The following is a 230686-nucleotide window of genomic DNA, read 5'->3' on the forward strand; positions in this document are numbered from 1 at the left end:
ATGGGAATGCTTGCAGGCGGCGACCAGACATCGCTTGCCCAGAGCGGATCACAGATCATTTCATCGCTGTTTGGTGCCAAGGACGGCAGTGCGCTTGCAAACGCCATCGGCGGCGCTTCCGGCATTGATCAAAGAGCGAGCGGCTCGCTGCTTGCAACACTTGCCCCCCTCGTCATGGGTGGTCTCGCCCGGCAAAGCGGCGGCGACCTGAGCGCCAACGGCATTGCCGGGTTGCTCGCCAGCCAGAAGGACAACATCGCCGCCGCATTGCCGGCGGGCGTCCGGGAGATGCTTGGAGGCACGGGCCTACTCGGTTCACTCGGCTCGCTTGGCGCTTCGGCGCAGTCCGCTGCCGCCTCCGCCACCCAAGCGGCCAACCAGGCTGCCCGCAGCGCCACCGCCTCGGCCGCCGCGGCAAGCGCCACCAGCCAACGCGCGGCAGCGGCCGCGGCTCCGGCCTCGTCGCGCAACTGGCTCTATTGGGTGATTGCCGCGCTCGTGCTCGCGGGCCTGCTTTTCTACCTCTTCGGCAGGCCCGGCGAAAAGGTCGTGCCTCAGGCGGCGACACCCGAGCAGGTCACGCCGCAGGCCGCTACGCCTGAGCCGAACCTGACCGTGGGCGGCATCGATGTCGGCCAGCAGGTGCGGGACGGCTTGGCCAACCTGCAGACGACGCTGACAGGCGTTACCGACGCCGCCTCGGCGACCGCCTCCCTTCCGAAGCTCGAGGACGTCTCGACCGGGCTCGACAAGGTCACCGGCGTGGCCGGGCAGCTCTCGGCCGAGCAGAAGGCGGCACTTGGCGCCCTGATCACCCCGATGATGTCGACGCTCAATGGTCTGTTCGACAAGGTGCTCGCCATTCCCGGCGTTTCGGACATCCTGAAGCCGACGATCGACGGGCTGAAGACGAAGCTCGCGGCCCTTTCGGCCTGATGGTTGCACGCAATCGCCCATAGCCGGCGCCCCGTTTCGGGGGGGCACCGGCAATCCCTGTCCTTCTCAAGACATCGAACGATGGAGGCTCAGCCATGGCTGACAAATCGACATTCACCCCGGACGAATGGACGCTGCTTCTGGAGAGCGTGATGATGGCGGGCATAGCCGTGACCGCAGCGGAACCGAGCGGCCTCTGGGGCATGCTGAAGGAAGGCCTCGCCAACAGCAGCGCACTGCTGCAGGCAAAGACCGACGCCGCGGCAAATCCGCTGGTCAAGGCACTGGTCGCCGATTTCGAGACCTCGCAAGGTCGAACCACGGCCCGCGACGGCCTGCAGACAAAACTGAAAGGCGCCAAGCCCGAGGAGATGAAGGCCCGGTGCATCGAAACGTTGCAACTGGCCCGCACGACCGTCGAGGCCAAAGCCCCCGGCGATGCCGCCGCTTTCACCGCATGGCTCTACCAGATCAGCCAACGGGTCGCCGAAGCGGCGAAGGAAGGCGGTTTCCTCGGCTTCGGAGGCGTGGCGGTGAGCGACGCGGAGAAGGCGACCCTGTCGGAAATATCAACGGCACTGAAAGTCGCCTGACGTCCGTTCAGGAAGCGCGAAGCGGGTTTCCGTCCGCACAGGCCGAAACAAGGAAATCGAACGTTCGCGCTTCCGTTCGGAACCGCGCTTGAACATCAATGCGGCCAACAGCCAGCCGTCGCCTGAGTTAGCTCTGGCGAGCCGGAAAAAATTTGGGCTAAGGCAGGATCGAAGTCCCGATGGCGGAGAGGGTGGGATTTGAACCCACGATACCCTTGCAGGTATGCCGCATTTCGAGTGCGGTGCATTCGACCACTCTGCCACCTCTCCGCATAGTCGGTCGGCGCTTGTTCGGCGCGGTCGGGTTCATAGCGGCAGATTCGGGTGCTGGCAAGGGCCTCGATGAAGATTATCCAATGTGGCGCGTGGCTTCTTCTTGACAGAAGGGAGCGTTTCCCTTAATTCGCGCAATGGAAGTGGTGTGGCTTGCCCTCACCGCAGCGGGTGTGATTTGCGCCCATTCACCGGCAGGGCCTCGGGAATGATCCCGAAAATCCTGCTCAAAATGTCGACTGACAAAAAGACGGCCTTGCCCCCTGGGGGTAAAGAGCCGGCCTGAACATGAAAGGATAAAGAATGTTCGCAGTCATCAAGACCGGCGGTAAGCAGTACCGCGTGGCAGCCAACGACGTCGTAACCATCGAAAAGCTGGAAGGCGTAGCAGGCGACAAGATTGAATTCACCGAGATCCTGATGGTCGGCGTCGGCGCCGATGCAACCATCGGCGCTCCGTTTGTCGAAGGTGCTGTCGTCAGCGCCGAAGTCGTTGAACAGGGCCGCGCCAAGAAGGTCATCGCCTTCAAGAAGCGTCGCCGCCAGAACTCCAAGCGCTCGCGCGGTCACCGCCAGCACCAGACGACCGTCCGCATCCTGGACATCGCTGCTGCCGGTGGCAAGGCAAAGAAGGCTTCCAAGAAGTCTGAAGCCGCCGCTGAAGCTGCAAACTGAGTTTTGGGATCGAAGGTTTAAAGGAGAACACCAATGGCACACAAAAAAGCTGGCGGTTCGTCGCGCAACGGTCGCGATTCTGAGTCCAAGCGCCTTGGCGTGAAGAAGTTCGGCGGCGAGAAGGTCATCGCCGGCAACATCATTCTGCGTCAGCGCGGCACCAAGTGGCATCCGGGCGCCAATGTTGGCCTCGGCAAGGACCACACGATTTTTGCGCTTACGGCGGGTAACGTGGACTTCCGTACGAAGGCCAATGGCCGCGTGTACGTGTCTGTAATGCCGAAAGCGGAAGCAGCGGAATAAGCCGGTAGCGCTCTAAAACAGCCGGCGTCTCATCGACCCGGCTGGCGCACCTGATGGTTCCAAGCCAGACCTGAAAAGGGGAGATGGGGCAATACCCAACTCCCCTTTTTCTCGTTCTGGAGGACGAACCATGCAAACCGAACTGTTGAGGGAAGACCAATCACGGTCTCCCGAACAAAGGCTGAGGCCCCAGAGGTCAAGGACCGATTGCCCGATATTGTTGTCACCCCGGCTCGTTCTGCGCGCGCCCCATGAAGACGATATCGACGCCCTTGCCCATCTTGCCAACAACGCCAATGTCGCGACCATGGTCTCGCGCATGCCGCACCCGTATACGACGGCCGATGCCGCCGATTTCGTGCGACGCGCCAAAGCCGGCACGATTGGCAAGTGCGTCTACGCGATTACCAAAGCGGATAATGGCGCATTTCTGGGTTGTTGCGGTATCGAGCCGCATCCCGATGGCAAGACGGCAGAACTCGGCTACTGGCTGGGCGAGCCCTATTGGAACCAGGGTTATGCCACCGAGGCTGCCCAGGCGCTGACCGACATGGCCTTCCGCACCCGCGACATCGACCAGATCGATGCACGCTGCCGGGTCATGAACCTGGCGTCGCGCCGGGTCATCCAGAAGTGCGGCTTCCAGTTCCAGGGCAGCGGCATGGTCGGCAGCCTGGCACTCGGCGGATCGATCTCGGTCGAATGGTACCGGCTCGACCGCAAGACCTGGGTTTCCTTGAGAAGCTGGGGAGGCATGCGATGAACGCGCTGACTTCCGATCGGCCTCACACCGTCGCTCGCCCCGGTCCCGGCCCGTGCCCTGTCATCGAAACCGGGCGCCTGGTGCTGAGACCACACCGGCTGGATGATGCCGAGGCGATCGCCCAGTCGCTGGCCGACTTCCAGGTAGCGCGCATGCTCGCGCGCGTGCCGGCACCCTACGATCAGCAGGATGCGTTCGATTGGCTGACACGCCAGACCTCCGGGCTCACCCCCGACTGGACACTGGCGATCACCACCGGCGACGACGTACACATCGGCTGCATCGGCATCGAGCTGATGCACGGCCAGTGGCATGTCGGCTACTGGCTGAACCGGTTCTACTGGGGCAAGGGCCTGGCGAGCGAGGCGGCCTATGCGGCGATCGAGCGCTTTTTCCGGCGCATGCCGGAGACGACCCTGCATTCCGGCGTCTTTGCCGACAATCCGGGGTCGCTCAAGGTCCAGGAGAAGCTCGGCTTCCAGATCACTGGCTGCGCCCAAGTCTATGCGCTCGCCCGCAATGCGATGGTGGCGCATATCGAAACGCGGATGACCGCGGCCGATCTGCGCCGGCCACATTGAAAGGAAATGCCCCCCGCGAGGCATGCCTTGGCGGGGGGCTTTGCTCATTCGAGTTCGAAGCCGATCGGCAGATGATCGGAGCCCTTGGCGTCATAGCCGGTCCAGGCATCCTTCAGCCGCGGCACCAGGCCCGCGCTGACGAAGGCATAATCGAGATGCATGCGCTTTTGAGGGTCCTCGGGATGAACCCAGCTATAGCTTTCCGGCGTCAGCCGACCGAGATGGGCGAGTGTATCGACCGGATTTTCGAGCCGGAGCGAGCGTCCGTAATAAGCGTCGCGCGACCCGACCATCGCACAGTATTCCGGTGTCTCCGGTTGCATGTTGAAATCGCCCATGACGACGAAATCTTCCGGATGCGGCGGCTCGGCCAAACCGAAATCGGAAGCTCCGGTAATGCCGCCGCCCTCGAGCGGATAGCCGAGCAGCCGTTCCTTGAGGAAGCGGATCTGGGCGATGCGTTCGGCGGGAAGAACGTGGTCGAGATGCACGGAATAGACGCGCAGCGGCCCATCCGGCGTGGCAATCAGCGCCTCGGTGGCGCCACGCTGCAGGTTCATCGGGCTGATGGTCCGAGTGCGGGGCAGCGAGATCAGCCGGGTCGACAGGATCGGCCAGCGCGACAGGATCATGTTGCCAAACTGGAAACGTCGGCTGACAGCGCGCCCGTCCTCGACCGAAGAACCGATATCGATGTCGCATGGGGCATGAAAGGTGGCGAAGTGACCGGGGAAGAGCGCTTCGAAACGGGCAACCAGATCGACGTGACCGTTGCGGTGAAAACCGCGCGTCACTTCCTGCAGCGCGATGATGTCGGCGCCATCGAGCGACGCAGCGATGCGCTCGGGGTCAAACCGGCCGTCGAGACCGATGCCGTATTGGATGTTGTAGCTGGCAAAACGCACGATATTCTTTGACCTCCGGATGAACCGCCTATATCGATGGCGGCAAAATACGACCGCGCAAATACACAAAACAGATGGCAGACCCATGAAATTTCTCGACGAAACGAAAGTCTACATACGCTCCGGCGACGGCGGCGCAGGCGCCGTGTCGTTCCGTCGCGAAAAATTCATCGAATTCGGCGGACCTGACGGTGGCGACGGCGGCCGCGGCGGCGACGTCTGGGTGGAGGCGGTCAACGGCCTCAACACCCTGATCGACTTCCGTTACCAGCAGCATTTCAAGGCCAAGACCGGCACCCACGGCATGGGCCGCAACCGCACCGGCGCCGGTGGCGGCGACGTGACGCTGAAGGTTCCGGTCGGCACGCAGATCTTCGAGGAAGACAGCGAGACGCTGATCGTCGACATGGTCGCAGAAGGCCAGCGCTACCGGCTTGCCGCCGGCGGCAACGGCGGCTTCGGCAACGCGCATTTCAAGTCGGCCACCAATCAGGCGCCGACCTGGGCCAATCCCGGTCTCGAAGGCGAAGAGAAGACCGTCTGGCTCAGGCTGAAGCTGATCGCCGACGCCGGTCTCGTCGGCCTGCCCAATGCCGGCAAGTCGACCTTCCTTGCCGCCTGCACCCGGGCACGGCCGAAGATCGCCAATTACCCCTTCACCACCCTGCATCCGAACCTCGGCGTCGCCACCATCGACGGCAATGAGTTCATCATCGCCGACATTCCCGGCCTGATCGAAGGTGCGCATGAAGGTGTGGGGATCGGCGACCGCTTCCTCGGCCATGTCGAGCGCACCCGCGTGCTGCTCCATCTCGTTTCCGCCCAGGAAGAAGACGTCGCCAAGGCCTACAAGACCGTGAAGCACGAACTCGAAGCCTATGGCGGCGGGCTCATAGACAAGCCAGAGATCGTCGCCCTGTCGCAGATCGACGTGCTCGACGAAGACGAGTTGAAGGTGAAGGCCAAAGCACTGGCAAAGGCCTGCGGCGAGCAGCCCCTTCTGCTGTCGGCCGCCACCAGCAAGGGCATGACCGAGGCACTGCGGGCGCTGCGCACCATCATTGTCGCAGCAAAGTCCGGAGAAGAAAGCGCCTGACATGACGAAGACCCGCAAGCCGCTTCAAAAGTATCGCCGGGTCGTCATCAAGATCGGGTCGGCGCTGTTGGTCGATCGCGCGACCGGGCTGAAAAAGGCCTGGCTCGACGCCATGTGCGCCGATATTGCCGCCCTCAGGTCCAAAGGTATCGACGTTCTCGTCGTCTCCTCCGGCGCGATCGCGCTTGGCCGCACGGTGCTGAAACTTCCCCCCGGCGCACTAAAGCTCGAGGAAAGCCAGGCAGCAGCAGCCGTCGGCCAGATCGCGCTTGCCCGCGCCTGGTCGGAGAGCCTTTCGACAGACGCCATCGTTGCCGGCCAGGTGCTGCTCACGCTCGGCGACACCGAAGAGCGCCGCCGTTATCTCAACGCCCGCGCCACGATCAACCAGCTCCTGAAGCTCGGCGCCGTGCCGATCATCAACGAGAACGATACGGTCGCCACCACCGAGATCCGCTACGGCGACAACGACCGGCTGGCCGCCCGCGTCGCCACCATGGTCGGCGCCGATCTACTCGTGCTGCTGTCCGATATCGACGGTCTCTATACGGCACCGCCGCATCTCGACCCCGACGCCCGCTTCCTCGATACGATCGCCGAGATCACGCCCGAGATCGAGGCGATGGCGGGCGGTGCGGCGTCCGAACTGTCGCGTGGCGGCATGCGCACCAAGATCGATGCCGGCAAGATCGCCACCACCGCCGGCTGCGCCATGATCATCGCCTCGGGCAAGCCCGATCACCCGCTGGCGGCGATCGAGAATGGCGCCCGCTCGTCCTGGTTCGCCCCATCGGGCTCGCCGGTGACCGCGCGAAAAACCTGGATCGCCGGGCAGTTGCTGCCGGCCGGTACGCTTTCCATCGACGCCGGCGCCGAAGACGCGCTGCGCTCCGGCAAGAGCCTGCTACCCGCCGGCGTGCGCGAGGTGAAGGGTACGTTCAGCCGCGGCGACACCATTGCTATTCTCGGCGCCGCAGGGCGCGAGATCGCCCGCGGGCTTGCCGGTTACGATGCCGACGAGGCCCGCCAGATTGCCGGCAAGAAATCCGCCGAGATCGCCGCGATCCTCGGGTACGCCGGCCGCGCCGCCATGGTGCACCGCGACGATCTGGTGATGACCGGCAAGCGCGCCGACGAGAAGGACGGCCGGAGGGATGAAGTCCATGCTTGATGAAATCAGAAAAACCGATGACGTCGAAAACGTCATGCTGGAGATCGGCCGCCGCGCGAAGGCAGCGAGCCGTCCGCTTGCCGTTGCCACCGCCGAACGCAAGCATGCGGCGCTGATCGCCATGGCCGAGACGGTCGTCAATCGCCGCGACGAAATTCTCGCCGCCAACGCCATCGACCTTGAAAACGCTCGTCAGTCCGGCGTCGCAGCGTCCTTCATCGACCGCCTGACGCTGACGGAGGGCCGCATCCGCGACATGGCCGACGGCATTCGCGCGATTGCCGAATTCAAGGATCCGGTCGGCGACGTCATCGCCGAATGGGACCGCCCCAATGGCCTGCACATCGAGCGCGTTCGCACGCCGCTCGGCGTCATCGGCGTGATCTATGAGAGCCGGCCCAACGTGACGGCAGACGCCGGTGCGCTCTGCCTGAAGGCCGGCAACGCCGTTATCCTACGGGGTGGATCCGACAGCTTCCACTCCTCGCGCGCCATCCATGCCTGCCTTGTCGAGGGATTGAAGGCTGCCGGCCTGCCGGAACATGCGATCCAGATGGTGCCGGTCGCCGACCGCGCCGCCGTCGGCGCCATGCTTTCGGGCCTCGGCGGCACCATTGACGTCATTGTTCCGCGCGGCGGAAAGAGCCTCGTCGGCCGGGTCCAGAACGAGGCGCGCGTGCCGGTGTTTGCCCATCTCGAAGGCCTCTGCCACATCTATGTCGACGCATCGGCCGATCTCGTCATGGCCGAAAAGATCGTCGTCAATGCCAAGATGCGCCGCACCGGCATCTGCGGTGCTGCCGAGACGCTGCTGATCGACAGCAATGCTGCGGACAGACTGGCAAAGCCGCTGCTTCAGGCACTGCTTTCGGCCGGCTGCGAAGTGCGGGTGTCGAAGGAGCTGGCTGGCAGCATCGACGGATTGAAGCCGGCGACCGACGCAGACTGGTCGACGGAATACCTCGACGCGATCATCTCGGTTCGGCTGGTGGATGGCATCTCCGGCGCGATCGAGCACATCAATACCTGGTCCTCGGCACACACCGAGGCAGTGATTGCCGAAGACCCAGTCGTGGTCGAACGTTTCTTTGCCGAGATCGACTCCGCCATCCTGTTGCACAATGCCTCCACCCAGTTTGCCGACGGCGGCGAATTCGGCATGGGCGGCGAAATCGGCATTGCCACCGGCAAGATGCACGCCCGCGGCCCTGTGGGCGTCGAGCAACTGACGTCGTTCAAATATCGCGTGCGCGGCGCCGGTCAGGTCAGGCCCTGACGTGACATCTTCGGACGTGAACGGCCGTTACCTGCGCATGCCCCATGTCGAAAGCGGCATGGTGGTCGGCCTGTTCGGCGGCTCGTTCAATCCGCCGCACGAGGGGCATGTGCTGGTTGCCGAAACGGCGATCCAGCGCCTCGGCCTCAACCAGCTCTGGTGGATGGTCACGCCAGGAAACCCGCTGAAGAACCACAATAATCTGGCGCCGCTTGCCGACCGCATAGCACTCAGCGAAAAGATCGCGCGCGATCCACGTATCAAGGTGACCGCCTTCGAAAAGGCGCTGGGACAGAGCTATACCGCCCGCACGCTTGCGATGGTCCAGGCGCGCAACCGCGATATTCGCTTCGTCTGGATCATGGGTGCCGACAACCTCAAGAGCTTTCACCGCTGGCAGAACTGGCATAAAATCGCCCGCACGTTTCCGATCGCCGTCATCGATCGGCCGGGCTCAACGCTTGCCTATCTGTCCTCGCGCATGGCAAAGACCTTCGACTACGCCCGCATTGACGAGGACGACGCTCGGCGCCTTGCTTTTCACCGGGCACCCGCCTGGACCTTCATCCACGGGCCGCGCTCTTCCATGAGTTCGACGGCCCTTCGGTCCGCCAGGACGGCGTGAAATCGAATGATTCATTTCTCGCGTCTTGAAACCGTTCTGGTTTGATGACTACATTTACTGACGGTTCGAGCGAAACAGTCGAATCGGAAGTGCCTGTTCTGTTCACTTGGAAAGGAAAGACCCTGACAACAGCACACGCCAAGGGATATGCGGCCTCCGCGTTCCCACGCAGCACGGGATCTAGCGACGAAGCCGCTGTCCGTGCGCTTAACCTGGTCCTCGAAAGCCTAGAGGACTCGAAGGCAGAAGATATCGTCACCATCAACATTGCCGGCAAGTCGGCGCTGGGAGACTTCATGGTCGTTGTCTCCGGGCGGTCGAGCAGGCATGTCGCGGCGATTGCCGACCATCTGACCACGGATCTGAAGGACGAGGGCTTCGGCAACGCCCGCGTCGAAGGTCTGGAAACAGGTGACTGGGTGCTGATCGATACCGGCGATGTGATCATTCACATCTTCAGGCCGGAAATCCGGGAGTTCTACAACATCGAGAAGATGTGGGCGACACCGGAAATCGAGGACGGCACGCTGCATTGAGACCGTCGGGTTCGTCGGACGTCTGAGCCGTCGCGCGAGCCGGGTTGCGGTCATGCATGTTGGGAATGTGGCTGTCATCGCCGAAACGGCGCATCACAGCCGAGATGATTGTTGCGACTGATCGTAGCTGCAGCGCCGCCCGTCTGGTATGACGCGCAAAGGTCGCTGTCAGGCTCTAGAGCGCTGCATGATCTTCTCCTTGAATCGATCCCGGTTTCAGGAGGTGTGCAACGCGCGGTCCAGCGCAGACGGAGACGATTGGGTCATGCGTATCGGACTTTTCGCAGTCGGCCGCCTCAAGGCGGGGCCGGAAAAGGACCTTGCGGCCCGCTACCTCGATCGTTTCGCCAAGGCCGGTCCGGCAATTGGGCTTGAGCTTTCCCGCGTGGTCGAAGTCAACGAAAGCCGCGCATCCAACGCCGACACGCGCAAGCGCGACGAAGCCGCGCAGCTGGAAAAAGCGTTGGCCGACGGCAGCCTCTTGGTGCTGCTCGACGAACGTGGCAAGGCGCTTGATTCCGAAGGCTTCGCATCGCTGCTCGGCACCTTTCGCGACAGTGGCAAACGCGACCTGATGATCGCCATCGGCGGCGCCGACGGGCTCGACCCGAGCCTTCATGCGCGCGCCGATGCCGTGCTTAATCTCGGCAAGATGACCTGGCCGCATCAACTGGTGCGCATTCTGATCGCCGAGCAGCTCTATCGCGCCGTGACCATCCTTTCCGGGCATCCCTACCACCGTGTCTGAGACATGGGCCCGCGCAGCGCGCGATAACGAGAATATGTGTTGGTCGCACCCCGCAAATCAGATTAGGCTTTTTGGCAAGAGCGTTTCACGCCCGGCAACACTGCCGGGAAAACGCTCAGAGGCATTGAAACTGCGCATGACGCTTTCCGTTACGAGGTTCCGGCTCGCGGATACGTGCGCAGGTATTTCCGGCTGGACGCCTAGGGACCAATGACGCGCCGAAGCATGATGAGCGCTTTCGAAAAAATCGGTGGCGATGCACGGCGGCCCGCCCGCGCTGCGGCGCTGCTGGCGCTTGGGCTTGCTGTCGCTCTTCCCGCTTTCGCTCAGGATGCCCCGGCGACACCTGGCACCTCTGGCGTGGATCAGCAGCAGGGGCCACCTGATCCGGCAGCAAACCTTACTCTTCGTCGCGACAGCACCCGCAGCGAACTCGATGCACTGTCGAAAACGATCACGCTGTCTCAGGAGCGTGCCGACGAGCTGGCGACAACCATTGCCGAGATCGACAAGAGCAATGAGGCGCTGCGCAGCGCCATCGTCGATTCCGCCAAGAAACGGCAGGATCTGGAACAGCAGATCGTCGACGGCGAAAAGAAGCTGAGTGACCTACGCACCAAGGAAGACACTGTGCGCCGCTCGTTGCGCGCCCGGCGCGGTGTTCTGGCTGAAGTGCTCGCAGCCCTGCAGCGCATGGGTCGCAACCCGCCGCCGGCGATCCTGGTGACACCCGAGGACGCGCTCGGCTCCGTTCGCAGCGCCATTCTGCTCGGCGCCGTCGTGCCCGGCATTCGCGAGGAAACGGATAACCTTGTCGCCGACCTGAAGGCGCTTGCCGAGATCCGCGCCGGCATCGGCAAGCAGCGTGAAGAGCTGACGGCAGCGATGACGGCCAATGTCGAGGAAGAGCGTCGCATGTCGATGCTCGTCACGGAAAAGGAAAAGCTGCGCCAGAAGAGTGCCACCGAACTTGCCGCCGAGCAGCGAAAAGCCCAGGAACTGGCATCCCAGGCGACCAATCTCGAAGGCCTCATCGGATCGCTCGAAAACGAAATCGCCTCGGTGCGCGATGCGGCAGCCGCCGCCCGCGCCCAGGAGGAAGAACGCCTGCGCATGAGCGAGGCCGAGCGCGAAGCGGCGCGCGAGCTGGCGCGAAGCGCCGTGCCCGACAAAAACCGCATTGCGCCAGCATACGTCTTCTCGGAGCTGAGGAATAAGCTTGCCTATCCGGCCGCGGGATCGCTTTTGCGAAAGTTCGGTGATGCCGATGGTACAGGGCACTCCCTGCAAGGGATCATGTTGGAAACCAACCCCGGCGCGCTGGTGACTGCGCCGTCAGATGGCTGGATCGTCTATGCAGGCAATTTCCGCAGCTATGGGCAGATGATCATTCTCAATCCGGGCGACGGTTACCATGTGGTGCTGTCGGGCATGGAGACAGTGAGCGTGCAGACCGGGCAATTTGTCGTGGCGGGAGAACCGCTTGCGACGATGGGTGCAAAAAGAGTCGCAAGTGCTGCGGCCTTGGCGCTGGAAACGGACCGGCCGACGCTTTACATTGAATTCCGAAAAGACGGAAAACCGGTTGATTCCCGACCGTGGTGGACCGCAGCTGAGGTTGGAAAGGCGCGAAATGATACGTAGGGCTTCACTTGTTCTGGTCGGGGCGCTGATGGGTGCAACCGCTATGGGCGTCGTTTACTCGGCTGTCGTTCCAGCCGTTGCGGCCAATACCTCGACTTATCGCGAGCTGGCGATTTTTGGCGACGTGTTCGAGCGCGTACGCGCGCAATACGTCACCCCTCCGCAGGATGACAAGCTCATCGAGAACGCCATCAACGGCATGCTCTCGTCGCTTGATCCTCATTCGAGCTACATGAACTCGACAGACGCCGAGGACATGCGCACCCAGACCCGTGGCGAATTCGGCGGTCTCGGCATCGAAGTGACGATGGAAGACGACCTCGTCAAGGTGACGAGCCCGATCGACGACACGCCGGCCGCCCGCGCCGGTGTTCTCGCCGGCGACTTCATTTCCAAGATCGATGGCCAGGACGTTCGTGGCCTGAAGCTCGAGGATGCGGTCGAAAAGATGCGCGGCGCCGTCGGCACCCCGATCAAGTTGACGATCCTGCGCAAGGGCGCCGACAAGCCGATCGAACTGTCGATCGTGCGTGACGTTATCGCCGTTCGCGCCGTCAAGTTCCGCACCGAAGGCGACGTCGGCTATCTCCGCGTGATCTCGTTCACCGAGAAGACCTACGACGACCTGAAGAAGGGCATCGAGAAGATCAAGTCCGAAGTGCCGGCCGACAAGCTCAAGGGCTATGTCCTCGACCTGCGCCTCAACCCGGGCGGCCTGCTCGATCAGGCGATCAACGTTTCGGATGCCTTCCTGGAGCGTGGCGAGGTCGTTTCGACCCGTGGCCGCAATCCGGATGAGACCCGCCGCTTCAACGCCACGCCTGGCGATCTGACCGACGGCAAGCCGGTGGTCGTTCTCGTCAACGGCGGTTCGGCTTCCGCATCGGAAATCGTTGCCGGCGCCTTGCAGGATCTGAAGCGCGCGACCGTTCTCGGCACGCGTTCGTTCGGCAAGGGCTCCGTACAGACGATCATTCCGCTTGGTGAAGCAGGCGCTCTGCGCCTGACGACGGCGCTCTACTACACGCCGTCGGGCAAATCGATCCAGGGTACGGGCATCACGCCCGACATCAAGGTCGAACAGCCGCTGCCGCCGGAACTGCTCGGCAAGGTCGAAGCCCAGGGCGAATCCGATCTGCGTGGCCATATCCAGGGTCAGAGCGAAACCGACGAAGGGTCTGGCTCGGTCGCCTATGTGCCGCCGGAGACCAAGGACGACCTGCAGCTCAACTACGCGCTTGACCTGTTGCGCGGCAAGAAGTCCGATCCGGCCTTCCCCGCAAGCCCTGAGCAGGCAGAACTCAAGAAGTAAGCCATTGAAGGCGCCGGGCTGGTCAACCCGGCGCCTTTATACTATGTGGGCAGCAGGTGCTGCCGGAAACCGCTGATTCTCCAAAGACGGCGCATCCTCACCCGGCAACTCTCCTTCAGGTCGACCGAGGCTCCGTTTGGGAACAGATCTCAATGCCCCCCTTGGCCAGAACCGCCGGGGAAAGCCCGCGACAAAACGCGACCGTCGTCGCCTTCTCAGCTATTCCGTTGTCGGCATCATCGCTGTTTGCGTAATCGGCCTTTCCGCCTGGAACGCCATCTCTCCCGACGGATTGCGCAGGCAAGCCTCAACGCAAGGCGAGGCTGCGCCGGAAACGGCACAAACAACAGGCAAAGCACCCAATCCAACAAGCGGGCAAGCATCAAACACCAGTGGTGGCACGCTAAAGCCGGGCACCGCCTTTTCCGGCGCCCATGTCGAGGAAACCCTGACGAACGACGGCACCACCGTCACCAAGTTCACGCCGCGCCAGCGTGACGGCAGCGGACCTGCGCTGATCAATGTCGGGCCGATCCGCGGCCAGGACCCGCGCATGGCTGCCCTTCCGAATGACGACCTGCTGGAAGACAGTGCCGAGGGCCGCCTGCCGATCACCGGCGCCGACGGACTTCGGCCGATGGACCAATATGCCCGCCCCTGGTCGGGCGCGCGCGGCACCCGCATCGCCCTTGTGGTCGGCGGCCTTGGGCTCAGCCAGACCGGCACGCAGAAGGCCATCCGCGACCTGCCACCGGACGTGACACTCGCCTTTGCCGCCGCCGGCAACAGCCTGCAACGCTGGATGCAGGAGGCGAGGCGCAGCGGTCACGAGGTCCTGCTGCAGATCCCGATGGAGCCGTTCGACTACCCCGACAACGACCCGGGGCCGAACGCGCTGCGGCTCTCGCTCAGCGCGCCGAAGAACCTGGCCGCCTTGCACAAGAACATGGCGCAGATCACCAACTATACCGGAATCATGAACTATCTCGGCGGACGCTTTCTCTCCGATGCCGATGCGCTGGAGCCGGTGATGCGCGACCTCGGCAAGCGCGGCGTGCTTTTCCTCGACGATGGGACATCGTCCCAATCGCTGTCCGGCAAGCTCGCCGACGCCTTCGATGTTCCGCACGGCTTTGCTGACATGACAGTCGACAGCGAGCTCAGCCGCAATGCCATCCTGAAGAAGCTTGATGAACTGGAACGCATCGCGCGGCGCAATGGCACGGCTATCGGCGTTGCCTCGGCCTTCGATGAAAGCGTCGCTGCGATCGCGCAATGGGCGGGCGAAGCACAGGGACGCGGCATCGAGATCGTCGGCGTCTCGGCGTTGGTGAAGGATCCGCAGCAGAGATAGGCGACGCATCGCGCTCACGCGGCAACCATGCCGGCTGATGAAGCCGAGCGATGGATGTCCTGTTTCCCGGATCGGACAACGCAGGAGAACGTCGGTCGGGCGCCGTAGAGCGTCTTCACCCCGTCTCGTGGCCGGCTTCGGTGGCGAAAAGCAGGAAACCGTTGCAGACCCGGAACCGGGGTGCGATGAGACATCGAAACGGTTCGAACATTTCGAGGACAGCGCCATTGCGATCAAGCGATGCGTTGGCTTTGAGCCAGGAGAGGACAGCGGATGAGCAAACACAACGACAAGCCCCTCAGGCCGGAAGACCTGCCCTATCGCCCCTGTGTCGGCGTCATGGTGCTGAACCGCGCCGGCCTCGTGTGGGCCGGCCACCGGATTGCCGTCGGCAATTCCGAATATGACGGCTCGCCGCAACAATGGCAGATGCCGCAGGGCGGCATCGACAAGGGCGAGGATCCGCTGAAGGCCGCCTATCGCGAGCTCTACGAAGAAACCGGCATGCGCACGGTCTCACTGCTTGCCGAAGCCCCGGGCTGGATCAACTATGATCTGCCCTCGCACCTGATCGGCATCGGCCTCAAGGGCAAGTTTCGTGGCCAGACGCAGCGCTGGTATGCCTTCCGCTTCGAAGGCGACGAAGATGAGATCGCCATCAACCCGCCGCCCGGCGGCCACGAGCCGGAATTCGACGCCTGGGACTGGAAGCCGATGCGCGACCTGCCCGAGATGATCGTTGCGTTCAAGCGCAAGGTCTACGAGGAGGTCGTCGCCGCCTTCGCCCACCTGGCGCCGTAACTCCGCCTTGTTGAACAGGCGCTGACCGGCGCGAGGTGATACCAACCTGCGCCGGTGACCTCTTGCGTCGGACCGTCTGCCGGCGAGGAGCGATATCTTTCCATCAGCCGAGGATTGCCGCCGCCGGTCGCCTGCGGACGAACCACTGGAAGAGACGACGTCCTGCCACCTTGTGACCTCTGCATTCCCCCAGAACCGCTTGACCCCGGTTGCGGCTTTGTCGTTACCGGAAAGACAAGCCGTAGATGGCGCAAGACGTCATTGGCAGCGCAGAGGTTGGCACGGGCGCCGGGGTTGTTCGAGCCGGACCGGTTGTGCGCAGGGCCACAGTACCATTTGAAGGTGGAAGGATGGATGCACCCGATCAGGTCTCGCAAACTCCGATCAGGTTTATCGGGATGTGCCACTTCCGCGGCAACCAGCAGCCTGCACATCCATCACTTGAACACCATCGGCGGCGGGCGCATCAAAGATCTCCCTCGCCTGAGCCTAAAAAGAAAAGGCCGCCGGGGTGATCGGCGGCCTTTTGCTTGAAGGGTGCGCGGTGCTCAGTCGATTTCGGCTTCGTTGGCCGGTGCGGCATTGAGCTGGCCGTACTTCTCTTCGCCGATCTTCTCGAGCAGTTCGAGCTGGGTTTCGAGGAAATCGATGTGACCTTCCTCATCCGCCAGCAACTCTTCGAACAGCTTCATGGAGACATAGTCTCCGGCCTCGTGACAGATGTCGCGGGATTTCTTGTACGCCTTGCGGGCATCGTATTCGCCGGCAAGATCCGCCGTCAGCACTTCCTTGACGTTCTGGCCAATGCGCAGCGGACCGACCGTCTGCAGGTTCGGATGACCTTCGAGGAAGATGATGCGCGCCACGAGCTTATCGGCGTGATGCATTTCTTCGATCGACTCGGCACGCTCCTTCTTGGCAAGGAGCGTGTAGCCCCAATCTTCGAGAAGGCGGAAATGCAGCCAGTACTGGTTGACGGCACCGAGTTCGAGATAGAGCGCTTCGTTAAGCTGCTCGATGACCTTTTTGTCGCCTTTCAAGATCCGCCCTCCGGTTATCCTCATGGAATTGTTTGAGGCGGGCCATGAAATCAAATATCTCGACATCCGTCGAGTCGCGACGGCCGTGATATTGCTCGGTGGTACGAATGATGATGTCGACGACGTTGGGGAAGCAACCGCAGCAGCGACCGCGTTTCTCCATCGCGTGATAGACCTTCGCCGGCACGATCAGCTGCCAACAGTCCTCATCGAGGAGGGCTACGATCGTATCCTCGATGTCTTTTTCCGTGATGAAATTGCAGCTGCAAACCAGCATGTCGTCTTGCCTGTGATACGCAACGTCCTGAATTCGCTCATAAAGCAAAAGAGGATATTTATTGTCAACAAAAAACTCCGCGAGTGGAAGTTGTATGCCGATTAGAACGAATCTAAACATGACAAAAAACATCGTATTTTCAGAATATTAGCTCTGTCGCATCGACTCCTCCGGCTGTGGATTTCTATGCGACTCTGTCAGGCGGCTGCGACATTTTCACGCAGCCTTTAGGTGATGTTTTCGACCTGACGATCGCCAGCTGGGTTGAGCGCTGAAAATGCGTCTTGAACACAGCTGTCATACCCTGGACTACCACTCCCTTTGTCCTGCGCGCAGTCTCGCGCAAGAGCCGCTGCCGGTTGCGAGCAGCATGGCTCGAACCGAACCCATGCGCCTGTGTCAGTGGAAATTACGCCCCTTCGGCATGACGTCGGCAACCTCGGTCGCAACGGCCTGCTGATCGGCACCGGCGGCACGGCGGGCGGCCGCCAGGCGCAGGTCCTTCAGCACCTTTTTCTCCCTTGCGTCGGCCGTTGGCCGCAGCACCTCGTCGGCACGGTCGTTGGACCCGAAGTGCCGCGCTTCCTTGCGCAACAGTCCGAGCATCGGGGTCATGTCTTCGATATATTCCGCCACCACATGGATGACCTCGCTTTCGCGCTGAAGCCGGCCACGGATCTTGACGAGACGCGCACCCATGATCACCGGCCGATACTGATCGAAGACCTTCGGCCAGACGATGGCGTTGGCAACGCCGGTCTCGTCCTCGATCGTCATGAAGATGACACCCTTGGCCGAGCCCGGACGCTGGCGAACGAGCACCAGCCCGGCAACCGTCACTCTTCGGCCGACGGGTGCCGTGGCAAGAGCGCGGCTTTCGACCAGTCCCTGCGCCGCAAGCTCCGTCCGCAGGAAGGAAACGGGATGCGCCTTCAGCGAGAAGGAGAGATAGCGGTAGTCGTTAATGACCTGCTCGCCCTCCAGCATCACCGGCAGCGACACCGCCGGCTCCAGCTGGAACTCGTCCTGTGTCGCCTGCTCGAACAGCGGCAGCCGCTCGGCAGCACTTTTCTCGTCCAGCGCCTTGACCGCCCAAAGCGCGTTGCGGCGGTCGAGCCCGATCGAGCGGAAAGCATCCGCATCGGCAAGCTTTTCCAGCACGGAGCGCGGCAGTCCCGAACGCAGCCAGAGATCGCGAACCGAGATATAGCCGGCACCGCGATGGGCGACGAGCTTGTCGACGATCTCCTTCTCCCGAAGCCCCTTGACCTGATTGAACCCGAGGCGGATGGCCTTTTTCGTCAGGATCACATTCGCCATTTCTCGGTGCCGCGGCTCGATTGCCTTGTGGTCGAAAAGGCCCTGCTCCTCAAGGTCCGCGTCCCAATCCGAATGATTGATGTCGACCGGCAGCACCCGCACGCCATGTTCGCGCGCGTCCCGCACCAATTGGGCGGGAGCGTAAAAGCCCATTGGCTGCGAGTTCAAAAGCGCCGCGCAGAAGACATCGGGATAATAGGTCTTCAACCAGCAAGAGACATAGACAAGCAGCGCGAAGGATGCGGCATGGCTTTCCGGGAAGCCATATTCGCCAAAGCCCTCGATCTGTTTGAAGCAACGTTCGGCGAAGTCCCGGTCATAGCCATTGTCGACCATGCCTTCGACCATCCTTTGCTGGAAGGTGTGGATGGTGCCGGTCCGCTTGAAGGTCGCCATCGCCCGCCTGAGCTGATCGGCCTGTCCAGGCGTGAACTTCGCCGCGGTGATGGCGATCTGCATCGCCTGCTCCTGGAACAGGGGCACGCCCAGGGTCCGCTCCAGAACCGCTTCCAGTTCCTTGCTCGGATACTCGATCGGGATGTTGCGATCACGCTGCTCCCGACGCTTCAGATAGGGATGCACCATGTTGCCCTGGATCGGTCCCGGCCGCACGATCGCCACCTCGATGACGAGGTCATAGAAGATGCGGGGCCGAAGCCGCGGCAGCATGCTCATCTGCGCCCGGCTCTCGATCTGGAAGACGCCGATCGTATCGGCCCGGCAGATCATGTCGTAGACGGCCTTCTGATGATCCTTGTAGAGCGTATGCAGGTCCGTTTTCACGCCGTAATGCTGGTCGAGAAGCTTGAAGGCCCGGGCGATGCAGGTGAGCATGCCGAGCGCCAGAACGTCGATCTTCAGAATCTTCAGCGTATCGAGGTCGTCCTTGTCCCATTCGATCATGTAGCGGTCGGGCATCGCCGTGTTCATGATCGGCACCACTTCGTCGAGCCGGTCGCGGGTGATGACGAAGCCGCCAACATGCTGGGAGAGATGGCGGGGGAAGCTCATCAGCTCGGTGGCATAGTCGAGCACCCGCACCGTCGTCGGATCCTTGACGTCGAGGCCGGCGGCCTTGGCCTCCCGCTCCGACAGGTCGGCGGCGGACCAGCCCCAGACCGAACCGGCAAGCGCCGACTGCACGTCCTCCGAAAAGCCGAAGGCCTTTGCCGTTTCGCGCCCGGCTGAGCGCGCCCGGTAGCTGATGACGGCGGCGGTCAGCCCCGCATGCTCCTTGCCGTAAGTTCGATAGATATGCTGGATGACCTCTTCCCGCTTCTCGTGCTCGAAATCGACGTCGATATCCGGGGGCTCGTCACGTTCGGTCGACAGGAAGCGGTCGAAGAGCAGGGTCGTCGACAGCGGATCGACTTCGGTGATGGAAAGGCAATAGCAGACGGTGGAATTCGCCGCCGACCCGCGCCCCTGGCAGAGAATGTCGACGCTTCGCGCATATTCCATGATGTTGCGCACGGTCAGGAAATAGGGCTCGTAGCGCTTGCTGGCGATCAGATCGAGCTCGTATTCGATCTGGTTCGAGACCTTCTCGGGAATACCGCGGGGATAGCGTCGATGGGCGCCTTCCATCGTCAGTCGCCTGAGGGTCTCAGTCGTCGTTTCGCCGGCAAAGCTCTCGTCGGGATACTGATATTCGAGTTGCGCCAAGGTGAAATCCAACCGGCGGAAAAAATGCCCGGTATTGGCGATCGCTTCCGGGTAGTCGCGAAAGATGCGCGCCATTTCCCCCGACGGTTTCAGATGCCGTTCGGCATTGGCCTGAAGCCGGAACCCTGCCTGCGCCACCGTCACATGCTCGCGAATGGCGGTGACGATATCGGCGAGCGGCCGGCGTGCCGGCCCGTGGAACAGCGGGCTGTTGGTGGCAATCAGCCGCGTGCCCGCATTGCGCGCGATGGTGGCCAACCCGGCAAAGACCAGCTGGTCGAAACCATCATAGCGTGGCACCAACGCCAGATAGAGCCGATCGGCGAACTGCGGCTTCAGCCGCTTCAGGAACGCCGAAAGCTTGTTGGCCTCCGGCGCACCGATCACCGGATCGGGCACGACGGCAATAAGGAGATCCTCGCCCCATTCGACGAGATCAGCTTCATGAAGCGTGCAGGTGCCCTTTGTCGAGCGCAGGTTTCCCGCACTCAGCATGCGGCAGAGATTGCCCCAGCCGCGGCGGTTGCGCGGATAGGCGAGCACATCCGGGATATCCTCGGCAAAAGAAAGCCGGGCGCCGGGCTGAAAGGAATACCCCTCCACCTTCGCCTGCGCATGGGCGCGCACCACGCCCGCCACCGTGTTGCGATCGGCGATCCCGAGGCCGGAGATCCCAAGGCGGCTGGCGGCAACGATCATTTCACCCGGATGCGACGCTCCTTCAAGAAAGGAGAAATTCGACCAGGCGCCGATCTCGAAATAGGGCGTCGTCATGCGAAGACCCCATGCATGAACCAGCGCGGCTGCGTCGGCCCGCCATAATGGCCTTCTCGAAACAGCCAGAAGCGCCGACCTCTCTCATCCTCCACCCGGAAATAATCTCGCTCGGCCGCCGTCTCGCCATCGACCCACCATTCCGGTGCGATCCGTTCCGGGCCTTCGGCGCGCGCGATGCGGTGCAGGCTGCGCCGCCAGCGAAAGCTTCTCGGCGGCCCCTCCGGCACCTCGGCCACCGCTTCCACCGGTTCCGGACTTTGAAACAGCCGCTGCGGCCGGACGGAGGCCGCCAGAAGCGCCGCTGGAACAGCGCAGACGGCGGCCTCCAGGGTCTTCAGCATTCCCACATCCGCAAGCGGCTGAAACACCGCTGCACGCTCCGGCATATGGCTCTCGGACAACACGGGTAGAAACAGGCTTTCCGCGCCCAGCCGCGCCATGACCCTGTCGGCAAAGGCAGCAAGCGGCCGCTCTCGATCCGGCGTGCCGGAAAAATCCTCCTGCATCACCTCGTATTTTTCGCTTCTGGGAACCGACAGCCGCAGGATCTCGAAGCCGAAACCGGCATCGAGATCGTCATGGACCGCCTGAAGCCGCTCGCGGAACAGGCCGGCGATGCGACCCGGTTCGATCAATGGCGAAGACGTTCCCGCAGCGATGCGAAAGACCCGGCCGTCGACACGAAAGAGCAGCAGCTCGAACAGCCGCCCGCCTTCACCACGCTTTTCCAACTCCGGCTTCAGCCTTGCCGCCAAGTCCTGCGTCAGCCCGAGAATATCGTCCTCGCCCTGGACCGGCTCCGAAAGCCGACGCTCGGCCGAGAGGCTGGCGACGGGAAGCCGCGGCGAAAGCGGCTCGTCTTCCAGCCCCATGGCCTGATCGAGGCGCAGGAGCAGCATGGATCCGAAGCGGCGGGCAAGCGGCGCCCGCGGCGCCTCGATGATGTCGCCGACCTGCTTGAGCCCGACCCGTCCGAGCGTTTCGATCATGTCGGCCGGAAGCCTGAGGGCCGCCATCGGCAGCGGCGAAAGCACGCGCGCGGCTTCCTCCGGAGCAATCACGCTTTGCGCGCCGAAGCGCGCCACGGCCCAGGAGAGCCCGGCTGAAGACGAGATCGCCGCACGGGCCTCGATGCCCAGATGAAAGAGCCGGGCCAGAAGATCGTCGAGAAGCGATTTCTCTCCGCCGAGAAGATGGGCGCAGCCGGTAATGTCGAGATAAAGGCCGGTTTCGCCGTCGAGCGCCACCAGCGGCGTATAACGGCTGCACCAGTCCGCAAGCCCTTCGAGAAGGGCGCGATCCGCCGCCCGGTCGGACGGTAGCACATCGACCTCGGGACACATCGCCCGCGCCTCGGCAACGCCCTGGCCCAGCTGGAACCCTGATTTTTCGGCAAGACCGTCGAGCGCCACGAGGCGCATGGCATTCCTGACCCTATCGGCAAAGACGATGGGCGGATGCTCAGGACGCCCGCGGGAAAGCCAGGAGGTGCCCCATCGTGTCCGCGCCACCCGGTCGGCTGGAAGATGCGGAAAGTCGAGCGACAGAATGCGCTGGTTCTGGATCTGCCGCAGCAGCGGCTGGTAGGGGTTCGACGGGGTAAAAGCGGCGGTCATGGGGGTTCCACTCCAGGAAGAGGCCGACGGGAGCAGGAGACCTGCTTTTTTCGGCAATGACGTGAAAGACAGGATGGCCGATGCTGCCGCAAAGCATCGAGCCGTCAGGGAGGGGGCGCTCGCGGGCGGGCGCCGGTTCGATATGAAGCCGGAAGAAGGCGCTGCTCGCCTCCTCGTGGCCGGACTGGCGCAGAAGCAGAAGCGGAATACGGCCGGCGCGGGCACGAACATGCAGGCGCCGGCTTTCACTCAAGGCGAGCGATGCCGGATTGCCGCGAATTTCCAGAATGACGGCACAGAAGGCCGAAACGGAAAGCGCCGTCTCGGCAATCCAGAGCGCGTCCTTCACCGTGCGCGGCAGGCTGAGGATCAGGCTTCGAATGTCGAGCCCATACGCCTTGAGACCAAGACCATAGGGCAGGCCCGCCTCGGTGGAGGCCAGCGACTGGCTGATCCACAGCACCGGTGCCGCCGCATCGCCCTTTTGCTGGCGCGCCTGCTGACAGAGAGCACCAAGCGCGGTTGCAAACCCGGCAGCAGCGCCGGCATCGCGCGTCTGCGAACTGCGGATTTCCGTCATGCCTTCGAGCGGCAGCCCACCCTCAAGGATAGCGTCGAGTTCGGGAATGCCGAGCGGCAGGACCTTGCGGCCGGATGCCTGGTTGCCCTCTTGCCTGCGCCGGAAGCCTGCTGGATCCGCCGCCTTGACCGTCTTCACGACCCCCGCAAGCCTGCGGTTCTCGATCCGGGCTATGGTTTCGCGAAGCGAAAGAACGGTCTCCCGCTGCACGGCGTTCTCGGCCATGACGGTCAACTCCCATATAAGATGTTCCTGTTATGTTCTTATAGATTCCAGAGCTGCCAGGAGGAGTCAACAGTCAAATTTAAGAATTTATTCCTTGACCCTTGCATCCGGAATTCAACACTCGAAAAACAAAGGCAAAATCGCTATATGGAGGACAACAAGGAGTGCCTATGGCCCGCATTGACCAGACCGATGATTGGCGGGAACGCCATGCACCTACGCTCACGACATTCGAACAGCTTGCAGTGGAAGCCTATGGCCACCTGCCGCAGGAATTCCGCAAGCTGACGACCGACCTCATCATCGAGGTTGCCGATTTCCCCAGCGACGACGTCTTCGAGGACATGGCGCTGGAAACGCCGTTCGACCTGCTCGGCCTGTTCGAGGGGCGCGGCATCACCGAACGTTTCACCATGGAAACGGGCGAGTTTCCGAACCGGATCACCCTTTATCGCCGGCCGATCATCGATTACTGGGCGGAAAACGAGGAAACGCTGGGTGACATCATCACCCATGTGCTGATCCACGAGATCGGCCACCATTTTGGTCTTTCCGACGACGATATGGAGCGGATCGAGGCGAGCGTCGAGCACGTGGGCGGATAACGAACTCGCCTTCCTTCAAGCTTGCCCCTCATCCGGCCTGCCGGCCACCTTCTCCCCGCCAGCGGGGAGAAGAAACTTGCGGCACCCGCTCGCTTCTCTGAAATCCTCTCCGCAGAGGGACGACACCAAGTGACGACGGAGCTTTCGCCCGCGTCCCCTCTCCCGCTTGGCGAGGAGAGGGCTAGGGTGAGGGCCAAACGTGCCTGACGGCCCGCTTTACTGCTCCGACAGCTTGATGTCGGGATTATAATCCTTGCCTTCGACTTCCTTGAATACGGCCTGTCCGCATTGCATATGCTGCGTATCCGCATTGAAAGCATAGGTGGGCGAGCCGTGCAGGGACCAGCCCTGGTTCAGCGCCGCCGTCACCTTATGGCAGAAGGACGCATCGTCGGGGCCGGTGAGGAAGCGGTAAAGTTTCAAAATCTTGCCTTTCGTTTTTCAATCGTGTCCGCCTTGGCGGCGAGCCTCAGGGCCTGGTCGAGATGCAGCCGCTCGATCATCCGGCCATGAAGACTGATGACGCCCTTGTCGGCGTTCTCCGGCAGCGCAAAGACGGCGATGATGGCACGCGCCTCATCAACGGCGGCCTGCTCGACGCCGAAGCGCTCGTTGGCCGGACCGATCTGCAACGGATGGATCAGCATCTTGCCGTCATAGCCCATGTCGCGTCCCTGCCGGCACTCCTCGTCGAAACTGTCGGTGTCACGGAAATCGTTGAACACCGCATCGATGACGTCGAGGCCGCTGCCGCGGGCGGCAAGCAGGATCTGCATCAGCCAGGGGATCAGGTAAGGCCGGCCCGGCCGGTCGGGAACCCCGGTTTCCTTGCGCAGGTCGTTGAGGCCGACGACGAAACAATCGAGCCTGCCGCCGAAGGTGCGGCCGGTCTCGGCGATCGCGGGTGCATTGACGACGCCGCGCGGCGTCTCGATCATCGCCCAGAGGCGCAAGCTCTCCGGCGCGTCGTTGTCCGCTAGCCAGTCGGCGGCGATCTGGATATCAGCAGGGCTTTCGACCTTGGGCAAGAGGATCGCATCGGGCTTTGCCTGGAGAGCCGCCGCCAGATCCTGCTGGCCGAAGTCCGATCCCAGCGCATTGATGCGGATGACGATCTCACAGTCCGGCCGGCTTTCGGTGAGATGGCGGACGAGCTCGTCGCGCGCCTCGGCCTTGCGCTCGTGCGCCACCGCATCCTCGAGATCGAAGATAGCGGCATCGGCGGCCAGTTGTGAAACCTTGGCGAGTGCGCGGACATTGTCTGCCGGTACGCAGAGCACCGAACGGCGCAGGCGAACGGGGTGATGTTCGATCGGTTTTGTCATGTGGCAGTTGTGCCCGCCTTTCATTTTTTCCGCAAGGCGAGGCGAACGGCCGCACCCCTCTTGCAAGCGGCGACAGCAACACCCACATCGGGACCAGAAAGGTGACGATCATGCAAAGCATACGTTCTGTTCTTTTTACGGCTGTAGCCATCACCATCACGCTGGCAGCCTTCGTGTTCACCGCGTCGCTTGCGCTCGCGCTCGCCGGCATCGCCGCCGTTGTCGCGATCGGCAGCGCCATTGCCGCCCGGCTGAACTTCAAGGCAGCCCGTGCAACGGCACGCCCGACCTCCGGCCCCGCCCCGCGCGAAATGCGCATCTGGAACGACGGCCGCGGCACGATCATCGATCTCTAGGGATCGCGGTCCCCCAATCGCTGCCCCCAAAGAGCGTTTCCGGCTTGGTTCAGGCCGAGGCACGGAAGCGCTCCAACTTGTTGCTTCTGCACATTCCTGACGGAAAATCGCTTCGCGATTGCTCGACGCGCCGAAGCGTTGTCCAGCGCGGCAGCTCACCCCCGTGCGACTTTTTTTGCGATACCCCTGTCGGCAAGTCCCCTCTGCGTTCGTCCTTGGATCAGGCCAGCAAAGACCATGGCCAGGTTATCATTCCTCAATAGGAGCATGACATGGACAGCACGACGCAGAAAACAGACGCAAACCAGTTGCCGCAGGCCCTGAACGGGCTGGTACCCTATCTGCAGGTCGAAGGCGCCGCCAAGGCTGCGGAATTCTACAAGCGCGCCTTCGGCGCCAAGGAAGCCTATCGGCAACCGGTCGACGATCAGGGACGGACGATGCACATCCATCTCCACATCAACGGCAGTTCCCTGATGTTGAGCGACGCCTATCCGGAATACGGCCATCCCCTGGAAAAGCCGCAGGCCTTCAGCCTGATGCTGCCGGTCGACGACATCGACGCGTGGTGGAGCAAGGCGGTTGCCGCCGGCGCCGAAGTGGTGATGCCGATCGAGGTGATGTTCTGGGGCGATCGCTATGGGCAGTTGCGCGACCCCTTCGGCGTGCTCTGGGCGCTGAACGCACCGACGAAGGCAGGCTAAGCCAAGGCAGGCTAGGCTCAAAGCAGGTTGAAACCGGCACCAGAATCCGGCCGACGTCCGCCAAGCCGAGCGGCCAGGGCGCTCCAACGCAGACAACAACCGCTATGACCGCGGCCGGGTAGGTGATTTCACCCGCCCGGCAGCTGCCTTCAGGATAGATTTTCCTTCATTTCGGCACAAAACTGATCTAAACGCTTACGCAACATTTCGCTGAAATCGAAGGCCTGAAGTTATGGAAAAGTTCGTCAAGCTCACCGGCGTCGCCGCTCCCCTCCCCGTCGTCAACGTCGACACGGATATGATCATTCCGAAGGATTACCTGAAGACGATCAAGCGCACCGGCCTTGGCACCGGGCTTTTCGCCGAAGCGCGCTACAACGAAGACGGCTCGGTCAACCCGGATTTCGTGCTCAACAAGCCCGCTTACCAGAACGCCAAGATCCTGGTCGCCGGCGACAACTTCGGCTGCGGCTCCTCGCGCGAGCATGCGCCGTGGGCGCTTCTCGACTTCGGCATCCGCTGCGTGATCTCGACCTCGTTTGCCGACATCTTCTACAACAACTGTTTCAAGAACGGCATCCTGCCGATCGTCGTCAGCCAGGAGAACCTCGACAAGCTGATGGACGACGCCTCGCGCGGCTCCAACGCCATCCTGTCGATCGACCTGGAATCCCAGGAAATCACCGGCCCGGACGGCGGCACAGTCAAGTTCGAGATCGATGCCTTCAAGCGCCACTGCCTGCTGAACGGCCTCGACGACATCGGCCTGACGCTGGAGAAGGCAACGGCCATCGACACCTTCGAAAAGTCGACTGCCGCCTCGCGCCCCTGGGCGTGAGCTGAAGGGATGACGCGCAAGCTCATCTCCTCCGGTTCACCCTTCGAGAAGACGGCAGGCTATTCGCGTGCCGTCGCCAAGGGTGACTGGTGCTTCGTTTCCGGCACCACCGGCTACGACTACGCCACCATGACCATGCCGGAAACGGTGGAAGAGCAGGCACGCAATTGCCTGAAGACGATCGAGGGCGCGCTGAAGGAAGCGGGCTTCTCGCTCGCAGATGTCGTGCGCAACCACTACTACGTCACCGATGCCAGCTTCGCCGACCGGGTGTTTCCGATCTTCGGCGAGATGTTCGGCGACATCCGGCCAGCCGCCACCATGATCGTCTGCGATCTCATCCGACCGGAAATGCTGATCGAGATCGAGGTCACCGCCTTCCGCGGTTGACCTCTGGCGGGCTGCCGCCGGCACGGCATTGGCAGCCGCCCCGCTTATGCGCTACTGCAGAGGTAGGACGACGGGCTCTTGCCAGAGCCGTCGCCCGCATCCCCATGACCGGAAGAAGCCCCATGCAATTCGAAGGCACCGCCGACTATATCGCCGACAAGGACCTGATGATCGCGGTCAACGCCGCGATCCGGCTGGAACGGCCGCTGCTCGTCAAGGGCGAGCCCGGCACCGGCAAGACCGAACTTGCCCGCCAGATCGCCGCAGCCCTCGAGCTCGAGCTGATCGAGTGGAGCGTCAAGTCGACGACCAAGGCGCAGCAGGGGCTCTATGAATATGACGCCGTCTCGCGCCTGCGCGACAGCCAGCTCGGCGACGCGCGCGTCAACGACGTCAGGAACTACATTCGCAAGGGCAAGCTCTGGCAGGCTTTCGAGGCCGGAAAACGCGTCGTGCTTTTGATCGACGAGATCGACAAGGCCGACATCGAGTTTCCGAACGACCTGCTGCAGGAACTCGACCGCATGGAGTTCCACGTCTACGAGACCAACGAGATGATCCAGGCCCGCCAGCGGCCGATCGTCATCATTACCTCCAACAACGAGAAGGAGCTGCCGGACGCTTTCCTGCGCCGCTGCTTCTTCCACTATATCCGCTTTCCCGACGCCGACACGCTCGCCCGCATCGTCGAGGTGCACTATCCCGGCATTCGCAAAACCCTGCTTTCGGCAGCCCTTGCCGCCTTCTACGACATCCGCCAGGTGCCGGGACTGAAGAAGAAGCCTTCGACTTCCGAAGCGCTCGACTGGATCCGCCTGCTCGTTGCCGACGAGATCGACCCGGCCGACCTGCGCGCCGATCCGAAAACCATGCTGCCGAAGCTGCATGGCGCGCTGCTCAAGAACGAGCAGGACGTCCATCTGTTCGAACGCCTGGCCTTCATGGCGCGCCGCGACCAATGAAGCCAGACGCCCACAAGGTGCTGATCTACGCCACCTGGCGGGAGCAGCTGCTGGTTTTCGACGAGCCGGACTTTCCTGAAATCGACCTGCAGGTCCCGGGCGGCACGATGGAGCCCGGCGAAAGCCCTGAGGTCGCGGCAGTCCGAGAGTTTGTCGAGGAGACAGGGTTGGCGCCGCCGGCATCACTGCTGCCGCTTGCAACGCAGGACTATCGCTTCACCAAGGATGGCCACCCGATCTGGCACCGCCGGCACTATTTCCATGCGCAGCTTTCCGGCGAACAAAAGGAAACCTGGCTGCACTTCGAAATGACGCCGGACGGCGGCGGCCCGCCGATCCGCTTTCGCTTCTTCTGGCTCGGGTTTGACGAGGCTGCGCCCCGGCTCGGCTATGGTATGCAGGACGCTCTGGACTTTTTGCTAGCCCAAAGCCTCAGCCCCTCTCCTCGGGTTTAACCCGAGGACTAACCCTCTGCCCGCCTGCGGGGGAGAAAGTGGCGGCAGCCGGATGAGGGGCCGTTTAGCCGGCGAATCGTTTTTCATTGACCCCCGCGCCTTTGCCGCGCTATCAAATAATCCGTGGTGATTTGGCCGGCCGGCTTGCAGCCACGTTAAACAAATCGCTAAAGGGCCGAGGAAACGTGGATTTTCCGAGGACCGGTCGCGATCAATCGCCGCCGGTTTTTTTGTATTGATCGAGTGGAAGCCCCATGCCCATCAAGATACCCGATACGCTGCCCGCCTTCGAAACCCTCGCGACCGAGGGTGTGCGGGTGATGACCGAGACCGTGGCGATCCGTCAGGACATCCGCCCGCTCCAGATCGGGCTCCTCAACCTCATGCCCAACAAGGTCAAGACCGAGATCCAGATGGCGCGCCTCATTGGCGCCTCGCCGCTGCAGGTCGAGCTGTCGCTGATCCGCATCGGCGCGCACCGGGCAAAGAACACGTCGGAAGAACACCTGCTCGCCTTCTACGAGACCTGGGAAGAGGTGAAGGCCCGCAAGTTCGACGGCTTCATCATCACCGGCGCCCCCGTCGAAACGCTGGACTATGAGGACGTCACCTACTGGGACGAGCTGAAGCGTATCCTCGACTGGACGACGACCAACGTGCATTCGACGCTGAATGTCTGCTGGGGCGCGATGGCGGCGATCTATCATTTCCATGGCGTGCCGAAATATCCGCTGAAGGAGAAGGCCTTCGGCGTCTACCGCCACCAGAACCTGCAGCCCTCCTCCGTCTATCTCAACGGCTTCTCCGACGATTTCGCCGTGCCGGTGTCGCGCTGGACCGAAGTGCGCCGCGCCGACATCAATGGCGTGGCCGACCTAGAGATCCTGATGGAATCGAAGGAGATGGGCGTCTGCCTTGTACACGAGCAGAGGGGCAAGCGCCTCTACATGTTCAACCACGTGGAGTATGATTCCACGTCGCTGTCGGACGAATATTTCCGGGACGTGGACGCCGGCGTGCCGATCAAGATGCCGCACGACTACTTTCCGCACAATGATCCGACCCTGCCGCCACAGAACCGCTGGCGCAGCCACGCGCATCTGTTCTTCGGCAACTGGATCAACGAGATGTACCAGACGACGCCCTACGACATGGACCTGATCGGCCGGGGCGAAAGCTAGGGATCAGAGGCTGCGATGTTCATCCCCTTCTTCCTCGAATTGAAGGCTGCGAAGATCCCGGTGACACTCCGGGAATTCCTGTCCCTGATCGAGGGCATGGAGGCGGGTATCGCCACCTTCGATATCGAGGCGTTCTATTTCCTTGCGCGCACGGCGCTGGTGAAGGACGAGCGCCATATCGACCGCTTCGACGGCGTCTTTCGGCATTGTTTTTCGGGCCTCGAGGCCATCAATCCCCTTGATGAATTCGAACAGGCGGCCATCCCCGAGGAATGGCTGCGCAAGCTGGCCGAGAAGTATCTGACGGAAGAAGAGAAGCGCCTGGTCGAATCCCTCGGCGGTTTCGAGACCCTGATGGAGACCTTGCGACAGCGGCTCAGCGAACAGGAAGGGCGCCACCAGGGCGGCTCCAAATGGATCGGCACCGCCGGCACCTCGCCGTTCGGCGCCTACGGCTACAATCCCGAAGGTGTCCGGATCGGCCAGGACGGCTCGCGCCACCGTCGCGCGGTCAAGGTCTGGGACCGGCGCGAGTTCAGGGATTACGACGACACGGTCGAGCTCGGCACGCGCAACATCAAGGTGGCGCTCAAACGGCTCAGGCGCTGGGTGCGCCAGGGGGCGGCCGACGAACTCGACCTTTCCGGCACCATCCGCGCCACCGCCGAACACGGCTATCTCGATGTCGTGACGCGGCCGGAACGGCGCAACGCCGTCAAGCTCCTGATGTTCTTCGACGTCGGCGGCTCGATGGACGACCATATCCGCATCGTCGAGGAGCTGTTTTCCGCCGCACGCGGCGAATTCCGCCATATGGAGCACTTCTACTTCCACAACTGCGTCTACGAAGGCCTGTGGAAGGACAATCGCCGCCGACGGGCCGACATCACCCGCACGACGGAGTTGCTGCGCACCTATGGCGGCGACTACCGTGCGATCTTCGTCGGCGACGCATCGATGAGCCCCTATGAGATCAGCCACCCTGGGGGCTCGGTCGAGCATTGGAACGACGAGGCCGGCGGGCTCTGGCTGTCGCGCATCGCCGCCCACTTTCCCCGCTCCATCTGGCTCAATCCGGTCCCCGAAATGCACTGGGGCCATACCCAGTCGATCGCCATGATCAGAGGCCTCTTCGCGGGCCGCATGTTTCCGTTGACGCTCAGCGGACTGCAGGACGCGACGAAACAACTATCGCGCTGAATCTACCGCAGAAAATCTCGATTTCCGGTTGCCGATCCCCAGGAAATGACGCAGGTTGCTTGCCGCAAGGACGGGGAGAACCAGACGATGGACAAGCATGCGGACACGCAAATCTTCGGACACCTGCCATCGGGTGAGCCGGTTCATCGTGTCGTGCTTTCCGGTGGAGGCCTGACTGCCCATATTCTTACCTGGGGAAGCGTGATCCAGGACCTGCGGCTGGATGGCCATGAGCCGCCGTTGGTGCTCGGCTTTACCGATCTCGAGAGCTATGTCGCCCATTCTCCTTATTTCGGCGCAACGCCCGGCCGCTGTGCCAACCGCATCGGCGGCGGTCGCTTCACCCTCGATGGCGAGACCCACCAGCTCGAATGCAACGAAAAGGGCGTGACGCACCTGCATGGCGGCAGCGACAACATCGGCAAGCGCAACTGGACGATTGTCGAGCGGACGCGCGACAGCGTCACGCTGGAGATCACCGATCCGGATGGCCGCGCCGGATATCCGGGCAACTGCCAGATCCGCTGCACCTACCAGCTGAAGCCCGGCGGCCTGCTCAGTGTCGTCTACGAGACTAAGAGCGACAGGCCGACGCTCGCCAACGTCTGTCAGCACAGCTATTTCAATCTGGATGGCGGCGCGGATGCACTCGGCCACGACATCATGATTGCCGCCGACCATTATCTGCCGACCGACGAGCGCCAGGTGCCGACGGGGGAAATCCGCCCGGTCGAAGGCACCGCCTTCGATCTCAGGGAGATGACCTCGCTCAGGCGCCAGGCCGAGGGCGAACGCATCGCCTACGACCATAATTTCTGCCTCTCGCGGGAACGCATGGCGAAACACTCGGTCGCCCTTGCCCGCAGTCTCAATTCCGGCGTGACGATGGAAGTGCTGACGACCGAGCCCGGCGTCCAGCTCTATACCGGCTTCAAGCTCGACGTGCCGGTGCCCGGTCTCGAAGGACGTCGCTATGGCGCTTTTGCCGGCTTCTGTCTGGAAACCCAGGTGTGGCCGGATGCCGTCAATCACGAGGGCTTTCCGAACGCGGTTCTGCGCCCGGGCGAGACCCGTCGCCAGGAAACGGATTATGTCTTTATGAAGAGCTGAGAATTTTTGCCGAGACCATCGGTGACGCATGCATTGCCGCGAACGTAAGCCATCACGGCTGCGGCTTGACCTACTTATCCAGGCTCTTCGCCCGAGGCGAAGAATAATTATATTACAATCGGTTGGGAAAATTGGAGCGGGTGAGGCGATTCGAACGCCCGACCCCAACCTTGGCAAGGTTGTGCTCTACCCCTGAGCTACACCCGCTCATTACCTCGGTCCGGGGGTAGTCGGTGGACCGTGGGTGCCGCTGACTTGCGGCGACGGGCGCTATATGGCCTAAGCGATTTTGGAATGCAACAGGGAAATGTCGAGAAATCGAATATTTTTTGGGAGCCTCCTCAGGAAGCCCGCAAATGCCGCGTTTTCGCGCCCCACCGGCGTCTGTGAGATTGCACGCCGCGGCCGTTTTCCCCTAAAGCAGACTGGAAAAAAATCGATCGCCAGGAGAATCACCCCGATGAACGACGCGCAACCGAAGACCGCGGACGACCTTTTCCGCTTTCTCGACGATCTCGGCATCGAGCACAGCACAAAAAAACACGAGCCCGTGTTCACCGTGGCCGAATCGGTGGCGCTGCGTGACGAAATTCCCGGCGGCCACACCAAGAACCTGTTCGTGAAGGACAAGAAGGACAACTACTTCCTTTTGACCGTCGAGGAGCACGCGACCGTCGATCTGAAGACGGTGCACCAGGTCATCGGCGCAGCCAGCAAGGTTTCCTTCGGCAAGCCGGAGAAGCTGATGGAGTATCTCGGCGTCATCCCGGGAGCGGTCACGGCACTCGGCGCGATCAACGATACCGGCGGCAACGTCAAGGTGATCATCGACGAGGAGCTGATGGCATTCGATGTGATCAACTGCCACCCGCTGTCCAACGACGCGACGACCTCGATCGGCTCGAAGGACCTGTTGCGCTTCATGGAAGCCACGGGACATGAACCGCTTGTCTTGAAAGTGACAGCCTGACATACGATCTTTGGCGCGAATGCAGGAAGCCGGATCGAGAGCCGGCGAGGAGAGAAGTAATGACGGGCAACGACAATCCCTATGCAGGGTCCTTCGGCAACCAGATGACCGCTTCGGCTTCCTTCGGAGGCCAGCCGGCCGCAGCCGCGCCCCCAAGCGGCGATCTGATCAAGGAAACGACGACCGCCAACTTCGCCAAGGATGTGCTCGACGCGTCGCGCCAGCAGCCTGTTCTCGTCGATTTCTGGGCTCCCTGGTGCGGTCCGTGCAAGCAGCTGACCCCGGTGATCGAAAAGGTCGTGACGGAAGCTGCCGGCCGCGTGAAGCTCGTCAAGATGAACATCGACGACCATCCATCGATTGCCGGACAGCTCGGCATCCAGTCGATCCCGGCCGTCATCGCCTTCGTCGGCGGGCGACCGGTCGACGGCTTCATGGGGGCGGTGCCTGAGAGCCAGATCAAGCAATTCATCGAAAAGGTCGCCGGCCCTGCCGTCGACGACAGCAAGGCCGAGATCGAGGCCGTGCTCGCCGACGCCAAGGCTCTGCTGGAGACGGGCGATGCCGAAAACGCCGCCGGCCTCTTCGGCGCGGTGCTGCAGGCAGATCCGGAGAATGTGGTGGCGATTGCCGGCATGGTCGATTGCATGATCACCCTCGGCCAGATCGCCGAAGCGCGCGAAGCGCTTTCGAGCCTGCCGGACGATCTTGCCAAGGATGCCGGCATCAGCGCGGTTGCCAAGAAGCTCGACCAGATCGAGGAAGCCCGCAAGCTCGGCGATCCCAATGCTCTGGAACAGCGCCTGGCAGCCAACCCCGACGACCATGAAGCCCGCCTGATGCTGGCCAAGATCCGCAACGTCGAAGGCGACCGCAATGGCGCGGCGGATCACCTGTTGACGATCATGAAACGCGACCGGGCTTTCGACGATGACGGCGCACGGCGTGAGCTCGTCTCTTTCTTCGAAGTCTGGGGTCCGAAAGACCCGGCGACGATCGCCGCCCGCCGCAAGCTCTCGTCGATCCTGTTTTCCTGAACCACGCAGCAAGATCGGTGCGTTTTTCCCTTGAGATTTTCAAAGGGCGCACCATTTCTTGATCTGGTTGGCCACGCAGCGATGCGTGGCGGGGGCGAGACCGGACATCTGCAAGGTCGATCGGAATGCATGTCGGAAATGCACGTTATCTAGGTCCGCAGGACTTGCCGGAGATCATTCCGGTGTTTCCGCTGACCGGCGCGCTGCTTTTGCCTGGCGCGCAGTTGCCGCTCAACATCTTCGAGCCGCGTTATCTGGCGATGCTCGACGATGCCCTTTCCGGCAATCGGCTGATCGGGATCGTGCAGCCTTCCTTCTGCGAAGGCCGCAACGATATCGGCGTCGGGCCGGTTCCAGCACTCTGTCAGGTCGGCTGTATCGGCCGCATCACCTCCTTTGCCGAAACCGGCGACGGCCGCTACATCACCTCGCTGACGGGCGTGTGCCGCTACCGGTTGTTCAACGAAGTCGCCGGCACGCGCGGCTACCGCCGCTTCCGCATCGGCCCGTTCACCGCCGACCTTGAAAATCGCGACGACGAGGGCCTGGTCGACCGTTCGGCGCTGCTGGCAGCCTTCCGGGCCTATCTGGAGGCCAACAAGCTCAAGGCCGACTGGGAGAGTGTGGAGCGCGCCAGCAACCGCACGCTGGTCAACTCGATGGCAATGATGTCTCCCTACGGGCCGGCCGAGAAACAGGCGCTGCTGGAAGCACCCGACCTCAAGACCCGCGCCGAAACGCTGATCGCCATTACCGAGATCGTGCTAGCGCGCAATTTCGGCGATGTCGACAATATCCTGCAGTAAGCGAGGGCTCGTGGACGTCAACGCCAGCAAGGTCGATCCGAAACTGCTCGAACTGCTCGTCTGCCCGCTGACCAAGGGCCGGCTCAGCTATCACGCCGAAGCGGGCGAGTTGATTTCGGAAAAGGCGCGGCTCGCTTACCCCATCCGCGATGGCGTGCCGATCATGCTGATCTCCGAGGCGCGCAAGATCGAGGACTGACGCTAGGCTGCCGGCCAAGCGCCGAATACGCCCAACTGCCCCTCATCCGGCCTGCCGGCCACCTTCTCCCCGCAAGCGGGCAGAAGGAAATCCGCCGCACGCTCGGTGCCAAGTCTCTTCTCTTGGATGTGGCGCCATCGCCGCGCACGCAACCAAATCCCCTCGCCCCGCCTGCGGGGAGAGGGCTAGGGTGAGGGGCAAACCCAGGAATGCCGCGCTTTGCAGATCAGATCGGCTGGCCGGAAAGCAGCCGCGGGTCCGCATCGCCGGCAATGCCGGCCGCCTGGCGGATGAAGAAGCTTTTCAGCGACGGTAGTCGGTCGACGAGCCCAAGGCCGAAATCGCGGGCGATCCGGACCGGCGTGATGTCGTTCGAAAACAGCCGGTTGAGCACATCGGTCGTCACCCCCATGCGGAACGTGTCGAACCGGCGCCAGCTCTGGTAACGCTCGAGAATGGCCAGCGAACCGATGTCGAGCCCAAGCCGGTCGGCCTCGACGATCGTCTCGGCCAGCGCCGCCACGTCCTTGAAGCCGAGATTGAGGCCCTGGCCGGAGATCGGATGGATTCCGTGGGCGGCATCACCCGCAAGCGCAAACCGCGGCTTGACGAAATCACGCGCCAGCGTCAGGCCGAGCGGAAAGGCGCGCCGGCCGCCGACGACCTTGAGATGGCCGAGCCGGTGGCCGAAGCGGCGCTCCAGCTCTTCCTCGAACAGGAAATCGTCGCCCTTGACCAGCCGCTCGGCATCCGCCGTTCGTTCGGTCCACACCAGCGACGAGCGGTTGTTCTTGAGCGGCAGCGTCGCGAAGGGGCCGGCGGGCAGGAAATGCTCCTCGGCCGTACCCTCATGCGGGCGCTCATGCTCGACGGTGGTGACGATACCAGACTGGCCGTAATCGAACTCGACCGTCTTGATACCGGCGGCATCGCGCAGCTTCGAGCGCACGCCGTCGCAGGCAACCAGCAGCCGGGCTTCCAGCTGTTCGCCGCCGGCAAGCGTGACCGCAACCGCATGATCTCCGCTCTCGAAGGTTTCGACCATCGTCGATTGACGCACCGTCACGCCAAATTCCTCGCAGGCGGCGCGCAGCGCGCCGACCATGGCGGTGTTCGGCACCATATGGGCAAAGGGCCTGCCCTCTTCGCCTTCGCCGTCGAAGGTGAGAAACACGGGGCGCACCGGATCCGACGTCTTCGAATCGGTGATGACCATACGTCGGATCGGTTCGGCCTCCGGTGCGATCGCCTGCCAGACGCCGAGAACGTCGAGCATGCGTTCGGCGGCGGAAGCGACGGCCGAGGCACGCTCGTCGCGCTTCCAGGCCCCTTCCGGCGCGCCGTCGATGACGGAGACCGCAAGATGCGGCGCCGCCTTCTTCAGCGATACCGCGAGCGAAAGGCCGACATAGCCGCCACCGGCAATCAACACATCGATCATCCGCTTTCTCCCGTCGCACTTGAGCATCGTTTCATGCCTATATAGATCAATGCCATCGCCGTTCCTACCTTTGGAGACAGCCGAAATGTCGCGCCCCACTGAGACCGCAACGCCCATGGATGCGCTGCTTGCCACACTCGACCTCGAAAAGCTCGAGGAGAACCTGTTTCGTGGCCGCAGTCCCCAGGTCGGCTGGCAGCGCGTTTTCGGCGGCCAGGTGATCGGCCAGGCGCTGGTGGCAGCCCAGCGCACCGTCGACGAGGGTCGCTACGTGCATTCGCTGCACGCCTATTTCATGCGCCCCGGCGATCCCTCGGTGCCGATCATCTACGAGGTCGACCGGATCCGCGACGGCTCCAGCTTCGCCACGCGCCGTGTCGTCGCCATCCAGCACGGCAAGGCGATCTTCTCGATGTCGGCATCCTTCCAGTACGACGAGGACGGCTTCGAACATCAGATCGACATCCCCAACGTGGCGATGCCGGAAACCCTGCCGGGCGAGCAGGAACTGAAGGACAAGTTCCTGGCGCATGCGCCCGAAGCGATCCGCCGTTATTGGGAGCGGCCGCGGCCGATCGAGATCCGCCCGGTCTCGCTCAGCCATTATTTTGCGCGCAACGACGGCAAGCCGACACAGGACGTCTGGGTCAAGGCCGTCGGTCACGTGCCCGACGAACGTCACCTGCAGGCGGCCGTACTTGCCTACCTCTCCGACATGACGCTGCTCGACACCTCGCTCTATGCCCATGGCACATCGGTGTTCGATCGCAACCTGCAGGTTGCAAGCCTCGATCACGCCATGTGGTTCCATCGCCCCTGCCGGATGGACGACTGGCTGCTCTACACCCAGGACAGCCCCAGCGCCCATGGTGCCCGCGGCATGACCCGTGGCAGCCTTTTTGATCGTTCCGGCGTTCTGATCGCCTCGGTGGCGCAGGAAGGCCTGATCCGGAAAAAGGCACCTGAACAAAAATAAGGCGCTTAATCTTTTCTGCCTATTTTTTAATCTTCTAAAATGACGATTTTTTAGCGCGTCGCGGCACACATGCCGCGCGTGATAATTTTTCCATGCCTTTTCATAGTCTTAGCTCATCACAACGAATCTGGCACGCCCCTTGAATGTAGCTGTCCGGTTGCAAGGCGCTTTTAGCGTTCGCAGCAAGGAGAGATGGCCTCCGGCCGGAGGCGAACAAGGATGGGAAACCGATGAAAATTGTGATGGCCATTATCAAGCCGTTCAAGCTCGATGAGGTTCGTGAAGCCCTCACTGCTGTTGGCATCCAGGGCCTGACCGTAACCGAGGTCAAAGGCTACGGCCGCCAGAAGGGACATACCGAAATCTATCGCGGCACCGAATACGCCGTGAGCTTCCTGCCAAAGCTGAAGATCGAGATCGCAGTCCCCTCGGAAGTCGTCGACAGGGCCGTGGAAGCGATCGCCGCCGCCGCCAAGACCGGCCAGATCGGTGACGGCAAGATCTTTGTCTATTCGATTGACCATGCCGTGCGCATCCGCACCGGCGAAACCGATTCAGAAGCGTTGTAAGCCACGCCGTTCAGGGAGCACTATTTCGATGTCGTCAAGCAAACTTTCTACCTCTCTGGTCAGGATCGGCGCAGCCTCTGCCGCCCTTCTTTCGCCGGTCGTCGCCTTTGCCCAGGAAGCCGCACCGGCAGCAGCCGCTGCCACCGCCGCAGCCCCCGTTCCCGATAAGGCCGACACGGCCTTCATGTTCATCTCCACCCTGCTCGTCTTCTTCATGCTGATCCCAGGCCTCGCGCTGTTTTATGGCGGCCTCGTGCGCGCCAAGAACATGCTGTCGGTGCTGATGCAGTGCACGGTCATCGGCGCAACGATGATGATCGTCTGGGTCGTCTACGGCTATTCCTTCGCCTTCGGCGGCTCGACCAGCCCCTACTTCGGCGGCTTTGCCAAGATGTTCCTGGCAGGCGTCTCGACTGACAGCACGTCGGCCACCTTCTCAGAAGGCGTGGTCATTCCGGAATACATCTTCATGCTGTTCCAGATGACGTTCGCGGCGCTGACGCCGGCCCTCATCATCGGTGCCTTTGCCGAGCGCATCAAGTTCTCGGCAGCCGTGCTCTTCTCCGTTCTCTGGGCAACCTTCGTCTACTTCCCGATCGCCCACATGGTCTGGGACGGCAACGGCCTGCTCTTCGGCATGGGCGCTCTCGATTTTGCCGGCGGCACCGTCGTTCACATCAATGCCGGCGTCGCTGGCCTCATCGGCGCAATCATGGTCGGCAAGCGCACCGGCTTCGGCAAGGACATGATGGCACCGCATTCGATGACGCTGACGCTCGTCGGTGCGGCGATGCTGTGGTTCGGTTGGTTCGGCTTCAACGCCGGCTCCAACCTCGAGGCATCCGGCGGCGCGATGCTCGCAACCGTCAACACCTTCCTTGCAACCGCAGCGGCCATCCTCTCCTGGTCGGTCGTCGAAACCTTCACCCGCGGCAAGGCCTCGATGCTGGGTGCCGCTTCGGGCATGATCGCCGGCCTTGTTGCCATCACGCCCGCTGCCGGCATTGCCGGCCCGATGGGTGCAATCGTCATGGGCCTGATCGTTTCGCCGCTGTGCTACTTCTTCGTCTCGGTGGTGAAGAACAAGTTCGGTTACGACGACACCGCTGACGTCTTCGGCGTTCACGGCGTCGGCGGCTTCTTCGGTGCGCTGGCAACCGGCATTTTCGCCTCGTCGTCGCTCGGCGGCATCGGTTATGCCGACGGCGTCACCATGGGCGGCCAGTTCATGACCCAGCTCACCGCCGTTGCCATCACCATCGTCTGGTGCGGCGTCGTCTCGGCCATCCTTTACAAGGTGGTCGATGCGATCGTCGGTCTTAGGGTTTCGGTCGAAGCCGAACGCGAAGGTCTCGACCTCTCGTCCCACGGCGAAGCCGCCTACCACAGCTAAGCCAATCGCGGCGCCATCGACAGGCGCCGCTCACCGTCCCGTCGCGGTCCGTCTGATGCGGATCGCCTTTGGCCCGGATCGAGAGATCCGGGCTTTTTTTGCTGAATTTCAGCGCTTGCGGGCCGCCGCCCACCGGTATTTTAGCGGCACACGCGCATGGTTAATGTCGCATTAACCGTGCTTCGCTTAGGTTGATTCCATGGCGCGCAATGTGCCTAGAAGATCGAGACGGGCAGCAGGCAACATGAGCAGAAGCAATCCGGCAGCGCTTGACAGCCGTTCCAACCGGTTCGTGCTAACAACATTCGTTTGGCGACAGATCGCGTCGCTGGCGGGCTTCGCGCTGTTTGGCGCGCTGGCGCTGGCCATCGCTGCGCTGTCGACATGGAACGTTGCCGATCCGAGCTTCTCCTACGCCACCTCGGACGAGCCGACCAACGTGCTTGGTTATGCAGGCGCAGCGTTCGCCGATATCTTCATGCAGTTCTTCGGGCTTGCCAGCGTCGTCGCCCTGCTCCCGGCCGTTGCCTGGGCACTGGTGCTGATCGGTGGCAAGCGCTTCGACAAGATCGTCAAGCGCCTCGCCCTCTGGTTCGTCGGATCGGTGCTTGCCGGCGCTGCTTTGAGCTGTGTTCCGGCGCCGATCACCTGGCCGCTGCCCAATGGCCTCGGCGGCGTCTTCGGCGACATGATCCTGCGTTTTCCCGCGCTTTTCATCGGCTCCTTCCCGACCGGCACCTTTGCCACCGTCCTTGCTTGCATCTTTGCCGCCCCTGCCGCCTGGTGCCTGATCTACAGTGCCGGCCTGATCGGTGTCGGCGAGGAAGAGGACGAAGACGAGATCGAGGAACCGACGCCGAGCAAGGCGCGCACCGTGCGCGACGAACTGGACGAGGACGACAGCGAAGGTCCCTTCACGCTGCTGATGGGCTCGTTCGCGCATATGCGCTACACCGTGCAGGCGCGCGTTCGCCGTATCTTCGGCATGAGCGGCACCCGCACCCCGACCAAGCGCCAGTACGACGAACCCTACGATTTCAACAATGACGAATTCGGCACGCTGAACGAGCCGGCCCGGCCGAAGCCGATGGCTGCCGGCGACCGCATCGAACCGTCGCTCGACCGCTCCGAACGCCGCATCGTCACACCGCCACCGATCATGGCCGACGATGATGACGATATGCCCTTCATGGATGAGCGTCGCCCTGCCGGCATTCTGCCCGATGACGAGGATGACGACGTCGCATCCGATTGGGCACCAAAAGCCGCACCGCCGAAGCAGGGCCTGGCGAAGGCCGGTTCGCGTGTTGCCACGCCACCGCCTCGCCCGAAGACCAGCCAGCGGCTCGAACGCGAAGCGCAGCGCTCTTTCGTCGAGGACGACGACGGCGATTTCGCGCTGCCGCCGATGCATTTTCTCGCCGAGCCGAAGAACGTCACCCGCGACGCCTCGCTCTCCGCCGATGCGCTGGAGCAGAACGCCCGCATGCTGGAAGGCGTGCTGGAGGACTTCGGCGTCAAGGGTGAGATCATCCACGTCCGCCCCGGTCCGGTCGTCACCCTCTACGAACTGGAACCGGCGCCGGGCATCAAGTCCTCCCGCGTCATCGGCCTTGCCGACGACATCGCCCGCTCGATGAGCGCGATCGCTGCCCGCGTCGCCGTCGTCCCCGGCCGCAACGCCATCGGCATCGAACTGCCGAATCAGCGCCGCGAAACCGTCTACCTTCGCGAGCTGATCGGCTCGCGCGACTTCGAGACCTCGAAGGCGCGCCTGGCCATGGCGCTCGGCAAGACCATCGGTGGCGAACCCGTGGTCGCCGACCTCGCCAAGATGCCGCATCTGCTGGTTGCCGGCACGACCGGCTCGGGCAAGTCGGTGGCGATCAACACGATGATCCTGTCGCTGCTCTACCGCCTGCGTCCCGACCAGTGCCGCCTGATCATGATCGACCCGAAGATGCTCGAACTCTCCGTCTATGACGGCATTCCGCACCTGCTTTCGCCTGTCGTGACCGACCCGAAGAAGGCGGTCGTCGCGCTCAAGTGGACGGTGCGCGAGATGGAAGAGCGCTACAAGAAGATGTCGAAGATCGGTGTGCGCAACATCGACGGCTTTAACACCCGCGTCGAGCAGGCGCTGGCCAAGGGTGACGCGATCACCCGCACGGTGCAGACCGGCTTCGACCGCCAGACCGGCGAAGCGATCTACGAGACCGAAGAATTCGATCTGTCGCCGATGCCCTATATCGTCGTCATCATCGACGAAATGGCCGACCTGATGATGGTCGCCGGCAAGGACATCGAAGGTGCTGTGCAGCGGCTGGCGCAGATGGCGCGCGCCGCCGGCATCCATGTGATCATGGCAACGCAGCGCCCCTCGGTCGACGTCATCACCGGCACGATCAAGGCCAACTTCCCGACCCGCATCTCCTTCCAGGTGACCTCGAAGATCGACAGCCGCACCATCCTTGGCGAACAGGGCGCCGAGCAGCTGCTCGGCATGGGCGACATGCTCTACATGGCCGGCGGCGGGCGTATCCAGCGCGTGCACGGGCCGTTCGTGTCCGACACCGAAGTCGAGGAAGTCGTCGCCTATCTCAAGACCCAGGGCACGCCGCAGTATCTCGACGCGATCACCGAAGATGACGACGAGGACAGTGATGGCGGCGGCCCGGCCGGCACGTCCAATCTTGCCGATTCCGACGACCCTTATGACCAGGCCGTGGCGATCGTCCTGCGTGACGGAAAGGCCTCCACATCCTACGTGCAACGTCGCCTCGGGATCGGCTATAATAGGGCCGCGTCGCTGATCGAGCGCATGGAGCAGGAAGGCATCATCGGCCCGGCGAACCACGCCGGCAAACGAGAAATCCTCGTGCCCACGGAAGCGGATATCACCGGCCGGTAAACCCGGCTCCTGTCACGGGCGATGTTCAAAGCCCGGTAACGGTCATGTGAGAGCGCGGCCCGCCGAAGGCCATGAAAAACGCCTTGAAGGTGCCGCACTTGCGCTCCAGATGATCAAGGAAATGAAGGAGACTGCGATGACAGAGACGAAAACCACCCAAGGCAACAATCCGGCGATGTCGCGCCGTGTATTCGTTGGTGGCCTTGCGGCGCTTGCGGGCATGGGTGGTGCCGGTCTCGACATCACGAAGGCCTTTGCGCAGGCCACGGGCTCCGCCCAGAAGATCGCCGACCATTTCTCGTCCGTCAAAACCATGGCCGGGGAATTTGTGCAATTCGGGCCGCGCGGCGAGCAGACCGGTGGCAAGTTCTACATCCGCCGCCCCGGCCGCATCCGCTTCAACTACGAGGCGCCTTCGCCCATGCGGGTGATCGCCGACGGCAAGTCGGTGGTCATCGGCAACATGAAGCTGAAGACCTGGGACATCTACCCTCTGTCGAAGACGCCGCTGAACCTGTTGCTCAGCGAACGGATCGACCTGACCGGCAAGATGGTGCGCGGCGTCAAGGAAGAATCCGACCTCATCACCATCGTGCTCGGCGATCGCTCGATTTTCGGCGATTCGACCATCACCATGATGTTCGACCCGAAGACCTACGACCTGCGCCAGTGGACGATCACCGATGCGCAGAAAAAGGACACCTCGGTGATGATCTTCAACGTCCAGACGGGCATGGCGCTGGACGACAAGGTATTCAAGATCCCCTACGACGAAGTGCGCAACAAGGGCCGCTGACGGCCTTTTCGTCAGCCGTGCTTGTGGACATCGGCCGCCTTCTGGCGGCCTTTTTCATGCCTTCCTTGTCGCCGGCCGCCGGACCTGCTTAAACCGCTCGGACATCGAGAATACACCCGTCCTGAGCCGGCTTCCCATTGGTCGAACGCCCGGACCCACCCGATCATGGGGAATGCGCAATGGCCCTTTCCGTCGCCACGTGGAACATCAACTCCGTTCGCCTGCGCATGCCGCTGGTCGAACACCTCCTGAAGACTTGGCAGCCCGATATTCTCTGCCTGCAGGAAACCAAGTGCCCCAACGACCAGTTTCCGTCGAAGCCGCTGAAGGCGCTTGGATACAACCATATCGAAATGCACGGCCAGAAGGGTTATCACGGCGTCGCGACGATCTCGCGGCTGCCGCTGCACGAACTCAGCGATCGCCGCGACTATTGTGGCGTCGGCGATGCGCGCCACCTCTCGGTGGTATTTGAAGCGGGCGGCAAGAAGATCCGTCTGCACAATTTCTACGTTCCGGCCGGCGGCGACGAACCGGACCGCTCGATCAATCCGAAGTTCGGCCACAAGCTCGATTTCGTCGATGAAATGAAGCTGCTGCACGCCGAAGCCGAGGCCGGCATCTCGTCGATCCTCGTCGGCGATCTCAACATCGCTCCGCTTGAAGACGACGTCTGGTCGCACAAGCAACTCCTGAAGATCGTCAGCCACACGCCGATCGAAACCGAAGGCCTGACCTCGGTGATGACCGGCGGCGCCTGGGTCGATCTGATGCGCCAGCATGCGCCATCACCGACCAAGCTCTACACCTGGTGGAGCTACCGCGCGAAGGATTGGGAGGCCGCCGACCGCGGCCGGCGCCTGGACCATATCTGGTCTTCGGCCGACCTCGCGCCGAAGCTCACACAGGTGGATATCCTGCGCGAGGCACGCGGCTGGGAGCGACCATCGGACCATGTGCCGGTGATCGCGCATTTCGATATCTGACTGTGAAGCCTCAAGCGCCTGACGTTCGACCGTTTATCGGGAATATGTCAGGCGAAGCGGCCGGCGAGCACCCCAGCGCGCCTGATCATCGCCTGCAGGTTCTCGCGGATGCGCGCCTCGACGAGGGCGGCAACTTCCGGGTACTCCTCCAGCATGCGCCGGAAGAGCGGGCGATTGATGCGGATTACTTCGCTGTCTTCGTCGGCGGTGGCGGTGAACTTGCGCTCCACCATTGAGATCAGCGCCAGCTCGGACAGAAGCGCGCCGCGACCGACGGTGGTGATCTCTTCCATCGCGCCATCGGCATTGGCCTTCGAAAGCGAGAGACTGCCGCTGGCAATGGCAAACGCGCAATCGGCCGGCGCACCTTCGCGAAACAGCTCCTGCCCCTTGAACACCCGGCGACGCTCCGCACCAAAGGCGATCAGCCTCAGCTTGTCCTCGCTGATATCGGCAAAAAGCGGCACGTTGGACAGAAGAACGATGTCGTCGTTGAGCGCCAAGCGGCTAACCTCCCTGAATTACGACGCTTTCGGGCTCGGTACCCAAGAGCATCGCAATCGATGCAAATAGTCTGGAGCGACTGACATACGGAAAATCATCCGACGTCGCCGCCTCACGGAACGATCTTGTAGCCGCCGTTCTCTGTCACCAAAATCTCGGCATTGGAAGGGTCGCGCTCGATTTTCTGGCGAAGCCGGTAGACATGCGTTTCGAGCGTGTGCGTCGTCACGCCGGAATTGTAGCCCCAGACTTCCTCGAGCAGCACGTCGCGCGTCACCACTTTCTGGTCGGCACGATAGAGGTAGCGGATGATCGCCGCTTCCTTTTCGGTCAGCCGGATCTTCTGGCCGTTTTCGAGCGTCAGCAGCTTCTGGCTGGGCTTGAACGTATAGGGACCGACGCTGAACGTCGCATCTTCGCTCTGCTCGTGCTGGCGTAGCTGCGCGCGGATGCGCGCGAGCAGGACGGCGAAGCGGAATGGCTTGGTGACATAATCGTTGGCACCGGCTTCGAGACCCAGGATCGTATCGGAATCGGTATCGTGGCCGGTAAGCATGATGATCGGCGCCTTGAAGCCACCCTTGCGCAGGAGTTTGACCGCCTCACGCCCATCCATGTCGGGCAGCCCGACATCCATGATCAACAGGTCGACCTGCTGGGCGCGCGCCGCCTGTATACCCTTGCCGGCAGAGGCTTCCTGGAGAAGATCGAACTCTTCGTAGAGCGAAAGCTGCTCGACCAACGTTTCGCGCAGGTCATTGTCGTCATCGACAAGAAGAATGGTACGGGTCGCCATGGGACAATTCCTGTTTGCTTCCGGTTTCAAACTAGCTCAAATGCCCGTGTTGGCAAGCGAACCGGTTTTGGAACCGCGTTATATATGCAACCGTGCTTATGGTGCCCGCCAAATCACGGACAATTCAAAAATCTGTGAGAGAGATGCGCAAGAAAACGTCGGGAAGAAGGCCAGTCAAATCCGTCATCACCGTCCGACCTGCCCCGCTTGATCGCAGGCGTGCACTGGTTACCTTCGATGGCCGCACGGAGCAAGCCGCCATCGGCCACAGCGGCATCACCAGCCGCAAGCGCGAGGGCGACGGCGCGACGCCACGCGCAGCGATGAAGCTCGTCGGCGGCTATGTCAGGCGCGACAGGATCGCGCTGCCGCCGACGTCACTGCCGACAATAGCAACGCGCCAGGGAATGCTCTGGTGCGATGCTCCCGATCATGCCCGCTACAATCGCCCGGCCAAGGCGCCGTTCGCGCCGAGCCACGAGGAGATGATGCGTGACAATGGGCTCTATGACGTCTGCCTGGCGATGGATTGGAACATGACCAGCCGCCGCCGTCATGCCGGGTCGGCGATCTTCTTTCACCTCATCCGTCCCGGCTACGAGCCGACCCAGGGCTGTGTCGCCATCAGCCTGGCTTCCATGCGCCGGTTGATCCCGCACCTGCGTCGCGGCACCATCGTCAAGGTTCTGTAACCCTTCCGCATCTGCGCCAATATGCCCCCATATCGGCGTTCGACATGAGAATTCGGAAAGCATAACCCGAACGAGAAATCTCGCCGCGCACAACCATAAACACTTCCGCAAGCTCTGACATCTATGTAGCCACAAGCAAGATTTGCAGGGCGAGTGCAGCCGATGCTGACGACGATGGCCAAAGCGATACCGGTGACCGATGGACGCTTCTTCGGGATAGGGGAGGTTCGCGATCTCGCGGACGGCCCCTTGCAAGGGTCCGATATTGCGCGGCTGCTCGACTGGGTCGAATCCTATCTGATGAACAGTCATCCCGATCTCGGACGAGCCGGCGCCGTCTGCCCCTTTACCCGCCAGGCCGCCAAGATCGATACGGTTCGCCTCGCGATTTCCCGCGCGCGCCCCGGTGACGAAGACGACGCTTTCGCCCTTATCCGTGGTGCGTTCGGCGCGCTTGAAGCCATCCCCTGCAAGCCCGCGATGAAGCATTTCCGCACCGTCATCGTCGGCTTTCCGGATTGCGCCGATCAGGACGGGATCGCGATGTTGAAGCGGATCCAGCGGCGGCACCGGTTCTACTCGCTCGCGCGCGCCCGGATGATCGGCATGATGCATGCAGGTTCCGAGGATCGCGGCCTGTGGAATCCGGACTTCCGGCCGCTGCGCTCGCCGATGCCGGTTCTGGCGATCCGGCATCTGGTCGAAAACGACGCCCCGTTTGCCGCGCTCCATCCCGCTCTCATGGTTGCCTATCTCGCCCGTTTCCCGATCAAGGGAACGCGGCGGCTCGTCAATCACTTCCGAAGCCGCTGAGCCATGCCCGGCCGAGCGACGTCGCCGATCGCCGAGACAATCGAACGGAGTCCGATCCTCGGCCGTTTGGGAGACGACCTTGAAATCAGCGTCGTCACAAGCCTCGAAGGCTTCATGGCCTTGCAGGGGGACTGGGACGATCTGTTCGAGCGAGCGGCAGCACCTCAGCAGGTCTTCCAGCGCCATATCTTCCTGCGCTACTGGACACGGCACTATCTCGACGCAAAGACGCAGCTCTCTATTCTCACCGGCCGTATCGACGGACGCCTTGTCACCGTCTGGCCGCTGGTGCGTCGTCGCGAGCTCGGCATCGACACGCTCGGCTTCATGGGCGCGCCGGTGGCGCAGTTCGGCGACGTGCTCGTCGAAGCCGGCGATACCGGACACGCCTTGCTCGAAGCCGGCTGGAATGCCGTGGAAGCGCTCGGTGCCGACATGTTCTGGGCCCGCCGGGTGCGGTCAGACGCCGCCCTCTGCGGATCAGCCATCGCGGTCGGCGCGTGCCTGCCCGGCGACGTGCAGGCGCCGTTCGCATGCCTGTCGCGTCGGGTGACGGCCGATGGTCCGGGCATCGCCTATTCCGCGCGCGAGCGATCGAACTACCGGCGCCGATTGCGAAGGCTCCGCGAACGCGGCGACATCGGCTTCTCCGAGCCCGGTTCGGGCCCGGCAGCCGAGGCAGCGGTCACGACCGCAATCGCCATCAAGAAAAACTGGCTGCTCGAAAACGCGATCCTGTCGCCGACCGTCATGGACACCCGCTTCCAGGCGTTCTTCGAAGATCTTGCCGGCGATCTCGCGACGGGCCTGCACGTCTCGGCAATCACCCGCGACGGGAGAGCGATCGGCGTCGACCTGTCCTTCGACTGCAAGGGCCACACCTTCGGCCACGTGCTGGCAACCGACCCTGGCTACGAGCGCGAGGGCCTCGGACGGTTGCTCATCCACCGAACATTCGCGGCGGCCGCCCACCGTGGCAACACGATCTTTGATCTGCTGGCGCCGGCGGACTGCTACAAGATGCAGCATGCCGACGGGCTTGTGGCCATCAAGGACTATGCCTTCGCATATTCCTGGCGCGGCCGGTTGCTGCGCGCGCTCGTCCTGGCGCGACTGCAACCGATGGCCAAGGCCTTGGCAAGGCGCCTGCCGGCCGCCCTGGTGCAAAAGCTTGTGATGCGAAAGATCCGAGCCGGGCAGTCTTCTCAGCCCAGCTGACGCGGCGTGACAAAATCGACGAGACGACACCCGCCTGCAGCCAGGTCCTCCCAGCTGGAGCCGTCGAACTCGAACACGGCAAGCGCCGCCGTCGGAAATTTCTGCTGCATGCGCGCAAGCGCTTCTTGCCTACCCGAACCGGCAAGCTGAAGGGCGAGATCCTCCATGCCCGGATTATGCCCGACGACAAGCAGGTTGCGGATGGCCGGGTCGACCGCACGAATGGTGGCCACAATGGCCGTTGCTGCAACTTCGTAGATGTCGCGTGTCTCACGGGCAGGGATTGGCGGCGGCAGGATACCCTTGACCAGCGTCCAGGTTTCCCGAGCCCGCCGCGCCGTGGAAACGATCGCCAGTCCGGGGATCAACCCTTTTCGCTCCATGTAGGCGCCGACCAGCGGCGCCGCCTTGCGGCCGCGCTCGCCAAGCGGTCGATCATGGTCAGGAACACCTTCGGGCCAGGCAGACTTGGCGTGGCGCAACAGCATCAGGCGGTATGTCTGCGTCCTGTGATCCCTGGCCATTACGTCCTCCCTCGCAACGACGTGCGATCCTCACTGACAGGTATCGGGTTATTCTGGCATCGCACCGCCATTTTGTCCCGGCAAGAGTGGACCATAAAAAAGGCCGCCCCGAAGGGCGGCCATCAACGCCGGAAAAGCTCAAGAACCGGCTTATGTCCACGCGCGCGGGATTATTTCCGCGCGCCTGATCATTTCCACTCGCGAATGTCGACGAAATGTCCGGCGACCGCAGCGGCTGCCGCCATTGCCGGCGACACCAGGTGCGTGCGTCCCTTGAAGCCCTGACGTCCTTCGAAGTTGCGGTTGGAGGTCGAGGCGCAACGCTCGCCCGGCTTCAGCCGGTCGTCGTTCATCGCCAGGCACATGGAGCAGCCCGGCTCGCGCCAGTCGAAGCCGGCTTCGCGGAAGATCTTGTCGAGGCCTTCGGCTTCCGCCTGCTCCTTGACGAGGCCGGAGCCCGGGACGATCATCGCCGAAACCGTCGACGCGACCTTGCGGCCCTCGACGACGGCGGCAACGGCGCGCAGGTCCTCGATGCGACCGTTGGTGCACGAGCCGATGAAGACGCGGTCGATCGCTATGTCGGTGATCTTGGTGCCGGGCTTCAGGCCCATATAGTCGAGCGCGCGCCACTTGGAGGTGCGCTTGTTTTCTTCCGGGATTTCATCCGGGTTCGGGACGATGCCCTGAACCGAAATGACGTCCTCGGGCGACGAACCCCAGGAGACGATCGGCGGCAGATTGGCCGCGTCGAGCACGACGACGCGATCGAAGTGTGCGCCCTCGTCCGTGTGCAGCGTCTTCCAATAGTCGATCGCCATCTCCAGCGCCTTGCCCTTCGGCGCGCGCGGCTTGTCCTTGATGTATTCGAAGGTCGTTTCATCAGGCGCGATCAGGCCGGCGCGGGCGCCGCCTTCGATCGTCATGTTGCAGATGGTCATGCGACCTTCCATCGACAGCGCGCGGATGGCTTCGCCGGCAAACTCGATGACGTGGCCGGTGCCGCCGGCAGTGCCGATTTCGCCGATGATGGCAAGGATGATGTCCTTGGCGGTGACGCCAGGCGGCAGCTGGCCGTCGACACGCACCAGCATGTTCTTGGCCTTCTGCTGGATCAGCGTCTGGGTCGCCAGCACGTGCTCCACTTCGGACGTGCCGATGCCGTGTGCCAGCGCACCGAAGGCGCCGTGCGTCGAGGTGTGGCTATCGCCGCAGACGATGGTCATGCCGGGCAGCGTAAAGCCCTGCTCGGGGCCGACGATATGCACGATGCCCTGACGCTTGTCGTTTTCGGAGTAGTATTCAACCCCGAACTCGGCCGCATTGGTGGCGAGCGCCTCGACCTGAATGCGGCTTTCCTCATTCTTGATGCCGAGGTGGCGGTCCGGCGAAGTCGGCACGTTGTGGTCGACGACGGCAAGCGTCTTTTCCGGAGCACGGACCTTGCGGCCGGCCATGCGCAGACCTTCGAAAGCCTGCGGGCTCGTCACCTCGTGAACGAGATGACGATCGATGTAGAGAAGACAGGTTCCATCGTCCTGGCTATTGACCAGGTGGTCGTCCCAGATCTTGTCATAGAGAGTACGCGGTGCGCTCATGGCGATATATCCATCGAATTTTCGTAAAGAAGGGAAAGGCCGGCAGCAGGGCGGCCGGAAACGCTGATCAAGGGATCAGGATAGGAGGCTTGTCAGCGCCCCGGATACGCGCGCGAAAAAGCGTGCCGGCAGACGCTTGTGGTCCTGCAGCACGACGATTTTCTGCTCTCGACATCCGAACTTGGATTCCATGAGGCCGTACATATCAATTTTTTGACACTTCGGCAATCGGTGGAAGCGGCCTCAACGCTGCTCGGCGCGTCGCAAACGCCGCTCGACCCCCCTCAGGCCCAACGACAGGCCGATGGTGAGGACCAGGTAGACATAGGCAACGATCGAATAGGTCTCGAAGAAGCGGAAGGAACCGGAAGCGTAGACCTTGCCCATCTGGGTGATGTCGGCAACGCCGAGCACCGAGACCAGCGATGAGTCCTTGACCATGGCGACGAAATCGTTGCCGAGCGGCGGCAGGATCACGCGGATTGCCTGCGGAAAGATCACCAGGCGAAACCGCTGGTAGCGCGTCAGGCCCAACGCCTTGGCCGCCTCGACCTGTCCCTTGTCGACGGAGAGGATGCCGGCCCGAAACACTTCCGCGATGAAGGCGGAATAGCCGATCATCAGCGCCATGATCGCCCGCCACATCAGCGAAATGTCGCGCACCACCACCGGCTCCATCCAGCCGGCCGAAATCAGCGGCGCGGTGATGAAATTCGCGACCACGACGAGCGCCGGCGCGCCGACGAAGGCGATGTAGAACAGGAGGACAAGGATCGGCACGCCGCGAATGACTTCGGTGTAGAAGCGTGCGATCTGGCGAAGGGCCGCATGCTCCGACAGCGCCATCAGTGCGATGCCGAGGCCGAGCGTCGTCGCCAGCACGAAGCCCATCAGGGTCACGAAAACGGTGACGCCGATGCCCTTGAGGACGACATTGAAGACCTCGGTATAGATATCATTGGTGACGATAACGGCGGCGAGCGCCACGGCAATCACCAGAAGGGCGACCAGCCACCAGGGATAGTCGCCCTTTGCGGACATGTCAGAAGAATTTGGGGAGGCCATTGCCTGCGATCAGCCGCCCATCTTGTAGTCGAGGAACCACTTCTTGTCCAAGGCGTCGAAGGTTCCGTCCGCCTTCAGCGCCTTGATCGCGGCGTTGATCGGAGCGACCAGATCGGAACCCTTCGGGTAGATGAAGCCGAAATCCTCAGTGCCGAGCGGGCCGCCGACGACCTTCAGCTTGCCTTCCGACGAATCGACATAGCCCTTGGCGGCAACGCTGTCGGTGAGAACGACGTCGACGTCCCCGGCCTTCAATGCCTGCACGGTCGCACCGAAGGTTTCGAACAGCTTGACGCGCGGGTTCTGCTCGTTGCCATCGAGCATTTCGTAGACGGCGGTGTAGAACGGCGAGGTGCCCGGCTGCGCACCAACCAGGCCGTCGGCAAAGGCGCCGAAGCTCTTGCCGTCGTTAAAGCGGGCCTCGTCGCCGCGTACCAGCATGAACTGCTGCGAGCGCATATAAGGGTCGGAGAAGTCGACCTTCTCCTTGCGGTCGTCCTTGATGGTGATGCCGGTCATGCCGATCTGGTACTGGCCGTCATGAACCGCCTGGATCATCGCATCCCAGCTGGTGTTCTGATATTCGACCTTGAAATTGAGACGCTTGGCGATCTCGTTCATCGCGTCATATTCCCAGCCGATCGCCTCGCCGGTCTTCGGATCGACGAACTGCAGCGGCGGATAGGCGTTTTCCGTGACGACGACAACCGTCTTGCCGCCGAGATCCGGCAGGTCGCTGGCGAAAGCCGACGCAGAAAAAGCAAATGGAACGGCAAGTGCGGCTGCGATGCCCGCAAGCACATGGCGACGGATTGTCATTGGAAGAACTCCCGAAAAGTGTGGCAGCGAAAAATGTCACGGATTGTGGAGAAAAGACAAGCGCATAGTACCAAAAAAGAAAGGCGGCCCAAGGCCGCCTTTCCAACAATCCGAAAGGATTGAAATCTTATTCCGCTGCAGCTTCTGCTGCCTTGGCGGCTTCTGCTGCTGCCTTGGCTTCTGCGGCTTCGGCTGCTGCCTTTTCGGCGGCCAGAGCCTGAGCTGCTGCGATCTTTTCAGCTTCGATACGTGCCTTTTCCTCGGCAACGGCCTGGCGCTCGGCGTCGTTCAGCTTGCGAGCGCGCGTACCGGTGTTTTCAACGATACGAGCCGACTTGCCGCGACGATCGCGCAGGTAGTAAAGCTTGGCGCGACGGACCTTACCGCGGCGAACCACTTCAACGCTCTCGACGAGCGGCGAGTAAACCGGGAATACGCGCTCGACGCCTTCGCCGTAGGAGATCTTGCGAACGGTGAAGCTTTCGTTGATGCCGCCGCCCGAACGAGCGATGCAAACGCCTTCATAAGCCTGAACGCGGGTACGCGAGCCTTCGACAACGCGGACGTTGACGCGCAGCGTGTCGCCTGCGGAGAAATCGGGGAGCGTGCGCTTGGCGGCAATCTTGGCGGCCTGTTCGGCTTCCAGCTGCTGGATGATGTTCATCGGGTTAACCTTTCAAGTTCTTCTGAAACAGCCAGAGCGCTCTCGATCGACCTGTCGGACATGCCTTCAGATGTTGCCGGACCCGGCAGGAGCGAATTCACCATTCTTTGTTGGTGGTCGACGGGCAAAAACCCGAACCGGGGCGGCACTTACACGAAGAAACTCCGCTTGTCATCCCCGAAAGCCATATTTTCCGGGCCATGGAGGCGTTCGGCGCGAATTCTATCAGAGATTTCGAAAGAACGCGCATGGAAACGCAGGCGAACGCGGGCTTGCGGCCGCAAAGCCTGCGGGCTATGCCGGGCTGGGTAGTGGGGGGAGACCATGCAGTTCTTCGAAATACTTCTGCTTTTCGTCGCCGGTTTCCTGTCGGGCATGGTCAATGCGATTGCCGGCGGGGGCACCTTCCTTACCTTCGGCGCCATGACCCTTGGCGGCTTGCCGCCGATTGTCGCCAATGCGACCTCGTCGATCATCCAGCTTCCCGGCTACATCACCTCGGCGCTTGCCTATGCCAAGGAGATCCGCGCCGATCGCCGCCAGGCGATCCAGCTCGGCATCATCTCGGCGGTCGGTGGGCTCGCCGGCGCCGTGCTGCTGATCTCCTTGTCGAACGCCTCGTTTCGCGCGCTCGTCCCGTGGCTGCTGATCGCCGCAACGGCGATCTTCGCCGCCGGACCACTCCTGAAGCCCAAGGCGCGCATAGACGAGCATGCGATCAGTCCGGCCGGCATCGTCAGCCAGTTCGTAACCTCGATCTACGGGGGCTTCTTCGGCGCCGGCATGGGCATCATGATGCTGGCGGTGCTCGGACTTGCCACCGGCGGCGGCTATCACCGCCTGAACGCCCTCAAGAACTTCATCTCGATCGTCATTGCCACCATCGCTATCGTCGTCTTCGCTGCAGGCGGCGTCGTGTCGTGGCTGCACGCAGCGGTCATGGTTCCTGGGGCGGCCCTGGGCGGTTACATCGGCGTCTGGGCGGCACGGCGCGTGCCGCAGGCGGTGATCCGGGCCCTGGTCGTGGCGATCGGGTTGCTGCTCGCCGCCTACTATTTCTTCACGGGTTGAACAAGGAGATCAGGCCGACGCTCTTCGGTCAGCCGGCGCGCCTCAATCTCGCGCCATTTGGCGATGGCGCCGTGGTTGCCAGAGGTCAGAACCGGCGGGATCTCCCGGCCCTCGAAAACCTGCGGCCGGGTATAGTGCGGATGCTCCAGCAGCCCGCCCTCGAAGCTTTCGTGAACGCCGGACAGCTCGTTGCCCATCACCCCTGGCAGGATGCGAACGACGGCATCGAGCAGTGTCAGCGCCGCCGGCTCGCCGCCCGAAAGAATGTAATCGCCGATCGACACTTCCTCGAGTTCGCGCCCGTCGATGACGCGTTGGTCGACGCCTTCGAACCGGCCGCAGACGATCACCACGCCGGGGCCATCGGCAAGTTCGCGCACGCGCTTCTGCGTCAACGGCCTTCCGCGCGGGCTCATCAACAGTCGTGGGCGATGATCGTCCCTGGACACCGCGTCGATCGCGCGGGCGAGAACGTCGGGCTTCAACACCATGCCGGCGCCGCCGCCGGCCGGCGTATCGTCGACTGTGCGATGCTTGTCTTCAGCAAAGTCCCGGATCTGGACGGCATCGATCGACCACTGGCCGCGCTCCAGCGCCCGGCCGGAAAGCGAGGCGCCGAGATGGCCGGGAAACATTTCAGGATAAAGCGTGAGCACCGTTGCGCGGAAGGACATTGCCTTGCCGCTCACTTGCGCTTGGCCGAAAACGGGCTGCCGGGCTCGTCCTTGTCGTCGATGAGACCAGCGGCCAGCGGATCCACCAGCAGCTTGCCGCCTTCAAGGTCGATTTCCAGAACGGACCATTCGGTAAAGGGGATGAGCACGGGACGCTTGCCCGGCCCCTTGAGCTCGAGCAGGTCGCCGGCACCGAAATCGAACACGCCGGTCACGGTGCCATAGCTCTTGCCGCTGCCGTCGACGGCCTCCAGGCCCTCGAGGTCGGCGTAAAAGAATTCGTCTTCGTCGAGATCGTCGTCGGGCAGATTGTCCCGGTCGATGAACAGTTCGAGACCGTTGAGCGCCTCCGCGGCGTTGCGATCGTTGACGCCGCGAAAGCGGACGACGACCACGTTCTTGGCTTCGCGGACTTCCAGCACCTCGAACACGCGCCCGTCGGCGCTATGAAGGTGGCCATAGTCGCCGAGTGCCGTCGGGTCGTCGGTGAACGACTTCACCCTGACCTCGCCGCGCAGGCCTTGGGCCGCACCGATTGTCGCCATCAGAACCGGGTTTTCGATTTTGCTCATCATCCGCATCCGTTTCGGGATTTCAGCGTGCACATAACGGAAAACGGGCGGCATGGAAATGCCGCCCGTTTCCTTCATCCGTTTACCGGAACTTATTCTGCGGCAGCAGCAGCAGCGGCGTCTTCGGCCTTCTGCTTGGCTTCAGCAGCGCGCTCCTGAGCTTTCTTGCCCGGCAGGCCCTTGTTCGGGTTTGCGCGAGCCGGACGCTGGGCGATACCAGCCTGGTCGAGGAAGCGCAGAACGCGGTCGGTCGGCTGGGCGCCCTGGGCGATCCAGTGGCTGATGCGCTCGGCGTTCAGCTCGACGCGCTTTTCGTCGTCCTTGCCGAGCATCGGGTTCCAGGAACCGATCTTCTCGAGGAAGCGGCCGTCGCGCGGGCTGCGGGCGTCGGCAACGACGATCTGGTAGTAAGGACGCTTCTTGGAACCGCCACGGGCGAGACGAATTTTCAGTGCCATTTGAGTAACTCCTTGCAGGCTTTATTGACCGCTTCGTTCAAGCGGAATGGGTGGTGCCGACGGTGCCCGCGGACTGCGTGCGATCGGCGGCGATGGCTTCATGATGCCGGATGACTTCCTTGATGATGAAGTTCAGGAACTTCTCGGCGAAATCCGGATCCAGATTGGCATCCTTCGCCAGATGGCGAAGACGTTCGATCTGGTATTCTTCGCGCGCCGGATCGGCCGGCGGCAGATTGTGCTTGGCCTTGAGAACGCCGACCGCCTGGGTGCAGCGGAACCGTTCGGCCAGCATGTGGACGAGCGCGGCATCGATATTGTCGATCGACTGCCGGTAACCCGCCAATTCTCGTTTGATCTCGGGATCAATCATCTCTCACCGATCCTCACTTCTTCTTCGGCAGGCCGGGAAGGCCGGGGAAACCGCCAAGGCCCGGAAGCTTGGCGCCGCCGAGACCGGGAAGGCCACCGCCGCCAAGGCCCGGCATGCCACCGGGCTTGAGGCCGGCCGCTTCCGCCTGCTTCTGAAGTGCTTCAAGCTGCTTGGGGTCGAGGCTCGACAGATCGGGCATGCCGCCGCCGCCAAGGCCGCCGAGGCCCATCTTGCTGGCAAGGCCGCCCATCATCTGCTTCATCATGCCGCCTTTGCCCTTGCCGCCCATCATCTTCATCATGTCCGCCATCTGGCGGTGCATCTTCAGAAGCTTGTTGATGTCGGCGGCATCGGTGCCCGAACCGGCTGCGATGCGCTTCTTGCGGGAATGCTTGAGCATGTCGGGGTTGGCGCGCTCGGCCTTGGTCATCGAGGAGATGATGGCGATCTGGCGTCCGAACAGCTTGTCGTCGAGACCGGCCGACGCCATCTTGTCCTTCATGCCGGCCATGCCGGGCATCAGGCCCATGATACCACCCATGCCGCCCATCTTCTGCATCTGGCGCAGCTGGTCGGCGAGGTCGTTCAGGTCGAACTTGCCCTTGGCCATCTTGGCGGCCATGGCCGCCGCCTTTTCGGCGTCGATGTTCTCGGCAGCCTTCTCGACCAGCGAGATGATGTCGCCCATACCGAGGATGCGGTCGGCGACGCGGCGCGGATGGAACTCTTCGAGTTCGCCCATCTTTTCGCCGACGCCGATGAGCTTGATCGGCTTACCGGTGACGGCACGCATCGAAAGCGCTGCACCGCCGCGGCCGTCGCCGTCCATACGGGTGAGCACGAGGCCGGTGATGCCGACGCGTTCGTCGAAGTTACGGGCAAGATTGACGGCGTCCTGACCGGTCAGCGCATCGGCGACCAGCAGGATTTCATGCGGATTGGATTTCCGCTTGATTTCCGCCATCTCGATCATCAGCGGTTCGTCGATATGCGTGCGGCCAGCGGTGTCGAGGATGACGATGTCGTGGCCGCCGAGCTTGGCGGCCTGCACGGCGCGCGCGGCGATATCGGTCGGCGACTGGCCGGCAATGATCGGCAACGTATCGACGCCGGTCTGGACGCCGAGCTGGCGAAGCTGCTCCTGAGCGGCCGGACGACGCGTGTCGAGCGAAGCCATCAGGACCTTCTTCTTGTCCCGCGTCTTCATCCGGTTGGCGATCTTGCCGGTGGTCGTCGTCTTGCCCGAGCCCTGCAGACCGACCATCATGATGACAACCGGGGCAGGCGCATTGAGGTCGATGGTGACGCCCTCGGAGCCCAGCATGTCGACCAGCTCGTCATGGACGATCTTGACGACCATCTGCCCAGGCTTGATCGATTTCAGGATCTCGGCGCCAACCGCCTTCTCGCGAACCTTTTCAGTGAAGGAGCGCACGACGTCGAGCGCGACGTCGGCTTCGAGCAACGCACGGCGAACCTCGCGAAGCGCCGCGGAAACATCTGCTTCCGACAATGCGCCGCGGCCGGTCAGTCCATTCAATATGGAACCAAGGCGGTCCTGGAGGCTCTCGAACATTCTCACTTCCTTCTGGTTTCCGGTAGCATGCAAACTAGCCGGAAACGTGGGTTCCTTCGCCTGAAAAACAAGGCGCAAAGCCAAAAACCACCCGAGGGCGCAACGCGCTGTCGGATGTTGACCTCCTGGCTCTCTTTATACCTTTACGGGGCCGGGTCGGTGGCTTCGAAGTCATCACTTGCGAAGGAATTTGCCGCGATAAACAGGAAAGCGGCCGAAAAGTCAAGGACGGCGGGCAAATCCCAGAGCAGGGACTTCGCACAGTGGCGTCAGCGGTGCCGGTTACGACCGCAACAAGCCAGCAGAGCCGCGATCATGGGCCTTCGTCGGTGTCCGGTGCCGCGAGTTCGCGCGCCAGGTCTTCAAAGGCAGTCGCGACGCGCGTCATGACCCTGAGCGCCACCACCACTTCGGTCTGGTTGATATCGCCCAGAACCGCGTGCAGCAACTCGAGTTCCCGCCGGTGGATCGCCTCGAACAGATCGCGACCGGCAGCGCTCGGCGCACAGAAATAGGCACGCCGATGTTCCGGATTGGGTTGCTTTTCCAGAAGCCCTTTTTCCAGCAGGCCGCCGACGACGCGCAGCACGAACTGCCGTTTCATCGACAATCGCCGGGCCGCTTCCGGCACCGTCAACGGCTCCCCGCAGAGAAGCTCGAGCACCGCTCTTTCGGCAACCGATATGCCCGAACCTTCCAGCATGCGTTCGATCGAACGGTGCACATTGAGATGGATCGGCCGAACCAGTTTGATGGCCTTGTAGAGACGTTCCTGTTTGTCGAAGCGAACCAGCATAGGGAACAATAGCAATCGAGTTGCTCTATTCAAGAAATTCTTAAGCTCTTCGCCTGCACCCTGTGACGACGGCTTCAAAGCGCCTATCTTTTTCCATCGAAAGCTACCGAACAATCGCCGAGAGAACGACGATGCCGAAGGTCAATGCCTATTATCGGGGACCCACCTCCGACCACTTCGACGGAACGCGATTCTTCAACCCCAACGGCCGGCAGCCGCGGGGCATGGCCGACCTCCTGCGCTGGCAGCTCGGACGCGGCAAGGTGAAGTGGCCGGCACATTATCCAAGCCCATTTCAGCAGGCAAAGCCGGAGTTGAGCGTCGAGGCCGCCCGCCTGCGGGTGACGATGGTGGGGCATGCGACGCTGCTCATCCAGGTGCACGGCTTCAACATCCTGACCGACCCCGTCTGGGCGCACAGGGCGAGCCCCTTTGCCCTTGTCGGCCCATCGCGGCGCAATCCGCCCGGCATCGAGATGGACGATCTTCCGCCGATCGATCTCGTGCTCGTCACCCATAACCACTACGACCACCTCGACCTCGACACGCTGGCAGCGCTCAACGAGGAGCACAGTCCGCTGATCGTCACGCCGCTCGGAAACGATACGATCATCCGCCGCGCAGCACCGGACGCCAACATATCGGTTCTCGACTGGGGTGGCCGGCTGGGCCTCGAAGACGAGCTCGTGATCCATGCCGAGCCCTGCCATCACTGGTCGGCGCGCGGCTCCGGCGACCGCCGCATGGCGCTGTGGGCGGCCTTCGTCATCGAAACGCCGGTCGGCAAGATCTACCATGTCGGCGACACCGGCTTTCACGGCGGCATCAACTATCGCGCAGCGCGCGAAAAACATGGCGGCTTCCGTCTCGCCAACCTGCCCTTCGGCGCCTACGAGCCGCGCTGGTTCATGCAAGATCATCACCAAAATCCGGAGGAGGCGGTCCAGGGTATGCTCGACTGCGCTGCCGAACATGTGGCCGGGCACCACTGGGGAACGTTCCGCCTGACAGACGAGGGCGTCGATGCTCCGGTGCGCGCCCTCGAGCAGGCGCTTGATGAAGCAGAAATTGCGCGCACCCGCTTCAGGGCCCTGCGCCCCGGCGAAATCTTCGATGTACCGCCCTCTCCACTCACGGGCCAATGAAGCCGACACAGGGAAGCCGGCACTGGTAATTTCCGGGCTTTTCCGCCATATACAGCCCGAATGAAGGGTGCCTCCGCTTGGCGAGGCCGGTTTGGACAATCGCGACATGGCCGACAACGTGCAATTTGCCAGAATGAACGGGCTTGGAAACAAGATCCTGGTCGTCGACATGCGCGGCCGCCGAGACCGCGTGACGCCACACGCAGCCATCGCGCTCAACGCCGACCCTGCAACCGCCTTCGACCAGATCATGGCGATCCACGATCCCAAGGCTGCCGGCACCGACGCCTGGATCGATATCGTCAATTGCGACGGCTCGATGGCGCAGGCCTGCGGCAACGGCACCCGCTGCGTCGTCCAGGCGCTCGCCGCCGAGACTGGCAAGAAGGCATTCACCTTCCAGACCATCGCCGGCATCCTGAACGCCCGGGAACACGAGGACGGCACGATATCCGTTGATATGGGCAAGCCGGTCTTTGCCTGGGACAGGATCCCGCTTGCCGAGGAGTTTGCCGATACCAGCCGTATCGAACTGCAGATCGGGCCGATCGATAGTCCCGTCCTGCATTCGCCGTCGGCCATGTCGATGGGCAATCCGCACGCGGTTTTCTGGGTCGACAAGGACCCGATGTCCTTCGACCTCGATCGGTTCGGCCCGCTGCTCGAGAACCATCCGATGTTCCCCGAGCGCGCCAACATCACGCTGGCACAGCTGCTTTCGCCCTCGTCGCTGCGCACTCGCACTTGGGAACGCGGCGCCGGACTGACGCTTGCCTGCGGCTCGGCCGCCTGTGCGGCTGCCGTCAGTGCCGCGCGCACCGGTCGCACCGGTCGCAAGGTGACGATTGACGTCGCCTCCGCCCCCGCGCCGGCCCGGCTGACAATCGAGTGGCGCGACGACGACCATGTCGTCATGACCGGACCTGCCGAATGGGAATGGTCTGGAACCGTCGATCCGGCAACCGGCGCGTGGCAACGCGACGAGACCCAACCGGGAACCGCCGAGGCCCGGGCGCTTTGAGCGGCGTCGAGGTCATAACCTTCGGCTGCCGTCTCAATACCTACGAATCCGAAGTGATGCGGGCGGAAGCCGAGAAGGCGGGGCTGAACAACGCCATTCTCGTCAACACCTGTGCGGTGACCGGCGAGGCCGTGCGCCAGGCGCGCCAGGCGATCCGCCGTGCCCGCCGCGACAACCCGTATGCCCGCATCATCGTCACCGGCTGCGCCGCGCAGACGGAGAAGGAAACCTTCGCCGGCATGGCCGAGGTCGATGCCGTGCTCGGCAACGAGGAGAAGCTGAAAAGCGCCTCCTATCGCGCCCTGCCTGATTTCGGCGTCTCGGCAGAAGAAAAGCTGCGCGTCAACGACATCATGAGTGTGCGCGCCACCGCGCCGCAGATGGTCAAGCATATCGACGGCCATGTGCGTGCCTTCATCCAGGTCCAGAACGGCTGCGATCACCGCTGCACCTTCTGCATCATCCCCTACGGCCGCGGCAATTCACGCTCGGTGCCGATGGGGGCCGTGGTCGACCAGGCGCACAAGCTCGTCGATGGCGGATACAGCGAGATCGTTTTGACCGGCGTCGATGCCACCAGCTACGGCGCCGACCTGCCGGGAACGCCGACACTGGGGTTGCTGGCAAAGACACTGCTGAAGCAGGTTCCGGATATCCGTCGTCTGCGCCTTTCCTCCATCGACGGCATCGAGGCGGACGGCCACCTGTTCGATCTGATCGCCGGCGAAACACGCTTCATGCCACACCTGCACCTGTCGCTGCAGCATGGCGACGACATGATCCTGAAGCGCATGAAGCGTCGCCATTCGAGCGCCGACGCCCGCGCCTTTGCTGATCAGGTCCGGCGCCTTCGCCCGGAGATCAGCCTTGGCGCCGACATGATCGCGGGTTTCCCGACGGAAACCGAAGAGATGTTCGAGAATGCGATGCGGCTGGCCGAGGATTGCGGCATCGCCCATCTGCACGTCTTTCCCTACAGCCCCCGCCCCGGCACGCCGGCCGCGCGCATGCCGCAGCTCGACCGGGCGCTGGTCAAGGATCGCGCTGCGCGGCTTCGCGCTACGGGCGCGGCGCTGCATGCCCGCCACCTCGACGGCATGGTCGGCAGCGAACAGACATTGCTGGTCGAAAACAACGGCCTCGCCCACACCGAAAATTTCACGCTCGTCGATGCCGCCGGTCTAAAACCCCGTGCGCTTGTGCCGGTCACGATCACCGGCCACAATGGCAAGCACCTGACGATGCAGGTAAAACAGATGGCTGCGGCCTGACTCATGCGGAATCCCTGAATGGCAATCGGTTTCATCAAGAAGATCTTCAACTTCGGCAAGGGCACTGTCGAGGAAGCCAAGCCGCAGGATGCCGCGCCGGAAGCGGAGATCGCAGCTGCGGTCGCCGCCGAAGTCGAGCCGACGCCGGAGCCAGCCCTCGCCGAGGAGATCGCCCCGGTCGACGTCGCCGTCGATGAGCCCGTTGCCGAGCAGCCGGGCGCCGAAGAAGCCTCCGAAGAGCTGCTTGAGCCGTTGTCTGACATCGAAGCGCTGCCGCTTGCGACCGAGGACCCGATCCTGCCGGCCGAGATCGAGACCGCAGGCGGACCAGCACCGGACGACGCCCACCGCCACACGCCCGTGACCGACGAAGACGCAGCAGCGCCTGTCGAAGCAGCCGTGAAACCGGAAGTGCTCTCTGAGGCCGCGCAAGAAGCGCTCGACACCTACGCAGCGCTTCAGGAAACTGTCCCCGAAGAACCGAATATCACGCCGGAAGCGCTGGCCGAGCAGGCAGAAATCGCAGCCGTGGAAGCCGAACCGGTTGCCGACGAAACGAGCGCTACACCGGCCGCCGACGCCGAGCCGATCGAGGACGTCGCCGCGGCAAGCGACGATGCTTCCGAAGCGCCAATCGTCGAAACACCGGTTCTCGAAGAGCCTGTGGCTGAGGAGCCGATCCTCGAAACACCTGTCGTCGAAGCGCCCGCCGCCGCCAGCCTGCCAAAGGGGTTTGCCAGCGCTGCCGAGCGCGCCGGGCAAGAGCCGGTTGCCGCGCCACAGGCCAAGCTCACCTGGTACCAGCGCCTGCGTCGCGGCCTTGCCCGCACGTCGTCGCAACTGACCGGCCAGATCGCCAGCCTCTTCACCAAGCGCAAGCTCGATGAGGCGACGCTGCAGGATCTGGAGGATCTGCTGATCCAGGCCGACCTCGGCGTCGAGACCGCCATGCGCATCACCGATACGCTCGCCTCCGAGCGCTACGGCAAGGATGTTTCCGGCGAGGACGTCTCGCGCATCATGGCCGGCGAAATCACCAAGGTGCTGTCGCCCGTCGCCAAGCCGCTGGAACTCGATCTCAGCCACAAGCCGCACGTCATTCTCGTGGTTGGCGTCAACGGCACCGGCAAGACCACGACGATCGGCAAGCTCGCGGCGAAGCTGTCGGGTGCCGGCCTCAAGGTGATGCTCGCCGCCGGCGATACCTTCCGCGCCGCGGCAATCGAACAACTGAAGATCTGGGCCGAGCGAACCAAGTCAGACATCGTTTCCTCCAAGCTCGGTGCCGATGCCGCCGGCCTTGCCTATGAGGCGTTTCAGCAGGCGCGCGAAAAGAAGGCCGACGTTCTGATCATCGATACCGCCGGCCGGCTGCAGAACAAGACCGAGCTGATGGCGGAACTCGAAAAGATCGTGCGCGTGCTCGGCAAGCTCGACCCGGATGCGCCGCACACGGTGTTGCAGACGCTCGACGCCACCACCGGCCAGAACGCGCTGCAGCAGGTGGAGATCTTCCGCAACGTCGCCGGCGTCAGTGGGCTGATCATGACCAAGCTCGACGGCACGGCGCGGGGTGGCATTCTTGTCGCCATCTCCGCCAAGCACAAGCTGCCGGTCTATTTCATCGGTGTCGGCGAAGGCATCGACGATCTCGAACCTTTCGAGGCCAAGGATTTCGCCGAGGCGATCGCGGGCGTTGCCGCCTGACGCCAGATCTTCGCGCGCGCCACACGACGCGCACCGCCACACGGCGACCTATGATCTGTCCGTAAATCGTCTCCGATTTACGGAATCGTCCGGAAGCGTTTGCGCAAGCTGGCTGCCTTGATATGGTTTTGCCGCAAAGCTGGTGTTATGAGCGGCAGGCAGATGCAAAAACAGGATCCCCAGATGTCGACGATCGAGGCTACAAAGCCGCAGAAGGAAGTCAGCCCGCTGTTGAAGCTGGTGCTGGAACTGGGACCGCTGATGGTCTTCTTCTTCGCCAACTCCCGCGGCGAGTGGCTGGCCGGGCATTTTCCGACGCTCTCCGAACTCGGCGGCCCGATCTTCATCGCGACCGGCCTGTTCATGGCGGCCACCGCCATCGCGCTCATCGTTTCCTGGATGCTGACCCGCACGCTGCCGATGATGCCGCTGATTTCGGGTATCGTCGTCCTCGTCTTCGGCGCGCTGACGCTCTGGCTGCAGAACGACACCTTCATCAAGATGAAGCCGACGATCGTCAACACGCTGTTCGGCACGATCCTGCTCGGCGGCCTGCTCTTCGGCAAGTCGCTGCTCGGCTACGTCTTCCACTCCGCCTTCAAGCTCGACGAAGACGGTTGGCGCAAGCTGACACTGCGCTGGGGTTTCTTCTTCCTGGTGCTCGCCGTGCTCAACGAGGTTATCTGGCGCTCGTTCTCCACCGATTTCTGGGTCGCATTCAAGGTCTGGGGCACGATGCCGATCACCATCCTGTTTACACTGGCGCAGATGCCGTTGATCATGAAGCATTCGCTCGATCAGGATAACGCCAAGTGAGCACAGCCATCGACGGCAACGACAGTCAGAACCGGCATGCGCTCCTCTGGTTCATAGCCTGCATCGGCGTTCTCGCGATCCAGGTCATCACCCAGCATCTGATGGGCCGAATCTGGATCTGCGACTGCGGCTACGTCAAACTGTTCGAACCCGTCGTCAAATCCAGCGGCAACTCCCAACATATCGCCGACTGGTACACGCCGTCCCACATCATCCACGGCTTCCTGTTCTATGGCCTCAGCCACCTGCTTCTGCGCGGCAAGCCGCTGACCGCCAAGCTGTTCCTCGCGATGGTCATCGAATCCGCCTGGGAGATTGCCGAAAACACGCCGATGATCATCAATCGCTATCGCTCGGCGACAATCTCGCTCGACTATTTCGGTGACAGCATCCTCAATTCGACGATGGATACGCTGGCCATGGTCGCCGGCTTTATGTTTGCCGCCCGCATGCCCGTCTGGCTGACGGTGCTGATTGCCATCGGCTTCGAACTGTTCACCGGCTGGCTGATCCGCGACAATCTCACGCTCAATGTGCTGATGCTCGTCTGGCCCCTCGATGCGGTCCGCGAGTGGCAGGCGGCGATTTAACGGAATTTCAGAGTTCGCCGCTGCCCCTCATCCCGCTGCCGCGACCTTCTCCCCGCGAGCGGGGGGAAGGAACTTGGGTCACCCGCTACCCTCCTCCTCACACTTGAGCAGAAAGAACTTGGCGCATCGTCTTGGTGCATAGCGGACGAGATTTGGGCAGGCAGATCCCGCGAGTAGCCTTCGCCCCGCATGCGGGGAGAAGGTGGCCGGCAGGCCGGATGAGGGGCATTTTCCGACGACAGCGCTAAGGCTCTTACGACCCGGCAGTAGCCTTTTCGATCGCCGGCATCAGCCCTTCCTTCACGCTCCTCTCGTCGAACGGCCCGACGCGCTTGTAGAGGATCGTACCGTCGGCACCGACGAGGTAGGATTCGGGGATACCATAGACGCCCCAGTCGATCGCCGCCTTGCCGCGCGGATCGACGCCGACTGCGGCAAAGGGATTGCCGAGTTCGCCCAGGAACCTCAGCGCGTTTTCGTTCTGGTCCTTGTAGTTGATGCCGACCACCGTCAGCCGCTCGTCTTTCGACAGTTCGAGAATGAACGGATGCTCCTGCCGGCACGGCACGCACCAGGAGGCCCAGACATTGACCAGTGTCAGCTTGCCCTTGATTGCCGCATCCGTCAGCGCCGGCATCGGCTGGCCGTTTCGGGTCGCGCCTTCAAGTGGCGGCATGTCGAGTGTTGGCGCCTTTGTGCCGATCAGCGCCGAGGGGATTTCGCTCACGTCCTTGCCCGAGTTGAGTTGGCTCCAGAAGATGGCGGCAAGGGCTGCGAAGATCGCGAGCGGTAGAAGGGCAAACCCGACGCGCAAGAGCCCCGGCTTGCGCTCCTCGCTGCCGGGCGCGGGGGTGCTGCTCATCGTGTCTCTCCGTTTGATGCTTCCGCCGAGCGCCGGCGCACACCCGACGCTTCGAGTTCGCGCAGTTCGCGCTGGCGCGCTCGCCCATCGGCGATCACCCAGAGACAGAGGCCGACGACCGTCAGCGTCGCAATGCCGTAGCTGGCAAGAACATAGGCCGCATGGCTCATCATCAGATTACACCTCCCGGCCGGCGCTGCGGGCTGCGAGACGGCGAAGCGACGTCACGCGCCGGCGCCAGATCTCGTTGCGCATGGCGGCGATATGCAGCGTGAAGAACAGTAGCGTGAAGGCGATTGCCATCACGACGAGCGGCCGGAGAAACTCCGGGTCGATCGTCGGGCCGTCGAGCCTCAAAACACTGGCTGGCTGGTGCAGCGTGTTCCACCATTCGACCGAAAACTTGATGATCGGAATATTGACGAAGCCGACCAGCACCAGCACCGCCGAGACCCGCGACGAGCGCGCCGGGTCGTCCATGGCGCGGTTCAGCGCCATCAGCCCGAGATACATCAGGAACAGCACGAAGACGGACGTCAGTCGCGCGTCCCAGACCCACCAGGCGCCCCACATCGGCTTGCCCCAGAGCGAGCCGGTGACAAGCGCTAGAAAGGTGAAGCAGGCACCGATCGGGGCGGCTGCCCGCGACGACACGTCGGCAAGCGGGTGCCGCCAGACGAGCGTGCCGAGGGCGGCGAGAGCCATCACCGAGTAGCACATCATCGACAGCCAGGCGGCAGGCACATGCACATACATGATGCGCACCGTCTCGCCCTGCTGATAATCGCCTTCCGTCGTGAACGACAGCCACAGGCCGACGACGAAGAAAAGTGCCGTCACCACGGCAAGCCACGGCAGCACGCGATCGGCCAGCGCCAGGAACCGCGTCGGGTTGGCGAGATCGCTGAATTTGCGGATGGCAAGGCTGTTTTCGCTCATGATCGCTCTTTAACGCTTAAGGCCTGTTGCTGCAATTGATCCCCGTCAAACACGCGATCACGATGAGTTTTGCGCGCCGCCAGCCTAGCCGACATAAACACGTTGGATTCTAGAAGGTTAGCGCGAGATGCGCCCGGAATCAGCAAACAGTTTATCCTTATCCCGCTGGATCCGCGTCAGTCGGACGCATGACGAAGCGCAGCGGCAGCAGCCACCGGCCCGATAACGGCGAAAAACAGGGTGATTGCCGCAAGGATCATCAAGGGTGGCAGGAACGGAGCGGGATCCTCGATCGCCGCATAAACGGCGCTGACCCCGAAGATCAGCACGGGAATGGCAAGCGGCAGCACCAGGATCGATACCAGCAGGCCGCCACGCGGCAGCGACACGGCAACGGCCGCACCGACCGCGCCGATGAAGGTGATCGCCGGCGTTCCCACAAGCAACGTCAACATGGTCGCGCCGATCGCAAGCTCGTCCATATTCATGAACAGGCCGAGAAGGGGTGCGGCGATCACCAGCGGCAGGCCGGTGGCCGCCCAATGGGCAGCGCATTTGACGAACACGGTAACGAGCAGGGGCGTTTCCTGCATCAGCATCAGGTCGAGCGACCCGTCTTCGCGCTCGGCCTGGAACAGCCGGTCGAGGCCGAGCAGCGACGCAAGCAACGCGCCGATCCACAGGATGGCAGGGCCGATGCGCGCGAGCAGGTTGAGGTCGGGGCCGACACCGAAGGGAATGACGGCGACGACGGTCATGAAAAACAGCACGCCGATCATCGCGCCACCGCCGGCGCGGATGGACAGTTTGAGGTCGCGGAGAAAGAGCGCGATCATTTGCCTGCGCCCTTCATCTCTTTGTCGCCAGCAGCTGGATCACGCGTCATGCCAGAGGCCTCCGTCGACGCCGGAAAAGCCGGTCATGCGCAATTCCTGGATACGCTCAAGCCCAAGCGGCTGATGTGTCGCGGCGATGACGATGCCGCCCTTGTCGAGATGTGCATTGACCAATCCGGCAAAAAGCTTGTCGGCGCCAGCGTCGAGCGCCGCCGTCGGTTCGTCGAGGATCCAGATGGGGCGGTGGGCGACAAGCAACTTGGCCATAGCCATGCGGCGCTGCTGGCCGGCCGAAAGATAACCGAAGGGCAGATGCGCAATGCCGGGAAGGCCGACGGCCTCCACAGCTTCGGCGAGATCCCTGCCCGAGCCGCCGGGCGAATCACCCATGAAGTTTTTCCAGAAGGAAAGATTTTCCGCGACGGTGAGTTCGCGCTTCATCGCATTTCGGTGGCCGAGATAGTGGCTGAGCTCCGACGGATGACGCATTTCAGGAGGGCCATTCTCAAGTTTGAGACTGCCTTTTTCAGCCATCAAAAGACCGGCCAGAACACGCAGCAAAGTCGACTTTCCAGACCCGTTCGGCCCCGTCACCACAAGGGCTTCGCCGGCACCCAGAGCAAAGGAAATATCGTTAAAAATCAGATCCTCACCGCGCCTCGCACTCAGACCTTCAGCCACCAGGCGCATGAATTTTCAGCTTCCCTTTACGCTCTTTGCCGCGAGGCAAAAAAAAGTCCCGATTGGACCTTGGTTGGTCTGGCACGATTTGGAGAAATTATCTATAAGGCGGCCAACACGCCAGCGGTCGGCGTGAATTTCATCCTAGCGCCGAACATGGAATGAATTTCCACGTACGGACAGCGGAAATGGCCGCACCCGCATCCCAATTCGCGCTTCATTGCGCTCGGGCGTTCGTACGTCAGTTTTTGGCGATCAGACGGAAACGGGGTATTATCCAGTGTCCAAATCCCTAGACAGTTTTAATTGTCGCTCCACGCTCACCGTCAACGGTGTCGACTACGTCTATTACAGCCTTCCCAAGGCTGAGGCGAACGGTCTCGCCGGCGTTTCGAAGCTGCCCTACTCGATGAAGGTGCTGCTCGAAAACCTGCTGCGCAACGAAGACGGTCGCTCCGTCACCAAGAAGGACATCGAGAACGTCGCCGCCTGGCTGAACGACAAGGGCACCGCCGAAAACGAAATCGCCTACCGCCCGGCCCGCGTTCTGATGCAGGACTTCACCGGCGTTCCCGCCGTCGTCGACCTCGCAGCGATGCGCGACGCCATGGTCTCGCTCGGCGGCGATCCGGAAAAGATCAACCCGCTTGTGCCTGTCGACCTCGTCATCGACCACTCCGTCATCGTCGACGAATTCGGCACGCCGACCGCCTTTGCCCGCAACGTCGAGCTCGAATACGAGCGCAACGGCGAGCGCTACCGCTTCCTGAAGTGGGGCCAGCAGGCGTTCAAGAACTTCCGCGTCGTACCGCCCGGCACCGGCATCTGTCACCAGGTCAATCTGGAATATCTGGGCCAGACCGTCTGGACCCGTGAAGAAGACGGCGAAATCACCGCCTACCCGGACACCTGCGTCGGCACCGACAGCCACACCACGATGATCAACGGCCTGGGCGTTCTCGGCTGGGGCGTCGGCGGCATCGAGGCTGAAGCGGCCATGCTCGGCCAGCCGGTCTCCATGCTCCTGCCTGAGGTCATCGGCTTCAAGCTGACCGGCAAGCTCAAGGAAGGCGTCACCGCGACCGACCTCGTGCTGATGGTCGTGCAGATGCTGCGCAAGAAGGGCGTTGTCTCGAAGTTCGTCGAATTCTTCGGCCCGGGCCTCGACAACATGACGCTCGCCGACCGCGCCACCATCGGCAACATGGGTCCGGAATACGGCGCCACCTGCGGCTTCTTCCCGGTCGACAGCGAAACCATCAACTACCTCACCATGTCCGGCCGCGAAGAGCAACGCATCGCACTCGTCGAAGCCTACTCCAAGGCACAAGGCATGTGGCGCGACGGTGACGGCTCGGAGCTCGTCTTCACCGACACGCTCGAACTCGACCTCGGCGACGTCGTGCCCGCCATGGCTGGCCCGAAGCGTCCGGAAGGCCGCATCCCGCTCGAGAGCATCGCATCGGGCTTCGCGACCGCGCTCGAAGGCGACTACAAGAAGCCGGGCCAGCTTTCGAACCGCTACGCCGTCGAAGGCACCGATTTCGATCTCGGCCATGGCGACGTTGCCATTGCTGCGATCACCTCGTGCACCAACACCTCCAACCCGTCGGTTCTGATCGCTGCCGGCCTTCTCGCCCGCAACGCTGTTGCCAAGGGCCTGAAGTCCAAGCCGTGGGTCAAGACCTCGCTTGCACCGGGATCGCAGGTCGTCGGCGAATACCTGGCAAAGTCCGGTCTGCAGAAGGACCTCGACGCGCTCGGCTTCAACCTGGTCGGTTTCGGCTGCACCACCTGCATCGGCAACTCCGGTCCGCTGCCGGCGCCGATCTCCAAGACGATCAACGACAAGGGCCTGATTGCCGCCGGTGTTCTCTCCGGCAACCGCAACTTCGAAGGCCGTATCTCGCCTGATGTCCAGGCGAACTACCTCGCCTCGCCGCCTCTCGTCGTCGCCTACGCACTCGCCGGTACGGTCCAGAAGGACCTGACCAACGAGCCGCTCGGCGAAGACAAGGACGGAAACCCGGTCTTCCTCAAGGACATCTGGCCGACCTCCAAGGAGATCCAGGAGTTCATCTTCAAGTACGTCACGCGCGAACTCTACGCGAGCAAGTATGCCGACGTCTTCAAGGGCGACGAAAACTGGCAGGCCGTTCAGGTTCCCCCGGGCCAGACCTACGCCTGGGACGACGGTTCGACCTACGTGCAGAACCCGCCCTACTTCGTTGGCATGGGCAAGTCCGGCTCGGGCATCTCCGACATCAAGGGCGCACGCGTCCTCGGCCTGTTCGGCGACAAGATCACCACCGACCACATCTCGCCGGCCGGTTCGATCAAGGCTGCCTCGCCGGCCGGTGCATACCTTATCGGTCATGGCGTTGGCGTTGCCGACTTCAACCAGTACGGTACGCGTCGCGGCAACCATGAGGTGATGATGCGCGGCACCTTTGCCAACATCCGCATCCGCAACCACATGCTCGGCCCGAACGGCAAGGAAGGTGGCTACACCATCCACTACCCGTCGAAGGAAGAGATGTCGATTTACGACGCTGCCATGCAGTACAAGGAAGAGGGCGTTCCGCTCGTCATCTTCGCCGGCGTCGAATACGGCAACGGTTCGTCGCGCGACTGGGCCGCAAAGGGCACCAACCTGCTCGGCGTCAAGGCCGTGATCGCCCAGTCCTTCGAGCGTATTCACCGCTCGAACCTGGTCGGCATGGGCGTCATCCCCTTCGTCTTCGAAGAAGGAACGACGTGGGAATCGCTTGGCCTGAAGGGTGACGAGATCGTCACGATCGACAACCTCGCCAAGGTCCAGCCGCGCGAAAAGCGCGTCGCCAAGATCACCTATGGCGACGGCACCGTGAAGGACGTTCCGCTGGTCTGCCGCATCGATACGCTCGACGAAGTGACCTACGTCAACAACGGCGGCATCCTGCAGACGGTTCTGCGCGACCTCGCCGCCTGATCGTTCAGCTTGCCTGAGGCATAGAGGGGCCGGGATACCGCAAGGTGTCCCGGCCCTTTCACGTTTCCTGCAGGTTGCCTGTCCATATCCTCACTCCAACGTGACTTCCCGTTGAAGCAACGGCGTCGTATGTAATGGACTTCCCCGTGAAGTAGGCCTGTCGGCCGCCAATGAAGTGACGCCATGACATTCGCAGACAGATATTTCCTTCGCCCTGTTGCACTGGCTTTCGGGCTCTTTGCGGCAGCGTCGGTTCCGGCGATGGCGGAAGACGGCAAGGTTATCAAAGGCGTCGTCGAACTCTTCACCAGTCAGGGCTGCTCTTCGTGCCCACCAGCTGATGCCGCCTTGAAGAAGCTGGTGGATGACGGCGACGTGGTGGCGCTGTCCTATCACGTCGACTACTGGAACTATCTCGGCTGGAAGGACACGCTCGCCTCGAGCGACAACACCGACCGGCAATATGCCTATGCCCGCATGCTGGGTCGCAACGGCGTTTACACGCCACAGGCGATCCTCAACGGCCGCGACCATGTCAACGGCGCCAACCTGCAGGCGATCAAATCCCGCCTCGACGCCATGAAGGCAGATGGCAAGGGGCTTGCCGTTCCCGTCGATGCCAAGATCAACGGCGATGAGATCTCGATCAAGGTCGGCGCCGGTGACGGCAAGGCCAATGTCGTCGTCGTCTATTTCGACCGCGCGAGGGTCGTCGATGTCGAGAAGGGCGAAAACAGCGGCAAGAAGATTTCCTACTGGCACGCGGTGCGCGACATCCAGACCATCGGCATGTGGGATGGCAAGCCCGCGACCTTCACCCTGCCTGCAACGGTGCTGACGGAGCAGCGTGGCAAAAGCGGCTGCGCGGTGCTGTTGCAGTCGATGAAAGATGCCGAAACCCCGGGTCCGATCATCGGAGCCACGGCCGTGCTCGCAGGCCCTCAAGGCAAGCTCTAGCGAACGGCGGAGCGTCTGGGGCCGCGAGCGGTTCAAGGAATACGCAGCAGAAAGACGAAGGTGCCGTACCGGCTTCACGGCGCCGAAGGTGGCGCCTGAAGCCATAAGGGGTGGTTCGGCCCGGCAGCATCGAGGGGCTGGGGCTGAGGGTTCGAAGTTACCGGACCGAACCGGCCATGACTGCGTTCTTTGAAGGTCACGCAGCATGACGATCTGAACGGACATACGGTGGCAACGACTCTGTCCGTCAGCGCCCGCGAGTTTTGCGGTGAATTGGGGCGCCGATTTGACTGAAATGGGGCGGAGGCAAGAAATGCCGTCTGCGCCCAGAGGCTCTGGCTGCTTCCGGCTTGCTTTTCGGCTCGCGTCAGGCAAACTGTTATCGTTCTGTCACAACAGAAGGCCGGATTGCCGATGACCGATGAGCCGGATTTGCCGCGAGGCGAGGCGCGACATCAGCGCCAGACCGCGTCCGAAGTGGTCGTTGATCTCTCGGAATACAAGAACGCCCGGAACGCTCCTCCCATCACCTTCCATCGCCGCGAACTCGACCAGATCCTGTGGGTCTATGGCCGCATGGTCGGCGAAGGCGAATGGCGCGACTACGCCATCGATCACCTGAAGGATCGGGCCGTCTTCTCCGTGTTCAAGCGATCGGGCGAGATGCCGCTCTACCGCATCGAGAAAAACCCGAAACTCGCTGCCAAGCAAGGTGCCTTCAGCGTTCTCAACGTGCACGGGACGATCCTGAAGCGTGGACACGAACTCGGGCAGGTGCTGAAGGTTTTTGACAAGGTTCTGAAGCTGATCGAAACCTGAGAGACCGGTTCCAAGCCGATCGGAGATGCGAGCGGGGCAACCAGCCGAGGTTGGATGCACTGGCATCCCTTCCTTCGACAATGTCCCGAAAGTGCGGCGGCCGCATGTTTTCAAGCCATTTCCCGAAGGAATTGCCTCGCGCGCTTGCTGACGCCCGTTCTCAGCCCTGGTAAAGCGTATCCGGGTAGACGCCCGCAGAGGGGTCGCTCGTCGAGCCATCGCCAAGCGCCAGCTGCATGATCGCTGTATCGAGCCAGCGCCCATGCTTGAAGCCTGTCGCCTTCATCAACCCCTGATCTTCGAAGCCAACAGAACGGTGGACCGCGATCGATGCGGGATGAGCGCCGCCGATGACCGCCACCATCTGGCGAAACCCGAGTTCTGTGCAGCGACGGACAAGCTCGACCAACAGCATCTTGCCGGCTCCCTTCCCCCGCGCCGCCGGCGCCAGATAGATCGAATCTTCGACCAGGAAGCGGTAGGCAGCGCGCGTGCGAAAGGCGGAGGCGTAGGCGTAGCCGACGATCGTGCCCGCCGCGTCAGTCGCAACGATGTAGGGATAACCGTGGCTGGCGATGCTCGCGAAGCGCGTCGTCATCTCCGCCTCCGAGGGAGGCACGATCTCGTAGGTCGCCACACCGTTCAGAACGGATTCGCGATAGATTTCGGTGATGGCGGGCAGATCGGAAACGGTGGCGTCGCGCAAGGTCAATGGCATGGGAAGATCTTGAAGGTTCGGTTTTCCATTCAGTCACACGGATCGCAGCCGTGGATCAAGCCCTTTCCCGGGCAACAAAAAAGGCGGCCGAAGCCGCCTTTTCAGTCAATCCAGTCAAAGCTTAGTTGTTCCGGTTGCCCATGAACTGCAGCATGAACATGAACAGGTTGATGAAGTCGAGGTAGAGCGTCAGGGCGCCCATGATCGCCTTGCGGCCGGCAACGGTGCTGTCATCGGCATCGTAGTACATTTCCTTGATCTTCTGCGTGTCGTAGGCGGTAAGGCCTGCGAAGATCAGCACGCCGATCACGGAGATCGCGAAGCCGAGCGCCGAAGAGGCGAGGAAGATGTTGACGATCGACGCGATGATGACGCCGAACAGACCCATGATCAGGAACGAGCCCATGCCGGACAGGTCCTTTTTCGTGGTGTAGCCGTAGAGCGACAGCGCACCGAAGGAAGCCGCGGTCACGAAGAACGTCTGCACGATGCTCTGGCCGGTGAAGACCATGAAGATCGACGACAGCGAAACGCCCATCAGCGCCGCATAGACCCAGAACGTCATCTGCGCGGCAGAAACGCTCATGCTATTGATGCGGAAGCTCATGAAGAACACGAGACCCAAAGGAGCGAGCATGACGACCCATTTCAGGGGCGACGCATAAAGAAGTTGGGCGAATGCCGGATTGGAGACGGCAAGCGCGAATGTTCCGTAAGCTGCCAGGCCGGTGATCGCCAGGCCCAGGGCCATCAGGTTGTAGACCTTCAGCATGTAGGTGCGAAGGCCTTCGTCGATCATGGCACCCGCCTGCGCGCCGGCAGGCGACATTCGGGTTTGGTAGTTTCTCAGATCAGCCATTGTTTCCTCATTTAAGCCCCGGTTGAACTTACGGTGTCGGGCGGATGACCTCAGACCCAACGAGAGGTCGCCATCCCATGCCCAGGCGCCGCTGCGGGGCTCCAGCATGCCTGTGGATAAATATGATGCCGAAAGCCTTTGGGTACAAGACCTTTGGCCCCCTGATTCGGTACAGCCTTAGCGTTTATGGCCTTGTAGGACAGGGATTTACGGTTAACTTCGCCGCTCAAAGCTCCCGCAGAACCGGCGCCGCCTTTTGGCCCAGCACACGCCAGGTACCGGCAAGCCCGATGCCGACCGTCATCACCAGCGCGATGACAACGGTCGCAACCGCGACATCCGGCAGGAAACTTGACGGCAGCTTCATGATCCGGCTGACGACGAACCAGGCGGAAACACCGCCGGCAAACAGCGCAAAAACCGCGGTTGCAAGGCCCAGGATGATGTATTCGTAGCTGAAGGCACGGATCAGCGTGGTGCGCGTGGCGCCGAGCGTCTTCAGCACCACGGCATCGTGGATGCGTGCCCTGTTGCCGGCGGCAAGCGCGCCGGCCAGCACCAGTACGGACGCCACCAGGGCCACGGCCGCCGCGGCACGGATCGCCGTTGCCAGCTGCCCGAGAAGCGCGTTCACAATGTCGAGAGCATCCTTCACCCGAACGCTGGTGATCGTCGGATAGGCGTTCGTGATCGCCTTCAGCACTGTCGCCTCCTCCTCGGGCGTCGCACCCGGATCGATCACCGTTGCCAGCCACGCATGCGGCGCACCGGCAAAGGTGTTGGGAGAGAACACCATGACGAAGTTGATCGACAGCGATTCCCACTCGACATTGCGGAAATTGGCGATCCTGGCGGTGATGTTGCGGCCGAGCACGTTGACGGTGACCTTGTCGCCGATCTTCAGCCCGAGTTCACCCGCCTCTTCGGCCGAGAACGACACCAGCGGCTCGCCGCTGTAGTCGGGCGCCCACCAAGTACCCTCGGCCAGCGTCGAATTCTCGGGCTTGTTCTTGGCATAGGTAATGCCGCGGTCGCCGCGCAGCACCCACTGGCCGCTCGGCGGCACGTTCCGGGCGTTCACGTCCTCACCGTTAAAGGCGATGATCCGGCCACGCAGCATCGGCACTTCGATGACCTTGCCGTCCGGCATCGCGCCCTCAAGCAGCGTACGGAACCCTTCGATTTCGCTTCCCTGGATATCGACGAAAAAGAAATTGGGCGCACGCTCTGCCATGCTGCCGGTCAGTTCGCGCCGAAGATTGCCGTCGATCAGCGCAAGCGTGACGAGGAGCGCAAGCCCGAGGCCGAGCGACAGCACCACCGAGGGCGTGAGCGCCCCTGGCCGATGGATGTTGCCGATCGCCAGCCGCAACGCCGGCGAACTCACCCGCGGACTGCGGCGCGCAAGCCAGGAGATCAGCAGCGAAACGAGCCGCAGCACGATGAAGGCAAAGGCGATCGCGCCCAGAAAGACCAGCGAGATGTAGCGGTCATAGGCGGTAAAGATGGCAAGCCCCGCAAGCGCTCCAAGGCAGGCGAGCGCACCGGTGAGATAGGGCCAGGCGGGAAAGCCCGAGGGATCAAAGCCCTGCTGGCGAAAGAGCGCCGTTGCCGGAATGCCGCGTGCCCGGCCGAGCGGCAGGATGGCAAAGGCAAGCGCCGTCAGCACACCGAAAAGAGCGGCGATGCCAAGCGCGCCCGGATAGAGGCGGAACTCGGTCGAAATCGGTAGCAGATCGGCCAGGAACTGCGCGGCGACGAAGGGGATGAGCGCGCCGAGAACAAGCCCGATCGCAATGCCGATCAGCGCGATCAGCAGGATCTGCGCGAGATAGATCATGGCCACCAGCGAGGCGGGCGCGCCGAGGCACTTGAAGGTGGCGATGATGCTGCGTTTCTGATCGAGATACGCGCGCACGGCATTGGCAACACCCACGCCGCCGACGATCAGGGCCGTCAGGCCCACAAGCGTCAGGAATTGCGAGAAGCGGGTAATATTGGCCGTCAGCGACGGCGCGGCATTGGAGCTGGTACGGATCGACCAGCCGGCGGCGGGAAAACGTTTCTCGGCATCGGTGCGCACAGCGGCCACCTGTGTGGGATCACTGATCTTCACCTTGTAGCCGTGCTCGACCAGACTTCCCGTCTGCACAAGACCCGAGGCGTCGAGCGCTTCGGCAGACACCATCAACCGCGGCGCAAAGCCGAAACCATCGGAGAGTGCATCCGGCTCGCGCAGGATCGTGCCTGAAATCCTGATGCGGGCATTGCCGAGCAGAATGTCGTCGCCGACGGAAATGCCAAGACGGTCGAGCAGCAAGGGTGCGGCAACCGCGCCGAACCCGTCGCCCTGGCGCGCCAGCAGACTGCCAAGCGGCTGATCCGGCTGGCTTTCGAGCTTGCCATAGAGCGGATAGGCCGCATCGACAGCCTTCAATTCGACGAGCGCCTGGTTGGAACCGTCAGGCAAACGGGCCATCGAGCGCAGCCCGGCGGAAACCGAGACCGGCCCGAGCCCGTCGAGGAACGCCCGCTCCTCTACCGTCGCCACACGATTGTTGAGTTCGAAGCGAATGTCGCCGGCAAGCAATTCGCGACCTTGAAACGCAATCGTCGCGGTGATCGATTGCGACAGCGAGTTGACCCCGGCGATCGCCGCCGTGCCGAGCGCGATACAGGCGAGGAAGATGTAAAACCCCTTGAGGCCACCGCGCATTTCGCGCAGCGCCAGCCGGAGGGCAAGCAGAGGACGCAAACGGATCGGAGCAGCCTCACTCATGCGGATGCCGCTTCCTGTCGCTGTGCTTCAACGACGGATTCGAGCGCGCCACTGGAAATGATCTCGCCGGAGCGCACCCGCACCTGCCGCGAGCAACGGGCCGCCAGGGCCGCGTCATGGGTCACCAGCACGAGTGTCATGCCACGGTCACGCTGTTCGGCGAAAAGCAGGTCGGCGATCTGCCGGCCCGTCTCGGCATCGAGATTGCCGGTCGGTTCGTCGGCGATCAGCAACTTCGGCGACGGCGCAAGCGCGCGCGCAATCGCCACGCGTTGCTGCTCGCCGCCTGAGAGCTGGCCGGGATAGTGGCTGAGCCGCTCGCCGAGGCCGACGGCGACGAGTTCCTTGCGCGCGATGTCGAAGGCGCCGGGAACGTTGGCAAGCTCGAGCGGCACGGCGACGTTTTCGAGCGCCGTCATATTGGGGATGAGATGGAAGGACTGGAAGACGATGCCGATGTTGCGGCCGCGAAAATCGGCGACCCGGTCCTCGTTCAGCCGGTGCAACGGCGTGCCGTCGATGACGATTTCGCCACGGTCCAAACGTTCGAGACCGGCCAACACCATCAGCAGCGTCGACTTGCCCGAACCGGAGGGCCCGACGATGCCGACGGACTCTCCCGCATCGATGGTCAGGCTCATGCCTTTCAGCACATGCACCGAGGCTGCGGCCTCGCCCAGGGTGAGGTCGGCATTTTTGAGCTCGATGATGGTACTGGCCAAGCGAAATAACCCTATATGAAACGGAAAGAGAAAAAGAAAACGGCTCCCGCGATTTAGGAACAGACCCATGGCATTAAAAGGTTTTCAACGGTTTTTCTTGGGGCTCGCAATGACAATTGCGTTATCGGCGACCGCACGGGCGGAAACGATCAGCCTCGTCGGCTTCGGCGACAGCCTGATGGCGGGCTACCAGCTGCCACCCGAGGATGCCTTCCCGGCGCGGCTTGAAAAGGCGCTGAAGGAAAAGGGTCTCGACGTCACCGTGGCCAACGCCGGCGTTTCCGGCGACACCAGTTCCGGCGGGCTCGCGCGCATCGACTGGTCGATCCCCGACGGCACCAAGGGCGTGATCCTTGAGCTTGGCGCCAACGACGCGTTGCGCGGCATCCCGCCGGAGGAAACCCGCAAGAACATCGAGGCGATGATCGCGCGGCTGAAGGAGCGCGGCATCGCTGTCCTGCTCGCGGGCATGATGGCTCCGCCGAACATGGGCGCCGACTATGCCGCCCGCTTCAACCCGATCTATCCGGACCTTGCAGAGAAATACGGGCTGGAGCTCTACCCGTTCTTCCTCGATGGCGTCGTCACCGACGCGGCACTCAAGCTTGAAGACGGCATGCACCCGAACGGCAACGGCGTCGGCATCATGGTCGAAAAGGCGCTGCCCACCGTCGAACGTTTCATCGCAACACTGGGAAAGGCGGAGTGAACAAATCATCCACAGTTAAGAGAGTGTTAATATTCGCAAGCGTCAAATAGTAGTTGCCTGCAGACTCGATGCGTGATTCGCTGAGACATCTGCAAGAGATTCGGGGAGCTCGCCATGCCGAGACTATTCACCGCCCTCGAAATTCCGCGCAATGTTGCGATGAGTCTTTCATTGCTGCGCGGAGGTCTTCCCGGAGCTCGTTGGATCGATGTGGAGAACTACCACATCACCTTGCGCTTTATTGGTGACGTCGATTGGCGCACCGCAGACGAGATCATCGACAAGCTCGACCGGATCGAAAGACCGGAGTTCCAGCTGCAGCTCACCGGCACCGGCGCCTTCGGCTCGAAGAAACCGCACTCCGTCTGGGCCGGGGTCAGCAACCATCCGGAAATGTACGCGCTGCAGGCCGAAATCGAGCGCATCTGCCAGAGGCTCAGGCTGCCGGCGGATCCGCGCAAGTTCACGCCGCATGTCACGCTTGCAAGGCTGCGCTCCAGCCGCGTCGAGGATGTAGTCGAATATCTCTCCGGCCGCGGCAACTTCATGGCCTCGCCCTTCACCGTTTCACGCTTCGTGCTCTTGTCGTCGCGCGATTCGGTCGGCGGTGGCCCCTACCTCACCGAAGAGGTATTTCCGCTTCACGAAGCTCGCTCTTCGAGCCTGTCGAGCAACGACGAGCATCCGGCTTCCAACATCTGGTAAAGCCGTTCGAATGCTTCAGGGCCGTCATAATAGGGATCAGGAACGTCCTGGTCCCACCCCGAAGCGTAAGCGAGAAACAGGTCAATTTTTCCGGCCAGACCGGCCGGCGCGATTTGGCGAAGGGTGCTGACGTTTTCTCCGTCCATGCCGAGAATGAGGTCGAAAGCCTCGAAGTCGGCCTTCGATACCTTGCGCCCGCGAAGCCCCGCAATATCGATACCGTGGCGGCGCGCCGCTTCGATCGACCGGCGGTCCGGCGGATCGCCGATATGCCATGCGCCCGTGCCCGCCGAATCGACGGTGATCTGCGACGCCAACCCTTGCCGTGCGGCGCATTCGCGAAGCACGCCTTCGGCCAGCGGTGAACGGCAGATATTGCCGAGACAAACAAAAAGAATTCGGATCGGTTTCATGCTATCCATTTCAAGGAGATAGGGGCAGGTCGACATATACGCGGCCATGCAGCCTTCGAACAGGGATTGAGTTGGGAGGAACGGATGAGGCCGGAGAAACTCGACGAGGCGACGATCGCCGAACAGCTGCACAAGATGGAAGGGTGGGTCAGGGCCGAGGACGGCGCCTCCATCTGGAAGGCTTTTCGCTTCAAGAATTTCGTCGAAGCCTTCGGCTTCATGACGGAGATGGCGATCGTTGCCGAAAAGCTCGATCACCACCCGGAATGGTTCAACGTCTACAATCGCGTCGACGTCACGCTGACGACGCACGACGCCAGCGGCCTGACAGATCTCGACTTCAAGCTGGCCGCCAGGATGGACAAGGCAGCGGCGGGTCGCATGCCCGACCATTTGAAATAACGCCGGCACGTCCCATATTGTGAGCGTTGCAACATCGGAAAGAGGCGATGGACGACGTAAAGATTGGTGAAATTCTCCTGCCCGGCGAAGAATCCGAACAGGAGCGCAGGGAAAAGCGCGTCAAGCGGCGCTTCTGGCCGACCTTCCGCCGCGCCGCCCGTCAGATACCGTTCAGCCGCGAACTCGTCGCCGCCTATTATTGCGCCATCGACCCGAAGACCCCGACGCGCACACGCGGCATCCTGCTGGCGGCGCTCGCCTATTTCGTGCTGCCGCTCGACTTCCTTCCCGATTTTCTCGCCGTCGTCGGCTTTTCCGATGACGTCGCGGTTCTGACCGCCGCCTTCGCCGCCATCAGCGGGCAGATCAAGGAAGCCCACTATCTCAAGGCCGACGAAACGCTGGCCGACAATCCGCAGGATTGACCGAGGGAAACGCAGCATATCCGCAACCGCGCCGTATTCCTGCCCAAAAGTCAAACTCTTGCCCGAATCTTTGTGGCATAGACATTTGAGAACAGCGCGCGTTGGGACGTCTTCGTCGAGACGGGCGTCGTCTGAAATGGTTTAGGCGGTAAACAATCCGGAACAACGGCCCGAGGCGCCGAGCATTCGAAGCCAGCAGAGCGCTGGATAGATGAATGGACGGCAGATCTGGCGACGCCGGAGCGAAGGCCACAAATGCTTCGTTTCGGGGCTGAAATCAGCGGATTTTGGCCTTCGTTGACGGTTTGGTAACCTGAATTAAGTCACAACAAATGAAATCATGACTACGCGTCGCCCGTCTGACCTGTTTCGGGTGATCGAAAAGCAAGAAAAGCGGCAGGACCTCATGTTTGTAAGAAAGATCGCAACTGCAATCGCACTCGTTCTGGCAACCGCCAGCATGGCTGCCGCCCAGTCGCCGACGCGCATCCAGCAGTTCAATGCCTGGGGCGCCTATTCCTACAATTCCGGCGGCGGCAAGGTCTGCTATGTCCTGTCGGTTCCGAAGGAAAAGAGCCCGGCCGGCGTCGACCACGGCGACATCTTCTTCCTGGTTTCCCAGCGCCCCGGCCAGAACATCAGCTATGAGCCGCAGGCGATGATGGGCTATCCGCTGCAGGAGAACTCCAAGGTCAACGTCGTCATCGACGGCCGCACCTTCGTGATGTTCACCAAGGGCAACTCCGCCTGGGTCGAGAACGCGGCCGAAGAGCCGGCGCTCGTCGCGGCGATGAAAACCGGCAAGGCGATGTCGGTCAACGCCAAATCCCGCAAGGGCACGACGACCACCTACGCCTATTCTCTGTCGGGCATTTCGGCTGCACTGAAGCAGATCGAAGCCTGCAAGTAAGCTTTCGCCTTTGAGGCAAAGTCGAAGGCCGGCGCTCGACGCCGGCCTTTTTGCATTCAGGATCGACTGCGCGTGACTCCGGGCCAAAACAATGCTAAAGCCCCGGAAAATTCAGAGCCCCGCGCCCCCAATGGCTGCGCTTGAAGGCTCGACCGATTTCAATTCGAGCATCAGGACAATCTCCGGACCCCTTCTCCGGACGGGCGTTTTCTGTACGACAGGACACCACAGCATGGCAGCCACTGAAATCTTGAACCGGGTGGATACCGTCAGGGCACCGCAGGCGCGCATCGCCCCGCAGGCCGAGAAGCCTTCCCTGATCGGGCTGTTGCGCGAGGACATGGCCAAGGCGCTCGTCGAAAAGGGCGTTCCCGAGCGTCAGGTCAAGATGCGCGTCAGCCAGCTCTGGCACTGGCTCTATGTGCGCGGCGTTTCCGATTTCGACGAGATGCTGAACGTGTCCAAGGACATGCGCGAGATGCTGAAGCAGCATTTCACCATTGCCCGGCCTGAGATCGTCGAGGAACAGACCTCGGGCGACGGCACCCGCAAGTGGCTGCTGCGCTTTCCCGCCCGCGGCGCCGGCCGTCCGGTCGAGATCGAAACGGTCTATATTCCTGAGGAAGGCCGCGGCACGCTGTGCATTTCCAGCCAGGTCGGCTGCACGCTGACCTGTTCGTTCTGTCACACCGGCACGCAGAAGCTGGTGCGCAACCTGACGGCCGAGGAAATCCTGGCGCAGCTGCTTCTGGCGCGCGACCGGCTCGGCGACTTCCCGGAGCGCGACACGCCCCAGGGCGCGATCGTGCCGGCCGAAGGCCGCAAGATCACCAACATCGTCATGATGGGCATGGGCGAGCCTCTCTACAATTTCGAAGAGGTCAAGACCGCGCTTCTGATCGCCTCCGACGGCGAGGGCCTGTCGCTCTCCAAGCGCCGCATCACGCTTTCGACCTCCGGCATCGTGCCTGAAATCTACCGGACCGGCGAAGAGATCGGCGTCATGCTGGCGATCTCGCTGCATGCCGTGCGCGACGACCTGCGCGACATGCTGGTGCCGATCAACAAGAAGTACCCGCTGAAGGAACTGATGGACGCCTGCCGCGCCTATCCGGGCCTGTCGAATGCGCGCCGCATCACCTTCGAATATGTGATGCTGAAGGATGTCAACGACAGCCTCGAGGACGCCAAGGAGCTGATCAAGCTCTTGAAGGGCGTGCCGGCGAAGATCAACCTCATCCCGTTCAACCCCTGGCCGGGCACCAACTACCAGTGTTCCGACTGGGAGCAGATCGAGAAGTTTGCCGACTTCATCAACCAGGCGGGCTATGCCTCACCGATCCGCACGCCGCGCGGCCGCGACATCCTTGCCGCCTGCGGCCAGCTGAAGTCCGAGTCCGAGCGCATGCGCAAGGTCGACCGCCTCGCCTTCGAAGCGATGATGATCGCCAATCACGGCGAGGACTGAGGCATGCGGCGGGTGCGGCCCGGTTTTCCGTCCGCATCTCGGCGCTATCCAAGTTCAACCGCAAGCATATCCTGATCGATGAAGAACTTTGATGGGTGATGCAATTCCTATCGATTGATTTCATGGTCCCGGTTTCCTAAGAAAGCGGGCAATCAATCTAGGAGGACACCCATGCGCTCACTTCTCATCGCCCTTGCCGCCACGGTGGCATTTACCCTGCCCGCACGCGCCGATGAGGTGACTGTCGCCGTAACCGCGATCGTCGAGCATCCGGCTCTCGATGCTGCGCGCGACGGCGTGAAGGACGCGCTGAAGGCCGCCGGCTACAAGGAAGGCGAGAACCTCAAGTTCCTCTACGAGTCGGCCCAGGGCAACCCGGCAACCGCCGCACAGATCGCCCGCCAGTTCGCCGGCGAAGCACCGAACGTCATCGTTCCGATCTCCACCCCGTCGGCCCAAGCCGTCGTTTCCTCGACGCGTGACATCCCGGTTGTCTTCACCGCCGTGTCCGACCCGATCGGCGCGCAGCTGGTCAAGGACATGGACAAGCCGGGTGGCAACGTCACCGGTCTTTCCGACATGTCTCCGGTCGCCGAGCACGTGGCGCTGATCAAGGAGATCCTGCCAAACGTCAAGTCGATCGGCTATCTCTACAACTCCGGCGAAGCCAACTCGGTGTCGCTTTTGGCGGTACTGAAGACGGAAGCCGAAAAGGCCGGCCTGACGGTGGTCGAGTCTGCAGCGACGAAGTCCGCTGAAGTCCAGGGCGCTGCCCGCGCGCTCGTCGGCCGTACCGACGCGATCTACGTTCCGACCGACAACACCATCATCTCCGCACTTGAAGGTGCGGTTGCCGTGGCCGAAGAAGCCAAGCTGCCGCTCTTCACCGCCGATACGGATTCGGTCTCGCGCGGCTCGCTCGCAGCCCTCGGCTTCAACTACTATGACGTCGGCAAGCAGACCGGCGAAATCGTCGTTCGCATCCTCAAGGGCGAAAACCCGGGTGATATCGCCGTCAAGGTTGCCGCCGGTTCCGACCTGGTGATCAACAAGAAGGCCGCTGAAAAGATGGGCGTCACCCTTCCGGAAAGTGTCGTCAAGCGCGCTACACGCGTTGTAGAATAAGGCTTCGAGCCTTTTCAGGTTCAAGTTTATTGCGTTTTGGCCGCCCTCGTTCCATACGAGGGCGGTTCGTTATTGGAGCGCTGCGGTTGCCTTGCGCTACGCAAGATACGCTCAGACAGTTTGAAACTGCGCCGACGCCGGATCTTGGGGCGTCATGCGCCAACCGGGGACGCCGCGCCGATATAAGAAGCTTGGGGCGGGCGGCAGGAAAAGAGGGTCGGGGATTTGAGTCAAATCGCTTTATGGGGAGCCGTCGAGCTGGGGCTGGTATACGCCTTCGTCGCCATCGGCGTCTTTCTCGCATTCCGGGTTCTCGATTTCCCTGACCTGACAGTCGACGGGTCTTTTCCGCTCGGTGCCGCGGTTACCGCCGTGTTGATCATCGCCGGCGTCAATCCGTGGATCGCGGCCGGCGTCGCCATGGTGGCAGGGGCTGCCGCCGGCATCGTCACGGCCATGCTCAACGTGCGCTTCAAGATCCTCAACCTCTTGGCCTCGATCCTGACGATGATCGCGCTGTTCTCGGTCAATCTGCGCGTCATGGGCAAACCCAACGTCGCACTGATCAACGCCGACACCATGCTTTCGCCGTTCTTCGGCCTCGGGCTGCGTGAGTTCTACGTTCGCCCGCTGTTCATCGGCGTGCTCGTGCTCGTGGCCGTCATCGTTGTCTGGCGCTTCCTTGAAAGCGATGCCGGCCTTGCGATGCGCGCGACCGGCGCCAATGCCCGCATGGCCCGCGCGCAGGGTGTCGACACCAACAAGCAGATCTATCTCGGTATGGCGATCTCCAATGCGCTCGTTGCCTTCGGCGGCGCGCTCTTTGCCCAGACCAACGGCTTTGCCGACGTCACCTCGGGCGTCGGCACTATCGTCGTCGGCCTTGCCGCCGTCATCATCGGTGAGACGCTGCTCGGCGCCCGCGGTATCCTGATCGCGCTGATCGGCTGCGTGCTCGGCTCGATCCTCTACCGCATCGCCATCCAGCTGGCGCTGTCGACCGACATGCTCGGCCTGCAGGCCTCCGACCTCAATTTCGTCACGGCCGTGCTCGTGACCTTTGCCCTCATCCTTCCCCGTCTTCGTCGCGGAGGTGCGGCATGATCAGCGTCAAGAACATCCAGGTCGTCTTCGGCAAGGGAACGCCGCTGCAGAAACAGGCCTTGAACGGCGTCGACCTCACCATCGAGCAAGGCTCCTTCGTCACGGTCATCGGCTCCAACGGCGCCGGTAAGTCGACGCTGCTCGGCGTTCTCGCCGGCGACGTGCTGCCGAGCGCCGGCCAGGTGACGATCGGCAAGACCGACGTCACCCGCAAGGGCACAGCCGCCCGCGCCGGCCTCGTCGCCCGCGTGTTTCAGGATCCGTTGACCGGCAGCTGCGGCGCGCTTTCGATCGAGGAAAACCTGGCGCTTGCCGCCAAGCGCGGCGAAAAGCGCGGGCTGATGGCAGCGCTCGGACCCAAGCGCCGCGAGCATTTCCGCGAGCGCATCGCCGAACTCAATCTCGGCCTTGAAAACCGCATGGGCGACCGCATGGATCTGCTTTCGGGCGGCCAGCGCCAGGCGGTTTCGCTGGTAATGGCGACGCTTGCCGGCTCCGAAGTGCTGCTGCTCGACGAGCATACCGCAGCCCTTGACCCGGGCATGGCCGAGTTCGTCATGAACCTCACGCAGAAGATCGTGTCGGAACGCAAGCTCACGACGATGATGGTCACCCATTCGATGCGCCAGGCGCTCGATTATGGCCACCGCACCGTCATGCTGCACGGTGGCGAGATCGTGCTCGACGTTGCCGGCGACAGCCGCAAGGAACTGCAGGTCGAGGACCTCATCGCCATGTTCCGCCGCATCCGCGGCCAGACGCTCGACGACGACGCTCTGCTGATCGGCTGATCGCGTCGCACGAACTTGCCCCTCATCTGCCTGCCGGCATCTTCTCCCCGTCAAGACGGGGAGAAGAGACACGCGGCGACCTCTCAGCCCTCTCCGGCCAACGGCGTCGGTTGCACACCCAAAGACGGTTCCCCCCGACGCTGTTCCAACGACCGCTGTTGCCGTCAAACGATGCGGCAAACGCTCTTCTCCCCGCGCGCGGGGAGAAGATGCCGGCAGGCAGATGAGGGGCAGCCTCTCTGCTGAAACCTATCGTGCCGTCGCCATGAAAATCTTCGCGGCAAAGACCGAGAAGACGCCGGCAAAGCTGTAGTCGAGCGCCCGCATGAAAGCCTTGTTGCGTTGCAGCCAGGCGGACAGCCAGTCGGCGGTAAAGACCACCAGCATGTTCACCGGCATGCCGATGACGATGAACAGCGCGCCGAGAAACAGAAGCTTGCCTGTCACCGACGCATCGCCGGCGCTGACGAACTGCGGCAGGAAGGTCATGAAGAAGATGATGACCTTGGGGTTGAGCAGGTTCACCCAGAAACCCGAGGAAATGTTGGAAAGCGCGGTGCCCGCCGCGCTATCGACCGTCTTGACCGAGAGCGTCGATCCATGCCGGATCGCCTGCACTGCAAGCCAGAGCAGATAGGCGGCACCGCCGGTCTTCAGCACCAGAAACGCCGTCGGCGAGGCCGTGATCAGCGCCGAGATGCCGAAGGCAACGAGCAACGTATGGACGACAATGCCGAAGCTTGTCCCGAGCACCACGAACAGCGCCGCTTTTTTGCCCTGCGACAGCGCCCGGCTGATCGACAGCGTCATGTCGGGACCGGGCGTTGCCGCAAGCAGAAGGGTGGCTGCGGCAAAGCCGAACAGCGTTGGCAGGCTGGGAAGGAAGTCCATGTATGCGATCCCCGGAACACTCGGTCGCCCGGTCTATTCCGCCTCGTCGGCTTTTGCGAGCGGATTCGGCTGTTGCAGCGTTGTTCCGCTTGTATCCAGGCGTGTTCTGGATAAAGTGCCGCAGAATTTCCAAGGCGGCACGCCGCCCTCTCCCAAGACCAGACGGACGGAAACCATGGCATCGCATAAAGACGTGAAAAAGGTCGTTCTCGCCTATTCGGGCGGTCTCGACACCTCGATCATCCTGAAGTGGCTGCAGACCGAACTCGGCGCCGAAGTCGTCACCTTCACGGCCGACCTCGGCCAGGGCGAAGAACTGGAACCGGCGCGCAAGAAGGCCGAGATGCTCGGCATCAAGGAAATCTACGTCGAGGACGTGCGCGAGGAATTCGTCCGGGATTTCGTCTTCCCGATGTTCCGTGCCAACGCCGTTTACGAAGGCGTATACCTGCTCGGCACCTCGATCGCCCGGCCGCTGATTTCCAAGCACCTGATCGATATCGCCAGGAAGACCGGCGCTGACGCCATCGCCCATGGCGCCACCGGCAAGGGCAATGACCAGGTCCGCTTCGAGCTGTCGGCCTATGCGCTGAACCCCGACATCAAGATCATCGCGCCCTGGCGCGACTGGTCGTTCAAGAGCCGCACCGACCTGCTCGAATTCGCCGAGAAGCACCAGATCCCGGTTGCCAAGGACAAGAAGGGTGAGGCGCCCTTCTCCGTCGACGCCAACCTGCTGCACTCTTCGTCCGAGGGCAAGGTTCTGGAAGATCCGTCGCAGGAAGCTCCTGAGTACGTGCACATGCGCACGATCTCGCCGGAAGCGGCCCCCGACAAGGCAACCGTCATCAAGGTCGGCTTCGAGCGCGGCGACGCCGTCTCGATCAACGGCGAGCGCCTGTCGCCGGCAAACCTGCTGGCCAAGCTCAACGACTATGGCCGCGACAATGGCATCGGCCGCCTCGACCTCGTCGAAAATCGCTTCGTCGGCATGAAGTCGCGCGGCGTCTACGAGACCCCCGGCGGCACGATCCTGCTTGCCGCCCACCGCGCGATCGAATCGATCACGCTCGACCGAGGTGCTGCCCACCTCAAGGACGAGCTGATGCCGCGCTACGCCGAGCTGATCTATTACGGCTTCTGGTTCTCGCCGGAGCGCGAAATGCTGCAGGCGGCGATCGACCGGAGCCAGGAACATGTCGAAGGCGAAGTGACACTGAAGCTCTACAAGGGCAACGTCATGGTTACCGGCCGCGAAAGCGCCAAGTCGCTCTATTCCGACAAGCTGGTCACCTTCGAGGACGACCAGGGCGCCTACGACCAGAAGGATGCAGCCGGCTTCATCAAGCTCAACGCGCTGCGTCTGCGCACGCTGGCCGCGCGCAACCGCTAAACTGCGAGAGCCTAATACAAAGCCTCCGCGACCTGGGTCGCGGAGGCTTTTTTATGCGTCCTGTTCAGGCAGAGCCGTTGTTACTCAGCCGCCTCCGGCAGGGCCTGCTTGCCATCGGCCGGCGCCGCCGCTGGCGCCAGGCGGACGGTGCGGCGGTACCAGAGATAGCTGAGCACGCAGAGAAGGCCGAAGCTCGGTATGATCGTGCCGAGCGCCAGCACCGGTACGCCGACGACGGCCGCCAAGGCACCGCCGAGAAGGCCGGCGCCCATCTGGATGAACCCCATCATCGCCGAGGCCGTGCCGGCAATATGCGGGAAAGGCGCCATGGCCGCCGTCATCATGTAAGGCATGACGAAGGCGATGCCGAAGGCATAGACGCCGACCGGCGCCATCACCGACAGGAAGCTCGGCTCGAGCGCATGCATGGTGTAGGCAAGCGCCACGCTGCCGATGGCAATGAAACAAAGCCCCGCCGGCACCAGCGCTTGCGGCGTGAATTTCCGCATCAGCAGCCTGACCGTGACGGTACCCGAGAAGAAGAAACCGGATTGCATCAGCATGCCGACGCCAAACTGGGTGGGCGTCAGCCCGACCGTCCCGATCAGGACGAAGGGCAGCATGGTCGCCTGGGCATAGAGCGCACCGACGGCACCGGCGATCACAAGGGTCGAGGAGACGAAGCGGCTGTCGGTCACAAGCTCGCGATAGGCGGCAAGGATCGGGCGCAGATGCCCCTTCGCCGGATCGGGCGTCGCGGTTTCGGCCATGAAGAACTGAACGCTGACACAGGCCATCAGCGCAAAGCCGACCATCAGGAAGAAGATCGACTGCCAACCGAAGAGGCCGAGCGCCAGGCCGCCGAGCGTCGGCGACACCGCCGGGCCGATCGCCAGCATCATGCCGATCATGTTCATGATCCTTGCTGCCTGCAGGCCGGTAAACTGGTCGCGCACGATGGCGCGCGCAACCGTCATGCCCACCGAGGCGCCGATGCCCTGCACCAGGCGCCCGGCAAGCAGAACCGCAACCGACGGCGCAAAGGCCGCCATCAGGCTGCCGGCAAGGTAGATGGCCATGAAGATCAGCGTCGTGCGCCGGCGGCCGATGACGTCGGAAAGCGTGCCCGATACCAGCTGCGCGAAGGCGAAGCCGGCGAAATAGAGCGACAGCGTCATCTTGATTGCCGCCTCGCTGGAGGAGAAGGCCCGCACCAGTTCGGGCATCGCCGGCGTATAGAGCGCCATGGAAACGGGGCCGAGCGCCACCAGGAAGGCACCGATGATGCTGGTGCGCCGTTCGCTCATGCGGCGCGTCATTCCTTTGCACCCTTCTCCTTGCCGGCGACGCAGGGGTCGAGGCGGCGCAGATTGTCACGCAGGATGCGCAGGTTCCCGCGCAGCATCTCGCGCGTCGCCTCGTCGAGCCCAGCCGTATAGGCATTCATCATTTCGCGCAGGCCCGCCATCAGCTCGGTGAGCAGCGGATCCGCCTTGTCGGTGATGACAACGTTCTTGGCGCGGCGGTCGGCCGGGTCGGGCATCCGGGCCACAAGCTCCATTGCCTCCAGCCGGTCGAGATAGGCCGACAGCGTCATCGGCTCTATGCCCATGCGCGTGGCGATTTCCGCCTGCTTGATGCCCTCGGTCAGCGCCACCTGGATCAGTGTGCGGGCTTCGCCTGGGGTGATGCCGAGGTCGAGCGCGTTGACCTTGCGGTCAAAGGCGCCGCGCAGAAGGCGGGAGACATCGGTCAGCAACATGCCGATGGTTTCGGATTCGAGTTTTGTCGGCATCAGGATCGTTCACAAGAGATATAATAAGCTTTCCTTATCATACTCCTTGCCAACTTTCAACGCGGGGGGCCCGTGAGGCTCAGCCTTCCAGTTCCTCGCGCAGCATCTCCAGCTCCAGCCATTCCTCTTCCATGCGCGCGAGATCGCCGCGAAGCTTCTCCAGCTCCTGCGCCAGCTTCGCAAACGTGTTCGGATCCTTGGCAAAGAGATTGGGATCAGCCATCCGCTCCTCGCGCTTGGCAGCCTCCGCTTCGGCCTTGGCGATCTCCTTCGGCAGGTTTTCAAGCGCGAACTTCTGCTTGTAAGAGAGCTTGCCCTTGGCCTTCGACGTTTCGCCTGCAGGGGCCGCGGCGTCGGACACCTTCGCCTTTTCCGCCTTCTCGGCCTTGCGTCGCTCCTCGATCGCGCCCTTGCGCTGCGCCATCATGTCGGTATAGCCGCCGGCATATTCGATCCAGCGACCATCAGGCGCTTCCGGATTGCCCGGCGCGATGGTCGAGCTGACAGTGCGGTCGAGGAAGTCACGATCGTGGCTGACGAGGATGACGGTTCCGGCAAAGCCGGCGACGACTTCCTGCAGCAGGTCGAGCGTTTCGATGTCGAGGTCGTTGGTCGGCTCGTCAAGGATCAGCAAGTTGGTGGCGCGGGCAAGAATGCGCGCCAGCATCAGCCGGGCGCGCTCGCCGCCCGAAAGCTCGCGGATGGGGGTCCGGGCCTGCTCCGGCTGGAACAGGAAATCCTTCATGTAGCCGGTCACATGGCGCTGCTCGCCGTTGACGATCAGGCTCTCGCCGCGTCCGTCGGTCAGGTAATGGGCCAGCGTGTCCTCGAGGTTCAGATCCTCGCGCTTCTGGTCGAGCGTCGCCATCTCCAGGTTGGTGCCGAGCTTCACAGTGCCGGTATCCGGCTCGATTTGCCCGGTCAGCATCTTCAACAGCGTGGTCTTGCCGGCACCGTTTGGACCGACGAGGCCGATCCGGTCGCCGCGATGCACACGGATCGAAAACGGCGCGACGATCGTCCGATCGCCGTAAGCCTTGGTGATCTTTTCCGCCTCGATGACCAGCTTTCCAGATTCCTTGGCGTCCGACGCAGTCGCCTGGACGGAGCCCTGCGGCCCCTTGTGGCCGCGATGGCGCGAGCGCATGTCCTGCAGCTCGCCGAGACGGCGCATGTTGCGCTTGCGCCGGGCGGTGACGCCGTAGCGCAGCCAGTGCTCCTCACGCTCGATCGCCTTGCCGAGCTTGTGCTGTTCCAGTTCTTCGGCCTCCAGCACTTCGTCGCGCCAGGCTTCGAAATGGCCGAAACCCCGGTCGAGCCGGCGCGACTGACCGCGGTCGAGCCATACCGTCGCGGTCGATACCTTTTCCAGGAAGCGCCGGTCGTGCGAGATCAGCACCAGGGCCGAGCGACTGCGGGTCAGCTCGTCTTCGAGCCATTCGATCGTCGGCAGGTCGAGATGGTTGGTCGGTTCGTCGAGCAACAGGATATCCGGCTCCGGCGCCATCACGCGCGCGAGTGCCGCGCGGCGCGCCTCGCCGCCGGAAAGGCGCGTCGGATCCTCCTCGCCAGTCAAACCCAGATGCTGCAGCAGATAGGCGACGCGATAGGGATCATCACTTGGGCCAAGGCCCGATTCCGCATAGGCCTGCACCGTGTCGTAGCCTTCGAAATCCGGTGCCTGGGGCAGGTAACGGACCGTCGACGACGGATGGCGGAACACCTCACCCGATTGCGCCTCGGCAAGACCGGCAGCGATCTTCATCAGCGTCGATTTGCCGGAACCGTTGCGCCCGACAAGGCAGATGCGATCGCCCGGCTCCACCTGCAGGTTGGCGCCGGCCAGAAGCGGCGTGCCCCCGAAGGTGAGGAAGATATCGTCGAGTTTCAGAATGGGAGGCGCCAAGGCTCAGGCTCCGGAAAGGTCATAGGGGCGAGCGAGAACAATCGCCCGGCCGGTGTCGAGGGAAATGCGAAGGGGACCCTCCGCAACATTGGAAACGGTGCGGGACGACCCGAACGGCAAGGTGAAATCGGTCAGCGGATAGCGCGCATTGACGATCGTCAGGCCGAAGAGATCGGTCAGTCCGAGGATCGAAAACAGACTGCCCTTCGGCAGATCGATCTCGATCTCGCCTGAAAGCAGCGGATAGGCCTCTTCCTCGCCCGACGTCATGAACACCGGCAAGCCGCGTTCGGCCAGCGAAGCGGCCTGAAGCAGGTGCAGGAAGGCATGATCGCTGCGGGATCCTCCGAGCGCACCGGCAAAGATCAGGGCTCCCGCACCGCGCGTAAGCGCAGCCTCGACGGCGATTTCACCATCGGTTGCAGCCTTGGCGGCGGGATAGGGTTCGCGCGGGACGCCGGCAAACTCGGCAAGCAGCGTCTCCTCGGTCGAATCGAAATCGCCAACCCAGACGTCGGGGATTACCGACAGGGTGCGCGCATGCCGCATGCCGCCATCGGCCGCAACGAAGCGGCTGCCGGCAAGCTGGCGCGCAAGGCGATCGGTAAGGGTCAGTGCACCGCCGAGCAGAATGGTGAAGGTGGATCGGGCCATGGCAAAGCCCATAGCGCAAAGGCACTGCCAAGGAAAAGCAAGAAAACCGAACGAGGGGGCGATCCGGCGATTTTGCGCTGATGTCATCAGGCTTCGCAGCATCGGCGGGCGTCGGGCTGCCGGATACCGCGTTCAAACTCCGCTTGCCATCAAACCGTCACGGCGGTAAATCTCTACCCGCTCTAACGGGGTGCCTTCCGACCACATGCTGGCCGAAGGCTGAGAGGCGTTTAACGCCAACCCGCGGAACCTGATCCGGCTCATACCGGCGGAGGGATTAGACGCGATCGGATCGATACGCCCTTTTCCCATGCAACATTATTTTTAGGGAGAGGTGCCTGCCATGTCCAAATCATCGCAACTGAAGTTCCTTAGCCGGCTAGCGCTTGCCGCTGCCGCCAGCCTTGTCTTTACGACCGGCGCGTCTGCCGCAGACAAGACTCTGACCGTCTACACCTATGAGAGCTTCATCACCGAATGGGGCCCGGGCGCCAAGGTCGCCGAAGCCTTCGAGAAGACCTGCGAATGCAAGGTCACCTATGTCGGCGTCGCCGATGGCGTCGAGCTTCTGACCCGCCTGAAACTCGAGGGTGCTGCCTCCAAGGCTGACATCGTGCTTGGCCTCGACACCAACCTCGTCGCCGAAGCCAAGGCCACCGGCTTCTTCGCGCCGCACGGCATCGAGGCCAAGGACGTCAAGGTGCCCGGCGACTTCACCGACGACACCTTCCTTCCCTATGATTACGGCCATTTCGCCGTCGTCTACGACACCCAGACCCTGAAGACCCCGCCGAAGAGCCTGAAGGACCTGGTCGAAGGCGACCCGTCGCAGAAGATCGTCATCGAGGATCCGCGCACATCGACGCCGGGTCTCGGCCTGCTCCTGTGGGTCAAGGCCGTCTATGGCGACGAAGCCGGTGCCGCCTGGGCCAAGCTCAAGGATCGGGTTCTGACCGTGACGCCAGGCTGGTCGGAAGCCTATGGTCTCTTCACCAAGGGCGAAGCACCGATGGTGCTCTCCTACACCACGTCTCCCGCCTACCACATGGTGGCTGAGAACACCGACCGCTACCAGGCGGCCGAATTCTCGGAAGGCCACTACATCCAGATCGAAGTCGCCGGCATGACCAAGAGCGCCAAGGAGCCGGAGCTTGCCAAGCAGTTTCTCGGCTTCATGACCGGTCCGGAGTTCCAGTCGATCATCCCGACCACCAACTGGATGATGCCTGTCGCCGCCACCAAGGAGCCGCTGCCTGAAGCCTTCGGCAAGCTGGTCAATCCGGCCAAGACCTTCCTGCTGCCGTCGGAAGACGTGGCGGCAAACCGCAAGGCCTGGATCGACGAATGGCTCGCAGCCATGAGCAAGAACTGAGGCGAGCTTGTTTGCGCCTGCCGAAAACAGGATCACGATCACCGCCGGGACTTTAAGTCTCGGCGGCATCCTTCTGTTCGTCTGTCTGGCGGTCGCAGCGCTTCTGTTCCAGGCCGGCGGCTTCGGCAATGGCGTGCTGTTCGATGCCTATATCTGGCGGGTCACGCGCTTCACATTGCTGCAGGCGAGCCTTTCGACGCTGCTCTCGGTTCTGCTCGCCATTCCGATCGCCCGCGCACTGGCGCGTCGGGCGCGTTTTCCCGGCCGCGTCTGGGTGCTGCGGCTCATGGCCCTGCCGCTCGGCCTTCCTGTTCTGGTCGGCGCCCTGGGCTTAATCGAGATCTGGGGCCGGCAGGGTGTACTCAATACGGCTCTGGCCGGGCTCGGGCTTCAACAGCCTGTCAGCATCTACGGCCTCTTCGGCATCCTGCTTGCTCACGTCTTCTTCAACATGCCGCTGGTCGCACGCCTCTTCCTTGCCGGGCTGGAGCGCATCCCCTCGGAATACTGGAGAACCGCCGCCAATCTCGGCATGCCGCCCGCCGCACTCTTCCGCTTTGTCGAGTGGCCGATCCTGCGCGGATTGCTGCCAGGTGCCGCCGGCCTTGTTTTCATGCTTTGCGCCACCAGCTTCACGCTGGTGCTGACGCTCGGTGGCGGGCCGGCCGCCAGCACCATCGAGGTGGCAATCTATCAGGCGCTACGCTTCGACTTCGATCCTCAGAGGGCGATTGCACTCTCTGCCCTGCAGATTGTCATGACCGGCGCGCTGCTCCTGGTCCTCGCCCGTGTCGCGACGGAGCCGGCGCAAAGCGTCACCGGCGGTCGAGCGTCAATGCGGTACGATGCAGACACCGGCCTCTCCCGCCTGTCCGATACCGGCTGGATCCTGTTCGCGCTCGTCTTCATTGGTGCGCCACTGACCGCCGTTGTCGGTTCCGGCCTGCGCGCCGACCTGGCGAAGCTGGCGGGCGATCCGACCGTGCATCGCGCCCTCATCACCAGCATCGCCATTGCTGTCGGCTCAGCGTTGCTTTGTGTCGGTATCGCCGCTGCAATGATCCGGGCCGCTGGTACCGTCACGGCGGGTCGCCACGCACCCACCTTGGCAAGGTTTTTTGCAGGCGCAGTCACGGCCAGCACCTCCCTGGTTCTGCTCGTGCCGCCGGTCGTGCTTGGAGCGGGCTGGTTCCTGCTTCTGCGCCCCTTCGGCGATGTCGCCCGTTTTGCCCCCGCCATCGTTGTTGCCATCAATGGCTTGATGGCGTTGCCCTTCGTCCATCGGATCCTGGCCCCGGCGATGGCAACCCATGCGGCACGCACCGACAGGCTGACCGCAAGCCTCGGCATCCGCGGCCTCCATCGCCTGCGATGGATCGATCTGCCGCCGCTGAAGAAACCATTGCTGATGGCCTTTTCCTTCGCCATGGCGCTATCCCTCGGCGACCTTGGCGCCGTGGCGCTGTTCGGCTCGCAGGACATGATCACGCTGCCATGGCTGCTCTATAGCCGGATGGGCAGCTATCGCACAGCGGATGCAGCCGGACTGGCGCTATTCCTCGGCTTGCTCTGCCTGATCTTCACCATGCTCGGCACGGCCGGCGACAGGCGTGTGCCGGAAGGACGTAACACATGAACCCGGGAAGCGCGGTCGAGCTCGTCGGCGTCGATATCCTCTACGACACAACGGCGCTTCACTTCGACTGCGCCATTGCGCCCGGCGGCATCGTCGCGGTCGCCGGCGCATCCGGGTCCGGAAAGTCGACGCTCTTTCACGTCATCGCCGGCTTCGAGGAGCCGGATCGGGGCGAGGTTCGCATTCAAGGCAAGACGATGTCGGGACAGGCACCGTCGGAAAGGCCGGTATCCGTTATCTTCCAGGACAACAACCTGTTTGCACATCTCGACATCGCCACCAATGTCGGTTTCGGCATCAGCCCCTCGCTTCGCCTTTCCGCGGGTGATCGGGCGCGGATAGATGATGCCCTTGGCCGCGTCGGGCTCGACGGTTTCGGCAAGCGGCTGCCGCCGACACTGTCCGGCGGCGAACGTCAGCGTGTGGCGCTGGCCCGCGCCCTGGTGCGACATCGCCCGCTGTTGCTGCTGGACGAGCCGTTTGCCGCTCTTGATCCCGGCATGAGGGCCGGCATGCGGGCGCTGCTGCGAGACCTGCATCGCCAGGAGAACAATACGATCCTGATGATCACGCACCATCCCGATGACGTGAGGGCGCTGGCCGATAGCGTGCTTTTTCTGGACCAGGGGCGTATCATCGCCCATGATCCGGTCGAACGCTTCCTCGAGCGTCGCGACATGGCGGCGATCAACCGCTTTCTCGGCAACGAGTAATGCGGCTTAGAATCGTGCCGTACGAGGCACTTCGCCACAATTTGACCGTCGCGCCATGCGACGCGCGGATTATCCGGCGCACGAGGCACGAATATTCGCGTATCCGTTGCCGTGATACCACGGGGCAACTATTTCTGTGGGGGTAAACTAGGCAGGTGGCGCTGAAATGGATACAGCAAGACCTGGGCTGGAATACGCGTGCCGGAGCGGACCTATCCGGCTGAAAAAGTAAGACTTTCAACGCCACAGAGTTCCCAGGGTGGAGTGGCGTTGGACGGGAAACGGGCTGAGGCATGGAAAGTCATACAGTCAGAAACGACCGGTTCCCGCCCAAGCGCGGAGGCCTCCGGACACGTGCTGTGGTTGCATTGCTCGCGACAACGCTGCTTTCCGCCTGCCAGTCAGTGATCGAGCAGACTTACGAGCCGACCGTATCGCCGTCCTCCAATCCGCAGATCGTCGACGAAGTCCAGAAGAACGACCCCCGTGCCCAGCTCGGCGCGCGCGAACACCCGCGCATCGTCGCCAGCTACGGCGGAGAGTACAAGGATGCAAAGACGGAGCGGCTGGTCGCCCGCATCGCCGGCGCGCTGACGGCCGTTTCGGAAAATCCGCAGCAGTCCTACCGCATCACTATTCTCAATTCCCCGGCGATCAACGCCTTTGCGCTGCCCGGTGGCTATCTCTACGTCACCCGCGGCCTGCTAGCGCTCGCCAATGACGCGTCCGAAGTTGCAGCCGTGCTGTCGCATGAAATGGCACACGTCACCGCCAATCACGGCATCGAGCGCCAGCAACGCGAGGAGGCGGAGGTCATCGCCAGCCGCGTCGTCTCCGAAGTGCTGTCCTCGGATCTCGCCGGCAAGCAGGCGCTGGCACGGGGCAAACTGCGGCTGGCCGCCTTCTCCCGCAACCAGGAGCTCCAGGCCGACGTCATCGGCGTGCGCATGCTCGGAGAGGCGGGCTACGACCCCTATGCGGCAGCGCGCTTCCTCGATTCGATGGCCGCGTACAGCCGCTTCTCCGCCGTTGATCCGGAAGCCGACCAGAGCCTCGACTTCCTCTCGAGCCACCCGAATGCGCCGCAGCGCGTCGATCTCGCGCGCCGACACGCGCGCGCCTTTGGCGCCGAGGGCACCAGCGGTGACCGCGGGCGCGATTATTACCTGGCCGGCATTGACGGACTGCTTTATGGCGACAGCCCGCAGGAGGGCTATGTCCGCGGCCAGACTTTCATGCACGGGCAGCTCGGCATCCGCTTCGATGTGCCGGCCGGCTTCCAGATCGACAACAAGGCGGAGGCTGTCCTGGCAACGGGCCCCGGCGACGTGGCGGTCCGGTTCGACGGCATTGCCGACACGGCCCGCAAGAGCCTGACGGACTACATCGCCAGCGGTTGGGTAACGGGCCTGCAGCCCGAAACCATCCGCCCGATCAGCGTCAACGGCCTTGAGGCCGCAACCGCGCGCGCGTCCGCCGATCGCTGGGATTTCGACGTGACCGTGGTCCGCATCGACAATCGCATCTACCGCTTCCTGACCGCCGTTCCGAAGGGATCGCGCGCGCTGGAGCCGACAGCCAACCAGCTGCGCACCTCGTTCCGCAAGATGACCCCGGCTGAAGCCCAGTCGCTGAAGCCGCTGCGTATCCGCGTCGCCGTGGTCAAGCCCGGAGAAACGATCGCCACCCTGGCCGCCCGGATGATGGGCACCGACCGCAAGCTCGATCTGTTCCGGCTGATCAACGCCATGCAGGTCACCTCGACGATCAAGCCGGGCGATCGGGTCAAGATCATTTCCGAATAGACGCAGACGGCGCCGCACCCATCTCAGGTTCGACGCCGTCCCGTGTCTTTGCCGTGAAGATGCTGAGCTGCGCACACTGCCGTTTCGCGTTCGCGTCCAGCCGCAATCACGAGCCTTGCCTCGCATGCGCCATCCGTCGCTGACGGAGGGCCGCCTGGAAACTTCCGGAAATGCCTCAATGCACGACCGATGTCAGCGCCGGGGCTTTGGTTGCCAGTGCCGCCCGCAGCTTCTCGAGTGCCCGCGTCTCGATCTGGCGGACCCGCTCCTTGGAGATGCCGAGATCGAGACCGAGCTCTTCCAACGTGGCCCCCTCTTCCGACAGGCGCCGCGCGCGAATAATCCTCATTTCGCGCTCGGTCAGCGCACCCATGGCGTCATGGAGCCAGATGCGGGCACGCTCGCCGTCGATCATCTCGCTCACCTGTTCGTCAGGCAGGGGCGCATCGCTTGCAAGAAAGTCGAGGCGCTCTCCGCCATCGGAATCCGGGCCGCCGACGGGCGCCTGCAGCGACGTGTCGCTGCCGGACAGGCGGGCATCCATGGTCTGCACGTCGGCGATACTGACGCCGAGTGCCACGGCGATTTCCTCATGCATCGCCTGCGATGTCAGCTGACGATCCCCTTGCGCCAGCCGCGCGCGCAGCCTGCGAAGATTGAAGAACAGTGCCTTTTGCGCCGAACTGGTGCCGCCGCGAACGATTGACCAGTTGCGCAGCACGTAGTCCTGCATCGAGGCGCGAATCCACCAGGTGGCGTAGGTGGAGAAGCGGACTTCGCGGCTGGGTTCGAAGCGCGCTGCGGCTTCGAGCAGGCCTATATGCCCCTCCTGGACGAGGTCGCCCATCGGCAGGCCGAAATTGCGGAATTTTGCCGCCATGGAGATGACCAGCCGCATATGCGACATGGCGATCTTGTTGCGGGCGTCCTGATCATGATCGTTGCGCCAGGCCTTTGCCAGGGCGTGCTCTTCTTCACGCTCGAGATAAGGTGCCTCCATCGCAATCTTGATCATGCGCCTGTCTGCTGTGAGAGTCCTCATCGATCGCTCCATGGCGGGCGCCTGGACGCCGCTTGCGGGTGAAGTCCAAGGGCCGGACGGGCAAACCCTACCGGCGCCGGCGTATGCGGCGACACCGAAACTTGAAGAAACGGTGAGGCGCCCTACTTCCAAACTACGAAGCTGAATTCTGACAAAAGATCACAGGACCCAGATCGCCCCGGCAGGAAGGCGGCGCATCCCTGCCGGCTTTAGTAAATGCGCGGCGGCGGAAAAAGTTCCCTCGCCCGGACGAGAAAGCTGCGAGCGATAACGCTGAGAACGAAAAAGCCCGGCGCGATGGCCGGGCTTTTTCTTGTCGTGGTGGGAAGGACTGGCGCTCTTTAAGCTGCCTCGTCCTGTGCGTCGTCTTCTTCGATCGCCTTGCCCCGCTTCGGACCCTTGTTAAGATTGGCTTCGACGAGGCGAACCGCCTCGGTCTCCGACATCTTGTTCACGGCCGCGATTTCGCGCGCCATGCGGTCGAGCGCAGCTTCATAGAGCTGGCGTTCGGAATAGGACTGTTCCGGCTGGTTTTCTGCGCGGTAGAGGTCGCGCACGACCTCTGCGATCGAGATCAGATCGCCGGAATTGATCTTGGCATCGTATTCCTGTGCGCGGCGCGACCACATGGTCCGCTTCACGCGAGCCTTGCCCTGCACTACCTTCAACGCGCGATCGACGAAATCGGTCTCCGAGAGCTTGCGCATGCCGATGCTGACGGCCTTTGCGACCGGCACCTTCAGGCGCATCTTGTCCTTTTCGAAATCGATGACAAAAAGCTCAAGCTTCATGCCGGCAACTTCCTGCTCCTCGATAGCAACAATCTGTCCGACGCCATGGGCCGGATAGACAATCGATTCACCGGTCTTGAAGCCGTGGCGTGTCGAAGATTTTTTCTGCTGGGTCGTCATTCGTTTCAAAAACTCCCTGTTTCGCACCCGGCCATTGTTGGCCGGGGCCGGGTCAGTGAGGCCCGGGATAGACGGGGATACCGCCGGGTGGGTCCATCCTGGTCCGTCCAAGAACGCAAACAATCCCATCAAACGCGGTCACAAAAGAGAAACGCAACGGTGCGTATCTAGAAAAGCCGCGGTGTGGAGAACGTTTGCTTTCGTGAGGTTTTCGGGCGCGCAAAAACACCCTGTGTGGATCAGTAGAAGGACCCTATCACAAAAAACTGCGGAAATCAATAATTTGCTGCAGGGCAGCCATCAAGCCGCCATTCTCGCATCTGCGAGGGCGGAGTGTGATTTTCCCCAGATTTGACGCCGGGGCCGTCTTGGTTCCGTCACGCCCGATCAGCGGGCCGGAACCGGACGCCTCAGTCGCCCTGGCCGGGTTCGGCAGAGAAGTACTTCTCGTACTTCCCCTCGACCCCGTCCATTTCCTTGGCTTCCGGCATCGCATCGCGCTTGATGGTGACGTTCGGCCACTTGGTGGCAAAATCAGCGTTCACTTTCAACCACATATCAAGGCCCGGCTCGGTATCCGGCTTGATGGCCTCGGCGGGACATTCCGGCTCGCAGACGCCACAATCGATGCATTCGTCGGGGTGAATGACGAGAAAATTCTCGCCTTCGTAGAAGCAGTCCACGGGGCAGACTTCAACGCAATCCATGTACTTGCAGCGAATGCAATTGTCGGTCACGACATACGTCATGAGGTACTCCAGCCAATGCTCACGTTTGATGGCAGACCGCAATCAATGGTGATGCTCGTGTCCGCGCATGCTAGGAATGTCCGGCGCGCATAGCTGCCGAAGCAGGACCGATGCACCCAACGTGGGTTGTCAGGTAAAGGCTTTATGGACCCTTTGCAAGAATATTCAATGCGCGAAACGCCGCGCTGAAGGCAGAGTTTTCTAATCGTCGAGCGGATTGAAACCAGGCTTCAGCCGGTCGATTTCACGCCGCTCTTTCTTGGTGGGGCGCCCGGCCCCAGGCTCGCGCGTCGCCAGGTCGAAAGCCGACAGCTTTTCCCGCGGCTCGTTCGGTGTCAGGTCCTCGTAGAGCAACCGCGCCTCCTCGTAAGGACCGCGGCGCTCGCCGGGCAGAAGCACGCGCACGATCACGTCGCGGCGCTCGAGAGACAGGGTCAGCATATCGCCCGCCTTCACCTGGGCGGAGGATTGCTTGACCCGTTCGTCATTGACGGTGACATGCCCCGCCTCGATCGCCTTCTGGGCGAGCGAGCGGGACTTCACGAGGCGCGTGAAGAACAGCCATTTGTCGAGACGCTGGCGTGATGCCGGGTTGGACGCTGACTGTTTCTCCATGGCGATCCTACTTCTTCATCTGCTCCTTGAGAGCAGCAAGCTTGGCAAAGGGCGAATCCGGATCGATCGGCTTCTCCTTGCGTGGCGGGCGGGCTTCGAACTTCGCAGCGTTGGGCTTGCCGCCGCGATCGTGACGATCGTGGCGATCCTGCCGCTGGCCACCCTCGGGCTTGCCGTCGTGGCGCTTGCCGCGGGCGGGTGCACCGCCCTTGCGGCCGCCGCCTTCGCGTCCTTCACGTCCTTCGCTTTGGCCTTGGCCCTGGCGCGGACCGCCACCACGGCGCTGATCGCCCTGAGGACGGCCACCTTGACGCTGGTTGTCCTGGCGGGTGCCTGGACGCCAGAGGAGGACCGGCTTGGCTTCGATAGCCTCGGCCCCGTCTTCCGCGGGCGCCTGAACAGCGACCGCTTCGCCTTCGACGGCCGCAGGCTCGGCAGAGGCTGATGCCTCAGCTTCGGCCGCCGGCTCGGCGTCGGCGCTTGCATCCGCATCGTCGTGATCGGCAGCCACTTCGGCAGCAGGCTCTGCCTGAGCGGCGACAGCGCCGCCCTGGCTTGCCAGGAACGCGGCTGCGTCTTCGGCCTTCACGCTGTCTGCACGGTAGCCAAGACCCTTGAGGATTTCTTCCATATCGTCAGGCGTTGCGCCGAGAATGGAGAGCATCGAGGTGGTCGCGGTAAAGCGGCGTCCGTCATAGGCCCCTTCCGGACGCGGCTGCGCACCCGGCTTCCACTGCAGCAACGGACGGATGAGATCAGCCAGACGCTCGAGGATATCGATGCGAACGGCACGTTTGCCGAGGAAACGGAAACCCGCGAGCTTGTAGAAGGTCCGCTCGAACGAGGGATCGGTGACAACAGACGTGCGACCGGCAGCCAGCATCGGAATCAGGTCGCCGTAGCCCGCCTTGTCGAGGCCGTCATTCTTCAACGCCCAGAGCAGGGTGATCAGCTCGGCCGGAGCCGGCTTCAACAGAGCGGGCAGGAAGATGTGGTAGGCGCCGAAGCGGACACCGTACTTGCGGATCGAAGCGCGGCCGTCCTGGTCCAGCGACTTCACATCCTCGGCGACGTCGCGACGGAACAGCACACCGAGATTTTCGACGAGCTGGAAGGCCAGGCCCTTGGCAAGGCCCTCGAGATCCTCGGCGCGCGAGATATCGTCGAGCGGCTTCAGCACGGTGCCGATATGATGGTTCACGAAGCGCTCGATACGGGCGACGACATGCTCGCGCGCATTGGCCTGCAGCTGCTCGTCAGCAAGCAGGATGACGCGCGGACGCATGACGTGGTCGCTGGCGGTCAGCCGGGCCACGGGATCTCCGAGCCAACGCACGAGGCCGTCGGACGACAGCGCAAGGTCGCCATTGCCGGAGGCGTGCAGACGCGCCGCACGCGCTTCGAACTCGAGCGCCAGCGCCTTCTGCGCAGCACCCTGCACAGCCTTGGCGTCCGGTCCGTCTCCGCCGGTCGCCAGCGTAAACCGGAAACCGGTTAGTTGTCCTACGTGATGGCCTTCAACGAAGACGTCACCATTCACACTGATTTCAGCTTCCAGCATAGCATTCTCTCTCAGGCGCTTCATGAGCACAGATGTCCTGCGATCAACAAAGCGTTTCGTCAACCGTTCATGTAGTGCGTCGGACAATCGATCTTCAATTTCCCGCGTCTTTTCTTGCCAGTGTGTCGGATCGGCAAGCCAACCGGGCCGGTTCGACACATAAGTCCAGGTTCTGATCTGCGCGATTCGCGCCGAAAGTGTGTCGATCTCGCCATCGGTAAAATCCGCCCGCCTGACCTGTTCGGCCATGAAATTCTCGTTCACGGTACCGCGACGAACGAGATCGGCATAGATCGTCGAGATCAGATCGGCGTGTTGAGCCGGTGTAATGCGGCGATAATCCGGCAATGCGCAGACTTCCCACAATTTCTCGACCCGGTCCGGCGTGGTCGCGAGATCCGCCACTTCGGGATAGCGAGACAAATGTTCGAGCGCCTGCTGATCCACCGCAGGTAGTGCGCGCGCAAGCCCAGGAATTGTCGGCGCGGCATCGAGGCTACGCTTCAGGGCGGCGAGCGACGCATAGTCGAATGCCTTGGTGCGCCACTGCAGCACCTTGAGCGGATCGAATTCATGCGCCTCGATGCGGTGCACCAGTTCGTTGTCGAACGGATCGACTCGGCCGGTGACGCCAAAGGTACCGTCGCGCAGATGCCGCCCGGCGCGTCCGGCGATCTGCGCCAGCTCGGCCGGATTGAGGTTTCGGAACTGGTAGCCGTCGAACTTGCGGTCCTGCGCAAAGGCGACATGGTCCACATCGAGGTTCAGGCCCATGCCGATCGCGTCTGTCGCCACCAGAAATTCGACGTCGCCTTCCTGGTAGAGCGCGACCTGGGCGTTGCGCGTGCGCGGCGACAGCGCCCCGAGCACGACGGCAGCACCGCCGCGCTGGCGGCGGATCAGCTCGGCGATCGCATAGACCTCGTCGGCCGAGAAGGCGACGATCGCAGTGCGAGGCGGTAGGCGGGTGATCTTCTTCGATCCGGCATAGAGCAGCTGCGACATGCGCGGGCGCTCGACGACGGTGATGCCCGGCAACAGCTGCTCGAGGATCGGCCGCATCGTTGCAGCCCCGAGCAGCAACGTCTCGCCGCGGCCGCGCAGATAGAGCAACCGGTCGGTGAAGATGTGGCCACGCTCGAGATCGCCGGCAAGCTGCACTTCATCGATCGCGACGAAAGATGCCGTCGTCTCGCGCGGCATCGCCTCGACGGTGCAGACCGAATAGCGGGCACGGTGCGGGGTGATCTTTTCCTCACCGGTGATCAGCGCGACGTTGTGATGACCGACCTTTTCGACCAGGCGCGTATAGACCTCGCGCGCCAGAAGGCGCAGCGGCAGCCCGATGACGCCGCTGTCGTGCGCGATCATGCGCTCGATCGCATAATGCGTCTTGCCGGTATTGGTTGGCCCGAGCACCGCGGTGACACCGCGGCCGCTCAGGATCATGGGGTGAACGGACACGTCATCGATCCCGGGCATTCAGAAACATAAGAGGCGCCTTTACGCGCCGGCGGCAAACACATGCCCACGCACCGCAGCAAACGCAAGGGGCGCCGACAACTAAAACCATTTCCAGACAAATCCGAACCAGTCCGCACCACCATATCTGGACGTGCGAAATTAAGGTCTGGAACAGCCATGGAACGAATCGGCGACGAATCGCTGACTCCAGTCGATTCACTGTATGTTCACGGCTACATATAGATTTCAACTGCCAATGTCGCACCAGATGCTGAATCACTTCGCCAACGGGGTGTGCCGAGCGTGTGGCAGGCGTTAATCTCTATTGCCGAAGCGTTAAGAGGGGCAAAGGATTCGGAATCCAAGACTCTGGAAAGTTTAGGAAATTTTAACCGAAGAATCTCGCTGATTCATCGGAATCGGGGAATGGGAATCGCTGCGTTAACACATCGACCAAAGCCGGAACGAATCGGAGACGAATCGCTGACATCCCAACGTTCGATTTTTGTTCTCCACAAGATATAGTATCCAGTGCCATGGCGAGTAACAGGCCCAGGACCAATTTTCTCCCGATCTCGGATGGAATTCCTGTGTGCCGTTAACCTTCCAACGTCGCCTGCGGTAACCGTTGAAAAACAAAACGGCGCTCCCTTGGGAGCGCCGTCGAAACTGTGAGCGATCGTGCGGATCAGACGAAAAACTGACCGCCGTTAGCAGAGATCGTCGAGCCGGTGATGAAACCGGCATCGTCGGATGCGAGGAAAACCACGCAGCGAGCGATTTCCTCCGGCTCGCCGAGGCGTCCGACCGGGATCTGCGGAATGATCCGTTCGTTGAGGACCTTTTCCGGTATCGCCCGCACCATCTCCGTGCCGATGTAACCCGGGCAGATCGCGTTGACGGTGATGCCCTTGGCAGCGCCTTCCTGGGAGAGCGCCTTGGTAAAGCCAAGATCGCCGGCCTTGGCGGCCGAATAGTTCGCCTGTCCCATCTGGCCCTTCTGGCCGTTGATCGACGAAATGTTGATCACGCGCCCGAAGCTGCGGTCCCGCATGCCCGTCCAGACCGGGTGGGTCATATTGAAAAGGCCGGTGAGGTTGGTGTTGACCACCTCGCCCCATTGCTCCGGCGTCATTTTGTGGAACATGGCGTCTCGGGTGATGCCGGCGTTGTTGACGAGCACCTCGACCGGTCCGAGGTCGGCTTCGACCTTCGCGATGCCTTCGACGCAGGACTGATAGTTGGAGACATCCCATTTGTAGACCGGGATGCCGGTTTCCGCCTTGAAGGCCTCTGCCTTCTCGTCATTGCCGGCGTAGTTGGCAGCAACCTTATACCCTGCATTCTTCAGCGCTATGGAAATCGCAGCGCCAATGCCGCGTGACCCGCCCGTAACCAATGCTACCCTGCTCATGCTTGCCTCCCACGTGATTAATTCAGTTTATCAAAGGCCTTCTTCATCAATTTTTCGCCCAGATGCTGCCCGTAGGTCGCGGCTGCGGCCTGAAACTGCGGGTCGGCAATCATGGACATTGCGACCTCGCACTTGGTCAGCGCGAGGTTCATCAACAGGCTGCTCACCTGCACGATATTAGATTTGACGCCGCCGGTGTCGTCGTTGAGCGCCGCGACCAGCAGGTTCTTGAACACGGTTTCGTCGTCGGCCGTCGTGTGGTCCAGCATGCACTGAACCACCTTTTCCTGGTCGAACGGCGAGGACGCCGCAAACGCATGACCCGTCGAAGAGGCGACGAACAGGACTGAAAGGATCAATCCGCTGACATGACGCATGCGGCGGCCGGTCAGAGGCGCTCGACGCACATGGCAACACCCATGCCGCCGCCGATGCAGAGCGTCGCAAGGCCCTTGGAAACGCCGCGGCGCTTCATCTCGAACAGCAGCGTGTTGAGAACGCGGGCACCGGAGGCGCCGATCGGATGGCCGATCGCAATCGCGCCGCCGTTGACGTTGACGATCGACGGATCCCAGCCGAGGTCCTTGTTGACTGCGCAGGCCTGGGCCGCGAAGGCTTCGTTGGCTTCGACGAGTTCGACGTCGCCGATCGCCCAACCTGCCTTCTCAAGCGCCTTGCGCGATGCCGGGATCGGGCCCGTGCCCATCACCTGCGGATCGACGCCGGCCGTTGCCCAGGAAACGATGCGCGCGAGCGGCTTGATGCCACGCTTGGCGGCCTCGGCCTCGGTCATCAGCAGGGTGGCGGCGGCACCGTCATTGAGGCCGGACGCGTTAGCGGCGGTCACCGTGCCTTCCTTGTCGAAGGCCGGGCGCAGCTTAGTCATCTGGTCGAGCGTGGCGCCGTGGCGGATATATTCGTCCTGGTCGACGACGACGTCGCCCTTGCGGCCCTTGACCACGAAGGGAACGATCTCGTCGGCGAAGCGGCCGGCCTTCTGGGCGGCCTCGGCCTTGTTCTGCGAAGCGAGCGCGAACTGGTCCTGCTCCTCGCGGGTGAGCTGCCACTGGCGCGCGACATTCTCTGCCGTGATGCCCATGTGGTAGCCGTAGAAGGCGTCCGTCAGGCCATCCTTGATCATCGTGTCGACCATCTTGAAGTCGCCCATCTTCACGCCGCCACGCAGGTGCGAGCAGTGCGGCGCCATCGACATCGATTCCATGCCGCCGGCAATGATGATATCGGCATCGCCGTTGGCGATCTGCTGCATGCCGAGCGCGACGGCGCGCAGGCCCGAACCGCAGAGCTGGTTCATGCCCCAGGCGGTTTTTTCCGGCGGAATGCCCGCCTTCATCGCGGCCTGGCGGGCCGGGTTCTGGCCTTCGCCTGCCTGCAGCACCTGTCCGAGGATAACTTCGTCGACGTCGCTTGCCTCGACGCCGGCGCGTTCGAGCACCGCCTTGATGACGGCGGCGCCAAGCTCGTGGGCCGGCGTGTTGCCGAAGGCACCGTTAAAGGATCCGACGGCGGTACGGGCCGCGCTGGCGATCACGATGGAGGGATTGCTCATGGGGACGTTTCCTCAGATTTTCTTGCGGTCAGGCAGCAGACTGGCAAAGCGCGGAGCGCAAGTCAAACGCCTTGATGCACTGCCGCAAAACCGTCATGGCGCGCCGACCGTGAGATTTCGCACTTGCGTCGTCGCATCGCACAAAGACATTGTCAGCGGTGTTCGTTTGCGGATACTCTGAAAAGTAGAAAAAGACGGACCGCGGGTAATTGAGGAGAGCCTGATGGCGAAGAATGACGGCCAGATCGTAATCAAGAAATATGCGAACCGGCGGCTCTACAACACCGGGACCAGCACCTACGTCACGCTCGACGACCTGGCAGTGATGGTGAAGAAGGGCGACGAATTTACCGTACAGGACGCCAAATCAGGCGAAGACATCACCCATTCGGTCCTGACGCAGATCATCTTCGAGCAGGAATCCAAGACAGGCAACACGCTGCTGCCGATCTCGTTCCTGCGCCAGCTGATTTCGTTCTATGGCGACCAGATGCAGATGGTCGTACCGAGCTATCTCGAGCACTCGATGCAGGCCTTTACCGAGCAGCAGGTGCAGATGCGCGAGCAGATCAACAAGGCCTTCGGCGACACGCCGCTTGGCAAGAACCTGCAGGCCCCGCTGCAACTGGTCGAAGAACAGGTTCGCCGCAACACCGAGATGTTCCATCAGGCGATGCAGATGTTTTCGCCGTTCATCGCTTCGCCTCCGGTCAAGGAGACCAAGAAGGCGGAAGCCAAGGATATCGACGAACTGAAGGAGCAATTGCGCGCCCTTCAGACCAAGCTCGACAATCTCGGCTAAGCCAGTCGCGACAACGCCGCGATCCTCATCGATGCGCGGCGTGAACGCTCCTCAGTCCACTTCAAAGACCGATCGAGACATCCCGGCCGGCCGTGCGCATCGACACGGAGAAACCGGCGATGACGTCAATGAAGCTGATCGTCATCAGGATGAAGAAGATCTGGGTGGCCGCAGGCGCAACCAGTAGGAATTCGACCAGAAACGCGATGAACAGCACCATCGACAGCAGATGGTCCATCAGTGCCCGCGTGCCGGTCCGGGTCGCTTTCAGGATTTCAGCGAAAAGCAGAAGCAAGGCCACGACGATCAGGAGGTCGCCGAAGCTCATCGCCCATGTCGCGCCGGACAGCATCGACAGCGACATCACGCCGGCATCAAGCCCGGCCGTGCCGCCGAAGAGGCCGAGCATGGCGAGATTGTAGATGGCAAAGGGCAGGATCAGCAATGGAATGGCGGCAAGCATGGAAAAATGCGCTCCCTCTTCGATGCGTGATCGCCATGCGCCTCGTGACGCCCGAGATCACCAGCTTGCTTGCTGCATGGTGCAGCAAATCAAAGTGACACAGCGATCCTTGCCCGTCTGAACGGGCGCGCGGCGCTGCAGGACCAATCGGTATTGCTATAACCCAACGTCTCCGTCGATACGGTGTCAGGCCCCGCAAAAGAAAAGGGCTGGCAAAGCCAGCCCTTTAACTCGGTCCGCCAATGTCAGCGCTTATGCGCTTTCCTTCGGGGTCAGAACCTGGCGACCACGGTACATGCCGGTCTTCAGGTCGATATGGTGCGGACGACGCAGTTCACCGGAGTTCTTGTCTTCGATGTAGGTCGGCGTCTTCAGGGCGTCGGCAGAACGGCGCATGCCACGCTTGGACGGGCTCGTTTTTCTTTTAGGTACAGCCATTTCATTCTCCACTTATCGGGCAAAACACTGTTCAGCAGCCGAAATGGCCGTATAAAACAGATGTTAATCACGGAAATTTGGCGCGCTTATACATGGCGAACTGCCACTTGACCAGTCCCCGAGCGCAATTTTTCGACTCCTCGCTCGAGGAAGATCGAATCAGACTTCGTCCTCGGCAACGATCCACGGTTCCGCGCGTGCGGCCGCTTCCCATTTCCGGAACGCCGGGTGCGCCTTTATCCGTTCGATATACCCCAAAGTCGTCGGATCGCGAACGAGATTGTAAACGTCGAAGCGGTTAACCACAGGCGCGTACATCGCATCAACAGCCGTAAACGACCCGAACAGGAACGGACCACCGGAGCGCGCCAGCGCCTCCGCCCAGATCCTCTCGATGCGGGCGACGTCGGCGCGCACCTCGTCGGATACGTCGAGCACCTCTTTCTTTCGGCGAATGTTCATCGGGCAGGCACTGCGCAAGGCACGAAAACCGGACAGCATCTCGCAGGCATAGCTGCGCGCCCACGCCCTGTCCTTTTGATCTGCCGGCCAGAGGCCCGCCTCGGGGAACAGTTCGGCGACATATTCGATGATCGCCAGCGATTCCCAGATCTTCGTGTCACCGTGGATGAGAAGCGGTACGCGACCAGTCGGCGAGATTTCCCGCAGCTTCGGATTTCCCGCGGCAAAAATCGAAAGGGATGACCACGTCCTCGAACGTTATGCCGGCGGCCTCGAGCGCCAGCCACGGCCGCAACGACCAGGACGAATAGTTCTTGTTGCCGACGTAGAGGACGAGCTTGTCCATCATTGGGCCTCCCTGTGCTTGCCTCCGCACCCTTTAAGCCACCGCGCACATCAGAACCAATGAATAGACGTCATCTCAATCATAAAGGCAGGTGATGTATTCGCCAGACCGGCTGGCACGGCGCTCGATCAGCGATGCCAGGCGCTTCAGTCCGCGCCCCGGCTTGCCGGCGTTGCGTTCCCTAGGGTTGGGCAGCGACACGGCAAGCAGGGCCGCCTGGCGCCTGGAAAGCTTGGCGGCGGAAACGCCGAAATGATGACGGGCGGCAGCCTCGATACCGTAGATGCCATCACCCCACTCGGCGACGTTCAGATAGATCTCCATCATCCGCTGCTTGCTCCAGACGAAATCGGCGGCGATGGCGAGCGGCAGTTCCATCGCCTTGCGAACGAAGGAGCGGCCGTTCCAGAGAAACAGGTTCTTCACCGTCTGCATCGGGATGGTGCTCGCGCCGCGCGTCGATTCCCCCTCGAGCGCGTCTTCGACCACGCCGCGCATCTGGCCCCAGTCGACGCCGTCGTGGATGCAGAACTGGCCGTCCTCGGACATCATCACCGACTGCACCAAGACCGGCGCGATCTGATCGAACTCGACCCACTGCCGGTCGTAGCCGCGCAGCAGCACGAGGTCGCGCAGCATCAGCGTCGAGACCGGACGAATGAAGTCGATGAGGTAGAGCGCAATCAGCGCATAGGGCAGAAGCACGAGGCCGACAACGGCAAGAACGATGCGACGGCGGTGCAGGCGCCACGTCCGACGGAGGGACGACCAGCGACTGGCGGGCATATCGCCCTCCTCACGCGCCTCGGGAACGATGTCCACGGCCTGACTGTCCACCTCTCTGTCCATCCGTTTCTCTTAGTGCATGGGCTCACAAAGTTGAACGGGCTTTCTGGCAAAAGGCAAGGCACTCACGGCTCTGTCCTCGACAAAGCGCACTACCGCGACACGAAAGCCCGTTGAAAGCGGCTTTCGCGCATGCCAAAGAGCGCAGCATGAGACAGGAAACACCGACCTTCGAGACCCGACTGAAGCGCAACGCGCTCGCAATCGAGACACTGCTTGGACGCCTTTTGGGTTTGAGCACCGAACCCGACGAGATCGTTCGGCCGGAAAACCTGCTCGGCGCGATGCGCCATGGCGTGCTCAACGGCGGCAAGAGGCTGCGGCCGTTTCTGGTGATCGAATGCGCTGATCTCCTGGGCGGCAGCGTCGATGCAGCACTTCGCGTGGGTGCGGCGCTCGAATGCGTACACTGCTACTCGCTGGTTCACGACGACCTGCCGGCGATGGACGACGACGATATCAGGCGCGGCCAGCCGACCGTGCACAAGGCTTTTGACGAGGCCACGGCCATTCTCGCCGGCGACAGCCTTCTGACCTTCGCCTTCGACATCGTCGCCTCGCCGGAAACGCCGCTTGCCGACGTGCAGAAGACCGCACTCGTTTTGGCACTTTCGCGCGCTGCCGGTCATGGCGGCATGGCAGGCGGGCAGGCGCTTGATCTGGCAGCCGAGAAATCCGCTCCCGATGAAGCCGGCATCGTTACGCTGCAGGCGATGAAAACAGGCGCGCTGCTGCGCTTTGCCTGCGAAGCGGGCGCGATCGTCGCCGGTGCCGACGCCACCGACCGTCAGCGTCTGCGCAGCTTCGGCGAAAAGATCGGCCTCGCCTTCCAGCTTGCCGACGACCTGCTCGATCTGACAGCCGACGCCGAGACGATGGGCAAGGCGACCGGCAAGGACGCCGCGCGCGGCAAGGGCACGCTGGTCGCCCTGCACGGGCAGGCCTGGGCCGAAGCCCGGCTGGAACAACTGGTGGCGGAGGCCGAGACGCTGCTCGAACCCTATGGCGCGCGCTCGTCGATCCTTGCCGAAACTGCCCGCTTCATCGCCAATCGCAGGAACTGAACCGTGAGCAAATACTGGTCGCCCATCGTTTCGACGCTGAAGCCCTATGTGCCGGGCGAACAGCCGCGCATCGCCAACCTCGTCAAGCTCAACACCAACGAGAGCCCCTACGGCCCTTCGGACAAGGTTCTGAGCGCCGTCACCGCAGCCGCCAACGGCGATCTCAGGCTCTACCCGGATCCGCTGGCACTTCGCCTGCGTGAAACGATCGCCGCCCGTCACGGCCTCACCGCAAGCGAGGTTTTTGTCGGCAACGGTTCGGACGAGGTTCTGGCCCACATCTTCGCGGGCCTGCTGAAGCACGACGCTCCGCTGCTCTACCCCGACATCTCCTACAGCTTCTACTCGACCTACGCCCGGCTGTTTGCGATCAACGCCGTAGAAGTGCCGCTCGACGCGCAGTTCCGCATCGACCTTTCCGACTATGAAAGGCCCTGCGGCGCCATCATCCTGCCGAACCCGAATGCACCAACCGGCATCGGTCTGCCGCTTGCCGAGATCGAGCGGCTCGTCGCCGCCCATCCGGATCAGCCCGTCGTCATCGACGAAGCCTATATCGACTTCGGCGGCCAGTCGGCGATCGCGTTGGTGCCGAAATACGAAAACCTGCTGGTGGTCCAGACCTTCTCCAAATCCCGCGCGCTTGCCGGCCTGCGCGTCGGCTTCGCCATCGGCCAGCGGCCGCTGATCGAGGCGCTGGAGCGGGTGAAGGACAGTTTTAATTCCTATCCACTCGGCCGCCCGGCCCAGGCCGGGGCAACCGCCGCAATCGAGGACGAGGCGTGGTTCGAGGCGACGCGCGAGAAGATCATCGCATCGCGCGGGCGCTTGACCGATCAGCTGACCGAGCGCGGTTTCGAGGTGCTGCCCTCCGAGGCGAACTTCGTTTTTGCCCGCCATCCCGGCCATTCCGGAGAGACGCTGATGCAGGCGTTGCGTGAGCGCGCCGTGCTGGTGCGCCATTTCGCCAAGCCGCGGATCGGCGATTTCCTGCGCATCACCATCGGCACCGATGCCGAATGCGCCCGGCTGGTCGAGGCGCTCGACGAGATCCTCTGAGATCTTGTCACGGTCACATTTCGCCGTTTCAAACAGGCGATGAACTGATCTAGCCTCCGGCGACTGAGCTGGAGCTTTTTCGCATGTTCGACCCGACGCCCTATCTGCCGCAGCTTCTCGTCGCCTGGACAGCCTATCTGATCGCGACCGCTTCGCCCGGACCGGCGATCCTCGCGATCATCACCACCTCGGTCAGCGAGGGGCGCAAGGCCGGCCTTGCGCTCGCTTTGGGCGTTCTCACCGGAAGTTATACCTGGGCGATGCTTACGGCGTCCGGCCTCTCGGCGCTGATCCGCGCCTATGGCCACGCGATCATCGTCCTGAAGATCGCCGGCGCCTGCTATCTCTTCTGGCTCGCCTACAATGCGCTGCGCGCAGCCATGCGAAACGACAGAAACGAGATCGTCGCCGTGGCGAAGGCACAGACCTCGCTGAAGCGGCTCTACCTCAAGGGGCTCGGCATTCACCTGACCAATCCGAAGGCGATTTTCTCCTGGATCATGCTGGTTTCGCTCGGCATGCCCGAGGGTGCGCCCGTCGGCGTCACTGCAATCTTCATCGGCGGCTGCATGGTGCTCGGCCTGATCACGTTCTGCGGCTTCGCACTCGTGTTCTCGCTGTCGCCGGTGCACCGCGCCTATCTCAAGTCGAAGCGCCTGATCGAAAGCCTGATGGCCGGCTTCTTCGCCTTTGCCGGCTTGAAGCTGCTGACATCGCGGCTGTAGATCTGAACTTTGATGCTTCCGGGCGGGAACGGCTCTGACCGCTTACTCGGCCGCGGCCTGGCCCTGGCCGTAACGCTTCTCGATATAGTCGGAAACCAACGTTTCGAAATCGCCGGCGATGTTGGGGCCACGCAGCGTCATCGCCTTCTGGCCGTCGATGAAGACGGGAGCCGCCGGCGTTTCGCCGGTGCCCGGAAGCGAGATGCCGATATCGGCATGTTTGCTTTCGCCGGGGCCGTTGACGATGCAGCCCATGACCGCGACCTTGAGGCCCTCGACGCCGGGATATTTCTCGCGCCAGACCGGCATGTTGCGGCGGATGTCGTCCTGGATCTTCTGGGCCAGTTCCTGAAACACCGTCGAGGTCGTGCGGCCACATCCGGGACAGGCGGCAACGACGGGAATGAACTGGCGGAAGCCCATGACCTGCAGCAGTTCCTGCGCCACCTGCACCTCGCGGGTGCGGTCGCCGCCGGGCTCCGGCGTCAGCGAAATGCGGATGGTGTCGCCGATGCCCTGCTGCATGAGAATGCCGAGCGAGGCCGACGAGGCGACGATGCCCTTGGTGCCCATGCCGGCTTCGGTCAGCCCCAGATGCAGCGCATGGTCGGAGCGCGTCGACAGCATGGCGTAGACGGCGATCAGGTCCTGGACGCCCGAAACCTTGGCCGAAAGAATGATGCGGTTGCGGGCAAGGCCGATGTCTTCGGCAAGCTCGGCCGACAGCAGCGCCGACTGCACGATCGTCTCGCGCGTCACCTCTTGGGCCGTCAGCGGAAAGCCGTTCGCCTGGTTCTCGTCCATCAGCCGCGTCAAAAGTTCCTGATCGAGCGAACCCCAGTTGACGCCGATGCGCACCGGCTTGTCGTAGCGGATCGCCATTTCGACGATCTCGGCGAACTGCTTGTCCTTCTTGTCCTTGAAGCCGACATTGCCCGGGTTGATGCGGTACTTCGCCAGCGCCTCGGCGCAGGCAGGATGGTCGGCAAGCAGCTTGTGGCCGATGTAATGAAAATCGCCGACGAGCGGCACGTCGAGGCCGAGGCGCTCGAGCCGTTCGCGGATCTTCGGCACGGCGGCAGCACTCTCGTCGCGGTCGACGGTGATGCGAACCAGCTCCGAGCCGGCCTTGTGAAGGGCGGCCACCTGCGCCACCGTTCCGTCGATATCGGCGGTGTCGGTATTGGTCATCGACTGGACGACCACCGGCGCGCCCCCACCCACTATGACCCCGCCGACATCGACGGCGACGGACGCGCGGCGGGGCTGCGGATCAAAATCGAAGGCGGCAGACATGAAGGCCTCTTGGTCCCCCAGGTCACACGTCGTGACCCGGTCTTATCGTTTCAGCGCGGGATGCAGGCGGAAACCGCTTGGATTTCTTCCCATCCCACTGTTGCTTTTCGTCCATCAGGTGGATGAGGAAAGCATCGTTGTCAACGGCGACATCATGCCCTGACGGCGATTTGATGGCGCGCGCCCGGCCTCAATGCCCCTTTGCGTGGTCCGCATGGTGCGCGTGATGCGAGAGCATGAGCACGACGATGAACAACACCGGCACCGAGGCGAAGATGATCGCAAAGCCGGTATGCTCGGCGACGAAGCCGATCAGCGACGGTGCGAACAGCATGCCGGAGTAACCCATGAAGGTCGCGACCGAAAGCCCGATGCCGGGCTGCAGACCCGGCATGTTGCCGGCGGCCGAGAACGCGATCGGCACCATGTTGGAGATGCCGATGCCGGCGATCGCAAAACCAAGGATGGCAATGTAGGCATTGGGCGCAAGACCTGCGAGCACCATGCCGATAAGGGCAGTCACCGTGCAGATGCGCAGCGTGCGCTTGGCGCCGAAACGGTCGCGCACGTGGTCACCGGCAAACCGCATCGTCGCCATGGTCGCCGAGAAGGCGGCAAAGCCGAAGCCCGACAGTTCGACCGAAGCGCCGAGTTCGTTGCGCAGGTAGAGCGCGCCCCAGTCGAGCACGGTTCCCTCCGGCACCATCGAAAACAGCGCCATGATGCCGATCAGCCAGGGAAGCGGTGTCATCGGCAGGCGCAGTTTTTCCTTGGTGGCTGCCGGGTGCGGCTGGTCGGCAAGAATCATCGGCCAGGCAATGGCAATGACCGTCAGCGACAGCACTGTTACGACGAGGACATGCGGCAGGACGCCGAAACGCGCCATCAGGAAGCCGCCGATGCCGGCGCCGATCAGGCCGCCGAGGCTCCAATAGGCATGGCAGGAGGACATGATGGCGCGGCGCATCGACTTTTCGACCTCAACCGCATTGGCATTCATGGCCACGTCCATCGCGCCGACGAAACCGCCGAGCAGGAACATTCCAACGGCCGCGGCCCAGACATTCGGCAGCAACGTCAAAAGCAGCAGCAGCGGCGACAGCAGGATAGCCGTGACCTTGACCACCTTCTGCGAGCCGACCCGTGCGATGAAGCCGCCGGCGATCGGCATCAGCACCAGGGAGCCAATGCCGAACATCAGGATGAGCAGGCCGAGCACGCTTTCGCTGATGCCCAGGCGATCCTTGAATTCGGGGATTTTCGGGGCCCAGCTTCCGGTGACGAAACCGTTCATCAGGAACAGCAGCGACACGGCGAGCCGGTTTCGGGTCATGTAACCCTGCCGAACGGCAGTGGAAGGGGAACGTTGGTCCATGGATCTATGCCTCTATGCCGGAAGCCGCCGGCTCAAATGGTGATTTCAATCAGATTACCGTCGGGGTCGCGAAGCACCGCCTCGTAGAAGCCGTCTCCCGTCCACCGTGCCGGCGCTACCAGAATGCCCTCGGCAACCGCCCGGGCCGCCATCGCGTCGACTGCCGCCTCGCTGCCGAGCGACAGGGCTACATGGGCAAAGCCCGTCCTTTCGAGACCGTCAGGATCGGCCGGCGCCACCCACGGCCCTTCCATGATTTCGATGGTCGGCCCTTCGCCGAGCGTCAGAAAGCGGGAGCGAAAGCCCGGCCGACGGCGACTTTCGTAGATCTCGCCGACGCCAGCGCCCAGAAAGCGCGACCAGAAGGCGGCGACAGCCTCCAGATCCCTCGTCCAAAGTGCGACATGGGCGACACTCATCGTTCGCTTCCTTCAGCCATGATCACGGTCGTCCCTGCTGCCTTGAAGGCGGCGACGTGCGCCGCCGGCGCGTCTGCCTCCAGCACCAGCGTGGTCACCTGGTCGATGCCGACGACCGCGTGGGACGCAGCCGTGCCGAGCTTGTCGTTGGTAACGGCGACGAGCAGGGCGCGGCTGCGGGAAGCCACCAGCCGCTTGAACTCGGCATCCTCGAAATAGATCGCCGTCAGGCCCGCCTCGGCATCGGCGCCGCAGGTGCCGAGAATGCACAGGTCAGGTCGAAGCTGCTCGATATCGCGCTGCGCCCGCGCGCCGACGGCCGCACCGACGGCACGGTTGAGCGGGCCGCCGACGAGGATCAGGTCGATTTCAGGCTTTTCCATCAGGGCGGCGGCAATCAGCGGCGTGTTGGTAACGATCGTCGCCTTCAGGTCCGGCGCGATCAGCTGTGCGATGGCGAGGTTGGCCGATCCAGCATCGAGGAACACGGTGCTATCGGGCGCAATGAAGCCAACCGAGGCGCGGGCAAGTGCCGCCTTTCGCTCCGGCGCCATCGCCACGCGCTGGCTCAAGGTCAGCGAACTGGGAGCAAGCGGCAACGCCCCACCATAGACGCGTTCGCAGAGGCCCGCCGCCGCCATCTCGCGCAGGTCACGCCGGATGGTATCTTCAGAAACCCGAAACTCGGCCGCAAGGTCGGCGGCCAGCACCCGGCCGTCGGCTTTCAGCCGCTCCTGGATCAGGGATTTTCGCTCTCGAAGAAGAAGGTCTGTCGACATTTCGCCAATCGTGCATAAACGTGCATGAATCGATGAAAATGTGCATAGCGAATTTTGAAAGCGATTTCAACTGCACCGGCGCGACAAAATCGAAAACGGCCAGATTTGGCGACAGGCGGGCATTTTGGATGAAAATTCTCCCAATCCGGGGAAAAATCTTCATCAAAACGCTCAGGAATTGGAGTTTTATGCGCTCAAGCGCCGGTTTTTTTGTGCGATTCTCCCCTCAATCCGGACGACGGGCCGGAACTTAGAAAGATGGAAAGACACGATGAAACTCCTCCCCACGCTCTTTACCGCCGCCCTCCTGCAGGTTGCCGCCCTCGTGCCCGCTCAGGCCGGTGAGAACCTCGACCAGATCAAGTCCGCCGGCGTTCTGAAGATCGGCACCGAGGGCACCTATGCGCCCTTCACCTACCACGACAAGTCAGGCGCGCTCGTCGGCTTCGACGTCGAGATCGGCCAGGCTGTTGCTGAAAAGCTGGGCGTCAAGGCCGAGTTCCTGGAAGGCAAGTGGGACGGCCTGATCGCCGGCCTCGATGCCAACCGCTACGACACGGTCATCAACCAGGTCGGCATCACCGAGGAGCGCAAGAAGAAGTACGACTTCTCCGAGCCCTATATCGCCTCCAAGGCGGTGCTGATCGTCAAGGGCGACGACGCCGAGATCAAGGACTTTGCCGACCTCAAGGGCAAGAAGTCCGCCCAGTCACTGACGAGCAACTTCGGCAAGCTGGCCCAGGCCTCCGGCGCCGAACTCGTCGGCACCGACGGCTTCGACCAGTCGATCCAGCTCGTGCTCACCGGCCGCGCCGATGCGACCATCAACGACAGCCTCTCCTTCCTCGACTTCAAGAAGCAGAAGCCTGATGCCAACGTGAAGATCGCCGCCGAGAAGGCCGACGCCGACTATTCCGGCATCATCATCCGCAAGGACGAGCCGGAACTGCTCGAAGCCATCAACAAGGCGCTGGTCGACATCAAGGCCGACGGCACCTACGAGAAAATCTCGCAGAAGTACTTCGGCGCCGACGTCTCGAAGTAACATCGGGCTGAGATCAGCGCCGGTTTCTCCGCCGGCCAATCTCGGTTATGAAAAGCGATCCGTTCCGGTCCCCGGGGCGGATCGCGCTTTTTCGAAAGGCCTGCCCCTTGCCCACCTGGCTCCAACTCATGCTGGATTCGCTGCCGTCCCTGCTGTGGGCCGGGCTGACATTCACCATCCCGCTGACGCTGCTTTCCTTCATTCTCGGGCTGACGCTGGGCCTCGCGACCGCAATCGCCCGCCTGTTCGGCCCGGCGCCCGTCGTCGCCGTCGCCCGGTTCTATGTCTGGGTCATCCGCGGCACGCCGCTGCTCGTCCAGCTGTTCGTGATCTTTTATGGCCTGCCGAGCATGGGCATCCTGCTCGACGCCTTTCCGGCAGCGCTGATCGGCTTCACGCTCAATGTCGGCGCCTACACCTCCGAGATCATCCGCGCGGTGATTTCGTCTGTGCCGCGCGGCCAATGGGAAGCCGCCTATTCCATCGGCATGAGCTGGAGCCAGGCAATGCGGCGCACGATCCTGCCGCAGGCAGCCCGCGTCGCCGTGCCGCCTTTGTCCAACACCTTCATCTCGCTGGTGAAGGATACGTCACTGGCAGCCGCGATCACGGTTCCCGAACTTTTCCAGACGGCGCAGCGCATCGTCGCCACCACTTATGAGCCGCTGATCCTCTATATCGAGGCGGCGCTGATCTATCTCGCCATGAGCTCGGTGCTGTCGGCCCTGCAGGTGCGACTGGAGCGCCGCTTCGCCCGCTATGGCGGCTTTCTGGAGGCGCGCACATGATCGAGCTTTCCCACATCGAAAAGCGCTTCGGCGACAACCTCGTGCTGAAGGACATCTCCGTGACGCTGGCGGAGGGCACGGTGACGGCGCTGGTCGGCCCGTCGGGCGGCGGCAAGAGCACGCTTTTGCGCTGCATCAACCTCTTGGAGATCCCGACGTCAGGTTCGATCCGGCTCGGCGACGACCAGCTCGACTTTCAGCCGGGACGCAAGACCGGCTGGCAGGCGATCCAGCGCCTGCGCCGCCAGACGGGCATGGTATTCCAGAACTTTCAGCTTTTCCCGCACCAGACGGCACTCGGAAACGTCATGGAGGGCCTTGTCACCGTCCTGAAATGGCCTGCCGACAAAGCGCGCGCCCGCGCCATGGAACTGCTCGAAAAGGTCGGCATGGCCCACAAGGCCGATGCTTGGCCGGCAACGCTCTCCGGTGGCCAGCAGCAGCGCGTGGCAATCGCCCGCGCATTGGCCCCGTCACCGCGCGTCCTTCTCTGCGACGAGCCGACCTCGGCGCTCGATCCGGAACTGGCCGAGGAAGTGGTCGAAGTATTGAGCCGGCTTGCCCGCGAAGGCACGACCATGGTGATGGCGACCCACGACCTCCGGCTCGCCTCGCGCGTCGCTGACAAGGTAGTGTTCCTCGACGGCGGTGTGATCGTCGAAAGCGGCGCTCCGAAAACCATCTTCTCGACGCCCGAGCGCGAGCGCACCAAGAAGTTCATCGCCTCGCTGAGCGCACCGCACAGCTACGATATCTGAGCGGAGATTTAGTTGCTCGTGGTGACCGGTATCGAGGCTACCGACGAGTGGGAAGGCGAACGCATTCACGCGTCGCCATGCTCATGCGCTCTCTTGCCGGCCCTCCTCCCAACGCGCCTCCTGTCACCTCGCGCCCTTGCTGTCTGTTGTCATCCTCGGGCTTGACCCGAGGATCCACGCCACGGACAAGGTCTTCACAGCGCCTAACGACGCGCCCCTCCCTCACCGCCTCGATGCGGCCCCATTGGATCCTCGGGTCAAGCCCGAGGATGACGCGAGAGGAGGATATCGCGGAGAGCTGGCTCCTTCCCCTCAGACATAAGAAAACGGCCGGATTCGCATCCGGCCGTTTCCATCAAACAGTTCGCTGCAATCAGCCGCCAAAGACGATCAGCAGGTCCTTGGCATCGATCTGGTCGCCGGCACGCACCAGAACTTCGGCAACCGTGCCGTCCTTCTCCGCGTGCAGCGCCGTTTCCATCTTCATCGCCTCGATCGACAGCAGCACGTCGCCGGCCTTGACCGCCTGGCCTGCATGGACTGCAACCGTCGAGATCACGCCTGGCATCGGCGCGCCGAGTTGCACGGCGTTGCCGGCCTCCGCCTTGCGGCGGATGGCGCTGGACGCGCCGCGGTTGCGATCGGGAACCTTGATCGGACGCGGCTGGCCGTTGAGTTCGAAGAACACCTTGACCATGCCCTTCTCGTCGATCTCGCCCTGGGTCTGGTTGAGGATGACGAGCGTCTTGCCCTTTTCGAGGTCGGCGAACAGTTCCTCGCCCGGCGCCATGCCGTAGAAATAGGCCGGCGTCGGCAGAACGCTGACGGGGCCATAGGTCTCGGCTGCCTGCGCATAGTCGGTAAAGACCTTGGGGTACATGAGATAGGAGGCGAACTCGTAGTCGTTGACCTCGCGCTCGAGCTTCTCTTCGATGACTTTACGCTCCGCGTCGAGGTCGGCGGCTTCCAGCAGCGAACCCGGGCGCACAACATAGGCCTTCTCGCCCTTCAGCGCCTTCTTCTGCAGGCCTTCGGGCCAACCGCCCGGAGGCTGGCCGAGATCGCCCTTCAGCATCGACACGACAGACTCCGGGAAAGCGATGTCCTTGGCCGGGTTCTCGACATCGGCGACGGTCAGGTCCTGGCTGACCATCATCAGCGCCATGTCACCGACCACCTTCGACGACGGCGTCACCTTGACGATATCGCCGAACATCTGGTTGGCGTCGGCATAGGCCTGCGCCACTTCGTGCCAGCGGGTTTCGAGACCGAGCGAGCGGGCCTGCTCCTTGAGGTTGGTGAACTGGCCGCCCGGCATTTCGTGGAGGTAGACTTCGGACGCCGGGCCCTTGAGATCGCTCTCGAAGGCTGCGTACTGGTGGCGCACGGCTTCCCAATAGAACGAGATGCGGCGGATCCATTCGGGATCGAGGCCCGGATCACGCTCGGAGCCGCGCAAGGCTTCGACGATCGAGCCGAGGCAGGGCTGCGAGGTGTTGCCGGAGAGCGAATCCATCGCCGCGTCGACGACGTCGACGCCGGCATCGACGGCCGCAAGCACGGTGGCAGCCGCAATGCCCGAGGTGTCGTGGGTGTGGAAGTGGATCGGCAGGTCGGTCGCTTCACGCAGCGCCTTGAACAGCACGCGGGCGGCGGCCGGCTTCAGCAGTCCAGCCATGTCCTTGACTGCGATGATGTGGGCGCCGGCCTTTTCCAGCTCAGCGGCAAGCGCGGCGTAGTACTTCAGGTCGTATTTCGGCCGTGCGGCATTCAGAATGTCGCCGGTATAGCAGATCGCCGCTTCGCAGATCTTGTTCTCTTCGGCGACCGCTTCCATCGACACGCGCATGTTGTCGACCCAGTTCAGGCAGTCGAACACGCGGAAGACGTCGATGCCGCCCCGTGCCGCCTGGCGCACGAAGTATTTGACGACGTTATCGGGGTAGTTCTTGTAGCCGACGCCATTGGCGCCGCGCAGAAGCATCTGCAAGAGCAGGTTCGGCGCGTCCTCGCGGATGCGTGCCAGCCGGTCCCACGGATCTTCGGTCAGGAAGCGCATCGAAACGTCGAATGTCGCCCCACCCCAGCATTCGAGCGAGAACAGGTTGGGCAGCGCGCGGGCATAGGTGCCGGCGACACGGGCGATGTCGTAGGTGCGCATGCGGGTGGCGAGCAGCGACTGGTGGCCGTCGCGCATCGTCGTGTCGGTGACGAGAACCTGCGGCTGCGCCCTGACCCATTCGGCAAATTTCTTCGGGCCGAGCTCGTCGAGCTTCTGCTTGGTGCCCGGCTTGATCTCGCCGCCGATGAACGGCACGACCGGAGCCGCAATCTCGTCCGACGGACGCGGCCGACCCTTGGCTTCCGGGTGGCCGTTGACGGTGACGTCGGCGAGATAGGTCAAGAGCTTGGTGGCGCGATCCTGGCGGCGCACCTGCTGGAACAGCTCCGGCGTCGTGTCGATGAAGCGGGTGGTGTAGGTGTTATCGTGGAACTTCGGGTGGCTGATGATGGCTTCGAGGAAGGTCAGGTTCGTCGCCACGCCGCGGATGCGGAATTCGCGCAGCGCGCGGATCATGCGCTGGATCGCCTCGTCCGGATTTGGAGCCCAGGCTGTCACCTTTTCCAGCAGCGGATCATAGTAGCGGGTGATGACCGCACCCGAATAGGCCGTACCGCCGTCGAGACGGATGCCGAAGCCGGTGGCTCCGCGATAGGCGGTGATGCGGCCATAGTCCGGAATGAAGTTCTGCTCCGGATCTTCCGTGGTAATGCGGCACTGCAGCGCGTGGCCGTTGAGGCGGATGTTTTCCTGCGAGGGCACGCCCGATTCCGGCGTGCCGATAGCGTAGCCATCGAGGATGTGGATCTGCGCCTTGACGATATCGATGCCGGTGACGACCTCGGTCACCGTGTGCTCGACCTGGATGCGCGGGTTGACCTCGATGAAATAGAATTTGCCGCTGTCGGCATCCATCAGATACTCGACGGTGCCGGCGCCGATATAGTTCGTCGCCTCGGCAATCCGCTTGGAATAGGCGGCAAGCTCTTCGCGCTGGCTGGCGCTGAGATAGGGCGCCGGCGCACGCTCGACGACCTTCTGGTTGCGCCGCTGGATGGAGCAGTCGCGCTCGAACAGATGCACGACATTGCCGTGGGTATCGCCGAGCACCTGGCTTTCGACGTGGCGGGCACGCTCGACCAGCTTTTCAAGATAGACCTCGTCCTTGCCGAAGGCGGCCTTGGCCTCGCGTTTAGCCTCCGTCACCTCGCGGGCGAGATCCTTCGGGTCGCGGATCGCGCGCATGCCGCGCCCGCCGCCGCCCCAGGAGGCTTTCAGCATCACCGGATAACCGATTGCCTCGGCCATCTTTGCGACTTCCGCCATGTCGTCGGGAAGCGGTTCGGTTGCCGGCACCACCGGGACGCCGATCGAGATCGCGAGGTTGCGGGCAGCAACCTTGTTGCCGAGCTGGCGCATGGTTTCCGGCTTCGGACCGATGAAGGTAATACCCGCCTCCGCGCAGGCCTCGGCGAACTCAGGGCTTTCCGACAGCAGGCCGTAACCCGGATGGATGGCATCCGCGCCGGAAAGCTTGGCGACGCGGATCACTTCCTCGATCGACAGATAACTCTCGATCGGGCCGAGGTCGCGCGCCAGATGCGGGCCACGGCCGACCTGATAACTTTCGTCCGCCTTGAAGCGGTGCAGCGCCAGTTTGTCCTCTTCAGCCCATATCGCGACCGTTTTCAGACCTAGTTCATTGGCCGCGCGGAACACGCGGATTGCAATTTCAGAACGGTTGGCAACAAGGATCTTAGAGATGGGCAAGTCGGACTCCTCAAGACTTGAAACGCGGGAAATGCTGCACCCGCGAAATGAAGTATTAGCGGGTCGCAGAATGAAGCGCAATTTCAGAGTCGAGCAGAAATCCGAGAGAATTGGATCAGGAAATCAGTCCTAGCCGGAAGGCAATCGCCACGACGTGATGGCGGTTCTTGCCCTTCAGTTTCTCCTGGATGCCATTCATGTACCAGTCAACCGTGTGACTGGAGATGTCGAGCACCTTGCTGATGTCGTTCGAGGTCATGCCGTCGGCCAGATAATTGAGCGCTTCCATTTCGCGTCGCGTCATCTGTACTTCAACACGGGATGCCAGATCGGCCGAGATCTCCGGGTCGGTCAGTTCGAGCAGCTTCCAGAACAGGCGCTTGGCGATCTGGTCGAACAGGCTGATCTCGACGGGGCTGAGATCGACGACCCGGCCGCCCACCGTCAGGTTGCCGAGCAGGCCGCGGCGGCCGTGCACCGGGAAGATGTAGCCATCGTGAAGGCCATGGTTGCGGCCCTCGATCATCATGCTTTCCATGCGCTTGCGATGCGGATCGGAGCGGAAGGCAAACAGCGTGTCGCGCCAGCGGAAACCGCGCTGGGCGTGGCCGAGGTAGCGGATGGTCGGATCGATCACCACATACTTCTTGCGGATGTAGATCTGCGGCCAGCCTTCCGGCCAGCGACCGGCGAGCAGCAGCCTCAGCGGATTTTCGTGCGGCTTCGGCTGCCGGACGACACCATAGAAGTCGAAGCCGCAGCGGTCGAGCAACCGTTCGAATTCCGGCACGATTTCTTCGCGCGTCTTCATCTCTTCGATCAGCGCAAGAAATTGCACGAGCAGCGTGATATTCATGGATCACCTTCCAGGTAGAACAGGCGTGCGGGGCCCGCAAACCGGACATGAATGAGCCGTTCAGGGGCCATTCATGTTGCACCCGCGATAATTCGACATACCATGCCCGGTCTTGTGCGGAAATCGCAAGAAATCGGAATTGGACGGAAAAGATAGCAAACTATGAATACCCGCACCAAGCCCGCCGATGGGCAAACGGGGTTCCGCCGTCAAAGCCGTCTCAAGCTTCTGATTTCCCTAGGATATCGCCAATGATCGTCCCACAGCGGCCTTGACGGCCGGCAGAATCGAGCCTCGTGCCCGGCTGCCGGAGTTTGTTGAGGCGTACGCATTTGCCGCACGAATGTTTGGTGCGGCGCACAATCCGGTACCCGGAAGGGGTGAGACAGTGTCATTGTTCCAAGTGTATGCGAGAGCGCTCCAGTATCTTGCGGTTCACAAGTTCCGTGTCTCGGCGATCGTGCTCGCAAACGTCGTGCTCGCCGCCATCACGATTGCCGAGCCGATCCTGTTCGGCCGCATCATCGACGCCATTTCCTCCAAGGGCGAAGTCACGCCGATGCTCCTGATGTGGGCAGCGCTTGGCGTGTTCAACACCGTCGCCTTCGTTCTCGTCGCCCGCGAAGCCGACCGGCTGGCCCATGGCCGCCGTGCCACGCTTTTGACGGAGGCCTTCGGGCGTATCGTTTCGATGCCGCTGTCCTGGCACACCCAGCGCGGCACGTCGAATGCGCTGCATACGCTGCTGCGCGCCTGCGAAACGCTGTTCGGCCTCTGGCTCGAATTCATGCGCCAGCATCTGGCGACTGCCGTTGCCCTGATGCTCCTGATCCCGACTGCCTTTGCCATGGACGTTCGCCTGTCGCTGGTACTCGTCGTGCTCGGCATCGCCTATGTCATGATCAGCAAGGTGGTGATGAGCCGCACCAAGGAAGGCCAGGCCTCGGTCGAAAACCACTACCACACGGTTTTCTCGCACGTGTCCGACGCCATCAGCAACGTCTCGGTCGTTCACAGCTACAACCGCATCGAAGCCGAGACACGCGAACTGAAGAAGTTCACCGAACGCCTGATCTCCGCCCAGTTCCCGGTCCTCGACTGGTGGGCGCTGGCCAGCGCGCTCAACCGCGTCGCCTCGACCATCTCGATGATGGTGATCCTCGTCATCGGCACGGTGCTGGTCCAGCGCGGCGAGCTGCGCGTCGGCGAAGTCATCGCCTTCATCGGCTTTGCCAACCTGCTGATCGGCCGTCTCGACCAGATGAAGGCCTTTGTCACGCAGATCTTCGAAGCCCGCGCCAAGCTTGAAGATTTCTTCCAGCTGGAGGATTCGGTGCGCGAACGCGAAGAGCCGGCTGGCGCCACGGACCTGGGTGCCGTCAAGGGTGAAGTCGAATTCCGCGACATCTCCTTCGACTTTGCCAACACCACTCAGGGCGTGCGCAACGTGTCGTTCACGGCCAAGGCGGGACAGACGATCGCGATCGTCGGCCCGACTGGCGCCGGCAAGACCACGCTCGTCAACCTGCTGCAGCGCGTTCACGAGCCGCGCGACGGCCAGATCCTGATCGACGGCGTCGACATCTCCAAGGTGACGCGCAAGTCGCTGCGCCGGTCTATCGCCACCGTCTTCCAGGACGCCGGCCTGATGAACCGCTCGATCTGCGAGAACATCCGGCTTGGCCGTGACGACGCGTCGCTCGACGAAGTGATGGCTGCTGCCGAAGCGGCTGCCGCCAGCGACTTCATCGAAAGCCGCAACAATGGCTACGACACCGTCGTCGGCGAGCGTGGAAACCGCCTGTCGGGCGGCGAGCGCCAGCGCGTCGCCATTGCCCGCGCCATCCTCAAGAATGCACCGATCCTGGTGCTCGACGAGGCGACCAGCGCGCTCGACGTCGAGACCGAGGCCCGGGTGAAGGACGCAATCGATGCGCTGCGCAAGGATCGCACCACCTTCATCATCGCCCACCGCCTGTCGACGGTGCGCGAGGCCGATCTGGTGATCTTCATGGATCAGGGCCGGATCGTCGAAATGGGTGGCTTCAACGAGCTCAGCGCCAGCAACGGCCGCTTCGCCGCCCTGCTGCGCGCCAGCGGCATCCTGACGGACGAAGACGTCCGCATGAGCCACACGGCGGCTTGACCGCCAAAACATCGCCGCAATCGAACGCCCCGGACATCCGGGGCGTTTTCTTTTTCCAACGCCTGATGTACGCCCCAATGACGCCGATGTGCATGGGGAGGCACGCACCGTGCTCCAAGCGATGGCAGGGAGAAGGGGAGCGGCCATGTATGCAATTCGCTTTGAGCTCAAGGACATCGCCGACGGCATGCGCAGCCTGCGCCCAGAGGAGATCGCAGCGCCGCGCCGTCTTCTCAAATCTCGGATCGGCCTGAGGAGCATGGGCGATGTAACCTCGCCCGATCGAAAGCTCCTGACGCCCATGGAAGGCATTGCGACCCGGTTGCTAGAAGGCACGCTCGGGATCGAGGGGGCGCAATTCGGCTCCTGGAGCGAAGTGGACTTTGATCGCTTCTTCCAGCAACATCTTGGCAGCGGCTGCTACCTCTGGATTGACGCGGATGGAACCGGCCCGGTGCCTCTGTTTCATGCGCCCTACAGTGCGCCGCGGCGAGACTGGCTGTACGTCACCGCGCTTGAAGCGGGCATGCGCCCTTGCGGAATCACGCGGGAGGATGGGCGCCTGTCGGTGATGGCGAATCTGGATTGTGATTTTACATTCGTGTTCGGTGAGGCGGAGCTGATGGCAAAATTCGACAGCGCCTTCGGCGGAAGTGACCGGATCTGCGCCGAGTTCGACGCCTTCCTGACATCGAAGGCCGTAGATTTCGGTGCGGGCGATATCTACGGCTTCATGAAAACCTGGCTGCCCGCGATTGGCGGATGCGGCGAACGCGGCTCAAATTTGGTCCGAGCCTCGATCATGTGATTTCGGGCATGTTGCGAACCTGAAGGGCCGGGCGACCGTGGCGGATTTTCCCGCCGTTGCTCGTCTCGGCGCAGCACCGCAGTCGCTGTGCCGGGCGACGTGTCCTACGTCGCCCGTAGCGGCCTCGCCGCCGTCAAACCCTTCAGCCATTCCAAATAGTAGGCGTAGGCAAAATGCAGCCCGATTCCGACCAGCACGAAAAGGCTGCCGATGACGGGATTGCGGCCGGTGACGAACAGGAGCACCTGCCCCGCCATCGCCAGGATCGTGCCGAAAATGAAGACAGGCAGCGAATGGCGGCCGAGCATCGTCAGGGGATGGTCTGCGTCGAGCCTGGCAAGGCGATTGACGGTCGGAAGCACCGCCACGAGATAGGCGAGCGCCAGAACATGCGTCAGGCGCGTCAGCGACAGAAAGGTCTTGTCGAAACCGGTCAGCACCGCCGGAAGGCCAAAGGACAGGTCGATGCTCCACCAGGAAAACAGCACCCATAGCGCCGAGAGGCCCAGATAGGTTGCTGCGATCGCGATCAGCAGCGGTCTGCGCGGCAGCACTGTGCCCTCTCGGATCGCCGTCATCGCGACGATGCCGATGACGAAGAGGAACTGCCAGGACCACGGATTGAGAAACCAGTAGCCCTCGTCGAGGAAGTTGGAGGGCACCAGCTTGAACACGCCGGCGACAAGCCAGAGCAGTGCGGAAACCACGAGCAGCAACCGGCTGCTGATGCCGTTCAGCCAGAGAATGCCGGGCAACATCAGGAATAGCACCGCATACATCGACAGGATGTTGTTGTAGCCGAGCTGGTGCCCGAGCAGCACCATCGCGACGATGCCCTGTTCGGTTTGCTCGACGAAGGGCCGGATGTTGATCTCGCCGATCAGGTCCTGCCTGCCGAAATAGAGCGCGCCGCCGGCAAAGATCGCCAGGGTGACGATACTGGTCATGATGTGGGCGACATAGAGCGCCAGCGCCCGCCGCCAGATCTTCAACGCCAGCGCCAGACGCGCGCCGGAGACGAACTTGCCGCCATAGGCAAGCCCGACGGAGAGGCCGGAGATCAGGACGAAGGCCTCGGCAGAATCCGAAAAGCCGTAGTTCTTGTGGGTCAGATATTCGAGATACTGGCCGGGAACGTGATTGACGAAGATCGTCAGCAGGCAAAGCGCCCGCAATACGTCGAGGCGCGTGTCGCGCTCCTTGGGAACGATGCGGGCGGATATCGTCGGGTTCGAGCCGCCCCCAAAAGTCTTTTGCAGCATGCGTTCTGGTATCCGGGATCTGGCGCCCCTGCCCCACCCCTGTTGAAACGGGCGCCGGAATGTCCAAAGCCGCCACGGCCAATGAACGTCCCGATGCCGTCGATTGATACGCGACCTCGTGAAGAGGTCGCCCGCCGGCAAATCTGCAAGAAAAAACCGGCCTTGCCCGTTCGGGTGCAAAGCCGGTTTCAGCGTTCATTCAGTACCGGCAGTTACAGCAAAATGCCTTCATGCGCGTTTTTTGTGACACTATTATTGATGCTGACGATCGGCTGGCGGCTTTTCGCGTCGCGCTTGACCGAAATCCTGTGTTTCTTTCCGTTCAGGGTCACCTCGGCCGAGTAGCCATCCCAAGCCTCCGGCAGCACCGGACGGATCACCAGCTTTTCGCCCTGCCGGCGAATGCCGAGAATGCCCTCGACGCCGGCGCGGTAGAGCCAGCCCGCCGACCCGGTATACCAGGTCCAGCCGCCGCGCCCAGCGAGCGCACCTTCGCCGTAGATATCGGCGGCAACCACATATGGCTCGACACGGTAGTGATCGGCGCCTTCTCGGTTTAGGGCATGCGAGACCGGGTTCAGCATCTGGAAGACGCGCCAGGCTTCCTCGGCCCGGCCCTGTTCGGCAAAGGCCAACGCCACCCAAGTTGCTGCATGGGTATACTGGCCGCCGTTTTCGCGCACGCCGGGCGGATAGGCCTTGATATAGCCCGGGTCCTGCCTGGTTCTTTCGAGCGGCGGGGTGAACAGCCGGACGATGCGACGGTCGGGATCGACGAGTTCTGCCATCACGGCATCCATCGCATGTTGCGATCGCTGTTCGTCGCCCTCGCCCGAAAGCACGCTCCAGGACTGACCGATCGAATCGATCCGGCATTCGTCGCTTTCGCTAGAGCCGAGCGGCGCGCCATCATCGTAGTAGCCGCGACGATAGTAATCGCCATCCCAACCGGCTTCATCGAGCACCTTTTTCAAGGCAGCAAGATGTGTCTCCCATTGTCCGACGCGCGCCTTGTCCTTGCGCTCGCGGGCAAACGGCAGGAAGCCGCGCAACGTGCCCGCCAGGAACCAGCCGAGCCAGACGCTGGTGCCGCGGCCGGCGATGCCGACCCGGTTCATGCCGTCGTTCCAGTCACCGCCGAGAATGAGCGGCAGCCCGTTTTCGCCGCTACGCTTAATCGCGAGATCGAGTGCGCGAGCGCAATGCTCGTAGACGTCGCCGATCTCGTCGGAGATCTCCGGCTTGTAGAAGCTGTCGTGCTGGCCTTCCTCGAGTGCCGGACCGGTGATGAAGGCGATCTTCTCACCCAGAATGTCGTCAGATCCTGTGACGTCGCAATAATGCGTGACCGCATGGGCAAGCCAGACGACATCGTCCGAGATCATCGTACGGACACCAGCACCGGTGCCCGGGAGCCACCAATGCTGCACGTCGCCTTCGACGAACTGTCGCGCAGCGGCGTTGAGGATCTGCGCCCGCGCCAGTTCCGGCCGATGGATGAGGAACGCCAACGTATCCTGCAGCTGATCGCGGAAACCGAAGGCGCCGCTCGCTTGGTAGAAGGCCGAGCGCGCCATGATCCGGCAACCGAGGCTCTGATAGGGCAGCCAGTTGTTGATCATGGTGTTGAAGGCCGCATCCGGCGTGTCCACCTTCACGATATCGGTGAACTCGCTCCAGAAAGTCTTGGCTGCGTCGATGACCGTGTCGAACGCGGTCTGGCGCAGCTCGCCGAGCACCGAGCGCATCTGCTCGTCATTGTCGGCATCGCCGAGAATGAAGGTGAGCTGCTTTTCAGCGCCGGGCTCAATGACGAGATCGGTCGCGAGCGCCGCGCAGGCGTCGCCATCGACATCGATCGAGCCGGAGAGCTCGGCCCCAGCCAGAACCGCCTGCGGCACCAGAATGCCGCCGATCCGTCCAAGGAACTCGCGACGGCTTGCCGTATGGCTCACCCCTTCACCGCCCTCGACGGCAAAGAAGGCCGACCGACCGGCATAGTCGATGCTGTAGGGGTTGGTGGCAACCAGCGCATCCGAGGCTTCGTCCCATTTCGACAGGACGAACGGGGCCATGCGGGCGCGGTTGTTGCCGAGCACCCATTCGGCGAGGCCGTAGACCTTGAGCTGGCGGGCAGCCGTGGAGCGGTTGCGGATCGAGATACGCACGAGTTTAGCCGGCAGGGTCCGATGGACAGTATGCGTCGCCTCGATATCGAGATCGTCCTGGGTGCTGCGGAAAGTCGAATAGCCGAGCCCATGGCGCGTCTCGAAGACGACCGACCGGCTGCGCGACAACGCAGCGTAGGGGGTCAGCACCGTGCCGCTCGCCATGTCACGGATGAAGAACGCCTCGCCCGGACGGTTGACGACCACGTCGTTGGCCCAGGGCGTCAGCTGGTAGTCGCGCGAATTGCGGCTCCAGGTGAAGGCCGCACCTTCGGCAGAAACATGGAAGCCGAACTGCTCGTTGGAGATGACGTTGATCCACGGCTGGGGTGTCGCCTCGCCGCCACGCAGGCGCACGACATATTCGCGCCCGCCTTCGGCAAAGCCACCGTAGCCGTTCCAGAAGTCGAGGCCGTCGCCGACGATCTCGGCGTCGACCGCATCCGCCGGCTGCAGCGGGGCTGCCAACAACGGGACATTGCTGTCGCTGCCCTTCACCGGCGGCGTCGAGTAGAGCGAGTTGGCACGGGCGATCTGGTCGGAGATCGTGCCGTTGCGGGCGTGGAAGACGGCGCGCGAGGCCGACAGCAGCGTCGACCAGGTCTCTGCTTCCATCAGGTCGCGGCGCACCGAGAAGATGTGCTGGCGCGGCCCGTCGGAAAGTCCGCGGAGCCTCAGGTTCTCGCACATGGAATCGAGCGCGTGCTGCATGTCCTGCGCATAGGACGAGGCCCGCTCGTTGATGATCACCAGGTCGGCGGTGATGCCGCGGGCGCGCAGATACTCCTGCGCCCTCAGCGCCTCACGGGCAATGCCAAGGTCGCCGTCGTCATTGATGCGCAGGCAGAAGATCGGGAAGTCTCCCGAGATCGCCAGCGGCCAAAGCGTCGACTGCGACGCCAGCCCCGCCTGAACCGTCGCGGTATCGGCGCGCAGGTGCATGTCGGGGTAGACAAGGTAGCGGCCGAGCATCTGGAAGCTTGCCGCCTCCTGCGAGGTGACGCCGACATGGCGCATCTGCACCTGGCTGCGCGTCCAGGCATGGATCAGCTCGTGATTGAAGGTTTCCGTGTGCCTGTAACGGTCGATCGCACGGTCGACGGCTTCGCGGTTCGGCGCGGCGATCGTCCAGAAGACGACGCTGACCTTCTTGCCGGCTGGAACGCGCACGACGCGACGCAGCGACATGATCGGGTCGAGCGTATAGCCATCGGTTCCGGAAAGCACCGCGTCCGTGTCGAAGGCGGCGGCCTCGGCAAGCGTGCGCCCTTGGCCGATGAAGCGGCGACGATCGGTCTCGGCTTCGGTCGGGCGGTCGCTGCCGGCATTGTCGGTGACGAGATGCGCCACCTCCATATCCGGATCACTCGGGCTGCGCTTGTTGCGGCTGACATGGATGACGTCGCCGCGGCGGCTGATTTCCGTGTGCAGGAACATCTTGGAGAAGACGGGATGGGCGCTGTCGGCTTCGTCGGTCGAAAGCACCGGCTCGGCGTAGGACGTCACCTCGATGAAGCGGTCCTGCGTTCCCGTGTTGAGCAGGATGACGCGGCGCCCCTCGGCATCATGCTCGGTGGCGACGATGCACTCGACCTCGCTGGTGAGGTCGCCGACAGTCTTGACGAACTCGGCCTTGTCGTCGCCGAACCGCGTCTGCACCTTTTCGCCGACGGCACGCCGCGGTTCCGAGGTCGCCGACCACCAGTCGCCCGTCGTCGTATCGCGCAGGAAGATGAACGTGCCCGTGCGGTCTTCGACCGGGTCCGGCTTCCAGCGGGTGACCGACTGGCCGTTCCAGCGGGCATACCCGGCACCGGTTGCCGTCAGCATCACTGCATAGTGGCCGTTCGACAGGAACACGGTTTCGCGGTCCTGGGCGAGCGGGTTCTCGATGACCCGCACTTCCGGACGCAGCAGATCGTCCTGGCCCTTGCCGAGCGATTCCGGCTCGCGCTTGGCGTTCATGATCGGAATGTCGCGCGGCGCCTTTTCCTGCAGCAGCAGTTCGGCAGCTTCGATCACCGGATCAGCGTGGAACCATTCCCTGAGCTTGCCGGTGAAGACAACATTGGCGACGGCTGCAATCGACATGCCATGGTGGTGGGCATAGTAGTTGCGAACGACGGCGCATTTCTGCCCCTCGGGCACGCGCGTCGGGGTGAAGTCGACGGCATCGTGGAAGCCATAGACACCGAGCGCACCGACTTCGCGCAGCCGACCGAGATTGGCGAGCGCCGCCTTCGGATCGTACATGCAGGCAAGGATCGAGGCATAGGGCGCAATGACGGCGTTCTGGCCGAGGCCACGCTTGAGGCCGAGCGTCGGCACGCCGAAGTTGGTGTACTGGTAGGTCAGCTCATGGTCGCGGGCATTGAAAGCCGCTTCCGAAATGCCCCACGGCGTCCCGAGGCGGCGACCGTGATTGATCTGCTCCTTGACCACCAGATTGTTGGTCTGGTTCAGGATGCCGCCCTGGCGCTCCTGCATGACCAGGGGCGGCATCAGATATTCGAACATCGAGCCGGACCAGGAGATCAGAGCGCCGCGCGCGCCGATCGGCACGATCGGGCGGCCGAGCTTGTACCAGTGCTCGGTCGGCAGATCGCCCTTGGCGATGGCGAACAGGCTCGTGAGGCGCGCTTCGGACGCCAGAAGGTCGTAGCAGGCCTCGTCGAGCTCGTTTGCGTTGACACGGAAGCCGATCGACAGCAGGCGGCGTTCCGGCCGGAACAGGAAGCCGAAATCCATCGAGAAGGCGATGTCGCGGGCGCGGTCCTTCAGAACCACCAATCGCTGGCGCAGCGCTTCGATGGCGCTGAGATCGAACACGCCATCGGCGATATGCGCTTCGCAGGTGGTGACGAGCGCATTTGCCCATTTCGTCACTTCGCTGCTCTGGCCCGTGCGCACCTCGTGGTCGAGGTTGACGGTCAGCTTGTGCATGTCGCGCGCCAGGACGGCGAGGTTGATCACACGGATCGATGCGAATTCATGCTCGCGCTTGACCGCTGCCAGCGCGTTCTGGAAGCCGACGATGCGTTCCTCGATCAACCGACGCAGCGGGCGAACGGTCTTGCGGTCATCGGGCAGGTCTTTCAGCACCTCGGCGAGAATGGCGACGACGTCGCCGATACCGTCGAGACTACCCTGGACATGCGCAGACGGCGCTTCCGCCCATTCCCGGCACATCGACGACACCGCGATCAGGTGGCCGGCAAGGTTGCCGCTGTCGACCGACGAGATGTAGCGCGGCTCCATCGTTTCGAGCGTGTTGGTGCGGTACCAGTTGAACAGATGCCCGCGGTATTTCGGCATCCGGTCGATGGTGGCGATCGTCTGCTCCAGGCGGGTGATCGTCTCTTCGAAGCCGATCCAGCCGAAGTCGCGCGCCGACATCACCGAGAGCAGGTAGACGCCGATATTGGTCGGCGACGTCCGCTCGGCCAGCACGGGCTGCGGCGTCTCCTGGAAATTGTCCGGCGGCAGGAAGTTTTGCTCGGCGGTGACGAAGGTCTCGAAATACCGCCAGGTGCGCCGTGCGATCAGGCGCATTTCCTCGATCGCTTCGTCGGAAACGACCAGCTGGTCCTCGGTCTCAGCCGACTGGCTGACGAACCAGGCGACGGCGGGCGACAGCGCCCAGAGGAGCGCAAAGGGGATGCCGATGAAGGGCAGGCCGGTATCGGAAATGGCAGCCAGCGCCAGCGATATCGCCGACAGCGCCGGCGCAATCCACATCGCCTTGTAATAGTCGCCGATGCTTCCGTGTCCCGCACTCTGCACCTGGGCGGCGGTGCGCCATTCCAGCATCAGCTTGCGGCTGACAAAAGTGCGATAGAGCGAGCGAACGATGGCGTCGCCCATCATCGCCGCGCCATGGGCGATGAAGACGATGCGAAGGGCGACCTGGGCGTTGGCGGCTCGAACTTCGGTCAGCACCGCATGAAGGTGGGCGCGGGCGACGATATCATTGCGCCGTGGCAGGAGACCATTGATCAGCGACAGCGTCGGGGCGACGAACAAGCTGAAGATCAGCACGATCTGCCAGATCAGCGCCTCGGTCGGCTGCATGTAGTACCAGCCCATGACGGAGGCGACGAGCCATGCGCAGGGGATCAGCGAGCGGCGCAGGTTGTCGTACATCTTCCAGCGGCCGAGCATCGACAGGCCGTTCGACGGATTGAAGATGTAGGGCAAAAGCTGCCAGTCGCCGCGAGCCCAGCGATGTTGGCGCGACATCTCGACCTCGTAGCGGGTCGGGAAATCCTCGACCAGCTCGACGTCGGTCACAAGCGCGCAGCGCACATAAGAGCCTTCGAGCAGGTCGTGGCTGAGAACGGCGTTTTCCTCGATCCGGCCCTTGAGTGCCGCCTCGAAGGCATCGACGTGATAGAGGCCCTTGCCGGTAAAGCTGCCTTCGCCGGCGATGTCCTGGTAGACGTCGGACACGGTGAAGACGTAAGGGTCGATGCCGCGGTTGGCGGAGAAGATGCGCTGGAAGGCAGAGGCCTCGCTGCCCGTCGTCAGCGACGGCGTCACACGCGGCTGCAGCAGGCTATAGCCGGCGATCACCTTCTGCGTCTCGGGGTCGACGACCGGGCGGTTGATCGGGTGGTACATCTTGCCGACGAGCTTCGTCACCGCATCGCGCATCAGGCGTGTGTCGGCATCGAGCGTCATGACGTACTGGACATTCTCCGGCACGGTGTTGGCGCCCTGGAGGAACGAGGTGTCGCGATCGCCGCGCAAGAGCAGGTTCAGCTCATGCAGCTTGCCGCGCTTGCGCTCCCAGCCCATCCACACGCCTTCCGCCTCGTTGAACAGGCGGCGACGGTGAAGCAGGAAGAATCGGGTCTTGCCGTCATAGGCATAACGCGCCGAAAGCTCGGCAACCTCGCGCCGGGCGTAGTCGAGAACGTCGGTATCAGCCGGCGTTTCCTCGAGCTTGCTGTCGACCCAGTCGCTCAGCAGCGCGAAATAGATCTCGCCGCGCGGGTTGGCGAGGTAGTGGACTTCGAGGTTGCGCACGAGCTCGTCGACATGATCGCGCTTTGAGATCAGGCAGGGCACAACGACAAGCGTACGGGCATATTCCGGAACGCCCTCGAGGAATTCGTAGCCGACCAGGCGCGACGGTTTGACGAAGAGCGTGACCAGCGTGTTGAACAGTCCCATTGCGCCTTCCGATGCCGGCAGCGCAAACAGCAAGAGCATGATCAGCTTTGCGCCGTTCGGAATATCCATCGGGCTGACGAAGGAATAGACGGCGAACATCGCGAGGATCGTCAGCAGGATGTTCGGCCCGGCGATCGCGAACCAGTCGAGCTTGCGGCTGAGGCGGATGATGCTCTGCAGCAGGGACGGGCGGTAGCCGATCTTCTGCTCGAGCGCCTTGCGCTGCTTGCCGACGAGGAAGGAACCGACGTTCGGCTCCTGAAGCTGCGGCTCGACGGCCGCCGCCGCTTCCGCTTCCTTTACCATCTCGATGGCGATCTGGGTGACTTCGTATTCGCTGTGGCCGGAGCGGCGCGCCAGCTTTTCGATCGTGTCGCGGTACTTGTTGCGCGAGCCGAATTCGAGCGCAGCATAGTCGGAGCCGTCGCGCAGCGCCGCATCGATCTTGCTGACGCTTTCGAACCAGACGGCCCAGTCGGTGTCGTCGATCTCGCGCAGGCTGCGGATGATGTTGCTCATCGTCGCATTGCCGGACGACAGGCGGTTTTGCTCGGCGACCAGCGCGTCCTCGACATCGCTGCCGCGCTTCTCGAGCTGTTCCTCGATCCAGGCGATCACCGAGCCGGAGGTCTGCGAACCATCGCGCATGCGGTAGAGCAGCTGGGCAACAAAGGTATTGTCGGTCGCAAGCGCCTCGGATTCGGCAAGTAGCGCCCGGCACTTTTCCGGGTCGTTGTGACGGATGATCTGGTCGGCGATGTCGTTGGCCTTGCGCCGCATGCCGCGCGAACGCTCGACGCGGATGGCGATGCGCCTGAGGTTTTCGATCAGGACGAAGCGCAGGATCGAGGGCAAAGCCCACAGTTCGCCGATCTTGAAAGTGTCGTGCTTCTGGAAGCCCTCGACCATCGCGGTGATGCTTTCCCGCGAGACCGTGCTGTGCGTATGGGCGACATAGAGCCAGGCAAGCGCCATGGTGCGCGGAATGACGGTTCCGGAAACCGACAGCGTCGGCAGCTGGCGATAGAACTTGCGCGGGAAGTCACGACGGACTTCCTGGATGGCTTCCTCGACCACGTGATGGTTGTCGAGCAACCATTCGGCGGCCGGCGTGATCGACGCCCCCGCTTCGACGTCGGCCGCTGTCGCCCGATACACCCTCAGGATTTCGTTTTCATTCTCGCGGTGGCGCGGACGAAATTCGAACGGGAAGAAGCCCGGCAGAGACGGTGCGCCCTTGAGCGCAAGTGTCTCGCCGCATTGCCGCAAATCCTCCATCGAGAAAAAGGTCGAGCGGATCGAATCGTTGTAATCGATCTGTTTCGCTTCCGGTTCGCGAGAAGAGGAGGACGGCGTGTTATGAAGGGGCATGGGTGCTGGTTCTGAATCCAACCGGGGTTGATCGGCCCGGCTCTCGTTGTTGTGCCGGGTTGGCTGCGGTCCTGAGGTTCCAGGCTTGGCCGGCGCGTTGCTAGACACGGTCATGTGTCCTCCCATCCGCCGTCATTTTCCGGAGAACCGGAAACTGGCGGAAACTGGCACCGCCCTTGAACTGGGCATCGGAGAAAGCAAAGCCGGCGGCGCATTGGTTTTCAAGGCCGCGTGATGCATGAAAGTGGCATTTTTTAGCCGTGCTGCCAACAGCTTGCAAGGATCGACGGCGCAAGTTTGAACGAATTGCGCACACTCCCATCGGGCGAAGACGGAAGCATCCACGCCCGCCGATGGCACCCTCAAATCGATCTCTCAATTTTGCCCCTTCCCCGCGCATCTCTGGGTAGCAGTCCGTCGCCAAACGCGAAGTGCATAAGGAAGGTTCCGGCCATCCGTCGAAACAGGATCGAGGGAGGGAAAACCTAGCCGACCTGCTCGGTGATCCATTCGCGGAAGGCGAGGCTGATCGGGTTTTCGAGTTTGCCTTCCGGAACCGCGAGATAATAGCTGTTCTCCGTCTGCATCGGCCGGTCGAGAACGATGCGCAATGTTCCCGCTGCCAGCTCCTGCTCGATCAGATAGCGGGGCAGCAAGGCGAAACCGAGACCGGCCGTCGCCGCCTCGATCACCATCGAAAACTGATCGAAGCGATTGCCTCGATAAGCACCGCGGCCGTCCATGCCGTTGGCCTCGAACCATTGCGCCCAGAGCTTGGGCCGCGTCGCCAGGTGCAGGAGCGGACCGCCGACGATATCCTCCAATGTCGAAACCGGATTGGCGGCAAGCAGCTTCGGGCTCGCAGCCGGCACGATGATCTCGCTGCAGAGATAGCTGCAGGTCGCGTGCGCCCAAACCGGCTGGCCGTAGTGGATGGCGATGTCGAAGTTCTGCTCGTCGAAATCGAACGGTGCCGAGCGCGAGGCGATATTGACCACCGTGTCGGGATGCTGGCGAAGGAAATCGGGCAGCCGCGGCACCAGCCAGCGACTGCCGAAGGTCGGCAGCGACGCGATCGACAGTGTCGAATCGGCGCGCGCCGAGGCCATCGCCCGCACCATCAGCTCTTCGGTCTGGTTGAGCAGGCGGCGAACCTCGGGCAGGAACTTCTGCCCGGCCTCGGAGAGAATGACCCGCTGGCGCACCCGCTCGAACAGGAGCACGCCGAGCTGGTTTTCCAGATCCTTGATCTGCCGGCTGACGGCGCTCTGGGTGAGATTGAGCTCGGCGGCCGCCTGCGTGAAGCTGCCGTGCCGGGCCGCGCATTCGAAAGCCTGCAGCGTCGTAACGTCAGGAACCAGTCTGCGGCTTAACTTCATTCCAGCCTCGCATCAACATAGTCACAAGCAACGCGATCAATGCCCAGTTCCTTCAGATATGATCCGAAATGAGAATGACCTTGTCCTTCACCCATAGCGCGAGGCGAGCCCCAGTGAAAGAGAATAGTTTCGTATCCGCCGATGACATCCGTTCGGCCTTTTCCGCAGCCATGTCGGTCATGTACCGCGAAGAAGTGCCGGCCTACGGCACGCTGATGGAGCTGGTTGCCAAGGTCAACGACGATACGCTCAGTGCCGATCCGGCCCTCAAGCAACGCCTCGATGCGACGGATTCGCTCGATCGCATCTCCGAGGAGCGCCACGGCGCGATCCGCCTCGGAACACCTGCCGAACTGTCGATGATGCGCCGCGTCTACGCCGTCATGGGCATGTACCCGGTCGGTTACTACGATCTGTCGACCGCCGGCGTTCCGGTGCATTCGACCGCCTTCCGCCCGGTCGGCGACGCCGCCTTGAAGCGCAATCCCTTCCGCGTCTTCACCTCGCTTCTGCGCCTGGACCTGATCGCCGACGAGAGCCTGCGCGCTGAATCGGCCGCCATTCTTGCCGAGCGCCGGATCTTTACCCCCGTTGCAGTCGAGCTCACCGAAAAGGCCGAGCGTGACGGCGGCCTCGACAAGGCCGACGCCGAACGCTTCGTTTCCGAAGTGCTGGAAACCTTCCGCTGGCACGACAAGGCCAATGTCAGCGCCGACATGTACAAGCGCCTGCATGACGCCCACCGGCTGATTGCCGACGTCGTGTCGTTCAAGGGCCCACACATCAACCACCTGACGCCGCGCACGCTGGATATCGACCAGGTCCAGGCGCTGATGCCGGAATATGGTATCGCCCCGAAGGCCGTCGTCGAAGGACCGCCGACGCGCAAATGCCCGATCCTGCTTCGCCAGACCTCGTTCAAGGCGCTGGAAGAAGCCGTGTCCTACCGCGATGCCGACGGCGAGTGGAAGGCCGGCTCGCACACCGCCCGCTTCGGCGAGATCGAGCAACGCGGCATTGCGCTCACCCCCAAGGGCCGCGCGCTTTATGACGAGCTGCTGGAAGCCTCGCGCAAGATCGTGCGTCCCGCAGCCGACGGCTCCAACGCCCGGCAATACGAAGCAGCACTGGCCAAGGCCTTCGAAAGCTTCCCGGATACCTGGGCAGGCATCCGCGAAGCCGGTCTCGGCTATTTCAGCTACTCGTTGACCGAGAGGGGCCAGATCACACGCATATCCGAACGCCGCGACCTCGACAGGCTAATCGCCGACGGACTCGTACAGTTCGACGCCATCGTCTATGAAGACTTCCTGCCGGTCAGTGCCGCCGGCATCTTCCAGTCCAATCTCGGCGACGGCGCGCAGCAGGACTTTGTCGCAAGCCCGAACCAGAAGCGTTTCGAGATCGACCTCGGCGCTACCGTGCTCAATGAGTTCGATCATTATGCCGGCGTCGAAGCGGCATCGATCGAAAGCTGCCTGCGGGCCTTGACCGCAGCCATCGCTGCGGAATGATGTCGTCCCGATGATCGAACAGGCACACATCGACGCGCTGACCGACATCCTTGGCGACAAGGGTGTGGTCACGCGCGCTGAAGACAGGCAAGCCTACGAGACCGGCGCCCGCTACGATCACGGCCTGGCCTCGGTCGTTCTGCGCCCGGCAACGACAGAGGAAACCTCGGCCACCGTTGCCTATTGCGTGCGCCACGGCATCGCCCTGATCCCGCAGTCGGGCAACACCGGACTGGTCTCCGGCTCGACCCCGGACGCATCCGGCAGCGAAGCGATCCTAAGCCTCGACCGCCTGACGAAAACCTTCGCGCTCGATCTCGACAACCGTTCGGTGCGCATCGATGCCGGGCTCCGGCTGTCCGATCTCAATCGCCGGCTCGAAGAACATGGCCTGTTCTTCCCCATCGATCTCGGTGCCGATCCGCGCGTCGGCGGCATGATCGCAACCAACACCGGCGGCTCGCGCTTCCTGAAATATGGCGACGTGCGCCGCAATGTGCTGGGCATGACCGTCGTTCTCGCCGATGAAGACGGCACCGTGCTCGATCTTCAGTGTGACCTGCGCAAGAACAACACCGGCGTCGACTGGAAACAGCTGTTCGTCGGCACGTCGGGCGCCTTCGGCATTATCACCGAATGCGTGCTCAATCTGGAGCGCCTGCCGCAACAGACGGCAACGGCGCTACTGGTGCCGGCAAGCGGCGCCCATGTGATGCCGCTGCTGCGCGCCATGGAAGAGCGGCTCGGCGCCTATCTCTCGGCCTTCGAGGGCATGTCGAGCAACGCCGTCAAGGCGGCATTCGCGCATGTGCCGTCGCTGAAGAACCCGTTCCAGGGCGGGCATGTGCCTGATTACGTGATCCTCGCCGAGATCAGCCGCAGCTGGGCACCACGCGAAGGCGAGCAGTCGCTCGACGCCGTGCTCGAAACCGTGCTGGCAGAGATCTGGGAGATGGAGACGGCACCGCTTGCCGACGCCTTCGTCGGTCCGCCGCATGAAATCTGGGCGCTGCGCCACGCGCTTTCGGAGGGTGTGAAGCACCTTGGCAAGCTGATCGCCTTCGACGTCTCCTTCCGCCGGGGTGACATCATGGCCTTCTGCGACCATATGAAAGCGGAAATGCCGAACAAGTTTCCAGGCGTCTCCGTCTGCGACTTCGGCCATATCGGCGATGGTGGTGTACACTTCAATCTCGTGGTGGCGAAGGACAGTCCGCTTCTCGGCGATCCGACTTTCGAGCCGCGTTTGCGAGAATGGGTTTTCGCCGTGGCCGTCGAGGAGTATCACGGCAGTTTCAGCGCGGAACATGCGATCGGCCGCCGCAACCAGGCCTATTACGACCTTTATACAAACGACAAACTCAAGGACATGGCCGCAGGCCTGAAGACGCTCACCTCGCCGGGGAAACTCGGCAGCGTGCGCTTCGGATAGGCCCGAGCGGAATGAGGAAAAGTGTTTGCGCTTTTCCGCCCACATTCCGCTCTAACCAATGATCTAAGACAGGAAAACGGGAGTCAGACCATGAACATTGCAACGAAGAAGATCGACGTCACCAAGGAAGCAGCAGCGCTGCTCGAAAAGATGGGCGTCGTCAAGGAACTCTACACCGGCGGCGACATGCCGTCCTTCAGCCCGGTCACCGGCGAGCAGATCGCCAGCCTGAAGACGGTTTCGGCCGCGGAAGCTGCCGCCAAGATCGACAAGGCCCATGAAGCCTTCAAGGCCTGGCGCCTGGTGCCGGCGCCCAAGCGCGGCGAACTGATCCGCCTGCTCGGAGAAGAGCTGCGCACCTTCAAGGCCGACCTCGGCCGCCTGGTTTCGATCGAAGCCGGCAAGATCACCTCCGAAGGCCTCGGCGAAGTCCAGGAAATGATCGACATCTGTGATTTCGCAGTCGGTCTGTCCCGCCAGCTTTACGGCCTGACGATCGCCACCGAGCGTCCCGGCCACCGCATGATGGAAACCTGGCATCCGCTCGGCGTCGTCGGCGTCATCTCCGCCTTCAACTTCCCGGTCGCCGTCTGGTCGTGGAACACGGCGCTGGCGCTCGTCTGCGGCAACTCCGTCGTCTGGAAGCCGTCGGAAAAGACCCCGCTCACCGCGCTTGCATCGCAGGCTATCTTCGAGCGTGCGCTTGCCCGCTTCGGCGATGCGCCGGAAGGCCTGTCGCAGGTTCTGATCGGCGACCGCACCGTCGGTGAAGTCCTGGTCGACAACCCGAAGGTGCCGCTGGTTTCGGCAACCGGTTCGACCCGCATGGGTCGCGACGTCGGCCCGCGCCTTGCCAAGCGCTTTGCCCGCGCCATCCTCGAACTCGGCGGCAACAATGCCGGCATCGTCTGCCCGTCGGCCGATCTCGACATGGCGCTGCGCGCCATCGCCTTCGGCGCCATGGGCACCGCCGGCCAGCGTTGCACCACCATGCGCCGACTGTTCGTGCACGAAAGCGTCTACGACCAGCTCGTTCCGCGCCTGAAGAAGGCTTACGGTTCCGTCTCGGTCGGCAACCCGCTCGAAACCACCGCCCTCGTCGGCCCGCTGGTCGACAAGGCTGCGTTTGACGGCATGCAGAAGGCGATCGGCGAAGCCAAGGCCCATGGCGGCACCGTCACCGGCGGCGAACGCGTCGAACTCGGCTATGCCAACGGCTACTACGCCAAGCCTGCCATGGTCGAAATGCCCAAGCAGGCCGGTCCGGTTCTCGAAGAAACCTTCGCGCCGATCCTCTACGTCATGAAGTACAGCGACTTCGACGCCGTCGTTGCCGACCACAATGCGGTCGCTGCCGGCCTGTCCTCGTCGATCTTCACCCGTGACATGCAGGAAGCCGAACTCTTCCTGGCGGTCGACGGCTCGGATTGCGGCATTGCCAACGTCAACATCGGCACCTCGGGCGCCGAAATCGGCGGCGCCTTCGGTGGCGAAAAGGAAACCGGCGGTGGCCGCGAATCGGGTTCCGATTCCTGGAAGGCCTACATGCGCCGCGCCACCAACACGGTGAACTACTCGAAGGCTCTGCCGCTGGCGCAGGGCGTTTCGTTCGACATCGAATAACCGGCGACATCGAGTAGGATCGACCATGACCATCAACGCAACGGTCAAGGAGGCGGGCTTCAAGCCCGCCTCGCGGATCTCCTCGATCGGGGTATCCGAAATCCTGAAAATCGGCGCACGCGCCCAAGCAATGAAGCGCGACGGCAAGCCGGTCATCATTCTGGGCGCCGGCGAACCGGACTTCGACACGCCCGACTATGTCAAGGATGCCGCCTGCGCGGCGATAAAGCGCGGTGATACCAAATACACCGCCCTCGACGGCACGCCGGAACTGAAGAAGGCGATCCGCGAAAAGTTCCAGCGCGAAAACGGCCTTGCCTACGAGCAGGACGAGATCACGGTCGCCACCGGCGCCAAGCAGATCCTGTTCAACGCCATGATGGCGACGATCGATGCCGGCGACGAAGTCGTCATCCCGACGCCCTACTGGACCTCCTATTCGGATATCGTCCAGATCTGCGAAGGCAAGCCGGTGCTGATCCCCTGCGACGCGGCCACGGGCTTCCGCCTGACCGCCGACAAGCTCGAAGCGGCGATCACGCCCAGGACGCGCTGGGTGCTCCTGAACTCGCCGTCCAACCCTTCGGGTGCCGCCTACAGCGCCGACGACTACCGGCCGCTGCTCGACGTGCTCCTCAGGCATCCGCATGTGTGGCTGCTGGTCGACGACATGTACGAGCATATCGTCTATGACGGCTTCCGCTTCGTTACGCCCGCCCAGCTGGAGCCGCGCCTGAAAGACCGCACCCTGACGGTCAACGGCGTCTCCAAGGCCTATGCCATGACCGGCTGGCGCATCGGTTATGCCGGCGGCCCGCGCGACCTGATCAAGGCGATGGCCGTCGTCCAGAGCCAGGCAACCTCCTGCCCTTCGTCCGTCAGCCAGGCCGCTTCGGTGGCTGCCCTGACCGGCCCGCAGGAGTTCCTCAAGGAACGCACGGCCAGCTTCCAGCGCCGCCGCGATCTCGTCGTCTCCGGCCTCAACGCCATCGACGGCCTCGACTGCCGCGTTCCGGAAGGGGCTTTCTACACCTTCTCCGGCTGCGCCGGCATGCTCGGCAAGGTCACGCCTTCGGGCAAGACCATCGAGACGGACACGGACTTCTGCGCCTATCTGCTCGACGATGCCCACGTCGCCGTCGTTCCCGGCTCTGCCTTCGGCCTGTCACCGTTCTTCCGCATCTCCTATGCGACATCGGAAGCGGAGTTGAAGGAAGCGCTGACGCGCATCGCCGACGCCTGCGCGCGGCTTTCGTAACGCGGCATTCGCCCCTCACCCTAGCCCTCTCCCCGCTTGCGGGGAGAGGGGACACCGTCGAGCGTGCAGCCGCGGCCCACTTTCCCTGGATAAACAGGTTTTCACGTCAGCGCCGGTGCGCGCGGAAATAGCTGCGTCCCGATAAAGCTCGAGAGGGATCGTGGAGCACGCCGCATGTCCCTTCGCCCCGCCTGCGGGGAGAATGTTGCGGCAGCGGGATGAGGGGCAATTCCAAACTCCTCCCCTCAAAACGTCGGCGGCGTGCAGGCGCTGATCACCTCGCAAGGCACCGGCCCGACACACCGAAACCGGTGTGGCCGCCGGCTCTCGAAATAGTACGCATCCCCAGGCCCTAGAATCCGCCGCTCGTCGTCGACGGTCACCTCTATGCGCCCCGACAGCACGATGCCGCCCTCCTCGCCGTCATGCACCAGCGGTACTTTTCCGGTGTCCGCGCCCGGCTGATAACATTCCTTCAGGATCTGCAAGCTGCGGCCGAAGAGGTTTTCGCCGATCTGGCGATAGGAGATCGGGCCCTTGCCGATCTCGACCAATTCCTCCGCCGCATAGAACGCCTTGCGCGGTCGCTCCGGCTCGAACGAGAAGAATTCCGCCAGCCCGATCGGAATGCCGTCGAGGATGCGCTTCAGTGCGCCGACGGAAGGATTGGACGCGTTTGATTCGATCAGCGAAATCGTCGAGTTGGTTACACCGGCCCGTTTGGCCAGTTCACGCTGCGACAGATTGTGCATCAGCCTGAGGTGACGAAGCCGGTTTCCGATGTCGACGCTCATGGCTATCCATCCAGGTGTTCAGGTTGTTCGAAATACCGCAACTTCAAAGATATCGAACTATAAAAATCAATGGCTTGAATGACATCAGAAAAGGACTTGTTTGGCAATTCAAATCATGGCGTCAATCGCCGACCTCAGGAGGATGCCATGAACCAGCACACCAAGCCCAACGCCCCGGTACTCGACAGCTACTGGATGCCCTTTACCGCCAACCGGCAGTTCAAGGCGGCCCCGCGCCTGCTCGCATCGGCCGAGGGCATGCACTACACCAGCACCGATGGCCGCACGATCCTCGACGGCACTGCCGGCCTCTGGTGTGTCAACGCCGGTCACGGCCGCCGCCAGATCGCCTCTGCGGTCGAACGCCAGCTGACGACAATGGATTTCGCGCCCTCCTTCCAAATGGGCCACCCGATCGCCTTCGACTTTGCCGAACGCCTCGCCGAGATCGCACCAGGCCCGCAAGGCCAGAAGCTCGATCGCGTGTTCTTCACCGGCTCGGGCTCTGAATCGGTCGACACTGCGCTGAAGATGGCGATCGCCTATCAGCGCGCGATCGGCCAGGGCACCCGCACGCGCCTGATCGGCCGCGAGCGTGGCTATCACGGCGTCGGCTTCGGCGGCATTTCGGTCGGCGGCATTCTCAACAACCGCCGCGTCTTCCCGCAGCTTCCCGGTTCCGACCATCTGCGCCACACCCACGATCCCGCGAAGAATGCCTTCGTCAAGGGCCAGCCCGAGCACGGCGCCGAGCTTGCCGACGATCTCGAACGGCTGGTGGCATTGCACGGCGCCGAGACCATCGCCGCCTGCATCGTCGAGCCGGTTGCTGGCTCGACCGGTGTGCTGATCCCGCCGAAGGGTTATCTCGAACGCCTGCGCGCCATCTGCGACAAGCACGGCATCCTCCTGATTTTCGACGAGGTCATCACCGGCTTCGGTCGCCTCGGCGCGGCGTTTGCCACCGACTTCTTCGGCGTGACGCCTGATATGGTGACGGCTGCCAAGGGGCTGACCAACGGCGCGATCCCGATGGGCGCCGTCTTTGCCAGCCGCAAGGTCCACGACGCGCTGATGCACGGTCCGGAAAACGCAATCGAGCTGTTCCACGGCTACACCTATTCCGGTCACCCCGCCGCCTGCGCCGCCGGCATCGCCACGCTCGATATCTACCGCGACGAAGGCCTGATGACCCGTGCCGCCGATCTGCAGGACGCCTGGCACGACGCGATGCATTCGCTGAAGGGCCTGCCCTATGTCATCGACATCCGCACCATCGGCCTGATCGCCGGCATCGAGCTGCAATCGCGCGACGGCGCCATCGGCGCCCGCGCCTATGACGTCTTCGTCGATTGCTTCGAAAAGGGCCTGCTGATCCGCGTCACCGGCGACATCATCGCCTTCTCGCCCCCGCTGATCGCCGACGAAAATCACTTCGGAGAAATCGTCTCGATCCTCGGCGATGCGCTGAAGCGCGCCAAGTAAAACAAAACGACACCGCCGCCGAGATCGTCGGCGGCGGTGTCGCATTTTCCGATTCAAAGCTGAATCCGGCTAGCGTCCCAGCGCGCGCTTGCGCCCTAACGGATCAGCATCGCCCTGAAGTCATTGACATTGGTTCCGGTCGGACCGGGTACGAACAGATCGCCGCTCGCCGAAAATGCCGACCAGGCATTGTGGCGGGCCAGATGCGCGCGCGGATCGGCGCCCGCAGCCCGCATGCGGGCAACGCTTTTGCCATCGGCAAAGGCACCGGCATTGTCCTCGGATCCGTCGATGCCGTCGGTGTCCGCCGCCAGGGCGTCGACCCCGTCGAGCCCTTCGATGTCGAGCGCCAGCGACAGCAGCAATTCGCTGTTGCGGCCGCCCTTGCCGTAGTCCTTGCCTGTTATCGTCACCGTCGTCTCGCCGCCGGACAGGAGCACGACCGGCTTTTCGAACGGCCGATTGCGCAGCGCGACTTCACGCGCCAGAGCGGCATGCATGCGGCCGATATCCCGCGCCTCGCCTTCGATGGCATCCGACAGAATGCGGGCCTCGACGCCCAACTCTCTAGCCCTGCCCGCGGCCGCCTGCAGCGAGACGCTCGCCGAAGAGATCACATGGCATTCGTGCCTGCGGAAAATCGCATCCGATGGATCGGGCGCATGCGCTCGTTCGGATCGCAGATGCGCCATCACGCCTTCGGGAAGGACCATGCCATAGCGATCGACGATCTCAAGCGCTTCCTTCACTGTCGAGCCGTCCGCCACCGTCGGGCCGGAGGCGACGAAAGCCGGATTGTCGCCGGGCACGTCGGAGACGACGAGGGTGACAACACGGGCCGGACCGGCGGCTGCAGCCAGGCGCCCGCCCTTGATGCGCGACACATGCTTGCGCACGACGTTCATCGCAGAGATCGGCGCGCCGGAGGCAAGCAGCGCCCGGTTGACCGCGATCTCGTCGGCAAGCGTCAGCCCCTCCGGCGGCGCCGGCAGCAGCGACGACCCACCGCCTGAGATCAGCGCAACGACCAGATCGTCAGCCGTCAGGCCTCGAACCAGGCCTATCAGTTCTTCAGACGCCCGCAGGCCCGCCTCATCCGGCACCGGATGGGCGGACTGCAGCACGCGAATGCGCTCGCAGGGCTCGATCGGGCCGTGGCGGGCAACGACAGTGCCCGTCAGCGGGGGATCCCACAGTTTCTCGAAGGCCGCCGCCATCTGGCTTGCGGCCTTGCCAGCCCCGACGACGACCGTTCTCCCCTTCGGTTTTTCCGGCAGATGCGCACGGATCGCCTCATAAGGGTCGGCAGCACGCACGGCCGCCTCGAAAAGAGTGGTGAGAAAGGCACGCGCATCGAAATCTGCCATATCCGTCAATCCGGGATTTCGAGGTCGTAGACGAAGATGCCGTCGATGCCGCCCTCTGCGGCTGCAACGATCTTCGCGCCGGTCTTCTGGTGCTCCGGATCGGCGAGATAGGCATCGCGCGCGCCGGCATCGGCGAAGTCGACGATGAAGCCTTCGGCATAGCCCTTGTCCATACCGATCTCCGGGCTGACATTGGCACCCTCATGGGTCGCAAGAAGGCCGGGAAGCCGGCTTTTCAGCCCGGCGATCTCGGCGAAGATCGACGTTTTCTCCTCCGCCGAAATCTCCGGACGGAAGCAAATGAAGACACAGTGGCGGATCATGATTTTCCTCAGCGGATATCGGCGCGGGCGCGCGGCCTGGTATCGTTTCGTTCATGGGCGAAGATCGCCGGCGGCAGGGGCTGGCGCTCGCGAATGATGTCGGCGCCCTTTTCGCCCATCATGATCGTCGGCCCATTGGTGTTGCAAGAGGGAACGCGCGGCATGACCGAACTGTCGCAGACGCGAAGCCCCTCCAACCCACGCACCTTCAGATCGAGCCCGACCACGGCCATGGCGTCAGTGCCCATCTTGCAGGTACCGACAGGATGATGGTCGGTCTTGGCATTGGCGCAGCCATAATCGAAGAACTGCTCATCCGAGACGACGCTATTGCCCGGCAAGCGTTCGGCCAGCACGAACGGCTTGAGTGCAGCCTGCTGCATGATCTCACGGGCGAGCTTAAGCCCTTCGATCGACATCTTCCGATCGTGCGGGTCTTCCCAATAATTGGGGTCGATCAGCGGGGCTGCGGCCGGGTCGGCTGCGGATAGCCGCACAGTCCCACGCGAGCGCGGATGCAGATAGGCGGAATTCAAAGTCACGCCAGCGTTCTTCAGCTTTTCGACGCCGGCCTCGATGCCGGAGCCGAGGCCGAGGTGGAACTGGATATCCGGCGAGCGGGCGTCGGGATCGGCGTACCAGAAGCCGCCGGTCTCGAAGAGCGAGGATGCCACTGGACCGGAGCGGAACAGCACATATTGCAGCCCCGCCCAGAGCGTATGATGAAGTTTCGCGACGCCGTCGTAGGTATGGTCGCCGGTGCATTCGGAAATGACGAAGAGATCGAGATGATCCTGCAAGTTTCCGCCGACGCCAGGCAGGTCGTGCTTGATGCCAACGCCCACCGATTTCAGGTGATCCGCCGGCCCGATGCCCGACTGCAAAAGCAGCTTCGGCGAGCCGATGGCGCCGGAAGTGACCAGAACCTCGCGTTCCGCCCGAATGGTCTCGCTGCCCTTGGCCGTGACAACTTCGACGCCGACGGCACGAGTGCCCTCGAGCACGATCCGGGCGACGCGCGCGCCGGTACGCACAGTCAGATTGCGGCGATCCTTGATCGGCGAGAGATAGGCAAGCGACGCGCTCGATCGGCGGCGATTGCGCTGCGTCAGCTGGTAGAAGCCGACGCCCGCCTGCTGGCGACCGTTAAAATCGTGATTGTAGGGAATGCCAAGCTCCTGGCCGGCGCGGATATAGGCATCGCAGATCGGCAGTGTCGCCACGGGCATCGAGACGCCGAGCGGCCCGCCATAGGAATGATAATCGTCAGCAAAACGCTGGTTGTCTTCGGCGCGCTTGAAATAGGGGAGAACGCTGCGATAGTCCCAGCCGGTGCACCCGTCCTCCGATGCCCAGAGGTCGTAATCGGCGGCATTGCCGCGGGTGTAGAGCTGGGCATTGATCGACGAGCCGCCGCCGATGACTTTGGCCTGCGTATAGCGCAGCACCCTGCCCTTCATGTGCTTCTGCGGCACGGTCTCCCAGCCCCAGCTGGCAACGCCCTTGGTCATCTTGGCAAAACCGGCCGGCATATGAAACAGCGGGTTCCAGTCACCGCCGCCCGCCTCCAGCAACAGCACGCGCACGGACGGATCCTCGGAAAGGCGGTTGGCGAGAACGCAGCCCGCGGGGCCGGCGCCGGTAATGATGTAGTCGTATGTCATTTGCTGTCTTCCTCCACGGCCCGACCATTTGGAACGATCCAAATTTCCGACGTGACAAACCCGAACTTTGCTCGCCCGTGCGAGCTGATGAATGACTGCACTTTTCCTAGAGTCTTCCGATCGACAGGCCGCCATCCGCCTGGATGACCGAGCCGGTGGCAAAACCGAATTTTCCGCCGGCAAGGCTGGCGGCGATATTGCCGATGTCCTCGGGTTCACCCCAGCGCTTCATCGGCACGAGACCACCGTCGATCAGGGCGTCGTACTTCGCCGAAACGCCGGCGGTCATGTCGGACCGGATGATACCCGGCCGGATCTCGAAGACGGCGATGCCGGTGTCGGCCAGTCGCAGGGCAAGTCCCTGGCTGAAGGCGGCAAGACCGGCCTTGCTCATGCAATAGTCGAGCCGCTCGGGCGAACTCATGGCCGCCGAAACCGAGGTGATGTTGATGATCGAGCGTGTCGCCGCGCCGGGCTCGTCGGCCAGCATCGAGCGCAGCACCGCTTGCGTGAAGAACACCGTGCCGCGCAGATTGGTGGCAACGATCGTGTCGAAATTCTCCGGCTGCAGATCGAGGAAGTCACCGCGCACGACGGAGGCGATGCCGGCGTTGTTGACGAGGCAGCGGATCGGGCCCAAGTCCTTGCGGATACGCTCGACGGTCCCGGCATGCGCGCCGACATCGGCGAGATTGGCTTCGAGATAGATGGCGCGGCCTCCCCCAGCCGACAGCTCGGCAAGCGTCGCTTCCGTCGTCTGGTCGGCGGCGCCAAGGCCGGTCAGCGCGATATCGAAGCCGTCACGCGCCAGCGCACGGGCAACGCCAAGACCTATGCCGCGCCGGCCACCGGTCACGATCGCAACGGGACGCGCCGATGTCGTCATGCTGTGAGCTCCTTGGCAACGATATGGTCGGCGACGCGCAACGCCTGTGCCGCTACCGTCAGCGCCGGGTTGACGGCGGCCGAGGTCGGCAGAAAGCCGGCGTCGACGACGAAAAGGTTTTGATGGTCGAAAGCGCGGCAATAGACGTCGAGCGGCGCCTTTGCCGGATCGGTGCCCATTCGGACCGTGCCGCACTGATGCGACGGCGTGCGCTTGTCGAAGGCCTGGGACAGCACGATCGGATAGCCCGCGGCCTTGAAATGCCCACGCATCTTGGCTTCGAGCCCGGAGAGCGCCTCCATGTTGGAGCGCCGCCACTGCATGATGATGCCCCGGCCGTCGACCATGATCCGGCTTTCCGGGTTCGGCAGATCCTCCGTCATCATGTACCAGTCGACAGCGTGGCCGGCCATGAAGTCAAGCGCGAAACGCGGCGCCCACATCGGCGCATTGGCCTTGAGGATGTCGCCGTTGATCTTGCCGAGCAGTTGGACATTGCCGAGCGGCAGGCCGTCCCTGCCACCGGTCAGGTAATAATCGTTCAGCATCAAAGTCTTCTGGTAGATGCTGTCGTTTCGCTTGAACGGATTGATCGCCAGCATGGCGCTGCAATTGTGGTTCATGAAGTTGCGGCCGACCTGGTCGGAGGTATTGGCAAGCCCCTTGCCGTCGCCAGAACGCAGCAGGAGCGCAGCCGAGTTGATCGCGCCCGCTGACAGGATCATCAGCTTGGGAGACAGCCGCTTCTTCTCGCCCCGATGGGTGTAATGGATCGCCTCGATCCGGCCGCTCGGACCTGCCTCCAGCGTGTCGACATGCGCCGATGTGATCAGCTCGATATTGGGGTCGTTCAGCGCGGCGGCCAGCGACGCGGTCTCGGCGTCCTTCTTGCCCTTGCCGGTGTTGGGAAACCCGTCCCAGGGCGTGCGCCCGCCGGCAAGCCAGGTGTCGATGTCGACCCCGAGCGGCAACGTCGCCGGATGGAGCCCCTGCGCCTTCAACTCGGCGCGGGCGCGGGCAATGGCCGGCTCGTCCGGCACCGGGCCGTGAGGATAGGGCGAGGCATGGAACGGCTCAGTCGGGTCGTCGCCCAATTCGCCGCGAACTTCGAACAATCGCTCGGCCTTGCCGTACCACGGCTCCAGCTCGTCATAGGCAAAGGGCCAGGCCGGTGAGATGCCGCCGAGATGCTGCATCTCGGTGAAATCCTCGGCGCGGTAGCGCAGCAGCACCGCGCCGAAGAGCTTGGAGTTGCCTCCGACGAAATAGAAATTCCCCGGATTGAACTCAGTGCCGTCAGCCTCGCGCCACATCTCCTTCGGCCTGAAATGGCCCTTGACGAAGATCGAGCTGTAGCTGCGCGCTTCCGGCGTGTCGGGCAGACGTTCGCCGCGCTCGAGGATGACGATGCGCGCGCCGGAGCCGGCAAGTCCCGCCGCCACGGTGGAACCGCCAATGCCCGACCCGATGATGACGATATCCGGCTGCTGCATCGTTCGTTACGCGATCCGCTGCTGCGTCTGAGGGTCGAAGAACACCGCCTTGTCGAGATTGAAGGCGAGCTGCGACGTCTGGCCGGGCGCGATGCGCGCATCGGCACGCAGGCGGGCAACGACTTCCTTGCCGCCCAGCCGGGTGACCGCAAACGTGTCCGAACCGGCAGGCTCGACCACCTCGATCAGGCATTCGCCCTCGACGATCGCCTTGGCATTGCGGTCGGCACCGTCAGGGTCGGTGAGCGCCTCCGGGCGAATGCCGAAGACGACGTCCTTGCCGGCATAGCCGGAAAGCGCGCCGCTGGCATGCGGCACGGTCAGCTTCATCGGCTCGGCGTTCGGGCGCGCCAGGGTGACGGCAACATCGGCGCCGTTCTTTTCGATCCGCGCGGTCAGAAGGTTCATGGCCGGCGATCCCATGAAATCGGCGACGAACATGTTGGACGGGTTGTTGTAGATCTCTGCCGGCGTTCCGAACTGCTGCAGCACGCCGTCCTTCAGCACCGCGATCTTGGTTGCGAGCGTCATCGCCTCGATCTGGTCGTGGGTGACGTAGACGATCGTCGTCTTCATCCGGTGGTGCAGGCGCTTGATCTCCGTGCGCATGTCAACACGCAGCTTGGCGTCGAGGTTCGACAGCGGCTCGTCAAACAGGAAGACCTGCGGGTTGCGAACGAGCGCACGGCCCATGGCGACGCGCTGGCGCTGGCCGCCGGACAGCTGGCTGGGTTTTCGATCCAGCAGATGGCCGATCTGCAGCATGTCGGCGACCTGCTTGATTGCCTTCTCGCGTTCGTCCTTCGGCACGCCGCGGATTTCCATGCCGAAGGCGATGTTGCCGGCGACCGTCATGTTCGGATAGAGCGCATAGGACTGGAACACCATGGCGATGTCGCGCTTCGACGGATGCAGATCGGCAACCGACCGCCCATTGATGGCGATCTCGCCCGAGGTGATCGGCTCCAGGCCCGCAATGGTGTTGAGCAGCGTGGACTTGCCGCAACCCGACGGGCCGACCAGCACGAGGAAGCCGCCTTCGTCGATCTCCAGATTGATGTCCTTCAGGATCTCGAGCGAGCCGTAGGATTTGCGCAGGTTGCTGATTTTGAGGAACGACATGGGCTTATCCTTTCACGGCGCCGGACATCAGCCCGCGCACGAAGTAGCGGCCGGACACGATGTAGACGATGAGCGTTGGCAGGGCGGCGAGGATCGCGCCCGCGAAGTGAACGTTGTATTCCTTGACCCCGGTCGACGACGAAACGAGGTTGTTGAGTGCCACCGTCATGGGCGTCGAGGACGCGCCGGAGAAGGACGCCCCGAACAGGAAGTCGTTCCAGATATTGGTGAACTGCCAGATGACCGAGACGACGATGATCGGGCCGGATGACGGCAGCATGATCCGCCAGAAGATCTGGAAGAAGCTGGCGCCGTCGATCTGTGCGGCACGCACGAGCTCCGTCGGGAAGGCTTCGTAGTAGTTGCGGAAATAGAGCGTGGTGAAGCCGAGGCCGTAGATCACGTGAACGAAGATCAGGCCCCAGATCGAGCCGGCAAGGCCGATGATCCCCAGCACGCGCGCCATCGGGATCAGCACGATCTGGAACGGGATGAAGCACGACAGGAGCAGCATGCCGAAGAAGATGTTCGCGCCGGGGAAGCGCCACTTGGTCAGCACGTAGCCATTGAGTGCACCGATGATCGTCGAGATCGCGACAGCCGGCACCACCATCAGGATGGAGTTGATGAAGAACGGCTTCAGGCCCGTCGGCTGCACCCCGATCTGCGCCTTCGACCAGGCCTGAAGCCAGGGCTCGAAGGTCAGGGTCTGCGGCAGGTTGAGCATGCCGCCCTGGCGGATCTCGTCGAGCGGCTTCAGCGAATTGGCCAGCATCACGTAGAGCGGCAGCAGCGAATAGAGCGCAAAGACGATCAGGATCGTGTAGATCAGCGCCCGCATCAGGCGGTTGTGCGAGATGACATTGTCTGGGCTGGGGGCGCTCATGAGCGTTTTCCTCCGCGGATTTCGGAGTAGAGATAGGGAACGATGATCGAGAAGATCATCACCAGCATGATGATGGCCGACGAGGCGCCGATGCCCATCTGGTTGCGGGTGAAGGTGTAGGAATACATGAAGGTCGCCGGCAGTTCGGTGGCCTGGCCCGGCCCGCCGCCCGTCAGCGCGATGATCAGGTCGTAGGCCTTGATCGCGAGATGCGCGAGAACGACGAAGGCGGAAAGAAAGACCGGCCGCATCAGTGGAATGATGATCCGCCGGTAGATCGTCGACGTCGGTGCGCCGTCGATCTGCGCCGCCTTGATGATCTCGTTGTCGACGCCGCGTAGACCAGCAAGGAACATCGCCATGATGAAGCCGGTCGATTGCCAGACGGCCGCGATCACCACGCAGTAGATGGCGTAGTTGCGGTCCTTGATCCAGTTGAACGAAAAGCTCTCCCAACCCCAGAGGTGCATGGTGTTTTCAAGGCCGATGCCGGGATCGAGGAACCACTTCCAGGCCGTACCGGTGACAATGAACGACAGCGCCATCGGATAGAGATAGATCGGCCGCAAAAAGCCTTCCGCCCGGATCTTCTGGTCGAGCAGGATTGCCAGTCCAAGCCCCAGCACCGAGCAGATGACGATGTAGAGCGAGGCGAAGATCGCCAGATTGCTCACCGCCCGCCACCAGTGCGGCAGGGCCCAGAGCTTCTGATAATTGCTGAAACCGACGAAATTGTAGGACGGCAGCATCTTGCTGTCCGTCATCGACAGGAAGCCGGTATAGGCGATGAAGCCATAAACAAAGATCAGGACGATAACGAAGCTCGGGGCAAGGACCAGTTTCGGTATCAGGTCCTGCAGGCGACTGCGGTTATCCATGAACGTTCACCACTTCTGGCGCTCAGCCATCGGGGACCCTCCCCGGTACGGCATCCACGCAGGTTCTTGGTATCAAAACGCCTCCTCGCGTCCGCGGTGAAACGCGGCGCTTGAAAGACGCTTGCATGTCAGAATGGGTGTCCGGGACGCCTGTTTCGCGTCCCGGACCGGGTCTTGCCCGTTACTTCGCAGCCGCAACGGCGGCGACGAGTTCCTTGACTGCCTCGTCGGAGGTCAGTTCACCGTTGAACTCGCGCGTCACGACGTCGTAGATCGCGTTCTTGACGGCAGCCGGATTGGCATGGCCATGGGCCATCGAACCGAACAGCGTGCCGTTGGTGTTGGCTTCGGCGAGATCCTTGATGCCCTTCTTGCCGCAAGCGTCGAAGTCCGTGTCCGGAACGTCGGTGCGGGCCGGAACCGAACCCTTGACGACGTTGAACGCCGACTGGAAGGTCGGGCTTTCGATCGCCGATGCCATTTGCAGCTGAGCCGGGATCTTGTCATCGGCAACCTTGAACATCGCGAACTGGTCGGAGTTGAAGGTGACGGAGCCCTGCGTGCCCGGGTAGCGCATGCAGACGAAATCGGTGCCAGGCACCTTCTTCGCCTTCAGGAATTCACCCTTGGCCCAGTCGCCCATGAACTGCATGCCGGCCTTGTTCTCGATGACCATTGCCGAAGCAAGGTTCCAGTCGCGGCCGGAGAAGTTGTCGTCCACATAAGAGCGCAGCTTCGTCATGCGGTCGAAGGCTTCCTTCATCTTGTCGCCACCGAGTGCTGCCGGGTCGAGGTCGATGAAGGCCTGCTTGTAGAAATCGGTGCCGAGCGAGAGCACGACAGCGTCGAAAATCGTCGCGTCCTGCCACGGTTGGCCGCCATGGGCGATCGGCGTGATGCCCTGAGCCTTGAAGTTGTCGAGGAGCGCGACGAGCTCTTCCCAGTTCGTCGGCTCCTTGCCGCCGGCCTTGTCGAGAGCTGCCTTGTTGATCCACACCCAGTTGGTCGAGTGCACGTTGACCGGAGCGGCGATCCAGTGGCCGTCATACTTCGAGAACTGCTGCAGGGCCGTCGGGATGACCTTGTCCCAACCTTCCTTGGATGCGGTCTCGTCCAGGTTGCCGAGCGCGCCTTCCTTGGCCCAGTCGAGAATATCGAAGCCGAGCATCTGCACCGCGGTCGGGGCGTTGCCCGAGGTGACGCGAGCGCGAAGCACGGTCATCGCTTCCGTGCCGCCACCGCCGGCGACCGGCATGTCGGTCCAGGAAATGCCCTTGCCTTCGAGGTCCTTCTTCAGGACGTCGAGCGCGGCAGCTTCGCCACCGGATGTCCACCAGTGCAGCACTTCCACGTTCTCTGCTGCGCGCGCGGCCGTGGCCGCCATCATCAGCGCCACAACAGCCGTCGTCTTCATCAACTTGCGCATCGTTATCCTCCCGTTTGCAAGTTATCGAAGCGGAACCTCCTCCCGCCTCGGATATCGCACCGCCTAAGGCGGCGGCTGGCCAATTTAAAACGTTATAAATTCAGCAAGTCAAGCATTCCGCACGCGTGCGCTTCTCCACCTCAAGAAGCAATTGAATTTACTGACTTATATACAGCTTCAGACGTTTCGCAGTGCAGCAATCCTTGCCGCGACGCAAGATTTAAAACGTTTTCATGATTCGATTGCCTAAGCGTTCGTGCCACGTTACAAAAGCCGCTCTTGACCGCCTTGAGGATGACTAGCATTGGCCGATCCCTCCAAGCCCGCCCGTTCCGAAGACAATGGCCTGGCCGCCCGACGCGGCAAGCCGACCCTTCGCACGATCGCCGAGATCACCGGACTTGCGGTCACCACCGTTTCGCGCGCGCTTGCCGAAGCGCCGCAGATTTCCGCCGAGACGCGCAGGCGGGTGCGCGAGGTGGCGATCGAAATCGGCTACTCGCCCGACCGCGCCGCCCAGCGGCTGAAGACCGGCCGCACCAACGTCATTGCCGTTCTGCTCGACCCGCACGAGGAAATCCTCGGCTACGGCACCTCGATCATGAGCGGCATATCCAAGGCGCTGCAGGGCACGTCCTACCATGTGATCGTCATGCCGAACTTCCTCAACACCACCAATGTCGAGGCGGTCAACTACATCACCCGCAACAGCATGGCCGACGGCGTGATCTTTTCGCGCACCGAACCGCTCGATCCGCGTGTCATGGTGTTGTCCGAGATCGGCTTTCCGTTCGTCACCCACGGGCGCACCGAGCTTTCGACGCCGCACGCCTATGTCGACTACGACAACTTCACCTTCGCCTATCAGGCAACCCGCCGCCTGATCGCCAAGGGGCGCCGCAAGCCGGCGCTGATCAGCGGCCCGGCCGGCTTCACCTTCACCGGCCATCTGCAACACGGCTTCATGACTGCGGTGCGCGAGGCGGGCTGCGCCTACGAAATCCTCTCCGGCATCGATCTCGACAGCCCCGCCGGCAACATTCGCGACCGTGTGCGCCAGCGTTACACCGAGGCCGACCCGCCTGACAGTTTCATGTGCGGCGGCGAGGTCTGCGCTCTTGCCACCATTACCGGCATGAGCGATTGCGGACTGACGCTCGGTAACGAATATGACATCGTCGCCAAGCAGACGTCGCACTTGCTGGGCGCGATCCAGCCCCAGGTGGAGACGATCTACGAGGACCTGACGGCCACCGGCGAAGACATGGGCCGCGTGCTGCTGCAGCGTATCGGCGGCGAAACCGACGTCAGCAAGCTGCAGCTGCTGCTTTCTCCGCAGATCCCCGCCAACTGGTAGATACCGGGCCGAGGCGCACGACAACGACAGGCCCGCGGCGCGCGATGGCGCCTCGTCCCGTTTCGTTGTTGCGATCCCTGCCCTCATCATCCGTCTCCTCACATCCCGCAATTAGCGCGGCATCCACCAACCGGTGCGCGCGCCGATATGCATGTTGAGCGTCTTGGTTTCCGTGTAGTCTTCAACCGCATGGCGGCCGAGTTCGCGGCCGAGGCCGGACTGGCGATAGCCGCCGAAGGGCAGCTCGGAGGCACCGTCCATGAAGGTGTTCATCCAGACCGTGCCCGCGCGCACGCGACGACCGATGGTCATGCAGGTGTCGAAGTCGCGGCTCCAGACGCCGGCCGAAAGACCGTAGTCGATCGAATTGGCAATACGGATGGCCTCGTCGGTGGTCTCGAAGGTCAGCACCGACAGCACCGGCCCGAAAACTTCTTCACGGGCAACGGCCATGTCGGGCCGAACCTGAGAAAGAATGGTCGGCGCCATGAACTGACCCATGCCGAGATCGAGCGTTTCGCCGCCATGAGCGACCGCTGCACCGTCCTTCGATGCGGCAGAAACATAGCCGGCAATCTTTTCCAGGTGCTGCGGCGTGATGATCGCCCCGACCTGGGTTTCCGGGTCGAGCGGATCGCCGACCTTCACCTTGGCCGAGAGCGCCGCGATGCGCGCCGTCACCTCGTCGGCGATATCGCGATGAAGGATCAGCCGCGAACCGGCATTGCAGCATTCGCCGGCGTTGAAATAGGCGCCGAACACCGCCGCGTCGATAAACTCGTCGAGGTTGGCATCGGGAAAGACGATCTGCGGGTTCTTGCCACCGAGTTCGAGCGACACCTTCTTCAAGGTCTGCGCGGCATTGGCCATCGTCAGACGGCCGACGCCGGTCGAGCCGGTAAACGAGATCATGTCGACATCGCCATGCGTCGTCATCGGCGCGCCGACCTCCGGACCCGTGCCGGTGACGATGTTGACGACACCGGCCGGCACGCCGGCAGCTTCCAGGATTTCGCCGAGCACCAGCGTCGAGGCGGAGGTCATTTCGGAAGGCTTGACCACCGTCGTGCAGCCGGCGGCGAGCGCAAAAGGCAGCTTCTGGCTGACGATCAGGAACGGGAAATTCCACGGTGTGATGATCGAAACGACGCCGATCGCTTCACGCAGGACGACGCCGAGCGTGCCGTCTCCCAGCGTATTGTAGCTTTCGCCGTGAAGATCGCGGGCAAGGGCTGCGGCATAGCGCCAGATATCGGCAGCGCCGCCAAGCTCACCCTTGGCCTGGCTGATCGGCTTTCCGGATTCGATCGCATCGAGGAAGGCAAGCTCGTCGGCGCGCGCGGCAATCATATCTGCCGCCTTGAGCAGGACCAGCGACCGCTCGGACGCCGTCATGCGTGGCCAGGGACCATCGTCGAAGGCGCGGCGGGCGGCGGCGATCGCCCGTTCGGCATCGACGCCGGAGGCCGCCTGATATCGGCTGACGACGACACCGTGGCCCGGTGCGACGCGCTCGATGGTACGTCCGTCAGCGCTGTCGACCCATTTGCCGTCGATCAGCATCTGGAACGTGCGCACCTTGTGATCGTTGAGTGCCTTGGGCCTCACCAGAACCGTCATTACCATTCTCCCTTGAACTGGGCTTCGCGCTTTTCGGTAAAAGCGGCGACGCCTTCCCTGAGATCGCCGGTCTTGGCGACGAGGATGGAGCCGAGCGCTTCGACCGCAGCACCTTTGTCCTCGCCGTCAGCGCAAGCGATCATCAGCTTTGAAATTTCGAGTGCGGCCGGACCGCGCTTGGCAACGCGCGCGGCGTAGTCCCGCGCGGCCTGCATCACCGTGCCGGTCTCGACGACGGCATCGACCAGGCCTTCGGCTTTCGCCGTCTCGGCCGTAAACATCTCGCCGCCGAGGACCATGCGCCTAACGATCTGGGCGCCGAAGCGGGTGACGAGACGCTGGGTCCCCGACCAGCCGGGAACCATGCCGAGGCTCGTTTCCGGCAGGCCGATCCTGATCTGGCTTTCGGCGATGCGGATGTCGGCTGCCGCGGCCAGTTCCAGGCCGCCGCCGAGCGCATGGCCGTTGAGGGCAGCAATGACGGGCATTCTGAGCGTTGCCAGCCGTTCGAAGACGCGATGGCCGAAGCGCACCCAGTCATGGCCGAAGGCGGCCGCATCCATGCCGCCCCAGGCCTTGATATCGCCGCCGGCCGAAAATGCCTTGCCCTCACCCGTCAGGATCAGCACGCGGACCTCGCGGTTCGCCTCGACCGTGTCGCAGGCGCCAGCCAGGGCCTTCAGCATGTCGATATCGAACGCATTGAGCTTTTCGGGACGGGCAACCGTCATGGTCGCGATCGAGCCGTCGATGGCGATCCGGATGCGATCCTCAGACACGGGCGCCTCCCCCGAGCGTGCGGGCAGGCTTTGCCGGCAATGTCAGGCTGATCGGCGCTTCGTGGAACAGCGCCGCATCCATGGTCTTCAGCTGATCGGACACGAGAAGCGGAAACTCGGACTGGTCGAGGATATGCGTCTGCAGATCGACACCCGGCGCGATCTCGGTCAGCATCACACCCTCGGGCGTCAGCTTCATCACGCAGCGCTCGGTGACATAGGTGATGTCCTGCCCCTGCTCGATGCCGCGACGGCCTGAGAAAGTGACATGTTCGACCTCGTTGACCAGCTTCTTCAGCTTGCCTTCCTTGTCGATCACCAGTCTGCCACCTTCGACGGCAAGCTTCGCGCCGGCATTGAACATGCCGGAAAAGACGATCTTCTTCGCCCGCGCCGTGATGTCGACGAAACCGCCGGCACCGGCTGTCACATGCGGACGGAAGGAGAGTTTCGAGACATTGACCGAACCGTTGCGATCGATCTCAAGGAAGGACAGCAGCGAGGCATCGAAACCCGCCCCCTGGAAGTAGGTGAACTGGTATGGCGAGGGCATGAAAGCGTCAGCGTTCGAGGCGCAGCCAAAGGCGAAGTCGAGGAGCGGCACACCACCGACAGCCCCCTGCTCGATCACCCAGGTGACGGCCCCATGCAGGCCTTCCTCGAGCAGGATGCGCGGCACGTTGGCCGAAATGCCGAAGCCGAGATTGACGGCGCTTCCCGTCTGCAGTTCCTGCGCCACCCGGCGGGCAATCACCTTCTGGATGTTGAATTCCGGCACGCGGAAACTGTCGAGCGGGCGGAAGATCTCGCCGGAGATGGCCGGATCATAGAGCGTCTGCGTCGTCTGTTTCTGGTCGGGATCGACGACGACATAATCGACGAGCACGCCGGGTACCCGCACGTCGTGCGGCTTCAACGAACCTTCCTTGGTGATGCGCTTGACCTGGGCGATGACGATGCCGCCATTGTTGCGGGCGGCCAGCGCCTGGTCGAGACCGCCGAGATAAGCGCCCTCATGTTCATAGGTGAGGTTGCCTCGCTCGTCCGCCGTGGTCGCGCGGATGATCGCCACCTGAGGCGCGATCGCCTTGAAGTAGAGCCAGTCCTCGCCTTCGAAGGAAACCTTCTTGACCACCGGTTCGGCTGCGGCGGAAGCATTCATGGCGCAGCCTTCACGCGACGGGTCGACGAAGGTGTCGAGCCCGACCTTGGTCATGACGCCGGGGCGCTTGGCCGCCGCCTCGCGGTGCATGTCAAACAGGATGCCGGAGGGAACGTTGTAGGCGGCCACCTCGTCGGCGCCGATCATCTGCCAGATCACAGGCGGTTCGGCGCTCGACGGACCTGATGGGTAGGAGCCGCCGATGATCTTCTTCAACAGCCCCTTCTTGGCGATATAGTCGACACCCTTGATGCCGCTCATGTCGCCGGCGGCGATCGGGTGCAGCGTCGTCAGGTCACGCGGATGGCCGGTCGCCTCGAAGCGCTCGCCGATCGCCTTCAGCATCAGGTCCGGGCAGCCAAGGCCGCTCGAGGACGAGACCGAAACGACCGCCCCATCGGGGATCAGAGCGGCGGCTTCAGCGGGTGAAATATGCTTGTTCATCGACATCAACTCAAAGTCCCGTTTCGATCGCCACGGCCTGGCCGGTCGCCGCCGCCTTGACGACGGCAAGCCCGGTTGCCAGCGACCAGACACCGTCCTCGCCGGTTGCCGACGGCTGGCCGTTGCCTTCGATGGCGGCATGGAAGGCGGTGAGCGCCGTCTCATAGAGATTGGCCGGATCGAGCGGCAGCAGGCTTTCGCCCTCGGCGTTGCGCAAGGTGACGGTGCCGACCGGCTTCTGCGTCATGACATTGCGGCCGATCAGCGAGCCCTCCGTGCCATGCACCTCGAACCCGGTTTCGGCAAATTTGGTGGTGAAGGCGTCGTGGAACTGAGCGATCACGCCGGAACGGAAGCGCAGGACGCCCATGACGCCGTCTTCCAGCCCCGCCTTGCCCATGCCGGCACTATGGCTGATGGCGACGGCTTCGGCCGGATCGTCGTTGAGCACGAAGCGCAGGGTATCGGCATCGTGCACGGTGATGTCGAGGATGACGCCGCCGCCGGCTTCCGGCCGCTCCAGCCGCCAGCCCTGCAGATGCGGCGGCAGATAGACGGCATGAAAGACCCTTGCGGCAATCGGCCGGCCGATCCGGCCTTCGGCGATAGCGGCCCGCATCGCCCGGTGGGCGGCAGCGTTGCGCAGGTGATGGTTGGTGGCCAGCACCACGCCGGCTTCGCGCGCCGCAACAACCATGTCGCGCGCATCCTCAAGCGTCATCGCCAGGGGCTTTTCGCACAGCACATGCTTGCCGGCGCGGATGGCCGCCAGCGTCTGCTCGCGGTGTAGCTCGTTGGTGGTCGAGACATAGACGGCTTTGACATCGGGATCACCAGCCAGGTCCTCGACCGACGTCACCGACTTGCCGATGCTGTTTTCCGTGGCATAGAGAGCACCGCGCTCGGCGCTGGTGCTCATCACCGAGATAACCTCGCCACCCGTCGCGCGGATTGCGCCGATCACCCATTCGCGCGCGATCGTGCTTGCGCCGATCAGACCCCACCCTGTCATGACAATGCCTCCCTCGTTTTGCGCTCGATCGCAGCACCGCAACTCTGGCGAACGACGAGACGCACCGAACCGATGATCGATTCTGCCTCTGCCCTTCCCGCATTGATCTGCTTCAGCAGCAATTCCGCCGCCCGCTGCCCCATGCCCTGCGGATCGACCGACACGGTCGTCAGCGCCGGCACCGCGGTCTTCGCCTCGATCACGTCGTCGAAACCGATCACGGCAAAGTCGGCGCCCGGCTCCAGCCGCCGCGCCCGCAGTCCGTCGCAGACGCCGAAGGCGACCGCGTCGTTGAAACAAAGTGCGGCCGTCGGCCTGTCGGAAAGCATCATCGCCTGTTCGATCGCCGTCACGCCGCCGGCGCGCGATGGCGCCGAACCGATGACCAGCCCGTCTGCCGCATCGAGCCCGGCCTCAAGCAAGGCTTCGCGGTATCCGCGCATGCGCGCCTCGAACACTGCCGTATCCGGGAACCCGCCGAGGAAGGCGATGCGTCGATGCCCGCGGTCGATCAAGTGGCGCACGGCCGCCATGGCGCCGGCATGATTGTCGGACGTGAGTGACGAAACGCCGGCATCGGCGATATCGCGAACGACGAGCACGACGGGAATGCCGCTCTCGACCAGCGGCGCCAGATCGGCCGCCTCGGTGCCACGCGCCGGCGAAATGATCAGCCCGGAAACCCCATGCTCGCGCATCGAGGCCACCACCTCGCGCTGGCGCTCGATCTTTTCGCTGGTGTTGGCGAGAAACTGGACGAAACCGGCCGACTGCACGACGGTATCAACGCCCACCGCCAGCTCGGCAAAGAAGCTGTTGGTCAGATCGTTGACGACGATGCCGATGATCTTCGACTTGGATTGGCGCAAATTGGCGGCGCTGCGATTGTAGACATAGCCAAGCTCACGAATGGTCGCGTTGACCTTGGCGCGCGTGACTTCATTGACCAGCGAGCTGCCCTGCAGGACGAGCGACACGGTCGACTTCGACACGCCGGCTGCGCGGGCAATATCGACCACCGTTACCCGTTCCTTGACCACAGCATCCTCCCAAACGTGCTCTATTTTTCACATTCATAATTGGAACGTTCCAAATTCGTCAAGAGGAATTTGCTTTTGGCGCGATGTTATCGGTCAAGACTGACCAAGGAAGCAGGGACATCCGCGACATTATCCGTGATCTTCGAATGCTGGTACTTAAGATAACATTGACTATTTACAACGGCTTATCGTGACGTTAGCGCCACTCTTACTGATCGATGACCACGCTTCGCGAGACGATGGCGAGAAATGCTGCTTGAAATTTGGAACGATCTAAATTATTCGAATGCAACGGTCCGAGGAGGAGACGAAAGCCGATGACAAGCCTGACGTTGCCACGCCAAGATGGTTCACTCGAGCAATACCGGCTTGCCGGAACGCCGATCGAGCGGCCGAAGTCGGCACCGACCTTCAGCCGCATCGCCTATGCCGCAGCCCACGTGGTCTCCGATCCGCTCCGCGATGCCGATCCCTGGGGCAATGCCGCCATCGACTGGGAGCAGACGATGGCCTTCCGCCATCATCTCTGGGGCCTGGGCTTCAAGATCGCCGAAGCGATGGACACGGCCCAGCGCGGTATGGGCCTGGCCTGGCCTGGCGCGCAGCAACTGATCCGCCGTTCGCTCGCAGAAGCCCGAACCGTGCCGGGGGCCGATCTTGCCTGCGGCGCCGGCACCGATCACCTTTCACCGGCCGATGCCCGTTCGCTCGACGATGTGATTGCCGCCTATGAGGAACAGATCGGCTTCGTCGAGGGTGAGGGCGGCCGCGCCATCATGATGGCAAGCCGCGCGCTCGCCCGCGTCGCCCGCTCGCCCGACGACTATCGTCACGTCTATGGCCATATCCTGCGCCAGACGAAGGGCAAGGTGGTGCTGCACTGGCTCGGCGACATGTTCGATCCACAGCTTGGGGGTTACTGGGGAGCCGACGATTTCGATGCGGCGCTCGATGCCGTGCTGTCGATCATCGATGCCAACCGAGACAAGGTCGAAGGCATCAAGATCTCGCTGCTCGACAACGCGAAAGAAGTCGTGCTCCGCAACCGGCTGCCGGAAGGCGTGCTTTGCTTCACCGGTGACGATTTCAACTATGCGGAACTGATCGAGGGCGACGGGGAAAAATACAGCCACGCGCTTCTCGGCATATTCGATGCGGTGGCACCTTCGGCCTCCAAGGCGCTCGCGGCCCTGGCCAGGGGCGATGTGGCCACCTTCCGCGGCGTGATCGAGCCGACGGTGCCACTGTCGCGCAAGATCTTCGAGGCTCCGACACAATACTACAAGGCCGGCGTCGTCTTCCTCGCCTGGCTGAACGGCCACCAGAGCCATTTCACCATGCCGGCAGGCATGCAGTCGGCCCGTGGCCTGCTTCACTATGCCGACATCTTCCGGCTTGCCGACCAGGCCAATGTGCTCGATCGGCCGGACCTTGCCGTAAAGCGGATGCAGAACTTTCTCGCGACCCTTGGCGTAGAGCAGGCCGGCTGAAAGCGAAAACGGCGCCCGCGAGGGCGCCGTCCGTAACCGGGGCAGGGACCTCGGCGAATTGCCTCAGAACGTCGCCGTCAGGCTCATCCAGAAACGGCGCCCCTCCATCACTGTGTTGAAGTCGGTCTGCTCGACCGTCTTGTCGAGAAGGTTGTAGACAGCCGCATTCAGCGTCAGACCTTCGCCGAGCGCATATTTCGTGCCGATATCGACGGTGGTGTAGGCGTCGTATTTCCGACCCTGCTGGCCGTTGATCGTCACTGGCTTGCCGTTGGTGCCGATGCGCGCGCCGGCGGCGATCTCCTCGCCATGGTAATTGACCGAGGTCCAGGCTTCCAGACCCTCGACCGGGGTGAACCAGTCAGCCCTGAAATTGGCCATATGCTCCGGCGTACGGGCCAGCGGGAAGCCGGCATAGGTTCCGGTCATCTGTTCCGACTGCGTGTAGGTGTAGCTGCCGCGAAGCGTCAGATCCGCCGTCGCGTTCCAGGTCGCCGTCAGTTCGACACCCTGAATGACGGCATCGTCGATATTGTAGTTGTACCAGAGCCGGTAGTTCGGGTCCTCGCTCCAGCGCACCGGATTGCCCGCGGCATCGAGCACCAGCGAGTTGGAGATCTTGTCCTTGAAGTCGGTGTAGAAATAGGTGCCGCCGAGAATGACGTCGCCATTATCCCAGACCGCACCTATTTCATAACTCGTGCTCGACTCGGCCTTCAGGTTCGGGTCGGCGATGATCACGCCGCAGGTGCCGGCCGGCCCATAGGAGCAACCGCCGCCGCCGGTCGTGTAGGCATAGCCCGGAGCGATGCTGCGGATATCAGGCGCGCGGAAGCCGGTGGAGATGCCGCCCTTGACCGTCAGGCTGTCGGTCGCGTCCCAGACACCGTAAAGTCGCGGGCTGAGGTGGTAGCCATATTCCTCGTGGTGGTCGAGGCGCAAGCCGCCCGTCAGCGCGAAATTGTCGAGCATGCGCCATTCGTCTTCGGCAAACAGCGCCCACTGTGTCGCCGAGAATTTTTCGGTGAGACCGGTGCGCCGTCCGGGGTTCTGGTCTGACAGACGCGCCTCGAAATACTGCCCGCCGGTGACAAGCGTGTGGCCGCCGCCGAGGTCGAAGGGCGTCGTGAACTTGCCGTCGATGACGGTGTTGCGAACCTCGGGCGCGCGCGGTTGCTTGTCGAAGCGGACTTGCGTCGCATTGTAGTTGTAGTTCCGCCGCTCTGCCCATTCCTGCAGGATCGAGAAATCGGACGTGGTCGGTCCCCAGCGCCCGGTGTGGGAAAACGACCAGTGATCGCGATCATTGTCGTTGTAGGTGCTGACGGCCCTTGGACCTGTCTCGATCGTGTTGCCGACATTGGCTTCGCGCCGAAGCCTTGCCGTGCCTCCCTCGAGGTAGAAGTCGTGGTCCTCGTTCGGCGTATAGGCAAGCCGTGCCGTCAGGTCGTGCTCGCGGGCGCCGGTGATGCCGGACAGGAACGTGTCCTCGCCGCGCTTCAGCCCGCGCCCCCAGATCTGCATGCCGAGCGTATCCTTCAGGATCGGGCCGTTGGCATAGAACGACAGCTGGCCGGAATTGCCGTAGCGCGCATGCTGCTGCACCGTCGCATCCGTGGTGATCGAGCCGTTCCAGGTGTCGGAGACCTTGCGGGTGATGATGTTGATGACACCGCCCATGGCATCGGAGCCATAGAGCGACGACATGGGCCCGCGCACGATTTCGATGCGCTCGATCGCGGCCGCCGGCGGCACGAAGCTTTGTTCGAAACCGGAGTTGCCGTTGGTGCGGGCGTCGCGCGTGCTCTGACGCTTACCGTCGACGAGGATCAGCGTGTAGGACCCCGGCAGGCCGCGAATGAAGATATCGCGCTCATTGGCAACGCCGGTCACCGCAACGCCCTGAGCATCGCGCAGCGCATCGGTCAGGTCGCGGAACGAGCCTTTTTCCAGCTCTTCGCCGGTGACCACGGTGATGCTCGCCGGGGCATCCTTGACGTTCTGCTCGAAGCCCGTCGCGGTGACGACGATCTGTTCGAGCTCCGTGTCTTTCCCCTTGTCCTTGGCTTTCTGCGCCTGCGCTTCCATCGGCACCGTCAGCGCCGTGCCGGCAAGGCAGGCGTAGACAAAGCGCCGACGACGACCCGACGACCGTTGAGCGGACTTGCGCCAAACCGGTAACGCGAATGTGTGTAGCTCGATGCCTTTTTCGACCAGGCCGCGTGCCTCAATGCTCATCTTTGTCCCCACAAATAACTTGAGTATTACGGTCCACTTAGTTATTGGCGACACGGGTGACAACGACGCTGTTTTAGAACGCTTCTAAATGTGAGCGAGCGCAAAACACCGGCTTCGAATATGCCCGACTCATGTTTGAGGGAACGACAGCGATGAAGGCTCAAGCGCAGGCGTCTTTACCCTCGCACGAACGGCAGACCGATATGAGCAGGCTGCGCCTGCTGCTGGCGCTCGATGCACTGTTGCGGGAAAACAGCGTCAGCCGTGCCGCCGCTGGCGTCGGATTGCAGCCCTCCGCAATGAGCCGGCTGCTGTCCCAGTTGCGCGAAGAGTATGGCGATCCGCTTTTCCTGCGCACAGGACACGGGCTGCGACCAACGCCTTTTGCTGAAACACTGAGACTGCGGGTGCGCGCCCTTGCCGCAGAGACGGAGGCGCTTTTCGAACGAGCAGGCCCGGCCACAGCGGCCAGCCCTGAGGGGCATAGCGGCTGGGAGGGGGCAGGGCTGATTACAGCGCCGCCGCTCTCAGTTCGACCAAGCCTGATGCTGGACGGCGAGCCGACACCCGAAGCCTTTGCCGCCAAGCTGGCGCGGATCGGCGACGATGCTGCCCCTCAACGCCGACTCGCCCGCAGCATCGCGACCATCGGCACCGGTGCCGGCCGCAGCCGTCCGCTGAGCGAAGCGGAAGCGGAAGATGCCTTGGCAATCATCCTTGCCGGAGAGGCGGATCCTGTTCAGGTCGGCGCCCTGATGGCGGCGCTGCAATATCGCGGCGCGACCGCCGTAGAGATCGCCGGCTTCGTCAGGGCGATCCGCCGCCATGTCGGCGCGGTTTCGGCCGGCAAGGGCACGGCTGACCTCGACTGGCCGTGTTATCTCTCGCCGAAGCTGAAGACCGCACCTTGGTTCCTGCACGCAGCAAGGCTGGTGGCAAGCGCCGGCTACCGCGTCATGCTGCACGGCCATTATGGTCAGGAGGGCACGGAGCGTGGCAAACTCGAAATCGCCGCCGCCCGCGCCGGCATAGCCGTTTGCTCCTCGCTCGATGAGGCCAACATGGCGCTGGAAGAAACCGGGATCGCCTATCTGCCGCTACCGGCACTTTCACCGCAGATCTACCGCCTGCTCGGCCTCTATGGGCTGATGGAAATGCGCATCCCGCTTGGTTCCGCCGTGCACCTCACCAACCCCACAGGCGCGCGCACGAGCCTGCTTGGGGTTGCCAATTCCGCAGCCCGAACCCTGAGCCGCGACATTGCGCTTTTGCTCGACGTGAAGGAGCTGACGATCCTCGGCAATACGCGTGACCATGCGGAGTTTACGCCCTATCGCCAGACACCATTGTTTCGCCTGGTCGGGGGCGAGGCCGCCGATCTCTTCATTCCGGCCCTGCCGACGCCACCGGCGGAAGCGCGCACTGGCCTCAGCACCCGCGAATACTGGGAAGCGGTCTGGACGGGAGCGGCCCGCGACGAACGCGCCGAGACGACGATCGTCACCACGGCAGCGGCAGCCCTTCTCAGCCTCGGCAATGCCGCGGACTTCGAGGCAGCCTGCGAGACAGCGCGGGCGCTTTGGGCGGGCCGATCGCGCCAAATGGCGCGATAAACCCGCCGCGCGCCTCAGGCCGCCAGGCCCTTCTTGGCGAGCATCGCATCCGGGCTCGGCAGCTTGCCGCGGAACCGCTTGTAGGCGTCTTCCGGATCGATCGAGCCGCCGACCGAATAGACGTAGTCCTTGAGTTTTTTGGCCATGCCGGGGTCGAAGGGATTGCCAGTTTCTTCGAAGGCGGCAAACGCATCCGCATCCAGGACTTCCGACCACATGTAGGAGTAATAGCCGGCAGAATAGCCGTCACCGGAGAACACGTGCAGGAAATGCGGGCTGCGGTGGCGCATGACGATCGACCGGGGCATGCCGATCTTGTCGAGCGTCGCCGCCTCGAGCGCCATCGGCTCGCTCTGCGTTTCCGCCGTGTGATAGGCCATGTCGACCAGGGCGGACGAGGTGAACTCGACCGTCGCGAAACCCGAGTTGAACGTACGTGCGGCAAGCACCTTGTCGAGCAGCGCCTCCGGCATCGGCTCGCCCGTCTGGTAATGCACCGCATAGCGCTTGAGGATATCGGGCACCGTCAGCCAATGTTCGTAGAGCTGCGACGGCAGTTCGACGAAATCGCGCGAGACGCCCGTGCCGGACACCGAGGGGTAGGTGACGTTGGATAGCATGCCATGCAAAGCGTGCCCGAATTCGTGGAAGAGGGTGCGCGCGTCGTCGAGCGACAGCAGTGCGGGCTTGCCCTCGGCGGGCTTGGCGAAGTTGCAGACGTTGTAGATGATTGGCAGCTCGCCGACGGCACCGTTCTTGAGGGTCAACTTGTGCTGCGACTGGAACGAGCTCATCCAGGCGCCGGACCGCTTCGACGACCGTGCGAAATAGTCACCGAGGAACAGCGCCACCAGCTTTCCGCCGGCATCGCGGATCTCGAAAACGCGCACGTCAGGATGATAGCCGGCAATGCCCTTCTTCTCGGTCGCAGTGATACCGAACAGCCGTTGGGCTACATCGAAGCAGGCGTCGATGATCTTTTCGAGCTGCAGATAGGGCTTCAGTTCGCCTTCCGAGAAGTTGAATTTTTCGGCGCGCAGCTTTTCGGCATAGTGGCGCCAGTCCCACGGCATGACGTCATGATTGCGCCCTTCTGCAGCGACCAGCTTGGCAAGATCGGCCTCTTCCTCGCGGGCGCGGGCAACCGCCTTTTCCCAGACCTGCATCAACAGGCCGTTCACGGCTGAAGGTGTCTTGGCCATGGTGTTGTCGAGCTTCAGCGCCGCGTAGTTGTCGTAACCGAGCAGCTTGGCCTTCTCGGCCCTGAGCGCCAGGGTTTCGCCGATGAGGCCACGATTGTCGGTTTCGCCGCCATTTTCGCCGCGGGCGATCCAGGCGCGGAACGCCTGTTCGCGAAGCTCGCGATTGTCGGAAAAGGTCAGGAACGGTTCGATGATCGAGCGCGACAGCGTCACCGCATATTTGCCCTTTTCGCCACGGTCAGCGGCGGCGGCGGCCATCGCGTCGCGCAGGAAATCGGGAACGCCGGCCAAGTCCTCGTCGCTCTGAAGCAAGAGCGCCCAGCTCTTCTCGTCGGCGAGTACGTTCTGGCCGAACTTGGCACCGAGGCCAGCGAGCGTCTCGTTGATCGCAGCCAACCGCTCCTGCTCGTCCTTGCCGAGCTTCGCGCCGGATTTGACGAAACCCTTCCAGTGCCGCTCCAGCACTCGCGTCGCCTCCAGATCGAGACCGAGGCCTTCGCGGTTTTCCCAGAGCGTGTCGATCCGCTTGAACAGCGCGGCATTCATGCCGATCTTGGAGTAATGCCGCGACATTTTCGGCGCGATGTCACGCTCCAACGCCTGGATGGTTTCGTTCGTGTCGGCACCGGCCTTGTTCCAGAAGATCGAGGAGATGCGCGACAGCTCGTCCCCGGCAATCTCGAGTGCGATCACGGTGTTGTCGAAGGTCGGCGCCTCAGGATTTCCCGCAATTTCGTCGATCTCAACCTCATGCGCCTTGAAGGCCGCCTCGAAGGCCGGCGCAAAATCCGTGTCCTTCACCAGATCGAAGCGAGGCAGGCCCTCATGCCCGGTCCAGGTCGTCAGGGCAGGATTGAGCGGGGTGCTGGCGGTCATGAAGGATCCTTTCGCATGCGGATGCCGGCCCAAGGCCGGGGAGGGAAGCGCCCGGAAGCCGCAGGGCATCTCGGGCGGAAGAGCTTGAGGTGGTCGCGGACGTCCCTGCCGTCAAGGTTTGGGCGTCAAGGCTTGCGCAAACCGAGAAGACCGGGGGCGGCATGCCACACGGCCTGGACGGCAAAACCGATGAACAGCAGGCCCGATAGCCGGACGATCGCCAGCTCATGGCGCCGATAGAAGCGCCGCACCACCGAAGCGCCGATGATGACGATCAGGATCAGGTCGGCGACAAGAAAGCCGATGAGCGAGACGCCGAGCAGCATCGGCAGCGCGTCGAACTCCAGTGCGTTGGCGGAGCCGGCGAGCAAGGCAGTGAAGGTGGCGAGCGCCACCGGATAGCCCTTGGGATTGGTGAGGCCGAAGATCAGCCCGCGCCGCAGCGGCTTCTCCACCGTGACCAGCGCCCTGTTGTCGCCTTTCGGCCGGGCACGCAGGGCGGTCCAGCCGATCCAGCCGAGATAAAGGCCGCAGAAGAGACCGAGAATATCGAAGACGGTCGTGCCGACGGAACGGGCGCCGATGATCGCAACCAGCGCCAGCGCCGACCAGAGGATATCGCCGGCGAGATGCCCCCCCATGAACAGCGCGCCTGCCTTGCGGCCCTGGCCGGCGCCGATGCCGAGCAAGGCGAGAAAGGCTGGCCCGGGAATGAGCGTATAGGAAAGGGCGGCGAGAAAGGCACCGATCAGCAGCGTCTCGGACATGGCAAGTCCCCGGTTGTTTCACCGGCCATTCGATCCCCCGCCAGCGATTCCGTCAAGCGGAAAGGCAAGGCGTTGGCGAATGTCGAAACGAAAATGCGCTTCGGCCGCAGAGTGGTCGCGCGAAGAAACAACGTTAGCGATGGAGCGCATCGTTCCGGCGATTGCCGAAGATGAGGGCATTGATGCTGGCGCCGAGAAGCGCGGTGATCTCATGAGTGAAAGTGCGCATGGTCCGGGTCCTTCCGGGTGTTCGAGTGTTGGCGGCTTCAGGCCGCGGATGTGAGAATTCCATCCTTTCGGGTTGCGCGCTGTTTCTCCGGGAACGGGCATCGGACCGGGACGGTGACGCACAATTCTTTCGTTGCGATCATTTCCCTCGATACGAAGTTGCGCTAAGACGCGCGCGAGTTTTCCCCGCGAGAAGGACTTTCCATGACAGTGCGCAATCTCTTCCTTCTGCCCGGCGACGGCATCGGCCCGGAAGCCATGGCGGAAGTCCGCAAAATCATTGCCTATATGAACGCCGAGCTCGGCGCCGGCTTCGTCACGGACGAAGGCCTTGTGGGCGGCTCGGCCTATGATGCCCATGGCCAGGCGATTTCGGAAGGGGACATGGCAAAGGCGCTTGCCGCCGACGCCGTGCTGTTCGGCGCCGTCGGCGGTCCGAAGTGGGATGCCGTCCCCTACGAAGTCCGTCCGGAAGCCGGCCTTCTGCGCCTGCGCAAGGACCTGCAGCTCTTTGCAAACCTGCGTCCGGCCATCTGCTACCCCGCTCTTTCCGCCGCATCGTCGCTGAAGCCGGAACTGGTCGAGGGCCTCGACATCCTGATCGTGCGCGAACTGACCGGCGGCGTGTATTTCGGCGAGCCGAAAGAAATCATCGATCTTGGCAACGGCCAGAAGCGTGGCATCGACACCCAGGTCTACGATACCTACGAGATCGAGCGCATCGCCGGTGTTGCCTTCGAACTGGCGCGCACCCGCAACAACCGCGTCTGCTCGATGGAAAAGCGCAACGTCATGAAGTCGGGCGTGTTGTGGAACCAGGTGGTGACCGAGACGCATAAGGCGAAGTATTCCGACGTTCAGCTCGAGCACATGCTGGCGGATGCCGGCGGCATGCAGCTGGTGCGCCAGCCCAAGCAGTTCGACGTCATCGTCACCGACAACCTGTTCGGCGACATGCTCTCGGACGTGGCGGCGATGCTGACCGGTTCGCTCGGCATGCTGCCTTCGGCCTCGCTCGGTGCACCGGATGCGGTGACCGGCAAGCGCAAGGCGCTTTATGAGCCGGTACACGGCTCGGCGCCCGACATTGCCGGCAAGGGCATCGCCAACCCGATCGCCATGATCGCGTCCTTTGCCATGTGCCTGCGCTATTCCTTCAACCTTACGAAGGAAGCCGACAACCTGGAAAAGGCGATCGCCACCGTGCTCGACAAGGGCATCCGCACCGGCGACATCATGGCCGAAGGCGCACGCCAGGTCGGAACGGTCGAGATGGGCGAAGCCATCCTTACGGAGTTCAAGGCACTGTCGGCCTGACCTGCGAAGAGCGCGCGCCCGGCGGGCGGCGCATTTTTTTAGGCACCTCCGGAGCGATCCGGAGGTGTTTTGCGTTCGGTGACCTTGAATTTGGCGGCCGAACCGACACATGCAGGCAAATCCGCCGCGAGCCATGGGTGGGAAGAAGGACCGCGCCACATCGCTGCGCATTTGCGCATGCAGACCGTTTGGAAAGGCAATCATGAATCGACCGCTCGCATCAACCGGATGGATCCTCGTGACGACGCTGATCCTCGTGCTTGCCTTCATCCCGCTCGATCCGTTTCTCTCGACGCGGGCGCAGGCCCTGCCTGAGAGCGTCGTCGCCTTCAACCGCCTGATAACCGACTTCGGCACGTTCGGCTGGATGATCTACCTCTCCGGCCTGGTGCTTGCAGTCGCCTTCATTCTGCGGCGTGCGGTTCGCAAGGCACCGCTTCAACGCAGGGCCCGCACCGTACGCAACCTTGCCGCCTATTTCTTCCTGACGATCGGCACCGCCAGCGTGCTGGTGCATGCGCTGAAGTTCCTGATCGGGCGGGCAAGGCCGGAGCTTCTGGTCGATCTCGGCGCCTATAGCCTGACGCCTTTTACCGGCGACAATCTGTTCGAGAGCTTTCCATCGGGCCATTCGACGGCAGCCGGCGCCTTTTTTGGCGTCTTTGCCATGCTGCTGCCGAGACTTCGGCCGTTCTTTTTCGCCTTGGCGCTGGTGATTGGCGTTTCACGCGTCGTCGTCGGCGCCCACTACCCGAGCGACGTTGCCGCCGGGCTGTTGCTCGGCCTCTGGACGTCGCTGATGGTGGCGTTTCTCTTTGCCAAACGCGGCTGGCTTTTCCACGCCGACGAGGGCGGCTGGCCCATCCCCAAACGCTCGGGCTCCCGCTCATAAAAAAAGCCGGCGCGGAAGACCGCGCCGGAGTCAGGAGAGCCGTGATGCCTCTCGGGGAAGTCTTCGGAGCGTTTCCGGCTCAGACCTGAGTCTCAGAAACGCTCCGTCTCTTGCTTGTCACGCATTTCCTGGCGAAGAACCGCTTCGCCCTTTTTCTGGAAATGCTTCAGTCCATCGCGTGAATGTCGCGATCCTTGGTTTCCGGCAGGAACAGCATGCCGATAACAAAGGTGATGCCCGCAAAGATGATCGGGTACCAGAGACCGTAGTAGATATCGCCCTGGGCCGCGCTCATCGCGAAGGCCGTCGCCGGCAGCAGACCGCCGAACCAGCCGTTGCCGATATGGTAGGGCAGGGACATGCCGGTGTAGCGGATGCGGGTCGGGAACATCTCGACGAGCAGGGCGGCGATCGGGCCAGAGACCATCGTCACGTAGATGACGAGAACGGTCAGGACCGCGACGATCTTCGTCCAGTTGACGTTGGCGGGATCTGCCACCATCGCAAAGGTACCGCCGCCGGCAATCGTGTAGACGGCCATCTCGGTAGCGGTGCCGACTTCGTCCTTCGTCAGCAGCTTGTCGGTGACGAGCTTGTCGGCCGGAACCACGGTCTTTTCGCCACCGCGAACGGCAGCAGCATCGAGAGCCAGTTCCGGGTTGGCGGCAACGAAGCCGTCCAGCTTGGATTCCGGAACCTTTGCCGCACCACGAACCAGCGGGTAGCCGGCATCGTGAAGCGCCATGTTGGTCTGCTTTTCGAAGGCGCCGTTGGCAGCCTTGGCACCATCGCCTGCGGCAACGGCGTCGTAGCTGTTGATCGTCGTTTCGCCTATCTTGACCGTTGCCGGCGTACCGGCAGCTGCCGTCGTGACCACGTCATAGGGCACGGAGTTCTTGGTGAGGAACGCGGTTGCGATGTCGCACGAGGTCGTGAACTTCGCCGTGCCGGTCGGGTTGAACTGGAACTTGCAGTCGCCAGGCGCGGCGGTCACGGTCGCCCGTACCGTTGCCTGGGCCTCTGCGAGTGCCGGGTTGCCGGCCCAGGTCAGCGCCTTGAACAGCGGGAAGTAAGTCAGCATGGCAAGCAGCAGGCCGGCCATGATGATCGGCTTACGGCCGATTTTGTCGGAGAGCCAGCCGAAGAACACGAAGAAGCCGGTACCGAGCAGCAGCGAAATAGCGACCATGATGTTGGCCGATTGACCGTCCACCTTGAGCACGCCCGTCAGGAAGAACAGGGCGTAGAACTGGCCGGAGTACCAGACAACCGCCTGGCCGACCACGGCGCCGAACAGAGCCAGAAGCGCGATCTTGGCGTTCTTCCACTGGCCGAAGGCTTCCTTCAGCGGAGCCTTTGAACCCTTGCCCTCTTCCTTCATCTTCTTGAAGGCCGGGGATTCGTTCATCTTCAGGCGGATCCAGACGGAAATGCCGAGAAGCACGCACGACAGCAGGAACGGAATGCGCCAGCCCCAGGCGGCAAAGGCTTCCTTGCCGAGAGCGAACTGCACGAGCAGGATCACCACCAGCGACAGGAACAGACCGAGCGTCGCCGTGGTCTGGATCCAGGAGGTGAAGTAGCCGCGACGCCCGTGCGGCGCGTGCTCGGCCACGTAGGTGGCAGCACCGCCATACTCACCGCCGAGCGCCAGGCCCTGCAGCATGCGCAGGACGATGAGCAGGATCGGTGCAGCGATGCCGATCTGGGCAGCGCCGGGCAGGATGCCGACCAGGAAGGTCGACAGACCCATGATCAGGATCGTCACGAGGAAGGTGTATTTGCGGCCGACGAGGTCACCGAGGCGACCGAAGACCAGAGCGCCGAACGGGCGAACCAGGAAGCCCGCGGCAAACGCCAGAAGCGCGAAGATGTTTCGCGTCGTTTCCGGATAGGAACTGAAGAAGGTCGCGCCGATGTAAACGGCAAGCGAACCGTAGAGATAGAAATCGTACCATTCGAACACGGTACCAAGCGACGAGGCGAAGATGACCTTCTTCTCCTCGCCGGTCATCGGACGCGTCTTTGCGTCGTCCGCAGTCGCGACATTTGCCATTTTGTTTATCCTCCACTCCAAAACAGCCCATTGGAGCGCCCATTGGCTGGCTCGAACATTCCTCCCAAGAACGTCCGAACGTGGTGCGCCTGATCACAGGATGTCAGAAAAGAAGGGCCGCAGGCAGGGATGCTTTGGGCTTATGACTTTCGTCTAAGAAATCCCGGGTTTTCAGGAGCGCAGCGCTGCCGCGGGCGGTTGCCGGTAGGCGAGCATCGCCGGCAGCACCGCGAGGACGGCTGCGAAAGCGAGAATGACCGAGACAAGAAATCCATCGCCGGCCGCGAACATGACGGGCATGGCAACGCCGCTTTCGGCAGAAAGATATCCGGCTATGAATTTCGCGGCACCGAAGCCGAGCGAAAAACCGAGAAGCACGCCGGATGCTGTCAGCGCAAACAACTCGCTCCAGACGATGACGAACACCGCCCGGCGCGGCGCGCCGAAAGCGCGCAGCGCCCCGATCTGCCGCCGGCGCTGGCCGACATGCAGGACTGTCACGAGCAGGATCGCGGCGGCAACCAGAACCTGGGCGCCCGTCGTCACCCCGACGAGCACCTTCTTAGCGTCGCCGAGCGTGGCATAGAGATTGGTCAGCACTTCGCCCGGAAAGACCGCCAGCGTCGCGTTGTCGCGATAATCCTGGCGAAGCTTGTAGGCGTCGGCGATCGATTTGGGTTTGACGAGGATCGCCGGCAGGCCGGGCGTGACCTTGCTCCAGTCCTCATCGAGCGCCGCGTCCGCCTCTATAGGCTGATGAGCCGCTTCGCCACCGGACGCGTGTTCGTCATGGGTGTGGTCGTGATGTGCGTCAGCCTCGTCGTGTTCGGCTTCCATTCCATGAAGCGCCCAGACGGCCTGCATCGGCACGAGTATGGCGCGGTCCCAGGCGGTTCCCGTGGGCTTGAGGCGCCCGACGATGCGGTAGGAAAGCTCGGTGTGGGCATGGCCGCCAAGCTCGGCCAGCCCATGGGTCGGCTTGACCGCATAGTCGATCGGCAGATCGACGGCAGCGCCGACAACAGCCTCGCCGGCGACGGCGAAGACACGTCCTTCGGCAAGCGCTTCGAGGTCGCGCACCAGCCCGGAGGAAGTGCCGACCACCGCATAGCCGCCAAAACTGTCGCCGAACCCGACCGGCGCTGCGGAGGCAACGCGCGGGTCGGCGAGAAGGCGCGGCAGGACCGTGCCATCCATCAGAGGCAGTGGCGAGGGCTGCAGGAAGATCGACGACAGCACGAGCTGCGTCTCGCTGCCGGGGGCACCAATCACAAGGTCAAACTTGTCGGCAGCACGGGCGCTGCCGAGCCGAAGCGCCCGCTCCTGCAAGGTGACGGCAACACCGAGCGCCGTTGCCAGCGCCACCAACAGGACGACGACGAGCGAACCTGCCCACAGACGCCGCAGATCCGCAAGGATAAAGCCGATCATGCCGCACGCTCCCCGATCACGCCGTCTTCGACGATGCGGCCGGCGACAAGCCGGATGCGGCGGTCCAGACGTCGGGTAAGGGCCGGGTCGTGCGTCGCGACAACAAGCGTGCAGCCGCTTTCACGGGAAAGCTCGATCAGCAGGTCGCCAACGGCATCGCCGGCATCGCTGTCGAGACTGGCAGTCGGCTCGTCGGCTATGACCACACCGGGCCGGCGCAGAAGAGCCCGGGCAATCGCCACCCGCTGCATCTCGCCGCGCGACATGGTCTCGATCATCTGTGTCGGCCGGGCGAGCCCGACGCGCAGCAGCAGATCCTGCGCACGGGCACGGATATCACGGGCCATCGCGCCGGAAAGCCGTGCAGGCAGCAGAACGTTCTCGAACGCGCTCAAACCCGGAAAAAGATGAAAATTCTGCAGGACGAGGCCGATATTGGCACCGCGCCAGCGATCACGGCCGCCTTCGGAAAGCGTGCAGATATCGACGTCGCCCCAGAGGATGCGACCCTGTCCGACCCGCTCCAGGCCGGTCAGGATGCTGATCAGCGTACTCTTGCCTGATCCGGACGCACCGGTGAGCGCCACGCGGCTGTCGGCTGGAATGCTCAAGCTATCGATCGCAAGGGCCGGCGCGGCCAGCCCGGGAAAGCGCATATCGATCCCTTGAAGCTGAAGACCAAGCATACGGCTAGACCGTATAGAATTCGGAGGAGCGCAGGCGCAGCAGGCTGACGAAGCCGGTCTCCGGGTCGGTCCAGGAGCCGACCTCCAGTGTCCCGCGCACCTCGATCGTCTGGCCGGGCGGCACGAACGTCTGCTTCTCGCCGAGGTAGACGACGACGATGTTGTCGGGCCAGTCGGAATCCGACGAACAAAACGGGCAAAGCGCCATCGGAATTTCCGTCAGCACGAAGAACGCCGCCTCGGCTTTGAGCGGCGGTGCCATGAAGCCGCGCATGCGCACCTCCTGGCCGGCAAGGCTTTTGACCTTCTGCGAGAATTCGAGACCAAGCACGCTGACCTTGCCATAGAGCTCGTCGAAGGTGAGGCTGGCATCCGCCCGGGCAACGCGCCCGTCGCTAGCAACGGCCGCGCCGGCGATCAGGCCAAGCATAGTGCGACGGCTCAAGGAAATGGGGTTCGCGAGGGGCATCGTCTTATCGCCATTTGATGTCGCGGCAACGCATGAACATGGGGCCGGAACAAAGCGTCAGCACAAAACCTTCTCCCCGTTGCCGGGGGGAAGGTAGGTCGTTGACCGATCAGTTGGTCTGCTTCACGCCTAGCGCAAGTGCGTCGACGAGAACGCGATAGACGTCGCTCTGCTCCATGTAACCCCTGAAGCCCTCACTACCAGGGCCTTCCGACTGTAGAACCACGTCATCGACCGTGTGCTGGCCGGTGCTTTCGTCCTTCGGCAGGATGCCGACACGCAAGACGGCGCCGGGCATGTCCTTGTAGGCTTCGTTGGCGACATACTCGTCCTTGTCGTTCTTCACCGCCGGCTCGAACGGGCCGTCCAGCTTGGGGCTGAAGGTTTCGTAGTAGTCGGGGAAGTTGGAGACGAACATGGCCAGGCGCCGGCTGGCATCGATCTTGTCGGGGAAGCCGTCCTTGTTTTCGTCGGTGTAGTTCGGGAAGCCGGCCGAAGAACCCGTCTTGACCTTGTCGCGACCTTCCTTGCCCTCGACGGTGTCGTCAATAATGCCGAGCAGCGAGACGCCGTGGGTATGGTCGCCGGTCACGACGATGAGCGTATCCGGGTTGTTCTTGGCAAATTCGCGGGCAACGCCGATCGCCTGGTCGAACTCGATGGTCTCGACGACGGCGCGCTCCATGTCGAGCGGATGGCTCATCTTGTCGATCGAGGCGCCCTCGACCATCAGGAAGAAGCCGTTTTCGTTCTTCGACAGCCGGTCGAGCGCCGTCTTCGTCATCTCGACGAGGCCCGGTTGGCCCGGGAATTTTTCGGCCGTGCCCTTTTTCAGGAACTCGCGGTCGAGCGTCACGTCCATGTTGCCGGTGTGGAACAGGCCGAGAAGCTTGCCGTCGGCGGGCGCATTGGCAAGTTCGGTCTTGTCGGTGGCAAGCGCGTAACCAGCGTCCTGGAACAGCTTGATGTAGTCCTGGTTGTCCTTGCGCTTGGAACCTGGCGTTTCCTTACCAAGGAAATAGGCCGAGCCACCGCCGAGGATGACTTCCGGCTTGGCGTCGTAGATCATGCCGACGATTTCGGCCTTGTCGTTGCGATTGCGGGTGTGGGAGACGACGGCGGCCGGCGTCGCATCCTCGATTTCCGAGGTGGTGACGAGGCCGATCGACTTTTGCGTCTGGCGACGCAGCGCCTCGGCGATCGTTTCGACCCGCGGATCGTCCAGGCTGTCGGGCGTGCGGTCGCCATAGACGCCGACGGCGTTGATCACGGTCTTGTGGCCGGTCATGTAGGCCGACATGGTGTTGGCGCTATCGGTGTCGATCGAGTTGGTGGCCGACGTGCCGATGAAGGCCATGCGCTCAAGATCGTCCATGTTGAGGCGGCCATTGGCCTTCCCCTCGGTCATACCCTTCGACATGATGCGGGCGGCGGTACGATGGGCGACCGAAAGGCCGTCGCCAAGCAGGAAGATGATGTTCTTGGCCTTCGGCTGTTCAGCGGTGGCAAAGACGTCCCAGGTCACGGTCTTCGTCTGTTCGCCGGCCGTTACCTCGACCTTGTAGCTGCCCGGCGCGCCGATGACGGCATTGCGCAAGAGCAGAGCCGAACCGAGTTCCTTGTCTTCCTTGCCCTTTTCCATCGCGACATAGGCGGCCTCAGCGCCGAGCGCTGCCTTGTAATCCTGGCCGTTAACGGTCACCTTGATGTCTTCCGCCTTGACGGCACCCTTGAGCTCGACCTTGAAATCGAACGGCGAGCCGGCGAGAATCGTCGCACGATCAATCGGATAGACGTCTGCGGCCTGGGCCGCATGGGCCAGAACCGTTGTGGCGAAGAGGGTGACAAGAAGCGTGCGCATGGCGATCGTCCCTTTGAGGTGTCGGATGCCGCGGTCCTAACGCCCGGCGATGACAGCGACGTGACATAACGATCACGTTTGCGGGTGCCCAAGCATCGTACGCTTGACTCGCCGATAGAAACAATTATTAGGAGCCTCGGAAAGGAAGGCATTCCATGCTTCGCCGCGAACATAACTTCGCTGACAGCAGCATCCTGGCAGAAATCGCCGGGCAGGATATGCGTTTCCCAGCTTCCTTCAAAACAACGGCCAAAACGACGACGAAAACCGTCTGACGTCTCTGGCCCTCCGCTCTCTCCCCGGTTTGGCCGGGGACAGGAACCCTCGCGGCGGATCGCGCGGTTTCCCCCTCCACCCGACGAGGAGAGACAGAAAAGAGAGCTTAGATCATGGGTTTCAAGATTGCAGTCGCAGGCGCTACCGGCAATGTCGGCCGGGAGATGCTGAACATCCTTTCGGAACGCGGCTTTCCCGCCGATGAGGTGGTCGCCCTTGCTTCCGCCCGTTCCCAGGGCACGGAAGTTTCCTTCGGCGACAAGACGCTCAAGGTCAAGAACCTCGAAAACTACGACTTCTCCGACACCGATATCTGCCTGATGTCGGCCGGCGGCGCGGTTTCGCTGAAGTATTCGCCGAAGATCGGCCAGCAGGGTTGCGTCGTCATCGACAACTCCTCGGCCTGGCGCTACGATTCTGAAGTGCCGCTGATCGTGCCAGAAGTGAACCCGGACGCGATTTCGCTCTTCACCAAGAAGAACATCATTGCCAACCCGAATTGCTCGACCGCCCAGCTCGTCGTCGCGCTGAAGCCGCTGCACGACTACGCCAAGATCAAGCGCGTCGTCGTCTCGACCTACCAGTCGGTTTCCGGCGCCGGCAAGGACGGCATGGACGAACTCTTCAACCAGACCCGTGCGGTCTTCGTCGCCGACCCGATCGAATCGAAGAAGTTCACCAAGCGCATCGCCTTCAACGTCATTCCGCACATCGACGTCTTCATGGAAGACGGCTACACCAAGGAAGAGTGGAAGGTTCTGGCCGAGACCAAGAAGATGCTCGATCCGAAGATCAAGGTCACCTGCACGGCCGTGCGCGTTCCTGTCTTCATCGGCCATTCGGAATCGGTCAACATCGAGTTCGAAAACGAGATCACTGCTGACGAAGCGCGCGATATCCTGCGCGAAGCGCCGGGTTGCCTTGTTGTCGACAAGCACGAAAACGGCGGCTACGTCACGCCTTACGAGTGCGCCGGCGAAGATGCCACCTACATCTCGCGCATCCGCGAAGACGCGACCGTCGAGAACGGCCTCAACATCTGGGTCGTTTCCGACAACCTGCGCAAGGGTGCAGCACTCAACGCGATCCAGATCGCCGAGCTGCTCATCAACCGCGGCCTGATCCGCGCCAAGAAGCAGGCCGCCTGAACAAACAGACGGTAAGACACAAATAAGAACCCCGCTTGGCCCGTTATCGGCCTGCGGGGTTTGCTGTTTCACGTATCCGTGTGAAGATTTGATCGGATTCACGTGAAACCGTTAGGTATTTTCCGCCATTGAGGGGCGGGTGACAGAGCCGGCGAAGGCTGGCATCTTTGTAACGGCAACCAGATTCGGGCAATCACGGGGTTTTTCATGCACACGGCAAAGTGCGTAGCGATTGGGCTTGCGGCCCTGATTTCAACGGCGGTGCTTCCAGCGACCGCTTCCGCGGCACAGTGCGGCAACGATGGTAGCGGCTTTGCCGCCTGGATGACGCAGTTCAAGCAGGAAGCCGCCGGCAACGGCATCAGCCCTGCGGTTCTGAACAAGGCGCTCTCGAACGTCTCGTATAACAAGGCGACGATCCGCGCCGACCGTGGCCAGAAGAGCTTCAAGCTCTCGCTCAGCCAGTTCATGCAGAAGCGTGGCGGCCAGACGATCATTTCGCGCGGCAAGAAGATGAAGGCCCAGAATGCGGCGCTCTTCAACAGCATCGAGCAGCGCTATGGCGTGCCGGCGGGCCCGCTGATTGCCATCTGGGGCATGGAAACCGGCTTCGGCGGCTTCATGGGCAAGGAGCACACGCTCTCTGCCGTTTCGACGCTCGCCTATGACTGCCGCCGTTCCGACTACTTTACCAACCAGCTCTACGCGGCGCTCCAGCTCGTCCAGCGCGGGGACCTCAGCCCCGATGCCCGGGGTGCGGCCCATGGCGAAATCGGACAGACCCAGTTCCTTCCGGCAAACGTCTTGAAGTACGGCGTCGACGGCGACGGCAACGGTCATGTGGACATGGTTCGCTCGAAGGCCGACGCGCTGGCGTCGACCGCAAACTTCCTGCGTGGTCACGGCTGGCAGCCGGGCGCCGGATACCAGCAGGGACAGGCGAATTTCGCCGCGATCCAGGGCTGGAATGCGGCCAGCGTCTACCAGCAGGCCATCGCCATCATCGGCGCCGAAATCGACGGCGACTGACCGCGAGCATTACGAGATTTGCAGATTGGGGAGCCCGGTTCGAAAGGACCGGGCTTCTTTTTTCACTTTGATCACATGCCCGGGCGGGCAAAATCGCCGGTCTTCGGGTCCATCACCCAGAGCTCGCCGGTCGAAATGTCGAACCAGGCGCCGTGCAGGTTGAGCTTGCCCTTGGCTTCGAGGATCTGGACGCAGGGAAAGGTGCGCAGATTGGCGATCGAGTTGCGGATGGAGACGCGCTCCAGCGCCCGCTGCCGCTCGGCCTGGGTCATCACTTCGTTGCTCTGGATCTGCTCGGCCGAGGGCTTCAAGAGGTGCATCCAGCGGCCAATGAAATCGCCCGGCGACAAAGGCTCGGCGTCGAGATCGAGCGCCGCCTTGATGCCGCCACAGCGTCCATGGCCCATGACGACGATGTCGGTGACGCGCAGCGACTGCACGGCAAACTCAAGCGCCGCCGAGGTCGAGTGATAATGGCCGTCGGGCTCGTAGGGTGGCATCAGATTGGCGACGTTACGCACGACGAAGAGTTCGCCCGGGCCGCTGTCGAAGATCGTCTCGGGGGCTGCCCGGGAGTCACAACAGGCAATGACCATGGTCTTGGGCTTCTGCCCGCTGTCGGCCAATGTCTTGTAACGCTGCTGCTGTTCGCTGAAGCGGCCATTCATGAAATTATGATAGCCGTTCAGAAGGTGGTCCGGAAAACGCTGCATATCCATCGGTTACCCCGCTGTAGTCGAGAGTTCAATCCACCAAGCCATTCGACGGCAAACCGTGAACAGCTTCTTCTATTTCCGGCGCATCTGGCTCGGATGCAGCAGGCGCCGCATCTGCACCATGGCCATCGGCGTCGAGAGACTGGACGCGTCCTGTTCAAGCGTCAGTTCATCGGCACCGCGCTTGACCGTGCGCGCGATGATTTCAAACACGCTGGCTGTCGCCATCTGCAGCGCCCGCTCCTCCGAAAGCCCCTCCAGCAATCGCGCCAGGAACACCGCCGTCAACAAGTCGCCCGTCCCGTTCGGCGGGTTCTCGATCAGCCGATGTTCTGCAAGAAGCGCATGGTTGCCGGAGAGATAGAGGTTTCCCGTGCCGCCATTCATCATCGGGATCGCCGACGAGACCAGCATGCGCGATGGGCCAAGCCCGAGCGCCGCATCGAGGATGGCCGCATTGGTCTCGAGCGCTGCACCTGCAAGCCAGGCCAGTTCGAAACGGTTGGGCGTGGCCAGGCTTGCAAGTGGCAGCAGCCGGTCACGGATCGCCGTCGCCGTCGCTTCGGGAACGTAGAGCCCTTCGGCATCGCCAATCACAGGATCGCAGGCATAGACGAGATCGGGGTTGCGGGCGCGAAGCGTCGTCACCAGCCGGGCAACGCCGTCTGCCTGTCCGACGGATCCGAGATAACCCGAAAGCACCGCGCGAACCTCGCCGGCCCAGGGCGCCTGAGCGAGATCGTCGATGACAGACTGGAATTCCGCGTCCGGGATGGTGATTCGCGTCGAACGGCCATGGCCAGGATGCCAAGGGAGGATAACCGTCGGCAGTGCCCAGACGGGATGGCCGAGCGTCTCCAGGGCGAAGACAACGGCCCGATTGCCAACGGTACCACGCACCACGTGACTGGAAATGACGATCACGGCACCGGGCAAGGAGGGCATTTCGGGCATCGGCCAGTCCAATCCTTCGATTTGACCTCTGATCACCGACTGTCACCGCCATGTCAACAGGCTATGGCAGAGAGCTTCCGCACAAGCCGCTGGCGTTTTCATGCTTTTTCATCGGAATTCGAGCAATTTTCGCCAATTTGCCTTCGATTTAAATGGATTTAAGCTGTTTTCACGTGAGATTCTCCGATTTTGGGCTCGTTTTTGCCGAAATCGTCATAAAAAGCGGTCGCCATTAGCCATGGTTCTGATAGGGTCTAGCCTATCATGAATGGGAGAAACTTCATGGGCGTGAAATACAATCCGAAGCGGGACAGACACATCGACGCAGCGAAGGCGGCCGCCATCAAACTGGGCACCGACGCGCTGGCGCCGGAGATCCTCTTCGGCGGGGCCAGCAACGACGACCTCGATCTCTATTCGGCGGACATGCTGGCACTGACGGCGGCCCATGCGAGGAGCGAACTCGCGCGCTGGGACGGCGGAAAACCTCAGGTTTCTGTTGAAACGGTGCCCGGCGTCGCGCCTGGCGGCACCGAGGTTTCGATCATTGCCGTCACCGAACACAACATGCCGTTCCTCTACGATTCGGTCATGGGCGAGGTGACGAGCACGCACCGCGACATCCATCTCGCGATCCATCCCATTCTGGTCCAGGAGCCGGGCAAGCCCGTCAAGTTGTTCGATCCGGACGAACCGAGCGACCCGGCGCACCGCGTCAGCCATATCCAGATCCATCTGGACAAGTTGACGCCGGTCGAGGCGCAGTCGCTGAGCAACCGTATCCGCGACGTGCTCGAACAGGTTCATCAGGCCGTGCACGACTGGCCGGCGATGACGACGCTGCTCGATCAGGCGATGCAGGAACTTGAGGACTACAATGCCTCGCGCAAGAAGAGCGACCGCGACGAAGCGCTCGCCTTCCTCCGCTGGCTCCGGGACAATAACTTCACCTTCCTCGGCATGCGCGAGTACACCTATTCGGGCAAGGGCGGGAAGGCCTCGGTCGAGCGTGGCACGGGCAGGGGTCTCGGCATCCTTTCCAACCCCGATGTGCGCGTGCTGCGCCAGGGCAAGGACGCGGTTCTGACGACGCCGGAAATTCTGGCCTTCCTCGAAAGCCCGGATTTCCTGATCGTCACCAAAGCCAACGTGAAATCGGTGGTGCACCGCCGCGCCTATATGGACTACATTGGCGTCAAGCGTTTCGATGCCGACGGCAATGTCGCCGGCGAACTGCGCATCGTCGGCCTGTTCACCTCATCGGCCTATACCCGCCAGGCGGCCGAAATTCCGCTGCTGCGCCACAAGATCGAGAAGATCGTCGACCATTTCGGCTACGATCCGCAGAGCCACTCCGGCAAGATGCTGGACAACACGCTCGAATCCTACCCGCGTGACGATCTCTTCCAGATCGACGTCGGGCTGCTGGCCGCCTTCTGCGAACAGATCAATGAGCTCGGCGACCGTCCGCGCATCCGCGTTCTGCCACGCATCGACCATTTCGACCGTTTCGTTTCGGTCATCGTCTTCGTGCCGCGCGAACAATATGATTCCGACGTGCGCGAGAAGATCGGCGACTATCTGAAGACAGCCTATGACGGTCGCGTTTCGGCCTACTATCCGGCCTTCCCGGAAGGTGGCCTGGCGCGCGTCCATTTCATCATCGGCCGCACCAGCGGCAAGACCCCGCGCATCCCGCAGGCCAAGCTCGAAGAGGCCGTGCGCGGCATCGTCACGCGCTGGATCGATCGATTCGACCTGCTTGCCCGCAAGGATGGCATCGAACTCGATGTCGACGGCGCCTACCAGTCGTTCTTCACGCCGGCCGAAGCCTATGCGGACCTCGCTGACATCGCCGCCTGCAAGGCGGAAGATCCGATCCGGATCTCGTTTTACAACTACAACCGCCCGGTCAACCGACCGGATACGGCTGAGCTGAAGATCTTCCATGCCGGCGAGCCCGTATCGCTGTCGCGCCGCGTGCCACTGCTCGAAAACCTCGGCTTCCGTGTCATCAGCGAACAGACCTACGACCTCAACGTCGGCAAGCATGGCGAGGACAAGCACCGCGTCGTGCTGCACGACATGGAACTCGTCCATCGCGACGGGCTTGCGCTCAATCTCGACAAGTCGGGTGCAGCACTCGAGGAAGCCTTCCTCGCCGCCTGGAACGGCACGATCGAGGACGACAACTTCAACCGGCTGATCCTGCTTTCAGGTCTCAACGCCCGTGAAGTGACGGTGCTGCGCGCCTATGCCCGATACCTTCGCCAGGCCGGCATCACCTATTCTCAAGGGTATATCGCCGACACGCTGAACAAGTATCCCGGTATTGCCGCCGATATCTTCAAGCTGTTCGTCACCCGCATGGACCCGGCGCTCGAAGAGAAGCCACGGGCCAAGAAGTGCAACACGCTCATCGCCTCGATCGAAACCGCGCTATCGTCGGTCCCGAGCCTCGACGAGGACCGGATCCTGCGCCGTTATGTCAACGCCATCGAGGCGACGCTCAGGACCAACTACTTCCAGAAGGACGCCGACGGGAAGCCGCGTGCGGTGCTTGCCCTCAAGCTCGACCCCAAGCAGCTCGACGGCCTGCCCGAGCCGCGTCCGTTCCGCGAAATCTTCGTCTACGGCACCGAGGTCGAAGGCGTGCACCTGCGCTTCGGCAAGGTCGCCCGCGGCGGTCTTCGCTGGTCCGACCGGGCACAGGACTACCGCACCGAAGTGCTGGGCCTGGTGAAGGCACAGCAGGTCAAGAACGCCGTCATCGTGCCCGTCGGCGCCAAGGGTGGCTTCTATCCGAAGCAACTGCCGGTCGGCGGCAACCGCGACGAGGTGTTCAAGGCCGGTACCGAAGCCTACAAGACCTTTATCCGGACCATGCTGTCGGTCACCGACAACATCGTCGGCCAGGATGTCGTGCCGCCAGTGGACACGCTGCGCCGCGACGGTGACGATCCCTATTTCGTCGTCGCCGCCGACAAGGGCACGGCGACCTTCTCCGACACGGCCAACGGTCTGGCGCAGGAAGCCGGCTTCTGGCTGGACGACGCGTTTGCTTCGGGCGGATCGGCCGGTTACGACCACAAGAAGATGGGCATCACCGCCCGCGGCGCCTGGGAAACCGTCAAGCGCCACTTCCGCGAGATGGACATCGACATCCAGACGACCCCCTTCACGGTTGCCGGCGTCGGCGACATGTCGGGCGACGTCTTCGGAAACGGCATGCTGCTGTCGGAAAAGATCCGACTGCTTGCAGCCTTCGACCACCGCGACATCTTCATCGATCCCAACCCGGATACGGACGTGTCCTTCTCCGAGCGCAAGCGCATGTTCGCCCTGCCGCGTTCGAGCTGGCAGGATTATGACCGCAAGACGCTGTCGGAAGGCGGCATGATCATTTCGCGTGCCGAAAAGTCGGTGACGCTGACGCCGGAAGCGATGGCGGCGATCGGCATCGACAAGCAGAAGGCGACGCCGTTCGAGATCATGAACGCGATCCTGAAGAGCCAGGTGGATCTCCTCTGGTTCGGCGGCATCGGCACCTATGTGCGTGGCAGCAACGAGACGGATGCCGAAGTCGGCGACCGCGCCAATGACGCGATCCGCGTGGCAGCCGAAGAGGTCCGCGCCCGTGTCATCGGCGAGGGCGCAAACCTTGGCGTCACCCAGAAGGGCCGCATCGGCTTCGGCCTCAATGGCGGTCGCTGCAACTCCGACGCCATCGACAACTCGGCGGGCGTCAACTCGTCCGACGTCGAGGTCAACATCAAGATCGCGCTGGCGTCTGCCATGCGCGACGGTCGCCTGACCCGGCCGAAGCGCAACACGCTGCTGGCGTCGATGACCGAGGAAGTCGGCCATCTGGTGCTGCGCAACAACTACGAGCAGTCGCTGGCGATCTCTTTGACCGCCATGCAGGGTGCCGGCAACCGCACGACGCTCGGCCGACTGATGACGCGGCTGGAGGCCGACGGTCATCTCAACCGCAAGGTCGAGACGCTGCCGACAGACCAGGCGATGACTGAGCGCTACCAGGCGGGCAAGCCCTTGACCCGTGCGGAAATCGGCGTGCTGCTCTCCTACTCCAAGCTGGTTCTGTTCGACGAGCTGATCGCCAGCGACCTTCCGGACGACCCGTATTTCACGGCGACACTGGAACGCTACTTCCCCGGCAAGATGCGCAAGACCTATGCCGGCGACATCCATGGCCACCGCCTGCGCCGCGAGATCATCGCGACCGTGCTCGCCAACGAGGTCATCAACCGTGGCGGCCCTGCCTTCGTATCGACCTTGACGGATGCGACAGGTTTCCTCTCGGCGGATGTCGTCAAGGCGGCCGTGCTGGCGCTCGATGGCTTCGACCTGCCGCGGATCTATGACGAGATCGACGCCCTCGACACCAAGATCGGCGGCGGGCTGCAGAACGTCCTCTACCAGGAAGTCGGCCGCATCTTCACGCTCGTGACCGAGCGGGCACTGCGCACCCATGCGGCAACCGGCTCGGTTTCCGAAGCGGTGTCGCGTCTGCGAGACGGCCTTCAGAAGCTGCGCGGCACGATGCGGACCGCGGTCTCCGGCGAGAGCGCCGAAGAAGCACAGGCAAAGACAGCGGCCTTCGTCGAGGGTGGCGTACCCGCCAAGCTTGCCGAGGAGATCTCGGAACTGGCCCTGATGACGCTGGTGCCGGAAATCATGCAGATTTCTGCCGAAACCGGCGAGACGCTGAGCCGTACCGCGCAAGGATACTTCGCCGTCACCGACACGCTTCGGATCAACCGGCTGCTGGCCGCCTCCGATCGTGTGCCGGCAACCGAGCAGTTCGAGGCGATGGCGCTTTCACGGGCGGTATCCGATATCGCCGCCGCGCGGCGCGATATCACTGCAGCGGCGCTGCGCGAGCAGAAAAAGGAACGCAGCCCGGTCGCCGCCTGGGAGGAGAACGAGCGCGAGCGCGTCGCCCAAGCAACGGGCCAGCTGCGTCTGTTGACCGAGAAGGGTGAAACCACGCTTGCCAAGATCACCGTCGCTGCGGGCCTTCTGAATGACCTGGCACGCGGAAGGGCGAGGTAATCCTGCCTCTTAGGGACTGATCATCCGGGGAGCAGAAATGTGGGCAGTTTTTTCGCCTGCATTACGCTCTGGACCATTTGGAAACGATCAGATTGAAGATAGTCTGCGCCGCGCGTTCGAGGGGATGCGCGGCGCAGTCTTTTTCGGGAGGGGCACTTGCAGATTTCGGCCGACAGGACAGACGAACGACCGCGCGCGTCACGCGCGGGCATAGCCGGCTGGATGCTCTTCGACTGGGCAGCGCAACCCTTCTTCACGGTCATCACCACCTTCATCTTCGGCCCCTACTTCGTCTCGCGGCTGACAGAGGATCACGCTGTCGGTCAGGCGATGTGGGGCTATACGCTCACCGTTTCCGGCATCATCATCGCCATTCTTTCCCCCGTGCTCGGCTCGATCGCCGACGCGACGGGACCGCGCAAGCCCTGGATCGGCTTTTTCGCCGTCATCAAGATCGCATCCCTGGCGATGCTCTGGTTTGCTGCCCCCGGTTCGCCGATCATTTACGCCGCGTTCTTCATCGTGCTGGCGACCGTCGCCGCCGAATTTTCAATCGTCTTCAACGATTCGATGATGACGCGGCTGGTGGACGAGAAGGATGTCGGCCGCATTTCCAACATCGCCTGGGGGCTCGGTTATCTCGGCGGCATGATCGTCCTGATCGCCGTTGTGGCGCTTCTTGCGGCAAATCCGGAAACCGGCAAGACTGCTGCTGGTATAGACCCGCTGTTCGGCCTCGATCCGGCCAAGGGCGAGGACGCGCGCATCACCGGTCCAATATCGGCGCTCTGGTACCTCGTCTTCATCATTCCGATGTTCCTCTTCACCCCCGACGCCACAAAGGCGACGATGTCGCTGCGCAAGGCGACCGCCACGGGCCTGCGGGAACTGAAGGGTACGCTCGGCGAACTCCGGCAACGATCGGGAATCATGCGTTTCCTGATCGCGCGCATGATCTTCCAGGATGGTGTCAACGGGCTGCTGGCGCTCGGCGGTACCTTCGCCGCCGCCATGTTCGGCTGGCAGACCCTCGAACTCGGAATCTACGGCATCATCTTGAACATCGTCGCGATCGGCGGGTGTCTTTATGCGAGCAGGCTCGATGCAAGGCTCGGCTCCAAGGTCATCGTTACCGCGAGCCTCGTATGTCTCATCATCGCGACGCTTGGCATTGTCTCGACCGGTCCGGGATTCACTCTGTTCGGCCTCATGCCGCTGTCGACTGACGATTCCGGCGGCCTGTTCGGCACAGCGGCCGAGAAGGCTTACATCCTCTACGGCCTGCTGGTCGGCATCGCCTTCGGCCCGGTGCAGGCCTCGTCGCGTTCCTATCTCGCCCGCAGTGTCAGCATCGACGAAGCCGGCCGTTATTTCGGCCTCTACGCCCTCTCCGGTCGGGCGACATCGTTCCTGGCCCCGGCATCGGTCGCCACGATCACGCTTGCCACCGACTCGGCCCGCATCGGCATGATGGCCCTCATCGCCTTCCTGGTCGCCGGCCTCATGATCCTGCTGCGCACGCCCTATCCGGCGGATGACGGGCGCAAAAAAGCCGCCGCGTCCTTTGGGCGCGACGGCTTCTGATGGTCTCAAGCTAGGTGCGAAAATCCGGGGCCGGCGTGAAGCGTCGTCCCCGGGCCCTGTCAGTGGCGGAAGTGGCGCATGCCGGTGAAGACCATGGCGACGCCATGTTCATCGGCCGCGGCAATGACTTCCTCGTCGCGCATCGAGCCACCCGGCTGGATGACGGCGGTAGCGCCGGCCGCGATCGCCGAGAGCAATCCATCGGCGAACGGCAGGAAGGCTTCGGAGGCGACGGCCGAGCCGCGCGTCAATGGCGTTGCCAGACCGAGCGCCTTGGCCGCCTCTTCCGCCTTGATCGCAGCGATACGGGCAGAATCGACGCGGCTCATCTGCCCGGCGCCGATGCCGGCCGTCTGGCCATCCTTGGCATAGACGACAGCGTTGGACTTGACGTGTTTTGCCACCTTGAAGGCAAACTTCATGTCTTCCAGTTCCTGCGCCGTCGGTGCGCGCTTGGTCACCACCTTCAGCTCCAGGTCCTCGACCATGCCGTTGTCGCGGGTCTGGACCAAAAGACCACCGGAGACCGTCTTGGCCGAAAGGCCCGGAATGCGCGGATCGGGCAGGGCGCCGGTGGTCAGCAGCCGCAGGTTCGGCTTGCGGGCGATGATCGTCTTGGCCTCATCGCTGACCTCAGGCGCGATGATGACCTCGGTGAAGAGCTTGACGATCTCTTCGGCCGTTTCCGCATCAAGCAGCTGGTTGAGCGCGATGATGCCGCCGAAGGCCGAGGTGGAATCGCAGGCGAGCGCCCGCCGATAGGCTTCGACCAGCGTCGGGGCCGTGGCCACGCCGCAAGGGTTGGCATGCTTGATGATCGCAACGGCCGGCGCCTTCTCCGGCAGGAACTCGGCCACCAGTTCGAAGGCGGCATCGGTGTCGTTGATGTTGTTATAGGAGAGTTGCTTGCCCTGCAGCAGCGTGGCGGTCGCCACGCCCGGACGGTTCTCGCCGGTGACGTAGAAGCCCGCCTTCTGGTGCGGATTTTCGCCGTAGCGCATCGCTTCCTTCAAGACGCCGCCGAGAACGCGGTGACGGGGCATCGGCGTGTCGAGCGCCTCGGCAAACCAGTTGGAGATGGCCGCGTCATAGGCGGCCGTGCGGGCATAGGCCTTGGCAGCCATCTTCTGGCGGAAGGCATAGGTCGTTGCACCCGACGCCAACTCTTCGATGAGGACCGGATAATCAGCCGGATCGGTGACGATGGTGACGTAGGCGTGGTTCTTGGCCGATGCGCGGATCATGGCCGGGCCGCCGATATCGATGTTTTCGACCGTCGTCGGATAGTCGCCGCCCTGCGCACGGACTTCCTCGAAGGGATAGAGGTTGATCACCGCCAGATCGATCGCGGTAATGCCGTGGGCCGACATCGCCGCCTGGTGCTCGGCATCGTCGCGGATCGCCAGCAGGCCGCCGTGGACACCGGGGTGAAGGGTCTTGACCCGGCCGTCCATAACCTCAGGGAAGCCCGTGAGGTCCGAAACGTCGCTGACCGGAAGACCTGCCTGTGCCAGCGCCTTGTGCGTGCCGCCGGTCGAAACCAGGCGCACGCCTTTTTCGTGCAACGCCCGGGCAAGCTCGACGACGCCGGTCTTGTCGGACACGGAGAGGAGAGCGGTCCGGACAGGAACCTCGTTCGGGGCGGGAATTTTCTTGGAGGCGACAGCCATCAACCATGCTCCTTTGGCGGCGCCGGACGCGCGGGGAGGATGCTCCGGCATTGGGATGGCTGCCCGTTAGCATAGCTTTCCGGCCGAAGGAACCTCGGCAAGCCCACATCCTAAAATAAGCTCAGTTTGTGCGCGAGAAGGTCCACTGGATCTCCGGCTGCCTGGCAACCGCAAAGGTGACCGTCAGCTGTGACGAGGCGCGGATGCCCGAGGGATCGGCAAAGAAAATGTCTTCCTCGACCGCCAGTTCGCCGTCTTGGCAGGCAAACAGCCAGACTTCGCCGTCGGGTGCGGTGAGGTAGATCTCGCGGCCGTTGTTCTGGCGAATGGTGACGGCCGGGTGAATGTGGAAGCGGGCGACCGCCACGGCGGTGTTGGTTTCCTCGGGATCGCTGCCGTCGGCACGCGAAAGCCGGTCGCGCCCGCGGATTATCCGGCCACCGTTGAGCACGCCGATGTCGCGCTCGTGTAACAGCCCGAACGATGAGAGATAGCCGTCATGATTGGCCGCGACGGATTCGAGTCGGCCCGGTTCGTCCTTGCGCTCCACGACGACCCGCGAGACGCCGCTGGTCATGATCGGTCCCAGAAACCGTGACTGCGAAAAGCGAGAGGACGACGTGTCGTTGACGGTGACGGTGGAGTGCGCCGCGGTCATCCGCGCCATCTGGCGGAACCGTTCGCCGGCAAACTTCGGCGCGCCCGAATTGATCACGAACCGCGTCTTGCCGGAGGACATTTCGAACGACAGGCAGCCCGCATGGGCGCTGCGCGACAGATCGACCGAAAGCGGCCGACCGGTATCGACGATGACGACGGTGTTTTCGATCGACAGGCGCTCGTAATGGGCAAGCGGCAGCGAGCGGAACGGCTCACCGGCTGTTTCGTCGTAGCGCAGCACCGAGGCCAGTTCATGCGCCAGCACCGAGGTGGCACCGTTGAAGAGCGCCAATTCGCCGCCCTGGTGGCGGAAGAAGCGCAAGGCCGGATACATCCGGTCGATGCAGGGAATGAGGCGTGACGGCACGTCATGCCCGAGATTGACATAGGTCTGGCGCAGCGGCAGCAGGTCGAGCAGCAGCTCCAGGCCGGCGCGCGGACTGCGCGAAAAATGACTGCCATCGGCAAGGATCTGCCGGTCGAGTTCGAAATCGAGGTGACGCGACGCCTTGCGAATGGCCGAGGGCGTCGACGGCATCGAGACCGATGCCATGGCAAGCGCCATCCGGACACGCAGGCGCGCCTCGCCATCTCTGACCGTTTCGGCGATGTGTCGGAGATAACGGACCTGGAAGGCCAGGCTTTTCAGGAAACGGCGATAGAAGCCATGCTCCGCATTGCGCAGCACCACCGGCGAGTGCGAGAGCCACGCGATGATGCGTTGGGCAATGACGTCGGCATCCCAGGCAATGCCACCCAAATTACGGCCGTGAGTGGCGATCCAGTCGTCGACGATCTGCCGCAGGCGCACGAAGCCGGCATCCTCACGGATGGCCCGTAAATGCCTGAGCCAGCCGAACGAATGCAGCCGGACGGCGAATTCAAGCGATGGCAGGTCGATTTCAAACGGCGATTCGCCTTCGGTGTCGAGCACGCGACCGGCCAATGGGTAGCGACCTTCAAGAATTTCCTCGGCCACGAAGGGATCGACAGCCCTGAGGTCCGTTGGCGCGACAATCAGGCGGCTGGGCGTCGAACCGGTAAAGCGCAGCGACGAGACGCGGCCGACCGAAAGCCGGCGCGACACGCGGCGCCAGCCTTCACGCGCATACAGATAGGAAAGCCTTCGCCTGCCGGAAAACACCATCAACGCCCGCCGGTTTCCTCATTCCTGAAGCAAGCCGTGCGAGTTCCTCGAACGGATGCGTCGGCTTCGCGCCAGTATCGATAACGCATGCGCCCCCGAAGATCCGTATTCGATTTTCGAGACGCACCATGCGCCGTTTCAAAATGTCAGAGCGTCCTTGTCTGTCCGAACGGTCAGGCGGCGCTCAACGTCAACTCCGTATGGTGCCGGAAAGATCATTAAACTTTTAATAATTATTTCGTCTTTGATAGGCTCGCAGCCTTAAAGCGTCAATTGACACAACAAAACAGCCCGCATCCGAGGCTGTCCGGACGGCAATTCGACTTTTCCAGACTTATTTGCGGCGAATCACTGCGGCGTAGAACCCGTCGAGTCCACCGGCGAAAGGCGGATCGAGCGGGAACATCGACGGGGTCGTGCGCACTTCACCCAGCGGGGTGATCGCATCTTCCAGCCCCGGCCAATCCTTGGCCAGAACCGGAACACGTTCATAGTCAGCGCCAGCCTCTACCACCCGGGCAACCACTTCCTCGCCTTCACGCGGGTCAAGCGAACAATTGGAGAAGACGACGATACCACCAGGTTTGACCACCGTCAGCGCGTGGCGCAGCAAACGCTCCTGCAGCAGCGCGAGCTTCTCGATGTCCTCTGGCCCCTTGGTCCAAAGCACGTCCGGGTGGCGGCGGGTCGTCCCGGTCGAAGAACAGGGCGCATCGAGCAAGGCGGCATCGAAGAGGTCCTCAGGCCGAAAATCGGCCATGTTGGTTTCCTTCATCTCTGCCTGAAGGCCCAGACGCTCGAGATTGCCCTTCAAACGGCGCAAGCGGCTTGCGGACTGATCGAGCGCCGTGACGTCTGCGCCGGCGAGGATGAGCTGCGCCGTCTTGCCACCGGGGGCAGCGCAGAGATCGACAACGGTCTTTCCGGCAAGCAGTCCGAACAGGCGAGCCGGGATCGATGCGGCCGCATCCTGAACCCACCATTCGCCATCAGAGAATCCGGCTAAGGAAGGGATGGTGCCGGAGAATTCGGCAAGGCGGACAGACCCTGTCGGCAAGACCGTGCCGCCGAGCCGTTCAGCCCAACCATTGGCGTCCGACTTGACCGTCAGATCTATCGCCGCCGGCGTCAGCTGCGCTTCGGCGATGAGGTCGGCCTGTTCGCGCCCATAACGCTGGACTAGCCTGTCGAAGAACCAATCCGGCATTGCCGGAAGGGTGCGCAGGCTTTCGAGGATCGCGTCTTTTTCGCGCGACAAGCGGCGAAGGACGGCATTCACCAGATTGGCAAACCGGCGGTTACGCGGATCGGCCTGTGCCTGCTCGACGGCAAGGTCGACGGCGGAATGGTCGGGAACGTCGAGGTAGAGGATCTGCGCGGCGGCCACGGCCAGAACATGGTCGAGGGCGCGCGCGCCCTCGGGAAGTGGGGTCTGCAGCATCGAACCGATCGCCGCCTGGATGCGCGGCAGGTGGCGCAGGGCCGAATTGAGAATGGCGCGCACCAGCGCCCGATCGGCTTCGTTCAACTCGCGATAGGCGGGATTGCCATGTTCATGATCGAGCATGCCATCGAGCGACGTCTTGCGATCAACAACCGCGCCGAGGATCTTGGCCGCCGCCTGACGCGTGCGCAGACCGGGCTTTTCTGGGCCGCGTTCCTGTTGTGCAGGCCTTTTCGACCTGACCGGCTGCTTGTGCGAGCGGTTTTGTTTCGGACGTGAATCGTTGTTGTTTTCGGCAGACATCAGGACCAGGGACCTTTCGGCGGTTCGGAACCACCGCGACCCCAACCGGTAGAGGGAACAGAGCGCGATTTGCGCACCGGATTATCAGCCCGAACCGGCGGCGTCGACCCCATCGACATCTCCTGCGCCATCTGTTGCAGGGCGGCGATCCGGTTTTCAGTGTTCGGATGGGTGGAAAACAGGTTGTCCATGCGCTCGCCGGAGAGCGGATTGATGATGAACATATGCGCGGTCGCCGGATTGCGTTCGGCATCGTCATTGTGAATCCGGTGTGCGGCACCGGCGATTTTCTGCAAAGCCGAAGCCAGAGCCAATGGCTTGCCGCAGATTTCGGCACCACGGCGATCGGCGGAATATTCGCGTGTGCGGCTGATCGCCATCTGCACCAGCATCGCCGCAATCGGCGCGACGATCATCGCGATCAGGACACCGACAAAGCCCAGCGGATTGTTGTTGTTTTCGCGATTGCCGCTAAACAGGAAGGCGAAATTGCCGAGCATCGAGATCGCGCCGGCAAGTGTCGCCGTCAACGTCATCGTCAGGGTGTCGCGGTTCTGGACGTGCGCCAGTTCATGCGCCATGACACCTGCAACCTCGTCATAGTTAAGGGCCTGAAGCAGGCCGGTGGAGGCGGCGACAGCGGCATTCTCGGGGTTGCGTCCGGTCGCAAAGGCGTTCGGCTGCGGGCTGTCGATCACATAGACCCGCGGCATCGGCAGGCCGGCATTGGCGGCAAGATCGCGCACGATGCCGTAATATTCCGGCGCGCTGCGTTCATCGACTTCCTGCGCACGATACATGCGCAGAACCATGCGGTCGGAATTCCAGTAGGAGAAAAAATTCATGCCCGCCGCCATGACGAAGGCAATCATCATGCCGCCACGTCCACCGATGGCAAAGCCGACCGCCATGAACAGGGCGGTCATCACTGCGAGCAGCATGGCGGTGCGAACGAGGTTCATGATGGGCTCCGGGTCGTCTACGTTTCACGTGAATCAGGGTTTCCGTTGCGGCAACGGCGCCTTATATGATGGGTGCAAATGCCCCGTTCTTCAATACAGATGCACGAATCCGGATACTGGCGAGATGCAGAACGACAACGACAATGCCCCCGACCACCCGAAAAGACCGCTACCGGCCGCTGCCCTGCGCGCGCTGAAAGAAGCCGAGGAACGGCGGCAGGCAGAAGCGGAGAAGGTGCTGCCAAAGGAGATCGGCGGCCGCGGCGGCGCCGACCCGGCACGCTTCGGCGACTGGGAAATCAAGGGCCGGGCGATCGATTTCTGAGAGATCTCACCGTTTGAGCTTGTGGAACAGTTTCCTTCTTCCGCTTGCAAGCAGCCAAGGCCTGCCGCAAGCGACGCCTGATTTCGTTCGACACTTTTAATTGGAATCCGGCTCATAAAGTCGAGACGGTGATTTGATCTCCGTCCGCGTTCAAGGCCGCGGTCAGAAGAGAGCATGAATCAAAAAGGGCGGCCGATGCCGCCCTTTTCACTATCTGTCGCTTGTTAAGCCTTGTTCTGCCGGTTGGCGATCAGGTCGTCCACAACCGCCGGATCGGCGAGTGTCGAGGTGTCACCGAGCGCGCCGAAATCGTCCTCGGCGATCTTGCGCAGGATGCGGCGCATGATCTTGCCCGAGCGGGTCTTCGGCAGGCCTGGGGCGAACTGGATTTTGTCCGGTGTGGCGATCGGTCCGATTTCCGAGCGGACGTGCTTGACCAAGGCCTGGCGCAGCTCGTCATTGCCGATTTCGCCGGCCATCAGCGAGACGTAGCAATAGATGCCTTGTCCCTTGATCGGATGCGGATAGCCGACGACGGCGGCTTCCGACACCAGATGGTGCGATACGAGCGCCGATTCGACTTCGGCTGTGCCGAGGCGATGGCCGGAGACGTTGAGCACGTCGTCGACGCGGCCGGTGATCCAGTAGTAACCATCCTCATCGCGGCGGCAGCCGTCACCGGTAAAGTACTTGCCCTTGTAGGTAGCGAAGTAGGTCTGGCCGAAACGCGCATGATCGCCATAGATCGTGCGCATCTGACCCGGCCAGCTGTCGGTGATGCAGAGATTGCCGTCGGCGGCTCCTTCCAGCACGTTGCCTTCGTTGTCGACCAGCTGCGGCTGGACGCCGAAGAAGGGCCGCGTTGCCGAGCCGGGCTTGAGATCGGTCGCGCCTGGCAGCGGCGTAATCAGGATGCCGCCAGTCTCCGTCTGCCACCAGGTGTCGACGATCGGTGATTTCTGATCGCCGACGACGTTGTAGTACCATTCCCAGGCTTCGGGATTGATCGGCTCGCCAACCGAGCCGAGCAGGCGAAGCGACGAGCGCGAGGCGCGCTTGACGAAATCGTCGCCGGCGCCCATCAGCGAGCGGATCGCCGTCGGCGCGGTGTAGAAGACGTTGACCTTGTGCTTGTCGATCACTTCCCAGAAGCGGCCAGCGTCGGGGAAATTCGGAACGCCCTCGAACATCACTGTGGTCGCGGCATTGGCGAGCGGTCCGTAGACGATGTAGGAATGGCCGGTCACCCAACCCACATCCGCCGTGCACCAGTAGATATCGCCGTCGCGATAGTCGAAGACATATTCGTGGGTCATCGAGGCATAGACGAGGTAACCGCCGGTGGTGTGCAGCACGCCCTTCGGCTTGCCGGTGGAACCAGAGGTGTAGAGGATGAACAGCGGGTCTTCCGCCTTCATCTTCGCCGGCTCGCAATGCGGCTTCACGGTCGCCGTTTCCTGGTGGTACCAGAGGTCGCGGCCCGGCGCCCAGCCGATCTTGCCGCCGGTGCGGCGCACGACCAGCACCTTGTTGACGATCACGTGCTGCTTGGCAGCGATATCGATGGCGGTGTCGGTGTTTTCCTTCAGCGGCACCGGTTTGCCGCCGCGCACGCCCTCGTCACAGGTGATGACGAACGTGGATTCACAATCGACGATGCGACCGGCGAGCGCGTCAGGCGAGAAGCCGCCGAAGACGACCGAATGAATGGCGCCGATGCGGGCGCAGGCAAGCATCGCATAGGATGCTTCAGGGATCATCGGCATGTAGATGGTGACGCGATCGCCCTTCTTGACGCCATGCTTCTTCAGCACGTTGGCCAGACGACAAACCTGCTCGTAGAGCTGGTTGTAGGTGATCTTCTTGTCGATATAGGGGTTGTCGCCTTCCCAGATGATCGCCGTCTTTTCACCGTGTGTCTTCAGGTGGCGGTCGATGCAGTTGTAGGAGACGTTGGTCAGCCCGTCCTCGTACCACTTGATCGAGACCTTGCCCTTGAAAGAGGTGTTCTTGACCTTGGTATATGGCTTGAACCAATCGATCCGTTTGCCGTGTTTGCCCCAGAACTTGGCCGGGTCGGAGATGCTCTCCTCATACCACTTCAGATAGGTCGTGTTGTCGAGCAGCGTCCGGCTCTTGGCAGACTTCAACACCGGATAGATCTTGGCGGACATTCTTTCCTCCCTGCGCATTCCTGTCTGGGGTTCTCACTCCCGGAGACCCCGCCTCGGCGACGATACATAGCAGGTCAAAGCCAAGCCGCAATTAGACAAAAGGACATTTGGAACTGGAGAATTGCAATTTTGAGACAACGACGCTATAGAGGCGCTCAATTCCCGGAAATCAGTGGTAGACTCCACGGCCCGCGACACCGGCGCGGCGGACAAAAGGACTATATCCATGGCTCAGCAACTGCTTATGCCCAAGGCAACAGCCGTCTGGCTCGTTGACAATACCGCACTGTCGTTCGAACAGATTGCCACGTTTTGCAAGCTGCATCCGCTCGAAGTGAAGGCGATTGCCGACGGTGAATCGGCGCAGGGCATCAAGGGTCTAGATCCAATCGCAACCGGCCAGCTTTCGCGCGACGAGATCGCCCGCGCCGAGGGAAATCCGAACCACAAGCTGAAGCTGTCCGAGCCGAAAGTTCGCGTTCCCGATAGCAAGCGCAAGGGCCCGCGCTACACGCCGGTCTCCAAGCGCCAGGATCGCCCGAACGCCATTCTCTGGCTGGTTCGCAACCATCCCGAGCTGAAGGACGCGCAGATTTCCCGCCTCGTCGGCACCACCAAGTCGACGATCGAGCAGATCCGCGAACGCACCCACTGGAACTCGACGAACCTGACGCCGATGGATCCGGTCACGCTGGGCCTGTGCTCGCAGATCGATCTCGACCTCGAGGTCGAACGCGCCGCCAAGGGCCGCCCGCTGCCGACAGCCGCCGAACTCGGCGCGACGCTGGAAGCCGCCCAGGAAACCGAAAAGCTCAACTTCAGCTACGAGCGCGAAGAAGAGAAGGAAATCGATGCCGATGCCGTCTTCGCCAAGCTCAAGTCGCTGAAGTCGGATCGCAAGGACGAGGACGAAGACGATCAGTACTGATCGCCTCCTGTCATGACCTGACGAAAAGCCCGGATCGCTCGATCCGGGCTTTTTTTGTTTTCAGTAGGCTGAACCGGACTGATCCCTGAGATTATGGCGCTCGGTGCCCTTGAGCGGCGGGTTGAAGATGCTGACCAGGATCAGATCCTCGTCCTTTCCGCCCCGCAGAAAGTGCTTGTCGTGCTGGTCGAGCACGTAGATGTCGCCCTGTCGGATCGGAAAGACATTGCCCTGCATGTCCTCCACCTCGCCGTTCCCGGCGATGCAATAACAGGCTTCCAGATGGTTGCGATACTCCAGCAACGAGACGGTGTTGGCGCGAACGACGGTATGGCAGACCGTAAAGCCCATTCCATCCCTTTCGGTCAGCAACCGATGGCTGGTACCGCTTCCCCATTCAACGAAATGATCGGTGGCCTCGATATCCTGCAGACTGCGTACGAACATATGCTATGTCCTCCTATAAGAAATCTTTGCATCGCGGGCGTCGAAATGCGCATTCGCTATGCTTGATCCCTTATCTCGCTTGGTATTCTCGTCGACAAACGACGATTTCTCAGGCGATAGTTGAGGAGAATTTATAGATGCTCCCGCCGCTTGGCATGCTTCGCGCATTCGAAGCCGCCGCCCGTCTCGCCAGCTTCTCGCGCGCCGCCGACGAGCTGCACGTCACGCACGCCGCAGTCAGCCATCAGATCCGGCTGCTTGAGGAATGGTTTGGCAGGCCGCTGTTTCGGCGGGAGAAACGCGGCGTCCGTCTCCTTCCTGAGGCCGAGCGGCTGGCGGATGCCTTGACGTCGTGCTTTGCCCGGATCGCAACAGAAACGGACATGCTGCGGGCAAACGCCAAGTCGGCGATCACCGTCGCCTGCATCCCGTCGATCGCCACGCGGTGGCTGATACCGGCGCTCAACGAATTTCTCCAACAGCACGCTGATATCGACGTGAAGGTGATCTATGCGATGGCCGAGCAACGACTTCGGGAAACGGGCTGCGATGTCTTAATAACCCTTGGCGCCGACGGGTCGGACGGCGTGCAGAACGACCGCCTGTTTTCACGGGCGAACCGTCCGGTTGCCAGTCCGCGCTACATAGAGCGCAAGGGCGCGCTCGACACCGCAGACGCGATTGCAGCTGCCGACCTGCTCCACGATGAAACAGCGAACCGCTGGCGCGACTGGTTTGCCAAAACCGGCCAGGCCATGACCGGCCCGCCGCGCGGCCCCGTCTTTCAAGACTTCAACCTGCTGGCAACAGCCGTGATTGCCGGCCACGGCGTTGCGCTCTGTCCTGTCGAGGTCTTCCGCCGCGAGATCGACGGGGGTGATCTCATCGTCCTCTCGACGGTCGCGACGCTTGAAGACGAAAGCTATTTTCTCATCACCAGAAACGCGCGCGGAAAAGCGGTCGCCGCGTTCAGCGCGTGGTTCAGTTCCGTCGTTGCGCGATCGACCGCACCCGACAGCAACATGCGCTGACGTTGCGAGACGCAATCAGATACCGATGCCCTTGGCATGAAGCACGGCGGCGATCTCGTCGAGAATCGCTGGGTCGTCGATCGTCGCCGGCATCTTCCATGGCTGGCGATCGGCTATCTTCTGGATCGTCGCACGCAGGATCTTTCCGGATCGGGTCTTCGGCAGCCGCTTGACGCACATCGCCGTGCGGAACGCAGCGACCGGGCCGATGCGGTCCCGCACGAGGCTGATGACCTCCCGCTCGATCTCGGACGTTTCCCGTGAAACATTCGAGTTGATGACGAGAAATCCGGCCGGGATCTGCCCCTTCAGTTCGTCGGCGATGCCGATGACCGCACACTCCGCGACATCCGGGTGGCTGGCGCACACTTCCTCCATGGCGCCCGTCGATAGCCTGTGGCCGGCAACATTGATGATGTCGTCGGTACGCGCCATGATGAACACATAGCCGTCATCGTCGAGATAACCGGCATCGGCCGTCTTGTAGTAGCCGGGAAATTCGTCGAGATAGGCGGCGCGAAAGCGATGGTCGGCGTTCCACAGGGTCGGCAGGCATCCCGGAGGCAGGGGCAGCTTGACCACGACATTGCCCAATATTCCCGCGTCGACCGGGTGGCCGGCATCGTCGAGAATCTGGACATCGTAGCCGGGTAATGGAACGGCAGGAGAGCCATACTTTACCGGTAGAAGCCCGAGCCCGAGCGGATTGCCCGCGACCGGCCATCCCGTTTCCGTCTGCCACCAATGGTCGATGACCGGCACGCCCAGAGCCCTCTCGGCCCAGCGGATCGTATCGGGATCGGCGCGCTCGCCAGCAAGGAACAAAGCACGAAAGCCCGAGATATCATATTTCGACACCAACGCGGCGTCGGGATCTTCCTTGCGAATGGCACGCAACGCCGTCGGCGCCGTGAACATCACGGCCACGCCATGCTCCGCTATGATACGCCAGTATGTGCCCGGATCCGGCGTGCCGACGGGCTTGCCCTCGAACAGGATCGAGGTGTTGCCGTTGAGAAGCGGGCCATAGACGATGAACGAATGCCCGACGACCCAGCCGATGTCGGACGCGGCCCAGAACACCTCGCCGGGCTGAACGCCGAAAAAGTTCTGCATCGACCATTTCAATGCGACCATGTGGCCGCCATTGTCGCGCACCACACCCTTCGGCTGGCCGGTGGTGCCGGACGTATAGAGCACATAAAGCGGGTCGTTGGACGCAACCGGCGTGCAGCCAACTTCATCGCCAGCGTCCTTTGCCGCTGACAGGGCCGCGGCATAGTCGACATCGCGCACCGGCGTCATCTCCGCCTTGAGCATGTCACGCTGGTAGATCAGGCAATGCGCCGGCTTGTGCTCAGCGATTGTCACCGCCGCATCCAGCAGCGGTTTATAGGCAACCGTCCGGCCGGGCTCGATGCCGCAGCTCGCGGAAACGACGAGCTTGGCCCGGCAGTCATCGATGCGCACGGCAAGTTCATTGGCGGCAAAGCCGCCAAACACCACCGAGTGCACGGCGCCGATGCGCGCGGCAGCAAGCATCGCCACCGCTGCCTGCGGGATCATCGGCATGTAGATGATGATGCGGTCGCCCTTGTCGACGCCGAGCTTGCGGTAGACGGCGGCCAGCGCCTTGACGTCGTCAAGCAGCGCTCCATAGGAGATGCGCTCGATGCTGGACGTAACCGGGCTGTCGTAGATAAAGGCGATCTGCTCGCCACGGCCCGCTTCGACATGTCGGTCGAGACAGTTGTAGCAGCTGTTGGTCAACCCACCGGGAAACCAGTGGCCATAGATGCCCCGTTCGGAGTCGAAGACCCGCTCCGGCTTCTCGAACCAGTCGATCGCCTCAGCCGCCTCTGACCAGAACCCCTCCGGATCCGTCTTCCACGCGCCGTACACTTCGGAATAGCGGCTCGCCATATCCGTTCTCCTCCCAATGCATGCCAGGCAATGCCCGGCCTCCTCATGCACAAGGATAGGCTAATGAGAACGAAGGTGAACCCCGACGAAAGCGTAATGCGACGTTTTGGTATCAGCGCGAGCCGAAGATCGCCGAGCCAACGCGCACGCTGGTGGCGCCGAACTGCACCGCCGTCTCGAAATCGCCGGACATGCCCATCGAAAGCCGGTCGAGTTTGCACTCGCGGCCAAGCTTCGCCAGCAGCGCAAAATGCGGGCCGGGATTCTCCTCGACCGGCGGAATGCACATCAGCCCTTCGATCGCCATATCGAGTTCCTCGCGGCAGAAGGTCACGAACGCAACGGTGTCCTTCGGCGCAATACCCGCCTTCTGCGGTTCCAGCCCGGTGTTGACCTGGACGTAGAGACGAAGTGTCCTTTCCTGACGCTTCATTTCCGCCGATATCGCCCGGGCGATCTTCTCGCGGTCGACAGTCTCGATGACGTCAAAAAGGGCAACGGCTTCGGCCGCCTTATTGGACTGCAACGGCCCGATCAGATGCAGCACCAGATCCGGCGTCTCGCCCTTCAGCAACGGCCACTTGCCCTGGGCTTCCTGCACGCGGTTCTCGCCGAACACGCGCTGGCCGGCCTCGATCACCGGACGGATCGCATCCGCGTCGAATGTCTTGGAGACGGCAACGAGGCTGACGGCATGCTTCGGGCGCTTTGCCGCCTTCTCCGCCGCGTGAATCCGGCTCACGACATCCTGCAACCGCTCTTGAACTTCCATGGACCTGTTCTCCGACATGACGACCTTTCGGACGATGACTTAGCGGATTAGGCAAACTTGCGCGCCTTGCCAAGGCCATCGCCGCGCGCGCCGGCTCAAATCCGCCAAAGTGTCGCGCCAAACCCTTCGAAAACTTGACCATCAAGCGGTTTCATGATGAAGGTCACCCCAACTATCATGAGGGCGCTTCCTTGCCCCGCAGAACTTCCGGAACACCTAAAAGACATGTCTACCGAACGATATAATCCGCGTGATGCCGAGCCGCGTTGGCAGCAGGAATGGGAAAACGGCCAGGTCTTCCAGACCGAGAACGACGACCCGCGCGAAAAATATTACGTGCTCGAGATGTTCCCCTATCCGTCCGGGCGCATCCACATGGGTCATGTGCGCAACTACACGATGGGCGACGTCGTCGCTCGCTACAAGCGCGCCCGCGGCTTCAACGTGCTTCACCCCATGGGCTGGGATGCCTTCGGCATGCCGGCGGAAAACGCCGCCATGGAGCGCGGCGTGCATCCGGCGACCTGGACCTATCAGAACATCGCCTCGATGAAGGCGCAGCTGAAGGTCATGGGGCTGTCGCTCGACTGGAACCGCGAATTTGCGACCTGCGACCCTGAATACTACCAGCGTCAGCAGCACCTGTTCGTCGATTTCCTCGAGAAGGGCCTGGTCTACCGCAAGCAGTCCAAGGTCAACTGGGACCCGGTCGACAACACTGTTCTGGCCAACGAGCAGGTCATCGATGGCCGCGGCTGGCGTTCGGGCGCGCTCGTCGAACAGCGCGAACTGACGCAATGGTTCTTCCGCATCACCGACTTCAGCCAGGAGCTGCTGGACGCGCTGGATACGCTCGATCAGTGGCCGGAAAAAGTGCGGCTGATGCAGAAGAACTGGATCGGCCGCTCGGAAGGCCTGTCCATTCGCTGGCAGATCGTCGAAGGCACCGCCGACGCCGATACGACCGAGCTGACCGTTTACACCACCCGTCCGGACACGCTGTTCGGTGCGTCTTTCCTCGCGATCTCCGCTGATCACCCGCTCGCCAGGCAAGCTGCGGCAAAGGATCCGGCAATCGAGGCCTTCTGCGAGGAATGCCGCCGCGCCGGCACGTCGCTGGCAGCGCTCGAGACCGCTGAAAAGAAGGGCATGGACACCGGCATCCGCGCCAGGCACCCGCTCGACGAAAGCTGGGAGCTGCCGGTTTACGTCGCCAATTTCGTGCTGATGGACTATGGCACGGGCGCGATCTTCGGTTGCCCATCGGGCGACCAGCGCGACCTCGATTTTGCCCGCAAGTATGGCCTTCCGGTCGTTCCGGTGGTCATGCCGCGCGACGGCGACGCTGCGAGCTTTGCGATCGGCGACGAGGCCTATATCGGCGACGGCGTCATGATCAATTCGCGCGACCTCGATGGCCTGTCGACGGAAGACGCCTTCGAAAAAGTGGCGTCGAAGCTGGAGAAGGAACAACTGGCCGGTGCGCCGCGTGCCGAACGCAAGGTCAATTTCCGCCTGCGCGACTGGGGCATTTCCCGTCAGCGCTATTGGGGCTGCCCGATCCCGGTGATCCATTGCGATGACTGCGGCGTCGTTCCCGTTCCCAAGGCCGACCTGCCCGTCATCCTGCCACCGGATGTTACCTTCGACAAGCCGGGCAACCCGCTTGATCGCCATCCGACCTGGCGGCACGTGGCCTGCCCGCATTGCGGCAAGGATGCTCGCCGTGAAACCGACACGATGGACACCTTCGTGGATTCGTCCTGGTATTTCACACGCTTCACAGCGCCCTGGGAGGACAACCCGACCGATCCGAAGGCGGCCAACCACTGGCTGCCCGTCGACCAGTATATCGGCGGCATCGAGCACGCGATCCTGCATCTGCTCTATTCGCGCTTCTTTACCCGCGCGATGAAGGCGACCGGTCACGTTGCGCTCGACGAGCCGTTCAAGGGGCTGTTCACCCAAGGCATGGTGGTGCACGAGACCTACAGCCGCGGCGAAGGCGCCCAGCGCGAATGGATCACGCCGGCGGAAATCCGCATCGACGAGGTCGATGGACAACGCCGCGCCGTTCTGCTTGAGACCGGCGAGGACATCACCATCGGCTCGATCGAGAAGATGTCGAAGTCGAAGAAGAACGTCGTCGACCCGGACGACATCATCGCCTCCTACGGCGCCGATACGGCACGCTTCTTCGTCCTGTCCGATTCGCCTCCCGACCGTGACGTCATCTGGTCCGAGGCCGGGGTCGAAGGCGCCCACCGCTTCGTTCAGCGCGTCTGGCGCCTGATCGGCGAGGCGGCAGAGACGCTTCGCACGGTCGAGGCAGCCCCCGCACACGACGGCGCCGGCCTGGCGGTCTCGCAAGCGGCCCACAGGACGCTGCGCGCTGTCGAAGCCGACTACGACAAGCTGGCCTTCAACAAGGCCGTGGCGCGTATCTATGAGCTCGTCAACGTGCTTGCAGCCCCGCTGACGCAGGTTGCCACCGGCAAGGCCGATGCGGCACTGACGGCGGCCGCCAAGGATGCAACATCGATCCTGATCAGCCTGATCGCACCGATGATGCCGCACTTGGCCGAGGAATGCTGGCAGGCGATCGGCGGCAAGGGCCTGATCGCTGAAAGCGGCTGGCCGAAGTTCGATGCCGCGCTCGTCGTCGAGAATGAAGTCACGCTTCCGGTTCAGGTCAACGGCAAGAAGCGCGCGGATTTGACAATCGCGCGCGATGCAGATCAGACTGCAATCGAAAATGCAGTTCTCGCTCTCGATGCCGTCAAGACCATACTCAACGGCAGCAGCCCCAAGAAAATCATCGTCGTGCCTCAGAGGATCGTCAATGTCGTTGTCTGATAGAGCTGGCTCCCGCATGCGGTCGATCCCGATGCTGGCTGGTGTTCTTATGTTGACCGCGCTCGCCGGCTGCCAGGTCAGGCCGCTTTATTCCGATGCAGTCGGCACACCCGCCGCGCTTGCGTCGATCGAAATCTCCGACGCCGACGAACGCGTCGAACAGGAAGTGCGCAACGCCCTGATCTTCCTCGTCGCCGGCGGCCAGGGAGAACCAGTCAATCCGCAGTATCATCTGGCGTTGACGGTTGCGAGCCGCACCATGGGCGTACTCTACGATCAGGCGCGGGATCGGGCAGGGGCTGGCCGTATCGTCGTCAAGGCCGACTACAACCTCTCCAAGATCGGAACCGGCGAGACCATCAAGTCGGGCAATCGCACCGCTGTCGCACTTGTCGACTTCCCGGTGCAGGAGTTCGCCAAGGTTCGCGCCGTGCGCGACGGCGAAAACCGCGCTGCAAAGGAACTGGCAGAGCTGATCCGGGCTGACATCGCCGCGGCCCTCAGCCGCTAGGCCGGTGGCGGAATGAGCGAAGTCAAATCGCACGAGTTCGACTCTTTCCTTCAGAAGTCAGCGGGCCTCTATCGCCTCTTTGTCCTCTACGGGCCAGACCGTGGTCTGGTCTCGGAGCGGGCAGGGGCGATCGCGTCGCTCAGTGGCGTGCCGCTCGACGACCCTTTTTCCATCACCAAGCTCGACGCCAGCGATCTGCAGCAGAGCCCCGGCCGGCTTCTCGACGAGGTCAACTCGATCGGCCTTTTCGGCGGTGAAAAGCTGGTCTGGGTGCGCGGAGCCGCCAACGAGAAGGCGCTCGTCGATGCGTTACAGATCCTCGCCGGCGAACCTCCGACCGGTAGCTACGTCCTTGTCGAAGCGGGTGATCTCAAGAAGGGATCGGCGCTGCGCAAGGTGGCCGAGACGGCGCGGTCCGTTGCAATCATCGCCTGCTACAGCGACGATGCCCGCAGTCTGCAGGCACTGATCGACAAGGAACTCGGCGAGGAAAAGCTTGGCATAACACCGGCTGCACGGGAAAGACTGATGGAGGCGCTGGGCGGCGACCGACTGGCCTCGCGCAACGAAGTGCGCAAGCTGGCGCTCTATTGCCGCGGCAAGGCGACCGTCGATGAATCGGATGTCACCGACATCGTCGGCGATGCCAGCGCTATCTCCGTTGATGATGCGGTCGATGCCGTGTTGAAAGGTGATCTTGACGGTCTTCTGCATGCAATGCAGAAGATAACCACGTCGAAGACACCGGCTTTCCTTGTTTTGCAAGGGTGCTTACGGCAGTTTCAGCAGCTCGATCTGATGCGCGCCGAGATGGATTCATCGCGCCAGCAGCCCGGTCAGGTGATCGCCACCATGGGTCGCCATCTACACTTTCGCCGCAAACCCATCATCGAGGCAGCGCTTCGGCATTGGTCGGCGCCGGCGATCCGCCGTGAGCTGACACGGCTGCAGAATACGATTTTTCAGAGCCGCACCCGCCAGAGCCTCGAGGAGAGCATGGTGCTGCAGAACCTGATGGCGATCACCGTGCAGTCAGCCAGACGCTGAACAGTCGCTGTCGCGGCTCAGGTGGCTCAAGAGGTCGGCACCATCCATGAGAAGCCTCGGCTTTCTCAAGGTTCCCCTTACCAACTCAGTTGTTTGTCAGCGTATCAGCATCGCTATCTGGCATCTATGATGGGGATGATCCCTTCAGGACCTCGATGCGTTGCAGCGTCTGCAGGCCGACCATCGCACTGGTCCCTTCAAACCAGCAAGCAATGCGAGGCTGGAGCAACAGGATTCAGATGATGGCCGGCCCAAGAGCTATTGCCGCAAGAACCGCCTGCCCCGGCGATATCCGGGGGGTATCCACTTCGGGACCGCGTTGCCGCCTTCAGGTGCAACAGGGCACGAAAACCGCAGGCAATTGCTGGTCCCGCTCAAGGAATAGCAGGCCCAATCCCTTGGGGCGAAGGGTTATTGACCCGACCGAAGTCAGGTCCCCCATCCCCGGCTTACGTCACGATGCCGAAATGAGGGAGACCGGAACGAGCCTCCAGGCAACACGCCTTTTCAAGGGTTGCCATCGCACTCGGCCCGCATTCACGAGCCTAAATCAGGCCATGCCGAACATGGCGAAAGCCGACGCCGTGCGTTCAGCGACGCTCGAGCAGACGGCAGATCTCTTCCAGTTGATCCAGTGTCTTGTAGGAAATCCGGAGGTGGCCGCCGGAAGCCTTGTGGCTGACGGTTACGTCAAGCCCCAAGCTATCGGACAATGTCCGCTCCAGAGCCAGCGTATCGGCGTCCTTCTCGTCCCGTCGCGCGGCCTTGGCGTAATTGGGGTCGTTCTGGGCGCGAATATCGTTCTGCGCCAAGCGTTCGGCGTCGCGAACCGAAAGACCCTTTGCAACGATGTTTCGGGCAAGCGTCGCCGGATCCGACGTCGGGATGAGCGCGCGCGCGTGGCCGGCCGAAAGGCTTCCTTCGGACAACATGTCCCGCACGGGCTCGGGCAGCTTGAGAAGCCGCAGGCTGTTGGCGACATGACTACGGCTCTTGCCGATGATCTCGCCGAGGTCGTTCTGCGTGTAGCCGTGCTCCGCGATCAGCTGTTCGTAGCCCAGAGCCTCGTCGAGTGGGTTGAGGTCTGAGCGCTGCACGTTCTCGACGATGGCAATCTCGAGCGCCGTCCTGTCGTCAACATCCCGGATGATAACCGGAATTTCGGTAAAACCAGCCAGCTGCGCTGCGCGCCAACGGCGTTCGCCGGCAATGATCTCGTAGCGGTCCGTGCCAATCGTGCGGGCAACGACCGGCTGAACGATGCCGTGCTGTCGGATAGAGCTGGCGAGGTCCTGCAACTCACCCTCATCGAACTGCCGGCGAGGGTTTCTCGGATTTCGCGACACGAACTCGATCGGCACCCGTCGATCGGGATTGACCGGGGCAGGGGAAGCGCCCGCCTGGATCGGTTGATCCATCTCGCCGATCAATGCAGCCAGTCCGCGACCAAGCCTTCTCTTCGAGCTATCGTCGTTCATAGTATCACCCGATTTTAATTCCGGTACCGAAATAATTATGCGGCCTTGCGCTGCCGCTCGCGCTGGATCACTTCCGATGCCAACTGAAGATAAGCTTGGCTGCCTGCGCATTTCAGATCGTAAAGGATGGCCGGCTTGCCATAGGATGGCGCCTCGGAGACACGAACATTCCGCGGAATGAGCGTATGGTAGACCTTGTCCCCCAGGTGCGTACGAACATCACTCACCACCTGCTGAGCCAAATTGTTGCGCGAGTCGAACATCGTCAGCACGATACCCTGGATATCGAGGCTGGGATTAACGGTTCTGCGCACCTGGTCGACCGTCTCCAGCAGCTGGCTCAGGCCTTCCAATGCGAAGAACTCACACTGCAACGGCACCAGCACGGAGTGCGCGGCCGCCATGGCGTTCATCGTCAAAAGGTTGAAAGACGGGGGGCAGTCAACGAGAACGTAAGAGTACTCCAGCGCCTCCGGGCTGGCCAAGGCCTTGCGCAGACGAAAGGCGCGGTCGGCTTCCTTTGAGATTTCCATCTCGACGCCGAGCAGATCCATCGTCGAGGGGACGATGGCGAGGTTCGGCACAGCGGTCTGCTGAACGATCTCGGCGATCGAATGCGATCCGACCATCAGTTCGTAGGACGACAGATGGCGGTCACGGCGCTGAATGCCAAGACCCGTGCTCGCATTGCCCTGCGGGTCCAAGTCAACGATCAGAACCTTCTCGCCAATGGCCGCCAGTGCGGTTGCCAGATTGATCGCAGTCGTCGTCTTGCCGACGCCACCCTTCTGGTTTGCTATCGTGATGATCCGGTTTTTTGCGCCAAACATGTTTCCGCTCGCCAATCACTGAGTTCTTCGCGAAAGATTTGCGATCTCGAGCACGACAGAATCTGGCTCGACAATGCTTGGATGTTTTACCAGATCAAAGTCGTAGCGGCCAACGGCTTTGTCGATCTCCCGCTGGTAATCCCGCCCTTTATGGAAGTAAGCGACTGTTTTGCCGCTCTCGGCCATCATCCAGGGTGACGAATAGTCAAGCAACAGGCTGAGGTCGGCCAGCGCACGTGCCGAAATCGCGTCACATTTTGGAGCAACGGAGCTCGCGTCTTCGATTCGAATCGGATGAACGGAACCCCGTGCACCCGTTTCCATCAGCGCGACGCGCAAGAACGCAGCTTTCTTGTTGTTGCTCTCGATCAGATGCACCCAGCCGTCGGAGAATTCGGAAAGATAGATGGCCGTAATGACACCGGGAAATCCGCCACCACTGCCAAGATCGACCCAGGTCTTCGGACTGGGCGACAGTTGCACCAACTGAAGGCTATCGACGATATGGCGACGCCAGAGATCTTCGAGGGTGGAAGGGGCAATGAGATTGATGGACTTCGCCCATTTCTGGAACAGCGCAGCGAAGTGCTCTAGTCGTTCATTCGTTTCACGTGAAACACGCAGTCCGTTCAAGCCAGCGAAAGGACTCGTTTTCATTGCGCACTTACCTTCTCGTCTCGCACCGCAGAGCGGTTTACCCGTTTCAACCAAGCCAGTATCAACGACGCCGCGGCCGGGGTCATCCCGTCGACCTTGAGCGCTTGCGCCAGATTTCGCGGCGCCTGCGTCGTCAACTTCTGCTTCAGTTCATTCGATAGACCAGCGAGGGCCGCAAAGTCAAAATCAGCAGGAATGACCATCGTCTCCTCGCGGCGGATACCGGCAATATCCGAGGCCTGGCGATCCATGTAGACGGCGTAGGCCGCGTCGATCTCGAGCGGCTCTACCACCGCACGCGGAATATCTTGCAGCTCGGGCCATAGAGATAGCAAGGCATCGATTGTCTGGTCGGGGTAGGAGAGGATCTCAAATGCGGTTCGCCGTTGGCCATCCTGGTTCAGCTTGAGGCCATGGCGGTTGCCTTCGGCGGGCGTGACGGACAATTGCTTGAGCAATGCCCGTCCGCTGTCGAACTGCGCTTTCCATTCGGCAAAGCGCTCCTTCCGTGCCTCAGAGACACAACCAATCTCGATTGCCTTCGGCGTCAGACGCATGTCGGCATTGTCCGCCCGCAGAGACAGACGGTACTCGGCTCGCGACGTGAACATGCGGTAGGGCTCGGTAATCCCCCGAGAGGTCAGGTCATCAACCATCACGCCGATGTAGGAATCGGTGCGGCTGAAGATGACAGCCTCGCGTCCCATCGCCGCTTTCGCTGCACTCAAGCCGGCGACCAGGCCTTGAGCGCCAGCCTCCTCATAACCGGTAGTGCCATTGATCTGGCCAGCGAGGAACAGACCCGGCATCTTGCGCACAGCCAGCGTCGCATCCAGTTCGCGCGGATCAACATGATCATACTCGATTGCATAACCCGGTTGCAGGATCGACACTGCTTCAAGACCAGGGATTGTTCGGATGAACGCGTCCTGGACATCTGCCGGCAGGGAGGTTGATATGCCGTTTGGGTAGACCGTGTCGTCATCCAAGCCTTCCGGCTCGAGGAAGATCTGATGGCCGTCCCGCTCACCAAAGCGAACGATCTTGTCTTCGATCGAAGGACAATAGCGCGGACCAACCCCTTCGATTTGCCCGGAGTACATCGCCGACTTGCCGATATTGTCGGCGATGATCTTGTGCGTCGCATCAGTCGTGCGCGTTACGCCACAATCGATCTGCCGGTTGGTGATCCGATCGGTCATGAACGAGAAGGGCACAGGATCCTCGTCTGGCCCCTGACGGCCGACGCGGTCCCAATCAATCGTCTTGCCGTCCAAGCGTGCTGGGGTCCCGGTCTTCAATCGTCCCAGGCGAAGACCATAACGCGCCAGGGTGGCGGAGAGACCAAGTGATGGCTCTTCACCGACACGGCCAGCCGGTATCTTTTGATCGCCAATATGGATCAGCCCTTTCAGAAAGGTACCTGTCGTCAGCACCACACCAGTGGCCCCGAAGGAACGACCATCCTTCATGACAACCCCGGTTATCTTTCCGTCCTGCTCTATGAGATCGAAGGCGTCGCCTTCGATCACGCTGAGGTTCTCAGTGGCGGCAATCTCGCGCTGCATCGCTTCGCGATAGAGCTTGCGGTCGGCCTGGGTGCGTGGGCCACGAACAGCCGGTCCCTTGCGACGATTGAGCAGGCGGAACTGGATGCCGGCAGCATCGGCGATCCGTCCCATGAGACCGTCAAGGGCATCGATCTCGCGCACGAGATGCCCCTTGCCGAGCCCGCCGATCGCGGGGTTGCAGGACATCACGCCGATCGTTGACGCCTTGTGTGTGATCAGAGCGGTACGTGCTCCAAGACGCGCGGAAGCGGCTGCAGCCTCGCAGCCTGCGTGACCACCACCTATGACGATGACGTCAAAATGGACCATTGTTGCTATCTCCGATCAAACGCATTCCGGGTTCGAATCGTTTCACGTGAAACACGTCTCATGACTCGCTAGCGTTGCATTGTTTTAGTCAAGCGTCATTTACCGATACAGAATTCGGAAAATATCACATCCAACAGGTTTTCGACATCCACCCGCCCGGTAATGCGGCCGATCGCATCACCAGCGACGCGAAGCAGCTCCGCACGTATATCCAATCCGTGCTGGTCGAGTGTCAGGCTGTCCGATAGCGCGATACTGGCCTGGCGCAGGGCATCCACGTGCCTGCGCCGCGAGGGGATGGAAAGCGCCGTAACACCAGATAAATCAGGGAGATAGCTGGCAATCACACGCAAGAGCTGGTCCATCCCCGCCCCGGTCCTGGTCGAAATCGCGACATCGGCACCAACAAAGCCATCGCCGTCTTCTCTGTCGGACTTCGTTGCAACCTTCAATACCGGAATCTTGGCGAGATCGAGTTCCTGCAGGGTATCAAAGCCCGTTTTCGTTTCCGACAGGAGAAGAACCAGATCGGCGCGCGAGATCACGTCACGGGCACGACGAATGCCCTCGCGCTCGACCGTCTCGTCAGTCTCGCGCAGGCCGGCCGTGTCGAACAACTTGACGGAGAATCCGGCTAAGGAAAGATCGACCGAAAGCACGTCACGCGTGGTGCCGGCAATTTCGGTGACGATCGCGATATCACGTTTCGCCAGTGCATTAAGCAAACTGGATTTGCCGGCATTGGGTTCGCCGGCAATGACGATCTTCAGGCCGTCGCGAATGATCTCTCCAACCGGAGCCTGGGCGATATGAGCGTCGATTTCATCGCGCAGCCGTTCCATGTCGCTCCAGATCCGCTCACTGACCGAGCCTGGGACATCTTCCTCGTCAGCAAAATCGAGCTCCGCTTCGATCATCGCCCGCGCATGGATCAGGCGCTTCGCCCAGCTATCATAGACCTCCGACTGACCCCCTTCGGAATGCTCGAGCGCCAGACGGCGCTGCATCTCCGTCTCAGCAACAATGAGGTCCGACAGACCCTCGATCTCGACAAGATCCATCTTGCCGTTCTGGAAAGCACGCCGTGAAAACTCTCCAGCCTCCGCGTGACGCAAGCCATCGAAGCCGGACAATTCGTGCAACAGCATTTGAACGACGGCACGGCTACCATGGACCTGCAGTTCAGCGCAGTCCTCGCCGGTAAAGGAGGCCGGGCCTCTGAAATAGACAACGAGGCCGCTGTCGATCGTCAAACCGTTGCGGGAACGAATCGGTTTCAATGAAGCAACGCGCGGTTCCGGAACGGCGCCGCACAGCGACCCGACGACGTCGATCGTCCTCGGTCCACTGATGCGGATGACCGCCACGCCTGCCGGCAACGCCCCGCTGGAAAGCGCGTAAATCGTATCCACGGATGGCATTGTTATCACCTGGGCCCGAATGAGACTGATCGCTCTGCGCACGCCCGGCTCTGGAATTGAGTTCAGGCGCGTTTTTCTGACCCCTCTTTGTCGGTTGCGGGATGAGACGCGACAATCGGCGTTTCCCGGCAAGCGCAGAGGTTAAGAGCGGTTGGGAGCTTATGCCGAATAGTCAGGGAAAGATCAAGTCTGAGGCTGCTCGGCGATTGTGTTTCACGTGAATCACCAAACACGACGAATGCTCATCTCAGGGAGAGCAGCTCGAAATTCGTTGCGACCACGAATCGAAAAGCAGTCGTCAAGAACTTCAGTCAGAGAATCCGGCTAATGAAATAACGGATAGAAATGAAAAGACCGGGCATTCATCTTGCCCGGTCTCAATCTTGGTAAGGTGGCCTGACCGTATCAGGTGTTCATCGAGTCGAAGAAGTCGCCGTTGTTCTTCGTCTGCTTCAGCTTGTCGATAAGGAACTCGATGGCGTCTGTCGTGCCCATCGGAGCCAGAATCCGGCGAAGAACAAAGATCTTCTGCAGATCCTGGCGCGGAACCAGCAGGTCTTCCTTACGCGTTCCGGACTTGAGGATGTCCATCGCCGGGAAGATGCGCTTGTCGGCGACCTTGCGGTCGAGCACGATTTCCGAGTTGCCGGTACCCTTGAACTCTTCGAAGATGACTTCGTCCATGCGGCTGCCGGTGTCGATCAGCGCGGTCGCGATAATCGTCAGCGATCCGCCTTCTTCGATGTTGCGCGCAGCACCGAAGAAACGCTTCGGGCGCTGCAGGGCGTTGGCATCGACACCACCGGTCAAAACCTTGCCCGATGACGGAACAACGGTGTTGTAGGCGCGACCGAGGCGGGTGATGCTGTCGAGCAGGATGACGACGTCACGGCCATGTTCGACCAGCCGCTTCGCCTTTTCGATCACCATTTCGGCAACCTGAACGTGGCGCGTCGCCGGCTCGTCGAAGGTGGAGGAGACAACTTCGCCCTTAACCGAGCGCTGCATGTCGGTCACTTCTTCCGGACGCTCGTCGATCAAAAGAACGATCAGATAACATTCCGGATGGTTGGCGGTGATCGAGTGGGCGATGTTCTGCAGAAGAACCGTCTTACCGGTGCGCGGCGGAGCGACGATCAGACCGCGCTGGCCCTTGCCGAGCGGGGCGACCAGGTCGATCACCCGGGCAGACAGATCCTTCGAGGTCGGGATCTCGAGTTCCATCTTGAAACGCTCGTTCGGATAGAGCGGCGTCAGGTTGTCGAAGTGAACCTTGTGACGGATCTTTTCCGGATCGTCGAAATTGATGGTGTTGACCTTGAGCAGCGCGAAGTAGCGTTCGCCTTCCTTCGGTCCGCGGATCGGTCCCTCGACCGTGTCGCCGGTCTTCAGCGAGAAGCGGCGGATCTGGGAGGGCGAGATGTAGATATCATCAGGGCCGGGAAGATAGTTGGCATTGGCAGAACGCAGAAAGCCGAAACCGTCCTGCAGAACCTCGACGACGCCTTCACCGATGATTTCGATATCCTGGGCCGCGAGCATCTTGAGGATGGCGAACATCAGCTCCTGCTTGCGCATGGTGCTGGCGTTTTCCACCTCGAGCTCTTCGGCGAAGGCCAGAAGATCAGTCGGCGTCTTGTTCTTAAGTTCTTGTAGCTTCATTTCAGCCATGAAGGATCCATGTTTCGTACGGGAATGGGAAGACGGCGTGTTTTCTGAAGGGAGCTGCGGCAGGGGGGCAGGCTCTGGTCTTTGTCACAAGCCATGAAGAGGAGATGGCAGAAAATAGCGATTCACGTGAAACGCCGCAAGGGGTTGTCGAAAATTAGCGAGAACTCTTACAATTAGCAATCGATAAAATTCAAAACGGCTTCACCACGACCATGATAACGATCAGAATCATCAGCAGCGTCGGGGCCTCGTTCATCAAGCGCCAGTAGCGTGCAGTGCGGCGGTTCTCATCCCGCTGGAAGGCCCGTACCGCCCGACTGAAGCGCACATGCACCACAGTCAGCATCACCACGAACAGGAGTTTGGCGTGAAGCCAGCCGCCCTGAAAACCATAGACGCTCCAGGCGAGGTAAAGCCCGAGCACCCAGGAAATCATCATCGCCGGGTTCATGATGACCTTCAGCAGACGCTGCTCCATCATCTTGAAGGTCTCGGACTGTTCGGAGCCTGGCGCTGCATCGGTGTGGTAGATGAACAGCCTCGGCATGTAGAGCAGCGCTGCCATCCACGACATCACTGCAATCACATGCAGCGCCTTGATCCAGAGGTAGAGGCTCTCCGGCTGCCAGACGAAAAGCCCGACGAGCAGCGCGGCAAAACCGCCAAGCGCAATCATCGCCCTCAGCCGCGCCCTGTTTCCGGGAGCACTATCCGTCTGGCGTTCGCTCATCAAACTTTCCCGCGAACCCGCGACACCAGCGCCGAGACGTTTTCCGGATCAGCCTGCGGCGTAATCCCGTGTCCAAGGTTGAAAATCAGCGGCCCATTGCCGAGCGCATCGAGAATACGGTCGATACCCTGATCGAGCGCAACGCCACCGGAAACGACCCGCATTGGATCGAGATTGCCCTGCACCGGTCCGTCCTTCTGCAAATCGACAGCGAAGGACAAGGGAACGGTCCAATCGAGCCCGATGGCATCGGCGCCCGTTTTCTGGCGATACTGCTTCAGGAGGAGCCCTGCGCCCTTGGCAAAGGCGATTATCTTCGCCTGCGGGCGTCGCGCTCTGACCGACGCAATCATTCGGGCAACGGGCCTGACCGCAAAACGCTCGAATTCCTCCTCACCGAGAACGCCGGCCCAGGAATCGAAAATCTGCACCGCGTCGGCGCCAGCATCGATCTGCTCGACCAGATAATCGGCGGACACATCGGCGAGGAACGCCAAAAGCCGTTCGAATGCTTCCGGGTTCCGATAGGCGAACAGCCGGGCGGGGGCCTGATCCGGCGTTCCATGGCCAGCGATCATGTATGTCGCGACCGTCCAGGGGGCACCACAAAAACCGAGCAGCGTTGTTTCCCTGGGGAGTTCGGCACGCAACCGCGACACCGTTTCAAACACCGGTTTCAGGTGATTGGAGATACCGTCAGCCTTCAGAGCCTTGATGCCGCCGACATCAATCGGATCCATTCTTGGTCCATGACCTTCCTCGAAGCGAACGTTGCGCTTCAGGGCATCCGGGATCACGAGAATATCGGAAAAGAGAATGGCTGCATCAAAGGCATAACGTCTGATCGGCTGCAGCGTCACTTCGACGGCCAGTTCCGGCGTGTAACAGAGATCGAGGAAGCTTCCGGCAACGGCGCGCGTTGCCCGATATTCCGGAAGGTAACGACCGGCCTGGCGCATGAGCCAGATGGGAGGAGGACTGATTGTCTTCCCGTCCAAAACCTCCAGAACTTTCCTTCGTGTCTCGGCCACGGATGGTCTCTCCCAATATATAAACAAAGGTATTTAGACTCTTTCTATTTCTTAGAGTCGGTGGGTATCAAGGATTAAAAGATGACCACACGTCATCCACGACGGCCCGATCGGATCAAGGCGGGCGGGAGCCAGCATCGCAGCTGCGGCCGCATTTCGTGGATAAGTGCAAAAAGCCGATGGGAATCAGGCGATTGCCGCGTTCGAAAAAGCGCGCACAGCTGTGGACAACGAATGGAAACACGTGACACTTTGTCATTGCCATGAGTCTTGTCCACAAGCTCCGCGAAGCTTTCTTCCGCGCTGGACCAATTGTGAATAAGTCAGAGGTTTTCCCGTCGCCCGAGCCGACGGCGCGTCATCGGCGGTTTTTATCCCGGTTTATCAACAGCACTCGGAGAATAGCGTGGAGAACAAGAAAAACTACTTCCACCTGCATCTGATCTCCGATTCGACAGGGGAGACGCTGATCGCCGCTGGGCGCGCGGCAGCCGCACAATTCCAGGCGTCGCATGCGCTCGAACACGTCTATCCGCTCATCAGAAATCGCCGGCAGCTGCTGCAGGTTCTCGACGCCATCGATGGCGCGCCCGGCATCGTGCTCTATACAATCGTCGATCGCGAGCTGGCCGGCATCATCGACCAACGCTGCCGTGAGATGGGGGTGCCATGCGTCTCCGTGCTCGATCCGATCATCGAACTGTTCCAGTCCTATCTCGGCTCGCCGTCGCGACGCCGTTCCGGCGCGCAGCACGTGATGGACGCCGATTACTTCGCGCGGATCGACGCGTTGAACTTCACCATGGATCATGACGACGGTCAGCTGCCGGCCGACTTTGATGACGCCGATGTGGTTTTGATCGGCATCAGCCGAACATCGAAGACGCCGACATCGATCTATCTGGCCAACCGCGGCATCAAGACGGCCAACATTCCGATCGTCCCAGGCGTGCCGCTTCCCGATCGACTGATGGCGGCCACCAAGCCGCTGGTCGTCGGCCTGATCGCGACCGCCGATCGCATTTCGCAGGTTCGCCAACACAGGGTGCTGGGCACCACGCAGGGCTTTCACGGCGATCAGTATACGGATCGGGCGGCGATCGCCGAGGAGTTGAAATATGCCCGCGCGCTCTGCGCGCGCAACAATTGGCCGCTCATCGACGTGACCCGACGCTCGATCGAGGAAACCGCCGCGGCAATTGTTGCCCTGCGTCCGCGGCTGCGATAGAGCGAATCCGAACAATTCGGGAACTTCGATGATGACACCTTCACTCGTCCTGGCTTCAGCAAGCCCGTTCCGTCGCGCGCTTCTGGAAAATGCCGGGTTGGTGTTTGCCGCACGCGCTGCCGAGATTGACGAGCGCGCGCTTGAAAAGCCGCTCGAGGAAGAAGGCGCTGCGCCTGAAGAGGTGGCGATGACGCTCGCCGAAGCCAAGGCAAGAGATGTCGCCGGGCATTTCCCCGGAGCATTGGTGATCGGCTCCGACCAGACCATGTCTCTGGGCCAAAGGGTCTACCATAAGCCGAAGGACATGGCGGAAGCCGGACAACATCTCCTGTCGCTTTCGGGCAAGACCCATCGTCTGAACAGTGCGGTCGTCCTCATGCGCGACGACGCGGTTCTCTGGCGCCACGTCTCGTCAGCACAGATGTCCGTGCGCGCGCTGACGCCGGAATTCGTCGATCGCCATCTGCAGCGTGTCGGCAGCAAGGCCTTGTCCAGCGTCGGCGCCTATCAATTGGAGGGCGAAGGCATCCAGTTGTTCGACAGGATCGACGGCGACTACTTCACCATCCTCGGTCTTCCGATGCTGCCGCTGCTCGCAAAACTCCGGGAATTGGGAACGATCGATGCGTGATTCACGTGAAACATTTGTTAACCACGCCTTCGTCACCGGCTACCCGATCAAGCATTCGAGGTCGCCGCTGATCCATGGTTATTGGCTGAAACAGCTCGGGATAGAGGGCAGCTATCGCGCACATGAAGTGAAGCCGGAAGATTTTTCCACCTTCATCGCGGAGTTGAAACATGGCACGTCGGGCTTTTGCGGCGGCAACGTCACCATTCCGCACAAGGAGGTTGCCCGTCGTCTGGCAGACCGCCCCGATGATCTCTGTCTGGAACTCGGCGCTGCCAACACGCTGTGGATCGAAGCCGGAGAAGTTCACGCGACCAATACCGATGGCCGCGGGTTCGTCGCCAATCTCGACGAGCGCGCTGATGGTTGGGACCAGTGTTCGACCGCTGTGGTGCTTGGCGCCGGCGGCGCCAGCCGCGCCGTCATCCAGGCCGTGCGCGACCGGGGCGTCAAGACGATCAATGTCGTCAACCGTACGGTGGCAAGGGCGAAAGAGCTGTCCGACCGTTTTGGATCGACCGTGCACGCCCATCCGATAGAGGCATTGGGCGAAGTGATGAGGGGCGCCGGCCTCTTCATCAACGCAACATCGCTCGGCATGGACGGACAGGAAGCGCCGCAGATCGATTTCACCGTCCTGGCGAGCGGCGCGGTGGTCACCGATATCGTCTATGTCCCGTTGAAGACGCCTTTGCTTCGTCAGGCCGAGCAACAGGGCTTTGCCATCGTCGATGGGCTTGGCATGTTGCTGCACCAGGCAGTGCCCGGGTTCGAACTCTGGTTCGGCCGCCGGCCTTTCGTCGATGCCAACCTTCGGCAACTCGTCATTGATGACATGGGGTCGCACGCATGATGATCGTTGGCCTGACCGGATCGATCGCCATGGGCAAGTCGACGACGGCGCAGATGTTTCGCGAGTTCGGGGTGCCGGTCAACGATGCCGATGAAGTGGTGCATGCGCTTTATCGCGATGAGGCCGTTGCTCCTGTCGAGGCAGCTTTTCCGGGAACAGTGAAGGATGGGGCGATCGATAGGGCCGAGCTGTCGCGTCAGCTCCTGGCAACACCGGAAAGGCTGCGCGAGCTCGAAAGCATCGTGCACCCACTTGTTCGTCAGAAGGAACGCGAGTTCCTTGACAGGAATGCCGCCGATAACGTCCCCTTTGTCGTGCTCGATATTCCCCTGTTGTTTGAGACGGGGGCCGAGGCGCGTGTCGATCGGGTGGTCGTCGTCAGCTGCGCACCCGACCTTCAAAGGGAGCGGGCGATGAAACGTCCAGGGATGACCGAAGAGAAATTTGCCATGATCCTGGCGCGTCAGGTGCCGGACAGCCAGAAGCGCGAACGCGCCGACTACATCGTCGATACCAGCCATAGCTTCGACAACACACGCCAACAGGTGAGGGCAGTCGTCGACGATCTCACCAAAAATGGAGCGCTCGATGCGTGAGATCATCTTCGATACGGAAACGACCGGCCTCGACAACCGCGAGGACAGGGTGATCGAAATCGGCGGCGTCGAGCTGGAAAACCAGTTTCCGACCGGCCGCACGCTGCACATCTTCATCAATCCCGGCAATCGCAAGGTTCATCCGGATGCGCTTGCCATTCACGGCATCACCGACGAGTTCCTGAAGGACAAGCCGCCTTTTGCCGATGTCGCCCAAGAGATCATCGACTTCTTCGGCGATGCCCGGTGGGTGGCGCACAATGCGACCTTCGACATGGGCTTCATCAATGCCGAATTCGGCCGCATCGGGCTTCCCGCCATTGCCGGGGAACGGGTGACGGATACGCTGGCTCTTGCCCGCCGCAAGCATCCGATGGGTCCGAACTCGCTCGATGCGCTCTGCCGGCGTTACGGCATCGACAATTCCCATCGCGCCAAGCACGGCGCGCTTCTCGACTCCGAGCTTCTTGCCGAAGTCTATATCGAGATGCTCGGCGGTCGTCAGGCGGCGCTCGGATTGGTGTCGAGCAACAAGGGTGCGGGGCAAACCGTCGAACACGATGATGCACCGATTGCCGTCGCGCAGCGACCACGGCCATTGCCAAACCGTTTGTCTGAGGCGGATGAGGCGGCGCATGCCGCGCTGGTCGCCAAGATGGGAGCGAAGGCGATCTGGGCGAAATACGATCCGCTGAAATGAAAAAAGCCCGGTCAAACCGGGCTTTTTCCTAAATACGATCCAGACTGAGCGAAATCAGTTGGCGGTCTCGTTGGCGTTTGCCACCTGCGAGCGGACCTTTTCTTCGGCCATGCGCTGGGCGAACATCTGAGCGAAATCGATCGGATCGATCATCAGCGGCGGGAAGCCGCCGTTGCGGGTCGCGTCGGAAACGATCTGGCGCGCGAACGGGAACAGCAGACGCGGGCACTCGATGAAGAGCAGCGGCAGCATGTGTTCCTGCGGGAAGCCGGCAACACGGAAAACGCCGCCGTAGGAGAGCTCGACGTTGAACAGAACGCGCTCGCCATCCTTGGCTTCCGCGTTCAGCGAGAGCACGACGTCGAAATCGTTCTCGGCAAGCGGGTTGGCGTTGACGTTGACGTTGATGTTGATCGACGGTGCATTGTCGCGGGCCTGCAGCGAACGCGGTGCGCCCGGGTTCTCGAAAGAGAGATCCTTGACATACTGGGCGAGGATGTTGAGCGACGGGCTCTGCTGCGCGCTGCCGTTGCCGTTGGATGCGGTATCAGTCGTCATAAGGGTTTCCTCGACTTCAAATTCGGTGAGGCCATCTAGCATTTCGCCATAGGGCTTACAACCCTGCGCCACAGGCCTTTGCTATTGCCGCCGACGCTCTTCGGGCGGGTTTACGTCGTCATCTTCCGTGCGCGAGAACTCGCCTTCGCCAAGGTCGATGACGCGTGGTTGGTTGCGCTCCTGCGGCGCATGGCTCGGCCCGTGCCAGGACTGGCTGGAAGCGGCGGTCACGACAGTCATTCTTGACCGGAGATAGCTGGCGATCGCCTGCCGGACAGGTGGCACGAACAGAAGCAGCCCGAAGATATCGCTGATGAAGCCGGGCACCATGAGCAAAAGTGCTGCGACGAACATCAAGGCGCCGCCGAGGACCTCGCGTCCGGGATCGCTGCCGGTGCGCGTCGCTTCCTGGACCCGCCTGATCACGGCAAAACCCTGAACGCGAAGCAGAACGACCCCGGCGATCGCACTCAAGAGGACGAGCAAAAGGGTCATGGCGAGGCCGATCTCGCGGCCGACGATGACGAAGCCGGCAATCTCGGCAAGCGGCAGTCCAAGAATGACCAGGGGAATTAACATTGAGCGCATTATCGGTGCCTGAAAGGGTCTTCGCATCGTCACCTCCGATCTAAGGGTGCGACAACGCGGTTTGAATGATCTATCCTTGCGGACTATATGGAATAGCTACGAGAAATTCTAACAGCGGTTTCAGGTGGAAATGGGCTCTTTCGACTTCATCACGTTTTTTTTCTTGATCGCCGCAGTGGTCATTTTCCTGCAGTTGCGCAGCGTGCTCGGTCGCCGGACCGGCAACGAACGACCACCGTTTGATCCCTATTCGCCGCGCGATATGAGCCAGGGACCTGAAAAGGCCGACAATGGCAAAGTCGTCCAACTGCCGCGTCGCGACAATGTCGAGGATGATTCGGCGCGCTACGCTGCGATCGACGCCTTCGCCAAAGCGGGAACGCCGCTCAACGATCAGCTCCGTTCGCTGACCGACGCCGACAATGGCTTCGATCCGAAGGAGTTCGTCAACGGCGCGAAGATGGCCTATGAGATGATCGTCATGGCTTTTGCCGACGGCGACCGCAAGACGCTCAAGAACCTTCTGTCGCGCGAGGTCTATGAAGGCTTCGACGCTGCGATTGCCGAGCGCGAGCGCAAGGGCGAAGTGGTGAAGTCCACCTTCGTCGGCATCGAGAAGGCCGACATCGTCCACGCCGAAGTCAAGGACAGCGAAGAAAACATCACGATCCGGATCGTCAGCCAGCTGATCTCGGCGACCTACGACAAGCAAGGCGCCATCATCGATGGCGACGCGGAGTCGGTGGCCGAAGTCAACGATCTCTGGACCTTCTCGCGCGACATTCGCTCGCGTGATCCGAACTGGAAGCTGATCGCGACCGAATCCGAAAACTGATCGGCAAGGTGCGACCATGACGCTTCGACTTGAGCCTGTCACCTTCTCCGATCTACCGGGGTGGCAGGACGACGATCCGACCGCGGTGATTGAAGCGCTGCGCCGCTGTCATCACCATGTCTCGACGGCAAAGCCCTATCGCACGGGATCACTTGGCATCTCCGTCGATGACCTGATGCCGGCATTTTCGGCTGCAAGCGTGAACGTCGCCGATGCGGCTGCGGCGCGCGCATTTTTCGAACAGCAGTTCGTCGCCTTCAGGATCCGGCCGGAAACCGGCAAGACCGGTTTCGTGACCGCGTTCTACGAGCCCGAGATCGAGGTGCAGGCGACAGCGGACGACACATTCCGATATCCGATCTACCGCCGTCCAATTGATCTCGTCGATATCGATGATACCAACCGGCCCGTGGACATGGATCCCTATTTCGCCTTCGGCCGCCTGCATGACGGCCTGGTCGGCGAGTATCCCGATCGCCCTGCGATCGAGCAGGGCTTTCTGGCGGGGCGCGGCCTGGAGATCGCCTATGCCAGATCCAAGGTCGATGTGTTCTTCGTCCACGTCCAGGGTGCCGCGCGGCTCGTCTATCCCGACGGTTCGCGCCGGCGCATCACCTATGCCGCCAAGACCGGCCACTATTTTTCTCCGATCGGCAAGCTGCTGATCGATCGCGGCGAAATCGATGCCGCTACCGTTTCGATGATGAGCATCCGGGGTTGGCTGGCCGCCAATCCGGATCAGGTCGACGAGGTGCTTTGGCACAATCGCTCCTTCATCTTCTTCCGCGAGGCTGATGTGCATGACGAGCGGCTCGGGCCGGTCGCCGCCGCCAAGGTGTCGCTGGAACCGGGACGGTCGCTTGCCGTCGATCGGCTGATCCATACCTTCGGTGTACCGTTCTTCATCTCCAGTGACAGCCTGACGCGTCTTGATGCCGGACAGTCGTTTAGACATCTGATGCTGGCGCTCGACACAGGATCGGCGATCGTCGGCCCGGCTCGCGGCGACATCTTCACCGGATCGGGCGACATGGCAGGCGAGCTTGCGGGTGCCGTTCGCAATGACGCGGACTTTTACATCTTCATCCCCCGTGCGGCTGCGGCAAGATACGGCAATGGCTAGGGGCAAGAAGCTTTCAGCCGAAGAGCGGATTCTGTGGGGAAAGGTCGCGCGCACGACCAGGCCCATGCCCGGCCGCCTCGACGATCTCCGCGAGTTTCTCGGCGAGGACGTTCCAGCCGCGCCCAAGGATGAGCCGCAAAAGACGCAAGCGGCGTCGCCGGCCGGTGGGGCCGATGAACAGCAGGGAATCGCGCTCGCCAACACCTCGAACGGCCGGCACCACTATCCGCTTGAAAAACCCGTCAAGCGCAAGCTGTCGAAGGGGCATCTGGCTCTCGAAGCGCGGATCGATCTGCACGGCATGATCCAGAGCCAAGCCCATGGCTTCCTACTGCATTTTCTTCTCAGAGCCCATGAGCGTGGGCTGCGCCATGTTCTCGTTATCACCGGCAAGGGAACGTCGATTGGCAGCGATGGCGCCTTGAAACGTGCCGTTCCGCTCTGGTTCTCGCTGCCGGAGTTCCGGCCATTGATCTCGAGTTACGAACCGGCTGCGCGCAATCACGGCGGCGATGGCGCGCTCTATGTCCGCCTGGCACGCAAGGGGAGCCCGACGTGACCCCCTTCGGCGCGGCGGTGCGCGATCTGCGGCGCAAGAAGGGTGTATCGCAAAAGCAGATGGCTGCGGCGATCGGCGTGTCGGCCGCCTATCTCTCGGCGCTCGAGCATGGAAAACGCGGCGCTCCGAGCTTCGATTTCCTGCAGCGCGTGGCCGGTTACTTCAACGTCATCTGGGACGAGGCCGAGGAATTGTTCCAGATCGCCCATGTCTCCGCACCGAAAGTGGTGCTGGATACCTCGGGGCTGGCACCGGAACATACCGCCTTTGCCAACCGGTTGAGCGGGCAAATCCGCGATTTGTCCGTCGACACGATACGCGCCCTGGAAGATGTTTTGGAAAAAGCCACATTTCCTGCTAATGACAGGGGATGAACAGCTGTTTTCCGGCCGCTCCGCGCGGTCCGGGATTTGGAACCGTGGACAAATTTTCTATAGTCCGCGAGGCGTCCGAGACGTGATTCGCAACGAATCACCACGTCCGAAGAACCTGGAAAGACCCGAAGCCGAATGACCGATATTCCTGAAACCGATACCGGCGCCGCCGCCGAATATGGTGCCGACTCCATCAAGGTGTTGAAGGGCCTGGATGCCGTACGCAAGCGGCCGGGCATGTATATCGGCGACACCGACGACGGCTCCGGTCTGCATCACATGGTCTATGAGGTGGTCGACAACGCGATCGACGAGGCGCTGGCGGGCCACGCCGATATCGTCACGGTGACGCTCAATGCCGACGGCTCAGTGACGGTCACCGACAACGGCCGCGGCATCCCGACCGACATCCACAAGGAAGAGGGCGTCTCGGCGGCTGAGGTCATCATGACGCAGCTCCACGCCGGCGGTAAGTTCGACCAGAACTCCTACAAGGTTTCCGGCGGTCTGCACGGCGTCGGTGTTTCGGTGGTCAACGCGCTGTCTGTGATGCTGCGGCTGAAGATCCGTCGGGCGGGCAAGATCCACGAGATGAGCTTCACCCACGGCGTGGCTGATGCTCCGTTGAAGGTGATCGGCGACGCCGGCAGCGATACCGGCACCGAGGTGACGTTCCTGCCGAGCACGGAAACCTTTACCAAGACGGACTTCGACTACGGCACGCTCGAACATCGCCTGCGCGAACTCGCCTTCCTCAATTCCGGCGTGCGCATCGTCTTGACCGATAAGCGCCATTCGGACGTGCGTCAGGATGAGATGATGTATGACGGCGGCCTCGAAGCCTTCGTTGCCTATCTCGACCGCGCCAAGAAGCCGCTGGTGCAGAAGCCGGTTTCGATCCGCGGCGAAAAGGACGGGATCACCGTCGAAGTCGCGATGTGGTGGAACGACAGCTACCACGAGAACGTGCTCTGCTTCACCAACAACATTCCGCAGCGCGACGGCGGCACGCATATGGCTGGCTTCCGTGGCGCGCTGACCCGGCAGATCACGTCCTATGGCGAAACATCCGGCATCACCAAGAAGGAAAAGGTGACGCTGACCGGCGACGACTGCCGCGAGGGCTTGACCGCCGTTCTCTCGGTCAAGGTGCCGGATCCGAAGTTCTCGTCGCAGACCAAGGACAAGCTGGTTTCCTCGGAAGTCCGTCCTGTTGTCGAAAGCCTCGTCAACGAAGCCTTGAGCACCTGGCTGGAGGAACATCCTTCCGACGCCAAGATCCTTGTCGGCAAGGTCGTCGAAGCGGCGGCTGCGCGCGAGGCGGCCCGCAAGGCACGCGAACTGACGCGCCGCAAGGGTGCACTCGACATTTCCTCGCTGCCGGGCAAGCTGGCCGACTGCTCCGAACGCGATCCGGCAAAGTCTGAAGTCTTCCTGGTGGAGGGTGATTCGGCGGGTGGTTCGGCCAAGCAGGGACGCTCGCGCGAAAACCAGGCGATCCTGCCGCTGCGCGGCAAGATCCTCAACGTCGAACGCGCGCGCTTCGACAAGATGCTCTCGAGCCAGGAAATCGGCACGCTGATCACCGCGCTCGGCACGTCGATCGGCAAGGACGAGTTCAACGCCGACAAGCTGCGCTATCACAAGATCATCATCATGACGGACGCTGACGTCGATGGCGCCCACATCCGCACCCTGCTGCTCACCTTCTTCTTCCGGCAGATGCCGGAGCTGATCGAACGCGGTCATCTCTATATCGCCCAGCCGCCGCTCTATAAGGTGACGCGTGGCAAGTCCGCCCAGTATCTGAAGAACGAGCAGGCGCTGGAAGATTACCTGATCTCCATGGGTCTCGA

203 protein-coding genes, 2 tRNA genes, 1 pseudogene and 2 riboswitches (2 of these 208 cut by a window edge) are annotated in these 230686 nt (G+C 62.5%); of the genes and pseudogenes, 103 read left to right on the forward strand and 103 right to left on the reverse strand.

Annotated elements, in window-relative coordinates; translation table 11 throughout:
- A protein-coding gene (locus tag LPJGGPFB_RS00785; RefSeq protein WP_173418298.1) for a DUF937 domain-containing protein crosses the window boundary here: on the forward strand, positions 1–936 show its 3' portion. 222 nt of this gene lie to the left of the window's left edge; 936 of the gene's 1158 nt are visible here — the last part of the coding sequence; its start codon lies beyond the left edge, outside the window; the stop codon is at positions 934–936.
- A gap of 95 nt (positions 937–1031) precedes the next feature.
- Positions 1032–1529 carry a hypothetical protein gene (locus LPJGGPFB_RS00790; protein ID WP_173418299.1) on the forward strand — a complete coding sequence of 166 codons (498 nt, stop codon included), beginning with the start codon at positions 1032–1034 and terminating at the stop codon, positions 1527–1529.
- Positions 1530–1709: 180 nt separating this feature from the next.
- Here LPJGGPFB_RS00790 and LPJGGPFB_RS00795 read toward each other — a convergent pair.
- Positions 1710–1799, reverse strand: a tRNA-Ser gene (locus LPJGGPFB_RS00795).
- A gap of 306 nt (positions 1800–2105) precedes the next feature.
- On the opposite strand from LPJGGPFB_RS00795, the gene rplU reads away from it, so the two are divergent.
- From rplU to LPJGGPFB_RS00815, 4 genes are all read left to right on the forward strand, one after another.
- Positions 2106–2477: a 50S ribosomal protein L21 gene (rplU, locus tag LPJGGPFB_RS00800; protein WP_025425118.1), complete on the forward strand. Its 372-nt coding sequence runs from the start codon at positions 2106–2108 to the stop codon at positions 2475–2477.
- 33 nt (positions 2478–2510) lie between these two features.
- Complete coding sequence (gene rpmA, locus LPJGGPFB_RS00805) at positions 2511–2780, forward strand: 50S ribosomal protein L27 (protein ID WP_025425119.1); 270 nt, start codon at positions 2511–2513, stop codon at positions 2778–2780.
- Between the two features lie 130 nt (positions 2781–2910).
- Positions 2911–3543: a GNAT family N-acetyltransferase gene (locus tag LPJGGPFB_RS00810; protein ID WP_025425120.1), complete on the forward strand. Its 633-nt coding sequence runs from the start codon at positions 2911–2913 to the stop codon at positions 3541–3543.
- Positions 3540–4124 carry a GNAT family N-acetyltransferase gene (locus tag LPJGGPFB_RS00815; protein WP_173418300.1) on the forward strand — a complete coding sequence of 195 codons (585 nt, stop codon included), beginning with the start codon at positions 3540–3542 and terminating at the stop codon, positions 4122–4124. Before LPJGGPFB_RS00810 ends, LPJGGPFB_RS00815 begins: the two co-directional genes overlap by 4 nt.
- A gap of 44 nt (positions 4125–4168) precedes the next feature.
- Here LPJGGPFB_RS00815 and LPJGGPFB_RS00820 read toward each other — a convergent pair whose 3' ends face one another.
- Positions 4169–5029, reverse strand: coding sequence for an endonuclease/exonuclease/phosphatase family protein (locus LPJGGPFB_RS00820; protein ID WP_173418301.1), 861 nt, complete (start codon positions 5027–5029; stop codon positions 4169–4171).
- Positions 5030–5114: 85 nt separating this feature from the next.
- Here LPJGGPFB_RS00820 and obgE point away from each other — a divergent pair, with 85 nt between their 5' ends.
- The 10 genes from obgE to LPJGGPFB_RS00870 all read left to right on the forward strand — a co-directional run bounded on the left by obgE (position 5115) and on the right by LPJGGPFB_RS00870 (position 15592).
- A complete protein-coding gene (gene obgE, locus LPJGGPFB_RS00825) occupies positions 5115–6125 on the forward strand; it encodes a GTPase ObgE (RefSeq protein WP_173418302.1) in 1011 nt (336 codons plus the stop codon).
- 1 nt (position 6126) lies between these two features.
- Positions 6127–7296 (forward strand): glutamate 5-kinase, encoded by a 1170-nt coding sequence (proB, locus tag LPJGGPFB_RS00830; RefSeq protein WP_173418303.1) that lies wholly within the window; start codon positions 6127–6129, stop codon positions 7294–7296.
- Positions 7289–8572 carry a glutamate-5-semialdehyde dehydrogenase gene (locus LPJGGPFB_RS00835; RefSeq protein WP_173418304.1) on the forward strand — a complete coding sequence of 428 codons (1284 nt, stop codon included), beginning with the start codon at positions 7289–7291 and terminating at the stop codon, positions 8570–8572. The genes proB and LPJGGPFB_RS00835 overlap by 8 nt, the downstream gene beginning before the upstream one ends.
- A 16-nt stretch (positions 8573–8588) precedes the next feature.
- Entirely contained in the window at positions 8589–9197 is a 609-nt protein-coding gene (locus LPJGGPFB_RS00840; RefSeq protein WP_173420913.1) for a nicotinate-nucleotide adenylyltransferase, read from the forward strand.
- A gap of 44 nt (positions 9198–9241) precedes the next feature.
- Positions 9242–9733 (forward strand): ribosome silencing factor, encoded by a 492-nt coding sequence (rsfS, locus tag LPJGGPFB_RS00845; RefSeq protein ID WP_173418305.1) that lies wholly within the window; start codon positions 9242–9244, stop codon positions 9731–9733.
- Between the two features lie 265 nt (positions 9734–9998).
- A complete protein-coding gene (gene rlmH, locus LPJGGPFB_RS00850; protein ID WP_173418306.1) occupies positions 9999–10481 on the forward strand; it encodes a 23S rRNA (pseudouridine(1915)-N(3))-methyltransferase RlmH in 483 nt (160 codons plus the stop codon).
- A 225-nt stretch (positions 10482–10706) separates the two neighbouring features.
- Positions 10707–12125, forward strand: a complete 1419-nt coding sequence (locus LPJGGPFB_RS00855) for a murein hydrolase activator EnvC family protein (RefSeq protein ID WP_234902834.1) — start codon at positions 10707–10709, stop codon at positions 12123–12125.
- Positions 12115–13437: a S41 family peptidase gene (locus LPJGGPFB_RS00860; protein ID WP_173418308.1), complete on the forward strand. Its 1323-nt coding sequence runs from the start codon at positions 12115–12117 to the stop codon at positions 13435–13437. The genes LPJGGPFB_RS00855 and LPJGGPFB_RS00860 overlap by 11 nt, the downstream gene beginning before the upstream one ends.
- Before the next feature lie 136 nt (positions 13438–13573).
- Positions 13574–14791: a divergent polysaccharide deacetylase family protein gene (locus tag LPJGGPFB_RS00865; RefSeq protein ID WP_173418309.1), complete on the forward strand. Its 1218-nt coding sequence runs from the start codon at positions 13574–13576 to the stop codon at positions 14789–14791.
- Positions 14792–15064: 273 nt separating this feature from the next.
- Entirely contained in the window at positions 15065–15592 is a 528-nt protein-coding gene (locus LPJGGPFB_RS00870; protein ID WP_173418310.1) for an RNA pyrophosphohydrolase, read from the forward strand.
- A gap of 548 nt (positions 15593–16140) precedes the next feature.
- Here the strand turns inward: LPJGGPFB_RS00870 and bfr are convergent.
- The 5 genes from bfr to LPJGGPFB_RS32925 all read right to left on the reverse strand — a co-directional run bounded on the left by bfr (position 16141) and on the right by LPJGGPFB_RS32925 (position 23092).
- A complete protein-coding gene (gene bfr, locus LPJGGPFB_RS00875; protein ID WP_173418311.1) occupies positions 16141–16632 on the reverse strand; it encodes a bacterioferritin in 492 nt (163 codons plus the stop codon).
- Positions 16598–16909, reverse strand: a complete 312-nt coding sequence (locus LPJGGPFB_RS00880; protein WP_173420914.1) for a (2Fe-2S)-binding protein — start codon at positions 16907–16909, stop codon at positions 16598–16600. The genes bfr and LPJGGPFB_RS00880 overlap by 35 nt, the downstream gene beginning before the upstream one ends.
- Before the next feature lie 399 nt (positions 16910–17308).
- Entirely contained in the window at positions 17309–20668 is a 3360-nt protein-coding gene (locus LPJGGPFB_RS00885) for an error-prone DNA polymerase (RefSeq protein WP_173418312.1), read from the reverse strand.
- Positions 20665–22182 carry a Y-family DNA polymerase gene (locus LPJGGPFB_RS00890; protein ID WP_345791032.1) on the reverse strand — a complete coding sequence of 506 codons (1518 nt, stop codon included), beginning with the start codon at positions 22180–22182 and terminating at the stop codon, positions 20665–20667. The genes LPJGGPFB_RS00885 and LPJGGPFB_RS00890 overlap by 4 nt, the downstream gene beginning before the upstream one ends.
- Positions 22133–23092: an ImuA family protein gene (locus tag LPJGGPFB_RS32925; RefSeq protein WP_234902750.1), complete on the reverse strand. Its 960-nt coding sequence runs from the start codon at positions 23090–23092 to the stop codon at positions 22133–22135. The genes LPJGGPFB_RS00890 and LPJGGPFB_RS32925 overlap by 50 nt, the downstream gene beginning before the upstream one ends.
- Positions 23093–23262: 170 nt before the next feature.
- On the opposite strand from LPJGGPFB_RS32925, the gene LPJGGPFB_RS00895 reads away from it, so the two are divergent.
- The gene (locus LPJGGPFB_RS00895) at positions 23263–23697 is read left to right on the forward strand and encodes a metallopeptidase family protein (protein ID WP_173418314.1); all 435 of its coding nucleotides are present in this window, start codon (positions 23263–23265) and stop codon (positions 23695–23697) included.
- A gap of 216 nt (positions 23698–23913) precedes the next feature.
- Here the strand turns inward: LPJGGPFB_RS00895 and LPJGGPFB_RS00900 are convergent, their stop codons facing one another.
- Positions 23914–24120, reverse strand: a complete 207-nt coding sequence (locus tag LPJGGPFB_RS00900; RefSeq protein WP_173418315.1) for a DUF1737 domain-containing protein — start codon at positions 24118–24120, stop codon at positions 23914–23916.
- On the reverse strand, positions 24117–25022 hold the full coding sequence (locus LPJGGPFB_RS00905; protein ID WP_173418316.1) for an HpcH/HpaI aldolase/citrate lyase family protein: 906 nt from the start codon (positions 25020–25022) through the stop codon (positions 24117–24119). Before LPJGGPFB_RS00905 ends, LPJGGPFB_RS00900 begins: the two co-directional genes overlap by 4 nt.
- A 110-nt stretch (positions 25023–25132) precedes the next feature.
- Here LPJGGPFB_RS00905 and LPJGGPFB_RS00910 point away from each other — a divergent pair, with 110 nt between their 5' ends.
- The 9 genes from LPJGGPFB_RS00910 to LPJGGPFB_RS00950 all read left to right on the forward strand — a co-directional run bounded on the left by LPJGGPFB_RS00910 (position 25133) and on the right by LPJGGPFB_RS00950 (position 32218).
- A complete protein-coding gene (locus LPJGGPFB_RS00910; RefSeq protein ID WP_173418317.1) occupies positions 25133–25378 on the forward strand; it encodes a hypothetical protein in 246 nt (81 codons plus the stop codon).
- Between the two features lie 272 nt (positions 25379–25650).
- A complete protein-coding gene (locus LPJGGPFB_RS00915; protein ID WP_173418318.1) occupies positions 25651–26082 on the forward strand; it encodes a VOC family protein in 432 nt (143 codons plus the stop codon).
- 232 nt (positions 26083–26314) lie between these two features.
- A complete protein-coding gene (leuD, locus tag LPJGGPFB_RS00920; protein ID WP_173418319.1) occupies positions 26315–26920 on the forward strand; it encodes a 3-isopropylmalate dehydratase small subunit in 606 nt (201 codons plus the stop codon).
- 9 nt (positions 26921–26929) lie between these two features.
- The gene (locus tag LPJGGPFB_RS00925) at positions 26930–27310 is read left to right on the forward strand and encodes a RidA family protein (RefSeq protein WP_173418320.1); all 381 of its coding nucleotides are present in this window, start codon (positions 26930–26932) and stop codon (positions 27308–27310) included.
- 122 nt (positions 27311–27432) lie between these two features.
- On the forward strand, positions 27433–28272 hold the full coding sequence (locus LPJGGPFB_RS00930; protein ID WP_173418321.1) for an AAA family ATPase: 840 nt from the start codon (positions 27433–27435) through the stop codon (positions 28270–28272).
- The gene (locus tag LPJGGPFB_RS00935; protein ID WP_173418322.1) at positions 28269–28727 is read left to right on the forward strand and encodes an NUDIX hydrolase; all 459 of its coding nucleotides are present in this window, start codon (positions 28269–28271) and stop codon (positions 28725–28727) included. Before LPJGGPFB_RS00930 ends, LPJGGPFB_RS00935 begins: the two co-directional genes overlap by 4 nt.
- Before the next feature lie 113 nt (positions 28728–28840).
- A riboswitch (SAM riboswitch) is annotated at positions 28841–28918 on the forward strand.
- A gap of 63 nt (positions 28919–28981) precedes the next feature.
- Positions 28982–29908: a homoserine O-acetyltransferase MetA gene (gene metA / locus LPJGGPFB_RS00940; protein ID WP_173418323.1), complete on the forward strand. Its 927-nt coding sequence runs from the start codon at positions 28982–28984 to the stop codon at positions 29906–29908.
- 15 nt (positions 29909–29923) lie between these two features.
- Complete coding sequence (locus tag LPJGGPFB_RS00945) at positions 29924–31108, forward strand: vWA domain-containing protein (protein ID WP_173418324.1); 1185 nt, start codon at positions 29924–29926, stop codon at positions 31106–31108.
- A gap of 87 nt (positions 31109–31195) precedes the next feature.
- A complete protein-coding gene (locus LPJGGPFB_RS00950; protein ID WP_173418325.1) occupies positions 31196–32218 on the forward strand; it encodes an aldose epimerase family protein in 1023 nt (340 codons plus the stop codon).
- A gap of 132 nt (positions 32219–32350) precedes the next feature.
- Here LPJGGPFB_RS00950 and LPJGGPFB_RS00955 read toward each other — a convergent pair.
- A tRNA-Gly gene (locus LPJGGPFB_RS00955) sits at positions 32351–32425 on the reverse strand.
- 253 nt (positions 32426–32678) lie between these two features.
- On the opposite strand from LPJGGPFB_RS00955, the gene LPJGGPFB_RS00960 reads away from it, so the two are divergent.
- The 4 genes from LPJGGPFB_RS00960 to LPJGGPFB_RS00975 all read left to right on the forward strand — a co-directional run bounded on the left by LPJGGPFB_RS00960 (position 32679) and on the right by LPJGGPFB_RS00975 (position 35230).
- Positions 32679–33188 carry a prolyl-tRNA synthetase associated domain-containing protein gene (locus LPJGGPFB_RS00960; protein ID WP_173418326.1) on the forward strand — a complete coding sequence of 170 codons (510 nt, stop codon included), beginning with the start codon at positions 32679–32681 and terminating at the stop codon, positions 33186–33188.
- A gap of 59 nt (positions 33189–33247) precedes the next feature.
- The gene (gene trxA, locus LPJGGPFB_RS00965) at positions 33248–34225 is read left to right on the forward strand and encodes a thioredoxin (RefSeq protein WP_173418327.1); all 978 of its coding nucleotides are present in this window, start codon (positions 33248–33250) and stop codon (positions 34223–34225) included.
- A 125-nt stretch (positions 34226–34350) separates the two neighbouring features.
- On the forward strand, positions 34351–35031 hold the full coding sequence (locus tag LPJGGPFB_RS00970) for an LON peptidase substrate-binding domain-containing protein (protein WP_173418328.1): 681 nt from the start codon (positions 34351–34353) through the stop codon (positions 35029–35031).
- Between the two features lie 10 nt (positions 35032–35041).
- Positions 35042–35230: a Trm112 family protein gene (locus tag LPJGGPFB_RS00975; protein WP_077500831.1), complete on the forward strand. Its 189-nt coding sequence runs from the start codon at positions 35042–35044 to the stop codon at positions 35228–35230.
- Positions 35231–35456: 226 nt separating this feature from the next.
- On the opposite strand, the gene LPJGGPFB_RS00980 is transcribed toward LPJGGPFB_RS00975, so the two are convergent.
- Positions 35457–36671 (reverse strand): ubiquinone biosynthesis hydroxylase, encoded by a 1215-nt coding sequence (locus tag LPJGGPFB_RS00980; RefSeq protein WP_173418329.1) that lies wholly within the window; start codon positions 36669–36671, stop codon positions 35457–35459.
- A gap of 85 nt (positions 36672–36756) precedes the next feature.
- Here LPJGGPFB_RS00980 and tesB point away from each other — a divergent pair, with 85 nt between their 5' ends.
- The 6 genes from tesB (at position 36757) to LPJGGPFB_RS01010 (ending at position 44302) form a co-directional block, all read left to right on the forward strand.
- The gene (gene tesB / locus LPJGGPFB_RS00985; protein ID WP_173418330.1) at positions 36757–37647 is read left to right on the forward strand and encodes an acyl-CoA thioesterase II; all 891 of its coding nucleotides are present in this window, start codon (positions 36757–36759) and stop codon (positions 37645–37647) included.
- 230 nt (positions 37648–37877) lie between these two features.
- Positions 37878–38216 (forward strand): P-II family nitrogen regulator, encoded by a 339-nt coding sequence (locus tag LPJGGPFB_RS00990; RefSeq protein WP_053249175.1) that lies wholly within the window; start codon positions 37878–37880, stop codon positions 38214–38216.
- A gap of 28 nt (positions 38217–38244) precedes the next feature.
- A complete protein-coding gene (locus LPJGGPFB_RS00995) occupies positions 38245–39609 on the forward strand; it encodes an ammonium transporter (protein ID WP_173418331.1) in 1365 nt (454 codons plus the stop codon).
- A 244-nt stretch (positions 39610–39853) separates the two neighbouring features.
- Entirely contained in the window at positions 39854–42520 is a 2667-nt protein-coding gene (locus tag LPJGGPFB_RS01000; protein WP_173418332.1) for an FtsK/SpoIIIE family DNA translocase, read from the forward strand.
- 136 nt (positions 42521–42656) lie between these two features.
- Positions 42657–43316, forward strand: coding sequence for an outer membrane lipoprotein carrier protein LolA (locus LPJGGPFB_RS01005; protein WP_173418333.1), 660 nt, complete (start codon positions 42657–42659; stop codon positions 43314–43316).
- A gap of 179 nt (positions 43317–43495) precedes the next feature.
- Complete coding sequence (locus tag LPJGGPFB_RS01010; protein WP_173418334.1) at positions 43496–44302, forward strand: exodeoxyribonuclease III; 807 nt, start codon at positions 43496–43498, stop codon at positions 44300–44302.
- A 47-nt stretch (positions 44303–44349) separates the two neighbouring features.
- On the opposite strand, the gene LPJGGPFB_RS01015 is transcribed toward LPJGGPFB_RS01010, so the two are convergent.
- Together LPJGGPFB_RS01015 and LPJGGPFB_RS01020 are read right to left on the reverse strand one after the other, a co-directional pair.
- Positions 44350–44805, reverse strand: a complete 456-nt coding sequence (locus tag LPJGGPFB_RS01015) for a cyclic nucleotide-binding domain-containing protein (RefSeq protein WP_173418335.1) — start codon at positions 44803–44805, stop codon at positions 44350–44352.
- Positions 44806–44918: 113 nt separating this feature from the next.
- Complete coding sequence (locus LPJGGPFB_RS01020) at positions 44919–45602, reverse strand: response regulator transcription factor (RefSeq protein ID WP_077500839.1); 684 nt, start codon at positions 45600–45602, stop codon at positions 44919–44921.
- Positions 45603–45745: 143 nt separating this feature from the next.
- Here LPJGGPFB_RS01020 and LPJGGPFB_RS01025 point away from each other — a divergent pair, with 143 nt between their 5' ends.
- The 3 genes from LPJGGPFB_RS01025 to LPJGGPFB_RS01035 all read left to right on the forward strand — a co-directional run bounded on the left by LPJGGPFB_RS01025 (position 45746) and on the right by LPJGGPFB_RS01035 (position 48325).
- On the forward strand, positions 45746–46294 hold the full coding sequence (locus tag LPJGGPFB_RS01025; RefSeq protein ID WP_173418336.1) for a L,D-transpeptidase family protein: 549 nt from the start codon (positions 45746–45748) through the stop codon (positions 46292–46294).
- A gap of 162 nt (positions 46295–46456) precedes the next feature.
- Complete coding sequence (locus LPJGGPFB_RS01030; protein ID WP_173418337.1) at positions 46457–47107, forward strand: DUF6875 domain-containing protein; 651 nt, start codon at positions 46457–46459, stop codon at positions 47105–47107.
- Between the two features lie 3 nt (positions 47108–47110).
- On the forward strand, positions 47111–48325 hold the full coding sequence (locus tag LPJGGPFB_RS01035; RefSeq protein ID WP_173418338.1) for a GNAT family N-acetyltransferase: 1215 nt from the start codon (positions 47111–47113) through the stop codon (positions 48323–48325).
- Here the strand turns inward: LPJGGPFB_RS01035 and LPJGGPFB_RS01040 are convergent.
- The 5 genes from LPJGGPFB_RS01040 to rplS all read right to left on the reverse strand — a co-directional run bounded on the left by LPJGGPFB_RS01040 (position 48313) and on the right by rplS (position 52995).
- Positions 48313–48849: a SixA phosphatase family protein gene (locus LPJGGPFB_RS01040; protein WP_173418339.1), complete on the reverse strand. Its 537-nt coding sequence runs from the start codon at positions 48847–48849 to the stop codon at positions 48313–48315. The two genes, LPJGGPFB_RS01035 and LPJGGPFB_RS01040, sit on opposite strands and share 13 nt — an antisense overlap.
- A 188-nt stretch (positions 48850–49037) precedes the next feature.
- Positions 49038–50447, reverse strand: coding sequence for a 3-isopropylmalate dehydratase large subunit (leuC, locus tag LPJGGPFB_RS01045; RefSeq protein WP_173418340.1), 1410 nt, complete (start codon positions 50445–50447; stop codon positions 49038–49040).
- 243 nt (positions 50448–50690) lie between these two features.
- Positions 50691–51512, reverse strand: a complete 822-nt coding sequence (locus LPJGGPFB_RS01050; protein ID WP_173418341.1) for an amino acid ABC transporter permease — start codon at positions 51510–51512, stop codon at positions 50691–50693.
- Positions 51513–51521: 9 nt separating this feature from the next.
- On the reverse strand, positions 51522–52331 hold the full coding sequence (locus LPJGGPFB_RS01055) for a transporter substrate-binding domain-containing protein (protein ID WP_173418342.1): 810 nt from the start codon (positions 52329–52331) through the stop codon (positions 51522–51524).
- A gap of 127 nt (positions 52332–52458) precedes the next feature.
- Positions 52459–52995, reverse strand: coding sequence for a 50S ribosomal protein L19 (gene rplS, locus LPJGGPFB_RS01060; protein WP_173418343.1), 537 nt, complete (start codon positions 52993–52995; stop codon positions 52459–52461).
- A 324-nt stretch (positions 52996–53319) separates the two neighbouring features.
- Here rplS and LPJGGPFB_RS01065 point away from each other — a divergent pair, with 324 nt between their 5' ends.
- Positions 53320–54066 (forward strand): sulfite exporter TauE/SafE family protein, encoded by a 747-nt coding sequence (locus LPJGGPFB_RS01065; RefSeq protein ID WP_173418344.1) that lies wholly within the window; start codon positions 53320–53322, stop codon positions 54064–54066.
- Here LPJGGPFB_RS01065 and trmD read toward each other — a convergent pair.
- The 6 genes from trmD to LPJGGPFB_RS01095 form a co-directional block, all read right to left on the reverse strand.
- Positions 54048–54740, reverse strand: a complete 693-nt coding sequence (gene trmD, locus LPJGGPFB_RS01070) for a tRNA (guanosine(37)-N1)-methyltransferase TrmD (protein WP_173418345.1) — start codon at positions 54738–54740, stop codon at positions 54048–54050. The two genes, LPJGGPFB_RS01065 and trmD, sit on opposite strands and share 19 nt — an antisense overlap.
- Positions 54741–54751: 11 nt before the next feature.
- On the reverse strand, positions 54752–55312 hold the full coding sequence (rimM, locus tag LPJGGPFB_RS01075; protein WP_173418346.1) for a ribosome maturation factor RimM: 561 nt from the start codon (positions 55310–55312) through the stop codon (positions 54752–54754).
- Between the two features lie 92 nt (positions 55313–55404).
- On the reverse strand, positions 55405–55770 hold the full coding sequence (rpsP, locus tag LPJGGPFB_RS01080) for a 30S ribosomal protein S16 (RefSeq protein WP_173418347.1): 366 nt from the start codon (positions 55768–55770) through the stop codon (positions 55405–55407).
- A gap of 37 nt (positions 55771–55807) precedes the next feature.
- On the reverse strand, positions 55808–56143 hold the full coding sequence (locus LPJGGPFB_RS01085; RefSeq protein WP_173418348.1) for a chorismate mutase: 336 nt from the start codon (positions 56141–56143) through the stop codon (positions 55808–55810).
- A 13-nt stretch (positions 56144–56156) separates the two neighbouring features.
- Entirely contained in the window at positions 56157–57719 is a 1563-nt protein-coding gene (ffh, locus tag LPJGGPFB_RS01090; protein WP_173418349.1) for a signal recognition particle protein, read from the reverse strand.
- A 313-nt stretch (positions 57720–58032) separates the two neighbouring features.
- Positions 58033–58530: a MarR family winged helix-turn-helix transcriptional regulator gene (locus LPJGGPFB_RS01095; protein WP_234902751.1), complete on the reverse strand. Its 498-nt coding sequence runs from the start codon at positions 58528–58530 to the stop codon at positions 58033–58035.
- Between the two features lie 116 nt (positions 58531–58646).
- On the opposite strand from LPJGGPFB_RS01095, the gene LPJGGPFB_RS01100 reads away from it, so the two are divergent.
- From LPJGGPFB_RS01100 to LPJGGPFB_RS01125, 6 genes are all read left to right on the forward strand, one after another.
- A complete protein-coding gene (locus LPJGGPFB_RS01100; protein WP_173418350.1) occupies positions 58647–59660 on the forward strand; it encodes an MBL fold metallo-hydrolase in 1014 nt (337 codons plus the stop codon).
- 106 nt (positions 59661–59766) lie between these two features.
- Positions 59767–60681, forward strand: a complete 915-nt coding sequence (gene dapF, locus LPJGGPFB_RS01105) for a diaminopimelate epimerase (RefSeq protein WP_173418351.1) — start codon at positions 59767–59769, stop codon at positions 60679–60681.
- On the forward strand, positions 60678–61952 hold the full coding sequence (mtaB, locus tag LPJGGPFB_RS01110) for a tRNA (N(6)-L-threonylcarbamoyladenosine(37)-C(2))-methylthiotransferase MtaB (RefSeq protein ID WP_173418352.1): 1275 nt from the start codon (positions 60678–60680) through the stop codon (positions 61950–61952). Before dapF ends, mtaB begins: the two co-directional genes overlap by 4 nt.
- Before the next feature lie 18 nt (positions 61953–61970).
- Positions 61971–63659 (forward strand): signal recognition particle-docking protein FtsY, encoded by a 1689-nt coding sequence (gene ftsY, locus LPJGGPFB_RS01115; protein WP_173418353.1) that lies wholly within the window; start codon positions 61971–61973, stop codon positions 63657–63659.
- 183 nt (positions 63660–63842) lie between these two features.
- Complete coding sequence (locus LPJGGPFB_RS01120; RefSeq protein ID WP_173418354.1) at positions 63843–64475, forward strand: septation protein A; 633 nt, start codon at positions 63843–63845, stop codon at positions 64473–64475.
- Positions 64472–65065 (forward strand): DUF2585 family protein, encoded by a 594-nt coding sequence (locus LPJGGPFB_RS01125; RefSeq protein WP_173418355.1) that lies wholly within the window; start codon positions 64472–64474, stop codon positions 65063–65065. The genes LPJGGPFB_RS01120 and LPJGGPFB_RS01125 overlap by 4 nt, the downstream gene beginning before the upstream one ends.
- 253 nt (positions 65066–65318) lie before the next feature.
- Here LPJGGPFB_RS01125 and LPJGGPFB_RS01130 read toward each other — a convergent pair whose 3' ends face one another.
- From LPJGGPFB_RS01130 to ccmA, 5 genes are all read right to left on the reverse strand, one after another.
- On the reverse strand, positions 65319–65927 hold the full coding sequence (locus LPJGGPFB_RS01130; RefSeq protein ID WP_173418356.1) for a DsbE family thiol:disulfide interchange protein: 609 nt from the start codon (positions 65925–65927) through the stop codon (positions 65319–65321).
- Complete coding sequence (ccmD, locus tag LPJGGPFB_RS01135; RefSeq protein ID WP_173418357.1) at positions 65924–66100, reverse strand: heme exporter protein CcmD; 177 nt, start codon at positions 66098–66100, stop codon at positions 65924–65926. Before ccmD ends, LPJGGPFB_RS01130 begins: the two co-directional genes overlap by 4 nt.
- Positions 66101–66104: 4 nt before the next feature.
- Positions 66105–66866 carry a heme ABC transporter permease gene (locus LPJGGPFB_RS01140; RefSeq protein WP_173418358.1) on the reverse strand — a complete coding sequence of 254 codons (762 nt, stop codon included), beginning with the start codon at positions 66864–66866 and terminating at the stop codon, positions 66105–66107.
- A gap of 176 nt (positions 66867–67042) precedes the next feature.
- Complete coding sequence (ccmB, locus tag LPJGGPFB_RS01145; protein ID WP_173418359.1) at positions 67043–67702, reverse strand: heme exporter protein CcmB; 660 nt, start codon at positions 67700–67702, stop codon at positions 67043–67045.
- 39 nt (positions 67703–67741) lie between these two features.
- On the reverse strand, positions 67742–68392 hold the full coding sequence (gene ccmA, locus LPJGGPFB_RS01150) for a heme ABC exporter ATP-binding protein CcmA (RefSeq protein WP_173418360.1): 651 nt from the start codon (positions 68390–68392) through the stop codon (positions 67742–67744).
- A gap of 271 nt (positions 68393–68663) precedes the next feature.
- On the opposite strand from ccmA, the gene acnA reads away from it, so the two are divergent.
- From acnA to LPJGGPFB_RS01165, 3 genes are all read left to right on the forward strand, one after another.
- Positions 68664–71354, forward strand: coding sequence for an aconitate hydratase AcnA (acnA, locus tag LPJGGPFB_RS01155; protein ID WP_173418361.1), 2691 nt, complete (start codon positions 68664–68666; stop codon positions 71352–71354).
- A 183-nt stretch (positions 71355–71537) separates the two neighbouring features.
- Positions 71538–72311, forward strand: a complete 774-nt coding sequence (locus LPJGGPFB_RS01160; protein ID WP_173418362.1) for a DUF1223 domain-containing protein — start codon at positions 71538–71540, stop codon at positions 72309–72311.
- 414 nt (positions 72312–72725) lie between these two features.
- Positions 72726–73130, forward strand: coding sequence for a DUF2794 domain-containing protein (locus LPJGGPFB_RS01165; RefSeq protein WP_173418363.1), 405 nt, complete (start codon positions 72726–72728; stop codon positions 73128–73130).
- Between the two features lie 160 nt (positions 73131–73290).
- Here LPJGGPFB_RS01165 and LPJGGPFB_RS01170 read toward each other — a convergent pair whose 3' ends face one another.
- The 4 genes from LPJGGPFB_RS01170 to LPJGGPFB_RS01185 all read right to left on the reverse strand — a co-directional run bounded on the left by LPJGGPFB_RS01170 (position 73291) and on the right by LPJGGPFB_RS01185 (position 78208).
- Positions 73291–73848, reverse strand: coding sequence for a GNAT family N-acetyltransferase (locus LPJGGPFB_RS01170; RefSeq protein WP_173418364.1), 558 nt, complete (start codon positions 73846–73848; stop codon positions 73291–73293).
- Positions 73849–73969: 121 nt separating this feature from the next.
- On the reverse strand, positions 73970–74707 hold the full coding sequence (locus LPJGGPFB_RS01175; protein WP_077500863.1) for a Bax inhibitor-1/YccA family protein: 738 nt from the start codon (positions 74705–74707) through the stop codon (positions 73970–73972).
- Between the two features lie 226 nt (positions 74708–74933).
- A complete protein-coding gene (locus LPJGGPFB_RS01180; RefSeq protein ID WP_173418365.1) occupies positions 74934–77486 on the reverse strand; it encodes an ABC transporter permease in 2553 nt (850 codons plus the stop codon).
- Entirely contained in the window at positions 77483–78208 is a 726-nt protein-coding gene (locus LPJGGPFB_RS01185) for an ABC transporter ATP-binding protein (protein WP_173418366.1), read from the reverse strand. Before LPJGGPFB_RS01185 ends, LPJGGPFB_RS01180 begins: the two co-directional genes overlap by 4 nt.
- 67 nt (positions 78209–78275) lie before the next feature.
- Here LPJGGPFB_RS01185 and LPJGGPFB_RS01190 point away from each other — a divergent pair, with 67 nt between their 5' ends.
- Together LPJGGPFB_RS01190 and thpR are read left to right on the forward strand one after the other, a co-directional pair.
- Complete coding sequence (locus tag LPJGGPFB_RS01190; RefSeq protein WP_173418367.1) at positions 78276–78917, forward strand: arylesterase; 642 nt, start codon at positions 78276–78278, stop codon at positions 78915–78917.
- A 114-nt stretch (positions 78918–79031) separates the two neighbouring features.
- The gene (gene thpR, locus LPJGGPFB_RS01195; protein WP_077500866.1) at positions 79032–79622 is read left to right on the forward strand and encodes an RNA 2',3'-cyclic phosphodiesterase; all 591 of its coding nucleotides are present in this window, start codon (positions 79032–79034) and stop codon (positions 79620–79622) included.
- On the opposite strand, the gene LPJGGPFB_RS01200 is transcribed toward thpR, so the two are convergent.
- Positions 79559–80035 carry a low molecular weight protein-tyrosine-phosphatase gene (locus LPJGGPFB_RS01200; protein ID WP_173418368.1) on the reverse strand — a complete coding sequence of 159 codons (477 nt, stop codon included), beginning with the start codon at positions 80033–80035 and terminating at the stop codon, positions 79559–79561. The two genes, thpR and LPJGGPFB_RS01200, sit on opposite strands and share 64 nt — an antisense overlap.
- 84 nt (positions 80036–80119) lie before the next feature.
- Here LPJGGPFB_RS01200 and LPJGGPFB_RS01205 point away from each other — a divergent pair, with 84 nt between their 5' ends.
- The 7 genes from LPJGGPFB_RS01205 (at position 80120) to LPJGGPFB_RS01235 (ending at position 86260) form a co-directional block, all read left to right on the forward strand.
- Positions 80120–80437: a 4a-hydroxytetrahydrobiopterin dehydratase gene (locus LPJGGPFB_RS01205; RefSeq protein WP_173418369.1), complete on the forward strand. Its 318-nt coding sequence runs from the start codon at positions 80120–80122 to the stop codon at positions 80435–80437.
- Between the two features lie 47 nt (positions 80438–80484).
- Positions 80485–80862 (forward strand): YkvA family protein, encoded by a 378-nt coding sequence (locus LPJGGPFB_RS01210; protein WP_173418370.1) that lies wholly within the window; start codon positions 80485–80487, stop codon positions 80860–80862.
- A gap of 406 nt (positions 80863–81268) precedes the next feature.
- Positions 81269–81772: an invasion associated locus B family protein gene (locus LPJGGPFB_RS01215; protein WP_025425200.1), complete on the forward strand. Its 504-nt coding sequence runs from the start codon at positions 81269–81271 to the stop codon at positions 81770–81772.
- A gap of 232 nt (positions 81773–82004) precedes the next feature.
- Complete coding sequence (gene rlmN / locus LPJGGPFB_RS01220) at positions 82005–83240, forward strand: dual-specificity RNA methyltransferase RlmN (protein ID WP_173418371.1); 1236 nt, start codon at positions 82005–82007, stop codon at positions 83238–83240.
- A 171-nt stretch (positions 83241–83411) separates the two neighbouring features.
- Positions 83412–84365, forward strand: a complete 954-nt coding sequence (locus tag LPJGGPFB_RS01225; protein ID WP_173418372.1) for an ABC transporter substrate-binding protein — start codon at positions 83412–83414, stop codon at positions 84363–84365.
- A 225-nt stretch (positions 84366–84590) separates the two neighbouring features.
- Entirely contained in the window at positions 84591–85469 is an 879-nt protein-coding gene (locus LPJGGPFB_RS01230) for an ABC transporter permease (RefSeq protein WP_173418373.1), read from the forward strand.
- A complete protein-coding gene (locus LPJGGPFB_RS01235; RefSeq protein ID WP_053251658.1) occupies positions 85466–86260 on the forward strand; it encodes an ABC transporter ATP-binding protein in 795 nt (264 codons plus the stop codon). The genes LPJGGPFB_RS01230 and LPJGGPFB_RS01235 overlap by 4 nt, the downstream gene beginning before the upstream one ends.
- Before the next feature lie 249 nt (positions 86261–86509).
- On the opposite strand, the gene LPJGGPFB_RS01240 is transcribed toward LPJGGPFB_RS01235, so the two are convergent.
- Positions 86510–87151 (reverse strand): LysE family translocator, encoded by a 642-nt coding sequence (locus tag LPJGGPFB_RS01240; protein ID WP_173418374.1) that lies wholly within the window; start codon positions 87149–87151, stop codon positions 86510–86512.
- 175 nt (positions 87152–87326) lie between these two features.
- On the opposite strand from LPJGGPFB_RS01240, the gene LPJGGPFB_RS01245 reads away from it, so the two are divergent.
- Entirely contained in the window at positions 87327–88544 is a 1218-nt protein-coding gene (locus LPJGGPFB_RS01245) for an argininosuccinate synthase (protein ID WP_173418375.1), read from the forward strand.
- 80 nt (positions 88545–88624) lie between these two features.
- On the opposite strand, the gene LPJGGPFB_RS01250 is transcribed toward LPJGGPFB_RS01245, so the two are convergent.
- The 4 genes from LPJGGPFB_RS01250 to LPJGGPFB_RS01265 all read right to left on the reverse strand — a co-directional run bounded on the left by LPJGGPFB_RS01250 (position 88625) and on the right by LPJGGPFB_RS01265 (position 92899).
- The gene (locus LPJGGPFB_RS01250) at positions 88625–89863 is read right to left on the reverse strand and encodes a multidrug effflux MFS transporter (RefSeq protein WP_173418376.1); all 1239 of its coding nucleotides are present in this window, start codon (positions 89861–89863) and stop codon (positions 88625–88627) included.
- Positions 89860–90339, reverse strand: a complete 480-nt coding sequence (locus tag LPJGGPFB_RS01255) for a MarR family winged helix-turn-helix transcriptional regulator (protein ID WP_173418377.1) — start codon at positions 90337–90339, stop codon at positions 89860–89862. Before LPJGGPFB_RS01255 ends, LPJGGPFB_RS01250 begins: the two co-directional genes overlap by 4 nt.
- Positions 90340–90418: 79 nt before the next feature.
- Positions 90419–92245: an ABC-F family ATP-binding cassette domain-containing protein gene (locus LPJGGPFB_RS01260; protein ID WP_173418378.1), complete on the reverse strand. Its 1827-nt coding sequence runs from the start codon at positions 92243–92245 to the stop codon at positions 90419–90421.
- Positions 92246–92248: 3 nt separating this feature from the next.
- Positions 92249–92899, reverse strand: a complete 651-nt coding sequence (locus tag LPJGGPFB_RS01265; protein WP_173418379.1) for a thiamine diphosphokinase — start codon at positions 92897–92899, stop codon at positions 92249–92251.
- A gap of 176 nt (positions 92900–93075) precedes the next feature.
- Positions 93076–93193, forward strand: a riboswitch (TPP riboswitch).
- Between the two features lie 49 nt (positions 93194–93242).
- Here LPJGGPFB_RS01265 and thiB point away from each other — a divergent pair.
- From thiB to LPJGGPFB_RS01285, 4 genes are all read left to right on the forward strand, one after another.
- A complete protein-coding gene (gene thiB / locus LPJGGPFB_RS01270; protein WP_173418380.1) occupies positions 93243–94271 on the forward strand; it encodes a thiamine ABC transporter substrate binding subunit in 1029 nt (342 codons plus the stop codon).
- A gap of 31 nt (positions 94272–94302) precedes the next feature.
- The gene (thiP, locus tag LPJGGPFB_RS01275) at positions 94303–95907 is read left to right on the forward strand and encodes a thiamine/thiamine pyrophosphate ABC transporter permease ThiP (protein ID WP_173420916.1); all 1605 of its coding nucleotides are present in this window, start codon (positions 94303–94305) and stop codon (positions 95905–95907) included.
- Entirely contained in the window at positions 95904–96620 is a 717-nt protein-coding gene (locus LPJGGPFB_RS01280; protein WP_173418381.1) for a thiamine ABC transporter ATP-binding protein, read from the forward strand. The genes thiP and LPJGGPFB_RS01280 overlap by 4 nt, the downstream gene beginning before the upstream one ends.
- Before the next feature lie 293 nt (positions 96621–96913).
- Positions 96914–98425 (forward strand): M48 family metalloprotease, encoded by a 1512-nt coding sequence (locus tag LPJGGPFB_RS01285; protein WP_173418382.1) that lies wholly within the window; start codon positions 96914–96916, stop codon positions 98423–98425.
- 175 nt (positions 98426–98600) lie between these two features.
- On the opposite strand, the gene LPJGGPFB_RS01290 is transcribed toward LPJGGPFB_RS01285, so the two are convergent.
- The 8 genes from LPJGGPFB_RS01290 to LPJGGPFB_RS01325 form a co-directional block, all read right to left on the reverse strand.
- Positions 98601–99467 carry an RNA polymerase factor sigma-32 gene (locus LPJGGPFB_RS01290; protein WP_173418383.1) on the reverse strand — a complete coding sequence of 289 codons (867 nt, stop codon included), beginning with the start codon at positions 99465–99467 and terminating at the stop codon, positions 98601–98603.
- 341 nt (positions 99468–99808) lie between these two features.
- Complete coding sequence (locus LPJGGPFB_RS01295) at positions 99809–100378, reverse strand: CarD family transcriptional regulator (protein ID WP_025425216.1); 570 nt, start codon at positions 100376–100378, stop codon at positions 99809–99811.
- A 410-nt stretch (positions 100379–100788) separates the two neighbouring features.
- Positions 100789–101127, reverse strand: coding sequence for a ferredoxin FdxA (gene fdxA / locus LPJGGPFB_RS01300; protein WP_025425217.1), 339 nt, complete (start codon positions 101125–101127; stop codon positions 100789–100791).
- A 201-nt stretch (positions 101128–101328) separates the two neighbouring features.
- Entirely contained in the window at positions 101329–101742 is a 414-nt protein-coding gene (locus tag LPJGGPFB_RS01305; protein WP_173418384.1) for an RNA-binding S4 domain-containing protein, read from the reverse strand.
- A 7-nt stretch (positions 101743–101749) separates the two neighbouring features.
- The gene (locus LPJGGPFB_RS01310) at positions 101750–104752 is read right to left on the reverse strand and encodes a helicase-related protein (protein WP_173420917.1); all 3003 of its coding nucleotides are present in this window, start codon (positions 104750–104752) and stop codon (positions 101750–101752) included.
- A 703-nt stretch (positions 104753–105455) separates the two neighbouring features.
- Positions 105456–106181 carry a beta-ketoacyl-ACP reductase gene (gene phbB, locus LPJGGPFB_RS01315; protein ID WP_173418385.1) on the reverse strand — a complete coding sequence of 242 codons (726 nt, stop codon included), beginning with the start codon at positions 106179–106181 and terminating at the stop codon, positions 105456–105458.
- Between the two features lie 17 nt (positions 106182–106198).
- Positions 106199–106558 (reverse strand): hypothetical protein, encoded by a 360-nt coding sequence (locus LPJGGPFB_RS01320; RefSeq protein ID WP_173418386.1) that lies wholly within the window; start codon positions 106556–106558, stop codon positions 106199–106201.
- Positions 106559–106569: 11 nt separating this feature from the next.
- Positions 106570–107751, reverse strand: coding sequence for an acetyl-CoA C-acetyltransferase (locus LPJGGPFB_RS01325; RefSeq protein ID WP_173418387.1), 1182 nt, complete (start codon positions 107749–107751; stop codon positions 106570–106572).
- Positions 107752–107974: 223 nt separating this feature from the next.
- On the opposite strand from LPJGGPFB_RS01325, the gene phaR reads away from it, so the two are divergent.
- Positions 107975–108553, forward strand: a complete 579-nt coding sequence (gene phaR / locus LPJGGPFB_RS01330; protein ID WP_077500885.1) for a polyhydroxyalkanoate synthesis repressor PhaR — start codon at positions 107975–107977, stop codon at positions 108551–108553.
- A gap of 61 nt (positions 108554–108614) precedes the next feature.
- Here phaR and LPJGGPFB_RS01335 read toward each other — a convergent pair whose 3' ends face one another.
- The 4 genes and pseudogenes from LPJGGPFB_RS01335 to mtgA all read right to left on the reverse strand — a co-directional run bounded on the left by LPJGGPFB_RS01335 (position 108615) and on the right by mtgA (position 111084).
- Complete coding sequence (locus tag LPJGGPFB_RS01335; protein WP_173418388.1) at positions 108615–109016, reverse strand: hypothetical protein; 402 nt, start codon at positions 109014–109016, stop codon at positions 108615–108617.
- Positions 109017–109268: 252 nt separating this feature from the next.
- On the reverse strand, positions 109269–109454 hold the full coding sequence (rpmF, locus tag LPJGGPFB_RS01340; RefSeq protein WP_025425225.1) for a 50S ribosomal protein L32: 186 nt from the start codon (positions 109452–109454) through the stop codon (positions 109269–109271).
- A gap of 159 nt (positions 109455–109613) precedes the next feature.
- Positions 109614–110262: pseudogene (locus LPJGGPFB_RS01345) on the reverse strand (glutathione S-transferase family protein).
- Between the two features lie 75 nt (positions 110263–110337).
- A complete protein-coding gene (gene mtgA, locus LPJGGPFB_RS01350; RefSeq protein ID WP_173420918.1) occupies positions 110338–111084 on the reverse strand; it encodes a monofunctional biosynthetic peptidoglycan transglycosylase in 747 nt (248 codons plus the stop codon).
- Positions 111085–111257: 173 nt separating this feature from the next.
- On the opposite strand from mtgA, the gene LPJGGPFB_RS01355 reads away from it, so the two are divergent.
- The 3 genes from LPJGGPFB_RS01355 (at position 111258) to LPJGGPFB_RS01365 (ending at position 113956) form a co-directional block, all read left to right on the forward strand.
- A complete protein-coding gene (locus LPJGGPFB_RS01355; protein ID WP_173418389.1) occupies positions 111258–112172 on the forward strand; it encodes a polyprenyl synthetase family protein in 915 nt (304 codons plus the stop codon).
- 3 nt (positions 112173–112175) lie between these two features.
- Positions 112176–113231 (forward strand): histidinol-phosphate transaminase, encoded by a 1056-nt coding sequence (gene hisC / locus LPJGGPFB_RS01360; protein WP_173418390.1) that lies wholly within the window; start codon positions 112176–112178, stop codon positions 113229–113231.
- Between the two features lie 83 nt (positions 113232–113314).
- Positions 113315–113956: a LysE family translocator gene (locus tag LPJGGPFB_RS01365; RefSeq protein WP_173418391.1), complete on the forward strand. Its 642-nt coding sequence runs from the start codon at positions 113315–113317 to the stop codon at positions 113954–113956.
- Between the two features lie 42 nt (positions 113957–113998).
- On the opposite strand, the gene ispG is transcribed toward LPJGGPFB_RS01365, so the two are convergent.
- The 4 genes from ispG to LPJGGPFB_RS01385 form a co-directional block, all read right to left on the reverse strand.
- Positions 113999–115252 carry a flavodoxin-dependent (E)-4-hydroxy-3-methylbut-2-enyl-diphosphate synthase gene (ispG, locus tag LPJGGPFB_RS01370; RefSeq protein ID WP_173418392.1) on the reverse strand — a complete coding sequence of 418 codons (1254 nt, stop codon included), beginning with the start codon at positions 115250–115252 and terminating at the stop codon, positions 113999–114001.
- 190 nt (positions 115253–115442) lie between these two features.
- Entirely contained in the window at positions 115443–116627 is a 1185-nt protein-coding gene (locus tag LPJGGPFB_RS01375; RefSeq protein WP_173418393.1) for an MFS transporter, read from the reverse strand.
- A gap of 32 nt (positions 116628–116659) precedes the next feature.
- The gene (locus tag LPJGGPFB_RS01380; protein WP_173418394.1) at positions 116660–117046 is read right to left on the reverse strand and encodes a VOC family protein; all 387 of its coding nucleotides are present in this window, start codon (positions 117044–117046) and stop codon (positions 116660–116662) included.
- Entirely contained in the window at positions 117043–117825 is a 783-nt protein-coding gene (locus LPJGGPFB_RS01385) for a DeoR/GlpR family DNA-binding transcription regulator (RefSeq protein WP_173418395.1), read from the reverse strand. Before LPJGGPFB_RS01385 ends, LPJGGPFB_RS01380 begins: the two co-directional genes overlap by 4 nt.
- Positions 117826–118096: 271 nt before the next feature.
- Between LPJGGPFB_RS01385 and LPJGGPFB_RS01390 the strand changes: the two genes are divergently transcribed.
- From LPJGGPFB_RS01390 to LPJGGPFB_RS01400, 3 genes are all read left to right on the forward strand, one after another.
- Complete coding sequence (locus tag LPJGGPFB_RS01390; protein WP_173418396.1) at positions 118097–118870, forward strand: amino acid ABC transporter substrate-binding protein; 774 nt, start codon at positions 118097–118099, stop codon at positions 118868–118870.
- Between the two features lie 107 nt (positions 118871–118977).
- Entirely contained in the window at positions 118978–119658 is a 681-nt protein-coding gene (locus LPJGGPFB_RS01395) for an amino acid ABC transporter permease (RefSeq protein ID WP_077500952.1), read from the forward strand.
- Entirely contained in the window at positions 119655–120416 is a 762-nt protein-coding gene (locus LPJGGPFB_RS01400; protein WP_173418397.1) for an amino acid ABC transporter ATP-binding protein, read from the forward strand. Before LPJGGPFB_RS01395 ends, LPJGGPFB_RS01400 begins: the two co-directional genes overlap by 4 nt.
- A gap of 373 nt (positions 120417–120789) precedes the next feature.
- Here the strand turns inward: LPJGGPFB_RS01400 and pyc are convergent, their stop codons facing one another.
- Both pyc and LPJGGPFB_RS01410 read right to left on the reverse strand, forming a co-directional pair.
- Positions 120790–124248: a pyruvate carboxylase gene (pyc, locus tag LPJGGPFB_RS01405; protein WP_173418398.1), complete on the reverse strand. Its 3459-nt coding sequence runs from the start codon at positions 124246–124248 to the stop codon at positions 120790–120792.
- 115 nt (positions 124249–124363) lie between these two features.
- Positions 124364–125104, reverse strand: coding sequence for a helix-turn-helix transcriptional regulator (locus LPJGGPFB_RS01410; RefSeq protein WP_112806667.1), 741 nt, complete (start codon positions 125102–125104; stop codon positions 124364–124366).
- Between the two features lie 388 nt (positions 125105–125492).
- On the opposite strand from LPJGGPFB_RS01410, the gene LPJGGPFB_RS01415 reads away from it, so the two are divergent.
- Positions 125493–127250 (forward strand): glucan ABC transporter ATP-binding protein/ permease, encoded by a 1758-nt coding sequence (locus tag LPJGGPFB_RS01415; RefSeq protein WP_173418399.1) that lies wholly within the window; start codon positions 125493–125495, stop codon positions 127248–127250.
- Positions 127251–127395: 145 nt separating this feature from the next.
- Entirely contained in the window at positions 127396–128058 is a 663-nt protein-coding gene (locus LPJGGPFB_RS01420) for a hypothetical protein (protein WP_173418400.1), read from the forward strand.
- A 104-nt stretch (positions 128059–128162) separates the two neighbouring features.
- Here LPJGGPFB_RS01420 and LPJGGPFB_RS01425 read toward each other — a convergent pair whose 3' ends face one another.
- The 3 genes from LPJGGPFB_RS01425 to LPJGGPFB_RS01435 all read right to left on the reverse strand — a co-directional run bounded on the left by LPJGGPFB_RS01425 (position 128163) and on the right by LPJGGPFB_RS01435 (position 139413).
- The gene (locus LPJGGPFB_RS01425) at positions 128163–129320 is read right to left on the reverse strand and encodes an OpgC family protein (protein WP_173418401.1); all 1158 of its coding nucleotides are present in this window, start codon (positions 129318–129320) and stop codon (positions 128163–128165) included.
- A gap of 212 nt (positions 129321–129532) precedes the next feature.
- Positions 129533–138148, reverse strand: coding sequence for a cyclic beta-(1,2)-glucan synthase (gene ndvB / locus LPJGGPFB_RS01430; RefSeq protein WP_173418402.1), 8616 nt, complete (start codon positions 138146–138148; stop codon positions 129533–129535).
- A gap of 371 nt (positions 138149–138519) precedes the next feature.
- Positions 138520–139413: a LysR family transcriptional regulator gene (locus LPJGGPFB_RS01435; protein ID WP_173418403.1), complete on the reverse strand. Its 894-nt coding sequence runs from the start codon at positions 139411–139413 to the stop codon at positions 138520–138522.
- Positions 139414–139526: 113 nt separating this feature from the next.
- Between LPJGGPFB_RS01435 and hglS the strand changes: the two genes are divergently transcribed.
- The 4 genes from hglS to LPJGGPFB_RS01455 all read left to right on the forward strand — a co-directional run bounded on the left by hglS (position 139527) and on the right by LPJGGPFB_RS01455 (position 145240).
- Positions 139527–140927: a 2-oxoadipate dioxygenase/decarboxylase HglS gene (gene hglS, locus LPJGGPFB_RS01440; protein ID WP_173418404.1), complete on the forward strand. Its 1401-nt coding sequence runs from the start codon at positions 139527–139529 to the stop codon at positions 140925–140927.
- A 10-nt stretch (positions 140928–140937) separates the two neighbouring features.
- Entirely contained in the window at positions 140938–142359 is a 1422-nt protein-coding gene (locus LPJGGPFB_RS01445; protein WP_173418405.1) for an FAD-binding oxidoreductase, read from the forward strand.
- 90 nt (positions 142360–142449) lie between these two features.
- Positions 142450–143982 carry an L-piperidine-6-carboxylate dehydrogenase gene (gene amaB / locus LPJGGPFB_RS01450; protein ID WP_173418406.1) on the forward strand — a complete coding sequence of 511 codons (1533 nt, stop codon included), beginning with the start codon at positions 142450–142452 and terminating at the stop codon, positions 143980–143982.
- A gap of 25 nt (positions 143983–144007) precedes the next feature.
- Positions 144008–145240, forward strand: a complete 1233-nt coding sequence (locus LPJGGPFB_RS01455; protein WP_173418407.1) for a pyridoxal phosphate-dependent aminotransferase — start codon at positions 144008–144010, stop codon at positions 145238–145240.
- A 245-nt stretch (positions 145241–145485) separates the two neighbouring features.
- Here the strand turns inward: LPJGGPFB_RS01455 and LPJGGPFB_RS01460 are convergent, their stop codons facing one another.
- Positions 145486–146034, reverse strand: a complete 549-nt coding sequence (locus LPJGGPFB_RS01460) for a cupin domain-containing protein (RefSeq protein ID WP_065794728.1) — start codon at positions 146032–146034, stop codon at positions 145486–145488.
- 147 nt (positions 146035–146181) lie between these two features.
- On the opposite strand from LPJGGPFB_RS01460, the gene aptA reads away from it, so the two are divergent.
- Positions 146182–147519, forward strand: a complete 1338-nt coding sequence (gene aptA, locus LPJGGPFB_RS01465) for an omega-aminotransferase AptA (protein ID WP_173418408.1) — start codon at positions 146182–146184, stop codon at positions 147517–147519.
- 95 nt (positions 147520–147614) lie between these two features.
- Here aptA and LPJGGPFB_RS01470 read toward each other — a convergent pair whose 3' ends face one another.
- The 9 genes from LPJGGPFB_RS01470 to LPJGGPFB_RS01510 all read right to left on the reverse strand — a co-directional run bounded on the left by LPJGGPFB_RS01470 (position 147615) and on the right by LPJGGPFB_RS01510 (position 157564).
- Positions 147615–148886: a glycerate kinase type-2 family protein gene (locus LPJGGPFB_RS01470; protein WP_173418409.1), complete on the reverse strand. Its 1272-nt coding sequence runs from the start codon at positions 148884–148886 to the stop codon at positions 147615–147617.
- A gap of 5 nt (positions 148887–148891) precedes the next feature.
- On the reverse strand, positions 148892–149209 hold the full coding sequence (locus LPJGGPFB_RS01475; protein WP_173418410.1) for a Dabb family protein: 318 nt from the start codon (positions 149207–149209) through the stop codon (positions 148892–148894).
- A gap of 8 nt (positions 149210–149217) precedes the next feature.
- On the reverse strand, positions 149218–150873 hold the full coding sequence (locus tag LPJGGPFB_RS01480) for a GMC family oxidoreductase (protein ID WP_173418411.1): 1656 nt from the start codon (positions 150871–150873) through the stop codon (positions 149218–149220).
- Between the two features lie 106 nt (positions 150874–150979).
- Positions 150980–151759: a 3-ketoacyl-ACP reductase gene (locus LPJGGPFB_RS01485; protein WP_173418412.1), complete on the reverse strand. Its 780-nt coding sequence runs from the start codon at positions 151757–151759 to the stop codon at positions 150980–150982.
- Positions 151756–153252 carry a GMC oxidoreductase gene (locus LPJGGPFB_RS01490; RefSeq protein ID WP_173418413.1) on the reverse strand — a complete coding sequence of 499 codons (1497 nt, stop codon included), beginning with the start codon at positions 153250–153252 and terminating at the stop codon, positions 151756–151758. The genes LPJGGPFB_RS01485 and LPJGGPFB_RS01490 overlap by 4 nt, the downstream gene beginning before the upstream one ends.
- A gap of 6 nt (positions 153253–153258) precedes the next feature.
- Positions 153259–154374 (reverse strand): ABC transporter ATP-binding protein, encoded by a 1116-nt coding sequence (locus LPJGGPFB_RS01495; protein WP_115418910.1) that lies wholly within the window; start codon positions 154372–154374, stop codon positions 153259–153261.
- A 4-nt stretch (positions 154375–154378) separates the two neighbouring features.
- The gene (locus LPJGGPFB_RS01500; RefSeq protein ID WP_173418414.1) at positions 154379–155260 is read right to left on the reverse strand and encodes a carbohydrate ABC transporter permease; all 882 of its coding nucleotides are present in this window, start codon (positions 155258–155260) and stop codon (positions 154379–154381) included.
- Positions 155257–156138, reverse strand: coding sequence for a carbohydrate ABC transporter permease (locus LPJGGPFB_RS01505; protein ID WP_173418415.1), 882 nt, complete (start codon positions 156136–156138; stop codon positions 155257–155259). The genes LPJGGPFB_RS01500 and LPJGGPFB_RS01505 overlap by 4 nt, the downstream gene beginning before the upstream one ends.
- 181 nt (positions 156139–156319) lie before the next feature.
- Positions 156320–157564, reverse strand: coding sequence for an ABC transporter substrate-binding protein (locus LPJGGPFB_RS01510; RefSeq protein WP_173418416.1), 1245 nt, complete (start codon positions 157562–157564; stop codon positions 156320–156322).
- Positions 157565–157868: 304 nt separating this feature from the next.
- Here LPJGGPFB_RS01510 and LPJGGPFB_RS01515 point away from each other — a divergent pair, with 304 nt between their 5' ends.
- Positions 157869–158921, forward strand: coding sequence for a LacI family transcriptional regulator (locus LPJGGPFB_RS01515; RefSeq protein WP_173418417.1), 1053 nt, complete (start codon positions 157869–157871; stop codon positions 158919–158921).
- Between the two features lie 111 nt (positions 158922–159032).
- On the opposite strand, the gene LPJGGPFB_RS01520 is transcribed toward LPJGGPFB_RS01515, so the two are convergent.
- From LPJGGPFB_RS01520 to LPJGGPFB_RS01540, 5 genes are read right to left on the reverse strand one after another with little or no spacing between them, the layout of a single operon-like run.
- Positions 159033–160541, reverse strand: a complete 1509-nt coding sequence (locus LPJGGPFB_RS01520; protein WP_173418418.1) for an aldehyde dehydrogenase family protein — start codon at positions 160539–160541, stop codon at positions 159033–159035.
- Positions 160541–161320, reverse strand: coding sequence for an enoyl-CoA hydratase-related protein (locus tag LPJGGPFB_RS01525; RefSeq protein WP_173418419.1), 780 nt, complete (start codon positions 161318–161320; stop codon positions 160541–160543). The genes LPJGGPFB_RS01520 and LPJGGPFB_RS01525 overlap by 1 nt, the downstream gene beginning before the upstream one ends.
- Positions 161313–162932 (reverse strand): acyl CoA:acetate/3-ketoacid CoA transferase, encoded by a 1620-nt coding sequence (locus tag LPJGGPFB_RS01530; RefSeq protein ID WP_173418420.1) that lies wholly within the window; start codon positions 162930–162932, stop codon positions 161313–161315. Before LPJGGPFB_RS01530 ends, LPJGGPFB_RS01525 begins: the two co-directional genes overlap by 8 nt.
- 4 nt (positions 162933–162936) lie before the next feature.
- The gene (locus tag LPJGGPFB_RS01535; RefSeq protein ID WP_173418421.1) at positions 162937–163938 is read right to left on the reverse strand and encodes a Gfo/Idh/MocA family protein; all 1002 of its coding nucleotides are present in this window, start codon (positions 163936–163938) and stop codon (positions 162937–162939) included.
- Complete coding sequence (locus LPJGGPFB_RS01540; RefSeq protein ID WP_173418422.1) at positions 163935–164978, reverse strand: substrate-binding domain-containing protein; 1044 nt, start codon at positions 164976–164978, stop codon at positions 163935–163937. The genes LPJGGPFB_RS01535 and LPJGGPFB_RS01540 overlap by 4 nt, the downstream gene beginning before the upstream one ends.
- Positions 164979–165295: 317 nt before the next feature.
- Here LPJGGPFB_RS01540 and LPJGGPFB_RS01545 point away from each other — a divergent pair, with 317 nt between their 5' ends.
- On the forward strand, positions 165296–166468 hold the full coding sequence (locus LPJGGPFB_RS01545) for a dihydrodipicolinate synthase family protein (RefSeq protein ID WP_173418423.1): 1173 nt from the start codon (positions 165296–165298) through the stop codon (positions 166466–166468).
- Between the two features lie 63 nt (positions 166469–166531).
- Here LPJGGPFB_RS01545 and LPJGGPFB_RS01550 read toward each other — a convergent pair whose 3' ends face one another.
- Entirely contained in the window at positions 166532–168556 is a 2025-nt protein-coding gene (locus LPJGGPFB_RS01550; RefSeq protein WP_234902837.1) for a TonB-dependent receptor domain-containing protein, read from the reverse strand.
- Positions 168557–168909: 353 nt separating this feature from the next.
- Here LPJGGPFB_RS01550 and LPJGGPFB_RS01555 point away from each other — a divergent pair, with 353 nt between their 5' ends.
- On the forward strand, positions 168910–170319 hold the full coding sequence (locus tag LPJGGPFB_RS01555; RefSeq protein WP_234902752.1) for a glycosyl transferase family protein: 1410 nt from the start codon (positions 168910–168912) through the stop codon (positions 170317–170319).
- A 14-nt stretch (positions 170320–170333) separates the two neighbouring features.
- Here the strand turns inward: LPJGGPFB_RS01555 and LPJGGPFB_RS01560 are convergent, their stop codons facing one another.
- Together LPJGGPFB_RS01560 and LPJGGPFB_RS01565 are read right to left on the reverse strand one after the other, a co-directional pair.
- Complete coding sequence (locus tag LPJGGPFB_RS01560; RefSeq protein ID WP_173418426.1) at positions 170334–172397, reverse strand: M3 family metallopeptidase; 2064 nt, start codon at positions 172395–172397, stop codon at positions 170334–170336.
- Positions 172398–172522: 125 nt separating this feature from the next.
- Positions 172523–173164 (reverse strand): LysE family translocator, encoded by a 642-nt coding sequence (locus tag LPJGGPFB_RS01565; RefSeq protein ID WP_173418427.1) that lies wholly within the window; start codon positions 173162–173164, stop codon positions 172523–172525.
- A gap of 432 nt (positions 173165–173596) precedes the next feature.
- On the opposite strand from LPJGGPFB_RS01565, the gene leuB reads away from it, so the two are divergent.
- Both leuB and LPJGGPFB_RS01575 read left to right on the forward strand, forming a co-directional pair.
- On the forward strand, positions 173597–174709 hold the full coding sequence (gene leuB / locus LPJGGPFB_RS01570) for a 3-isopropylmalate dehydrogenase (protein ID WP_173418428.1): 1113 nt from the start codon (positions 173597–173599) through the stop codon (positions 174707–174709).
- Between the two features lie 202 nt (positions 174710–174911).
- The gene (locus LPJGGPFB_RS01575; protein WP_173418429.1) at positions 174912–175601 is read left to right on the forward strand and encodes a phosphatase PAP2 family protein; all 690 of its coding nucleotides are present in this window, start codon (positions 174912–174914) and stop codon (positions 175599–175601) included.
- 166 nt (positions 175602–175767) lie between these two features.
- On the opposite strand, the gene LPJGGPFB_RS01580 is transcribed toward LPJGGPFB_RS01575, so the two are convergent.
- The 5 genes from LPJGGPFB_RS01580 to LPJGGPFB_RS01600 all read right to left on the reverse strand — a co-directional run bounded on the left by LPJGGPFB_RS01580 (position 175768) and on the right by LPJGGPFB_RS01600 (position 182104).
- A complete protein-coding gene (locus tag LPJGGPFB_RS01580; RefSeq protein ID WP_173418430.1) occupies positions 175768–177657 on the reverse strand; it encodes an MFS transporter in 1890 nt (629 codons plus the stop codon).
- Between the two features lie 171 nt (positions 177658–177828).
- A complete protein-coding gene (locus LPJGGPFB_RS01585; RefSeq protein WP_173418431.1) occupies positions 177829–179088 on the reverse strand; it encodes an ABC transporter permease in 1260 nt (419 codons plus the stop codon).
- Positions 179085–179774, reverse strand: a complete 690-nt coding sequence (locus tag LPJGGPFB_RS01590; protein ID WP_173418432.1) for an ABC transporter ATP-binding protein — start codon at positions 179772–179774, stop codon at positions 179085–179087. The genes LPJGGPFB_RS01585 and LPJGGPFB_RS01590 overlap by 4 nt, the downstream gene beginning before the upstream one ends.
- A gap of 4 nt (positions 179775–179778) precedes the next feature.
- Positions 179779–180243, reverse strand: a complete 465-nt coding sequence (locus LPJGGPFB_RS01595; RefSeq protein ID WP_173418433.1) for a hypothetical protein — start codon at positions 180241–180243, stop codon at positions 179779–179781.
- A 109-nt stretch (positions 180244–180352) separates the two neighbouring features.
- Positions 180353–182104 carry an alkaline phosphatase gene (locus tag LPJGGPFB_RS01600; RefSeq protein WP_173418434.1) on the reverse strand — a complete coding sequence of 584 codons (1752 nt, stop codon included), beginning with the start codon at positions 182102–182104 and terminating at the stop codon, positions 180353–180355.
- A 389-nt stretch (positions 182105–182493) separates the two neighbouring features.
- Here LPJGGPFB_RS01600 and LPJGGPFB_RS01605 point away from each other — a divergent pair, with 389 nt between their 5' ends.
- Entirely contained in the window at positions 182494–183528 is a 1035-nt protein-coding gene (locus LPJGGPFB_RS01605; protein WP_173418435.1) for an aspartate-semialdehyde dehydrogenase, read from the forward strand.
- A gap of 207 nt (positions 183529–183735) precedes the next feature.
- Entirely contained in the window at positions 183736–184557 is an 822-nt protein-coding gene (locus LPJGGPFB_RS01610; RefSeq protein ID WP_173418436.1) for a lytic murein transglycosylase, read from the forward strand.
- Positions 184558–184628: 71 nt separating this feature from the next.
- Here the strand turns inward: LPJGGPFB_RS01610 and LPJGGPFB_RS01615 are convergent, their stop codons facing one another.
- Both LPJGGPFB_RS01615 and pdxY read right to left on the reverse strand, forming a co-directional pair.
- On the reverse strand, positions 184629–185276 hold the full coding sequence (locus tag LPJGGPFB_RS01615; protein ID WP_173418437.1) for a carbonic anhydrase: 648 nt from the start codon (positions 185274–185276) through the stop codon (positions 184629–184631).
- 69 nt (positions 185277–185345) lie between these two features.
- The gene (gene pdxY, locus LPJGGPFB_RS01620; protein WP_173418438.1) at positions 185346–186227 is read right to left on the reverse strand and encodes a pyridoxal kinase PdxY; all 882 of its coding nucleotides are present in this window, start codon (positions 186225–186227) and stop codon (positions 185346–185348) included.
- A 282-nt stretch (positions 186228–186509) separates the two neighbouring features.
- Here pdxY and LPJGGPFB_RS01625 point away from each other — a divergent pair, with 282 nt between their 5' ends.
- Both LPJGGPFB_RS01625 and LPJGGPFB_RS01630 read left to right on the forward strand, forming a co-directional pair.
- Complete coding sequence (locus LPJGGPFB_RS01625) at positions 186510–191303, forward strand: NAD-glutamate dehydrogenase (protein WP_173418439.1); 4794 nt, start codon at positions 186510–186512, stop codon at positions 191301–191303.
- Between the two features lie 156 nt (positions 191304–191459).
- Positions 191460–192887: an MFS transporter gene (locus LPJGGPFB_RS01630; protein ID WP_173418440.1), complete on the forward strand. Its 1428-nt coding sequence runs from the start codon at positions 191460–191462 to the stop codon at positions 192885–192887.
- A 59-nt stretch (positions 192888–192946) separates the two neighbouring features.
- Here the strand turns inward: LPJGGPFB_RS01630 and purH are convergent, their stop codons facing one another.
- The 3 genes from purH to LPJGGPFB_RS01645 all read right to left on the reverse strand — a co-directional run bounded on the left by purH (position 192947) and on the right by LPJGGPFB_RS01645 (position 198000).
- Complete coding sequence (gene purH / locus LPJGGPFB_RS01635; protein ID WP_173418441.1) at positions 192947–194557, reverse strand: bifunctional phosphoribosylaminoimidazolecarboxamide formyltransferase/IMP cyclohydrolase; 1611 nt, start codon at positions 194555–194557, stop codon at positions 192947–192949.
- A 121-nt stretch (positions 194558–194678) separates the two neighbouring features.
- The gene (locus LPJGGPFB_RS01640) at positions 194679–196364 is read right to left on the reverse strand and encodes a heparinase II/III family protein (protein WP_173420919.1); all 1686 of its coding nucleotides are present in this window, start codon (positions 196362–196364) and stop codon (positions 194679–194681) included.
- 334 nt (positions 196365–196698) lie between these two features.
- A complete protein-coding gene (locus LPJGGPFB_RS01645) occupies positions 196699–198000 on the reverse strand; it encodes an RsmB/NOP family class I SAM-dependent RNA methyltransferase (RefSeq protein ID WP_234902838.1) in 1302 nt (433 codons plus the stop codon).
- Here LPJGGPFB_RS01645 and LPJGGPFB_RS32930 point away from each other — a divergent pair.
- Positions 197914–198087 carry a hypothetical protein gene (locus tag LPJGGPFB_RS32930; protein WP_234902914.1) on the forward strand — a complete coding sequence of 58 codons (174 nt, stop codon included), beginning with the start codon at positions 197914–197916 and terminating at the stop codon, positions 198085–198087. The two genes, LPJGGPFB_RS01645 and LPJGGPFB_RS32930, sit on opposite strands and share 87 nt — an antisense overlap.
- Positions 198088–198110: 23 nt before the next feature.
- Here LPJGGPFB_RS32930 and htpX read toward each other — a convergent pair whose 3' ends face one another.
- Positions 198111–199073 (reverse strand): zinc metalloprotease HtpX, encoded by a 963-nt coding sequence (htpX, locus tag LPJGGPFB_RS01650; protein WP_173418443.1) that lies wholly within the window; start codon positions 199071–199073, stop codon positions 198111–198113.
- 124 nt (positions 199074–199197) lie between these two features.
- Here htpX and LPJGGPFB_RS01655 point away from each other — a divergent pair, with 124 nt between their 5' ends.
- The gene (locus LPJGGPFB_RS01655) at positions 199198–199398 is read left to right on the forward strand and encodes a DUF1674 domain-containing protein (protein ID WP_173418444.1); all 201 of its coding nucleotides are present in this window, start codon (positions 199198–199200) and stop codon (positions 199396–199398) included.
- Between the two features lie 224 nt (positions 199399–199622).
- On the opposite strand, the gene acs is transcribed toward LPJGGPFB_RS01655, so the two are convergent.
- Positions 199623–201572, reverse strand: a complete 1950-nt coding sequence (acs, locus tag LPJGGPFB_RS01660; protein ID WP_173418445.1) for an acetate--CoA ligase — start codon at positions 201570–201572, stop codon at positions 199623–199625.
- 226 nt (positions 201573–201798) lie between these two features.
- Here acs and LPJGGPFB_RS01665 point away from each other — a divergent pair, with 226 nt between their 5' ends.
- Entirely contained in the window at positions 201799–202500 is a 702-nt protein-coding gene (locus LPJGGPFB_RS01665) for a DUF1013 domain-containing protein (protein ID WP_112810452.1), read from the forward strand.
- 60 nt (positions 202501–202560) lie between these two features.
- Here the strand turns inward: LPJGGPFB_RS01665 and LPJGGPFB_RS01670 are convergent, their stop codons facing one another.
- Positions 202561–202947, reverse strand: a complete 387-nt coding sequence (locus LPJGGPFB_RS01670; RefSeq protein ID WP_173418446.1) for an ectoine synthase — start codon at positions 202945–202947, stop codon at positions 202561–202563.
- A gap of 137 nt (positions 202948–203084) precedes the next feature.
- On the opposite strand from LPJGGPFB_RS01670, the gene LPJGGPFB_RS01675 reads away from it, so the two are divergent.
- The gene (locus LPJGGPFB_RS01675) at positions 203085–203978 is read left to right on the forward strand and encodes a LysR substrate-binding domain-containing protein (RefSeq protein WP_173418447.1); all 894 of its coding nucleotides are present in this window, start codon (positions 203085–203087) and stop codon (positions 203976–203978) included.
- Between the two features lie 15 nt (positions 203979–203993).
- Here LPJGGPFB_RS01675 and LPJGGPFB_RS01680 read toward each other — a convergent pair whose 3' ends face one another.
- Positions 203994–205901 carry an AMP-binding protein gene (locus LPJGGPFB_RS01680; protein ID WP_173418448.1) on the reverse strand — a complete coding sequence of 636 codons (1908 nt, stop codon included), beginning with the start codon at positions 205899–205901 and terminating at the stop codon, positions 203994–203996.
- 112 nt (positions 205902–206013) lie between these two features.
- Complete coding sequence (locus LPJGGPFB_RS01685) at positions 206014–206673, reverse strand: YggS family pyridoxal phosphate-dependent enzyme (protein WP_173418449.1); 660 nt, start codon at positions 206671–206673, stop codon at positions 206014–206016.
- 225 nt (positions 206674–206898) lie between these two features.
- On the opposite strand from LPJGGPFB_RS01685, the gene leuS reads away from it, so the two are divergent.
- From leuS to holA, 3 genes are read left to right on the forward strand one after another with little or no spacing between them, the layout of a single operon-like run.
- The gene (leuS, locus tag LPJGGPFB_RS01690; protein ID WP_173418450.1) at positions 206899–209529 is read left to right on the forward strand and encodes a leucine--tRNA ligase; all 2631 of its coding nucleotides are present in this window, start codon (positions 206899–206901) and stop codon (positions 209527–209529) included.
- Positions 209516–210040 (forward strand): LPS assembly lipoprotein LptE, encoded by a 525-nt coding sequence (gene lptE / locus LPJGGPFB_RS01695; protein ID WP_173418451.1) that lies wholly within the window; start codon positions 209516–209518, stop codon positions 210038–210040. Before leuS ends, lptE begins: the two co-directional genes overlap by 14 nt.
- 12 nt (positions 210041–210052) lie before the next feature.
- Complete coding sequence (gene holA, locus LPJGGPFB_RS01700) at positions 210053–211087, forward strand: DNA polymerase III subunit delta (protein ID WP_173418452.1); 1035 nt, start codon at positions 210053–210055, stop codon at positions 211085–211087.
- Between the two features lie 590 nt (positions 211088–211677).
- On the opposite strand, the gene LPJGGPFB_RS01705 is transcribed toward holA, so the two are convergent.
- The 8 genes from LPJGGPFB_RS01705 to hemE form a co-directional block, all read right to left on the reverse strand.
- Complete coding sequence (locus tag LPJGGPFB_RS01705) at positions 211678–212565, reverse strand: ParB/RepB/Spo0J family partition protein (RefSeq protein WP_173418453.1); 888 nt, start codon at positions 212563–212565, stop codon at positions 211678–211680.
- A 35-nt stretch (positions 212566–212600) separates the two neighbouring features.
- Positions 212601–213395 (reverse strand): ParA family protein, encoded by a 795-nt coding sequence (locus LPJGGPFB_RS01710; protein WP_173418454.1) that lies wholly within the window; start codon positions 213393–213395, stop codon positions 212601–212603.
- A 15-nt stretch (positions 213396–213410) separates the two neighbouring features.
- Entirely contained in the window at positions 213411–214052 is a 642-nt protein-coding gene (gene rsmG, locus LPJGGPFB_RS01715; RefSeq protein WP_173418455.1) for a 16S rRNA (guanine(527)-N(7))-methyltransferase RsmG, read from the reverse strand.
- Positions 214049–215932: a tRNA uridine-5-carboxymethylaminomethyl(34) synthesis enzyme MnmG gene (mnmG, locus tag LPJGGPFB_RS01720; RefSeq protein ID WP_173418456.1), complete on the reverse strand. Its 1884-nt coding sequence runs from the start codon at positions 215930–215932 to the stop codon at positions 214049–214051. The genes rsmG and mnmG overlap by 4 nt, the downstream gene beginning before the upstream one ends.
- A gap of 95 nt (positions 215933–216027) precedes the next feature.
- Entirely contained in the window at positions 216028–217353 is a 1326-nt protein-coding gene (gene mnmE, locus LPJGGPFB_RS01725; protein WP_173418457.1) for a tRNA uridine-5-carboxymethylaminomethyl(34) synthesis GTPase MnmE, read from the reverse strand.
- Between the two features lie 405 nt (positions 217354–217758).
- A complete protein-coding gene (rho, locus tag LPJGGPFB_RS01730; protein ID WP_115418875.1) occupies positions 217759–219024 on the reverse strand; it encodes a transcription termination factor Rho in 1266 nt (421 codons plus the stop codon).
- A 190-nt stretch (positions 219025–219214) separates the two neighbouring features.
- A complete protein-coding gene (gene hemJ, locus LPJGGPFB_RS01735) occupies positions 219215–219757 on the reverse strand; it encodes a protoporphyrinogen oxidase HemJ (protein ID WP_173418458.1) in 543 nt (180 codons plus the stop codon).
- On the reverse strand, positions 219754–220785 hold the full coding sequence (hemE, locus tag LPJGGPFB_RS01740; protein ID WP_173418459.1) for a uroporphyrinogen decarboxylase: 1032 nt from the start codon (positions 220783–220785) through the stop codon (positions 219754–219756). The genes hemJ and hemE overlap by 4 nt, the downstream gene beginning before the upstream one ends.
- A 406-nt stretch (positions 220786–221191) precedes the next feature.
- On the opposite strand from hemE, the gene LPJGGPFB_RS01745 reads away from it, so the two are divergent.
- The 5 genes from LPJGGPFB_RS01745 to dnaQ are packed head-to-tail and all read left to right on the forward strand — an operon-like array spanning position 221192 to position 224793.
- Positions 221192–222013, forward strand: a complete 822-nt coding sequence (locus LPJGGPFB_RS01745; protein ID WP_077504721.1) for a pyruvate, water dikinase regulatory protein — start codon at positions 221192–221194, stop codon at positions 222011–222013.
- 31 nt (positions 222014–222044) lie between these two features.
- Positions 222045–222644, forward strand: coding sequence for a Maf-like protein (locus LPJGGPFB_RS01750; protein WP_173418460.1), 600 nt, complete (start codon positions 222045–222047; stop codon positions 222642–222644).
- On the forward strand, positions 222637–223497 hold the full coding sequence (locus tag LPJGGPFB_RS01755) for a shikimate dehydrogenase (protein WP_173418461.1): 861 nt from the start codon (positions 222637–222639) through the stop codon (positions 223495–223497). Before LPJGGPFB_RS01750 ends, LPJGGPFB_RS01755 begins: the two co-directional genes overlap by 8 nt.
- On the forward strand, positions 223494–224093 hold the full coding sequence (coaE, locus tag LPJGGPFB_RS01760; protein ID WP_173418462.1) for a dephospho-CoA kinase: 600 nt from the start codon (positions 223494–223496) through the stop codon (positions 224091–224093). Before LPJGGPFB_RS01755 ends, coaE begins: the two co-directional genes overlap by 4 nt.
- Positions 224086–224793, forward strand: coding sequence for a DNA polymerase III subunit epsilon (gene dnaQ / locus LPJGGPFB_RS01765; protein ID WP_173418463.1), 708 nt, complete (start codon positions 224086–224088; stop codon positions 224791–224793). The genes coaE and dnaQ overlap by 8 nt, the downstream gene beginning before the upstream one ends.
- A 54-nt stretch (positions 224794–224847) precedes the next feature.
- Here dnaQ and secB read toward each other — a convergent pair whose 3' ends face one another.
- Both secB and LPJGGPFB_RS01775 read right to left on the reverse strand, forming a co-directional pair.
- Complete coding sequence (gene secB, locus LPJGGPFB_RS01770) at positions 224848–225351, reverse strand: protein-export chaperone SecB (RefSeq protein WP_173418464.1); 504 nt, start codon at positions 225349–225351, stop codon at positions 224848–224850.
- Between the two features lie 81 nt (positions 225352–225432).
- Positions 225433–225939, reverse strand: coding sequence for an FxsA family protein (locus tag LPJGGPFB_RS01775; protein WP_173418465.1), 507 nt, complete (start codon positions 225937–225939; stop codon positions 225433–225435).
- Positions 225940–226069: 130 nt separating this feature from the next.
- Between LPJGGPFB_RS01775 and LPJGGPFB_RS01780 the strand changes: the two genes are divergently transcribed.
- The 5 genes from LPJGGPFB_RS01780 to gyrB all read left to right on the forward strand — a co-directional run.
- Positions 226070–226774: a Tim44/TimA family putative adaptor protein gene (locus tag LPJGGPFB_RS01780; RefSeq protein WP_173418466.1), complete on the forward strand. Its 705-nt coding sequence runs from the start codon at positions 226070–226072 to the stop codon at positions 226772–226774.
- 16 nt (positions 226775–226790) lie between these two features.
- On the forward strand, positions 226791–227897 hold the full coding sequence (gene mltA, locus LPJGGPFB_RS01785) for a murein transglycosylase A (protein WP_173418467.1): 1107 nt from the start codon (positions 226791–226793) through the stop codon (positions 227895–227897).
- On the forward strand, positions 227890–228456 hold the full coding sequence (locus tag LPJGGPFB_RS01790) for a Smr/MutS family protein (protein WP_173418468.1): 567 nt from the start codon (positions 227890–227892) through the stop codon (positions 228454–228456). Before mltA ends, LPJGGPFB_RS01790 begins: the two co-directional genes overlap by 8 nt.
- Positions 228453–228830 carry a helix-turn-helix domain-containing protein gene (locus LPJGGPFB_RS01795; protein WP_173418469.1) on the forward strand — a complete coding sequence of 126 codons (378 nt, stop codon included), beginning with the start codon at positions 228453–228455 and terminating at the stop codon, positions 228828–228830. The genes LPJGGPFB_RS01790 and LPJGGPFB_RS01795 overlap by 4 nt, the downstream gene beginning before the upstream one ends.
- A gap of 135 nt (positions 228831–228965) precedes the next feature.
- Positions 228966–230686, forward strand: the 5' portion of a protein-coding gene (gene gyrB / locus LPJGGPFB_RS01800) for a DNA topoisomerase (ATP-hydrolyzing) subunit B (RefSeq protein WP_173418470.1). 715 nt of this gene lie beyond the right edge of the window; the window shows 1721 of its 2436 coding nt (coding positions 1–1721); the start codon lies at positions 228966–228968; its stop codon lies beyond the right edge, outside the window.

Source organism: Ensifer adhaerens (genome assembly GCF_013283195.1).
Classification (GTDB): Bacteria; Pseudomonadota; Alphaproteobacteria; order Rhizobiales; family Rhizobiaceae; genus Ensifer; species Ensifer adhaerens_G.

Coding starts and splice junctions, on each gene's coding strand:
- mnmE (WP_173418457.1), bottom strand. CDS start 217,353: ATGCCATCCGTGGATACGATTTACGCGCTTTCCAGCGGGGCGTTGCCG.
- LPJGGPFB_RS00910 (WP_173418317.1), top strand. CDS start 25,133: ATGCAAAGCATACGTTCTGTTCTTTTTACGGCTGTAGCCATCACCATC.
- LPJGGPFB_RS01455 (WP_173418407.1), top strand. CDS start 144,008: ATGACCATCAACGCAACGGTCAAGGAGGCGGGCTTCAAGCCCGCCTCG.
- ffh (WP_173418349.1), bottom strand. CDS start 57,719: ATGTTCGAGAGCCTCCAGGACCGCCTTGGTTCCATATTGAATGGACTG.
- LPJGGPFB_RS01250 (WP_173418376.1), bottom strand. CDS start 89,863: ATGACGCGCCGCATGAGCGAACGGCGCACCAGCATCATCGGTGCCTTC.
- LPJGGPFB_RS01675 (WP_173418447.1), top strand. CDS start 203,085: ATGCTCCCGCCGCTTGGCATGCTTCGCGCATTCGAAGCCGCCGCCCGT.
- LPJGGPFB_RS01790 (WP_173418468.1), top strand. CDS start 227,890: ATGGCTAGGGGCAAGAAGCTTTCAGCCGAAGAGCGGATTCTGTGGGGA.
- LPJGGPFB_RS01385 (WP_173418395.1), bottom strand. CDS start 117,825: ATGTCGACAGACCTTCTTCTTCGAGAGCGAAAATCCCTGATCCAGGAG.
- LPJGGPFB_RS01640 (WP_173420919.1), bottom strand. CDS start 196,364: ATGGTGTTTTCCGGCAGGCGAAGGCTTTCCTATCTGTATGCGCGTGAA.
- LPJGGPFB_RS01210 (WP_173418370.1), top strand. CDS start 80,485: ATGGACGACGTAAAGATTGGTGAAATTCTCCTGCCCGGCGAAGAATCC.
- LPJGGPFB_RS01040 (WP_173418339.1), bottom strand. CDS start 48,849: ATGGCCAGGGATCACAGGACGCAGACATACCGCCTGATGCTGTTGCGC.
- LPJGGPFB_RS01365 (WP_173418391.1), top strand. CDS start 113,315: ATGTTCGACCCGACGCCCTATCTGCCGCAGCTTCTCGTCGCCTGGACA.
- LPJGGPFB_RS01335 (WP_173418388.1), bottom strand. CDS start 109,016: ATGCTTGCCGCCATTCCATTGCTGATCCTGCCCTTTGCCATCTACAAT.
- LPJGGPFB_RS01020 (WP_077500839.1), bottom strand. CDS start 45,602: ATGGCGACCCGTACCATTCTTCTTGTCGATGACGACAATGACCTGCGC.
- metA (WP_173418323.1), top strand. CDS start 28,982: ATGCCCATCAAGATACCCGATACGCTGCCCGCCTTCGAAACCCTCGCG.
- LPJGGPFB_RS01190 (WP_173418367.1), top strand. CDS start 78,276: ATGGCATTAAAAGGTTTTCAACGGTTTTTCTTGGGGCTCGCAATGACA.
- LPJGGPFB_RS01595 (WP_173418433.1), bottom strand. CDS start 180,243: ATGCCCCTCGCGAACCCCATTTCCTTGAGCCGTCGCACTATGCTTGGC.
- LPJGGPFB_RS01290 (WP_173418383.1), bottom strand. CDS start 99,467: ATGAGGACTCTCACAGCAGACAGGCGCATGATCAAGATTGCGATGGAG.
- tesB (WP_173418330.1), top strand. CDS start 36,757: ATGTCGCGCCCCACTGAGACCGCAACGCCCATGGATGCGCTGCTTGCC.
- rplS (WP_173418343.1), bottom strand. CDS start 52,995: ATGAACATCATCCAGCAGCTGGAAGCCGAACAGGCCGCCAAGATTGCC.
- LPJGGPFB_RS01130 (WP_173418356.1), bottom strand. CDS start 65,927: ATGAGCAGCACCCCCGCGCCCGGCAGCGAGGAGCGCAAGCCGGGGCTC.
- coaE (WP_173418462.1), top strand. CDS start 223,494: ATGATGATCGTTGGCCTGACCGGATCGATCGCCATGGGCAAGTCGACG.
- LPJGGPFB_RS01160 (WP_173418362.1), top strand. CDS start 71,538: ATGACATTCGCAGACAGATATTTCCTTCGCCCTGTTGCACTGGCTTTC.
- LPJGGPFB_RS01475 (WP_173418410.1), bottom strand. CDS start 149,209: ATGATCCGCCACTGTGTCTTCATTTGCTTCCGTCCGGAGATTTCGGCG.
- LPJGGPFB_RS01065 (WP_173418344.1), top strand. CDS start 53,320: ATGCAGTTCTTCGAAATACTTCTGCTTTTCGTCGCCGGTTTCCTGTCG.
- LPJGGPFB_RS01225 (WP_173418372.1), top strand. CDS start 83,412: ATGCGCTCACTTCTCATCGCCCTTGCCGCCACGGTGGCATTTACCCTG.
- LPJGGPFB_RS01550 (WP_234902837.1), bottom strand. CDS start 168,556: ATGGAAGCGCAGGCGCAGAAAGCCAAGGACAAGGGGAAAGACACGGAG.
- LPJGGPFB_RS01005 (WP_173418333.1), top strand. CDS start 42,657: ATGACAGAGACGAAAACCACCCAAGGCAACAATCCGGCGATGTCGCGC.
- LPJGGPFB_RS00810 (WP_025425120.1), top strand. CDS start 2,911: ATGCAAACCGAACTGTTGAGGGAAGACCAATCACGGTCTCCCGAACAA.
- LPJGGPFB_RS01500 (WP_173418414.1), bottom strand. CDS start 155,260: ATGAGCGCCCCCAGCCCAGACAATGTCATCTCGCACAACCGCCTGATG.
- LPJGGPFB_RS01390 (WP_173418396.1), top strand. CDS start 118,097: ATGAAACTCCTCCCCACGCTCTTTACCGCCGCCCTCCTGCAGGTTGCC.
- LPJGGPFB_RS01280 (WP_173418381.1), top strand. CDS start 95,904: ATGAACCCGGGAAGCGCGGTCGAGCTCGTCGGCGTCGATATCCTCTAC.
- LPJGGPFB_RS00970 (WP_173418328.1), top strand. CDS start 34,351: ATGCATGTCGGAAATGCACGTTATCTAGGTCCGCAGGACTTGCCGGAG.
- LPJGGPFB_RS00990 (WP_053249175.1), top strand. CDS start 37,878: ATGAAAATTGTGATGGCCATTATCAAGCCGTTCAAGCTCGATGAGGTT.
- LPJGGPFB_RS01560 (WP_173418426.1), bottom strand. CDS start 172,397: ATGACCGCCAGCACCCCGCTCAATCCTGCCCTGACGACCTGGACCGGG.
- LPJGGPFB_RS01400 (WP_173418397.1), top strand. CDS start 119,655: ATGATCGAGCTTTCCCACATCGAAAAGCGCTTCGGCGACAACCTCGTG.
- LPJGGPFB_RS01605 (WP_173418435.1), top strand. CDS start 182,494: ATGGGTTTCAAGATTGCAGTCGCAGGCGCTACCGGCAATGTCGGCCGG.
- LPJGGPFB_RS01255 (WP_173418377.1), bottom strand. CDS start 90,339: ATGCCGACAAAACTCGAATCCGAAACCATCGGCATGTTGCTGACCGAT.
- LPJGGPFB_RS01680 (WP_173418448.1), bottom strand. CDS start 205,901: ATGGCGAGCCGCTATTCCGAAGTGTACGGCGCGTGGAAGACGGATCCG.
- LPJGGPFB_RS00995 (WP_173418331.1), top strand. CDS start 38,245: ATGTCGTCAAGCAAACTTTCTACCTCTCTGGTCAGGATCGGCGCAGCC.
- LPJGGPFB_RS01615 (WP_173418437.1), bottom strand. CDS start 185,276: ATGGATATGCAGCGTTTTCCGGACCACCTTCTGAACGGCTATCATAAT.
- LPJGGPFB_RS01555 (WP_234902752.1), top strand. CDS start 168,910: ATGAGCAGGCTGCGCCTGCTGCTGGCGCTCGATGCACTGTTGCGGGAA.
- LPJGGPFB_RS01375 (WP_173418393.1), bottom strand. CDS start 116,627: ATGGACCAACGTTCCCCTTCCACTGCCGTTCGGCAGGGTTACATGACC.
- dapF (WP_173418351.1), top strand. CDS start 59,767: ATGGCCGACAACGTGCAATTTGCCAGAATGAACGGGCTTGGAAACAAG.
- LPJGGPFB_RS01165 (WP_173418363.1), top strand. CDS start 72,726: ATGACCGATGAGCCGGATTTGCCGCGAGGCGAGGCGCGACATCAGCGC.
- LPJGGPFB_RS00860 (WP_173418308.1), top strand. CDS start 12,115: ATGATACGTAGGGCTTCACTTGTTCTGGTCGGGGCGCTGATGGGTGCA.
- aptA (WP_173418408.1), top strand. CDS start 146,182: ATGAACCAGCACACCAAGCCCAACGCCCCGGTACTCGACAGCTACTGG.
- ccmA (WP_173418360.1), bottom strand. CDS start 68,392: ATGCGCCTGGTGGCTGAAGGTCTGAGTGCGAGGCGCGGTGAGGATCTG.
- LPJGGPFB_RS01505 (WP_173418415.1), bottom strand. CDS start 156,138: ATGGATAACCGCAGTCGCCTGCAGGACCTGATACCGAAACTGGTCCTT.
- LPJGGPFB_RS01655 (WP_173418444.1), top strand. CDS start 199,198: ATGCAGAACGACAACGACAATGCCCCCGACCACCCGAAAAGACCGCTA.
- LPJGGPFB_RS00905 (WP_173418316.1), bottom strand. CDS start 25,022: ATGACAAAACCGATCGAACATCACCCCGTTCGCCTGCGCCGTTCGGTG.
- LPJGGPFB_RS01410 (WP_112806667.1), bottom strand. CDS start 125,104: ATGAATATCACGCTGCTCGTGCAATTTCTTGCGCTGATCGAAGAGATG.
- trxA (WP_173418327.1), top strand. CDS start 33,248: ATGACGGGCAACGACAATCCCTATGCAGGGTCCTTCGGCAACCAGATG.
- LPJGGPFB_RS01520 (WP_173418418.1), bottom strand. CDS start 160,541: ATGACGGTTCTGGTGAGGCCCAAGGCACTCAACGATCACAAGGTGCGC.
- LPJGGPFB_RS01750 (WP_173418460.1), top strand. CDS start 222,045: ATGACACCTTCACTCGTCCTGGCTTCAGCAAGCCCGTTCCGTCGCGCG.
- ispG (WP_173418392.1), bottom strand. CDS start 115,252: ATGTCTGCCGCCTTCGATTTTGATCCGCAGCCCCGCCGCGCGTCCGTC.
- pdxY (WP_173418438.1), bottom strand. CDS start 186,227: ATGCCCGAAATGCCCTCCTTGCCCGGTGCCGTGATCGTCATTTCCAGT.
- LPJGGPFB_RS32925 (WP_234902750.1), bottom strand. CDS start 23,092: ATGGCCGAGAACGCCGTGCAGCGGGAGACCGTTCTTTCGCTTCGCGAA.
- LPJGGPFB_RS01625 (WP_173418439.1), top strand. CDS start 186,510: ATGGGCGTGAAATACAATCCGAAGCGGGACAGACACATCGACGCAGCG.
- LPJGGPFB_RS01705 (WP_173418453.1), bottom strand. CDS start 212,565: ATGAACGACGATAGCTCGAAGAGAAGGCTTGGTCGCGGACTGGCTGCA.
- amaB (WP_173418406.1), top strand. CDS start 142,450: ATGAACATTGCAACGAAGAAGATCGACGTCACCAAGGAAGCAGCAGCG.
- mltA (WP_173418467.1), top strand. CDS start 226,791: ATGACGCTTCGACTTGAGCCTGTCACCTTCTCCGATCTACCGGGGTGG.
- htpX (WP_173418443.1), bottom strand. CDS start 199,073: ATGAACCTCGTTCGCACCGCCATGCTGCTCGCAGTGATGACCGCCCTG.
- fdxA (WP_025425217.1), bottom strand. CDS start 101,127: ATGACGTATGTCGTGACCGACAATTGCATTCGCTGCAAGTACATGGAT.
- trmD (WP_173418345.1), bottom strand. CDS start 54,740: ATGTCCTTCCGCGCAACGGTGCTCACGCTTTATCCTGAAATGTTTCCC.
- LPJGGPFB_RS01310 (WP_173420917.1), bottom strand. CDS start 104,752: ATGATCCTGAGCGGCCGCGGTGTCACCGCGGTGCTCGGGCCAACCAAT.
- LPJGGPFB_RS01460 (WP_065794728.1), bottom strand. CDS start 146,034: ATGAGCGTCGACATCGGAAACCGGCTTCGTCACCTCAGGCTGATGCAC.
- LPJGGPFB_RS01710 (WP_173418454.1), bottom strand. CDS start 213,395: ATGTTTGGCGCAAAAAACCGGATCATCACGATAGCAAACCAGAAGGGT.
- LPJGGPFB_RS01530 (WP_173418420.1), bottom strand. CDS start 162,932: ATGTCGATGAACAAGCATATTTCACCCGCTGAAGCCGCCGCTCTGATC.
- LPJGGPFB_RS01445 (WP_173418405.1), top strand. CDS start 140,938: ATGATCGAACAGGCACACATCGACGCGCTGACCGACATCCTTGGCGAC.
- leuD (WP_173418319.1), top strand. CDS start 26,315: ATGGAAAAGTTCGTCAAGCTCACCGGCGTCGCCGCTCCCCTCCCCGTC.
- LPJGGPFB_RS01295 (WP_025425216.1), bottom strand. CDS start 100,378: ATGACGACCCAGCAGAAAAAATCTTCGACACGCCACGGCTTCAAGACC.
- rsfS (WP_173418305.1), top strand. CDS start 9,242: ATGACTACATTTACTGACGGTTCGAGCGAAACAGTCGAATCGGAAGTG.
- lptE (WP_173418451.1), top strand. CDS start 209,516: ATGTCGTTGTCTGATAGAGCTGGCTCCCGCATGCGGTCGATCCCGATG.
- LPJGGPFB_RS01425 (WP_173418401.1), bottom strand. CDS start 129,320: ATGCTGCAAAAGACTTTTGGGGGCGGCTCGAACCCGACGATATCCGCC.
- LPJGGPFB_RS01485 (WP_173418412.1), bottom strand. CDS start 151,759: ATGACGACATCGGCGCGTCCCGTTGCGATCGTGACCGGTGGCCGGCGC.
- rplU (WP_025425118.1), top strand. CDS start 2,106: ATGTTCGCAGTCATCAAGACCGGCGGTAAGCAGTACCGCGTGGCAGCC.
- LPJGGPFB_RS01025 (WP_173418336.1), top strand. CDS start 45,746: ATGCGCAAGAAAACGTCGGGAAGAAGGCCAGTCAAATCCGTCATCACC.
- LPJGGPFB_RS00915 (WP_173418318.1), top strand. CDS start 25,651: ATGGACAGCACGACGCAGAAAACAGACGCAAACCAGTTGCCGCAGGCC.
- secB (WP_173418464.1), bottom strand. CDS start 225,351: ATGACGACTGATACCGCATCCAACGGCAACGGCAGCGCGCAGCAGAGC.
- phbB (WP_173418385.1), bottom strand. CDS start 106,181: ATGAGCAGGGTAGCATTGGTTACGGGCGGGTCACGCGGCATTGGCGCT.
- LPJGGPFB_RS00855 (WP_234902834.1), top strand. CDS start 10,707: ATGATGAGCGCTTTCGAAAAAATCGGTGGCGATGCACGGCGGCCCGCC.
- LPJGGPFB_RS01215 (WP_025425200.1), top strand. CDS start 81,269: ATGTTTGTAAGAAAGATCGCAACTGCAATCGCACTCGTTCTGGCAACC.
- LPJGGPFB_RS01565 (WP_173418427.1), bottom strand. CDS start 173,164: ATGTCCGAGACGCTGCTGATCGGTGCCTTTCTCGCCGCCCTTTCCTAT.
- obgE (WP_173418302.1), top strand. CDS start 5,115: ATGAAATTTCTCGACGAAACGAAAGTCTACATACGCTCCGGCGACGGC.
- LPJGGPFB_RS00885 (WP_173418312.1), bottom strand. CDS start 20,668: ATGACGACGCCCTATTTCGAGATCGGCGCCTGGTCGAATTTCTCCTTT.
- LPJGGPFB_RS01050 (WP_173418341.1), bottom strand. CDS start 51,512: ATGGCCTCCCCAAATTCTTCTGACATGTCCGCAAAGGGCGACTATCCC.
- LPJGGPFB_RS01170 (WP_173418364.1), bottom strand. CDS start 73,848: ATGCCATTGACCTTGCGCGACGCCACCGTTTCCGATCTGCCCGCCATC.
- LPJGGPFB_RS01240 (WP_173418374.1), bottom strand. CDS start 87,151: ATGGACTTCCTTCCCAGCCTGCCAACGCTGTTCGGCTTTGCCGCAGCC.
- LPJGGPFB_RS01120 (WP_173418354.1), top strand. CDS start 63,843: ATGTCGACGATCGAGGCTACAAAGCCGCAGAAGGAAGTCAGCCCGCTG.
- LPJGGPFB_RS01235 (WP_053251658.1), top strand. CDS start 85,466: ATGATCAGCGTCAAGAACATCCAGGTCGTCTTCGGCAAGGGAACGCCG.
- LPJGGPFB_RS01100 (WP_173418350.1), top strand. CDS start 58,647: ATGCCGAAGGTCAATGCCTATTATCGGGGACCCACCTCCGACCACTTC.
- LPJGGPFB_RS01320 (WP_173418386.1), bottom strand. CDS start 106,558: ATGCGTCATGTCAGCGGATTGATCCTTTCAGTCCTGTTCGTCGCCTCT.
- rlmN (WP_173418371.1), top strand. CDS start 82,005: ATGGCAGCCACTGAAATCTTGAACCGGGTGGATACCGTCAGGGCACCG.
- LPJGGPFB_RS01175 (WP_077500863.1), bottom strand. CDS start 74,707: ATGGCTGATCTGAGAAACTACCAAACCCGAATGTCGCCTGCCGGCGCG.
- LPJGGPFB_RS00925 (WP_173418320.1), top strand. CDS start 26,930: ATGACGCGCAAGCTCATCTCCTCCGGTTCACCCTTCGAGAAGACGGCA.
- LPJGGPFB_RS01305 (WP_173418384.1), bottom strand. CDS start 101,742: ATGGAGAAACAGTCAGCGTCCAACCCGGCATCACGCCAGCGTCTCGAC.
- LPJGGPFB_RS01010 (WP_173418334.1), top strand. CDS start 43,496: ATGGCCCTTTCCGTCGCCACGTGGAACATCAACTCCGTTCGCCTGCGC.
- LPJGGPFB_RS01180 (WP_173418365.1), bottom strand. CDS start 77,486: ATGAGTGAGGCTGCTCCGATCCGTTTGCGTCCTCTGCTTGCCCTCCGG.
- holA (WP_173418452.1), top strand. CDS start 210,053: ATGAGCGAAGTCAAATCGCACGAGTTCGACTCTTTCCTTCAGAAGTCA.
- leuC (WP_173418340.1), bottom strand. CDS start 50,447: ATGAGCGCACCGCGTACTCTCTATGACAAGATCTGGGACGACCACCTG.
- ccmD (WP_173418357.1), bottom strand. CDS start 66,100: ATGATGAGCCATGCGGCCTATGTTCTTGCCAGCTACGGCATTGCGACG.
- LPJGGPFB_RS01200 (WP_173418368.1), bottom strand. CDS start 80,035: ATGAAACCGATCCGAATTCTTTTTGTTTGTCTCGGCAATATCTGCCGT.
- LPJGGPFB_RS01355 (WP_173418389.1), top strand. CDS start 111,258: ATGAGACAGGAAACACCGACCTTCGAGACCCGACTGAAGCGCAACGCG.
- dnaQ (WP_173418463.1), top strand. CDS start 224,086: ATGCGTGAGATCATCTTCGATACGGAAACGACCGGCCTCGACAACCGC.
- LPJGGPFB_RS01470 (WP_173418409.1), bottom strand. CDS start 148,886: ATGGCAGATTTCGATGCGCGTGCCTTTCTCACCACTCTTTTCGAGGCG.
- LPJGGPFB_RS00935 (WP_173418322.1), top strand. CDS start 28,269: ATGAAGCCAGACGCCCACAAGGTGCTGATCTACGCCACCTGGCGGGAG.
- LPJGGPFB_RS01055 (WP_173418342.1), bottom strand. CDS start 52,331: ATGACAATCCGTCGCCATGTGCTTGCGGGCATCGCAGCCGCACTTGCC.
- ccmB (WP_173418359.1), bottom strand. CDS start 67,702: ATGATCGCGCTCTTTCTCCGCGACCTCAAACTGTCCATCCGCGCCGGC.
- rho (WP_115418875.1), bottom strand. CDS start 219,024: ATGGCTGAAATGAAGCTACAAGAACTTAAGAACAAGACGCCGACTGAT.
- LPJGGPFB_RS00980 (WP_173418329.1), bottom strand. CDS start 36,671: ATGATCGATGTGTTGATTGCCGGTGGCGGCTATGTCGGCCTTTCGCTC.
- LPJGGPFB_RS00815 (WP_173418300.1), top strand. CDS start 3,540: ATGAACGCGCTGACTTCCGATCGGCCTCACACCGTCGCTCGCCCCGGT.
- LPJGGPFB_RS00930 (WP_173418321.1), top strand. CDS start 27,433: ATGCAATTCGAAGGCACCGCCGACTATATCGCCGACAAGGACCTGATG.
- LPJGGPFB_RS00790 (WP_173418299.1), top strand. CDS start 1,032: ATGGCTGACAAATCGACATTCACCCCGGACGAATGGACGCTGCTTCTG.
- leuS (WP_173418450.1), top strand. CDS start 206,899: ATGTCTACCGAACGATATAATCCGCGTGATGCCGAGCCGCGTTGGCAG.
- LPJGGPFB_RS01495 (WP_115418910.1), bottom strand. CDS start 154,374: ATGTCGTTCCTCAAAATCAGCAACCTGCGCAAATCCTACGGCTCGCTC.
- LPJGGPFB_RS01535 (WP_173418421.1), bottom strand. CDS start 163,938: ATGACAGGGTGGGGTCTGATCGGCGCAAGCACGATCGCGCGCGAATGG.
- ftsY (WP_173418353.1), top strand. CDS start 61,971: ATGGCAATCGGTTTCATCAAGAAGATCTTCAACTTCGGCAAGGGCACT.
- LPJGGPFB_RS01775 (WP_173418465.1), bottom strand. CDS start 225,939: ATGCGCTCAATGTTAATTCCCCTGGTCATTCTTGGACTGCCGCTTGCC.
- LPJGGPFB_RS01435 (WP_173418403.1), bottom strand. CDS start 139,413: ATGAAGTTAAGCCGCAGACTGGTTCCTGACGTTACGACGCTGCAGGCT.
- LPJGGPFB_RS01285 (WP_173418382.1), top strand. CDS start 96,914: ATGGAAAGTCATACAGTCAGAAACGACCGGTTCCCGCCCAAGCGCGGA.
- LPJGGPFB_RS01780 (WP_173418466.1), top strand. CDS start 226,070: ATGGGCTCTTTCGACTTCATCACGTTTTTTTTCTTGATCGCCGCAGTG.
- LPJGGPFB_RS01590 (WP_173418432.1), bottom strand. CDS start 179,774: ATGCTTGGTCTTCAGCTTCAAGGGATCGATATGCGCTTTCCCGGGCTG.
- LPJGGPFB_RS01585 (WP_173418431.1), bottom strand. CDS start 179,088: ATGATCGGCTTTATCCTTGCGGATCTGCGGCGTCTGTGGGCAGGTTCG.
- mnmG (WP_173418456.1), bottom strand. CDS start 215,932: ATGGTCCATTTTGACGTCATCGTCATAGGTGGTGGTCACGCAGGCTGC.
- LPJGGPFB_RS01575 (WP_173418429.1), top strand. CDS start 174,912: ATGAATCGACCGCTCGCATCAACCGGATGGATCCTCGTGACGACGCTG.
- acs (WP_173418445.1), bottom strand. CDS start 201,572: ATGTCCGCCAAGATCTATCCGGTGTTGAAGTCTGCCAAGAGCCGGACG.
- LPJGGPFB_RS01545 (WP_173418423.1), top strand. CDS start 165,296: ATGACAAGCCTGACGTTGCCACGCCAAGATGGTTCACTCGAGCAATAC.
- phaR (WP_077500885.1), top strand. CDS start 107,975: ATGGCGAAGAATGACGGCCAGATCGTAATCAAGAAATATGCGAACCGG.
- LPJGGPFB_RS01600 (WP_173418434.1), bottom strand. CDS start 182,104: ATGCGCACGCTTCTTGTCACCCTCTTCGCCACAACGGTTCTGGCCCAT.
- LPJGGPFB_RS00835 (WP_173418304.1), top strand. CDS start 7,289: ATGCTTGATGAAATCAGAAAAACCGATGACGTCGAAAACGTCATGCTG.
- LPJGGPFB_RS01665 (WP_112810452.1), top strand. CDS start 201,799: ATGGCTCAGCAACTGCTTATGCCCAAGGCAACAGCCGTCTGGCTCGTT.
- rsmG (WP_173418455.1), bottom strand. CDS start 214,052: ATGAAAACGAGTCCTTTCGCTGGCTTGAACGGACTGCGTGTTTCACGT.
- LPJGGPFB_RS01610 (WP_173418436.1), top strand. CDS start 183,736: ATGCACACGGCAAAGTGCGTAGCGATTGGGCTTGCGGCCCTGATTTCA.
- LPJGGPFB_RS01035 (WP_173418338.1), top strand. CDS start 47,111: ATGCCCGGCCGAGCGACGTCGCCGATCGCCGAGACAATCGAACGGAGT.
- ndvB (WP_173418402.1), bottom strand. CDS start 138,148: ATGACCGTGTCTAGCAACGCGCCGGCCAAGCCTGGAACCTCAGGACCG.
- LPJGGPFB_RS01030 (WP_173418337.1), top strand. CDS start 46,457: ATGCTGACGACGATGGCCAAAGCGATACCGGTGACCGATGGACGCTTC.
- LPJGGPFB_RS01325 (WP_173418387.1), bottom strand. CDS start 107,751: ATGAGCAATCCCTCCATCGTGATCGCCAGCGCGGCCCGTACCGCCGTC.
- LPJGGPFB_RS01265 (WP_173418379.1), bottom strand. CDS start 92,899: ATGGCCCGATCCACCTTCACCATTCTGCTCGGCGGTGCACTGACCCTT.
- LPJGGPFB_RS01480 (WP_173418411.1), bottom strand. CDS start 150,873: ATGACATACGACTACATCATTACCGGCGCCGGCCCCGCGGGCTGCGTT.
- LPJGGPFB_RS01510 (WP_173418416.1), bottom strand. CDS start 157,564: ATGCGCAAGTTGATGAAGACGACGGCTGTTGTGGCGCTGATGATGGCG.
- LPJGGPFB_RS00895 (WP_173418314.1), top strand. CDS start 23,263: ATGGCCCGCATTGACCAGACCGATGATTGGCGGGAACGCCATGCACCT.
- LPJGGPFB_RS01420 (WP_173418400.1), top strand. CDS start 127,396: ATGTATGCAATTCGCTTTGAGCTCAAGGACATCGCCGACGGCATGCGC.
- LPJGGPFB_RS01085 (WP_173418348.1), bottom strand. CDS start 56,143: ATGATTGATCCCGAGATCAAACGAGAATTGGCGGGTTACCGGCAGTCG.
- LPJGGPFB_RS01670 (WP_173418446.1), bottom strand. CDS start 202,947: ATGTTCGTACGCAGTCTGCAGGATATCGAGGCCACCGATCATTTCGTT.
- LPJGGPFB_RS01245 (WP_173418375.1), top strand. CDS start 87,327: ATGGCATCGCATAAAGACGTGAAAAAGGTCGTTCTCGCCTATTCGGGC.
- LPJGGPFB_RS00870 (WP_173418310.1), top strand. CDS start 15,065: ATGAGCAAACACAACGACAAGCCCCTCAGGCCGGAAGACCTGCCCTAT.
- LPJGGPFB_RS01755 (WP_173418461.1), top strand. CDS start 222,637: ATGCGTGATTCACGTGAAACATTTGTTAACCACGCCTTCGTCACCGGC.
- LPJGGPFB_RS01205 (WP_173418369.1), top strand. CDS start 80,120: ATGAGGCCGGAGAAACTCGACGAGGCGACGATCGCCGAACAGCTGCAC.
- LPJGGPFB_RS01490 (WP_173418413.1), bottom strand. CDS start 153,252: ATGCAGCAGCCGGATATCGTCATCATCGGGTCGGGCATTGGCGGTTCC.
- LPJGGPFB_RS01580 (WP_173418430.1), bottom strand. CDS start 177,657: ATGGCAAATGTCGCGACTGCGGACGACGCAAAGACGCGTCCGATGACC.
- rpmA (WP_025425119.1), top strand. CDS start 2,511: ATGGCACACAAAAAAGCTGGCGGTTCGTCGCGCAACGGTCGCGATTCT.
- proB (WP_173418303.1), top strand. CDS start 6,127: ATGACGAAGACCCGCAAGCCGCTTCAAAAGTATCGCCGGGTCGTCATC.
- rpmF (WP_025425225.1), bottom strand. CDS start 109,454: ATGGCTGTACCTAAAAGAAAAACGAGCCCGTCCAAGCGTGGCATGCGC.
- LPJGGPFB_RS00945 (WP_173418324.1), top strand. CDS start 29,924: ATGTTCATCCCCTTCTTCCTCGAATTGAAGGCTGCGAAGATCCCGGTG.
- rimM (WP_173418346.1), bottom strand. CDS start 55,312: ATGAGCAAAATCGAAAACCCGGTTCTGATGGCGACAATCGGTGCGGCC.
- LPJGGPFB_RS32930 (WP_234902914.1), top strand. CDS start 197,914: ATGTTCATGATCGAGCATGCCATCGAGCGACGTCTTGCGATCAACAAC.
- rpsP (WP_173418347.1), bottom strand. CDS start 55,770: ATGGCACTGAAAATTCGTCTCGCCCGTGGCGGTTCCAAGAAGCGTCCT.
- LPJGGPFB_RS00880 (WP_173420914.1), bottom strand. CDS start 16,909: ATGCTGGTTTGCAGCTGCAATTTCATCACGGAAAAAGACATCGAGGAT.
- rlmH (WP_173418306.1), top strand. CDS start 9,999: ATGCGTATCGGACTTTTCGCAGTCGGCCGCCTCAAGGCGGGGCCGGAA.
- thpR (WP_077500866.1), top strand. CDS start 79,032: ATGCCGAGACTATTCACCGCCCTCGAAATTCCGCGCAATGTTGCGATG.
- LPJGGPFB_RS01380 (WP_173418394.1), bottom strand. CDS start 117,046: ATGAGTGTCGCCCATGTCGCACTTTGGACGAGGGATCTGGAGGCTGTC.
- leuB (WP_173418428.1), top strand. CDS start 173,597: ATGACAGTGCGCAATCTCTTCCTTCTGCCCGGCGACGGCATCGGCCCG.
- thiB (WP_173418380.1), top strand. CDS start 93,243: ATGTCCAAATCATCGCAACTGAAGTTCCTTAGCCGGCTAGCGCTTGCC.
- LPJGGPFB_RS00960 (WP_173418326.1), top strand. CDS start 32,679: ATGAACGACGCGCAACCGAAGACCGCGGACGACCTTTTCCGCTTTCTC.
- LPJGGPFB_RS01000 (WP_173418332.1), top strand. CDS start 39,854: ATGAGCAGAAGCAATCCGGCAGCGCTTGACAGCCGTTCCAACCGGTTC.
- LPJGGPFB_RS01685 (WP_173418449.1), bottom strand. CDS start 206,673: ATGGAAGTTCAAGAGCGGTTGCAGGATGTCGTGAGCCGGATTCACGCG.
- purH (WP_173418441.1), bottom strand. CDS start 194,557: ATGGCTGTCGCCTCCAAGAAAATTCCCGCCCCGAACGAGGTTCCTGTC.
- LPJGGPFB_RS00950 (WP_173418325.1), top strand. CDS start 31,196: ATGGACAAGCATGCGGACACGCAAATCTTCGGACACCTGCCATCGGGT.
- LPJGGPFB_RS01140 (WP_173418358.1), bottom strand. CDS start 66,866: ATGAGCGAAAACAGCCTTGCCATCCGCAAATTCAGCGATCTCGCCAAC.